Source organism: Streptomyces sp. TS71-3, from assembly GCF_018327685.1.
Lineage (GTDB): Bacteria > Actinomycetota > Actinomycetes > Streptomycetales > Streptomycetaceae > Streptomyces.
Genome location: NZ_BNEL01000003.1, coordinates 519,044 through 749,729, shown reverse-complemented (window position 1 = coordinate 749,729; position 230,686 = coordinate 519,044). Strand labels below are relative to the sequence as shown.

Annotated in this window: 175 protein-coding genes, 5 tRNA genes, 1 other RNA gene and 8 pseudogenes (2 of these 189 cut by a window edge); 110 read left to right on the top strand and 79 right to left on the bottom strand. The window is 72.7% G+C overall.

Annotated elements, in window-relative coordinates; all coding sequences use genetic code 11:
* A protein-coding gene (locus Sm713_RS27580) for a molybdopterin-dependent oxidoreductase (protein ID WP_212912749.1) crosses the window boundary here: on the top strand, window positions 1-254 show its final stretch. It extends 262 nt beyond the left edge of the window; 254 of the gene's 516 nt are visible here — the last part of the coding sequence; its start codon lies off the left edge, out of view; the stop codon is at window positions 252-254.
* Here the strand turns inward: Sm713_RS27580 and Sm713_RS41760 are convergent.
* The 5 genes and pseudogenes from Sm713_RS41760 to Sm713_RS27560 form a co-directional block, all read right to left on the bottom strand.
* The gene (locus Sm713_RS41760) at window positions 160-399 is read right to left on the bottom strand and encodes a DUF4360 domain-containing protein (RefSeq protein WP_374196078.1); all 240 of its coding nucleotides are present in this window, start codon (window positions 397-399) and stop codon (window positions 160-162) included. The two genes, Sm713_RS27580 and Sm713_RS41760, sit on opposite strands and share 95 nt — an antisense overlap.
* Before the next feature lie 183 nt (window positions 400-582).
* The gene (locus Sm713_RS27575) at window positions 583-1,476 is read right to left on the bottom strand and encodes a hypothetical protein (RefSeq protein ID WP_212912748.1); all 894 of its coding nucleotides are present in this window, start codon (window positions 1,474-1,476) and stop codon (window positions 583-585) included.
* Window positions 1,477-1,728: 252 nt separating this feature from the next.
* The gene (locus Sm713_RS27570) at window positions 1,729-2,319 is read right to left on the bottom strand and encodes a hypothetical protein (RefSeq protein ID WP_212912747.1); all 591 of its coding nucleotides are present in this window, start codon (window positions 2,317-2,319) and stop codon (window positions 1,729-1,731) included.
* Between the two features lie 160 nt (window positions 2,320-2,479).
* Window positions 2,480-3,718 carry a sorbosone dehydrogenase family protein gene (locus Sm713_RS27565; protein WP_212912746.1) on the bottom strand — a complete coding sequence of 413 codons (1,239 nt, stop codon included), beginning with the start codon at window positions 3,716-3,718 and terminating at the stop codon, window positions 2,480-2,482.
* Between the two features lie 370 nt (window positions 3,719-4,088).
* Window positions 4,089-4,786 (bottom strand): annotated as a pseudogene (locus tag Sm713_RS27560) (TetR/AcrR family transcriptional regulator).
* A gap of 104 nt (window positions 4,787-4,890) precedes the next feature.
* Between Sm713_RS27560 and Sm713_RS27555 the strand changes: the two are divergent.
* Window positions 4,891-5,784: an IS982 family transposase gene (locus tag Sm713_RS27555; protein ID WP_212912745.1), complete on the top strand. Its 894-nt coding sequence runs from the start codon at window positions 4,891-4,893 to the stop codon at window positions 5,782-5,784.
* Window positions 5,785-5,859: 75 nt separating this feature from the next.
* Window positions 5,860-6,267, top strand: a complete 408-nt coding sequence (locus Sm713_RS27550) for a hypothetical protein (RefSeq protein WP_212912744.1) — start codon at window positions 5,860-5,862, stop codon at window positions 6,265-6,267.
* 186 nt (window positions 6,268-6,453) lie between these two features.
* Here Sm713_RS27550 and Sm713_RS27545 read toward each other — a convergent pair whose 3' ends face one another.
* Window positions 6,454-7,914 (bottom strand): discoidin domain-containing protein, encoded by a 1,461-nt coding sequence (locus Sm713_RS27545; RefSeq protein ID WP_212912743.1) that lies wholly within the window; start codon window positions 7,912-7,914, stop codon window positions 6,454-6,456.
* A 694-nt stretch (window positions 7,915-8,608) separates the two neighbouring features.
* Here Sm713_RS27545 and Sm713_RS27540 point away from each other — a divergent pair.
* A complete protein-coding gene (locus tag Sm713_RS27540; protein ID WP_374196077.1) occupies window positions 8,609-9,172 on the top strand; it encodes a ferritin-like fold-containing protein in 564 nt (187 codons plus the stop codon).
* Window positions 9,173-9,279: 107 nt separating this feature from the next.
* On the opposite strand, the gene Sm713_RS27535 is transcribed toward Sm713_RS27540, so the two are convergent.
* The 3 genes from Sm713_RS27535 to Sm713_RS27520 form a co-directional block, all read right to left on the bottom strand.
* Window positions 9,280-9,894: a TetR/AcrR family transcriptional regulator gene (locus tag Sm713_RS27535; protein ID WP_249416730.1), complete on the bottom strand. Its 615-nt coding sequence runs from the start codon at window positions 9,892-9,894 to the stop codon at window positions 9,280-9,282.
* 76 nt (window positions 9,895-9,970) lie between these two features.
* Window positions 9,971-11,197 (bottom strand): LLM class flavin-dependent oxidoreductase, encoded by a 1,227-nt coding sequence (locus Sm713_RS40750; protein WP_249416729.1) that lies wholly within the window; start codon window positions 11,195-11,197, stop codon window positions 9,971-9,973.
* A 261-nt stretch (window positions 11,198-11,458) separates the two neighbouring features.
* A complete protein-coding gene (locus Sm713_RS27520) occupies window positions 11,459-12,385 on the bottom strand; it encodes a LysR family transcriptional regulator (protein WP_212912742.1) in 927 nt (308 codons plus the stop codon).
* A 204-nt stretch (window positions 12,386-12,589) separates the two neighbouring features.
* Between Sm713_RS27520 and Sm713_RS27515 the strand changes: the two genes are divergently transcribed.
* From Sm713_RS27515 to Sm713_RS27495, 5 genes are all read left to right on the top strand, one after another.
* The gene (locus Sm713_RS27515) at window positions 12,590-13,684 is read left to right on the top strand and encodes a DMT family transporter (protein ID WP_212912741.1); all 1,095 of its coding nucleotides are present in this window, start codon (window positions 12,590-12,592) and stop codon (window positions 13,682-13,684) included.
* Between the two features lie 121 nt (window positions 13,685-13,805).
* Window positions 13,806-14,534, top strand: coding sequence for a hypothetical protein (locus Sm713_RS27510; RefSeq protein ID WP_212912740.1), 729 nt, complete (start codon window positions 13,806-13,808; stop codon window positions 14,532-14,534).
* The gene (locus tag Sm713_RS27505) at window positions 14,531-14,905 is read left to right on the top strand and encodes a transcriptional regulator (protein ID WP_212912739.1); all 375 of its coding nucleotides are present in this window, start codon (window positions 14,531-14,533) and stop codon (window positions 14,903-14,905) included. The genes Sm713_RS27510 and Sm713_RS27505 overlap by 4 nt, the downstream gene beginning before the upstream one ends.
* Window positions 14,906-15,111: 206 nt before the next feature.
* The gene (locus Sm713_RS27500; protein ID WP_212912738.1) at window positions 15,112-15,879 is read left to right on the top strand and encodes an SAM-dependent methyltransferase; all 768 of its coding nucleotides are present in this window, start codon (window positions 15,112-15,114) and stop codon (window positions 15,877-15,879) included.
* 242 nt (window positions 15,880-16,121) lie between these two features.
* Window positions 16,122-16,895: a DUF5995 family protein gene (locus tag Sm713_RS27495; RefSeq protein WP_212912737.1), complete on the top strand. Its 774-nt coding sequence runs from the start codon at window positions 16,122-16,124 to the stop codon at window positions 16,893-16,895.
* 286 nt (window positions 16,896-17,181) lie between these two features.
* Here the strand turns inward: Sm713_RS27495 and Sm713_RS27490 are convergent, their stop codons facing one another.
* Window positions 17,182-18,270 (bottom strand): plasmid pRiA4b ORF-3 family protein, encoded by a 1,089-nt coding sequence (locus tag Sm713_RS27490; protein ID WP_249416728.1) that lies wholly within the window; start codon window positions 18,268-18,270, stop codon window positions 17,182-17,184.
* 30 nt (window positions 18,271-18,300) lie between these two features.
* Here Sm713_RS27490 and Sm713_RS27485 point away from each other — a divergent pair, with 30 nt between their 5' ends.
* Window positions 18,301-19,023: a hypothetical protein gene (locus tag Sm713_RS27485; RefSeq protein WP_212915156.1), complete on the top strand. Its 723-nt coding sequence runs from the start codon at window positions 18,301-18,303 to the stop codon at window positions 19,021-19,023.
* Between the two features lie 39 nt (window positions 19,024-19,062).
* Window positions 19,063-20,394, top strand: a complete 1,332-nt coding sequence (locus tag Sm713_RS27480) for a helicase-associated domain-containing protein (RefSeq protein WP_249416727.1) — start codon at window positions 19,063-19,065, stop codon at window positions 20,392-20,394.
* Window positions 20,395-20,852: 458 nt separating this feature from the next.
* Here Sm713_RS27480 and Sm713_RS27475 read toward each other — a convergent pair whose 3' ends face one another.
* The 3 genes from Sm713_RS27475 to Sm713_RS27465 form a co-directional block, all read right to left on the bottom strand.
* Complete coding sequence (locus Sm713_RS27475; RefSeq protein WP_249416726.1) at window positions 20,853-22,370, bottom strand: restriction endonuclease; 1,518 nt, start codon at window positions 22,368-22,370, stop codon at window positions 20,853-20,855.
* Between the two features lie 678 nt (window positions 22,371-23,048).
* Entirely contained in the window at window positions 23,049-24,524 is a 1,476-nt protein-coding gene (locus Sm713_RS27470; protein WP_212912736.1) for an ATP-binding protein, read from the bottom strand.
* Window positions 24,525-26,113: 1,589 nt separating this feature from the next.
* Window positions 26,114-26,201, bottom strand: a tRNA-Ser gene (locus Sm713_RS27465).
* Window positions 26,202-26,273: 72 nt separating this feature from the next.
* Between Sm713_RS27465 and ffs the strand changes: the two genes are divergently transcribed.
* From ffs to Sm713_RS27435, 6 genes are all read left to right on the top strand, one after another.
* An RNA gene (ffs, locus tag Sm713_RS27460) (signal recognition particle sRNA small type) lies at window positions 26,274-26,372 on the top strand.
* Window positions 26,373-26,435: 63 nt separating this feature from the next.
* Window positions 26,436-29,126, top strand: coding sequence for a DNA polymerase III subunit gamma and tau (locus Sm713_RS27455; RefSeq protein WP_212912735.1), 2,691 nt, complete (start codon window positions 26,436-26,438; stop codon window positions 29,124-29,126).
* A 213-nt stretch (window positions 29,127-29,339) separates the two neighbouring features.
* Window positions 29,340-30,605 carry a phosphoribosylamine--glycine ligase gene (purD, locus tag Sm713_RS27450; protein ID WP_212912734.1) on the top strand — a complete coding sequence of 422 codons (1,266 nt, stop codon included), beginning with the start codon at window positions 29,340-29,342 and terminating at the stop codon, window positions 30,603-30,605.
* A gap of 879 nt (window positions 30,606-31,484) precedes the next feature.
* On the top strand, window positions 31,485-34,376 hold the full coding sequence (locus Sm713_RS27445) for a hypothetical protein (protein ID WP_212912733.1): 2,892 nt from the start codon (window positions 31,485-31,487) through the stop codon (window positions 34,374-34,376).
* Window positions 34,377-34,530: 154 nt separating this feature from the next.
* A complete protein-coding gene (locus Sm713_RS27440) occupies window positions 34,531-36,024 on the top strand; it encodes a N,N-dimethylformamidase beta subunit family domain-containing protein (protein WP_308293195.1) in 1,494 nt (497 codons plus the stop codon).
* Window positions 36,025-36,233: 209 nt separating this feature from the next.
* On the top strand, window positions 36,234-37,133 hold the full coding sequence (locus Sm713_RS27435; RefSeq protein WP_212912732.1) for a phosphoribosylaminoimidazolesuccinocarboxamide synthase: 900 nt from the start codon (window positions 36,234-36,236) through the stop codon (window positions 37,131-37,133).
* A gap of 148 nt (window positions 37,134-37,281) precedes the next feature.
* Here the strand turns inward: Sm713_RS27435 and Sm713_RS27430 are convergent.
* The 4 genes from Sm713_RS27430 to Sm713_RS27415 all read right to left on the bottom strand — a co-directional run bounded on the left by Sm713_RS27430 (window position 37,282) and on the right by Sm713_RS27415 (window position 38,917).
* Window positions 37,282-37,357 (bottom strand) — tRNA-Gly (locus tag Sm713_RS27430).
* Between the two features lie 434 nt (window positions 37,358-37,791).
* Window positions 37,792-37,864: transfer RNA gene (locus Sm713_RS27425), tRNA-Gly, on the bottom strand.
* A 98-nt stretch (window positions 37,865-37,962) separates the two neighbouring features.
* Window positions 37,963-38,034 (bottom strand) — tRNA-Gly (locus tag Sm713_RS27420).
* 553 nt (window positions 38,035-38,587) lie between these two features.
* Complete coding sequence (locus tag Sm713_RS27415) at window positions 38,588-38,917, bottom strand: Lsr2 family protein (protein ID WP_212912731.1); 330 nt, start codon at window positions 38,915-38,917, stop codon at window positions 38,588-38,590.
* Between the two features lie 401 nt (window positions 38,918-39,318).
* Here Sm713_RS27415 and purS point away from each other — a divergent pair, with 401 nt between their 5' ends.
* From purS to purM, 6 genes are all read left to right on the top strand, one after another.
* Window positions 39,319-39,627, top strand: a complete 309-nt coding sequence (gene purS / locus Sm713_RS27410) for a phosphoribosylformylglycinamidine synthase subunit PurS (RefSeq protein ID WP_212912730.1) — start codon at window positions 39,319-39,321, stop codon at window positions 39,625-39,627.
* 62 nt (window positions 39,628-39,689) lie between these two features.
* Window positions 39,690-40,481: a phosphoribosylformylglycinamidine synthase subunit PurQ gene (gene purQ / locus Sm713_RS27405; protein ID WP_212914875.1), complete on the top strand. Its 792-nt coding sequence runs from the start codon at window positions 39,690-39,692 to the stop codon at window positions 40,479-40,481.
* A complete protein-coding gene (purL, locus tag Sm713_RS27400) occupies window positions 40,478-42,817 on the top strand; it encodes a phosphoribosylformylglycinamidine synthase subunit PurL (protein WP_249416725.1) in 2,340 nt (779 codons plus the stop codon). Before purQ ends, purL begins: the two co-directional genes overlap by 4 nt.
* Window positions 42,818-43,406: 589 nt before the next feature.
* Window positions 43,407-44,201, top strand: coding sequence for a maleylpyruvate isomerase family mycothiol-dependent enzyme (locus Sm713_RS27395; protein ID WP_212912729.1), 795 nt, complete (start codon window positions 43,407-43,409; stop codon window positions 44,199-44,201).
* 260 nt (window positions 44,202-44,461) lie between these two features.
* Window positions 44,462-45,988, top strand: a complete 1,527-nt coding sequence (purF, locus tag Sm713_RS27390; RefSeq protein ID WP_212912728.1) for an amidophosphoribosyltransferase — start codon at window positions 44,462-44,464, stop codon at window positions 45,986-45,988.
* A gap of 228 nt (window positions 45,989-46,216) precedes the next feature.
* Window positions 46,217-47,296: a phosphoribosylformylglycinamidine cyclo-ligase gene (purM, locus tag Sm713_RS27385; RefSeq protein ID WP_212912727.1), complete on the top strand. Its 1,080-nt coding sequence runs from the start codon at window positions 46,217-46,219 to the stop codon at window positions 47,294-47,296.
* 320 nt (window positions 47,297-47,616) lie between these two features.
* Here the strand turns inward: purM and Sm713_RS27380 are convergent, their stop codons facing one another.
* Window positions 47,617-47,868, bottom strand: a complete 252-nt coding sequence (locus Sm713_RS27380) for a DUF3073 domain-containing protein (protein ID WP_212914873.1) — start codon at window positions 47,866-47,868, stop codon at window positions 47,617-47,619.
* 653 nt (window positions 47,869-48,521) lie between these two features.
* Window positions 48,522-49,640, bottom strand: a complete 1,119-nt coding sequence (locus Sm713_RS27375) for a Glu/Leu/Phe/Val dehydrogenase (RefSeq protein ID WP_212912726.1) — start codon at window positions 49,638-49,640, stop codon at window positions 48,522-48,524.
* Between the two features lie 256 nt (window positions 49,641-49,896).
* Here Sm713_RS27375 and Sm713_RS27370 point away from each other — a divergent pair, with 256 nt between their 5' ends.
* Together Sm713_RS27370 and bldC are read left to right on the top strand one after the other, a co-directional pair.
* A complete protein-coding gene (locus Sm713_RS27370) occupies window positions 49,897-50,739 on the top strand; it encodes a hypothetical protein (protein ID WP_212912725.1) in 843 nt (280 codons plus the stop codon).
* 649 nt (window positions 50,740-51,388) lie between these two features.
* On the top strand, window positions 51,389-51,595 hold the full coding sequence (gene bldC, locus Sm713_RS27365) for a developmental transcriptional regulator BldC (RefSeq protein WP_003949541.1): 207 nt from the start codon (window positions 51,389-51,391) through the stop codon (window positions 51,593-51,595).
* Window positions 51,596-52,290: 695 nt separating this feature from the next.
* Here the strand turns inward: bldC and Sm713_RS27360 are convergent.
* Together Sm713_RS27360 and Sm713_RS27355 are read right to left on the bottom strand one after the other, a co-directional pair.
* Complete coding sequence (locus Sm713_RS27360; RefSeq protein WP_212912724.1) at window positions 52,291-52,512, bottom strand: DUF6274 family protein; 222 nt, start codon at window positions 52,510-52,512, stop codon at window positions 52,291-52,293.
* Window positions 52,513-53,070: 558 nt separating this feature from the next.
* Window positions 53,071-53,145, bottom strand: a tRNA-Asp gene (locus Sm713_RS27355).
* 362 nt (window positions 53,146-53,507) lie between these two features.
* Between Sm713_RS27355 and Sm713_RS27350 the strand changes: the two genes are divergently transcribed.
* Window positions 53,508-55,415, top strand: a complete 1,908-nt coding sequence (locus Sm713_RS27350) for a glycoside hydrolase family 127 protein (RefSeq protein WP_212912723.1) — start codon at window positions 53,508-53,510, stop codon at window positions 55,413-55,415.
* A 77-nt stretch (window positions 55,416-55,492) separates the two neighbouring features.
* Window positions 55,493-56,503, top strand: coding sequence for a carbohydrate-binding protein (locus tag Sm713_RS27345; protein WP_212912722.1), 1,011 nt, complete (start codon window positions 55,493-55,495; stop codon window positions 56,501-56,503).
* A 33-nt stretch (window positions 56,504-56,536) separates the two neighbouring features.
* Here Sm713_RS27345 and hrpA read toward each other — a convergent pair whose 3' ends face one another.
* Window positions 56,537-60,667 (bottom strand): ATP-dependent RNA helicase HrpA, encoded by a 4,131-nt coding sequence (gene hrpA, locus Sm713_RS27340; RefSeq protein ID WP_212912721.1) that lies wholly within the window; start codon window positions 60,665-60,667, stop codon window positions 56,537-56,539.
* Between the two features lie 140 nt (window positions 60,668-60,807).
* Between hrpA and Sm713_RS27335 the strand changes: the two genes are divergently transcribed.
* From Sm713_RS27335 to Sm713_RS27315, 5 genes are all read left to right on the top strand, one after another.
* Complete coding sequence (locus Sm713_RS27335; protein ID WP_249416723.1) at window positions 60,808-61,950, top strand: ABC transporter permease; 1,143 nt, start codon at window positions 60,808-60,810, stop codon at window positions 61,948-61,950.
* Between the two features lie 477 nt (window positions 61,951-62,427).
* Window positions 62,428-64,287: a molecular chaperone DnaK gene (dnaK, locus tag Sm713_RS27330; RefSeq protein ID WP_212912720.1), complete on the top strand. Its 1,860-nt coding sequence runs from the start codon at window positions 62,428-62,430 to the stop codon at window positions 64,285-64,287.
* Window positions 64,284-65,039 (top strand): nucleotide exchange factor GrpE, encoded by a 756-nt coding sequence (gene grpE, locus Sm713_RS27325; protein ID WP_212912719.1) that lies wholly within the window; start codon window positions 64,284-64,286, stop codon window positions 65,037-65,039. The genes dnaK and grpE overlap by 4 nt, the downstream gene beginning before the upstream one ends.
* A 60-nt stretch (window positions 65,040-65,099) precedes the next feature.
* Window positions 65,100-66,284 carry a molecular chaperone DnaJ gene (dnaJ, locus tag Sm713_RS27320; protein ID WP_212912718.1) on the top strand — a complete coding sequence of 395 codons (1,185 nt, stop codon included), beginning with the start codon at window positions 65,100-65,102 and terminating at the stop codon, window positions 66,282-66,284.
* Window positions 66,285-66,288: 4 nt separating this feature from the next.
* Window positions 66,289-66,741: a heat shock protein transcriptional repressor HspR gene (locus Sm713_RS27315; RefSeq protein WP_212912717.1), complete on the top strand. Its 453-nt coding sequence runs from the start codon at window positions 66,289-66,291 to the stop codon at window positions 66,739-66,741.
* A 420-nt stretch (window positions 66,742-67,161) separates the two neighbouring features.
* Here the strand turns inward: Sm713_RS27315 and Sm713_RS27310 are convergent, their stop codons facing one another.
* The 4 genes from Sm713_RS27310 to Sm713_RS27295 form a co-directional block, all read right to left on the bottom strand.
* Complete coding sequence (locus Sm713_RS27310) at window positions 67,162-67,350, bottom strand: DUF397 domain-containing protein (RefSeq protein WP_212912716.1); 189 nt, start codon at window positions 67,348-67,350, stop codon at window positions 67,162-67,164.
* Between the two features lie 10 nt (window positions 67,351-67,360).
* Window positions 67,361-68,242, bottom strand: a complete 882-nt coding sequence (locus tag Sm713_RS27305) for a helix-turn-helix transcriptional regulator (RefSeq protein WP_212912715.1) — start codon at window positions 68,240-68,242, stop codon at window positions 67,361-67,363.
* A gap of 494 nt (window positions 68,243-68,736) precedes the next feature.
* A complete protein-coding gene (locus tag Sm713_RS27300) occupies window positions 68,737-69,717 on the bottom strand; it encodes a helix-turn-helix transcriptional regulator (protein WP_249416722.1) in 981 nt (326 codons plus the stop codon).
* A 109-nt stretch (window positions 69,718-69,826) separates the two neighbouring features.
* Entirely contained in the window at window positions 69,827-70,810 is a 984-nt protein-coding gene (locus Sm713_RS27295; RefSeq protein ID WP_212912714.1) for a helix-turn-helix transcriptional regulator, read from the bottom strand.
* Window positions 70,811-71,276: 466 nt separating this feature from the next.
* Here Sm713_RS27295 and Sm713_RS27290 point away from each other — a divergent pair, with 466 nt between their 5' ends.
* The gene (locus Sm713_RS27290; RefSeq protein WP_212912713.1) at window positions 71,277-71,615 is read left to right on the top strand and encodes a hypothetical protein; all 339 of its coding nucleotides are present in this window, start codon (window positions 71,277-71,279) and stop codon (window positions 71,613-71,615) included.
* A 459-nt stretch (window positions 71,616-72,074) separates the two neighbouring features.
* Here Sm713_RS27290 and Sm713_RS27285 read toward each other — a convergent pair whose 3' ends face one another.
* Window positions 72,075-72,503 (bottom strand): pyridoxamine 5'-phosphate oxidase family protein, encoded by a 429-nt coding sequence (locus Sm713_RS27285; protein ID WP_212912712.1) that lies wholly within the window; start codon window positions 72,501-72,503, stop codon window positions 72,075-72,077.
* A 236-nt stretch (window positions 72,504-72,739) separates the two neighbouring features.
* Here Sm713_RS27285 and Sm713_RS27280 point away from each other — a divergent pair, with 236 nt between their 5' ends.
* The 4 genes from Sm713_RS27280 to Sm713_RS27265 all read left to right on the top strand — a co-directional run bounded on the left by Sm713_RS27280 (window position 72,740) and on the right by Sm713_RS27265 (window position 77,572).
* Window positions 72,740-72,889 (top strand): hypothetical protein, encoded by a 150-nt coding sequence (locus tag Sm713_RS27280; RefSeq protein WP_212912711.1) that lies wholly within the window; start codon window positions 72,740-72,742, stop codon window positions 72,887-72,889.
* Window positions 72,874-75,495, top strand: coding sequence for an ATP-dependent chaperone ClpB (gene clpB / locus Sm713_RS27275; RefSeq protein ID WP_212912710.1), 2,622 nt, complete (start codon window positions 72,874-72,876; stop codon window positions 75,493-75,495). The genes Sm713_RS27280 and clpB overlap by 16 nt, the downstream gene beginning before the upstream one ends.
* 479 nt (window positions 75,496-75,974) lie before the next feature.
* On the top strand, window positions 75,975-76,508 hold the full coding sequence (locus Sm713_RS27270; protein WP_212912709.1) for a YbjN domain-containing protein: 534 nt from the start codon (window positions 75,975-75,977) through the stop codon (window positions 76,506-76,508).
* A gap of 224 nt (window positions 76,509-76,732) precedes the next feature.
* The gene (locus tag Sm713_RS27265; RefSeq protein WP_212912708.1) at window positions 76,733-77,572 is read left to right on the top strand and encodes an RICIN domain-containing protein; all 840 of its coding nucleotides are present in this window, start codon (window positions 76,733-76,735) and stop codon (window positions 77,570-77,572) included.
* 30 nt (window positions 77,573-77,602) lie between these two features.
* Here Sm713_RS27265 and Sm713_RS27260 read toward each other — a convergent pair whose 3' ends face one another.
* A complete protein-coding gene (locus tag Sm713_RS27260; protein ID WP_212912707.1) occupies window positions 77,603-78,880 on the bottom strand; it encodes a pyridoxal phosphate-dependent aminotransferase in 1,278 nt (425 codons plus the stop codon).
* Between the two features lie 275 nt (window positions 78,881-79,155).
* On the opposite strand from Sm713_RS27260, the gene Sm713_RS27255 reads away from it, so the two are divergent.
* From Sm713_RS27255 to Sm713_RS27235, 5 genes are all read left to right on the top strand, one after another.
* A complete protein-coding gene (locus Sm713_RS27255) occupies window positions 79,156-79,482 on the top strand; it encodes a hypothetical protein (protein WP_212912706.1) in 327 nt (108 codons plus the stop codon).
* 597 nt (window positions 79,483-80,079) lie between these two features.
* Window positions 80,080-80,610: a DUF2617 family protein gene (locus Sm713_RS27250; protein WP_212912705.1), complete on the top strand. Its 531-nt coding sequence runs from the start codon at window positions 80,080-80,082 to the stop codon at window positions 80,608-80,610.
* Between the two features lie 72 nt (window positions 80,611-80,682).
* Window positions 80,683-82,242, top strand: coding sequence for a polyamine aminopropyltransferase (locus Sm713_RS27245; RefSeq protein ID WP_374196076.1), 1,560 nt, complete (start codon window positions 80,683-80,685; stop codon window positions 82,240-82,242).
* Window positions 82,243-82,299: 57 nt separating this feature from the next.
* A complete protein-coding gene (locus tag Sm713_RS27240; RefSeq protein WP_212912704.1) occupies window positions 82,300-83,238 on the top strand; it encodes an SRPBCC domain-containing protein in 939 nt (312 codons plus the stop codon).
* A 729-nt stretch (window positions 83,239-83,967) separates the two neighbouring features.
* Window positions 83,968-84,783: an aldose 1-epimerase gene (locus tag Sm713_RS27235; protein ID WP_212912703.1), complete on the top strand. Its 816-nt coding sequence runs from the start codon at window positions 83,968-83,970 to the stop codon at window positions 84,781-84,783.
* Window positions 84,784-84,861: 78 nt separating this feature from the next.
* Here the strand turns inward: Sm713_RS27235 and Sm713_RS27230 are convergent, their stop codons facing one another.
* A complete protein-coding gene (locus Sm713_RS27230; RefSeq protein WP_212912702.1) occupies window positions 84,862-85,875 on the bottom strand; it encodes a hypothetical protein in 1,014 nt (337 codons plus the stop codon).
* Between the two features lie 217 nt (window positions 85,876-86,092).
* Here Sm713_RS27230 and pyrE point away from each other — a divergent pair, with 217 nt between their 5' ends.
* Complete coding sequence (pyrE, locus tag Sm713_RS27225; RefSeq protein WP_212912701.1) at window positions 86,093-86,644, top strand: orotate phosphoribosyltransferase; 552 nt, start codon at window positions 86,093-86,095, stop codon at window positions 86,642-86,644.
* Between the two features lie 351 nt (window positions 86,645-86,995).
* Entirely contained in the window at window positions 86,996-88,018 is a 1,023-nt protein-coding gene (fbaA, locus tag Sm713_RS27220; RefSeq protein ID WP_212912700.1) for a class II fructose-bisphosphate aldolase, read from the top strand.
* Window positions 88,019-88,732: 714 nt separating this feature from the next.
* Here the strand turns inward: fbaA and Sm713_RS27215 are convergent.
* Window positions 88,733-89,161 (bottom strand): DUF3151 domain-containing protein, encoded by a 429-nt coding sequence (locus tag Sm713_RS27215; RefSeq protein ID WP_212912699.1) that lies wholly within the window; start codon window positions 89,159-89,161, stop codon window positions 88,733-88,735.
* Between the two features lie 178 nt (window positions 89,162-89,339).
* Here Sm713_RS27215 and Sm713_RS27210 point away from each other — a divergent pair, with 178 nt between their 5' ends.
* From Sm713_RS27210 to Sm713_RS27200, 3 genes are all read left to right on the top strand, one after another.
* Entirely contained in the window at window positions 89,340-90,206 is an 867-nt protein-coding gene (locus Sm713_RS27210; protein WP_212912698.1) for a tryptophan 2,3-dioxygenase family protein, read from the top strand.
* On the top strand, window positions 90,199-91,563 hold the full coding sequence (kynU, locus tag Sm713_RS27205; protein WP_212912697.1) for a kynureninase: 1,365 nt from the start codon (window positions 90,199-90,201) through the stop codon (window positions 91,561-91,563). The genes Sm713_RS27210 and kynU overlap by 8 nt, the downstream gene beginning before the upstream one ends.
* A gap of 475 nt (window positions 91,564-92,038) precedes the next feature.
* Window positions 92,039-92,965: a S9 family peptidase gene (locus Sm713_RS27200; RefSeq protein WP_212912696.1), complete on the top strand. Its 927-nt coding sequence runs from the start codon at window positions 92,039-92,041 to the stop codon at window positions 92,963-92,965.
* A 205-nt stretch (window positions 92,966-93,170) separates the two neighbouring features.
* On the opposite strand, the gene Sm713_RS27195 is transcribed toward Sm713_RS27200, so the two are convergent.
* Window positions 93,171-93,875 carry a hypothetical protein gene (locus Sm713_RS27195; protein ID WP_212912695.1) on the bottom strand — a complete coding sequence of 235 codons (705 nt, stop codon included), beginning with the start codon at window positions 93,873-93,875 and terminating at the stop codon, window positions 93,171-93,173.
* A 328-nt stretch (window positions 93,876-94,203) separates the two neighbouring features.
* On the opposite strand from Sm713_RS27195, the gene Sm713_RS27190 reads away from it, so the two are divergent.
* The 6 genes from Sm713_RS27190 to Sm713_RS27165 all read left to right on the top strand — a co-directional run bounded on the left by Sm713_RS27190 (window position 94,204) and on the right by Sm713_RS27165 (window position 100,162).
* A complete protein-coding gene (locus Sm713_RS27190; protein WP_212912694.1) occupies window positions 94,204-94,770 on the top strand; it encodes a DJ-1/PfpI family protein in 567 nt (188 codons plus the stop codon).
* Window positions 94,771-95,119: 349 nt separating this feature from the next.
* On the top strand, window positions 95,120-96,703 hold the full coding sequence (locus Sm713_RS27185; RefSeq protein ID WP_212912693.1) for a sensor histidine kinase: 1,584 nt from the start codon (window positions 95,120-95,122) through the stop codon (window positions 96,701-96,703).
* Window positions 96,700-97,365 (top strand): response regulator transcription factor, encoded by a 666-nt coding sequence (locus Sm713_RS27180; protein WP_212912692.1) that lies wholly within the window; start codon window positions 96,700-96,702, stop codon window positions 97,363-97,365. The genes Sm713_RS27185 and Sm713_RS27180 overlap by 4 nt, the downstream gene beginning before the upstream one ends.
* 238 nt (window positions 97,366-97,603) lie before the next feature.
* Window positions 97,604-98,167 carry an SRPBCC family protein gene (locus tag Sm713_RS27175; protein WP_212912691.1) on the top strand — a complete coding sequence of 188 codons (564 nt, stop codon included), beginning with the start codon at window positions 97,604-97,606 and terminating at the stop codon, window positions 98,165-98,167.
* Between the two features lie 86 nt (window positions 98,168-98,253).
* A complete protein-coding gene (locus Sm713_RS27170; protein ID WP_212912690.1) occupies window positions 98,254-98,583 on the top strand; it encodes a YciI family protein in 330 nt (109 codons plus the stop codon).
* Between the two features lie 157 nt (window positions 98,584-98,740).
* Window positions 98,741-100,162, top strand: coding sequence for an RNA polymerase sigma factor (locus Sm713_RS27165; protein WP_212912689.1), 1,422 nt, complete (start codon window positions 98,741-98,743; stop codon window positions 100,160-100,162).
* A 475-nt stretch (window positions 100,163-100,637) separates the two neighbouring features.
* Here Sm713_RS27165 and Sm713_RS27160 read toward each other — a convergent pair whose 3' ends face one another.
* The gene (locus Sm713_RS27160; RefSeq protein WP_249416721.1) at window positions 100,638-101,174 is read right to left on the bottom strand and encodes a GbsR/MarR family transcriptional regulator; all 537 of its coding nucleotides are present in this window, start codon (window positions 101,172-101,174) and stop codon (window positions 100,638-100,640) included.
* Window positions 101,175-101,415: 241 nt separating this feature from the next.
* Here Sm713_RS27160 and Sm713_RS27155 point away from each other — a divergent pair, with 241 nt between their 5' ends.
* Both Sm713_RS27155 and Sm713_RS27150 read left to right on the top strand, forming a co-directional pair.
* On the top strand, window positions 101,416-102,366 hold the full coding sequence (locus Sm713_RS27155) for an ABC transporter ATP-binding protein (RefSeq protein ID WP_212912688.1): 951 nt from the start codon (window positions 101,416-101,418) through the stop codon (window positions 102,364-102,366).
* The gene (locus Sm713_RS27150; protein ID WP_212912687.1) at window positions 102,363-104,027 is read left to right on the top strand and encodes an ABC transporter permease; all 1,665 of its coding nucleotides are present in this window, start codon (window positions 102,363-102,365) and stop codon (window positions 104,025-104,027) included. The genes Sm713_RS27155 and Sm713_RS27150 overlap by 4 nt, the downstream gene beginning before the upstream one ends.
* A 115-nt stretch (window positions 104,028-104,142) precedes the next feature.
* On the opposite strand, the gene Sm713_RS27145 is transcribed toward Sm713_RS27150, so the two are convergent.
* A complete protein-coding gene (locus Sm713_RS27145) occupies window positions 104,143-105,345 on the bottom strand; it encodes a cytochrome P450 (RefSeq protein ID WP_212912686.1) in 1,203 nt (400 codons plus the stop codon).
* A 1,350-nt stretch (window positions 105,346-106,695) separates the two neighbouring features.
* Window positions 106,696-107,112 (bottom strand): annotated as a pseudogene (locus tag Sm713_RS27140) (diacylglycerol kinase family protein); the annotation flags it as partial.
* A gap of 205 nt (window positions 107,113-107,317) precedes the next feature.
* Between Sm713_RS27140 and Sm713_RS27135 the strand changes: the two are divergent.
* Together Sm713_RS27135 and Sm713_RS27130 are read left to right on the top strand one after the other, a co-directional pair.
* A complete protein-coding gene (locus Sm713_RS27135; protein WP_212912685.1) occupies window positions 107,318-108,601 on the top strand; it encodes an adenylosuccinate synthase in 1,284 nt (427 codons plus the stop codon).
* Window positions 108,602-108,847: 246 nt separating this feature from the next.
* Window positions 108,848-109,915 carry a MerR family transcriptional regulator gene (locus Sm713_RS27130; protein ID WP_212912684.1) on the top strand — a complete coding sequence of 356 codons (1,068 nt, stop codon included), beginning with the start codon at window positions 108,848-108,850 and terminating at the stop codon, window positions 109,913-109,915.
* A gap of 86 nt (window positions 109,916-110,001) precedes the next feature.
* On the opposite strand, the gene Sm713_RS40740 is transcribed toward Sm713_RS27130, so the two are convergent.
* Window positions 110,002-110,283, bottom strand: coding sequence for a hypothetical protein (locus tag Sm713_RS40740; protein ID WP_249416720.1), 282 nt, complete (start codon window positions 110,281-110,283; stop codon window positions 110,002-110,004).
* 68 nt (window positions 110,284-110,351) lie between these two features.
* Between Sm713_RS40740 and Sm713_RS40735 the strand changes: the two genes are divergently transcribed.
* From Sm713_RS40735 to Sm713_RS27115, 3 genes and pseudogenes are all read left to right on the top strand, one after another.
* Window positions 110,352-110,561, top strand: coding sequence for a hypothetical protein (locus tag Sm713_RS40735; RefSeq protein ID WP_249416719.1), 210 nt, complete (start codon window positions 110,352-110,354; stop codon window positions 110,559-110,561).
* A gap of 205 nt (window positions 110,562-110,766) precedes the next feature.
* Window positions 110,767-111,060, top strand: a pseudogene (locus tag Sm713_RS27120) (DUF664 domain-containing protein); the annotation flags it as partial.
* A gap of 92 nt (window positions 111,061-111,152) precedes the next feature.
* Window positions 111,153-112,166 (top strand): questin oxidase family protein, encoded by a 1,014-nt coding sequence (locus Sm713_RS27115; protein ID WP_212912683.1) that lies wholly within the window; start codon window positions 111,153-111,155, stop codon window positions 112,164-112,166.
* 22 nt (window positions 112,167-112,188) lie between these two features.
* Here Sm713_RS27115 and Sm713_RS27110 read toward each other — a convergent pair whose 3' ends face one another.
* Entirely contained in the window at window positions 112,189-112,452 is a 264-nt protein-coding gene (locus tag Sm713_RS27110; protein WP_212912682.1) for a DUF397 domain-containing protein, read from the bottom strand.
* Window positions 112,449-113,294 (bottom strand): helix-turn-helix transcriptional regulator, encoded by an 846-nt coding sequence (locus Sm713_RS27105; protein ID WP_212914869.1) that lies wholly within the window; start codon window positions 113,292-113,294, stop codon window positions 112,449-112,451. The genes Sm713_RS27110 and Sm713_RS27105 overlap by 4 nt, the downstream gene beginning before the upstream one ends.
* 115 nt (window positions 113,295-113,409) lie before the next feature.
* On the opposite strand from Sm713_RS27105, the gene Sm713_RS27100 reads away from it, so the two are divergent.
* From Sm713_RS27100 to Sm713_RS27090, 3 genes are all read left to right on the top strand, one after another.
* The gene (locus Sm713_RS27100; protein WP_212912681.1) at window positions 113,410-113,832 is read left to right on the top strand and encodes a hypothetical protein; all 423 of its coding nucleotides are present in this window, start codon (window positions 113,410-113,412) and stop codon (window positions 113,830-113,832) included.
* Window positions 113,833-113,957: 125 nt separating this feature from the next.
* Window positions 113,958-114,224, top strand: a complete 267-nt coding sequence (locus Sm713_RS27095; protein ID WP_249416718.1) for a hypothetical protein — start codon at window positions 113,958-113,960, stop codon at window positions 114,222-114,224.
* Window positions 114,221-114,673 carry a hypothetical protein gene (locus Sm713_RS27090; RefSeq protein WP_212912679.1) on the top strand — a complete coding sequence of 151 codons (453 nt, stop codon included), beginning with the start codon at window positions 114,221-114,223 and terminating at the stop codon, window positions 114,671-114,673. The genes Sm713_RS27095 and Sm713_RS27090 overlap by 4 nt, the downstream gene beginning before the upstream one ends.
* Window positions 114,674-114,695: 22 nt before the next feature.
* Here the strand turns inward: Sm713_RS27090 and Sm713_RS27085 are convergent, their stop codons facing one another.
* A complete protein-coding gene (locus tag Sm713_RS27085) occupies window positions 114,696-115,142 on the bottom strand; it encodes a VOC family protein (protein ID WP_212914868.1) in 447 nt (148 codons plus the stop codon).
* Window positions 115,143-115,263: 121 nt separating this feature from the next.
* Here Sm713_RS27085 and Sm713_RS27080 point away from each other — a divergent pair, with 121 nt between their 5' ends.
* A complete protein-coding gene (locus Sm713_RS27080; protein WP_212912678.1) occupies window positions 115,264-116,472 on the top strand; it encodes an epoxide hydrolase family protein in 1,209 nt (402 codons plus the stop codon).
* A 325-nt stretch (window positions 116,473-116,797) separates the two neighbouring features.
* On the opposite strand, the gene Sm713_RS40730 is transcribed toward Sm713_RS27080, so the two are convergent.
* Window positions 116,798-119,446 carry a serine/threonine-protein kinase gene (locus Sm713_RS40730; protein ID WP_249416717.1) on the bottom strand — a complete coding sequence of 883 codons (2,649 nt, stop codon included), beginning with the start codon at window positions 119,444-119,446 and terminating at the stop codon, window positions 116,798-116,800.
* Window positions 119,447-119,834: 388 nt separating this feature from the next.
* On the opposite strand from Sm713_RS40730, the gene Sm713_RS27070 reads away from it, so the two are divergent.
* The 3 genes from Sm713_RS27070 to Sm713_RS27060 all read left to right on the top strand — a co-directional run bounded on the left by Sm713_RS27070 (window position 119,835) and on the right by Sm713_RS27060 (window position 124,320).
* Window positions 119,835-120,671 (top strand): GntR family transcriptional regulator, encoded by an 837-nt coding sequence (locus Sm713_RS27070; protein WP_212912677.1) that lies wholly within the window; start codon window positions 119,835-119,837, stop codon window positions 120,669-120,671.
* Entirely contained in the window at window positions 120,668-123,490 is a 2,823-nt protein-coding gene (locus Sm713_RS27065) for a glycosyltransferase (RefSeq protein WP_249416716.1), read from the top strand. Before Sm713_RS27070 ends, Sm713_RS27065 begins: the two co-directional genes overlap by 4 nt.
* Before the next feature lie 179 nt (window positions 123,491-123,669).
* Window positions 123,670-124,320, top strand: a complete 651-nt coding sequence (locus tag Sm713_RS27060; protein WP_212912676.1) for a hypothetical protein — start codon at window positions 123,670-123,672, stop codon at window positions 124,318-124,320.
* 38 nt (window positions 124,321-124,358) lie between these two features.
* Here Sm713_RS27060 and Sm713_RS27055 read toward each other — a convergent pair whose 3' ends face one another.
* Window positions 124,359-125,411, bottom strand: coding sequence for an aldo/keto reductase (locus tag Sm713_RS27055; protein WP_212912675.1), 1,053 nt, complete (start codon window positions 125,409-125,411; stop codon window positions 124,359-124,361).
* A gap of 128 nt (window positions 125,412-125,539) precedes the next feature.
* Here Sm713_RS27055 and Sm713_RS27050 point away from each other — a divergent pair, with 128 nt between their 5' ends.
* Entirely contained in the window at window positions 125,540-126,106 is a 567-nt protein-coding gene (locus Sm713_RS27050) for a TetR/AcrR family transcriptional regulator (RefSeq protein ID WP_212912674.1), read from the top strand.
* A 456-nt stretch (window positions 126,107-126,562) separates the two neighbouring features.
* On the opposite strand, the gene Sm713_RS27045 is transcribed toward Sm713_RS27050, so the two are convergent.
* On the bottom strand, window positions 126,563-127,444 hold the full coding sequence (locus tag Sm713_RS27045) for an Fpg/Nei family DNA glycosylase (RefSeq protein ID WP_212912673.1): 882 nt from the start codon (window positions 127,442-127,444) through the stop codon (window positions 126,563-126,565).
* A 248-nt stretch (window positions 127,445-127,692) separates the two neighbouring features.
* Between Sm713_RS27045 and Sm713_RS27040 the strand changes: the two genes are divergently transcribed.
* From Sm713_RS27040 to Sm713_RS27010, 7 genes are all read left to right on the top strand, one after another.
* Entirely contained in the window at window positions 127,693-128,034 is a 342-nt protein-coding gene (locus Sm713_RS27040; protein ID WP_212912672.1) for a YbaB/EbfC family nucleoid-associated protein, read from the top strand.
* Between the two features lie 456 nt (window positions 128,035-128,490).
* A complete protein-coding gene (recR, locus tag Sm713_RS27035; RefSeq protein WP_212912671.1) occupies window positions 128,491-129,090 on the top strand; it encodes a recombination mediator RecR in 600 nt (199 codons plus the stop codon).
* The gene (locus Sm713_RS27030) at window positions 129,083-129,796 is read left to right on the top strand and encodes a DUF5063 domain-containing protein (protein WP_212912670.1); all 714 of its coding nucleotides are present in this window, start codon (window positions 129,083-129,085) and stop codon (window positions 129,794-129,796) included. The genes recR and Sm713_RS27030 overlap by 8 nt, the downstream gene beginning before the upstream one ends.
* A 638-nt stretch (window positions 129,797-130,434) precedes the next feature.
* Window positions 130,435-131,727 (top strand): aspartate kinase, encoded by a 1,293-nt coding sequence (locus tag Sm713_RS27025; protein ID WP_212912669.1) that lies wholly within the window; start codon window positions 130,435-130,437, stop codon window positions 131,725-131,727.
* Entirely contained in the window at window positions 131,727-132,791 is a 1,065-nt protein-coding gene (locus Sm713_RS27020; RefSeq protein ID WP_212912668.1) for an aspartate-semialdehyde dehydrogenase, read from the top strand. Before Sm713_RS27025 ends, Sm713_RS27020 begins: the two co-directional genes overlap by 1 nt.
* A 661-nt stretch (window positions 132,792-133,452) precedes the next feature.
* Window positions 133,453-134,028 carry a SigE family RNA polymerase sigma factor gene (locus tag Sm713_RS27015; RefSeq protein WP_249416715.1) on the top strand — a complete coding sequence of 192 codons (576 nt, stop codon included), beginning with the start codon at window positions 133,453-133,455 and terminating at the stop codon, window positions 134,026-134,028.
* Window positions 134,029-134,204: 176 nt separating this feature from the next.
* Window positions 134,205-135,641 (top strand): hypothetical protein, encoded by a 1,437-nt coding sequence (locus tag Sm713_RS27010; RefSeq protein WP_212912666.1) that lies wholly within the window; start codon window positions 134,205-134,207, stop codon window positions 135,639-135,641.
* Between the two features lie 767 nt (window positions 135,642-136,408).
* On the opposite strand, the gene Sm713_RS27005 is transcribed toward Sm713_RS27010, so the two are convergent.
* Window positions 136,409-137,245, bottom strand: coding sequence for an SURF1 family protein (locus tag Sm713_RS27005; RefSeq protein WP_212912665.1), 837 nt, complete (start codon window positions 137,243-137,245; stop codon window positions 136,409-136,411).
* 86 nt (window positions 137,246-137,331) lie between these two features.
* The gene (locus Sm713_RS27000) at window positions 137,332-138,114 is read right to left on the bottom strand and encodes an LCP family protein (RefSeq protein WP_212912664.1); all 783 of its coding nucleotides are present in this window, start codon (window positions 138,112-138,114) and stop codon (window positions 137,332-137,334) included.
* Window positions 138,115-138,956: 842 nt separating this feature from the next.
* Between Sm713_RS27000 and Sm713_RS26995 the strand changes: the two genes are divergently transcribed.
* Window positions 138,957-139,475 (top strand): LPXTG cell wall anchor domain-containing protein, encoded by a 519-nt coding sequence (locus Sm713_RS26995; RefSeq protein WP_212912663.1) that lies wholly within the window; start codon window positions 138,957-138,959, stop codon window positions 139,473-139,475.
* A gap of 117 nt (window positions 139,476-139,592) precedes the next feature.
* Here Sm713_RS26995 and Sm713_RS26990 read toward each other — a convergent pair whose 3' ends face one another.
* The 9 genes and pseudogenes from Sm713_RS26990 to Sm713_RS26950 all read right to left on the bottom strand — a co-directional run bounded on the left by Sm713_RS26990 (window position 139,593) and on the right by Sm713_RS26950 (window position 155,839).
* On the bottom strand, window positions 139,593-140,729 hold the full coding sequence (locus Sm713_RS26990; protein WP_249417008.1) for a GNAT family N-acetyltransferase: 1,137 nt from the start codon (window positions 140,727-140,729) through the stop codon (window positions 139,593-139,595).
* Window positions 140,730-141,241: 512 nt separating this feature from the next.
* Window positions 141,242-141,877 (bottom strand): annotated as a pseudogene (locus Sm713_RS26985) (lipopolysaccharide biosynthesis protein); the annotation flags it as partial.
* A gap of 176 nt (window positions 141,878-142,053) precedes the next feature.
* Complete coding sequence (locus Sm713_RS41280; RefSeq protein ID WP_374196124.1) at window positions 142,054-145,083, bottom strand: glycosyltransferase; 3,030 nt, start codon at window positions 145,081-145,083, stop codon at window positions 142,054-142,056.
* Window positions 145,084-145,104: 21 nt separating this feature from the next.
* Window positions 145,105-145,878: pseudogene (locus Sm713_RS26975) on the bottom strand (glycosyltransferase); the annotation flags it as partial.
* On the bottom strand, window positions 145,875-146,654 hold the full coding sequence (locus tag Sm713_RS26970; RefSeq protein ID WP_212912660.1) for a polysaccharide deacetylase family protein: 780 nt from the start codon (window positions 146,652-146,654) through the stop codon (window positions 145,875-145,877). The gene Sm713_RS26970 and the pseudogene Sm713_RS26975, both read right to left, overlap by 4 nt.
* A gap of 151 nt (window positions 146,655-146,805) precedes the next feature.
* Window positions 146,806-149,304 carry a murein biosynthesis integral membrane protein MurJ gene (locus Sm713_RS26965; protein WP_249416714.1) on the bottom strand — a complete coding sequence of 833 codons (2,499 nt, stop codon included), beginning with the start codon at window positions 149,302-149,304 and terminating at the stop codon, window positions 146,806-146,808.
* 14 nt (window positions 149,305-149,318) lie between these two features.
* Entirely contained in the window at window positions 149,319-151,091 is a 1,773-nt protein-coding gene (locus Sm713_RS26960; RefSeq protein ID WP_249416713.1) for an O-antigen ligase, read from the bottom strand.
* A gap of 1,050 nt (window positions 151,092-152,141) precedes the next feature.
* A pseudogene (locus Sm713_RS40720) lies at window positions 152,142-152,783 on the bottom strand (sugar transferase); the annotation flags it as partial.
* 1,781 nt (window positions 152,784-154,564) lie between these two features.
* On the bottom strand, window positions 154,565-155,839 hold the full coding sequence (locus Sm713_RS26950; protein WP_212914864.1) for a glycosyltransferase family 4 protein: 1,275 nt from the start codon (window positions 155,837-155,839) through the stop codon (window positions 154,565-154,567).
* 689 nt (window positions 155,840-156,528) lie between these two features.
* Between Sm713_RS26950 and Sm713_RS26945 the strand changes: the two genes are divergently transcribed.
* The 6 genes from Sm713_RS26945 to Sm713_RS26920 all read left to right on the top strand — a co-directional run bounded on the left by Sm713_RS26945 (window position 156,529) and on the right by Sm713_RS26920 (window position 161,757).
* Window positions 156,529-157,197 carry a hypothetical protein gene (locus Sm713_RS26945; RefSeq protein WP_212912659.1) on the top strand — a complete coding sequence of 223 codons (669 nt, stop codon included), beginning with the start codon at window positions 156,529-156,531 and terminating at the stop codon, window positions 157,195-157,197.
* Between the two features lie 468 nt (window positions 157,198-157,665).
* Window positions 157,666-157,944 (top strand): hypothetical protein, encoded by a 279-nt coding sequence (locus Sm713_RS26940; protein ID WP_212915155.1) that lies wholly within the window; start codon window positions 157,666-157,668, stop codon window positions 157,942-157,944.
* 117 nt (window positions 157,945-158,061) lie between these two features.
* Complete coding sequence (locus Sm713_RS26935) at window positions 158,062-158,655, top strand: vitamin K epoxide reductase family protein (RefSeq protein ID WP_212912658.1); 594 nt, start codon at window positions 158,062-158,064, stop codon at window positions 158,653-158,655.
* Window positions 158,656-159,358: 703 nt separating this feature from the next.
* Window positions 159,359-159,862 (top strand): tyrosinase family oxidase copper chaperone, encoded by a 504-nt coding sequence (locus Sm713_RS26930; protein WP_212912657.1) that lies wholly within the window; start codon window positions 159,359-159,361, stop codon window positions 159,860-159,862.
* 129 nt (window positions 159,863-159,991) lie between these two features.
* Window positions 159,992-160,858: a tyrosinase family protein gene (locus tag Sm713_RS26925; protein ID WP_212912656.1), complete on the top strand. Its 867-nt coding sequence runs from the start codon at window positions 159,992-159,994 to the stop codon at window positions 160,856-160,858.
* Window positions 160,859-161,169: 311 nt separating this feature from the next.
* Entirely contained in the window at window positions 161,170-161,757 is a 588-nt protein-coding gene (locus Sm713_RS26920; protein WP_212912655.1) for an antibiotic biosynthesis monooxygenase, read from the top strand.
* 95 nt (window positions 161,758-161,852) lie between these two features.
* Here the strand turns inward: Sm713_RS26920 and Sm713_RS26915 are convergent, their stop codons facing one another.
* Window positions 161,853-162,236 carry a peptidase inhibitor family I36 protein gene (locus Sm713_RS26915; RefSeq protein ID WP_212912654.1) on the bottom strand — a complete coding sequence of 128 codons (384 nt, stop codon included), beginning with the start codon at window positions 162,234-162,236 and terminating at the stop codon, window positions 161,853-161,855.
* Window positions 162,237-162,730: 494 nt separating this feature from the next.
* On the opposite strand from Sm713_RS26915, the gene Sm713_RS26910 reads away from it, so the two are divergent.
* The 3 genes from Sm713_RS26910 to Sm713_RS26900 all read left to right on the top strand — a co-directional run bounded on the left by Sm713_RS26910 (window position 162,731) and on the right by Sm713_RS26900 (window position 166,731).
* Window positions 162,731-163,126 carry a molybdopterin-binding protein gene (locus Sm713_RS26910; protein ID WP_212912653.1) on the top strand — a complete coding sequence of 132 codons (396 nt, stop codon included), beginning with the start codon at window positions 162,731-162,733 and terminating at the stop codon, window positions 163,124-163,126.
* A 290-nt stretch (window positions 163,127-163,416) separates the two neighbouring features.
* A complete protein-coding gene (modA, locus tag Sm713_RS26905; RefSeq protein ID WP_212912652.1) occupies window positions 163,417-164,253 on the top strand; it encodes a molybdate ABC transporter substrate-binding protein in 837 nt (278 codons plus the stop codon).
* 564 nt (window positions 164,254-164,817) lie between these two features.
* Complete coding sequence (locus Sm713_RS26900; protein WP_374196075.1) at window positions 164,818-166,731, top strand: ABC transporter permease; 1,914 nt, start codon at window positions 164,818-164,820, stop codon at window positions 166,729-166,731.
* A 102-nt stretch (window positions 166,732-166,833) separates the two neighbouring features.
* Here Sm713_RS26900 and Sm713_RS26895 read toward each other — a convergent pair whose 3' ends face one another.
* Together Sm713_RS26895 and Sm713_RS26890 are read right to left on the bottom strand one after the other, a co-directional pair.
* Window positions 166,834-167,220 (bottom strand): DUF1304 domain-containing protein, encoded by a 387-nt coding sequence (locus Sm713_RS26895; RefSeq protein WP_212912650.1) that lies wholly within the window; start codon window positions 167,218-167,220, stop codon window positions 166,834-166,836.
* Between the two features lie 302 nt (window positions 167,221-167,522).
* Window positions 167,523-169,601, bottom strand: coding sequence for an NAD(P)-binding protein (locus tag Sm713_RS26890; protein WP_212914863.1), 2,079 nt, complete (start codon window positions 169,599-169,601; stop codon window positions 167,523-167,525).
* Window positions 169,602-170,205: 604 nt separating this feature from the next.
* On the opposite strand from Sm713_RS26890, the gene Sm713_RS26885 reads away from it, so the two are divergent.
* Entirely contained in the window at window positions 170,206-171,060 is an 855-nt protein-coding gene (locus Sm713_RS26885) for an acyl carrier protein (RefSeq protein ID WP_212912649.1), read from the top strand.
* 190 nt (window positions 171,061-171,250) lie between these two features.
* Here Sm713_RS26885 and Sm713_RS26880 read toward each other — a convergent pair whose 3' ends face one another.
* The 3 genes and pseudogenes from Sm713_RS26880 to Sm713_RS26870 all read right to left on the bottom strand — a co-directional run.
* The gene (locus Sm713_RS26880) at window positions 171,251-172,087 is read right to left on the bottom strand and encodes an undecaprenyl-diphosphate phosphatase (protein WP_212912648.1); all 837 of its coding nucleotides are present in this window, start codon (window positions 172,085-172,087) and stop codon (window positions 171,251-171,253) included.
* A 519-nt stretch (window positions 172,088-172,606) separates the two neighbouring features.
* A complete protein-coding gene (locus tag Sm713_RS26875) occupies window positions 172,607-174,865 on the bottom strand; it encodes a glycoside hydrolase family 9 protein (protein ID WP_212914862.1) in 2,259 nt (752 codons plus the stop codon).
* A gap of 482 nt (window positions 174,866-175,347) precedes the next feature.
* Window positions 175,348-176,057, bottom strand: a pseudogene (locus tag Sm713_RS26870) (serine hydrolase domain-containing protein); the annotation flags it as partial.
* Between the two features lie 26 nt (window positions 176,058-176,083).
* On the opposite strand from Sm713_RS26870, the pseudogene Sm713_RS26865 reads away from it, so the two are divergent.
* The 3 genes and pseudogenes from Sm713_RS26865 to Sm713_RS26855 all read left to right on the top strand — a co-directional run.
* Window positions 176,084-176,254: pseudogene (locus tag Sm713_RS26865) on the top strand (TetR/AcrR family transcriptional regulator); the annotation flags it as partial.
* Between the two features lie 809 nt (window positions 176,255-177,063).
* A complete protein-coding gene (locus Sm713_RS26860; protein WP_212914861.1) occupies window positions 177,064-178,269 on the top strand; it encodes a hypothetical protein in 1,206 nt (401 codons plus the stop codon).
* 488 nt (window positions 178,270-178,757) lie between these two features.
* Window positions 178,758-179,411, top strand: a complete 654-nt coding sequence (locus tag Sm713_RS26855) for a hypothetical protein (protein ID WP_212912647.1) — start codon at window positions 178,758-178,760, stop codon at window positions 179,409-179,411.
* 160 nt (window positions 179,412-179,571) lie between these two features.
* Here the strand turns inward: Sm713_RS26855 and Sm713_RS26850 are convergent, their stop codons facing one another.
* Entirely contained in the window at window positions 179,572-181,629 is a 2,058-nt protein-coding gene (locus Sm713_RS26850; protein ID WP_249416711.1) for a tetratricopeptide repeat protein, read from the bottom strand.
* A 63-nt stretch (window positions 181,630-181,692) separates the two neighbouring features.
* Between Sm713_RS26850 and Sm713_RS40705 the strand changes: the two genes are divergently transcribed.
* Window positions 181,693-181,953, top strand: a complete 261-nt coding sequence (locus tag Sm713_RS40705; RefSeq protein ID WP_249416710.1) for a hypothetical protein — start codon at window positions 181,693-181,695, stop codon at window positions 181,951-181,953.
* Between the two features lie 767 nt (window positions 181,954-182,720).
* On the top strand, window positions 182,721-186,146 hold the full coding sequence (locus tag Sm713_RS26845) for a tetratricopeptide repeat protein (protein WP_212912646.1): 3,426 nt from the start codon (window positions 182,721-182,723) through the stop codon (window positions 186,144-186,146).
* Between the two features lie 338 nt (window positions 186,147-186,484).
* On the opposite strand, the gene Sm713_RS26840 is transcribed toward Sm713_RS26845, so the two are convergent.
* Both Sm713_RS26840 and Sm713_RS26835 read right to left on the bottom strand, forming a co-directional pair.
* Window positions 186,485-187,648: a helix-turn-helix domain-containing protein gene (locus tag Sm713_RS26840; protein WP_212912645.1), complete on the bottom strand. Its 1,164-nt coding sequence runs from the start codon at window positions 187,646-187,648 to the stop codon at window positions 186,485-186,487.
* Between the two features lie 6 nt (window positions 187,649-187,654).
* Window positions 187,655-188,074 (bottom strand): NUDIX domain-containing protein, encoded by a 420-nt coding sequence (locus tag Sm713_RS26835; protein ID WP_212912644.1) that lies wholly within the window; start codon window positions 188,072-188,074, stop codon window positions 187,655-187,657.
* Window positions 188,075-188,243: 169 nt separating this feature from the next.
* Between Sm713_RS26835 and Sm713_RS26830 the strand changes: the two genes are divergently transcribed.
* From Sm713_RS26830 to Sm713_RS26810, 5 genes are all read left to right on the top strand, one after another.
* Window positions 188,244-189,044 (top strand): TauD/TfdA family dioxygenase, encoded by an 801-nt coding sequence (locus Sm713_RS26830; protein WP_212912643.1) that lies wholly within the window; start codon window positions 188,244-188,246, stop codon window positions 189,042-189,044.
* A gap of 74 nt (window positions 189,045-189,118) precedes the next feature.
* Window positions 189,119-190,126, top strand: coding sequence for a thymidylate synthase (locus Sm713_RS26825; RefSeq protein ID WP_249416709.1), 1,008 nt, complete (start codon window positions 189,119-189,121; stop codon window positions 190,124-190,126).
* Window positions 190,123-190,689, top strand: coding sequence for a nucleoside-diphosphate kinase (locus Sm713_RS26820; protein ID WP_212912641.1), 567 nt, complete (start codon window positions 190,123-190,125; stop codon window positions 190,687-190,689). Before Sm713_RS26825 ends, Sm713_RS26820 begins: the two co-directional genes overlap by 4 nt.
* Window positions 190,689-191,867: a radical SAM protein gene (locus Sm713_RS26815; protein WP_212912640.1), complete on the top strand. Its 1,179-nt coding sequence runs from the start codon at window positions 190,689-190,691 to the stop codon at window positions 191,865-191,867. The genes Sm713_RS26820 and Sm713_RS26815 overlap by 1 nt, the downstream gene beginning before the upstream one ends.
* The gene (locus Sm713_RS26810) at window positions 191,864-192,466 is read left to right on the top strand and encodes a 3'-5' exonuclease (protein ID WP_212912639.1); all 603 of its coding nucleotides are present in this window, start codon (window positions 191,864-191,866) and stop codon (window positions 192,464-192,466) included. Before Sm713_RS26815 ends, Sm713_RS26810 begins: the two co-directional genes overlap by 4 nt.
* Before the next feature lie 73 nt (window positions 192,467-192,539).
* On the opposite strand, the gene Sm713_RS26805 is transcribed toward Sm713_RS26810, so the two are convergent.
* Entirely contained in the window at window positions 192,540-192,740 is a 201-nt protein-coding gene (locus Sm713_RS26805) for a DUF397 domain-containing protein (RefSeq protein ID WP_212912638.1), read from the bottom strand.
* A gap of 13 nt (window positions 192,741-192,753) precedes the next feature.
* A complete protein-coding gene (locus Sm713_RS26800) occupies window positions 192,754-193,608 on the bottom strand; it encodes a helix-turn-helix transcriptional regulator (protein WP_212912637.1) in 855 nt (284 codons plus the stop codon).
* Window positions 193,609-193,887: 279 nt separating this feature from the next.
* On the opposite strand from Sm713_RS26800, the gene Sm713_RS26795 reads away from it, so the two are divergent.
* On the top strand, window positions 193,888-194,097 hold the full coding sequence (locus Sm713_RS26795) for a hypothetical protein (protein WP_212912636.1): 210 nt from the start codon (window positions 193,888-193,890) through the stop codon (window positions 194,095-194,097).
* Between the two features lie 355 nt (window positions 194,098-194,452).
* Here Sm713_RS26795 and Sm713_RS26790 read toward each other — a convergent pair whose 3' ends face one another.
* The 3 genes from Sm713_RS26790 to Sm713_RS26780 form a co-directional block, all read right to left on the bottom strand.
* Window positions 194,453-194,992: a hypothetical protein gene (locus Sm713_RS26790; RefSeq protein WP_249416707.1), complete on the bottom strand. Its 540-nt coding sequence runs from the start codon at window positions 194,990-194,992 to the stop codon at window positions 194,453-194,455.
* Between the two features lie 570 nt (window positions 194,993-195,562).
* Entirely contained in the window at window positions 195,563-196,642 is a 1,080-nt protein-coding gene (gene murQ, locus Sm713_RS26785) for an N-acetylmuramic acid 6-phosphate etherase (RefSeq protein WP_212912635.1), read from the bottom strand.
* A gap of 367 nt (window positions 196,643-197,009) precedes the next feature.
* Window positions 197,010-197,936, bottom strand: coding sequence for a MurR/RpiR family transcriptional regulator (locus Sm713_RS26780; RefSeq protein ID WP_212912634.1), 927 nt, complete (start codon window positions 197,934-197,936; stop codon window positions 197,010-197,012).
* Window positions 197,937-198,076: 140 nt separating this feature from the next.
* Between Sm713_RS26780 and Sm713_RS26775 the strand changes: the two genes are divergently transcribed.
* The gene (locus tag Sm713_RS26775; RefSeq protein ID WP_212912633.1) at window positions 198,077-198,493 is read left to right on the top strand and encodes a hypothetical protein; all 417 of its coding nucleotides are present in this window, start codon (window positions 198,077-198,079) and stop codon (window positions 198,491-198,493) included.
* A gap of 79 nt (window positions 198,494-198,572) precedes the next feature.
* Window positions 198,573-198,884 (top strand): DUF4031 domain-containing protein, encoded by a 312-nt coding sequence (locus Sm713_RS26770; RefSeq protein WP_212912632.1) that lies wholly within the window; start codon window positions 198,573-198,575, stop codon window positions 198,882-198,884.
* Here Sm713_RS26770 and Sm713_RS26765 read toward each other — a convergent pair.
* Window positions 198,769-200,103: a Cmx/CmrA family chloramphenicol efflux MFS transporter gene (locus Sm713_RS26765; protein ID WP_212914858.1), complete on the bottom strand. Its 1,335-nt coding sequence runs from the start codon at window positions 200,101-200,103 to the stop codon at window positions 198,769-198,771. The two genes, Sm713_RS26770 and Sm713_RS26765, sit on opposite strands and share 116 nt — an antisense overlap.
* Window positions 200,104-200,421: 318 nt before the next feature.
* A complete protein-coding gene (locus tag Sm713_RS26760) occupies window positions 200,422-201,084 on the bottom strand; it encodes a hypothetical protein (RefSeq protein WP_212912631.1) in 663 nt (220 codons plus the stop codon).
* A 157-nt stretch (window positions 201,085-201,241) separates the two neighbouring features.
* Here Sm713_RS26760 and Sm713_RS26755 point away from each other — a divergent pair, with 157 nt between their 5' ends.
* Together Sm713_RS26755 and Sm713_RS26750 are read left to right on the top strand one after the other, a co-directional pair.
* Window positions 201,242-201,961, top strand: coding sequence for a maleylpyruvate isomerase family mycothiol-dependent enzyme (locus Sm713_RS26755; RefSeq protein WP_212912630.1), 720 nt, complete (start codon window positions 201,242-201,244; stop codon window positions 201,959-201,961).
* Between the two features lie 125 nt (window positions 201,962-202,086).
* Window positions 202,087-202,794 (top strand): copper homeostasis protein CutC, encoded by a 708-nt coding sequence (locus tag Sm713_RS26750; RefSeq protein WP_212912629.1) that lies wholly within the window; start codon window positions 202,087-202,089, stop codon window positions 202,792-202,794.
* Window positions 202,795-204,311: 1,517 nt separating this feature from the next.
* Here Sm713_RS26750 and Sm713_RS26745 read toward each other — a convergent pair.
* Window positions 204,312-206,390 carry a UvrD-helicase domain-containing protein gene (locus Sm713_RS26745; protein WP_212914857.1) on the bottom strand — a complete coding sequence of 693 codons (2,079 nt, stop codon included), beginning with the start codon at window positions 206,388-206,390 and terminating at the stop codon, window positions 204,312-204,314.
* A 403-nt stretch (window positions 206,391-206,793) separates the two neighbouring features.
* On the bottom strand, window positions 206,794-207,402 hold the full coding sequence (locus tag Sm713_RS26740; protein WP_249416706.1) for a TetR/AcrR family transcriptional regulator: 609 nt from the start codon (window positions 207,400-207,402) through the stop codon (window positions 206,794-206,796).
* A 111-nt stretch (window positions 207,403-207,513) separates the two neighbouring features.
* Here Sm713_RS26740 and Sm713_RS26735 point away from each other — a divergent pair, with 111 nt between their 5' ends.
* Window positions 207,514-207,858, top strand: coding sequence for an EthD domain-containing protein (locus Sm713_RS26735; RefSeq protein ID WP_212912628.1), 345 nt, complete (start codon window positions 207,514-207,516; stop codon window positions 207,856-207,858).
* 197 nt (window positions 207,859-208,055) lie between these two features.
* On the top strand, window positions 208,056-208,259 hold the full coding sequence (locus tag Sm713_RS26730) for a hypothetical protein (protein WP_212912627.1): 204 nt from the start codon (window positions 208,056-208,058) through the stop codon (window positions 208,257-208,259).
* 46 nt (window positions 208,260-208,305) lie between these two features.
* Here Sm713_RS26730 and Sm713_RS26725 read toward each other — a convergent pair whose 3' ends face one another.
* Complete coding sequence (locus tag Sm713_RS26725) at window positions 208,306-209,955, bottom strand: DNA repair helicase XPB (protein ID WP_212912626.1); 1,650 nt, start codon at window positions 209,953-209,955, stop codon at window positions 208,306-208,308.
* A gap of 173 nt (window positions 209,956-210,128) precedes the next feature.
* Window positions 210,129-212,999 (bottom strand): helicase C-terminal domain-containing protein, encoded by a 2,871-nt coding sequence (locus Sm713_RS26720; protein ID WP_249416705.1) that lies wholly within the window; start codon window positions 212,997-212,999, stop codon window positions 210,129-210,131.
* Between the two features lie 177 nt (window positions 213,000-213,176).
* On the opposite strand from Sm713_RS26720, the gene Sm713_RS26710 reads away from it, so the two are divergent.
* From Sm713_RS26710 to Sm713_RS26700, 3 genes are all read left to right on the top strand, one after another.
* Window positions 213,177-214,349: a hypothetical protein gene (locus tag Sm713_RS26710; RefSeq protein ID WP_212912625.1), complete on the top strand. Its 1,173-nt coding sequence runs from the start codon at window positions 213,177-213,179 to the stop codon at window positions 214,347-214,349.
* Between the two features lie 253 nt (window positions 214,350-214,602).
* Window positions 214,603-215,454: a hypothetical protein gene (locus Sm713_RS26705; protein ID WP_212912624.1), complete on the top strand. Its 852-nt coding sequence runs from the start codon at window positions 214,603-214,605 to the stop codon at window positions 215,452-215,454.
* A 190-nt stretch (window positions 215,455-215,644) separates the two neighbouring features.
* Entirely contained in the window at window positions 215,645-216,268 is a 624-nt protein-coding gene (locus Sm713_RS26700; protein ID WP_212912623.1) for an HAD family hydrolase, read from the top strand.
* A gap of 144 nt (window positions 216,269-216,412) precedes the next feature.
* Here the strand turns inward: Sm713_RS26700 and Sm713_RS26695 are convergent, their stop codons facing one another.
* Window positions 216,413-216,643 carry a hypothetical protein gene (locus Sm713_RS26695; protein ID WP_212912622.1) on the bottom strand — a complete coding sequence of 77 codons (231 nt, stop codon included), beginning with the start codon at window positions 216,641-216,643 and terminating at the stop codon, window positions 216,413-216,415.
* 167 nt (window positions 216,644-216,810) lie between these two features.
* Between Sm713_RS26695 and Sm713_RS41275 the strand changes: the two genes are divergently transcribed.
* Complete coding sequence (locus Sm713_RS41275) at window positions 216,811-217,194, top strand: cold-shock protein (protein WP_212912621.1); 384 nt, start codon at window positions 216,811-216,813, stop codon at window positions 217,192-217,194.
* Window positions 217,195-217,245: 51 nt separating this feature from the next.
* Here Sm713_RS41275 and Sm713_RS26685 read toward each other — a convergent pair whose 3' ends face one another.
* The 4 genes from Sm713_RS26685 to Sm713_RS26670 all read right to left on the bottom strand — a co-directional run bounded on the left by Sm713_RS26685 (window position 217,246) and on the right by Sm713_RS26670 (window position 221,031).
* Window positions 217,246-218,130 (bottom strand): 1,4-dihydroxy-6-naphthoate synthase, encoded by an 885-nt coding sequence (locus tag Sm713_RS26685; protein WP_212912620.1) that lies wholly within the window; start codon window positions 218,128-218,130, stop codon window positions 217,246-217,248.
* Window positions 218,127-218,909, bottom strand: coding sequence for a futalosine hydrolase (locus Sm713_RS26680; RefSeq protein WP_212914855.1), 783 nt, complete (start codon window positions 218,907-218,909; stop codon window positions 218,127-218,129). Before Sm713_RS26680 ends, Sm713_RS26685 begins: the two co-directional genes overlap by 4 nt.
* 56 nt (window positions 218,910-218,965) lie before the next feature.
* A complete protein-coding gene (locus Sm713_RS26675; RefSeq protein ID WP_308293194.1) occupies window positions 218,966-219,568 on the bottom strand; it encodes a DUF2771 domain-containing protein in 603 nt (200 codons plus the stop codon).
* Window positions 219,569-219,636: 68 nt separating this feature from the next.
* Complete coding sequence (locus Sm713_RS26670; protein ID WP_374196074.1) at window positions 219,637-221,031, bottom strand: MFS transporter; 1,395 nt, start codon at window positions 221,029-221,031, stop codon at window positions 219,637-219,639.
* Window positions 221,032-221,553: 522 nt separating this feature from the next.
* Between Sm713_RS26670 and Sm713_RS26665 the strand changes: the two genes are divergently transcribed.
* Complete coding sequence (locus Sm713_RS26665; protein WP_212912619.1) at window positions 221,554-222,474, top strand: DUF3027 domain-containing protein; 921 nt, start codon at window positions 221,554-221,556, stop codon at window positions 222,472-222,474.
* Window positions 222,475-223,393: 919 nt separating this feature from the next.
* On the top strand, window positions 223,394-227,062 hold the full coding sequence (locus tag Sm713_RS26660; RefSeq protein ID WP_212912618.1) for a sacsin N-terminal ATP-binding-like domain-containing protein: 3,669 nt from the start codon (window positions 223,394-223,396) through the stop codon (window positions 227,060-227,062).
* Window positions 227,063-227,147: 85 nt separating this feature from the next.
* Here the strand turns inward: Sm713_RS26660 and Sm713_RS26655 are convergent, their stop codons facing one another.
* The gene (locus Sm713_RS26655; protein WP_212912617.1) at window positions 227,148-229,589 is read right to left on the bottom strand and encodes a cation-translocating P-type ATPase; all 2,442 of its coding nucleotides are present in this window, start codon (window positions 229,587-229,589) and stop codon (window positions 227,148-227,150) included.
* Between the two features lie 134 nt (window positions 229,590-229,723).
* Window positions 229,724-229,999 carry a DUF2530 domain-containing protein gene (locus Sm713_RS26650; RefSeq protein ID WP_212912616.1) on the bottom strand — a complete coding sequence of 92 codons (276 nt, stop codon included), beginning with the start codon at window positions 229,997-229,999 and terminating at the stop codon, window positions 229,724-229,726.
* 322 nt (window positions 230,000-230,321) lie between these two features.
* Between Sm713_RS26650 and Sm713_RS26645 the strand changes: the two genes are divergently transcribed.
* A protein-coding gene (locus Sm713_RS26645) for an NCS2 family permease (protein ID WP_212912615.1) crosses the window boundary here: on the top strand, window positions 230,322-230,686 show its beginning. It continues 1,084 nt past the right edge of the window; the window shows 365 of its 1,449 coding nt (coding positions 1-365); it begins with the start codon at window positions 230,322-230,324; the stop codon falls past the right edge of the window.

Here is a 230,686-nt window from a genome sequence, read left to right as displayed (position 1 = left end):
ACGGCCACCAGGCGCTGCTCTCCTGGGCGGAGATAGACGCCGACTTCTGCGACGCCCCGGTGCTGCTGGCCACCAGGATGGACGGCCACCCGCTGGACGCGGACGGCAGCCAGCTCGTCGTCCCGTCGGACCGCTGCGGGGCCCGGTACGTCAGCGCCATCACGCAGGTGTGGATCGGCACCTGGCCCCGTTCCGTCCCCGACCCGGGTGCGGACGGGGCCGGGCCGGAGCAGGACCGCGCGGCCGTCGTCTGAGGGACGCGCAGTCGCGGTAGTCCAGGCCGGCGACGGCGTGGGTGAAGTCCTTCGGGGCCTTCACGGCCAGGTTGAGCCGGCAGTTCTCTTGGGGCTCGGTCGGGTTCTTCTGGGGCTCGGTCGGGTTCGTCCTCGAACCGGCCATAGGTGTCGGGTTCCCTGGGCGTTGCCGTGCCTGAGCAGGGGGGGCGCGCGAGACGTCGCTCATCACCCGCCGGCCCTGGAGGGGGCGGGGGGCTTCGCCTGTCGGCGGCATGGGGGCGTCAGGGACCCGGGGGCGCCGGCCGGGGTGTCGGCCGCGGCGTCGGCAGAAAGCTTTCGCTCAGGTTCAGTGCTGCGAGTAGGAGGGGAACGTGGTGGTCGGGCTGAAGAAGGCCGTGTAGGCCTCGCTGTGGTGGCGGCGGTGGCGGCCCGAGCGGCGGCGGTGGTCCGCGGGGGGTGGGCTCTGGTACTCGGTCCGGGCGTAGTCGCCCCTCGTGTAGTCGCCTCTCGTGTAGTCGCCCCTCGGATAGTCCGATCTGGCGTACTCGCCTCTCGTGTACTCGCCTCTCGTGTAGTCGGACGGCGTGCCGGCCGACGCGGAGGACGCGCCCGGCGAGAGCAGCCCGTCGTCGGCGAGCACCTGTACCCGGAGCAGCAGGGTCCGCACGTCCAGGCCGAGTTCCTTGGCCACCGTCTGGAGGTCGAGCCCCGACTTCCAGCTCCACAGCAGGACCGAGTCCATGCTCGACGACCAGGCGACCGGGATCTCCGGCTCGGGGGCGGCCTGGCCCGTGGTGCTGGTCGTCGGGTCGTGCGGGACCGTGTACGGGTCGTACGGGGGCGGGGCGGGGACCTGCTCCTCCCGGGGGTGCGGAACGTGTACGTCCGCGGGTGTCGCCGGCGCGTGCTCCGGCGGCCCGGGTTCGCGCTGCTGGGCCTGCTGCTGCGGTCGGGGCGGCTGCGGCGGCTGCTGGACGGGGGTCAGCAGGGTCTGGGCGACGGTGCGTGCGTCGCCTCGACCGACTGCCCGGCGGGCCGTGCGCACCTCGCGCTCGTTCAGGCCCATCAGCGCCGCGATGGTGCGGTCGCTGCCGACGGTGACGGCGAACGCGGCGAGCATCCTGGCCCGCTCGGCCTGCGCGTCGTTCAGCAGCGACTGGGCCTGGCGCACGCGCTCGTCGCTGGCGCAGAAAGCTTCTGCCAGGATGGTGTTCCGGTCCCAGAATTCACGTGGTCTCACGATCCTGACAACGCGGATGCGGCCGTTAGGGACGGATTCCTCGGTTGAAATACACCTGGATGGCTTAAAGAAGTAGTCAGTTCACCAGGTGATTAAATGGTTTACGGGGTTTTCCCGGCGGGCGGTGCGGTCGGTGCGGTCGGTTTTCGGACCGTCGTTCAGGCGGGCGCGGGCGCGCCTCCGCGGACACGCCTCCGCGGGCGCCGACCGGGCGCGGACACGCCTCCGCCGGCCGCCTCCGCGGGCGCCGGGTCAGCTCGGGGCCGGTGCGGTGTCCGGGTGGATGCCGTACGCGGCGAGCCAGGACAGCAGGTCGGCCCGCGGTGTCCGGACAAGCGTGCCTCCGGTGAAGCGGGGGTCGTCGGTGACCTCGGCCACGTACCGCCGCGAGGGCACGAAGGCGTCCGCCTCCTCGTCGCCGGTGAACTCCGCCTCCGCGAGGACCAGGCCGTGCAGCGGGGGCGCGAACACGTCGATGCCGAAGGGCGGCACGCTCAGGCGCCGCTTGACGAGCGACGCCGCGGGCAGGACGGCGAGCGCCCGGTACTCCTCCTCGGAGAGGTACATGTTCGTCACCAGGCCCTGAACGGCTCCTGCTCCTCGCCGGGCGGCCGGGATCTTCTGGGTGAGCTTGAGCTCGCGGGCGCCGGTGTCCGGGCGCTCGGAGCGCCGCAGCCGCAGGCGCGTGCCCGTCAGGTACCGGTCGGTGATCAGCCGCACGGCGGTGGCGGACGCCTCGTCCGGGGCCCGCGCCAGCAGGAAACGGCGTTCTCGTTCGACCCGTGCGTACTTTCCCGGGGCCGGGGTGCCCTCGCCGGTGCCCTCGCCGCTCTCATCCTGCATGGCAGCAGCATCCCAGCGCCGGGCCGGATCACTGGGGCCGCACCCCCGGGGAGGCCGAACGCCCCCGGGGAGGCCGAACGCCCCCGGGGAGGCCGAACGCCCCCGGGGAGGCCGAACGCCCCCGGCGTCCCGCCCCTGGCGAGGCGCCGGGAGGCCGGGGTCAGCGGGTCGTCGCGGTCCGCTCGAAGTTGATCCTGTGGAGCTGGCCGGGCAGGTCGTTGACCATGTACAGCTCGCCGTCGGCTCCCTCGCCGAAGGCGGTCACCTGGGTCGGCAGGGTGCCGAGGGTGCCGGTGGTGTAGCTGCCGTCCGCGTTCTGGCGGATCGCCCAGGCCGTGGAGGAGCAGTAGTCGCTGGCGAGGTACGTGCCGTCCGCCAGGTCGCCGAACTCGGCGCCGTGGTAGACGTAGCCGCCGATCACCGAGCAGCCCTGGTTCGACGTCCGGTACGTGAAGACCGGTTCGGTGAACTCGGTGCCGTCGTCGCACCGGTCGGGCAGGTGCGACCCCGTTCCCTCGCGGCAGGACCAGCCGAGGTTGGCACCACCCTGGTCCGGCGTCAGGTGGTCGACCTCCTCCTGGGAGCCCTGGCCCACGTCACCGATCCACAGCGAGCCGTCGTCGTCGAAGGAGAACCGCCACGGGTTGCGCACCCCGTACACCCAGATCTCCGGGCGGGCGTTCGCGACCCCGACGAACGGGTTGTCGTCCGGCACGCAGTACGGCAGGTCGCCGCAGGCCCTGCTGACGTCGATGCGCAGGATCTTGCCGAGCAGGGTGTTCAGGTTCTGCGCGTTGTTCGGCGGGTCGTCGGCCGAGCCGCCGTCGCCGAGGCTCCAGTAGAGGTCCCCGTCCGGGCCGAAGGCGAGCTGTCCGGCGTTGTGGTTGGTGTTCTCGTGGTGGTCCTGGGAGAGCAGCACCTCCAGTGAGTCGTCCTTCAGGGAGTAGCGGGCCAGGGTGTCGGCACCGTCGGGCAGCGCCGTGTAGGCCAGGTACAGCACCTGGCTCCGCGCGAAGTCCGGCGCCGGGACGATGCCCAGCAGGCCGCGCTCGTTGTCCGACTCGTCGACCTTGTCCTTGATGTCGAGCAACGGGTCGGGCAGCAGGCCGTCTTCCGGGTCGTAGACCCGTACGTCCCCGGCCTTCTCCAGGATGAACAGGCGTCCCGTGCCGTCGTCCGGCGCGGTGATCCCGGTGGGCCGTTGGAGGCCCTGCGCCAGCTGGGTCGTGGTCACGGCCAGCTCGTCCAGCGGAACGGACGCGCTGGCCCGGCCCGCCGTCAGCGGCGCAAAGAAGAGCGCGGAGAGCGCGAGGACGAGCAGCTTGGTCAGCCTGCGCCGCCCGGTGGACGGGCGGCGGCGCGTGGTCCCTCCGCGGGGCGTGGACGATCCGCGGCGCATGGTCCCTCCGCGGCGCGTGGTCCTTCCGCGGAGCGTGGTCGATCCTCTGTGCAGGGTCGATCCTCCGTGCAGGGTCGATCCTCCGTGCGGGGTCGATCGGCGTTGCGTCATGGCAGCTCCAGAGGTGCGTGGGGGAGTCCTCATGGCGATGGCGCAGTGAAACGCGAGAAGCGAGAACTTCTCGGACCGAGCGGAACGACCGTACTCGCCGGCCGGTTCGGGCGACAGGGCGTTCTTGGGCAACTCCGGGAGGGTCTGGGGAGCTGGGGGTCGGTGTGGCGGCTGGTGCGGCGACTGGTGTGGCCCGCGAGCGCGGTGTGCCGGGCGGGGGCCGGTGCGGTTCGGGGACGGCGTGTGCCCGCCGCCCGTCTCAGGCCTCGGCGAAGACCCCCGCGCGTGCCGCCGCCTCCGCCGCCCGTGCGGCGCGTCGGGCCGCGGCGGAGTCCAGGGGGACGGCGCTGGTCAGCAACCGGTAGTAGAGGGGTGCCGACACGGCGGGGACCACCTCGTGCGGATCCGTGCCGGCCGGGAGTTCGCCGCGCTCGACCGCCTGCCGGACGCAGGGTGCCCACTCGGCGACCCGGGTCTCGTAGAAGCGGTGCAGTGCCTCTGCGGTGCCGGGGTCGGTCGTCGCGGCGGCGATGACCGCCTTGAACAGGGGGCCCTGCCGGGGGTCCGTGAGGGTCCGCACGACCAGCTCCGCGTTGGCCGTCAGGTCGCCCAGCAGCGAACCGGTCTCGGTGCGCGGCAGCGGCTCCTCGGCCATCTCCTTCAGCAGGTCGGCGACCAGTCCCTGAACGGTTCCCCAGCGCCGGTACACCGTCGTCTTGCCGACCTCCGCGCGCCGCGCCACGTCCGCGAGGTCGAGCCGTGCGAGCCCGTGCTCCGCGAGCGCGTCGCCGGCGGCCCGCAGCACGGCGGCCCGCACCCGGGCCGTCCGCCCCCCCCCGGCCGCACGGTTCCGGGGCCGCCGCTGTCCGCCGTGTCGCTGCCTGCCCCCCTGTTGCCCGCGGCGCCCGCCGTCCCGCCGTCCGACGCTCGGGCGCTCGCTGCCCTCTCCTCGTCCATGCTGCCCTCGGTCGTCATAACGGGTCTCCAGTTCCACTAGACGAGTAAGTCCTAAGTTCTGGGGTGCCGATCGGGCATGAAGAGAGGGTGTTCAAGATCATGTTGTGACGCAAGACCTGAACACCCTCTTGACTGCACTGTACGTGAAGATCGACGACGAGCTGGGAGGACCCCGATGGAGGGGCAGACCGCCCGTGCTGACCGACTCCGAACTGGTCTGTGTCGCGGTCGCCCAGGCGATGCTTGGCTTCACCTCCGAGGCTCACTGGCTGCGCTATGCCCGCAAGCACCTGCGGGATCTGTTTCCGTACCTGCCGCAGCAGTCGGGCTACAACAAGCGGCTGCGCGCCGCGCTCGGGCTGGTCAAACGGGTCATCCGGATGCTCGCCACATCGAGCGACTTCTGGCTCGACGACTGCTGGATCGTGGACTCCACCCCGGTGCCCTGCGGTATGTCCCGGCCCACGGTGAAGCGCTCGGACCTGGCCGGATGGGCGGGCTACGGCTACTGCGCCAGCCACTCGCGCTTCTACTGGGGGCTGAAGCTGTACCTGGTGTGCACACCGGCGGGCATGCCGATCCTGTGGGCGCTGGCCGACCCGAAGATCGGCGAGCGAGAGGTGCTGGCCGCGATGCTCGAAGTCGACGCCGACGTGGCTGCCGAGCACGACGGCATCCTCCTGATCTGCGACAAGGGCTTCGCGGGCCGCGACTTCGAAACACTGCTGGGCGAGTACGGCATCACGATGCTGCGGCCGTCCCGCAAGGATGAGAAGGCCCGCTATGGCGAGCCGATGCTCAAGAAGGTCCGGCAGCTGATCGAGTCGGTCAACGACACCCTCAAGGGCCAGCTCGACCTGGAAGACCACGGCGGCCGCTCCTTCCAAGGGGTCGCTGTCCGCGTCGCCCAGCGCGTCCTCGCGATGGCCGCCGCCATCTGGCACAACAACGCAACCAACGCACCGATCACCCGGTCACTGATCGCCTACGACCACTGACCGGAGATCGGACTTACTCGTCTAGACGACTTCTTCCTGAACCTGGACTGCCGGCTCTGCCTGCCGGACGCCCCGGTGGCGAAGTTCCTCGCGGACCCGGAGGGCACGGAGGACCTGCCGGCGGACGGGCACCGCAGGAGCCTGTCCGCCGCGGCGCTCGACCGCTCGCCGCTGGCCGGTTTCCTGGACGCCACGGTGGGCGCCCGGCTGCGCGGCCACGGCGACGGCGTGCTGCACCTCGTCAACGTCCGCGACTGGCACGTGCCGGGCGAGTCCTACGACCTGGAGCGCCGCCAGTACGGGGCGCACTGCGAGGCGGGCACCTGGGGCGCGGAGTACATCGACGGCTTCGGGCGGTGGCTGGACCCGGGTGCGGGGGAGGCGGGCGACGGCGGCCGTGATGCGGCGGGCGGTCGGGAGGTGCCGGGCGCCGGGGAGGCCCCGGACCCGGACCCGGACAGAGACGGTTCCCCGCGCCCCTGAAGGGGCGCGGGGATGGGGGTACCGCCCACACCCTTGAGGTAGTGGGGGAGCGACCAGCCACAAATCAGCGGGTGGTCAGGTGTAAGACAGCAAGTGGCTGGGCCGGGTGGCCCGCCGCAGGCGACGGATGGCCCGCCGCAGGCGAACAAGGCGCGAAGCGCCAAGAACCGCGGCCACCCTCGGCCGTCAGGCCGACCCGTACAGCTCGAACTCGTACACCGAGTCCCCCCACTGGGAGACCCGGCCGGTGGCGTAGATCCTGACGTACCGCCCCGAGCCGCTGATGCCGACGTCCTGGATGTCGGCCGGGGAGTTGTTGTTCTGGAAGACGGTGGTCCAGTCGGTGCCGTTCTGGGAGGTCTGGATCTGGTAGGCCGATGCGGCGGCCGCCTCCCAGACCACCGTGGCGTGGTTGAGGTTGTAGGACTTGCCGAGGTCGACCTGGAGCCACTGCGGGTCGCTGAACTGGCTGGACCAGCGGGTGGTCACGTTCCCGTCGGTGGCGTTCGAGGCCGGGAACTCTCCGCTCTCCGCGGAGGAGGCGGTGGTCGGCTTGCCCTTGGCGAGGTTCTGGGTCGGGTGGCCGGCCGGGGGCTTGTTGTAGACGGCGACGTAGTCGACGTTCAGCGAGCCGCCGGAGACCGTGGCGGAGTTGGGCCCGCCGCCGTACGCGGCCGGGAACGCGCCGCCCATGGCCAGGTCGAAGATGATGAAGAAGCTGTGGTCGACGGCGTCGGCCCACTGGCCGGCGTTCACCTGGTCGGCCTTCAGGGTGTAGTAGTTCTGGCCGTCCAGGTACCAGCGGATCTGCTCCGGCGACGTCGACCGGTCCAGTTCCACCGCGTAGGTGTGGTAGCCGGTCTGGCAGTTCGCGCAGGCCCGCTCGCCGCTGCCGACGCCGGTGGACTCGTTGCAGGAGCCGCCCGGGGCGACGCCGCAGTGCAGGGTGCCGAAGACCGAGCTCCGGCCGTTGATGTCCTCCAGGATGTCGACCTCGCCGGAGCCCGGCCAGACCTTGCCGACCCGCAGCGGGGCGCCCAGCATCCAGAACGCCGGCCAGTAGCCGGCGCCGTTCGCCGTGGTGACGTTCGGCTGCTGGATGGACGCCTGCATGCGCACCACGCCGCCGGGCAGCGCGCCGAACCCGTCCGCCTGGGTCTCCACGCGCCCGGAGGTCCAGCCGGTGCTCGGGTCGCTGCCGTCGTGCAGCGCCTTGAGCACCAGGTGGCCGTTGCCGTCGTGGTACACGTTCGCGGTGCTGTTCGTCATCGTCTCGATCTCGCCGGTGCCGAAGCTCCAGCCGGGACCGGTGTCGTAGCGCCAGACCCCGGTGTCGAGGGGCGTGCCCGCGCCGCCGTCGAAGTCGTCGCTCCAGGTGGTGGTGAAGCCGGAGGGGGGCGCTGGTACGGCCTCGGCTCCGGTGGAGCCGCGCGGGGCGCTCTGCGCGGTGGTGGCGGCGTGGGTCGCGGCGTGCCCGGCGGACGGCGGGGCGCTCTGCTGGGCCGAGACGGCCGGTGAGCCGGCGAACGCGCTCGCCGCCACGGCGGCGAGCGCGACCAGCCCGGTGGCCGCCCGTCTGAGCAGCCGCCCGCGCGGCGGGACAGCGCCCGCCGCGGGTGAACCTCCGCGCGTGCCTCTGAGGGACATGGGTGCTCCTTCTCGTCGTGGGGGGCGTGGCGCACTCCGGCTGAGCGCGCCAGGGGAGGACGAGCTGAGAGCGCTCTACGAGAGAGCGCTCTCAGGAGATTGTTCCTCGGGCGGGTCGGTGTCAAGGGCGGGGGACGGAACGGGAGTTGGGGGGCGTTGGGGGTGGGGGCCAGGGTTCGGGATGGGGGTGTGGCGAGGTCGTGGTGGGGGTGGTTGTCGGGGGCGTTGGAGGGGTGCCGGCGAGGGTGCTTGGAGGTCGGGGAGGGGTTGCCTGCGGGGTGTTCGGAGGACGGGCGAGGTGGCCCGCGGGGGAACCCCGGGCGCGTCTGTCCGGGCCGCGGGAATGCGCCGATCTACGATTTCGGTGCCGACCGATATCTCGGGCAACCGTGCCGATCCTTGCGGGAAATCCCCTTATGGGAAATCCCGTCCCCCGATCGTGCCGAGCCCTTCCGAAACCCCCGACCTCGACCGTGCCGGGCCGCTTCGAAACCCGCTACCCCCACCGCGCCGAGCCCCCCGAAATCCCCACCCCATCCCATCCCATCCCATCCGCGCTCCTATCCCCATCCCATCCCACCCCATCCCCCCACCCCACCCCGCCCCACCCCACTGCATCGCATCGCACACGGACCGGTCCACCGGACGTTTCGGGGACGCACGGCGGAGCCGGCGCCCGGCGAGGAGACGGAACATGAAGACACCCGTGCAGAACCAGTTCGCCATCGACATCAGCAGGATCCGCGAAGAGGCCAGGAAGCACATCACCAGGGGCCCCGTCACGCCCGCGAACACGTCCGACGTGGCCCGCCTCATCGATGTGCTCAACCAGATCGTCGCCACGGAAATGGTCTGTTACCTGCGGTACACGCAGAATGCGATCGTCGCGCAGGGAATCGACCGCGAACAGGTGGCCGCCATGTTCCGGGAGCACGCGGACGAGGAACTCGACCATTTCCGCCGGGTGGCGGACCGCATCAACCAATTGGGCGGAAGTCCCGACATGGACCCCGCCTCCCTGGTCGCACGTTCGCACACCGAGTACGCCGCGCCGCCGGACACCGATCTCCAGGGCATGATCCGCGAGAACTTCGTCGCGGAACGCATCGTCATCGAGACGTACACGGAAATCGTCCGCTGGATCGGGGAGAGCGATCCGACCAGCCGGCGGCTGATCGAGGACATCCTCGAAGAGGAGGAGGAACACGCGGACGAGCTGAACGACCTGTATCAGCCGACGTCCGCGGACCAGGGATAGGGACCTGGCGGGACCTGGCGGGACTTGGCGGGACCTGGCGGTGACCTGGCGGGGCTTGGTGGGGCCTGGTGGGGCCTGGCGGTGGCGGGGCCCGGCGGCCCGGGGGATCAGGTCTCCGTTTCCACGAGGGAGTGGAAGAGGGCCTCGATCCGGCGGGTCAGCTCGCCCTCTTCGGCCTCGGCGAGGGCGCTCGTGCCGAGCACCTTGCGCATCATCCAGACGCCCGCGAGGACGCCGAGGAACAGTTCCGCGCGCTCCTCGGCCCGCTCCCCCGGCAGCCGGTCCGCGAGGTCGCGTCCGACGTGCCGTTCGACACCGTCCCGGATGATCTCCGCGGCCCGCGCGTTCCCCGCGGACCGCAGCATCAGCAGGAAGGGGTCGAGCGGGTCCGCCCCGGGTGCGGTCCGTGCGACGAGCGTCCCGGCGGTCTCGCGGGCCAGGGTGTCCGCGGCGCCGGTCACGACCGTGCGCGGTGCGAAGGAGGTGTCGACGGCCTCGGCGAACAGCTGCTCCTTGGAGCCGAAATAGCGGTTGATCAGCATCGCCGTCACCCCGGCGTCCCGCGCGATCTCGCGCACGCCCACGCCGTCGTAACCGTGCCGTGTGAAGGCGGCCATGGCCGACCGCAGGATCGCCTCACGGGTCGCGGCGGAGTCGCGGCGCCGTTTGGGCGGGGTGCCGCCGTGGCCGTCGCGGGGTTCTCCGGGTGTCATGGCTGCCATGTCTACCAGTGTAGATATTGCTGGGGCAAGGGCCTGCCCGGGGGGAGTGCAGGGATCGCGGGGACTTACGTTGGGTCTACGAGGCCGTCCCCTCACCCCCGGCCGTCCACCCCAGCGCGGGCCCCAGGCGCGTGGCCATGTCGGTGAGGATCTGGACGTAGTCCTCGTGCTCGAAGGTGAAGGGCAGCGCGAAGGCGACCTCGTCGACTTCCCGGAAGGCCGGGTCCGCGTAGAGGCGTTCGGCGATCTGCTCGGAGGTGCCGACGAGGTCGCGTGCGAAGAGCAGGCGCGCGGGCCCCTGCGGGGCGGCGGTGCGCGGTGTCCGCTGCCGGACGAACGCCTCGTACTTCTCGCGTTGCCCGCCCGTGGCGCTGTCGGTCGGGATGACGACGAGGCCCTGGGAGACCCGGGCGCGCTCCCCGTCGGGGTGGTGGGCGCGGAAGGCGCGGATGTGGGAGAGCTGGATCTGGGCGAAGTCCACGGGCGCGCCGCCCGCCCCGGTCGCTCCGGATGTGCCGGTCGCCCCGGCCGCCCCGGATGTGCTGGAGACGCCGGCCGCCCCGGTCGCCCCGGGCACGCCGGCCGACCCAGATGCGCCGCTCGCCTCGGACGCGCCGGACCCGCCGCCGGCCCCGGACTCGTCTGGCACCGGCACCGGCTCCGGCTCCGGCTCCGGTTCCTCGGCCTTGACGACGCTGCTGACCAGCAGGTTCATACCCTGCTCGCCCGCCCACCGCGCGGACCGCAGGCTCCCCGCGCCGTACCACATGCGGTCGCCGAGTCCGGGGGAGTGCGGCTGGACGCGGTCGGAGAACACCTCGAAGCCCTCCGTGCCGGAGAAATCGGTCGCCGGCTCCCCGCGCACGAAGGCGAGCAGCCGCCGCACACGCTCGTAGCCGAAGTCCTCCGCGTCCGCGGTGTCGGGGTAGAGCGCGGGGGAGATCCGGTCGAAGTGCGCCGGTGGGCCGACGCTGATGCCGGGGTTGAGCCGGCCGCCGGAGAGCACGTCGACGGTCGCGAGGTCCTCGGCGAGCCGGAGCGGGTTCTCCCAGCCCACCGGGGTCACGGCGGTGCCGAGCGCGATACGGCGGGTGCGCTGCGAGGCCGCGGCCAGCAGGGCGACCGGGGAGGAGATGCCGTACTGGAGGTGGCGGTGGCGCACCCAGGCGCTGTCGAAGCCGAGCCGCTCGCCGAGCTCGATGATCTCCAGGGTGCTCTCGTGGCCGGGACGGGGATCGGCCCCGTCGAACAGCCCGATGGTCAGAAAGCCCAGCTTCCGCAGCGGCTTCGAGCTCGACGGCACGGAATCCTCCCAGGTCGGCGGGTACGGCAACCCCGGCGACGGCCGCGCACGGTGCTCGTTCGGCCGCCCTGTCTCTGTTGGCGCTCTCGGTGGGGCTCCGGTGGTGCTCTGATGGTGCTCTGTTGGTGCCCTGTCTCCATTGGAGGCCGGTCTCGACCGACGAGGCCGGCAGCGTCGGGCCGATTCCGGCGGCCGGACCGGGCACCGTGACCGACAACGCTCCGCGGACGGTGCCGCATTTCCCTACGAACCCTCGGGGCCCTACGAACCCTCGGGGCCGGGCTCGTCGCCTGGTCCGGCGGCGGTGGCCGCGTCCCGCAGTGCGTCGAGCAGACCCCGCAGAGCGGTCTGCTCCAGCGACGTCTCGCGCACCACGGCGGAGATCACCCGGACGGGTTCGGGGCCCCGGACCGGGCGGAGGACGACGCCGGGGTGCGGGTTGCGCAGCCCCAGCCGCGGCATCAGGCCGACCCCGAGTCCGGCGGCCACGAAGCCCTGAGCGGTCGCGTAGTCCTCGCTCTCGACGACGAAGTCAGGGCTGAAGCCGGCAGCGGCGCAGCCGGCGAGCACCGGTTCGAGGCAGGGGCCGGGCGGCTCGCTGCCCACCCACTGCTCGCCGGCGAGGTCGTTCAGGTTCAGCGTGGGCTTGCCGGCCAGCGGATGCGCGGTGGGCAGTACGGCGGCGTACGGGTCGTCCAGCAGGCGGACCAGCCGGATGCCGTCGCCGAGGGGTTCGGGTGCGCCCACGACCACGGCCAGGTCGGCCCGGCCGCGTACCGCCTCTCGAATCCGCTCCTCGGAATCGACGAGGGCGAGGTCGACCCGTACGCCAGGATGCTCGGCACGCAGCCGGGCGACCGCGGGCGCCACCAGCGTGGAGCCCGCGGTGGCGAAGTAGCGCACGGAAAGCCGGCCGGTGCGCCCGGCGCGCAGGTCTGCGAGCGCGGACTCCGCCCGCGCGACCGCCGTGCCGATCAGCACCGCGTGCTCGGTGAGCAGCAGACCGGCGGCCGTGGGCCGCACGCCGCGCCCGACCCGTTCCAGCAGGGCGGTCCCGGCCTGCTTCTCCAAGGCGGCCACCTGCTGGCTCACGGCGGACGGCGTGTAGCCGAGGTGTGCGGCAGCGGCGGTGACCGTGCCACTGGAGACCACGGCGCGCAGGACTTGGAGACGCCTCACATCAAGCATGTAGCTGAGCTTAAAGGCCAATGCAGAACTTTTCGCTTGTCCTGAAACATGGCCTGGGGCACCGTCATTCGCGGAGCGGAAACCGCACCCGAGGCCTCAGCGCACCCGAACCCTTACCGACCTCGAAGCCTCACCGCACGCGAAGCCCCACCGCACGCGAAGCCCCACTGCACGCGAAACCCCACCGGAACCGGAGGAGACGCGATGACGACGAACGTCACCGCACGGAGACGGAACTCGCCGGCATGGGCGCGCGTGGCCGTTCTCGCCCTGCTGTGGGGATCGACGTTCCTCTGGATCGAACTGGCCCTCAGGGGCCTCTCACCGGTCCAGGTCACCGTCGCCCGCTGCGCGCTGGGCGCGCTCGTGCTCACCGCGGCCTGCTACGCGACGGGAAGGCGCCTGCCCCGGGGCCGGGCGGTCTGGGGCCACATCGCCGTGGCCGCGTTCTTCTGCAACGCCCTGCCGTTCGCGCTGTTCAGCGTGGGCCAGGAGACGGTGGACTCGGGCCTGGCCGGGGTCCTGAACGCCACGACCCCGCTGTGGTCCGTCGCCATCGGCCTCACCGCCGGCTCGGAACGGGGCATCCGACCGGCCCGCCTGGCGGGGCTGCTGCTGGGCTTCGCGGGAACGCTGCTCGTCTTCGCCCCGTGGCGGCAGGCGGGTTCGGCGGGGTGGGGAGCGCTGGCGATCGTGGCCGCGGCGGGCAGCTACGCGGTGGCGTTCGTCTGCATGGGCCGCAACCTGGTCGGCAGAGGCATCCCGACCCTCTCCCTCTCCGCCGCCCAACTCCTGGCCGCGACCGCCCTGTCGGCCCTGGCACTCCCGGCGGGCGGCCTGTCACCGATCACGATCGACCCCGCGCCCCTGGCGGCCGTCTGCGTCCTCGGCGTCTTCACCACGGGGATCACGTTCCACCTCACCTACAGGATCGTCGCGGACGAGGGCGCGACGAACGCCGCGGTCGTCGGCTACCTGCTGCCGGTCGTCTCCGTGACCCTGGGCGCGGTCGCGTTGAACGAGGCCCTGACGCTGAGGGTCGTGGCGGGAATGGCCGTCGTACTGGCAGGCGTGGCCATGACCCGCCATCGGGGCGCCGCTTCCCGTCCCGCACCGACGGCCGCTGATGCGGGGCGGCGGAGTCACCCAGTCTTGACCGCAATGTACTTTGCATTGAAAAGTAAGCCCAGTGGACGGCCGGCCGGCGGTCCGCTGCCCAGCGCTGCCGCAGCACGACGGCGGAAGCACGACCACGGAAGCACGACGGCGGAAGCGCGACCAGGAAGCAAGGCCACGTAAGCGACCACAGGGGGACAAGGTGGGGCCACCGTCACTGAGTAGTGCGGGATGCGAGCAGGGGCCGGACGCGGCCGGCCTGTTGGCGGCGACGGAAGGTCTGCGGGCCAGGACTCGCGCGCAGATGAACGGCTCGTGGGTCCCGCTTCTCGGCTTCGGTCTTCTCGCGCTGGCAGCCGCTCCGATTGCCCGGTACGCCTTCAATTTCGGAGCCCACGGCCGCTACATAGGGTCCTACCCCGCTTTCGCCTACGCCGAGCTGACGGGCCTGTGCGTCGTCCACGAACCGGGCACCCCCTGTCTGCGGGGCGAGTTCGACGGCGCCGTCCTGCGCTTCACGGCCTGGAGCGTGTGGTTCGTGCTCCTCCCCCTGGCGTGGATCGCCTTCGCCCGCTGGTACCGGCTGCGTGGCGAGGCTCGCGGGTTCGTTCCCCGGCGCGGCACGTGGTTCCGCACGACCGCAATGGCCACCGCGGCGATCACTGCGGCGTTGATGGCCCTGTTGCTCGCCAGCGGCCAGTCGTGGGAGGCCGAACTGCTGGAGAACAGATACGCCTCCCCGTGGTACGTCGTCGGCATCGGACTCCTCGCCCTCGGAATCGCCGAACGCAGCTGGATCGCCGCAGCCGCCGGCACCTCCCACGCCCTGCTGCTCACCGGCTACCTGGGGGCCTCCTGGGGCACCGGCTGGCTTCCCTGGCAGCACCCCGCACACCCCGGCTGGACCGACGGACCGCAGGTCAAAGCGCTCCTTCTCGCCGCCATCCTGCTCCTCGCCGGCCTGGCCGAGAGGGCCGCGGCCCGTCATCGGGCAACACCCGGCGCCACTGATGCGGGTACGGTCGCTCCATGAGCGTCGAGGACTCGACCGCTGCGCCGGACGAACCGCAAGGACTCCACCCGACCCGGTCGCTGGACGACACCGTCCATCAGCGTGTCCGGCTCGGCATTCTCACCATCGCCCGAGAAGCCGATCGAGTCGAGTTCGGCTTCCTGAAGAAGCAACTGGCCCTCACCGACGGCAATCTCTCCCGGCACCTGAAGGTGCTGGAGGACTCGGATCTGATCACCGTGGAGAAGGGCTACGCCGGTCGGCGGCCCCGCACCTGGATTGCTCTCACCCGCGAAGGCGCGCAGGCACTGAACGCCGAACTCCGCGCCCTGCGCGCGCTCGTCATCCGCCTGGAGACTCCCCGCCCCGCGCCCGGCCCGGCCACTACATGATCACCGCCGGCGTCCCGCGAGCCTGCCGCCACCGCTCTCCGGGGGCCAAATCCCCCCTGCTTCCTGGAAGGTTTGCTATGGCAGACTCACTACCGCACCGGTGGACGAACTGACTGCGGGGTAGCTGTGCTCCCGTCCCTGCTCGGATGCGCCGCACCTGTTCCCGCCGGCGCCCAGCCCTCCACGACCTTCGCCGGAGTAGCCCGATGAGCCCGAACCCCCAGGTCGACACCAGCAGGCCGCACCCGGCACGCGTCTACGACTACCTGCTCGGCGGCAAGGACCACTACGAGGTCGACAGCGAACTCGGCGAGCGGATACCGAGCCTGTATCGCGACGCGGCACGCGTGAACCGCGCGTTCATGCACCGCGCTGTCGCCTGGGCCGCCCGCGGCGGCATCGACCAGTACCTCGACATCGGCACCGGGATCCCCACCGAGCCCAACCTCCACCAGGTCGTACAGGCGATCAACCCGGCGGCCCGGGTCGTGTACGCGGACAACGACCCCCTCGTGCTGCGCCACGCCCAGGTGCTGCTCAAGAGCGCTCCGGAGGGGGCCACCGACTACATCCAGGCCGACGCCCGCGAGCCGGAGAAGATCCTCGAACACGCCAGGACTTTCCTGGACTTCGACCGGCCGATCGCTCTCTCGCTGGTCGCGCTGCTGCACTTCGTCCTCGACGAGCAGGACCCCTACGGCATCGTCCGTACCCTTGTCGGAGCCCTGCCGGCCGGAAGCTTGCTGGTGTTGTCGCACGGCAGCATGGACTCCTTCCCGGAGGAGCGCGAGAACAACACCTACGGGAGCAGCATCCCCTCGCGCTTCCGCTCCCGCGCGGAGGTGGAGCCGTTCTTCGACGGCCTGGACCTCGTGGACCCCGGCCTCGTCACGGCTCCCGAGTGGTACAAGGACACTCCCGCGCCCGAGTACGAGGTCAGCGCCATGTACGTGGGGGTGGCCCGCGTCCGGTGAACCGGGCGGCGTGAACGTGTGGTGACGCGAGGCACGCCCTTTCCGGCCCCGGCCGCGGCGAGAGCCTGGGGCCGGGCCCCGCTGATGTCCCGCGACGTCCGGTCTCATGGCGGCAACCGGTTCCTGACGGACGGGAGCCCTCCCCGGCGTGCGGTGGTAGGAAGGGCCCGGAACGGCACTGGGGGCGGCAGCCAGGGGGGCGCGCCGAACCAGGAACCAGGAGCCGCAAGGGGGAGTCGGGCATGGCGGCAGAGAACATCGACGACGTCGTGGACGGGCTTGCCGGGATCGTGCGGGAGGCGGGCCGCGCCGGTGACCGGGTCGGGTACTTCGCGGCGCTGTACCGGCAGGTGACCGTCGAGGTCCGCACGGCCATTCACGGCGGGCAGTTCGACGACGGCGCTCGAATGGACCGTTTCGACACGCACTTCGGCAACCGCTACTTCGAGGCGTACGACGCCTGGCGTCGCGACCAGAGCCCGCCGCGTTGCTGGCGCGAGGCGTTCGGGCTGCTCGACGACGCCGACGCCATCATCGTCCAGCACCTGATCCTCGGCGTGAACGCACACATCAACCTCGACCTGGCCATCGCCGCCGCACGAACCAGCCCGGGCGAGGCCATCCACACGTTGCGGCGCGACTTTCTGCTGATCAACGACATCCTGGCCCGGGTGGTGCTGGCGGTGGAGGACTCGGTCGGCGCCCTGTCGCCGCTCCTGTCGCTGCTGGACCAGGTCGGAGCGCGCACCGACGAGCAGATCCTCGACTTCAGCGTCCGCCAGTCCCGCGAGGAGGCCTGGTACAACGCCGTCCTGCTCGCCGGCCAGAACGAGGAGCAGCGCGAGGCCACCATCGAGCGCCTCGACGTCCGGGCGGCCGTGCTCGCCCGGTTGATCGCGCGACCGGGCGGTGTCGCCCGCCCTGCCCTCCAGCTGATTCGACGCACCGAGAGCGATGACGTGCCGGCCGTCATCGCCCACCTGGACAACGCCATGGAGCAACTCTCCGCTCGGTAGGGCAGGGGGTGAGCCCGGCGGACTGGGCTCATCGTCTCCGGCTTCATGACCACCGAGCTCCACGTGGGAAGGCCGCAGCCTCTTTGGCGTTCCCGAAGTCGGGGACAACACCGTCGTGCGTGAAGGTCGTACGTCCGAAAGTGGCCTGCGAGTTCACGCCATGCGTGCAGGTGGTCGGGATCCGGCCCGCCACGCGACCCGTATAACCGAATGTTTACTCGGTGTTCGCGTACGTGGCCCTGGAATGCGCACGACATCCCCATAAAGTCAGCATGCTGACGAATGATCACTTCGAGGCCGTACGCGCCATTGGCATTCGCGCGCCAGGGAGGGCGCGGGCAGGTGCGCCCGGCTGAGGCTTGCTGGACCTGTTCCACGGTGATGAGGTGCTCCCAGAGTCCCCGAAGTCGTACGTGTACACGAAGTGAGCGCCCGGTTTGAGCAGGGCGGCGAGCGTGGCGGTCCGCTCGTCGCGGAAGTCGAGTTCGCCGTCGGGGCGGCCGTACCGGACGCCGTCGATGGTGAACGCGTGCATATGGCAGTTCTGCCAGCCCATCGCGTCCTGGATCACGGAGTGAAGCCGGTCCAAGTGGATGGAGGCGGGCACCAGCAGTTGCCGCCAAACCCGCGGATCGTCCACGTCGGCGAGTTCGACGCGGACCCGCAGCACCGCGTCGCCGGGGCCGGGCCCGCCGCGCGTCCGGGCTGTCTCGGTGCGTCCGTCCGCCGTCAGTTCGGCGGTGTCCTCGGTGAGGAGGACGGTGCCCAAGGAGGTCATGGCCTTGAGGACCCGTTGGACGTCGTGGTCGCCTGCGGCACGCACATGCCGGAGGCGGTCGGGGGACAGGTCGTCGACCAGGTACAGCCGGCTGACCGCATGCCACACCACCTCGTACAGGTCACTGAGCGGCACCGGGGTGATGGCCGCGTACAACTGCTGCAGCAACACCCGCAGGCCCCGGTCGTACTCGTGCGTGAACAGGGACTCCAGCCAGCCGGAGACCGTCATGGCCGGGCCGATGCGCGGCAGCGCGGCGAACAGGGCGCCACGCAGTTCGTCGGGGTGGTCCAGCAGCTTGGCGTTGTTCTTGACTGGCAGCAGGCGCCCGCCCGAGGTCCGCAGCAGTCGTGCCGCCTTCGCCCACTCGACCAGCAGGGTGAGGTGGTACAGCTCCTCGCTGGACTTCGTCTTGAACGTACCGTCCCCGATCACCGGGTCCATCCGGTCGCCGGTGTCCAGAGCCTCCACCAGTGCCCGCGCGTCGGTAAGTGTCACACGGCCGGTCTGGGTCAGTTTCCGGCCCGTGCCGACCCAACCGACCAGCGCTCGCACCTGCTCGACGGTCCTGGCGCCGGCGTTCCCTGTGCTTCGCATGGGGCGACATGGAAGTGGCAGACTGTGACGGTGGCAACGCGCGACGAGGAACTGCTGGCCCGGGTCCGGGAGATGAGGGAGCGCGGCAGCGCGCCGAAGCAGATCGCGAAGGCGCTGGGGCTCCGCCCGGCCCAGGCCACCGCGCTGGTCAGACGGGTCGCCGAGGCGGCACAGGTGAATATCGCGCCGGATGAGCGGCCGGTGGTGGGCTGCTGGGTCAACGCGGGCTGGAGCGCGGGACTGGACATGGCCGAGGCCCCCGACTGGGCGGCGGCCGACCCCCTCGGCCAGGAGCCGGACTCGGGCACGGGCGGCTTCGCCCAGATTCTCCTCGCCCGCCAGGAACGTGCCAGCAGGGTGACCGTCACCGGGTTCCTGGTGGACGTGTACTGCCTGGGAGTCAAGAACGTCACCGACCCCGAGGTGATGGGGTCCGGATCCCTGACCGCGTACGTATCGAAGTACTACTCGGCCTTCGATCACCGGCCGCTGCCGATCGGCGTGGCGCAGGCACAGACGATCGTGCACGATGCCCTCGCCTACGCCCGCGGTCTTGGCTTCGAGCCCGCGGACGGCTTCGCCGACGCCGCGGTGCACCTGGGTGTCCCGCCCGGCGACCGGCCCGTCATCGGCTTCGGCCGGGAAGGCAGGCCGTTCTACTTCCCCGGCCCCTACGACGACACGCGCACCGTGGTCCAGATCCTCGAACGCACCTGCGGCACGGGCAACTACGATTACGTTGCCCATCTGTAGGAACGTGACGCGAGCGGCACGAAGAGGGAAACGCGAGCAGTGATACCGGCCGAGCAGCAGCAGGAGCCCATCGGCGCTCCACGGGTCCGGCACACCGAGCACGAGGCGCAGGCCAACCTGCTGGCGGTGCTGCGCCTGTGCATGACAGGGAAGCTGCGGTGCAGCGAAAAGACCCGCCGCCCCGGCACCGCCACCGTCTCGGCGGTCGCCGAGGTCCTGGACGGCGGCGACTTCTATCCGCACGAGGCCATCGCCGCCTACGCCTGGCCGATGCTGCTCCAGGCAGGCGGCCTCGCCCAGCTCACCGGCGGTCGGCTGGTGCCGACCACGCGCGGACGGGCGGCGCTGACCCGGCCGCCGCACCTGGCCATTCCTCAGCTGTGGCAGCGCTGGCTGAACAACAGCATCCTGGACGAGTTCTCCCGCGTCGAGGAGATCAAGGGCCAACGCTCGGCGAACGTCCTGACCGCCGCCAAACCGCGCCGCAAGCTCGTCGGCCAGGCGCTGGCCGGTCTCACCCCGGGTGAGTGGATGCCCGTTGACGGCCTGTTCACGGATATGCGCGCGGCCGGTCTTGATCCAGTCGTCCACCGCAGTGAACGCGCCCTGTGGAAGCTGTACCTGGAGGATCCGCAGTACGGCAGCCTCGGCTACGACGGCCACCACGGCTGGCCCCTCCTCCAGGGCCGTTACACCCTGGCGGTGCTCTTCGAGTACGCCGCCACGCTCGGCCTCATCGACATCGAGTACGTCTCCCCGGCGGGCGCCCGCGATGACTACCGGGACAACTGGGGTGGCGACTACCTCGACCAGCTCAGCCGCTACGACGGCCTGTCCGCGCTCCGCCTCAACCCCCTGGGCGCCCACGCCGTCGGCCTCACGGGCGACTACGTCCCTGGCCAGGTCCCCGCCTCGGCCGTCCCGACGGGCACGATCACCGTCCTGGCGAACTTCGACATCGTCGCCCTCGACGGGCTGCCATCCGCCGAAACCCTCCTCCTGGACGCCTTCTGCGACCGGAAAACGGGCCGGGTCTGGACACTCACCACCGCTTCTCTCCTGGACGCCCTTGACCGAGGGCACACCCTCGACGAGCTCCGTGGCTACCTGAACCAGGCAGCCACGCACCCCGTACCCCAGACCGTCGCCACCCTGCTCGACGACGCCGGCCGCCGCACCGGCCGGCTCCGGGACACAGGGCAGACCCATCTCATCGAGTGCGCGGACGAGGCACTGGCAGCCCTGATCATCAGCGATCGCCGCCTGCGCGTGCTGTGTACCCGAATCGGCGAACGCCACCTCGCCGTCGCCCCCGACCGTCTGCCGGCGTTCCGCAAGGCTGCCCTGGCCCTGGGCTATCCGCTGGGTTGATGGCACGAGGAGAGCCGCTTCGGGGGATCTCGGGCCAGGGCCGGGGCGCACTCGTTGCGTAACCTCTGATCGCCGGCAAAGGGCGCATTCACCCATGCCTGAAATGTATTGAATGCCAGGAATGAATGAGACCAAAACCGAGACCAGGGCACGCCAAGTGTCGGACCACGAGCTGCGGTCCGAGACTTTGTTTCGACTGTTCAGGCGGCAGCGGAGGATACGAGATTCGAACTCGTGAGGGGTTGCCCCCAACACGCTTTCCACCTGTTCGTGAGCAGGTTCGCATGGGTTCGCAGGCGTCCTGACCTGCGGCTGGGCGCGCTCGTTAGGGTGTGGTGAACGGGCTTGGACGTGGCTGAATGCAACCCGAACTGCAACCCCGTCGGGGTGCGGGCGCCGCGTAGTGACGGGGCCCGCCGCTCAGGTGACGGACCGAGGCCGGTTCGACGGAGCGCTCCTCACTTGAGGTCTTCCGGAACCCAGCCGGGCGGAACCTTAGGAAGCCCGATGAGGGCGTCGATACCGAGCTGTTCCTGGAGCAGGGCTTTGAGCCCGCGGCCGTCGATGAGCTGCATGCGGCCGGTCCGATGGGCGAAGTCCAGGCTGGTCTTTCCGAACCACGCGGTGGTAACGAGGATGCCTTTCGCGGCGGCTTTGTCGTGCATGACGCCGGCCAGCGCGCGGACGGCTTCCGCCGGAACGGTGTTCTTGGTGCGCTTGGCCTGGATGATGCACAGGCCGCCCGTCATCGGATCCTCGTTCGTCGCGACGGCGTCGATCCCGTCGTCTCGCGATGCCTGGGTGACCCACGCCTTCATGCCGTACGCCTCGAAGAGGCGACGGATGAGGTGCTCGAACTCGATGGGATCCAGCGCCATCAAGTCCGGCCTGCTGTCGAGCCCGGCCACGACGTCCACTTCAGGGGCGAACTTGTACTTGCTGAGGTCGAACGTAACGACGGGGCGGACCGGTTCGAGGTCGTAGGGGTGCTGGGAGACGATGGCGTTGAGGTGGCGCAGACATTGGACCGGGTCGAGTGCGGGTTCGTCCAGCACCAGGTCCTCGAAGTCATCACGACTGCTGCGTACGCTGACCAGGCAGGGACGAATGGCCTTCCCGGTGGCCCGGTCCTTGCTCCGGACATGGCCGTTGAAGGCGACGATATCGACGAGCGACGGCGGGCTGGCGGCCAGCACCTCGTTGATGGCGCGCAGCGCCAGGCGAGCGACGAGCCGTGAGTACTGCTGCTTGACCTCCGCCTCTTTTCTGGGCTGAGGGACGACTGCGGCCGGTGCGGTGGCCTTGAAGCGGAACTGCGCGACCGCGGGCACGACCTCCTGCCCCGGAAGGTCCGTCTCTACGACCAGTTCTCGTGTCTCGGGCGCGAACACGGCACGCCACTCACCCCGCAAGCCCTCTGGATCGGGCAGATCCGCCAGGGCTCGTCCGATCGCTTCGACCAAGCCGTCCGATCCGCTGCTGTTGAAGGCGTCCTCCACGGCCGTCCGGTGACCGTACAGACCCGCCGGCCTCTGCAGGAGGACCGCTTCAAGGGACTCGATCCGCTCCTGAACCTGCGTTGTGCGGTCGGCTGCCTCGGCCTTCAGCGCTTCGGTGCGCGCCAGTTTCGCCTGCCGCTCGGCGGTGGCCTTGGCCTTGGCGTCGTCCCGTTTGCGACGTTCCTCGGCCTGTCTCTTGGCGGTCTGGCGTTTCTCCAGTTCGCGTTCGATCTGCGCGGCCTTGCGCGCTCGCTCCGTGTCCTTCCGTTCCTTCTCCTTCCGTGCCCGCTCCCACTCCCGTGCCTGCTCCCGCTCCTGTTGCGCTCGGGCCCGCTCCTCGCGGGTCCGAGCCTGCTCGGCGGCCCGCGCACGTCGGGCCTGTTCTTGCTCCAACCGCTTCTGCTCGGCGGCCTTGGCCTTCTTCGAGTCCTGGTACGCCTTCAGTAACTGCCCGGCCAGCGACTTCTTTCGTGCCACGGTTCCCCTCCCGACGCTCGTGCTCGCCCTCAGATCTGCCCAGCCCGGCCAACGGGCAACCGGCAGGTACAAGCGCCCGACGTCAAGTCCGAACTGGCGTGCTTCCGGCGCATGGCTCTTGACCACGGGGGTTCTCAACTGATGGGGAACGGCCACCGCCAGGAGGGTGCCGTAACCGAGGTGCAGCCGGCCTTGGCCCAGGGGCGGGTCTATCGCCGACAAGGCAGGGCACCACCCCCGCGCTGCCGATCAACCTGCCGGACGTGGAGTTCTGAGGCGCGAGGAGGAGACCCGATGAGCCTTGGTCCGTTCGCTCGGCCACTGCACGCTGTGGCCGAGCCCCTGATCCTCGCCGGCTGCGACCAGGGCCGAGCAGGGGCAAGCCCGGTACGCCGTCTGGCAAGCCGACGAGGAACACGGCTAGTGCTTCCAGTAGTCCAGCGACGGAGCCCCCAACGCCCTTTCCAACTCTGAATGGCGCGTGACACCGTGGTTCAGGGAACCTGGGGCAGCCGTGCCGGTACGGTCAACCTGTCCGAACAGCGACGGATGAGACATCACGGAGAACCCCGCCACGATCGCGAAGGCGCCTCGCGTGGTGGTGGGGGGGTGGTGGCGTACGGCGGTGCAAACAGAACTGCAACCACGTCCGGGCGACACAGCATGTTCCCGAGCGCCTCAGGTCTGGCCGTAGAGCGTGGACAGACCGACGAGGACGATTCCGGGCCCCGCGTTTGCGGCGGCCGCCACTGCCTTGTCGTTGAAGCCTGCCCCGCTGAAGCAGATGAGCCGGGTGTGGGTGGTGTCGTAGCGTCCGGCCAGGGTGATGAGGTCGCGAATGCGCTGGAGACGTTCGATGTGAGCGATGCCGATGGTGTCGTTCCACTTGGCTTCGCCGATGGCGAGCAGGGGCGGCTTGGTGCCGTCGGCGATGCCGATGACCGCCACGTCGATCTCGTGACCCGTGCGGGCTTTTGGGTCGTGGACGACGCCGTGTCCGACGCGGGCCGGCAGGCCCCCGAGGAGGTCGGGGTCAGCATGGTGGAGTGCCCAGTCGCGGCAGACCTGTTCGAAGTGGGGGCCCAGAACATTGCTGGTGAAGCGGCGGCGGCTGGCCTGCCAGACGCGGGCGGCGCTGCCGGGGCGTTCGAGCTGGTCCCAGACCGGACGCATGATCGTGTGGTAGAAGGCGATCAGCGGTTCGGCGATGCGGTAGGTCGGCCGGTTCTCGCGAAAGGCGTCGGCGTCGCGGTGCAGGAGTCCGGCGTCTTCGAGGACGTTGATGGGATGGGCGATGTCGTTGGCCTTACGCTCCAGGTAGCCGGCCATTCCGCCGCGCGTGGCGTTGCCGTCGGCCACCGCGGCAAGGACCGACAGGTACAGGGCCGTGTCGCGCAGGTCGGGCTCCTCCGCCAACAGGTACCGCGCCTCACGGAACAGCGGCGTCTCGGGATTGAGGACGGTGCGGGCGACCCAGTCATCGAAGTCGTCCGGACCACTCGGGGTGTCGCCGCGGGCGAATTCGCGGCGGTAGGCGGGGGTGCCGCCGACGGTCGCGTTGACCTTCAGCGCCAGACGGGGGTCGGTGATGTCCCAGAATTCGGCGGCGAGGCGGTGGTCGAGGGGGCGGACGATCAGTTCGAGTCCGGCCCGGCCGCGCAGTGGGGCGTTGCCGGAGAGCAGCCTGCCCATGAAGGACAGGGCTGAGCCACACAGGAGCAGCCGGGAGCGGGAAGCCGTTCGCTGGTCGCGCAGTGGACGAAATGCCTCCTGGATCACGGAGGGGAGCTCGGGGTTGGCCCTGGCAAGGTAGGGAAATTCGTCGATCACGACGGGCACCGGGCGCTCGGAGCCGAGGGCGAGGAGGGCGTCCACGGCTTCCGCCCAGTTGGCGAAGTGGTAGGGACTGGCAGGGCGGGCGTGGTTGGTCAGTGCGGTGCTGAAGCGGCGTAGGGACTCGGCGTCCGCGGCCTCGGTCGCGCCGAAATAGAAGCCTCCGGCGGCCCGGCATGCGGCGTCGAGCAAGAACGTCTTGCCCTGTCGGCGGCGACCGGAGACCACTCCGAGCGTGGCGCCTGGTTGCGGGTCGGTGATGAAGCGGGTCAGTGCCGACCACTCGTAGTCGCGGTCGAACATCTCGGGAGGCTTGTCCACGCGCTGGTCCTCGCTTATAGGGGCACGGTTCTGTAAACTGTATCCCTATAAAGCCGGTCGTGCCGAGTGCGATCTTGGTTGTCCAGTCGGGGTACGCCGCCCACAGGGGCTGGCTCGGGACATTCGTGGGGCCCACGGTCTCGGTGCCGGAGTGTCGCTGGTCCGGAAGTGTCCGGAAGCGTGAGGAGCCACAGGGGCGCGCAACGCGCGTCTCACGCGTGCGCGCTACTTCGGCATGACGCCATGGGTACGGGAGAGCGTGAAGACGCGTTCGGCGTCCCGCAGGTGACACCAGGCTTCCAGGTAAGGCAGGTCGAGCGCCAGCGGCTAACGGCGCGCACCGTTCGGTTGCCAGAGGCGGCGACGTACTCGACGGTGATGGGCTGACCGCCGTCGATGGCACGGACAAGTTGGCGGGCATCGCTGTACGACAGTCGTTTCGCGCAGCTTGTGATGACCTCCTCGGTGTCCGCGGCTGTGCTCGTCTCTTCGGCGTCCGTGGCGAAGGGCAATCCTCCGTCGACCGGCGCCGGTTCGGGTGGGTGCCCGCGCTTGAGCGAAACCGGGAGGGGGCGTCCGCGGGGTGGCGGCCAGGGCCCGGCGGATGCTGCTGGCGCTGAAACGCCATACCGACGCCGTGCCGATGGTCTCCGGGTAGGCAGCGGAGTTCAGAAGCGCGGCTAGCCGAGCCGAGGGGATGCCGGTGACGACGCGGGGTGACGACGGTGGTGAGGTCGGCGCCGATCCGGGCCGCCGCGGTGGCCCGGCGGCAGCCGTCGGCACATTGCGCTCAGTCCTTGCATGTTATCGGACGCCGTGGGCGAGCACGCCGAGAATTCGGCCTCACGGATCACGGTCGCGAACGGCGTTCCGTCTTGGGGCAGCGCGTTGGCGAGCGGGAGGCGCCAGGCAATCAGGGGCACCAGATCCGAGGAGCCCCTGAGGCACTGCCTCACCGGGAGCTGGGCGGCTGCGGCCAGAAGCCCGTGGCGGGCCTGCACGCAGCTGTCGCAGGGCGGTGCGCTCGCGAGGGCGGGAGTGCCTTGCCGTCCTCGTGGCGAGCCCGGGGTGGGGCGAGTGGCACGGTGCGCCATGCCCGAAGCAGGACGGCGAACGGTTCCGGAGGTTCCTGTTCCTCCCAGGCGCCGTACGCATCGGTGGGTACCACGCGATCGCCGTCCTGTGCCAGGAGTCCGGCAGCGTGCGCAGTCTCCAGGGTGAGGCGCACGACGGGGTCGCCGGCTGGACGGCTTTGCCGATCCGGGCCAGTTCACGCGCACTGATCCCGCCGGACTTCAGCCGGGCGGGAGGGGTCGCGGAGTAGGCCGACAGGACTGAGAGGGCATGGGCCGCGAACGCGGTCGCCGCTGCTGACGCCTCGCGATCCACCTCCTGTGATCCGCGAGTTCGACACGGGCGCGGGATCCGCCTGGCGGGCGTCGGCGTCTTGTGTGGGCTGCATTGTCTACAGGGTGACGGGCCAACCGCTGGATGACATGGCCGTAATGGGACATGTGAAGGTAGCGAGCGTAAGCCGAAGGGCCGAACCACGATCGTGGTCCGGCCCTTCATTTCGCCTGTTCAAGCAATGGCGGAGGATACGAGATTCGAACTCGTGAGGGGTTGCCCCCAACACGCTTTCCAAGCGTGCGCCCTAGGCCTCTAGGCGAATCCTCCGACGGAGACATTACATGACGGGCTGGAGTGCTAGCGAACTCGTTCGCAGGGCCCTCTATCGGGTACTGTGAGGGCAGCCCCTCACGTGGCGCTATCTGACTGAACTCCCCCAGGGCCGGAAGGCAGCAAGGGTAGGTTGGCTCTGGCGGGTGCGTGAGGGGCGCTTGTGTGTCCGGAGCGACGGGGTGTGCCGGGGCCGGGGCGTTGTCGGTGGGCGGCATTAACCTCGTAGGCGTGTCGTCTCTTGCGCTGTACCGCCGCTATCGCCCGGAGTCGTTTGCCGAGGTCATCGGGCAGGAGCATGTTACTGACCCGTTGCAGCAGGCCCTGCGGAACAACCGGGTCAACCACGCGTACCTGTTCAGCGGGCCGCGCGGCTGCGGGAAGACGACCAGCGCGCGGATCCTGGCCCGCTGCCTGAACTGCGAGCAGGGGCCCACGCCGACCCCGTGCGGCGAGTGCCGCTCCTGCCTGGACCTCGCGCGGAACGGACCCGGGTCCATCGACGTCATCGAGATCGACGCCGCGTCCCACGGAGGCGTGGACGACGCCCGCGACCTGCGCGAAAAGGCCTTCTTCGGGCCGGCGGCCAGCCGGTACAAGATCTACATCATCGACGAGGCGCACATGGTGACCTCGGCCGGGTTCAACGCCCTGCTGAAGGTCGTCGAGGAGCCGCCGGAGCACCTCAAGTTCATCTTCGCCACGACCGAGCCCGAGAAGGTCATCGGCACCATCCGGTCGCGTACGCATCACTACCCGTTCCGCCTCGTACCGCCCGGCACCCTGCGTGACTACCTCGCCGATGTGTGCGGCCGGGAGAAGATCCCCGTCGCGGACGGTGTGCTTCCGCTGGTCGTGCGGGCCGGGGCCGGGTCCGTGCGGGACTCCATGTCCGTGATGGACCAGCTGCTGGCCGGCGCCGCCGAGGACGGCGTGACGTATGCCATGGCCACCGGTCTGCTGGGGTATACGGACGGCTCCCTGCTGGACTCCGTCGTGGAGGCGTTCGCCACCGGCGACGGGGCGGCCGCCTTCGAGGTCGTCGACCGCGTCGTCGAGGCCGGGAACGACCCCCGGCGGTTCGTCGCCGACCTCCTGGAGCGGCTCAGGGACCTGGTGATCCTCGCCGCCGTGCCGGACGCCGCGGAGAAGGGGCTCATCGACGCGCCCGCCGACGTCGTCGAGCGGATGCAGGCCCAGGCCGGTTCCTTCGGCGCCGCCGAGCTCAGCCGGGCCGCCGACCTCGTCAACGAGGGCCTCACCGAGATGCGCGGCGCCACCGCACCCCGGCTCCAGCTCGAGCTGATCTGCGCGCGCGTGCTGCTGCCCGCGGCCTACGACGACGAGCGGTCCGTGCTGGCCCGGCTCGACCGGGTCGAGCGCGGCGTGCAGGTGCAGGTCATGCACGGCGGTCCGGGGGGTTCGGGGGGTCCCGGGGGCGGTGGGTATCCCGCCATGGGGTACGTACCCGAGTCCGACGCCCACGGGCCGGGGGTGGGGCAGGGGGGTTCCGGCGCGATCGGCGGTCCTGGTTCCGGTGCCGGCGGAGGTCCCGGTGCAGGTAGCGGGGCCGGTGGCCCCGGCGGGGGCGGCCCGGCCGCGGGTGGCGGGGCCTCTGCCGCTCGTGCCGCCGCGCGGGCCGGTGCGGGCGGTGCTCCTGGGGCGGCTGGTGCCACCGGTGCCACCGGTGCCCCCGAGACGGCCGGTGCCGGCGCTCCCGGGAGTGATCGTGGCGCGGGCGGTGCGGCGCAGGCCGGGGGCGGTGGTGAGGCCGGTGGGTCCGGTGCGGGCGGCCAGGGTGAGGGCGATCCGGCAGCCGGTTCCGGTTCCGGCCGGGGCGGCCCCGGCGCGTGGCCCGAGGCGACTGCTAAGCGGACCGACGGCGGGTCCGGCCCCGGCGGTGCGGGGGGTTCCGGTACGGGGTCCGGTACGGGTTCCGGTGCCGGTGCGGAAGGCGCGGGCGGCGCCGCCGCAGGCCAGGGCGCGGGTGGTTCCGACACCCCGGCCCGGCGGCCCGGCGGCTGGCCCACCGCGGCCTCCACGGGAGGCGGCGCGCGGCCGGCGGGTGCCCCGTCCGGCTCCGCGTCCAGTTCCACGTCCGGTGCGGCGGAGGCGTCCGGCTGGGGGAGCAGGTCGGCGGGAGGTTCCGGGAGCGGCGCCCCGGCCGGGGGCGCGCAGGGTTCCCCGCCGTCCGGTGGCGGGGGCGGCGGGCTCGACCCCCGCGTGCTCTGGCCGAACATCCTGGAGGCGGTGAAGAACCGCCGCCGCTTCACCTGGATCCTGCTCAGCCAGAACGCCCACGTCGCGGGCTTCGACGGCACGACCCTCCAGATCGGGTTCGTCAATGCCGGTGCGCGGGACAACTTCGCCGGCAGCGGCAGCGAGGACGTACTGCGGCAGGCGCTGGCGGAGCAGTTCGGGGTGCAGTGGAACATCGAGGCGATCGTCGACCCCTCGGGCGGGTCCGCGCCGCCCGGCGGCATGGGCGGCCCCGGTGGTCCCCAGGGCGGCCGGGCCCCCGCGCAGCCCGCGCCACCGTCCCGGCCGGGCCCCGCGCGACCCGGCCCCGGATCCGCACCGGGAGCTGAGGGGCAGGGGCCCGGGGCAGGTCCAGGTGCGTCCGGGGGATACTCGTCCGGTTCCGACTCCGGTACGTCCCCGGGGTCACCCCGGTCGTCGAACGGCCAGTCCAGACCGTCGGGCGGCGCGAGCCCGTCGGGTCCCTCGCGCCCCGCGAGCGCCGGCGCCGCCGAGCCCGCCCCGTCCTGGTCCGCCGATCCGGGGACTCCTGCGCCGATCTCTCCCGAGGACGACATCCCGGAGGACGACGACCCCGACCTCGACGAGTCCGCGCTCTCCAGCCACGACCTGATCGTCCGGGAACTCGGAGCCACCGTCCTGGAGGAGTACGCCACCGAGTGAGCAGCCGGCGGGCACCGCGGCAGCCGCGGTCAGCCCGCAACTGCGGCCCCCACGGCAGTCGCGGCCAGCTCGGAACCGCGATCACCCGGCAACCGCCGCGGCCCGTACAACTGCCCCTGTGACAGCCCGCGCAACGGCCCTCGGAGCAGCCCCGCTACGGCCCCGCAACGGCCCCTACAAGAGCGGACACCCCCGGCGGCTACGCTGGCTCCCGTGAAGGTCCTTGTCATCGGCGGCGGTGCCCGCGAGCACGCCCTATGCCGTTCCCTCTCCCTCGACCCCTCCGTCACCGCCCTGCACTGCGCCCCCGGCAACGCCGGAATCGCCGAGGTGGCCGAGTTGCACCAGGTGGACGTGCTCGACGGGGCCGCCGTGACCGCGCTGGCGCAGCGCCTGGACGCGGAACTGGTCGTCGTGGGCCCGGAGGCGCCGCTGGTCGGCGGGGTCGCCGACGCCGTACGGGCCGCGGGCATCCCCTGCTTCGGCCCCTCCCGGGAGGCGGCCGAGCTGGAGGGCTCCAAGGCCTTCGCCAAAGAGGTGATGGCCGCGGCCGGGGTCCCCACCGCCCGTAGCTACGTCTGCACCACCCCCGAGGAGGTCGACGAGGCGCTCGACGCCTTCGGCGCGCCCTACGTCGTCAAGGACGACGGGCTGGCCGCGGGCAAGGGCGTGGTCGTCACAGGCGACCTGGCCGCGGCGCGGGAGCACGCGCGCGCGTGCGGGCGCGTGGTCATCGAGGAGTACCTGGACGGCCCCGAGGTCTCACTGTTCGCGGTCACGGACGGCACCACAGTGGTACCGCTCCAGCCCGCCCAGGACTTCAAGCGCGCCCTCGACGGCGACGCCGGCCCCAACACCGGCGGCATGGGTGCCTACTCCCCGCTGCCGTGGGCCGACCCGAAGCTCGTCGACGAGGTGACGCAGACGGTTCTGAAGCCGACCGTGGACGAGATGGCGCGGCGCGGCACCCCGTTCAGCGGACTGCTGTACGCGGGTCTCGCGATCACGTCGCGGGGCGTGCGGGTCATCGAGTTCAACGCGCGGTTCGGCGACCCCGAGACGCAGGTCGTGCTGGCCCGCCTGAGGACCCCGCTGTCGGCCGTGCTGCACGCCGCCGCGAGCAGCACCCTCGCCGATCTGGATCCGCTGCGCTGGAGCGACGACGCCGCGGTGACCGTGGTCGTCGCCGCGGAGAACTACCCCGGCAAGCCCCGCACCGGCGACCCCATCGACGGGCTCGCCGAGGTGGCCGCGGAGGCCGCCCCGCACGCGTATGTCCTGCATGCCGGGACACGTCGGGAGGACGGGGCCGTGCTGAGCGCCGGCGGGCGCGTGCTGTCCGTGACGGCGACCGGCGCCGACCTGGTCGAGGCCCGCGAACGGGCGTACAGCGCGGTCGGACGCATCCGGCTCGACGGTTCCCAGCACCGCACCGACATCGCGGCGACGGCCGCGGAGGCGGCGGCGGGGCGGTCGTAACCGCCACGGGCGGGGGTCTGCCCGGTCGCTGCCGCCTGCGCGGTTGCGCCTCCCGCCGCGTGCGCCGTTCCGCCTCCTGGCGGGACGCTCTTTCGGGACGGTAGTGCGGGCGCGCCGGGGTGGTACAGGCGGCTGGAGGCGGAGAGGCGCGGGTGACGGGGGCACCGGGCCCCGGTAAAGGCGCGCCGGACGTCGTCCGAGCCGGGGGCGCGAGCAAGCGAACGGGTGCTGCGAGCGGGCGCACGGCCCTGGGGTGCGCCTACCGAAGAACGGCAGGGGCCTGCCGCGTACAGCATCCGGGGTCCCTGCCCGCCCGGCCTAGGTGGAACCGGCACGCCGGAGACCCCACCGCCTCCCGGCTACGACCGCAGACTACGGCTGCCGAGTACGGCTGCCGAGTACGCCTGCCGGCCGGACCACACCCGCCCGGCACGCAAGCCACCAGCACCGAAGCCATCAGCACCTAAGCCGCCCCGCAGATGCAGCTGCCCCCCGAAGCCGCCAGCACCGGAGGCGCCCAGCGCCAAAGTTGCCGCCGCCGGAGCCACCCGCCACCACAGCCGCCAGCCGCACGAGCCCCGCTGCGGGAACCGTTGTGCGCCCCACCGAACCCTTGCCCGATCGGCGGCCCCTACGTCATCCGGCTTTGCCCAAAGCCATTCCATCGAGTGACCGGCCAACCATCCCGCTGACGTGGCTCTGAGCCCCAACTAGGGTGCCCCGCAGGCGTTCGGGCACTTGGCTCTGCGGCATTGCGATGTCGCGACCGGGTGCCACAGTGGGGGAATGAGCAGTGCCAAGGGTGCTCGTCCGCGGTGGCTGGGTCAGCGCACGCCGGACGGGCGGTGCGGAAGGGGGTGAGAGCCGATGGTGTCCGGAATGCCGGTCGAGGCAGGAGTGCGGGCCGCCCGTGCGCGGGCGCTCGCCGTGCTGCGGATCCGCGGCAGGGCCCTCGCTCTCGCGCTGCTTCCCGCGGGCGTGGCCGTGGTCCTGCAGGCCGGCGTCGCCACCGGCCAGTTCACCGGGCCCGCCTGGGGCGCCGTGCGCTGGGCGGTCACGGCCCTTGCGGTCCTGGTGCTGGTCGCCGCGGTCTTCTTCGGCCTGGTGGTGACCCGCTCCCGCCCCGCCGTCAGCCCCACGGTGACCATCCCGGAGTCCGCGGCGCCCGACCTCTACCGGCTGGTCCGTGACCTCGCCGACCGCCTGGAGGTGCCCGCACCCTCGGCCATAGCGCTCACCCCCGACTGCGACAGCTGGCTGGAGGACCGCACACACCCGGCGCACGACGAGCAGCCCCCGCCCGCGGACACCGGCACCCGACCGGACTCCCGCGGATCGGACTCCCGCGGACCCGACTCCCGCACGAGGGCGGACACGGACGACCCGGCGGACCAGGCCGGGCGGACGGGCTCCGGCAGGCGGGTCGACGTCGGCCTGCGCGTGGACCCCGGCGCCCGCGTGGACGAACGCGCCGAGCGCCCCATGCCGGGGGCGAGCCGCCGGGGCGCCGAGGCAGCCGGACCGGCCGCCGACACGCTCCCGGTGCTGGGCCGCCCCGGCGGAGCATCCCGCCCCGGCCACCCGGGCGCGGCGGGTGAGGGTGCGGCGCGGATCGGGAACGCCGACGGGGCCACCGGGTCCGGAGCGCCCTACGGAACAGGCCGGCGCGACCGGCCGGGCAGGCCCGCGCGCGCGAAGCGCCCCACGGCCGCCCCGGTACTGGTCATCGGCTCGCCCTTCCTCTGGTGGATGCGGGTCGCCGAGCTACGCGCGCTGCTCGCCCCCGTCGTCGCGGGCACGGGCCCCTCCGCGCACCCGGACATAGCCGCGGCCAGGCGCTTCGTCCGCGGGCTCGACGCGGCCGTCGCGGTGGCCGCCGCTCCGGGGCGCGGCCCGCTGCCCGCCGCCGCGCTGCGGTGCGCCGGCTGGGTCGCCCGGACGCTGCTGGGGATGTGCCGCGACCTCGCCGCCGAGATGGAGCGCGGCGTGGCCGCTGCCGCCGCCGAGCGTGCACAGGCTGTGGACTACGGCCTGCGGATCGTCGCCCAGGAGCAGGTCGGCCTGGCGTACGCCGGGTGGGACCGGCTGCTGACCCGGGTGGCGCTGCCCGCGTGGCGGATGGGCCGGTGGCCGTCCCGGCTGGACGCCGGCGTGGTGGCCGCCCTCACGGAGCTGTCGCGCCGCGACCGGCTCGCCGAAGGGTTCGCGTCACGGCTCGGAGAGCGCCCCGCGTGCGATCTGCTGGAGGAGCCGGGCCTCGTCGACGAGGCGACGTCCCTGCTCGCGGCGCGGCTGTTCCACGGCGGCCCGGCCGAGCCCGGCCCCGACTGGGTGCCCGTCGACTGGCAGCAGTACCCGGCGGAGGTCGTCGACCGCAAATGGCGCGCGGACGCCGCCCGGTTGCAGCGCGTGCTCGACGTCCTGGGGGTGCGCCGGCCCGCGGGCGCCGCGCACGGCGGGGGCGCCGATCCGCCGGGAGCGAGCCTGGCGCGCGTGATGGCCCACCTTTCGGTGACCACGCTTCCCGAACAGTTCCCCGAATCCCTCCCCGATCCCCAGTCCCTTCCCGGTCCCGGGTCCCTTCCTGATCCCGGGTCCCTCTCCGATCCCGGTTCTCTTCCCGATCCCGAGTCCCTTCCCGAACGGCTCCCCGAGCCGATGCCGGATCCGGCCCGGGGCTCCGGAGGCGCGGATGCCGTGGAACAGGGCGGCCCGGCACGGCAGACCCGGGAAGCCGAGGGAGCCGCGGGGCTCCCGGGAGCCCCGGCCCCGGAGTCCACCGGAGGCGAACCCACCGGAGCCGAGACCTCCGAAGCCCCGGACCCCTCCGAAGTGAGACCCGGAACCTCCGACCTCGACCTCGACCCTGAGCCCAACCACGGCCCCGACTCCGTTCCCGGCACCGTCCGCGCCCACGACCCGGCGACCCCCGAGGACTTGGACGGACCCGACGCTCCGGACAGACCCGCAGAAGCCGACCCCGCAGGCCGCCGGTACGCCCGCGAAAGCTTCAACGCGCCCGGCGCTCGCCCGGCATCGCCCGCCCCCACCGCGCTCTCCCGCCACCACACCTCTCAGGAAGGCGACGGAGCGGCCCACGACGGAGACGAAGCCGACTCGCCCCCGCACACCGGCCGGGACGGCGGCGTCGCCGACCCCGGCAGCACCGCCGGCAGCACAGGCACCCCCACCCGCACGAATCGCGACACGGACGCCGGCACCGGCACCGGCACCGGCCAAAGCACCGGCATCGGAATGAGCACCGCCACCAGCCACAGCACCGGCACTGGCACCGGCCGCCCCGCCCAAGCCCCCTCGGCCGCCGCCCCCCACACCCCCCGGACCCGGGGCGCCCACGAGCACCGGGGCGCCGCGCTCGCCGCGGAACTCAGCGCCGAGCTGGACCGCGAAGAAGCCGCCCACCTGGAAGAACACCCGGAAACACCGGGCGCGTCCGAACAGCGCCGCCCCGACGAGGCGCTCTGGGACGACGGCGCGCTCCCCCTCTTCCCCATGCAACCGCCCCGCACCGCCCGGGAACTCCTCGCGGACCACGTCACCGCCATGGTCTGCTGCGCCGCCGTGGACACCGCCGGCGCCACCCCCGGCCTCGACTGGCTCGACGGCCCCGCCCTGCTGGTCGGCGGGGTCCGCGCCGTCGACCTCGCCCCCCGGGTGCTGAGCCTGATCGAGGACGGCGATCCCGAACCATTGCGCGGTTGGCTCACTCGAATCGGTGTCCATCCCGAAAAGCCGGTACGCCTCGTTTAGCGGTCAATAACGTCAACCGTACGGAAAGAGGTTCTTGTCGCCCCCGATCGCGACGAACCGTGAGCGATTGTCTGCGTAGTGTGATGTGCTGAGGTCCGGGCCGCGCACCGGGTGGGCGTGGGGCGGGGCCTGGGTGTGCAGGGAGGGGAGCACGGTGGGCACGGAAGGGTTGAGGCGGATCCGCCGCTGGGAGTCGGGCGCGCTGGCGCATGCGGTGTCCGATCCCTTCGGCCAGGGGCCCCTGCCATGGCTGCGCGGCAGCGAGAGCTACTTCGACGACACCGGCCACGTCGTCCCCTGGTACGTCGACCACGCCCCGGCTCCGGGCGCCGCAGGGATCCCCCACCAGCGCCCCGCGACGGGCCTGCGCACCGCCGACGACGTGCACCGCCAGATCAAGGGCTTCGTCTCGCCGGGCGCGGCCGCGCCGGGGGAGGCGATCGACTTCCACGTCACCGTCGACCCGCCGCAGCAGTTCAGCGTGGACGTCTACCGCATCGGGCACTACGCGGGCGACGGCGCGTCCAAGATCACGAACAGCCCGCGGATCTGCGGCATCGTCCAGCCCGCGCCGCTCACCGCCGACCGCACGGTCTCCTGCCACCACTGGTGGCTCTCCTGGCGCCTGCAGATCCCCAGTTACTGGAACGTCGGCGCGTACGTGGCGGTCCTCACCACCGCGGACGGCTACCGCTCGCACGTCCCGTTCACCGTTCGCGACAACCGCGAGGCCGATCTGCTGCTGGTCCTCCCGGACATCACCTGGCAGGCGTACAACCTCTACCCGGAGGACGGCCACACCGGCGCCAGCCTCTACCACGCCTGGGACGAGCACGGCCGGCTGCTCGGCGAGAAGGACGCGGCCGTCACGGTCTCCTTCGACCGGCCGTACGCGGGCGCCGGCCTGCCGCTGCACGTCGGCCACTCGTACGACTTCATCCGCTGGGCCGAGCGGTACGGCTACGACCTCGCCTACGCCGACACCCGCGACCTGCACGCCGGCCGCGTCGACATCCGCCGCTACCGGGGCCTGGTGTTCGCCGGACACGACGAGTACTGGTCCGTGCCGATGCGCCGGGCCGTCGAGCGCGCCCGCGACCACGGCACGTCGCTGGTGTTCCTGTCCGCCAACACCATGTACTGGCAGGTCGAGCTGGCCCCCTCCCCGTCCGGGGCCCCCGACCGGCTGCTGATCTGCCGGAAGAACCGCGGCCCCGGCCGGCCCGCGCTCTGGCGGGAGATCGACCGCCCCGAGCAGGAACTGCTCGGCATCCAGTACGCGGGCCGCGTCCCGGAGCCGTACCCGCTGATCGTCCGCAACGGCCACCACTGGCTCTGGGAGGCGACCGGCGCCGAGGAGGGAGACGAACTGGCGGGTCTCGTCGCCGGTGAGGCTGATCGTTACTTCCCTCGCGCGCCACTGCCCGACCACCAGCGCCGTATCCTGCTCGCCCACTCCCCCTACCTCGACACCGAAGGCAACGGGCGCCACCAGGAGACGTCCCTGTACCGGGCTCCGTCCGGCGCGCTCGTCTTCGCCTCCGGCACCTTCGCCTGGTCCCCCGCCCTGGACCGCCCCGGCCACGTCGACACCCGCGTGCAGCGGGCCACGGCCAACCTGCTCGATCGGATCTGCAAACGGGACTGAGCAGTGGGGCGAGCGGGCCCGGGGCGGTCACCCGGGGCCGTCGACGAGACCGCCCGCGGGACTCACGGCGCATGCGCGGGGTACGCGGGGGACGGCGCGCCGGGGCTCTGACCGGCCGGGAAATCGCACCGCCGGGGCCCCCGCACCGCATTCCGCTTGTGCGATACGGGAGAATTGGTCGCACTGGGACAGAACCTCGGGGAGGAACCGTGTCCGGATTCGTCGACAAGCCGCAGCCGATGCAGATTCCGGGGCTGGTGCATCTGCACACCGGAAAGGTGCGCGATCTGTACCGGAACGTGGCGGGCGACCTGGTGATGGTGGCCAGCGACCGCATCTCCGCATTCGACTGGGTGCTGCCCACGGAGATCCCGGACAAGGGCCGGATCCTCACCCGGCTCTCGCTGTGGTGGTTCGACAAGTTCGCGGACCTCGTCCCCGACCACGTGCTGAGCACCGACCTGCCCGCGGGCGCCCCGGCCGGCTGGGAGGGGCGGACCCTGGTCTGCAAGTCCCTCGCGATGGTGCCGGTGGAGTGCGTGGCACGCGGCTACCTGACGGGCTCGGGCCTGGCCGAGTACCGGCAGACCAGGACCGTCTGCGGCCTGGCGCTGCCCGAGGGCCTGGTGGACGGCTCGGAACTGCCCGCGCCCATCTTCACGCCCGCCACAAAGGCGGACGTCGGCGAGCACGACGAGAACGTGTCGTACGAGGAAGTGGCCCGCAAGGTGGGCGCGGACGTCGCCGCCGAACTCCGGCAGGCCACGCTCGCGGTGTACAGCCGGGCCCGGGACATCGCGCGGGACCGGGGGATCATCCTGGCGGACACCAAGTTCGAGTTCGGCTTCGACGGGGACACGCTGGTCCTCGCGGACGAGGTGCTGACGCCGGACTCCTCCCGCTTCTGGCCCGCGGACCAGTGGCAGCCCGGCCGGCCCCAGCCGTCGTACGACAAGCAGTTCGTACGGGACTGGCTGACGTCCCCCGACTCCGGCTGGGACCGGACGGCCGAGCAGCCGCCGCCCGAGCTTCCGGAGCACGTGGTCGCGGCGACGCGGGCGAAGTACGCGGAGGCGTACGAGCGGTTGACCGGCACGTCCTGGGACTGAGCCGGTATCGGCACCTGCCTCTACCGGCATCCGCCCGTACCGGTATCTGTTCGTGCCGGTATCTGCCAGTCCCGGCACCCGCCGGCCGCGAGGCGCCGGAGTCGGGCACGCGCAAGCCCCCGGGGGCCTGGCCACCGGGGGCTCTGTGTGGAGCGGACGACGAGGCTCGAACTCGCGACCTCAACCTTGGCAAGGTTGCGCTCTACCAACTGAGCTACGTCCGCACACGACCGCTGGGTCGTACGCGCCGCGCGCGCCCGCCACGGGACCGGTCACCGGCCCGTCGGCGCCCGTGTCCGGATCAGGAGCACTGCGGCCAGGTCACTATACCCAACCCCGCACCGGGGCGGGACGGGCAGCGGAATGCCGGTTCTCGGCCCCGATCCTGGACCGCCGTAGCCGCCGCGCACGTCCGTGACATCGATCACAGGACCATCAACGCCCGTGCCACCGTCATCGGATTGTCGGCGCTCGTGCCACGGTCATCAGGTTCTCGGCGCTCGTGCCTGTCCACAGGTGCCCCGTCCACAGGCGCGCCTCACGCGTTGCTCGGCGCCGGCCTCGCATTCACCGGCCTTCGCCATCCGCGTGCGTGCGCGCGTATGCGCACGCGTGCGCACGAAGAAACCCCGGCCCATCGGGACCGGGGTTTCGACCGAGCGGACGACGAGGCTCGAACTCGCGACCTCAACCTTGGCAAGGTTGCGCTCTACCAACTGAGCTACGTCCGCATTGCCTCCGACCGGCTCTCACCGGTCGGTGCAGGCATCAGCCTACCTGATTCGTCCGGATGGTCGCCGACCATCCGGAGTACTTGGTAGAGATGCAGAGCGGGTGACAGGAATTGCACACTGCGCCTCCCCCTTGGAAAGGGGGTGTTCTACTACTGAACTACACCCGCAAGACACTCCGAGGAAAACGCCCTGGCCTTCCGGCCCCGGGCTCGCCCTCGGTGTGCCCAGACTCTAACTGATCAGCCGGGGTGCTGCGCAAGTCGAGCCGGTAGACGCTCGATTGCCCGGCTGCCCAGGCCGCCGGACCGCGGGCCACCGGGCGTACGCGGCAACCGAGTTCGTACGCCGGGCGGGCGACGATCCGGGCACGGCCGGTTCCCCGACGACTCGTCGCGCACCGCGCGGACCGCGCGGTGCGACCACACCGCACAGGCCGCACAGGCCGCACCGCACGGCCCGCACCACACGCGCCGCACGGCCCGCGCCGATCGGCCCCAGCGGCATCGATCAGGCCGCAGCACACACCCGCGTACGCGTACCGGCACTCGACAACGCCCGCCGACCTCCGCAATGCCCGCCGGCAACCGCCGGCACCCGCTCGCGCCGGACGCCGCAGAGGCCCACCAGGGACCGCAGGGCGGTCAGAGTGGGCGGACGACCGGGGATCGCGGGGGACCGCCGGGCACCGCGGAGCGGGCCACCGGGAACGGACCCTCCGGACTAATTCGCCGCCTCGAACGCCTCGTACACCTTCTTGGGGATCCGCCCGCGCGGCGGAACCTCCATCCGGTGCGAGCGGGCCCAGGCGCGGACGGCCGCGGGGTCCGCGGTCAGCGAGGTGTACTTCAGCACCTTGGCCGGGTGCTTCGCGGCCCGTGCGGCCTTGCGGCCGGCGTGCATGTACGGGGCCAGGGCCTTACGCAGTTTCTTGGCATTGGCTGGATTGAGGTCGATCTCGTACGACTTGCCGTCCAGGCCGAAGGCGATGGTTTCCACCGCTTCCCCTCCGTCAATGTCGTCGTAGAGGGTGACCACAACACGCTGCGCCACGAATATCGGTCCCTTCGTGCGACATCACTGCCTTGACGTGCGGTGATGGCGACTGTCCGGCTACTTGGGGCAATGTTTCGGCTAATGCCTTTTCCTTTGTACAGTGCGCGGTAAGGAATTGGGAAGTCCAGCAAAAACGCTCAGCGTGTCCAGGTTCATTGTGGATCTGCGATTTTTCCCGGAATTTTTGGTGAAGCGGTGGTCCCGACTCCGCCGGGTGTGGGTGGCGCATGGGTGGCGCGCAGCAGGTCAGGCGCCTTCTCGGGCCGTGGGAGCGCGCTTCCGACCGCTGTGGGGTACCTCATGTTTCCTGTGGGTAACTAGGATTCTACCCGCGTAGAAATTCTCTCCCGGTAGTCTGAAGACGTTGCCTGCTCAGCCCCACACACCCGGGAGTGCCAGTGGCACGCGTCGTAGTCGACGTCATGCTCAAGCCCGAGATCCTCGACCCTCAGGGACAGGCCGTCCAGCGTGCGTTGCCGCGCCTCGGCTTCGAGGGCATCTCCGATGTCCGCCAGGGAAAGAGGTTCGAACTCGAAGTCGAAGGCCCCGTCGACGAGGCCGCGCTCGCCCGCATCCGCGATCTCGCGGAATCCTTCCTCGCCAACACCGTGATCGAGAACTTCGACGTCAAGGTCGAGGACGCCGCGGGAGCCTCCGGCGGTACCGGGTCCGCGGCGCCGGCCGCCACCGCGGGGGCCGAGAAGTGACCGTGCACCCGTCCGCCGGCGCCGCCACGGCCGCCGGCCCCGGCCCCGCCCGGGACGCCGGGATCGGCCGGAACGTCCGGATCGGCGTCGTCACCTTCCCGGGCAGCCTCGACGACCGGGACACCCAGCGGGCGATCCGGCTCGCCGGGGCCGAGCCGGTGCCGCTCTGGCACAAGGACAGGAACCTGGGCCAGGCCGACGCGGTGGTCCTGCCGGGCGGCTTCTCGTACGGCGACTACCTGCGCGCGGGCTCGATCTCCCGGTTCTCGCCGGTGATGGAGACGATCGTCGAGCGCGCCCGCGAGGGCATGCCGGTCCTCGGCATCTGCAACGGCTTCCAGGTGCTCACCGAGGCCCACCTGCTGCCCGGCGCCATGCTCGGCAACGACCACCTGCACTTCATCTGCCGCGACCAGAAGCTGCGCGTGGAGAACGCGAAGACGGCCTGGACGGCCGACTACCAGGCGGGCCAGGAGATCCACATCCCGCTGAAGAACATGGACGGGCGCTACGTCGCCGACGAGCACACCCTCGACATGCTGGAGGCCGAGGGGCGCGTCGTCTTCCGCTACGCCGGCGCGCAGGACGACTCCGCCGCCTCGGGCCCGGACACCGCCGCGGCCTCCGCCGCCCGCCGGGCCCCCGGGACGTCCGTCTACCCGCCCACCGAGGCCGGCAGCCCGAACGGCTCGCTGCGCCGCATCGCCGGCATCTGCAACGCCGAGGGCAACGTCGTCGGCCTGATGCCGCACCCGGAGCACGCCACGGACCCGCTCGTCGGCACCGGCCGCACCGACGGCCTGCCGTTCTTCACCTCGATCCTCAGGACCGTCATGGAAGGCGCCCTCGCATGAGCCCCACCCCCTCCGGGGCCGGATCCTCCGGGGCGGGAGGCCCCGGCGCGGCCCCGTCCGCCGCCCCGTCGAAGCCCGCCGCCCCGTCGAGGCTGGACACCGTCGAGCACGCCGCCGCGACCCCCGACGTCGAGCAGCCCTGGGCCGAACTCGGCCTCAAGAAGGACGAGTACGAGCGGGTCCGCGAGGTCCTCGGCCGCCGGCCCACCGGCGCCGAGCTGGCCATGTACTCGGTGATGTGGTCCGAACACTGCAGCTACAAGTCCTCCAAGAAGCACCTGCGCCAGTTCGGCGAGAAGGCCCCCCGGACGGACGCGCTGCTGGTCGGGATAGGCGAGAACGCCGGCGTGGTCGACATCGGCCAGGGCTACGCCGTCACGTTCAAGGTGGAGTCCCACAACCACCCGTCCTACGTGGAGCCCTACCAGGGCGCCGCCACGGGCGTCGGCGGCATCGTCCGCGACATCATCGCGATGGGCGCCCGCCCGGTCGCCGTCGTCGACCCGCTGCGGTTCGGCGCGGCCGACCACCCCGACACCAAGCGGGTGCTGCCCGGCGTGGTCGCCGGCATCGGCGGGTACGGCAACTGCCTCGGCCTGCCCAACATCGGCGGCGAGACCGTCTTCGACGCCTGCTACCAGGGCAACCCGCTGGTGAACGCCGGAGCGATCGGCGTGATGCGGCACGAGGACATCCACCTCGCCAAGGCCTCCGGCGCCGGCAACAAGGTCATCCTGTACGGCGCCAGGACCGGCGGCGACGGCATCGGTGGCGCGTCGATCCTCGCCTCCGAGACCTTCGATGACGCGAAGCCCTCCAAGCGCCCCGCCGTCCAGGTCGGCGACCCGTTCCAGGAGAAGCTGCTCATCGAGTGCACCCTGGAGGCGTTCGCCGAGAAGCTGGTCGTCGGCATGCAGGACCTCGGCGCGGCCGGCCTGTCCTGCGCCACCAGCGAGCTGGCGTCCAACGGCTCCGGCGGCATGAGCGTCACCCTGGACGACGTTCCGCTGCGCGACTCCACGCTCTCGCCCGAGGAGATCCTCATGAGCGAGTCGCAGGAACGCATGTGCGCGGTCGTGGAGCCGGAGAAGGTGGACCGGTTCCTGGAGATCTGCGACAAGTGGGACGTGATCGCCACCGTCATCGGCGAGGTCACCGACGGCGACCGTCTTGAGATCTACTGGCACGGCGAGAAGATCGTCGACGTCGACGCCCGCACCGTCGCCCACGAGGGCCCGGTCTACGACCGCCCCTACCGCCGCCCGCAGTGGCAGGACGCCCTCCAGGCGGACGACGCCGGTGCCCTCCCCAGGCCGGCCGACGCGGACGAGCTGCGCGCGCAGGTCCTGAGGCTGGTCGGCTCGCCGAACCAGGCGTCCAAGGCGTGGATCACCTCCCAGTACGACCGGTTCGTGCAGGGCAACACGGTGCTGGCGCAGCCCGAGGACTCCGGGATGCTCCGCGTCGACGAGGAGACGGGGCTCGGCATCGCGCTCGCCACCGACGGCAACGGGCGCTACGCCAAGCTCGACCCGTACACGGGCGCGCAGCTCGCGCTCGCCGAGGCGTACCGCAACGTCGCGACGACCGGCGCCCGGCCGCTCGCCGTCTCCGACTGCCTGAACTTCGGCTCGCCCGAGGACCCCGCCGTCATGTGGCAGTTCACGGAGGCCATCCGCGGGCTCGCGGACGCCTGCCAGGTGCTGGGCACGCCCGTCACCGGCGGGAACGTCTCGCTGTACAACCAGACGGGTGACGTCGCCATCCACCCGACGCCCGTGGTGGCCGTCCTCGGGGTCATCGACGACGTGACGCGTCGGACGCCGTCCGCGTTCGCCGAGGCCGGGCAGCAGCTGTACCTGCTCGGGGACACCGCCGAGGAGTTCGGCGGCTCCGCGTGGTCCCAGGTGGTCCACGACCACCTGGGCGGGCTGCCGCCGAAGGTGGACCTGGAGCGTGAGCGGCTGCTCGCCGAGATCCTGATCGCCGCCTCGCGGGACGGCATGATCGACGCGGCGCACGACCTGTCCGACGGCGGTCTGATCCAGGCGGTCACCGAGTCCTGCCTGCGGGGCGGGTACGGGGCGCGGCTCGTCGTGCCGGAGGGGCTCTCCGCGTTCACGTTCCTGTTCTCCGAGTCGGCGGGGCGTGCGGTGGTCGCCGTGCCGCGGTCGGAGGAGGTCCGGTTCACCGAGATGTGCGGGGCGCGCGGGTTGCCCGCCTCGCGGATCGGGGTCGTGGACGGGGACGTGGTCGAGGTCCAGGGCGAGTTCAGCGTGCCGCTCGGCGAGTTGCGGGACGCGTTCGAGGGTGCGATTCCGGCGATCCTCGCCTGACGCCCGGGCGGGGGCCGATCCGCCCTCGCCCGGTCTTGCGGGTCACCCCGGCGGGGGTGTCTTTGCCGGGCCCCGGCGGGGGTACGTGCCGGGTCCCCCGGCGGGGGTGCGCAGAGCGTTCCGGCAGCCGGCGCCGGGGTTCCGTTTGCGCAGTTCCCCGCGCCCCTGATCGGGGGCTGGCTCTTGCGGTCGTGGGTTGGCTGCCGGTCGGTCGTGGTTGTTCGCGCAGTTCCCCGCGCCCCTGACCGGGCCCAGTCCCTCGCTGTCGGCGGTTGGCCGCCGGTCCGTCGTGGTTCCTCGCGCAGTTCCCCGCGCCCCTGTCGGGGCGCGGTTCTGTCGAGTCGCGGCCCTGTAGGGGCGCAGCCCCGTCCTTCAAGGGGCGCGGGGCTGTGCCGATGTGCGGCTCCGCCGCGTGGGCGCGACCAGCCACGACTGGGGGCACCTCCCACGCCCTTCAGGCAGTGGGGGACGTCAGATCGCCACCGACCCCCAGGGGCACCCCCTGCCGCCCCCGGCCCACCGCCCCGAAGGGGCACCGGCACCGAGAACCCGGCCCTTCGCCCGCCAAGGCGGGCATATGCTCGGGCGCATGTCAGCGACCCGCACCAAGCGGCGGCAGTACGACCCGGTCAAGACGCGGGCGGCCGTGCGCGCCCAGTTCGAGCTGGTGCACGAAGGCGTGCGGGGTCTCGCCGAGGAGCAGTTCGCCCTGCCGACGGCGCTGGGCGAGTGGACCGTGCGGGATCTCGCCGTTCACCTCACCTGGGCGCCGAGCGCGATCGTGCGCGCCCTGGACGCCCCGGAGCCGCCCAAGCTGGAGACGACCGTCAGCGACTGGGCGCTCGGTACGGCGTCCAGGGCCGCCGCCGTCGACGAGGGCACCCGCGCCCTGTCCGCCGCCCACCCCGACGTCCTCGCGCTGTACGAGGAGACGGCGGCGCGGTTCGCCGAGCGGGCGGCCGACCTCGACGCGCAGCGCCTGGTCGCCACCCCCGCCGGTGCCATGAATCTCACGGACTACCTGGTCACCCGGATCGTCGAACTGGTCGTGCACACCGACGACCTGAACCGCGCCATCGGCCTGGACGTCTCCTTCGACCGCCAGGCGCTCGCCGCCACCACCCGGCTGCTGGCCGACGCGTTCGCCGCCAAGGCGCCCGGAGCCTCCACGGAGGTGCGGATCCCGCCGTTCGCGGTCGTGCAGTGCGTCGCGGGCCCCCGGCACACCCGCGGCACCCCGCCCAGCGTCGTCGAGACCGACCCGCTCACCTGGATCCGGCTCGCCACCGGCCGTGCGCGGTGGGGGACGGAGATCGCCGAGTCCAGGGTCAGCGCCAGCGGCGAGCGCTCCGACCTGAGTGCGCTGCTGCCGGTGATGAGCTGAGCGAACCGGGCCCCGGACCGACCGCCCCGAGCGGCGGACCGACCGCCCCGAGCCGCGGACCTACGCCCCCCGAGCGCCGGTCGGCGCCCGAGCGCCCAGCACGGCGTCGAAGTGATGGAAGAGGCGCGAGTGACACGGGAGGCGCCCGAGCCGCCCGCAAGCGCCTCCGCGTCATCTCGTCGTCACTCACCGTACATGGTGAGGGTCCCCCAGGTATCCCCAATTCGGACCAGTGGTCGATCTCGCCTACACTCGGTCGTGTGCCACGTGGTGACGGACGACTCAGCCACGACCTGCTCCCCGGTGAGAAGGGCCCCCAGGACGCCTGCGGCGTCTTCGGCGTCTGGGCTCCGGGCGAAGAGGTCGCCAAGCTCACGTACTTCGGGCTCTACGCCCTCCAGCATCGAGGCCAGGAATCCGCGGGTATCGCGGTGAGCAACGGCTCCCAGATCCTCGTCTTCAAGGACATGGGGCTGGTCTCGCAGGTCTTCGACGAAACCTCTCTCGGCTCCCTCCAGGGCCATATCGCCGTCGGACACACCCGGTACTCCACCACCGGCGCCTCGGTGTGGGAGAACTCACAGCCGACGTTCCGGGCCACCGGGTACGGATCGATCGCCCTGGGACACAACGGCAACCTGGTCAACACGGCGGAGCTCGCCGAGATGGTCGCCGACCTCCCCAGGGAGAACGGCCACACGCCCCGCGTCTCCGCGACCAACGACACCGACCTGATCACCTCCCTGCTCGCCAACCAGACGGACGACGAGGGCGACCCGCTCACCGTCGAGGCCGCGGCGGTGAAGGTGCTGCCGGCCGTCAAGGGCGCGTTCTCGCTGGCCTTCATGGACGAGAACACCCTCTACGCGGCCCGCGACCCGCAGGGCATGCGCCCGCTGGTGCTCGGCCGCCTGGAGCGCGGCTGGGTGGTCGCCTCGGAGACCGCCGCGCTGGACATCTGCGGCGCCAGCTTCGTCCGGGAGATCGACCCGGGCGAGTTCGTCGCCATCGACGAGAACGGCATCCGCTCCACCCACTTCGCGAAAGCGAAGCCCAAGGGGTGTGTCTTCGAGTACGTCTACCTGGCCCGCCCGGACACCGACATCTCCGGCCGGAACGTCTACCTCAGCCGCGTCGAGATGGGCCGCACGCTGGCCCGCGAGGCGCCGGTGGACGCCGACCTCGTCATAGCGACGCCGGAGTCCGGCACCCCGGCCGCCATCGGGTACGCCGAGGAGTCCGGCATCCCCTTCGGCAACGGCCTCGTCAAGAACGCCTACGTCGGCCGCACCTTCATCCAGCCGTCCCAGACCATCCGCCAGATCGGCATCAGGCTGAAGCTGAACCCGCTGCGCGAGGTCATCAGGGGCAAGCGCCTGGTCGTCGTGGACGACTCCATCGTGCGCGGCAACACCCAGCGCGCGCTGGTGAAGATGCTGCGCGAGGCGGGCGCCGCCGAGGTGCACGTCAGGATCTCCTCGCCGCCGGTGAAGTGGCCCTGCTTCTTCGGCATCGACTTCGCCACCCGCGCCGAACTCATCGCCAACGGCATGTCGATCGAGGAGATCGGCAAGTCGCTCGGCGCCGACTCCCTCTCCTACATCTCCATCGACGGCATGATCGAGGCCACCACGATCCCCAAGGGCGACCTCTGCCGCGCCTGCTTCGACGGCGAGTACCCGATGGAGCTGCCCGACCCCGAGCTGCTCGGCAAGCAGCTCCTGGAGACCGAGCTGGCTGCGGGACCCGCCGCCACCGCGGCAGCGGAGGCGCTCCGGCGCCCGTAGCGCCCGTACAGCCGGTATGGCGGCCCCGCCCCCCTCGGGGGCCGCCCAGGCCGCCGTCCAGACCCGCCCCCTACGCCTTCCCCGCGTTCGTCACCGACTTCCCGCCGCGGCCGCCCGCCGCGACTTCCCGTCACGACTGTCCGCCACCACCTTCCGTCCCCCACCTTCCGTCCCCCACCTCCCGCCGTCCACCCAGCCGTTCAGCATCGACCCTTAAGGCTTTCCGTCATGTCGGACTCACCAGCGACTCCCGGCGCCAGCTACGCGGCCGCCGGTGTCGACATCGAAGCGGGCGACCGCGCCGTCGAGTTGATGAAGGAGTGGGTGAAGAAGGCCCGCAGGCCCGAGGTGCTGGGCGGGATCGGCGGCTTCGCCGGCCTCTTCGACGCCTCCGCGCTGACCCGCTTCGAGCGGCCGCTGCTGGCCTCCGCCACCGACGGCGTCGGCACCAAGGTCGACCTGGCCCGCCGGCTCGGCGTGTACGACACGATCGGGCACGACCTGGTGGCGATGGTCATGGACGACATCGTGGTGTGCGGGGCCGAGCCGCTGTTCATGACGGACTACATCTGCGTGGGCAAGGTGCACCCGGAGCGGGTCGCCGCCATCGTCAAGGGCATCGCCGAGGGCTGCGTGCTCGCCGGCTGCGCCCTGGTCGGCGGGGAGACGGCCGAGCACCCGGGGCTGCTCGGGCCCGACGACTTCGACGTGGCCGGCGCCGGCACGGGCGCCGTCGAGGCGGCGGAACTGCTCGGCCCCGAGCGGGTCCGCGCGGGTGACGTGCTCGTCGCGATGGCGTCTTCCGGACTTCACTCGAACGGGTACTCGCTCGTCCGGCACGTGCTGCTCGACCAGGCCGGCATGCCGCTGGACGGCACGGTGGAGGAGCTCGGCAGGACCCTCGGGGAAGAGCTGCTGGAGCCGACCAGGATCTACTCGCTGGACTGCCTGGCGCTGGCCCGCGGCACCGAGGTGCACGCCCTCAGCCATGTCACCGGCGGTGGCCTCGCCGCCAACCTGGCCCGCGTCGTCCCGGACGGCCTGCACGCCGTGGTCGACCGCTCCACGTGGGCACCCGCCCCCGTCTTCGAGCTGGTCGGCGGGGTCGGCCGGGTCGAGCAGCCGGAGCTGGAGCGGACCCTCAACATGGGCGTCGGCATGCTCGCCGTGCTCCCCGAGGCCGGCGCCAACACCGCCCTGACCCTCCTCGTCGACCGGGGCATCACGGCCTGGGTGGCCGGCGAGGTCGTCTCCCGGGAGCCCGGCCACACCACGGGCGCCGCGCTGACGGGCCGCTACGCGGGCTGAGACGGGCGCTGAGGCAGGCGTGGACATGACGACCAGGATGACGACCAGGAACGAGCGGCCGCGGGGCCCGGAGGCCGGGAGGCGGCCGGCGGGCCCTCACGCGGGTCCTCACGGAAGGCGTCTTCCGGGCCGGTGCCCGGAGGCAGGCGCCCCCGGGTGGGCCGAGGGCGGCCTCACGCCGGCGGGGATCCCCCTGGTCGAGCTGGTCGAGGCAGCACTAAACCCGGCCCGGCGCTGTGGCCCGGACCGGGAGAAATGCGGAGGCTACAAGGCCTCGGAAGAGGGTCGGCGGCCGGGGTCCGACGGCCGCTACCCCGGAGTCAAGCCCCGCGGCGGCCTGACGCGGGGCCGGACTCTTCTTCCTCGTCGTCCTCGTTGTCGTTGTAGAGATCCGCGTACTGTGCGTACGGGTCGTCGTCCTCATCGTCCTCGAACGGCTCGCTATTCGGCGGCTGATTCGAAGTCGATGCGCCCAGCTCGCTGGCCAGGCGTGAGAGGTCAGTCCCACCGCTGTTGTACTTCAGCTGGCGGGCGACCTTCGTCTGCTTGGCCTTGGCCCGGCCGCGCCCCATGGCTCGACCCCCTCGGTGACGGGGCTCGATGGCCCCAGAGTCTTGACACGCGTTCATGATCTGGAACGGGCTCTCCTCAGAGAGACCCGGTCCGTAGAGCTTCAACCGTACCTGCTTCCGCGCCCATACGGTACGTCGCCCACAGGACGTGCCCCTGCACTGAACCCGCAAGGCGCGCCGTCCCCGCTGGTCACGTTCAATTTTAGCCTCTTGCGGGGTACGACCCGCCGACGGGGGTGAGTCATCTCTCCCACGCCCGTTCCTCACGTCTCCCGCGCGCCCTGTCCCGACGATCTTCCCAGGGAGAAACCTCCGTGCGGAGCACATCCGATCGTCCGCTCGGAGTACGTCATGCGCGCACCCTGCGCGGGATGATGCGGCTCCGCCGCGTGGGTCGTCGGAGGGGTGCCCCGGCACCCGGGGGCGGGGAGCCCAGGAGCGGGGACGGGGTACCACCCACGCCATTGAGGCAGTGGGGGAGCGACCGCCACGTAGACCCTGTCAGGTCGTCACCGTCCCGAAGGGGCAGTCTCCGTCGCATCCGGACCACCGGCCGGTGGTCCGGATGAGCGCGCGGTTCCCCGCGCCCCTGAGCGGGCCGGGGCACGCTCCACCCTGGAGTGGGGCTGCGCCCGGCAGGGGCGCGGGGCCGTCTAGAGGGGCGGCTCCGCCGTGCGGGTGCGGGAGGCGGCGTCGGCGATGCGCTGCTCGGCGAGGCGGTCGGCCGCGGCGGCCGGCGGAATGCCGTCGGCCTTCGCGCGAGCGAATATGTCGAGCGTCGTGTCGAAGATGCGCGCGGCCTTCGCCCGGCAGCGCTCGAAGTCGAAGCCGTTGACCTCGTCGGCCACCTGGATGACGCCGCCGGCGTTCACGACGTAGTCCGGCGCGTAGAGGATCCCCCGGTCGGCGAGGTCCTTCTCGACGCCCGGGTGGGCCAGCTGGTTGTTGGCCGCGCCGCACACCACGCGCGCGGTGAGCACCGGCACGGTGTCGTCGTTCAGTGCGGCGCCCAGCGCGCAGGGGGCGTACACGTCGAGGCCCGGGGTGCGGATCAGCTCCTCCGTGCCCGCCGCGACCGTGACCTCGGGGTGCGCCGTGGTCACCCTCCGCAGCGACTCCTCGCGGACGTCCGTGACGACCACCCGCGCGCCGTCCTGAAGGAGGTGCTCCACCAGGTGGTGCCCGACCTTGCCGACGCCCGCGATGCCGACCGTGCGCCCGTGCAGCGACGCGTCGCCCCACAGGTGCTGTGCGGAGGCCCGCATGCCCTGGTAGACGCCGAAGGCGGTCAGCACGGACGAGTCGCCCGCGCCGCCGTTCTCGGGCGACCTGCCGGTCGTCCAGCGGCACTCGCGCGCCACCACGTCCATGTCCGCCACGTAGGTGCCCACGTCACAGGCGGTGACGTAGCGACCGCCCAGGGAGGCCACGAACCGGCCGTAGGCGAGCAGCAGCTCCTCCGACTTGATCCGCTCGGGGTCCCCGATGATCACCGCCTTGCCGCCGCCGTGGTCGAGCCCGGCCATGGCGTTCTTGTACGACATGCCGCGCGCGAGGTTGAGCGCGTCGGTGAAGGCCTCGTTCTCGGTGGCGTAGGGGTAGAAGCGGGTGCCGCCGAGGGCGGGGCCCAGTGCGGTCGAGTGGATGGCGATGATGGCCTTGAGGCCGCTCTCGCGGTCCTGGCAGAGGACGACCTGCTCGTGTCCCCCTAGGTCCGGATGCTGATCGGAGCCGAACAGGGTGTGCAGGACGCCGTCGGTCGCGTCGGTCACTGTGGTGACTCCCGGGTGTGTGCGGCGGTTGGGGAGGAGCCCTGGGGGTCCCCCGCTTGTGACAGGGGAAGCACTGTGGGCGCCTGTTGGGCACGAGACTAGAGCCTTGGCGCTCGCGGCGATCGTCCAGTGCCGGGGATCACCCCCTCGCGGAGTACGGGCATGGGACGATTTGCTGGGTGGCGACGAGACGCCGGTGGATTCCCTCCGGCTCCACCCGGCGTTTTGCAGGGCTTCGACAGGGGAGGCGGCAGGAGTGCCCAAGGTGTCCTCGCTGATCGTGCCGTACGCGTCCTACCTGCGCGTGTACGAGCCGCTGGCCGCCTTTCCGGAGCCTGAACGGACGCACTGGACGCGGTACGCCGAGCGCCGTGACCGCCCCTCGTACCAGGACGAGCTGCGCCGCTCGCTCGCCGACCTGCTGCCCACCCCGCCCATGCCGGTGCCGGTGCACGAGAGCGACGACGCGTTCGTGACGGAGGTCGACGGGGTGCTCTGCGTCTGCCCCTGGCGCACCCGGCTGCGCGGCTGGCAGGCGCTGGACGCGCTGGACGGCCAGCTCGCCCCGCCCGTGCTCGACGCCGTGCTGCCGCCCGTGGTGCGCCGGCAGGCGGCCGCCGACTACGAGCACTGGCGCGCCCGCAACCCCGACGCCCGCCCCTGGATCCGCACGGCGACCTGGCACGTGCCGCTGAACTGGTTCGTGCTGGTCTCCGACGAGGAGCGGTCCTACGAGAAGCGCTCCGGGCAGACGCCCCCGATGCTGCGCTACCGCACGCCGATGGTGCAGGCCCGGCGGCGGGTGGCGCGCGGCCTGCGGGCGCTCAAGGAGACGCTGGACGAAGGGCCGCTCATCGAGGGGCTCTTCGACGTCGGCCGCTGGCTGGAGGAGTTCCATCCGCGCTCGCTGGTCGAACTGGACTACGGCGGCCTGGTGCACACGCTCCCCGAGGAGCACCTGTCGGAGGACCACTCGGCCGCGGACGTCGCCGAGGGCATAGAGGCACTGCGCAAGGGCGACGGGGAAACCGCCGGCGAGGCGTACGCCCGTCTGGTGGAGCGCTGGCGGGCGGTGCGGGAGCGGCAGTCCGCGAACTGACCGGAGAATCAGCGGGCCAAGCGGTTCGCGAGTTGGCGGCCGGTCCCGGGCCCCGCCGGAGGCGGATCCGAGTGCGCTCGGGCGCGCTCCGGGCCGCCTGGCGCCTGCCTGGAAGCCAGTCGGGAAGTCTGCCTGGAAGTCTGTCGGGAGTCCGTCCGGAGGGGCGCTCGGGCGCTGATGGGCGCGGGTGCCGGGGACAGACGGGCCTATCCGGGCCTTTGAGTCAAGTGTGCCAAGGGTGACGGACCGCACTTTCAGGGCTCTTGCGCCCATCGCCCCTCCTCGTGCCAAAATAGGACAAGGAGTCCGGGGAAGGCTCTGTCCATCCATTTATGGGTGGGTTGCCCAGCATTGCACGCTTTGGGGGGCGCAGCTGTCCCTGGTGATCGCTCAGTGACTGATCGTCACAGCGGCGTGACTGTCCGCTATGGCCCGGTCCATCGGCTTCCGTCGCTGATGAACACCTGGGAGGGCAATTCCATCGGTTTGGCCGACGCGGCTGGACAGATGGTGTAGTTGTAGTGCCGAGGACAAGCCGTTCGTCCTATAACCGACTCGACCCGCGTCCGCCATTTCGGGCAACGTGGGTCAAGGTGCAGAATTTAGAGGAAAGAACCGAGAAGGTTCGGTTCTCCCGAGGAGGCCGCTCATGACCGCTCGCACCCCTGATGCCGAGCCGCTGCTGACCCCCGCTGAGGTTGCCACCATGTTCCGCGTCGACCCTAAGACGGTCACGCGTTGGGCGAAGGCCGGCAAGCTCACGTCGATCCGCACGCTCGGAGGGCACCGTCGCTACCGAGAGGCGGAGGTCCGCGCTCTGCTCGCGGGCATTCCGCAGCAGCGAAGCGAGGCCTGAAAACCGTACGACCCGGGCATTTCGCGGGTTCCCCCAACCCGAGGCAGGCCCGGACCTCATCTCCATACGACGGGGATCCTGCCCCAACAGGATCCGTGCCCGAACACATGACAGGGTGCGTCGTCGGTCGCGCTGGACTCCGCCGGGTCCAGCGCGATCTTTTTGTGTCCGGCCGCCCGGGGTGCGGGTCAACTGGGCGTGCGCCGGGGGGGCGGATGGGAGCGTGGTGGGGCGCGTGCGGGGCCGTCTGGATGCATCGTGAAATGTGCGGGCGTACGCCCCCGCGTGGGGGGAACTCGGTACTGCCGAAGCCGCCTGACGAGTGGTGCAATTGCACATATTAAATTGACTAGTTGTAGGACACGGGTAAGTGAGGCAGGCTCCGAAAAACCTCACGTGACACCCGTCACAGTGCAGGGTGCTTGTTGTTGGGTTGCTCCTGCGCTAAAGGCGCTTTGATGTGGCATCCGGTGCACGGAGGCGTACCGGGGCGCCCGGGGTGGGGGTCCTGCCAATCATCGGGGGCCTGGAGCCGTCATGCAGGGCGGCGCGCCGTCCGTCGCGCGAGGAGTGCGGCCGGTTCTGCGGGTGGCCGTGCGAGACGGTGTGCCGGTGCGTGGGGCGCTCGCGGGGCGCTCGCGGGGCGCTCGTGGGGCGCTCGTGGGTCGTCCGGAGGCTTCCCGGGTGACGGGTGGTCAGGCCTCGGGGAAGCTCTCCTCGCCCGGCTGGGGGCCCTGAGGGGCGCTGTCGGGTCCCTGGGTGGCGGGAGCCGCCGCCGGGGTCTGGGAGGGCTCCATGGCCAGGCGCTGGAGCTGGTGACATATCGGACAGCGGCGGGTCAGGTGACGGTTACCGCTCGCGGCCGACAGGTGGGCACGGAGAAGTGCCCGCGTCTCGTGCCTCGCGGATGCCGGCATTCCTTACCTCCTCGGGCCGCTGGCGACGGGCAGCGGTCCCACATGTCTGGGTACCGACGGAATGTGACGCAGTCAAGACGCACCGCGATGATCCTCAAGGGTTCGGCGAGGGGAACATGTGCATCCGGACAGGCGGCACGCACCGCTTACGACCCCTCACGGTGACCGGAAATTGCATGGTTTCGCGGCATTCGCCCACCCAGAATCGGGGTGGCATATGCCTGACGACAGGTCACATCGCGCCGGGCAGGGTGCACATGTAGAAGGCTGAATTTTTTGGTTGCGCGGAGTTCCGAGTGCGCCGGGGGGAGGCCCCGCGTGGGGGCGTAGCTGTCGGTGCGGGGTGCGGGGTGCGGGGTGCGGGGTGCGGGGTGCGGGGTGCGGGGTGCGGGGTGCGGGGTGCGGGGTGCGGTGGGGGTGGGCGGTGCGGTCCTGACGGGATTTGCTGTGCTGTTCTGGGGGCTCCGCCGCGGGCGCGGCCTCGGTGCGGAGAGGCCACGAGAAAACCCGCAGCCGTATGTACGGGCTGCGGGCTTCGGGGGAACGAAGGAAACTATGCGGTCCTGACGGGATTTGAACCCGCGGCCTCCACCTTGACAGGGTGGCGAGCACTCCTAACTGCTCCACAGGACCTTGCTCTGCGGCGCGAAAGCCGCTTTGTGCTGCGGGAAGAGACTGTACAGCAGTGCGGGACCCCAGGTCGAACCGGCTCGGGCGGGGTCATCGTGGCCCGCTCGGCGAGCGGTTTCGCGCCTCCTCGGCGGGTGGCCCGCGCGGGCGCGGGGAAGGTCGGCGTCCGGTTCCCGTCCCTCCGTTCCCACGGGTCCATTGACACCACTCCATTCCTCGCTACCTTGAGGGCTGCGCAGCATCTCGTACATCGTTCGCAATCTCGAACGAACGCGCCATCTCGAACGTCCCCCACGCGTCGCGCACACCCGGGACCGAGCGCGACACCACGGGCCCTCAGGGCCCCGGCATACGAGAGGCCAGTCATGAGCCGACACTCCCTGGGCAGGCGTCACTTCCTCGCGGCCGCAGGCGGGGCCGCCGCCGTGGTCGCGGCGGGCAGCACCCCGGCACTCGCCGCACCCCCGGCGGCAGACGGCGGCACGGCCGCCGCCCCCGCCGCGGGCAGCTCGCCGCGCGCGGCGTCCGCCGTACGCCCCTTCCCCCTCACCGCGGTCTCGCTGCTCCCGGGCGTCTTCCGCGACAACCAGGCGCGCAACTCCGCCTATCTTCGGTTCGTCGACATCAACCGCCTGCTGCACACCTTCCGCCGCAACGTCGGCATCGTTAGCTCGGCCCAGCCCTGTGGCGGCTGGGAGGGACCCGACGTGGAGCTGCGCGGCCACAGCACCGGCCACCTGATGTCCGGGCTGGCCCTGGCATTTGCCAACACCGGGGACACGGGGCTGCGCGACAAGGGCGCCCAGGTGGTCGCCGCGCTCGCCGCGTGCCAGGCGCGCTCGCCCCAGGCCGGGTTCGGGACGGGGTACCTGTCGGCCTTCCCGGAGAGCTTCTTCGACCGGCTCGAAGCCAGGACCGACGTCTGGGCGCCGTACTACACCATCCACAAGATCATGGCGGGCCTCGTCGACCAGTACCAGCTCGCCGGGAACGCGCAGGCCCTGGACGTGGTGCTGCGCCAGGCCGCCTGGGTGGACCAGCGCACCGCGCGGCTGTCGTACTCCCAGATGCAGGCCGTGCTGGAGACGGAGTTCGGCGGGATGCCGGACGTGCTGGCCGACCTGCACGCGATCACCGGCGACTCCCGGTGGCTGGCGGTGTCCGAGCGGTTCTACCACGCACGCGTCCTCGACCCGCTCTCCCGGAACGAGGACCGGCTCGCCGGGCTGCACGCCAACACCCAGATACCGAAGATGGTCGGCGCGATGCGGCAGTGGGAGGAGGGCCTGGACGCCAAGTACCGCAGCATCGGCGAGAACTTCTGGAAGATCGTCACCGGCCACCACACCTACGTGATCGGCGGGAACAGCAACGGCGAGGCGTTCCACGAGCCCGACGCGATCGCCTCCCAACTGTCCAACGGCACGTGCGAGAACTGCAACAGCTACAACATGCTCAAGCTGACCCGCCTGGTGCACTTCCACGCGCCCGACCGGGCCGACCTGCTCGACTACTACGAGCGCACCCTCTTCAACCAGATGCTCGGCGAGCAGGACCCGAACTCGTCGCACGGCTTCAACATCTACTACACCGGCGTCGGCACGGGCTCGTTCAAGCAGCAGCCGTCGTTCATGGGCTCCGACCCGAACGCGTACTCGACGGACTACGACAACTTCTCCTGCGACCACGGCACGGGCATGGAGACCCAGGCCAAGTTCGCCGACACCGTCTACACCCACGACGACACGCGCCTGCTGGTGAACCTGTTCATCCCGTCCCAGGTCACCTGGTCCGAGAAGGGCGTCACCTGGCGGCAGACCACCGGCTTCCCCGACGAGGCGGGCACCACCCTCACCGTGGTCTCGGGGAGCGCCACGCACCCGCTGTCGGTGCGCATCCCGTCCTGGGCGAGCGGCGCACAGGCCACCCTCAACGGCCGGCCGCTGCCGGCCCCCGCACCGGGCAGCCGGCTCACCGTGGACCGGGCCTGGCGGGCCGGTGACACGGTCAAGGTGTCCCTGCCGATGCGGACCACGATCGAGCCGACGCCCGACAACTCCCGCGTGGCGGCGGTGCTGCGCGGCCCCGTCGTCCTCGCCGGCGGCTACGGAAGCACCCGGCCGACGCGGATGCCCACGCTCGACACCGGCTCGATACGGGAGACCTCCACGCCCCTGGCGTTCACCGCCACCGCCGACGGCAAGGCGGTCACCCTGGACCCCATCGCCCGCACCCACCACCAGTACTACACCGTGTACTGGACGACGGGCTGACACACCTCGCGCACGCCACCACACGTCTTCGCACTCTCCGTACCTTCCGCACTCTCCGCAGGAAAGGCAGCCCCCACATGCGCATCCTCACCGGCCTCAGAGCCAGAACCACGGCCGCGGTCCTCACCGCGGCGGCCGCCCTGCTCGTCACGAGCGGACCGGCCCCCGCGCTGGCGGCCCCGGCCCCGGCACACACGACCGCACGGACCTCCGGCGCGGCCGGCATCGCACGGCCGGCCGCCGACGACCCGGCGCTGCGCGGCTCCACCGCACCGATCGCCGGCGTGGTCCCCGGCCTGACCGGCACGGCGGCGCAGGACGCGGCCGGCCCCGCGGCCGACCGGTTCCGGCAGCTCACCGAGGAACGGACCCGCGCGAAGGCCGGGCACCCCGGCGCCGCGGCCGCCCAACTCCACACGACCTGGGGCGTGAACCTGCCGAACGGCGCCAGCCTGGGGCTCCAGGCCACGCAGAGCGTCGTGGGCGGCGCCAGGGCCACCAGCGGCGGCGACTACGTCTACGCACCGACGGCGATACCGGCCGGCGGGGCCTGCATGGAGATGACCACGGCCTACACGCCGGACGGCCCCGACCTCTGGGCGTGGGACTGGTGCGGCGGGCGGGACCGGGTCGGCAAGCTCACGCCGATGGACTCCGCGTTCCTCTCCACCTACACCACCACGGTCGGCGGCAGGCCCGCCTACAGCCTGGACATCCACCAGACGTCGGCGGCGTCCAACACCTGGAGCGCCCACCTCTTCAACTACCGCACGCACGCGTGGGACACCTACTACACCAGCTCCGGCACCTACGACCTGCCGCAGTTCGCGTTCGGCTGGGACATGTTCGAGGTCTACACCTCGGTGAACCCCTCGACCGGGGCCGGCTACTATTGCCAGGACATGGCCGGCCAGACCTTCGACAGCAGCAGCGTCAAGGTGCTGTCGGGATCGACGTGGACGCCGGCCGCACCGGGCAACAGCAGGCCCGACAGCACTCCGCCCCCGTCCGGCAGCCGCTTCGACTGCCCCTCGCTCGGCCTCACCCTGGCCCACGCCAACGACCACTGGACGGCGCGCATCGGCTGATTACTGCGGCGCGCATCGGCTGACCGTCGAAAACTAAGCGAGCACCGCGTCGATCGCCTTGACGATGCGCTTGTCCGAGACGGGGTACGCCGTCCCCAGCGCGTGGGCGAAGTAGCTCACCCTGAGCTCCTCGATCATCCAGCGGATCTCCCGGACCTCCTGGGGCACCGGGCGTCCCTGGGGAAGCTGTTCGAGGAGCCAGGCGTACTCGTCCTGCATCTCGTGGATCTTCGCCATCCGGGTGGTGTCCCGCTGGGCGTTCGACGGCATCTGCGTCAGGCGGCGGTCGGCCGCGATCAGGTAGCGCATCAGGTCGGGCAGCCTGGCCAGGCCCGTCGCCGTGACGAAACCGGGGCCGACGAGCGCCGCGAGCTGGGCGCGCACGTCCGCGACGTTGGCCGTGAGCGCGGAGCTGGTGGTGGACTTCAACCGCCGCTCGCACGACTGCCAGGCGGCCAGCACCTGCTGCACCTGGCCGACCGTGCGCACGGTGGTGTCGACGATGTCGGCGCGCACCTTCTCGTAGAGCTTGCGGTACGACTCCTCGTCCCAGACGGGGCCGCCGGCGTCGGCGATGAGGCGGTCGGCGGCGGCCGTGGCGCAGTCCTCGAAGAGGGCCCCCACGGAGCCGTGCGGGTTCGCCGAGAGGGCCAGCTTCTGCGGGTTGGTGAGCCGGTCCACGGCGAACTTGGCCGGGTTCACCGGGATGTTGCGCACGATCAGGCGGCGGATGCCGCGGCGCATCGCCTCCTGCTGCTCCGCCTCGGTGTCGAAGAGCCGCACGGAGACGGTGCCGGCGGCAGGTCCGTCGGCACCCTCCGCAGTGTCCTCAACGAGTCCCGGGTACGCCTTGACGGGCTGCCCCGCGCGCCTGGTCTCGAAGACCCGCGGCAGGGAGCCGATCGTCCAGTCCGTCAGGCCGCTGCGCTCGATCGCCTCGCCGCCGGAGCGCTCGGCGGTGGCCGCGGCGGCCCGGGAGAGCGCCTTGCGGGCCTCGGGGCGCAGCCGCAGCCGCAGGGCCTCCAGGTCCTTGTCCTCGGTGGCCCCGTCCCTGTCGTCCAGCTTGCGGCGCCGCTCGTCGACGATGCGGAACGTGATCCGGAGGTGGTCGGGGACCTTCGCCCAGTCGAAGTCGTCGGCGCTCAGCGGGACGCCCACCATCCGCTGGAGCTCCCTGGCCAGCGTGGTCGTCAGCGGCTCCTGGAGGGGCTCCGCGCGCTCCAGGAACGCCTTGGCGTAGTTGGGCGCCGGTACGTAGTGCCGGCGGATCGGCTTGGGCAGCGAGCGGATCAGCTCGGTGACGACCTCCTCGCGCAGGCCCGGGATCTGCCAGTCGAAGCCCTCCTCGCTCACCTGGTTGAGCACCTGGAGGGGGATGTGGACGGTGACGCCGTCCGCGTCCGCGCCGGGCTCGAACTGGTAGGTCACGCGGAACTTCAGGCGGCCCTGGTGCCAGGCGTCCGGGTAGTCGTCCTTGGTGACCTCGCCGGCCTTCTCGTTGATGAGCATCGAGCGCTCGAAGTCCAGCAGCTCCGCCGCCTCGCCGCCCTTGCGGAGCTGCTCCTTCCACCAGGCGTCGAAGTGCGCACCGGAGACGACGTCCTCGGGCACCCGCTGGTCGTAGAAGTCGAAGAGCGCCTCGTCGTCGACGAGGATGTCCCTGCGGCGCGCGCGGTGTTCGAGGTCCTCGACCTCGGTGAGCAGCCGGCGGTTGGCCGCGAAGAACTTGTGGTGGGTGCGCCAGTCGCCCTCCACCAGGGCGTTCCTGATGAACAGCTCCCGGGACAGCTCCGCGTCGATGCGGCCGTAGTTCACCTTGCGGTGCGCGACGATGGGGACGCCGTACAGGGTGACCTTCTCGTACGCCATGACGGCCGCCTGGTCCTTCTCCCAGTGCGGCTCGGAGTACGTGCGTTTGACGAGGTGCTGGGCGAGCGGCTCGACCCACTCGGGCTCGATGCGGGCGTTGACGCGTGCCCACAGCCGGGACGTCTCGACCAGCTCGGCGGACATCACGAACCGGGGCGGCTTCTTGAAGAGCGCGGAGCCGGGGAAGATGGCGAACTTGGCGTTCCGCGCGCCCAGGTACTCGCCCCGCTGGGGGCGCTTGGGGTTCTCGGCCCCGCGCTTGGCGGCGTCGGCGGCCTTCCCGTCCTGGGTGTCCTTCATGCCGATGTGGGAGAGCAGTCCGGCCAGCAGCGATACGTGGATCTGCTGGGCGGGGGCGTCGTCCTCGTTGACGTCGATGCCCATCTGCCGCGCGACCGTGCGCAACTGCGTGAAGATGTCCTGCCACTCGCGCACCCGCAGGAAGTTCAGGTACTCGGCCTTGCACATCCTCCGGAACGACGACGAGCCGCGCTCCTTCTGCTGCTCGCGCAGGTACCGCCAGAGATTGAGGTAGGCCAGGAAGTCGCTGGTCTCGTCCTTGAAGCGGGCGTGCTGCTGGTCTGCCTGGGTCTGCTTCTCGGCGGGGCGCTCGCGCGGGTCCTGGATCGACAGCGCGGCGGCGATCACCATGACCTCCCGGACGCAGCCGTTCCGGTCGGCCTCGACGACCATCCGGGCGAGCCGCGGGTCCACGGGGAGCTGGGCGAGCTTGCGGCCCATCGGTGTGAGGCGCTTGCGGGGGTCCTTTGAAGCAGAAGGTGGCCCGGAGGGCTCGTTTGAGGGTGGTGGTGGGAGACGGGTGGGCGGGTCGAGCGCGCCGAGCTCTTCTAGGAGCTGGACGCCGTCGCGGATGTTGCGGTGGTCCGGCGGGTCGATGAAGGGGAACTTCTCGATGTCGCCGAGGCCCGCCGCGGTCATCTGGAGGATGACCGACGCCAGGTTGGTGCGGAGGATCTCCGCGTCGGTGAACTCCGGGCGCGCGAGGAAGTCGTCCTCGGAGTAGAGCCGGATGCAGATGCCGTCGGAGGTACGGCCGCAACGCCCTTTGCGCTGGTTGGCGCTGGCCTGGCTGATCGCCTCGATGGGCAGCCGCTGCACCTTCGTGCGGTGGCTGTAGCGGGAGATGCGGGCCGTGCCCGGGTCGATGACGTACTTGATGCCGGGGACCGTCAGGGAGGTCTCGGCGACGTTGGTGGCGAGGACGATGCGGCGCCCCGTGTGCGCCTGGAAGACGCGGTGCTGCTCGGCGTGCGAGAGGCGCGCGTACAGCGGCAGGACTTCCGTGAATCTATATTTCTTCTTCTCCAGCGCCTCCGCCGTGTCGCGGATCTCGCGCTCGCCGGAGAGGAAGACCAGGATGTCGCCATGCCCCTCGGCCATCAGCTCCTCGACGGCGTCCGTGATCGCGGTGATCTGGTCGCGGTCGGCGTCGGCGGCGGGGCCGTCGGAGTCGTCCTCCACGTCTTCGAGGAGTGGCCTGTAACGGACCTCCACCGGGTACGTACGGCCGCTGACCTCGACGATCGGGGCGTCGCCGAAGTGCCGTGAGAAGCGCTCCGGGTCGATCGTCGCGGAGGTGACGACCACCTTGAGGTCGGGGCGCCGGGGCAGCAGCTGGGCCAGGTAGCCGAGCAGGAAGTCGATGTTCAGGGACCGCTCGTGGGCCTCGTCGATGATGATCGTGTCGTAGGCGCGCAGCTCGCGGTCGGTCTGGATCTCGGCGAGCAGGATGCCGTCGGTCATCAGCTTGACGAAGGTCGCGTCCTGGTCGACCTGGTCGGTGAAGCGGACCTTCCAGCCGACCGCCTCGCCGAGCGGGGTCGACATCTCCTCCGCCACCCGCTCGGCGACCGTGCGTGCCGCGATCCTGCGGGGCTGGGTGTGGCCGATCATGCCCTTGACGCCGCGGCCCAGCTCCAGGCAGATCTTCGGGATCTGCGTGGTCTTCCCGGAACCGGTCTCGCCCGCGACGATCACCACCTGGTGGTCGCGGATCGCCGCCAGGATGTCGTCCTTCTTCTGGCTGACCGGGAGCTGCTCGGGGTAGCTGACGGCGGGCAGGCGGGCCGCGCGCACGGCGAGGCGGGCCTCGGCCCGCTCGACCTCGGCCGCTATCTCGGCCAGTACGGCGGACCTGGCCTCGGGCTTGCGGATCCTGCGCGCACCCTCCAGCCGGCGGCCCAGGCGCTGTGCGTCGCGCAGGGACAGCTCGGTCAGGCGGGGGGCGAGGGAACCGAAGGACGGGGGCTGCGTGGGGCCAGGGTGCGTGGACATACGGGCTCCAGGATCTCACCTTCGGGAAATGCGTGGCGAACGGTTTTGCGCGGGGCCCCACCGGTGCCGTCGCGTCCTGCCGACGGCCCCGGAGGACCGTATGCCAGGAATGTGACATACGTCTTGGTTAGCTTGAGCGTATGCCTGAAGAGTCCGAGGGTTCCGAGCGCCCGCCCTCCGAGGGTGCCGGAGGCGCGGGCCGCGGCGCCGGCGGGGGTGCGCACCGGGCGCCGGACGGCGGTAGGGGCCGGTGGGGCCAGCGGGGCCGGTGGGCGGCGTTCAAGGACTCGCCCTACCTGCCCGCGACCGTGGTGTCCCTCCTCGCGGCGCTGGCGGCCGGGCTCTTCGCCGGCACGTACACGTACGCCATGGCGAACCCCACCCCGCACCACATCCCCAGCGGCGTCACCGGCGATGTCCGCTCCACGGGCGGCCGGGCGTTCGTCGACGGCATGGAGAAGGCGCTGAACGCCTCCCTCAGGCTGCACTTCTACGGGAGCGTGGCCGCCGCCCGGGACGCCCTCGACGACCAGCGCGTCTTCGCGGTGCTGGACGTGCGGCCCGGGGGCCGTGCCGTGGACCTCGGCGTGTCGGGGGCGTCCGGGGAGTCGGTCGCCGAGGTGCTGGAGCGGGCCGGGCCCGCGGTCGGCCGCAGGATCGGCATCCCGGTGCGGGTCACCGACGTCAAGCCGCTCCAGCGGGGCGACCCGCGCGGGCTGGCGATCTTCTACGTCACGCTCGCGTCGGTGATCATCGGCCTCGTCGGGTCGTTCCAGCTCAGCGCCCAGGCGAAGGGGCTCGGCGCGCTCCAGCGGATCCTCTTCACCGCCGGCTACGCGCTGCTGGGCGGCTTCTCGATCACCGTCTTCGCGGACTGGGTGCTCGGGGCGATCAGGCTGCCTTTCCCCGAGTCGTGGCTGATCCTGACGCTGACGATGTTCACCGCGGGGATGGTCACGGGCATGTTCGGCGTGCTCGTCGGGCGCTGGGCGATGCTGCCCACCTGGGGGCTTATGGTGATCATCGGCAACCCGTCCTCGGGCGGCGCCGTCTCCTGGCCCCTGCTGCCCTCGGTCCTGGGCGCGATCGGCCGCTGGCTGCCGCCAGGCGCCTCGGTGAACGCGCAGCACACGGCCGTGTACTTCCACGGCCACCAGCACGCCTTTCCCTTCCTCGTGCTGGGCGTCTGGGCGGCGGGTTCCACGGCGGTGTTCGTCACCTGGGGCCGCCTCGGAGCGCCGCGGCCGACGACTTCGGTGGACGGCACGGAGGGTTCTCGGTAGGCCGCGGTTCCCCTGCGGGGGGGCATCGCCGGGAGGGGGTGCCTCTGGGGGTGGGTCGCGGTCTGAAGGCTGTGTCGTGGTCGTTCGCGCAGTTCCCCGCGCCCCTTGAAGGACGGGGCTGCGCCCCGAAGAGCGGCAGCCGACCGCCGACGGCAAGCGGAAGCGCCCCGAAAGGAGCGCGGGGCTGTGTCGATATGCGGCTCCGCCGCGTAGGGGCGAACGACCACGACGTACCGAGAGTCGACGGCTGACCGCAGGGGGCAGGGCCCAAGAAGGGGCGCGGGGAACTGCGCAAAAGACGGCCGCCACACCCGTGTGCGCCCACCCCGCCGGGGCGCCCCGGCACCGTCAGGTGCCCCTTGCTTGGGCATAAGCCCAGAATAAAAGTTGAGCCCCCACGACTCAGGTCTGTTGACACGCCGTACCCGATGAGGCACTCTTGAGCGCGTTCCGCTCAATAAAGCTGGAGGATTCGAAATGGCACGTGCGGTCGGCATCGACCTGGGCACGACTAACTCCGTCGTCAGCGTTCTGGAGGGCGGTGAGCCCACCGTCATCACCAACGCCGAGGGCGCCAGGACCACGCCGTCCGTCGTCGCCTTCGCCAAGAACGGCGAGGTGCTCGTCGGCGAGGTAGCGAAGCGTCAGGCGGTCACCAACGTCGACAGGACCGTCCGGTCGGTCAAGCGCCACATGGGCACCGGCTGGAAGATCGACATCGACGACAAGGGCTTCAACCCCCAGCAGATCTCCGCCTTCATTCTGCAGAAGCTGAAGCGCGACGCCGAATCCTACCTGGGCGAGAAGGTCACGGACGCCGTGATCACCGTCCCGGCGTACTTCAACGACTCGGAGCGCCAGGCCACCAAGGAGGCCGGCGAGATCGCGGGCCTGAACGTCCTGCGCATCGTCAACGAGCCCACGGCCGCCGCCCTGGCCTACGGCCTCGACAAGGACGACCAGACCATCCTGGTCTTCGACCTCGGTGGCGGCACCTTCGACGTCTCGCTGCTGGAGATCGGCGACGGCGTCGTCGAGGTGAAGGCCACCAACGGCGACAACCACCTCGGTGGTGACGACTGGGACCAGCGCATCGTCGACTACCTGGTCAAGCAGTTCGCCAACGGCCACGGCGTGGACCTGTCCCGCGACAAGATGGCCCTCCAGCGCCTCCGCGAGGCCGCGGAGAAGGCGAAGATCGAGCTCTCCTCGTCCACCGAGACGACCATCAACCTGCCCTACATCACGGCTTCCGCCGAGGGCCCGCTGCACCTGGACGAGCGCCTGACCCGCGCCCAGTTCCAGCAGCTCACGTCCGACCTCCTGGAGCGGTGCAAGACGCCGTTCCACAACGTCATCAAGGACGCGGGCATCCAGCTCTCCGAGATCGACCACGTCGTGCTCGTCGGCGGTTCGACCCGCATGCCGGCCGTCGCCGAGATCGTCAAGGAGCTGACCGGCGGCAAGGAGGCCAACAAGGGTGTGAACCCGGACGAGGTCGTCGCCATCGGCGCCTCGCTCCAGGCCGGTGTCCTCAAGGGCGAGGTCAAGGACGTCCTGCTGCTCGACGTCACCCCGCTGTCCCTCGGCATCGAGACCAAGGGCGGCATCATGACGAAGCTCATCGAGCGCAACACCACGATCCCGACCAAGCGCTCCGAGATCTTCACCACCGCCGAGGACAACCAGCCGTCGGTGCAGATCCAGGTCTACCAGGGCGAGCGCGAGATCGCCGCGTACAACAAGAAGCTCGGCATGTTCGAGCTGACCGGCCTGCCGCCGGCGCCGCGCGGCGTGCCGCAGATCGAGGTCTCCTTCGACATCGACGCGAACGGCATCATGCACGTCACCGCGAAGGACCTCGGCACCGGCAAGGAGCAGAAGATGACCGTCACCGGCGGCTCCTCGCTGCCGAAGGACGAGGTCGACCGGATGCGGCAGGAGGCCGAGCAGTACGCGGAGGAGGACCACCGCCGCCGCGAGTCCGCCGAGACCCGCAACCAGGGCGAGCAGCTCGTCTACCAGACGGAGAAGTTCCTCAAGGACAACGAGGACAAGGTCCCCGGCGAGATCAAGACCGAGGTCGAGGCCTCCGTCGCCGAGCTGAAGGAGAAGCTCAAGGGCGAGGACACGGGCGAGATCCGCACGGCCACCGAGAAGGTCGCCGCGGTCTCCCAGAAGCTCGGGCAGGCGATGTACGCCGACGCCCAGGCCGCTGGTGAGGGCGCGGGCGCCGCGGGTGCCGCGGGCGGTGCGGGCGCCGGTCAGGCCAAGGCGGACGACGACGTCGTCGACGCCGAGATCGTCGACGATGAGCGGAAGGACGGTGCCGCGTGACGGAGGAGACCCCGGGCTTCGACGAGCGCGAGCCCGCCGACGTCTCCTCCGGCGCCACCCCTGACGACGCCGAGCAGCAGGCCGCCGGGCCCTCGCGAGAGGGTACGGCGGCCCCCGCCGGGGACGAGACGGCTGGACTGCGGGCCCAGCTCGACCAGGTGCGCACCGCGCTCGGCGAGCGCACCGGTGACCTGCAGAGGTTGCAGGCGGAGTTCCAGAACTACCGCCGCCGGGTCGAGCGGGACCGGGTGGCCGTCAAGGAGGTCGCCATCGCGAACCTCCTGACGGAGCTGCTCCCGGTGCTGGACGACATCGGCCGCGCGCGGGAGCACGGCGAGCTGGTCGGCGGCTTCAAGTCGGTGGCCGAGTCGCTGGAGACGGTCGCCGCCAAGCTGGGCCTCCAGCAGTTCGGCAAGGAGGGCGAGCCCTTCGACCCGACAATCCACGAGGCCCTGATGCACAGCTACGCGCCGGACGTCACGGAGACCACGTGCGTGGCGATTCTGCAGCCTGGGTATCGGTTCGGCGAGCGCACCATCCGCCCCGCGCGGGTGGCGGTGGCGGAACCGCAGCCGGGCGCGCAGGGCGCCGGTCCGGAAGCAGGCAAGCCGGGCAGGTCCGAGGCGGGTGACCAGGCGGAGGCCCAGGCGGACGGTTCCGCGGAAGGCACGCAGGGGCAGAACGGCACGGACGGCACCGGGAACGCCGGGACCGCCAGAAACAGGGACAGCGGTGGCCCGGACGAGGGCTGACACCGCCTACCGGCACGGTGCCGCGCGAGCGGCGCACGAGAGGAAGGAGGGGCGCCGAGGATGAGCACCAAGGACTTCATCGAGAAGGACTACTACAAGGTCCTCGGCGTCCCCAAGGACGCCACCGAAGCAGAGATCAAGAAGGCGTACCGCAAGCTGGCCCGGGAGAACCACCCGGACGCCAACAAGGGCAACGCCAGGGCGGAGGAGCGCTTCAAGGAGATCTCCGAGGCCAACGACGTGCTCGGCGACCCCAAGAAGCGCAAGGAGTACGACGACGCCCGGTCGCTGTTCGGCAACGGCGGCTTCCGGCCCGGCCCCGGCGGGACCGGCGGGAACTTCAACTTCGACCTGGGCGACCTCTTCGGCGGGACCCCGGGTGGCAGCGGGGGCGCCGGCGGCTTCGGCGGCGGCCTGGGCGACGTCTTCGGCGGACTGTTCAACCGCGGCGGCACCGGCACCGCGGGCGGCAGGGTGCAGCCGCGGCGCGGCCAGGACATCGAGTCCGAGGTCACCCTCAGCTTCACGGAGGCGATCAACGGCGCGACGGTCCCGCTCAGGATGTCGTCGCAGGCGCCCTGCAAGGCCTGCTCGGGCACCGGCGACAAGAACGGCACGCCGCGCGTGTGCCCGACCTGCGTCGGCACCGGCCAGGTCTCGCGCGGCGGCGGTGGCGGCTTCTCGCTCACCGACCCGTGCGTCGACTGCAAGGGCCGCGGCCTGATCGCCGAGAACCCCTGCGAGGTCTGCAAGGGCTCGGGCCGTGCGAAGTCCTCGCGCACGATGCAGGTCCGCATCCCGGCCGGCGTGAGCGACGGGCAGCGGATCAGGCTGCGCGGCAAGGGCACGCCGGGCGAGCGCGGCGGCCCGGCCGGCGACCTCTATGTCGTGGTGCACGTCGACGCGCACCCGGTCTTCGGCCGCCGGGGCGACAACCTCACCGTCACCGTCCCGGTCACCTTCTCGGAGGCGGCGCTCGGCGGCGAGGTCAAGGTGCCCACCCTGGGCGGTCCCCCGGTCACCCTGAAACTCCCGGAGGGCACCCCCAACGGGCGCACGATGCGCGCCCGCGGCAAGGGCGCCGTTCGCAAGGACGGCACCCGCGGCGACCTTCTCGTCACCGTGGAGGTCGTGGTACCGAAGGACGTGACAGGCAAGGCGCGCGACGCGCTGGAGGCGTATCGCGAGGCCACCGTGGGAGAGGACCCGCGGGCGGAGCTATTCCAGGCCGCGAAGGGAGCTTGACGGTATGGACAGCCGACCAGGACGCAGCCGGAACCCGTACGAGCTGACCGAGGAGACACCGGTCTACGTCATCTCCGTGGCTGCTCAGCTCAGCGGGCTGCACCCGCAGACCCTGCGGCAGTACGACCGCCTGGGACTGGTCTCCCCGGACCGCACCGCGGGCCGGGGGCGCCGGTACTCCGCCCGTGACATCGAGCTGCTCCGCCAGGTGCAGCAGCTGTCGCAGGACGAGGGCATCAACCTCGCCGGCATCAAGCGGATCATCGAACTGGAGAACCAGGTCGCGGCTCTCCAGGCGCGCGTCGCCGAACTCCAGGCCGCGGTCGACGGTGCGGCGGCTGCCATGCGGCAGCGGGAGGCGGCGGTGCACGCCTCGTACCGGCGCGATCTGGTGCCGTACCAGGAGGTCCAGCAGACCAGTGCGTTGGTGGTCTGGCGACCGAAGAAGCCGGAGTAACCTCCCGGGTTCGGCTTCCCCCGGGGTCCCCCGGGTTTGCTCGGGTTCCCCCGGGTTCCCGCGAGTTCGCTCGGTTCTTCCGGCTCCGCCGGTCGGTGCTCCGGCTGGGCGTGCACGCTCTTCTGCCGGTGGCACGGTGGGGCCGGGCTGCCCCTTTCGGCGCCTGACCATGTGCGGGCTCGTCGTGGTTGCTCGCGCAGTTCCCCGCGCCCCTTCTGGGGGCGCCCTGGTCGTCGAGGTGCAGCGATGCGCCCCAAAGGGGCGCGGGGAACTGCGCGACCGGCCACGACAGAGCCCGCAGCCAACGGACGACCGCAAGGGGCTGGACCCGATGGGGGCGCGGGGCACACGCCGCTGGTCCGGACGCGACCGGAACAACCCCCAGGGGACGGTTGTCGGCTGGGCGGCGCGGAACGCGCCTCAGCGGGGCGCGCCGCCCTTGATGTCCTCCAGGAGGGCCGCCAGCCCGTGCGGCGTGGCGATCAGCACGGTCCGGGGAGCATCGCTTTCGCGAAGGCGTATCGTTCCGTCAGGAGCGACGGCGACGTTCAGGCACTCGCCCTGCGGGCCGCTGCTGAACGTCGACTTCTGCCAATGGAGTTCGGGCATCTGGTCCTTCCTACAACGTGTAAAGCAGGTGTTGGATAAGGGCGAGCGAGTCCTTCGCCGAATGCGCCTCGGGTGCCGACGACGCGTTGATCGGGGCGAGGGCGTTCTCGGTCAGCAAATCGAACATCGCGCTGTAGCGTTCGAGGTGGAACGTCTCGCTGAGGTACTGGTAACCGATGGCCTGCTCCAGGGCCACGGTGCTCAGCCGCTCGTTGCCGGGAATGATGTGCAGGAAATTCCCACTGATCGCCGCGTACGCCTGGGCGCTGAACGGATAGACCTGGATCGTCACGTTCGGCAACTTCGAGAGCTCGACCAGCCGCAGGAGTTGCTCGCGCACCACCTGCGCACCGCCGAACCGTATCCGTAGCGCGGCCTCGTGGATGACGGCCCGTACCAGCGGCGCATTCTCGTCGGTGAGAATCCGCTGCCGTTCCATACGGAACCGCAAAGGCGCCTCGAAATTGTCGAAACCGAGTCCCGGACTGTTGAAAATGGCCCGGGCGTACCCGGCCGTCTGGAAGAGCCCGGGAATGAAGAGCGACTGGTGCATTCGCACTTCCAGGGCGTCTGCTTCCAGTTCGGCAAGGCTCAGGGCGTCCGTCACCATGGAGCGTTTGTACGCGCTCCACCAGCCCTTACCCGAGGCTTCCGAGAGCGCCACCAGCGCATCCACGTAGGACTTATCTGTGCAACCGTAAAGTTCGCAGAGGGCCCTGAGCCGCTCGGTCAGGATCGTGGTCTTCGCCGTTTCGATCTGGCTGAGCTGGGCGCGGCCCATGCCGATCCGCTCCGACGCCTCCGCGGCGCTCAACCCGGCCTGTTCACGTAGATGTTTCAGCTCGAAACCAAGACGTCGCTGGCGCTCGCTGATGGTGCTGCGCAATCCCACGGGGTACTCCTTGTCCGTCGATCAGAGTTTTCCCGGGGGCGGGGGAGTCCGTCCACCGATCCGTGTAAACGGCGTGCACAAAATAAACGCCGCCGGATGCGCCTCGGTGTCGGACCGGAAATCCACCCCCCGGCGTGGACGGTGGGCCGGGCACCGCGCCACGCCGGGCGACACCCTGCCACGTCGTCGTTTGCCCCACTGCCCGACAGGCCGGGAAGCTGGAAGGTGTGCACGGCAGTGGAGGCGCGGTCTCTCGCGGTACACAACTCGTCGACCCAGGCGGCACAACCGGAACATCCGCCTCCTGCCTGCACGGAGAGGCCGGGGGCGGACCGGAAAGGCGCGGCCCCGGGACGCGGCTGCCCGGCGCGGCCGGGGAGGGGCCGGAGTGCCTGAACGGGCGGGTGCGCCACGGGTCTTCGCAGTTGCCACTGCATCGGGTGACTCCGGCACACCGGGGGTCCCGTGTACCGCTCGCGTGTACCGCAGGACCACTACGCGTCCTGCTCCAGGATTCCGGACTGCCCGATCCGGTAGCCGAGTTGGGCCCGGCTCGACGTGCCGAGGATGTCGGCGAGCTTGGCGATGTGCACGCGGACGGTGCGGACGTTCATCGCGAGACGCAGGGCGATCTTGTCGTCCGTGAGGCCCTCGATCAGCAGGGCGGCGATGGCGCGCTGCCGGCGGGTGAAGCCGCCCGCGTCGGGGACCTCCGGGGCGGGGCGGGGCCACATGGGGGTAGCGAGGTCCCATAAGCGCTCGAAGGTGGTGGCCAGGAACGAGATCAGCGCCGGATGGCGGATCACGAAGGCGGCAGTGCCGTCGGAGTTGGCGGGCACGAAGGCCACCCGGCGGTCCAGCATCACCAGCCGCTGGGTGACCTCGTTCAGCGTGCGCACCTGCACGTCGCCGTGGAGCTGCTCGTAGTGGTCGAGGACGGCTGGGGCGTGCCGGGAGGTGTGCTGGTAGAGGGTGCGCATCCGGGCGCCGCGGTCGAGCAGGGCCTGTTCGGTGGGGAGCACCCATCTCAGCAGGGTGGGCGGGCGCCGGCCGCCGGGCTGCACGGTGAGCAGTTCCTCGGACGACTCGGAGCGGGCCTCGTCGATCGCCTCGTTGATCGGCTGGTGTCCCCGCAGGATGCTGATCACGGCGTGGTCCTGCGTGAGGGCGTGTTCGGTGCGCATCGTCATGAGTGGCTGAAACGCCTCGGCGAGCGCGACCTCGCCGCGCCGCCGGCGCTCGATGTCGGCCTCGACGGTGTGCAGCAGGCGGGGCAGGGCGAGGGAGGGGGCGACGGGGCGCAGCCACTGCGTGTCCTCGCCGTCCGGGTAGAGCAGGCCGAGGCCGACGGCACAGGGGGCGGCGCCGGCGTCCACGAGCGGTACACGGCCCTCACGGAGCGCGCGCCGATAGAGGTCCATGCCAGCCGCGCACACCTGCTCGTCCGCGGCGTGTGGATGGCTCTCCTGGCTCACAGACCGCCCTCCTGCCGGAAGTCCACGGGCCGGTCGCCGGTCCTGTACGGGGCCGCCTCTCCGGTCCCTTCGAGGTGCTGATGGTCGCGAACGGCCCAGGGTCACCGGATCACTGGTCGGTCTCCAGGATTCCCGATCGCGCGATGAGGTATCCGAGCTGGGCCCGGCTGCCGCTGCCGAGGGCGGCCGCGAGCTTCGCTATGTGCGCCCGGCAGGTGCGTACGTTCATGCCGAGGCGCCGGGCGATGGCCTCGTCGACGTGTCCCTCGATGAGGAGCTTGGCGATCGTCCGCTGAACGCCGGTGATGCCGTCCGGCGTGGGATCGTACGGGACTTCCTCCAGGAGGGGGACGCCGCGGCGCCACAGTTGCTCGAAGACCTTGACCAGGTATCTGACGAGGCCGGGGTGGCGGAGTTCCAGCGCGAAGTCCGGCTGGTCGCCCGCCGGGATGAAGGCCACGGTCTCATCGCAGACGATCAGGCGCTCTATGAGCTCTTCCAGGGTGCGTATCTGCACCAGGCCGTCCGCCATCTGGTCGACGTAGGCCATCGTGCCCTGGCTGTGCCGGACAGTGTGCTGGTAGAGCGTGCGGATGCGGACGCCGCGGTTGGTCAAGGGGCGGTCGCGCTCGAGGGCCTGATTCAGTATGTGCTCGGAGCGGCGGCCTCCGGGCTGCACGGTGAGCACCTCCGTGCGGCACTCCGCGGTGGCCAGGTTCAGAGCAGCGTTTATGCGGTCCAGACCCTCCAGGACGGTGATCGAGTGGGTGGGGGCGGGGGTCTGGGCACTCAGAGCCATAAATGGCTCGAATGATTCGGTCAGTTCGATGGACAGCCGTCGCTTGTCGAGGATCTCCCGTTCCAGGGGGTGGAGCCGCTGGGCCAGGGCCACCGAAGGCGGGACGGGCCGCAGCCAGTTCGGGTCGTCAGGGTCCGGTTGCAGCAGGGCGAAGTCAAGGAGGCACGGCGTGGCCGTCACCTCCGCCCTCGCGATGCGACCGGCACTGAGCGCGCTCGCGTAGAGCTGCGCCCCCTCGTCGCACAGTTCGGCCAGCGAGTGGGGATGTGTCGGCTTTGTGGAAGTAATAGGCAATTCTCCACCCCCCAGGGTCCTGAACGTGCAAGAACATGATGCATCGCTCCTGTGGCATTGACGTGCCTGAATGAGCCATCGTCTTGTTGCACCGGGGGAGAACACTTCATCAAGTGAGGACGAAGCCGACTATGTACACGAGATTGCTTCGCGGAGTACTTGCGACCGCTTTCTCCACGGTCGTGGCTTTTGGAGCACTCAGTGGTGTGGTTGCGGCCCAGGTCGAGTCCCCGGCGCAGGACACCGTGGGCATGGAGCGGACGGTGGCCGGCGACACCGGCTGGGGTTCGTCTGTGCAGGGTGGTTCCGGTGACACGGGCTGGGGTGTCGCTCAGCGCGGTGCCGTCCCCGCTGATACCGGTTGGGGCACGCTCGTCCGGGCGGTCCCGGCCGACACGGGCTGGGGTAACCGCATGGCGACCCCTGCGGACACGGGTTGGGGCAACTCCGTTGGCTCGGTGAAGGCATGACCACCCCTCCCGACGACCGTTCCTTCCGGCGCGAGATGGCGACGGCCTACCGCTCCGGATGGCACTTCATCGACCTCGTCACGGCCATCCCCCACCCTGGCGACTCGCTGATGGTGACGTTGTTCGGTGAACCGGTCGTCGTGGCCCGTGACGGTGACGACGACATAAGGGCCTACAGGTGCCTGCGCCGCCCGCGCGGGGCGCCGAAGCCCGTGCGGTGCGCTGTCCGCTACGGAATGATCTTCGTCAATCTCGACCAGCGTGACCGCCAGCCCATCGACCCCGAGGCAGCTGGAGTACCCAAGACCATCTCCGCCACCCCCCGCAGTGCCTGACGCGGTTCCCCCGTCGTAACAGATCGCGCAGGCACTTCCCCCCCGCAGCGGCGTCACCGTGGACCTGAGACACGGTGGCGCCGCTGCAGTTTTGCCTGGCGGCTTGGCGGGCCGGGGAGGGGTGCGGGTTGTTCGGGGTGCGTCCGTCTGCCCTTCGGGCCGTGGGGCCGTCTCGGAGGGGTGGTTCTGCCGTGTCCGGACCATCCGGTCGTGGGTGGTTGCTCGCGCGGTTCCCCGCGCCCCTTAAGAAGCGGGGCTGCGCCCCGACAGCCCATGCGGCGAAGCCGCAGAACGGGGCTTAGCCCCGCATTTAAGGCGGCGCGGGGAACCGCGCGAGCAACCACGACGACAGCGTCAGATCGCCACTCTCCGAAAGGGGCAGCCTCTGCCGTGTCCGGACCACCGGCAGGTGGGTGGTTGCCGGACGCCGACGCCGGTAGCGCCCCGGCCGGGGGGCGGTCAGGTGTTGCCCAGGGCCGTCGTGAGGCTGATCTCGATGAGGACGCGGCGCGGGTTCGGGCGCGGGGTGCGGCCGTACCGCTCCTCGTAGCGCCGCTCCGCGTCGGCGATCAGCTCCGGTTCCGTACGGACCACCGCGAGGCCCTCCAGGGTGGCCCACAGCCGCCCCTGGAACTGGCAGACGGCGACCGCCGCGCCACCGCCGCCGTCCTCGCGTTCCGCCCACGCGCGCACGTGCCGTACTTTCGCGCTGTCCCCGGAGGCGATCACCCGGGCCAGGCCCGCCTCGGGGTCGTACGTCGCTCCGACGGGCACTACATGGGGGGTGCCGTCGGGGCGCAGGGTCGTCAGGGTGCACAAGCGCCGTTCGCGCCAGAAGGCGAGGTACGGCGCCGAGGGGGCGCGCGGGTCGCGCCGGTGGGAAGCCATGCTCCGGAAAGTTATCCACAGATGTGCACGGACTGGGCGCCGCCCCCTCCTCTCACACTCTTGAGTGGAATAGACTCAACTTTGTGTACGCTATGCGAGTCAGAAAGTCGGCAGGGGTGGCCGGGGGGCCGGCCCGGGGCCGCCGGAGCAGCGGGTGCCGCGGTGACATGATCCGGCGGCGCCGGGGGTGCCGAGGGCGGCGTCGGCCGCGAGAGTGACCAGTAGGACGACCAAGAGTGACACCAGCGGGCGACGAGACCGGAAACGCCAAGCACATCCAGAGAACCGAGCGCACCGAGCTCACCGGGCACGCAGAGCTCACCGATCACACCGAGAAGACCGAGTCAGAAGCGAGGAAGGAACACCAGACGTGGACGCCGAGCTGACGAACAGAAGCCGGGACGCGATCAGTGCGGCCACCCAGCGCGCCGTCACGGACGGGCACCCGGACCTGACTCCCGTGCACCTCCTGCTGGCCCTCCTGGAGGGCCAGGACAACGAGAACGTCACCGACCTGCTCGCCGCGGTCGAGGCGGACCGCGCGGCCGTGCGGTCCGCCGCCGAGCGCGCCCTCGCCGCGCTGCCCAGCGTCACGGGTTCCACCGTCGCGCCCCCGCAGCCGAACCGCGAGATGCTGGCGGTCATCGCCGACGCGGCGGAGCGCGCCAAGGAGCTCGATGACGACTACCTGTCGACGGAGCACCTGCTCATCGGCATCGCCGCCAAGGGCGGCCAGGCGGGGGACGTACTGCGCCGGCACGGCGGCAGCGCGGAGAAGCTGCTGGACGCGTTCCAGCGCAACAGGGGAGGACGCCGGGTGACCACACCCGACCCGGAGGGTCAGTACAAGGCCCTGGAGAAGTTCGGCACGGACTTCACGGCCGCGGCCCGCGAGGGCAAGCTCGACCCGGTCATCGGCCGTGACCAGGAGATCCGCCGCGTGGTCCAGGTGCTGTCGCGGCGCACCAAGAACAACCCGGTGCTCATCGGCGAGCCCGGCGTCGGCAAGACCGCCGTCGTCGAGGGCCTCGCGCAGCGCATCGTCAAGGGCGACGTGCCGGAGTCGCTGAAGAACAAGCGGCTGGTCTCGCTGGACCTGGGCGCGATGGTCGCGGGCGCCAAGTACCGCGGTGAGTTCGAGGAGCGCCTGAAGGCCGTGCTCGCCGAGATCAAGGACAGCGACGGCCGCATCATCACCTTCATCGACGAGCTGCACACGGTCGTCGGGGCGGGCGCGGGCGGCGACTCCGCCATGGACGCGGGGAACATGCTCAAGCCCATGCTGGCCCGCGGAGAGCTGCGCATGGTCGGCGCCACCACGCTGGACGAGTACCGGGAGCGCATCGAGAAGGACGCCGCCCTGGAGCGCCGTTTCCAGCAGGTGCTGGTCGCCGAGCCGACCGTCGCCGACACCATCGCCATCCTGCGCGGCCTCAAGGGCCGCTACGAGGCGCACCACAAGGTGCAGATCGCGGACAGCGCCCTGGTGGCCTCCGCGACCCTCTCCGACCGCTACATCACCTCCCGCTTCCTGCCCGACAAGGCCATCGACCTGGTGGACGAGGCCGCGTCCCGGCTCCGCATGGAGATCGACTCCTCACCCGTCGAGATCGACGAGTTGCAGCGCGCCGTCGACCGGCTGCGCATGGAGGAGATGGCGATCGGCAAGGACACCGACGCCGCCAGCCGGGAGCGCCTGGAGCGGCTCCGCCGCGACCTCGCCGACAAGGAGGAGGAGCTGCGGCACCTGACCGCCCGTTGGGAGAAGGAGAAGCAGTCCCTGAACCGCGTGGGCGAGCTCAAGGAGAAGCTCGACGAGCTGCGCGGCCAGGCGGAGCGCGCCCAGCGCGACGGCGACTTCGACACGGCGTCCAAGCTGCTGTACGGCGAGATCCCCACCCTGGAGCGCGACCTGGAGGCCGCGTCCGAGGCCGAGGAGGAGGCCGCCCGCGACACGATGGTCAAGGAGGAGGTCGGCCCGGACGACATCGCGGACGTCGTCGGCTCCTGGACCGGCATCCCCGCGGGGCGCCTCCTGGAGGGCGAGACGCAGAAGCTGCTGCGCATGGAGGAGGAGATCGGCAAGCGGCTGATCGGCCAGAGCGAGGCCGTGCGCGCCGTCTCCGACGCGGTGCGCCGCACGCGCGCGGGCATCGCCGACCCGGACCGCCCCACCGGATCGTTCCTGTTCCTCGGCCCGACGGGCGTCGGCAAGACCGAGCTGGCGAAGGCCCTCGCGGACTTCCTCTTCGACGACGAGCGGGCCATGGTCCGCATCGACATGAGCGAGTACAGCGAGAAGCACAGCGTCGCCCGCCTGGTCGGCGCCCCGCCCGGATACGTCGGCTACGAGGAGGGCGGCCAGCTCACGGAGGCGGTGCGCAGGCGGCCGTACTCGGTCATCCTGCTGGACGAGGTGGAGAAGGCCCACGCGGAGGTCTTCGACATCCTCCTCCAGGTGCTCGACGACGGCCGGCTCACCGACGGCCAGGGCCGCACGGTCGACTTCCGGAACACCATCCTGGTGCTCACCTCCAACCTCGGCAGCCAGTTCCTGGTGGACCCGTTGATCGGCGAGGAGGAGAAGAAGCAGCAGGTCCTGGAGGTCGTCAGGGCGTCCTTCAAGCCCGAGTTCATCAACCGGCTCGACGAGCTGGTGGTCTTCTCGGCGCTCGACAAGGACGAGCTGGGCCGGATCGCCCAGCTCCAGATCGACCGCCTCACGGCACGCCTCGCCGAGCGGCGCCTCACGCTGGAGGTCACCCCCCAGGCGCTGGTCTGGCTCGCCGACGAGGGCAACGACCCGGCGTACGGCGCACGCCCGCTGCGCCGCCTCGTGCAGACCGCCATCGGCGACCGGCTCGCCAAGGAGATCCTGTCCGGCGAGGTCAAGGACGGCGACACGGTCAGGGTCGACGCGTTCGGGGACGGGCTGCTCGTGGGGCGGGCGTACGAGAAGGGGGAGCGGACGAGCCTCCGAAAAGAGGGGTAACCCCTCTGTCTCCCTTGCCCCGGCGTCCCCGCCGGGGTGCGTGTCTCCCGGGGCTGCGCCCCGGTCCACTTGAGGGGCGCGGAGCTGTGTCGATGTGCGGCTCCGCCGCGTGGGCGTGACCAGGTCCCTGATCGGGGCGCAGCCCCGGCTTCTCAGGGGCGCGGGGAACTGCGCGAGCAACCATCCACCGGCCGGTGGTCCGGATGCGATCGCATCTGCCCCCTTCGGACGGTGACGACCCCTTGCCGTGTCCGGCCCACCCGCCCCGCCAGGGGCGCCCGCGCCCCTTCCGAGGGGCCCCTCGGACGGTCTGTGGCCGGACGCCTACTGTGTGCGGTGCCGGGGCCGCGCCGTCACGTGGCCGGCGCAGCGCAGCGCCCTGTGCTGAAAGCTGAACCGCGGGCGGTTCCGGGGGCGGGGGTTGCGGGCACCCGGCGCGTATGGGGGAGGATGGCGGAACCTACGAAGGGACAATCACGGTGACCATCGACCCGTCCTCGATTCCGAACTTCGGGGGCAAGCCCGAGCCGCAGCCCCAGGGGCCGGCGGGGCCCGTCATCCCGGATCAGGACCTGGTGAAGCAGCTCCTGGACCAGATGGAGCTGAAGTACGTCGTCGACGAGGAGGGCGACCTCGCCGCGCCGTGGGAGAAGTTCCGTACGTACTTCATGTTCCGCGGCGAGGAGGAGCAGCAGGTCTTCTCGGTCCGGACGTTCTACGACCGGCCGCACAAGATCGAGGACAAGCCCCAGCTCCTGGAAGCGGTCGACGACTGGAACCGCCGCACTCTGTGGCCCAAGGTCTACAGCCACACGCACGACGACGGCACGGTCCGCTTCATCGGCGAGGCCCAGATGCTGATCGGCACGGGCGTCAGCCTGGAGCACTTCGTGTCGTCCACGGTCAGCTGGGTGCGGGCCGCGATCGAGTTCGACCGCTGGCTCGTGGAGCAGTTCGGCCTGGAGAAGGACGTCGACTCCGCGTCGGACGACAAGCCGGACGACGAGAACTGAGAAGCACCCTCATCCGGGGCGCGGGGAGCCGCGTCCGGCCGCATCGGCACCGACCGTGGCCGGATGCCTGGCTTCCTCGCGTCCCGGAAGTGCTTTCCGTGCCCGGAAGGGCACCCGGAGCACAGCCTGACCAAAAGCCCACCTAGGCACGGGCTCAGCTCTGCCACATGCTGAGAGCCGCACGAACGTCTGGACGAGCGTCGTGAGCCGAGGGTGGTGACCGGGTGGCAGAGCCCGACGGGGTGGAACGGGACTCGACGACAGGCCGCGACGGGCCCTGGACGGACCCGGACGGCTCCCAGGCGGGCGGGGACAGGTTTGCGCCAGATCCGGAGCGCGCCGACAGATCGTCGACGGGCCGCGACGCGGCCCTCCGCGCCGCGCGCTGGGGAGCCGCGGCCGCCGTGCTCGCCGCCCTCGTCACCGGGATCTTCTCGCTCTGGGCGGCCAGGATCGACGGCGGCGGGAACTCCGACCCCGCCGGCGCGGGCTCGCCTTCCTCCGTCTCCCCGGCCCCGACGTCCGATCCGACAGGGCTCCCCTCACCCGGATCTCCCACCGGCGACAAGGACGCCCCGGGAGTCCCGCTGAACATGCCGGTGCACATCCACCCGGCCGGGGTCGCGAACCTGTGCCTGACGGAGGGCCACACCCGAGAGCACGGCAAATACAGCTACGACGGAGCGGTCGCCGTACAGGCCCCCTGCGACGGGAAGGCCCTGCCGAAGGTCACCGTCGAACCGGCCGGCGACCGTGCGTACCAGATCATCTGGGAGAAGGCGGGCCAAGGGACCGGTTGCCTGGACGTGATCGAGGGAGACCAGGCGCACCCCAAGGCCAACGGCCTGCTGCAACCGGTCGAAGCATGCGACAGCGCGACACGGTTCACCGTCGAGACGGTGAAGCCCCCAGGCCCCGACCGCCGCTACCGCTTCGTCGCGGCCGACGGCGGCCAGTGCCTCGGCATCGAAGACGTGGCGTCGACCGGCGCCGAGGCGTCCCTACAGGACTGCTCCAGTGAGCCCGCTGAGCCCGGCCAGACCTTCACCGTCGACGCGGCCTGACATCCGGGCGGCACGGGACGCGCTCACGCCCTACCCGTTGCGCAGCTTGAGCAACCGCTCCGCCGCCTCCCGCAACACCTCCGGCCGCTTGCAGAAGGCGAACCGCACGAACGGCGCGCCCTCGTGGCGGTGGTCGTAGAAGACCGCGTTCGGAATGGCGACGACCCCGATGCGCTCCGGGAGGGCGCGGCAGAAGGCGAAGCCGTCGCTCTCGCCGAGGGGGCGGATGTCCGTGGTGATGAAGTACGTGGCGGACGGGCGGTAGACCTCGAAGCCGGCCTCCGAAAGGCCCGCGGAGAGCAGGTCGCGGCCGGCCTGGAGGTCCCGGCGCAGGCCGTCGAAGTAGCTGTCGGGCAGCGCCAGCGCCTCCGCGGCCGCGTACTGGAACGGCCCCGAGGACACGTACGTCAGGAACTGCTTGGCGGACCGCACCGCCGTCACCAGCTCGGCGGCCGCGGTCACCCACCCGACCTTCCATCCCGTGAACGAGAACGTCTTGCCCGCCGAGCTGATCGTGACCGTGCGCTCCCGCATGCCCGGGAAGGTGGCCAGCGGGATGTGCCGCGCGCCGTCGTAGACCAGGTGCTCGTAGACCTCGTCGGTGACCACGAGCAGGTCGTGCTCGACGGCGAGGCGGGCGATCTCCGCGAGCTCGGCGTGGGTGAGGACGGTGCCGGTCGGGTTGTGCGGGGTGTTCAGCAGGAGCAGCCTGGTCCGCTTCGTGACGGCGTCCCGCAGCTCGTCCAGGTCCAGCCGGAAGCCGCGGGGCGCGGCGGCGCCGTCCGCGTCGCCCGGGGCGGCGCCGTCCGGGGCGGCGCCGTCCGGCCGCGGCGCGGGCCGGAGCGTGACGGGCACCCGCGTACCGCCCGCCATGGCGATGCACGCGGCGTACGAGTCGTAGTACGGCTCCAGGGCGATCACCTCGTCGCCCGGCTCGACCAGCGCCAGCAGCGCCGCCGCGATCGCCTCCGTCGCGCCGGCGGTGACCAGCACCTCCGTGTCCGGATCGCACTCCAGGCCGTAGCGGCGCCGCTGGTGGTCCGCGACCGCGGTGCGCAGCTCGGGGATGCCGGGGCCGGGCGGGTACTGGTTGCCGCGGCCGTCGCGCAGGGCGCGCACCGCGGCCTCCCGGACCGCTTCGGGGCCGTCGGTGTCCGGGAAGCCCTGGCCCAGGTTGATGGATCCGGTGCGCAGGGCCAGCGCGGACATCTCGGCGAAGATCGTGGTGCCGAACTCGGCCAGCCTGCGGTTGAGCAGAGGACGGGGCCCGGGGCCGGCTGCGGAGGCTGTGGATGTCATGGCCGCCATCCTGGGCCGAACCTCTGGACTTCCTCAACTCTGCTTTGGCCCCGGAGCCCTGCGGGCATCCCCCTGTCACGCTGATGGTGAGCGAGAAGGCGACCGCCCGGCGCAGACGGGAACAGGTCTGCGCGGGACGGCGGAAGACCGCCTCCGGAAGATCCGGTGCGCGGTGGACGCACGAGCGCGAGGACGTACGGAGAACAGCGCACAGGAGCGCTCAGCGCGTGTACGGGAAGCGGCTGGGGGAGGCCGCTACGGGGGAGAACGGAAGGAGGAAGGCGATGAAGATGATCGTCATCCTGGTGGTGCTGGTGGTACTCGCGGCGATCCTGATCATGGGCGGCCGCAGAAGGGATCCGCTGGCCCCGCACGCGAAGAAGGTGAAGAGGCCGAAGTCCCAGCGCGGGCGCAGGGGCTCGAACGGCAGCGGCGCCTCCTCCAGCTGGTGGGCCGGCGGCGTCGCGGGCGGTGTGGCGGACAGCGGGGGTTCCTCGCACGGTGGTTCACACGGCGGTTCGCACGGCGGCCACTCCTGCGGCGCGGGGTCGTCGTGTGGCGGCGGCTCCTCGTGCGGCGGCGGAGGGGGCTGCGGTGGCGGGGGCGGCTGAGGCGGAACGGCTGACACGGGGCAGCTGATCCGCGCGGACCGGGGCCGCTGGGGGAACGACTCCGGACCGTCCGTCCCGAAAGGAGGTGCCCGCCGGGAGACCGACCCGGCGGGCACTTCGCCGTGCCGAGCCCGTCCTGCCGGGCGGCCTCGCAGTCCCGGCAGGCGATCCCGCGGTCGCGGCATGCGATCCCGCTGTCCCGGCAGGCGGCCCCGCTGTCCTGACGGGCGCCTCCGCCGTCCTCGCGGCGGGCGTTCCCGCCGTCCTGACGGGTAGTCCGCTCACCGTGCGGAACCGGCCGGCGCGTCCGGATAGCGGAAGGTATTCCACGCTTGAACAGTTGGACGCTGGTCTGCCCGCGCGAAGGAAACCCGACCAACTTGGGTAAAACCGCTGTGGCGACACCTCTCCTCATGATTCCCTCTTATCCGTTAATGCGGCCCACGGGCATCCTCGTGGGCACGAGTCGGCATTCGGGGTTCCCGGCGCGTGACCGGACGGATCTCACCTTCGATCACCGGTGAGCGGCCGGCCCTGTCCCCGGCGTCCCGACGGACGCGTCGGCCTGACCTCATTGCGTGCTAGCGGAGCGGACCCATGCTCAGGACCCTGACCACCTCCTACACCGACACGCGCGCGGCTGACCTCGCGTGGGTGCTCGGGCGCGAACCGTTGCCGGCGCTCGCCACCCTCGACCTCGAACTGACCGGCGCCAAAATCGAACTGCGCCTCCTCGGCGCGTCCCACCAGGTGATCCTCGAAGAGGAGCGGGGCACCTGCTCGGAGACCGTCGCCTGCCTGCCGGGCACCAGCACCTCCCTGCCGCTCGGCGTCGCCAAGCGGCTCGGCGAGTGGGAGTACGAGTTCGCGGCCTGCGTGGAGACCCTGGCGCCCGGCCAGTTCGCCGGGCGGGCCCGGGAGCTCATCGCGCTGGTGTCGGACCATCCCCACGGCCTCGTCGGCATCTTCCCCGGCAGCCCGTACGCCTTCACCGCCCTGCTGGCGCAGCGGCACGACGGGCACGTGCACTGGCGCACCTGGCACGCCTACCCGCAGGACGGCGAGCTGGTGACCACTCGCACACGTGTGGGCGCGCGCGTGCCCAGCCTGCTGCTCGCGGGCTGCTGACGTGCGCCGTCGCCTCGGTTCCACACGTGTGGGTGACGGAGCGGATCTGCCACGTGACGTAGCGTTCGGAACGTGATCGAGCAGCCTGCGTCCGTCTCGCCGCCCGCGCCCGCGGTGTCCGGGCCCGGTCAGCAGGCCGTGCCGCGGCTGCCCGTGCGGCCCCGCACGGGCCGCATCCTGGTGCTGGCCGGCGTGTTCGTCTGCGCCGCCTGCGGCCTGGTCTACGAGCTGGAGCTCGTCGCGCTCGCCTCGTACCTGCTGGGCGACTCCGTCACACAGACCTCCGTGGTGCTCGCCCTGATGGTCTTCGCGATGGGCGCCGGATCGCTGGCCGCCAAGAGCCTGCGGTCCTACGCGGTGGCCGGCTTCGGCGCGGTGGAGGCGGCCCTCGCGCTGATCGGCGGGTGCAGCGGCATGGGCCTCTACGCGGCCTTCGCCTGGGGCGCCGACTGCGGCTGGGAGAACGGCCCCCGCTGGCTGCTGGTGCTCTGCACGCTCGCCATCGGCCTCCTCATAGGCGCCGAGGTGCCGCTGCTGATGGTGCTCATCCAGCGGGTGCGGCGCCAGGACGCCGGGGTGGCGGTCGCCGACCTGTTCGCCGCGGACTACGTGGGCGCGCTGGTCGGCGGGCTCGCCTTCCCGTTCCTGCTGCTGCCGCTGCTCGGGCAGCTCACCGGGGCGCTGCTCACCGGCGCGGTGAACGCCCTGGCGGGCGGCGCGCTCGCGCTCGGGCTGTTCCGCCACCACATGAGCCCCCGCGGCCGCCGGGTGCTGCTCGCGGCGAGCCTCCTCGTCCTCGCGCTGCTCGCGACGGCCGCGGCCCTCGCGGACGACTTCGAGCGCGCCGCCCACCGAGCCGTCTACGGCGACGGGATACGCGCCGCCCTGCGCACGGACGTATCGGAAGTGGTGCTCACCGGTGGACCCCACGAGCCGCTGAAGCTGTATCTCGACGGACGCCTGCGCGTACGCGCCCGGGATGAGCCGCGCTACCACCGCGCGCTGGTCGCGCCGGCCGCGCACGCCCCCCTGGCGCGGGTGCTGGTGCTCGGCGGCGACGACGGCCTCGCGGCCGGGGCCGCGCTGCGCCGGCCCGGGGTGCGCAGGGTCGACGTCCTCGCGCTCGACGCCGGGGTGGTCCGGCTGGCCCGCACCGATCCGGCACTGAGCGCGCTGGGCGGGCAGGCGTTCCGCGACCCGCGGGTGCACGTCGTCACCGGTGACCCGTTCGGCCGGCTGCGCCACCTGCGCCGCGGCTACGACCTCGTCGTCTCCGACCTCCCCGACCCCACCAGGACCGCCAGCACCAAGTACTACTCGCAGGAGTTCTACGGGCTCGTCCACCGCGCCCTCGCCCCCGGCGGGAGCTTCGTGGTGCACGCGGGGCGCTCGGGCGCACCGGACCGGCAGTTCTGGACGGTGGACGCCACCCTGCGCGCCGCCGGGCTCGCCACCCGGCCGTACCGGGTGGGGCCGTGGGACTTCCTGCTGGCCGGGGACGGCGCGGGCGTCGCGGCTCCGTCACGCGCCGGCGGCGTCGCGGAGGCGGTACCCGGAGGACAGCCGGTGACCGGATCCCGGCCCCTGGGGGTGTCGCCGTCCACTCTGGTTCATCCGAGGTACGGGGGCTGAGTTATCCGAGGTACGGAGGCTTAGTTCGGGCGCCCCGCATGGGTAGGCTCGGTAGACATGGAGCATGAGGTGTTCGTTCCGGTTGCGGTAGAGCCTCTGCGGCGCCTGCTGGCCGACCCCGGGCGGGTCGCCGCGGCGGTGCCGGGGCTCCAGCAGGACGCGGGCGGGCCGCCCGTGTCCGGGCGGCTCAAGGTGCGCGTCGGCGGCACCTCCATCACCTACCGCGGGGCGCTGCGGATCACCGAGCGCGACGACGGCAGCTACCTCGTCGAGGGCGATGCCGCGGAGGCCCGCGGCGGCGGCACGGTCACCGTCGCGCTGACGCTCCGCCTGACCGCCGCGGACGGCGGCACGACCCTCGCCTTCACGGGCCACGCCACGGGCGGCGGCCGTTTCGCCGACCTCGACACCGATGTTGCGGAGACGGCGGGCCGGCGGCTGTTCAACAAGATCGGCGGGCTGCTGGCGGAGAGCGCGGGCGGGGGCGCGAACGGTGAGGGTGCCCCTGGCGTGGGTGCCTCCGAGGCGGGTGCCTCCGGTGAGGGAGGCTCGGGCTCCGGTGAGGGTGCCTCCGGTGAGGGTGCCTCCGGCGAGGGGCGCGGTGAGGCGGATGAGCGGGGCCGTGAGGAGGCTCAGGGCGAGAGCCCCGAGCAAGGCCCGCTCGATGAGCATGACGAAGACGGTGAGCAGGAGGCGCGCCGTGACGAGCTCGGGGTGCCGCTCCCGGACGCCGTCGACGCGGCGCTCGCCGGTGAGACCCGTGCCGTCTTCGAGGTGGACAACCAGCCGCCCGCCGAGGCCGCGCACGCTCGGCGCACGATGATCGGGCGGAGCGCGGAAGAGGTCGATCACGCGCCGCCGCGCGGGCGGTACGCGCCGGTGCCGGCGCCCGAGAGCACGCCGGCCTCGATTGCCCTGCGGTGGGCCGCGCCTGCGGCCGCTGTGGCGTTGGCCTCCGCCATCGTGATCGGGCGGGCGTTGCGGCGGCGCCGCTGAGGCGCCCGGAGGGCGCGGTCCGCCCCGGGTTCGTGAGGCATACGTACGGGTGGCCGCGTAGGGGTTGGCGCGGTGGTCCGGTTCCGGTGCGTCGTGGTTTTTGCGCAGTTCCCCGCGCCCCTTGGTGGGCTGTCCCCTGGCCGGGGGTGGTGGGTTCTGTTCGGTGGTCTGCTTCCCGTGCGTCGTGGTTGCTCGCGCAGTTCCCCGCGCCCCTTATAGGTCGGGGCTGCGCCCCGAGCTGGTGTGGGGTGGGTTTCGTTCGGTGGTTCGCTGCGGGTGTGTCGTGGTTTGTTGCGCAGTTCCCCGCACCCCTTTGGTGGTGGGGCTTGGCCTTGTTGAGTTGCTGCGGGCTTGATGAGGCTGGCGGCTCCCCCCTGCCATAAGGGCGTGGGAGGTACCCCCCCACCCCCGCGCCCCTTTCGGGGCGTAGCCCTGTCCTCTAGGGGGGCGCAACTGCGCGGGGGACCGTGACGGGCCGGTGGTCGACCGGTGGCCGCAGGGGGCTGGCTCTTGATCAGGGGCGCGGGGAACCGCGCGAGTGACCGCGACGGACTGGTGGTCGACCGGCGTCCGTAAGGGGCTGGGCCCCGATCAGGGGCGCGGGGAACTGCGCGGGTGGGTGCCACCGGCCGGCGGTCGGCACGGGACGCATGGGCTCGATGGGGGCGGTGTGTGCGCGTAGGGGTGGGCTGATGTGCTTCGGGTCATCGCGACCCGTAGGGTCGCTGCGTGAGTAGTGATGACGTCACGCTGACCGCTGGCGACGCGGAGGCGACGGTGCGGCCGGGCAACGGCTGCCGGATCGCGAGTCTCAGGATCGCCGGCACCGAGCTGCTGCGCCAGGGCGACCGGTACGGCTGCTTCCCGATGGTGCCGTTCTGCGGCCGGATCGGGAGCGGCCAGTTCAGGGACGGCGGCGCCGTCCACCAGATGCCGCTCAACTCCCCCCCGCACGCCATCCACGGCACGGGCCGCGACACGGCCTGGCGCACCGCCCGCGCCGACGCCGACGAGGCGGTCTTCACCTACGACCTCGCCGACCCCTGGCCGTACTCCGGACGCGTCACGCAACTGGTGCGGCTCACCGGGGACAGCCTGACGCTGACGATGTCCGTCGAGACGTACGACTCGTCGTTCCCGGCGCAGGCGGGCTGGCACCCGTGGTTCCTGCGGCGGCTCGGCGACGGCGGTGCCCAGGCCGCCGGCGGTGACGACGAGGTGCGGATCGACTTCGCGCCCGCCTGGCAGGAGCGCAAGGGCGACGACCTGCTGCCGACCGGCGAGCGCATCGAGCCACTGCCGGGGCCGTGGGACGACTGCTTCGGCATGCCCGGCGGCGTCGACGTCACCCTGACCTGGCCGGGCAGGCTCCGGATGAAGGTCGCCTCACGCGAGGAGTGGGTCGTCGTCTACGACGAGCAGGAGGCCGCCGTCTGCGTGGAACCGCAGACCGGCCCGCCCAACGGCCTGAACACACAGCCGCGGCTGGTCACCCCGATCGAACCGCTGGAGACCACGGCCACCTTCAGCTGGCAGCGGCTCTGAGGTGTCCGCGGGACGCCAATTCGGTAGGCCCGGGAAGCAGGTCCAAGCGGTAGGCCGGCTCACAGGGCGTCCACCGCCTCATGGGGCGTCCGTGCCGGCCCCGTCGTCCGCCGGGCCCTGGCCCCTGGCGTCCGCGGTCTCCGAGGCGCTCGATGCGTGGGGCTCGTGGGGAGCGCGGGGCGTGTCCGAGGGGCCCGGCGTGGTGCCCGGCGCCTCCGCGCCGTCGGCCCCGGCCCCGGTCCCGGCCGTAGCCCCGGATCCGGACCCGGACTCGGTGCGCCAGGCGGTGATCCGTTCGGACGCGCGGTGGATGATGTCGTCGGCCAGGGCGCGGCGGTCGGTGCCGCGGCGCATGCCGCTGTCCCACTGGGCGGCGACGGTGCCGGTGAGCCGGTGCAGTTCCGCGGGGCCGAGGTCGTCGACCATCTTCGAGATGAGGACCAGCCCGAGGTACTGCTCGAACGGGCTGCGCGGCCGGGACACCGCGGCCAGGACCGCGTCGAAGTCCCGCAGCTCGGGACGGGTCTGCATCATCCCCAGCGCGACGACCCGCTCCCCGTCGGTGCCGCCGCGCAGCCACTCGCGTACGGCGGAGGGCTGGAAGTCCCGCTGCGCGGCGAGCCGGCGGACGTCGTCGACCACGCCGGACATGGCCGCCGTGCGGTCCGCCCCGCCGCGCATCGACCGGCGGATCGCGCCGTACTCCGCCGCTATCGGCCCCGCGAACTCCAGCAGCGAGCGGGCCTCGGCGCGCAGGGCGTCGGCGGTGTCCTGGTCGCCGGCCAGCTCGGAGGCGTCCGCGAGCTGGTACCGCTCGGCGGCGGCGGCCCGCAGGCGCAGGCTGGCGCCGCCCACCTCGAAGCTCTCTATCCGGTTGCCGAGCAGCGCGAAGACCAGCAGCACGGCGCCGATGGCGAGCAGCACGCCGGTGCCGGTGCCGTTCGTCGTGAGGAAGACCGCGCAGACGCCCGTGCCGAAGGAGCCGCCGCCGATCACCCCGAGCACGCCCCGGAGCAGCGGCGAGAGCAGCGACGACGGCGCGGCTCCCGGACGGTTCCGGCCGGACCGCCGCCGCCCGTGATCGTCTCGCATGGCTGTCCCCGTCCCCCTCATGGCCTTCCCCTCATGGCCCGTCCCCGTCCTCCTGGCACGCACTCCCGGTCTCCCGGTCCTCCGGTCTCCCGGTCTTCGTGACAGGGACCGTCGGTCTTCCGGGGGCCGCGCGCGGTCGCGGGCCCGCCGTGAACGGGTGTGCGGGAGGAACCTACCTCGACCGGCCGAGCGGCGCCCGGCTCTTATGCTGGCAGACATGACGGACGACGCACGCGGCACGCTGCTGCAGCAGATCAAGGACAAGGCCGTGGTGCACGGCAGGGTGACGCTCTCCTCGGGCATCGAGGCCGACTACTACGTCGACCTGCGCCGGATCACCCTGGACGGAGCAGCGGCCCCGCTGGTCGGCCGGGTGCTGCTCGACCTGACCGCGGACCTGGAGTTCGACGCCGTCGGCGGGCTCACCATGGGGGCGGACCCGGTGGCGGCCTCGATGCTGCACGCGGCGGCGGCGCGGGGCCGGATTCTGGACGCGTTCGTGGTGCGCAAGGCGGCCAAGGAGCACGGGTTGCAGCGCCGGGTGGAGGGCCCCGACATCGCGGGCCGCAGGGTGCTCGTCGTGGAGGACACGTCGACGACCGGCGGCTCGCCGCTGACCGCCGTCGAGGCCGTGCGCGAGGCGGGCGCGGAGGTGGTGGCGGTGGCCACCATCGTGGACCGGGCCACGGGAGCCGCGGAGAAGATCGAGGCGGGGGCCGGGGTGCCGTACCGGTTCGCCTACTCCAAGGACGACCTCGGTCTGGACTGATCGCCTCGGCCTGGACGGTTCGCCTCGGCTTGCCCTGATCGCCTTGGCCTGGACTGATCGCCTCGGTCTGGGGTGATCTTCTCGGCTTGGGCGGATCGCTCGGGCCGATCACCTGGGCTGATCGCCTGGGCTGCGGTCGCTTGGACTGACCGCCCCGGGCGAGCGGCGTCCGGGCGCCGGCGTACGCCTCCGGGGCGCCCACCGTGAGCGCCGTCGTGGTGCCCGCGGGCGCCTCGGCGGCGCGGGCTTCGCATCGCGGACGCCGCAGGCGGAGTCTGGAAAGATGGGGCGCCGACGACGACGTCGACCCCGTGCACAGCACTCACCCGCACATCGACGAGGAGCGGACAGATGCCCATCGCGACCCCCGAGGTCTACAACGAGATGCTCGACCGGGCGAAGGCAGGCAAGTTCGCCTACCCGGCCATCAACGTCACCTCATCCCAGACGCTGCACGCCGCCCTGCGCGGCTTCGCCGAGGCGGAGAGCGACGGCATCATCCAGATCTCCACCGGCGGCGCGGAGTTCCTGGGCGGGCAGTACAAGAAGGACATGGTCACCGGCGCGGTGGCGCTCGCCGAGTTCGCCCACGTCGTCGCCGAGAAGTACCCCGTGACCGTCGCCCTGCACACCGACCACTGCCCGAAGGACAAGCTGGACGGCTACGTCCGCCCGCTGCTGGAGGTCTCCGCCGAGCGGGTCCGCGGCGGCGGCAACCCGCTCTTCCAGTCCCACATGTGGGACGGCTCCGCGGAGACCCTCGCCCACAACCTGGAGATCGCGCAGGAGCTGCTGGCCAAGGCCGCCGCCGCGAAGATCATCCTGGAGGTGGAGATCACCCCGACCGGCGGTGAGGAGGACGGCGTCTCCCACGAGATCAACGACAGCCTGTACACGACCGTCGACGACGCGATCCGCACGGCGGAGGCGCTCGGCCTCGGCGACAAGGGCCGCTACCTGCTGGCCGCGTCGTTCGGGAACGTGCACGGTGTGTACAAGCCGGGCAACGTCGTGCTCCGGCCCGAGCTGCTGAAGGACCTCCAGGAGGGTGTGGGGGCGAAGTACGGCAAGCAGACGCCGTTCGACTTCGTCTTCCACGGCGGTTCCGGTTCCACTCGGGAGGAGATCCTCACGGCGCTGGAGAACGGTGTCGTGAAGATGAACCTCGACACGGACACGCAGTACGCGTTCACGCGGCCCGTGGCGGACCACATGTTCAAGAACTACGACGGCGTGCTCAAGGTCGACGGCGAGGTCGGCAACAAGAAGGTGTACGACCCGCGGAGCTGGGGGAAGGCGGCGGAGGCGGGCATGGCTGCGCGGGTGGGCGAGGCCTGTGCGCACCTGCGGTCCGCGGGGGCCCGGATCAAGTGACCCGCCCCGGGTCGGTGGGGTGCGATTGCGGCTTCCGCCGCCCCCGCCGGCCCTTGGGTTCCCCCGGGTTTCCGGTTTCCGGACTCGTCTTTTCGGCCTTCGGCCGGATGCGGTAGGGGGTTCCTCTTCGGGGCGGTGGCGGTCTGCGGGTTCGTTGTGGTTGGTCGCGCAGTTCCCCGCGCCCCTTTTTTTGGCCTTCGGCCAGGCCCGGTTGCGTGTGCCTCTTCGGGGTGGTGGCGGTCTGCGGGTTCGTTGTGGTTGGTCGCGCAGTTCCCCGCGCCCCTTTTTTTGGCCTTCGGCCAGGCCCGGTTGTGTCTGCCTCTTCGGGGTGGTGGCGGTCTGCGGGTTCGTTGTGGTTGGTCGCGCAGTTCCCCGCGCCCCTTTATTGGCCTTCGGCCAAGCGCGGTTGCGTCTGCCCCGCTGGGTGGTGGCGGTCTGCGGGTTCGTTGTGGCTGGTCGCGCAGTTCCCCGCGCCCCTTTCGGGGAGTAGCCCCGTCTTCCAGGGGCGCGGGGAACTGCGCGAGCAACCACAAACGAACCGATGGGCGACCTGCGGCCGTGAGGGGCTGGGTCCCTGTCAGGGGCGCGGGGAACTGCGCGAGAAGGCCCCGGCCTGGGACGATCCGAGGGTGTACAGGTCCCACCCCTCCGGACGGTGTCCCGCCGGCGGGCCGCAGGGGCCGGAGAGGGGGCCGGGGTGTGCGGACCCCGGGGCTACTCCTTGAGTAGGGCGTCGTGGGCCTCCGTGCTGCTGTCCCTGAGGAAATCGCCGCACCGCGTCGCCTCTTCCGTCTCCTCGATCGCCGAAGCCGCCCGCGAGAGGGCGGCCAGGCAGCGGAGGAAGCCGTGGTTCGGGCGGTGGTCGTAGGGGATGGGGCCGTGGCCCCGCCAGCCCGCGCGGCGCAGGGCGTCCAGGCCCCGGTGGTAGCCGGTGCGCGCGTACGCGTACGACTCGACCACCCGCCCGGCGGCGAACGCCTCCTCCGCGAGGACCGCCCAGGCCAGTGAGAAGGCCGGGTACCGCGTGGCTACGTCGACGGCGGGCGTCCCCTCGTCGAGCAGGCGGGTGGCGGCCTGCGTGTCGGGAGTCTCGGGCAGCCGCGTCGGCTCGGGTCCGTCCAGCAGGTTCTTGTGGGTGTCCATGACCGAAGTCTGTCACCGGAGCGCGCACGTCCCCGCGCGGGTGCCCGCAAAACGGCGAAAGCCCCATTTCCTTCTTGCCGTCCGCGCTGCTGGTGCGCAAGATGCGGATGGGGACCGGGGCCCCCGTGCCGTCACGGCAGGGGCGGACCGCTACCCGGAGTCGTACCAGGAGACAGAGATGTCCCACGAGGTGCCGCAGGGCGCGCACGCGCAGAGGCCCGTCGAGACGCAGGAAGACGCCGAACCGAATCTCGACTTCACGGGCACGACCCCGTACGAGGACTACGTCAGGGCCGACGTCCTCACCCACCTCCAGAAGCCGCTCTCCGACGATCCCGGGGAGCTGGTCTTCCTGGTCACCACCCAGGTGATGGAGCTGTGGTTCACCGTCCTCGTGCACGAGTGGGAGACCGCGGCACGGGCGCTGCGCGACGACGACCTGCCGACCGCGACCGCGGCCCTGAAGCGGAGCCTGCGGGAGCTCACCGCGCTGAACGCGTCCTGGACGCCGCTGGCCGGTCTGACGCCCGCGCAGTTCAACTCCTACCGGGCGGTCCTCGGCGACGGCTCGGGCTTCCAGTCGGCGATGTACCGGCGGCTTGAGTTCCTGCTCGGCGAGAAGTCCACGTCGATGCTGGCCCCGCACCGCGGCGCCCCGCGCGTGCACGACGAGCTGGCGAAGGCGCTGCACGAGCCGAGCCTCTACGACGAGGTGCTGCGGCTGCTGGCGCGCCGCGGCCACCCGGTGCCCGGCGCCGTCCTGGAACGTGACCTGTCCGCGCGCTACGAGCCGTCGCCCGAGGTGGAGGCCGTGTGGGCGGACCTCTACGCGGGGGACCAGGACGCCGAGCTGGTCCGCCTCGGGGAGCTGCTGACCGACGTCGCCGAGCTGGTCTGGCGCTGGCGCAACGACCACCTGGCCGCCACCCGCAGGGCCATGGGCGGCAAGCAGGGAACCGGAGGTTCCGCCGGGGTGGCCTGGCTGGAGAAGCGGGCCGCGAAGACCGTCTTCCCCGAGCTGTGGACGGCGCGCAGCCATGTCTGAGACGCGACCCCGGCCGGCCGGGGACTCCGCCGTGCTCAGGGCCAAGGCCGCGGAGCTGGACGCCGCGGATCCGCTGGCCCACGTCAGGGACCGTTTCGTGCTGGACGGCCCGGACACCGCCCCGGCTGGCGGCTCCCCGGCCGGCCCCGCGGCGGCCGGTCCTGCGGCGAGCGGTCCTGCGGCGACCGGTCCCGCGGCGAGCGGCCCCACCGCCGCCCCGGCAGCCCCGGCCACCCCCACCGTCGCCTACCTGGACGGCAACTCCCTCGGCGCCCTGCCGCGCGCCGTGCCCGACCGCCTGGCGGACGTGGTGCGGCGCGAGTGGGGTGCGCTGCGGATCAGGTCCTGGCGCGAGAGCGGCTGGTGGACGGCGCCGGAGCGGGTGGGCGAGCGGATCGCGCCCCTCGTCGGGGCCGCGCCCGGGCAGGTCGTGGTGGGCGACTCGACCAGCGTCAACGTCTTCAAGGCGCTGGTCGCCGCGGTCCGGATGGCCGGCGACGGGCGCGACGAGCTCCTCGTCGACGCCACCACCTTCCCCACCGACGGCTACATCGCACGCTCGGCCGCCCGGATGACCGGAGCCACCCTGCGCGCGGTACTCCCCGCGGACGTGCCGGACGCGCTCGGCCCCCGTACCGCGGCCGTCCTCCTCAACCACGTCGACTTCCGCACCGGCCGCCTGCACGACCTGCCGGGGCTGACCGCCGCCGTGCACCAGGCGGGCGCGTACGCGGTGTGGGACCTGTGCCACAGCGCGGGCGCGCTGCCGGTCGGGCTCGACGCGCACGGCGTGGACCTGGCGGTGGGCTGCACGTACAAGTTCCTCAACGGCGGGCCGGGCGCACCCGCGTTCCTGTACGTCCGCGAGGGGCTTCAGGACCGCTTCGACTCCCCGCTGCCCGGCTGGAACTCCCACGAGGAGCCCTTCGGCATGCGCGACGACTACTCCCCCGCCCAGGGTGTGGTGCGCGGCCGTGTCGGAACGCCAGACATCCTCTCCCTGCTGGCCCTGGAGGCGGCGCTCGACGTCTGGGACGGCGTCTCCGTCGCCCAGGTGCGGGCCAAGTCGCTGGCGCTGACGGACTTCTTCCTGGAGTGCGTGGCGGCGTACGTCCCGCCGGGCCGGGTGGAGGTGGTCACTCCGCTGCCGCACGCCGAGCGCGGCAGCCAGGTCGCGCTGCGCTGCTCGGACGCGGGGCCGGTCATGGAGCGGCTGATCGCCCGCGGTGTCGTCGGCGACTTCCGCACACCGGACGTGCTCCGCTTCGGCTTCACCCCGCTGTACATCGGCTACACGGAGACGGAGGCCGCGGCGGCCGTCGTGGCGGAGGAGCTGGCGGGGGAGTCGGGCGGGTAGCGACCACAGCCAGTCCCGGTCCGAGTTCCGGTCCCGGTCCCGTTCCCGGTCCCGATCTCCCGGTCCGGTCCCGATCCCGGTCCGGTCACAGTCCCGATCCCGGTCCCAGCGGCCGACGGGCCCCGGCGGAGCTCCCTCCGAGCACCGCCGGGGCCCGTGCCCATACCCGTGCCCATACCCGTGCCCATACCCGTGCCCATACCCGTGCCCATACCCGTGCCCATACCCGTGCCCATACCCGTGCCCGTACCCGTACCCGGAACGCGCCCCATGCGCGGGCGCCCGGCCGTCCCGTCACGCAACGCCCCCCGCACCAGCCAACCGCCCGCACCCCTGTGCGCCCTACCCCTGGTACCGTCCCGCTGAGCAGTACCGCGAACCACCCATGTTCGGGCCGTGGTTCGCACGCCCTCCGGCGGCACGGAGCCGAGCCGCTCCTGCCGGGAGGTGCCCCATCGCTGAGAGGTCTAGAGGCATGCCGGACGACGCCGTCGCTCCCGACACCGGTGCCCCCGAGGGCACCTCCCGCCGCGCGGCCGAGGAAGAGTCGGCCTTCGCGCACGCGGCCGTGCCCCCGGACAGCACCGCCGCGTACGGCGACCATCCCGACCAGATCATCGACTTCTACGCGCCCCGCGAGGGCGCCCGGAGCGATAGCGGGCCCGCGCCGCTCGTCGTGGTGCTGCACGGCGGCTCCTGGCGCGCGTCGTACGACCGCACGCACCTCTCGCCGTTCGCCGACTTCCTCGCGCAGCGCGGTTTCGCGGTGGCCAACGTCGAGTACCGGCGCGGCGCGGACGGTCCCGGGCAGGACGGTGCCGGAGGCGACGGTCTCGCGCCCGCGGGGCGCTGGCCGGACACGTTCGACGACGTCGCCGCCGCCCTCGACGCGCTGCCGGCGCTGGCCGAGCAGGCACTGCCGGCCGCCGGCCCGCGGCGCACCGTCGTCACCGGCCACTCCGCGGGCGGCCAGCTCGCGTTGTGGGCCGCCGCCCGCCATGTGCTGCCGAAGGACGCACTCTGGCGTACCGACGAGCCCGCGCAGTTCCGTGGCGTGGTCGCGCTCGCGCCGATCGCGGACTTCGAGCTTGCGGGCCGGCTCGGGGTCTGCTCGGGCGCCGCGGAACAGTTCCTCGGCGGCCCGGCACTCGCCGCGGAACGGCTGGCGTACGCGGATCCGGTCACGTTGCTGCCCACCGGCATCGCCACCACGGTGGTGCAGGGCCGCGCGGACGACGTCGTGCCGGCGGAGCTCGCCGAGTCGTACGCGGAGGCCGCAGCCCTGGCCGGCGAACTGGTCGGGCTGACGGTCCTGGAGGACGTGGGCCACTACCCGCTGATCGACCCGGCCGCGGACGCGTGCGCGGTGGTGGCGGAGGAGATCGCACAGCTCGCCTGGTGACCCGGTACGGCACATCCCACGGGAACGGGAACGGGAGCGAGAGCGGGACGGGAACGGGGCCGGGGCGCCGAGCGCGGCGGGAGCGCCGGCCCGGGCCCCGGCGGGAACACCGGATGGGCCGTCAGGGAAGCGCGGCCTCAGCGGGAGTCCGGTGTCAGCGGATGCCCCGTCTCAACGGATGTGCCGTCTCAGCGGAACCCCGGTCTCAACGGGGGCCGACGCACTCCCGGGGTATGAACGCCCACAGGTCGCCCGCGTCCCAGCGGACCACCGCGGACTGCCCGTCGGAGGTGGTCCAGCGCCAGCCCACCGGGGTGCCGTTCGGCAGGTCGACGCGGTGGGTGAGGTGGTGGCCGCCGCGGTAGTTGCCGTACATGCCGGCGTCCTGGCAGATCACCTTGTATTCGAGCGTGAGCCGGTCCGGGGTGCCGTCCCCGTTGGTGTCGTAGCCGTCGGCCGGCGCGTGCGCGGAATCGGGGAGCGCGAGCCGCTGCGGTGCGCCGCAGTCGGGCGCGCCGGACGCGCTGGTGCCCCGGTCCACGGAGCTCGCCACGATCCACGCGCAGCCGTTGTAGTCGCCCTGGGCGTAACCCCAGTAGTAGCCGCTCTGCTCGCCCTGGACGTCGAAGTGGTCGCCCTTGAGCAGCGTGCCGATGAACCAGCTCTGCGGGTACGGCCGCAGGTAGGCGTCCTGGGCCGTCACCACCCCGGCGGTTCCGGTGGCGTGCGCCGGACCGGCCGGCGCGAGCACGGTGAGCGCGAGGCCGGCGGCCCCGAGTGCGGCGAGTGCGGATTTGAGGAACGTGGATTTGAGGAACGTGGATCTGAGGAATCTGGATCCGGGGAGTGCGGATCCGGGGAGTGCGGATCCGGGGAGTGCGGATCTGAGGGCGGTTCTGAGGTGTCTCACTTGTCCTCCTGCTGGGTCATGACCGGTGGGCGGTGGCACTGGGGTTGATGTCTGGGGGTGATGTGACGGGAGGGGCGCCGGCCGCGCGCCGTGGAGGGGTTACCCGCGCACGGCGCGATTACCCGGCGCCGGGGGCGGGACGCCGTGCAGGGGTGAGAGGTGCCGGGGCTGCGTGGGCGGGCGCCGAACGGGGCACCGTGGACAACGTGGGCCGTGCGCGGCCCGGATCCCCCCGGATCCCGAACCGCCGGGCCGGATCCAGGACCCGGACCCCGGATCCGATGTCCGCGGATGCCCGGCCGACGGCGACGACGACGGGAGTGTGGCGATGACCGTGAAGATCCTTCTGGTGACCGGGGACGCGGCCGAGTCCCTGGAAGTGATGTACCCCTACCAGCGGCTGTCCGAGGAGGGCTACGAGGTGGTGATCGCGGCGCCGGCCCGTAAGAAACTCCGGTTCGTGGTGCACGACTTCGAGGACGGCTTCGACACGTACACGGAGAAGCCCGGCTACACCTGGCCGGCCGACGCGGCCTTCGAGGAGGTCGATCCCGAGGAGTACGCGGCCCTGGTCATCCCGGGCGGCCGGGCCCCGGAGTACCTGCGGGGCGACGCGAACCTCAAGCGGATCGTCGAGCACTTCTTCACCGCGGGCAAGCCCGTCGCCCAGATCTGCCACGGCCCGCAGATCACCGCGGCGGCCGGAGTGCTCTCGGGCCGCCGGACGTCCGCCTACCCCGCGCTCGAACCGGACGTGCGGATCGCCGGCGCGCAGTTCGAGGACGGTGACGCCGTGGTCGACGGCATGCTGGTGTCCGCCCGGGCCTGGCCGGACCACCCGGGCTGGATGCGGGCGTTCGTCGACGTGCTGCGGAAGGTGGCGCCGGCCTCCTGAACGGGGGTAGGGCCGTTCGCCTCGGATGGCTGGAACACAGGGGTGCCTCGGAAGGGGCGCGGGGATGGGGGTACCTCCCACGCCTTCAAGGCAGGGGGATGGGGGTACCTCCCACGCCTTCAAGGCAGTGGGGGAGCGGGAAGCCCCACCGGCGGACGATCCCGCAACAATCAGAATCCTCCCTACCGGAGGGCCCCCGGTAGGGAGCCCCCCGAGGGGCTGGAGCAACCCCGGGTACTGCCGGCCGCACCCCGTAGGGAACCGCACCCCGTAGTACTTGAGACGGACCCCGGGCAACCCTCCTGCGAGGGGACGACCACGACCGCCACCCGCGCCTACTGTGCCGTACATGAGCGAGAGCCACGCACCGCACCCGGCGGACCCCACGCGCCCGGACCCGCGCCGTACGCCGCACGGCGAGGCGGGCGCCGGTGCGCCGCCCGGGTCCCGACTGCCCCACACTCCCGAGTACCGGTTCGCCGTGCAGGCCCTGCGCGGGCTGCGGCAGGACCTGGTGGAGGACGCCGGGGCCTACCGGCCGCTGCCGCCCGCGAAAGGCGGGCGACGACGGATGCGGTGGCTGCCCGGACGGCTGCGGAGCCGGATGGTGTGGGCGCGGCACGCCGTGGTGGTGGCCGCGGCGCTGATCGTGCTGCTCATCGGGTACGCCACCGGCACCACCCCGTACGGCGGCGCCGACGCCCTCGGCGTGCTGGACGGCCTCGTTCCGATGGCGGCCGTGCTGCTCACCCTGATACGTCCGGTGGCCGCCTTCTGGGTCTCGCTCGCCTCGTCCCCGGTGCTCTGCGTGCTGGTCACGGGCTGGGGCGGCGCGAGCGACGCACCCTGGCTGCCCGGCGGGTTCGCGGGCCACCTCGTCGTGCTCACGGTGGTGGCGCTGCGCACGGGGCCGCGGGCCGCCGGCTGGATGTGGGCGCTGACCGCGGTGTACGGGGTGCTGGGCTCGGTCGTGCTGGACCAGGGGATGGGCTCCGACGCCCCGGCGATGCTGGTGGTCTCGGCGGTCGTGCTGCTCTGCGTCGCCGTGCGGCACATCCGCCGCGCCGCACAGCAGGAGGTCACGGCGGAACGCCACGTGAGCGCCGCCGAGCGGTCCCGCCGCACGCTGCTGGAGGAGCGCACCACCATCGCCCGCGAACTGCACGACGTGGTCGCCCACCACATGTCCGTCGTGGCGATCCAGGCGGAGGCCGCCCCGTACCGGGTGGAGAACCCGCCGCCGGAGCTCACGCAGGCGTTCTCGACCATCCGGGAGAACGCGGTCGCCGCGCTCACCGAGCTGCGCCGCCTGCTGGGCGTGGTGCGCGCCGAGGACTACCAGGCGCCGGACGCCCCTCAGCCCACGCTCGCCGATCTGGACACGCTGCTCGCCAACGTCCGCGAGGCCGGTCTCGACGTGACGAAGACGGTGACCGGCGCGGTCCGCGAGCTGCCGCCGGGGGTCGAGCTGTCGGCGTACCGGTTCGTGCAGGAGGCGCTCAGCAACGTGCTGCGGCACGCCCCCGGGGCGAGGGCGTCGGTGGAGATCGGCCATGTGCTGGGCGGGCTGGGTCTGCGGATCGTGAACGGTCCGGCCACCGAGCCGGCCAAGCCGTCGCACGGCGCAGGGCACGGCGTCACCGGGATGCGCGAGCGCGTGACGATGCTCGGCGGCGAGATGACGGCGGGGCCGACGGCCGACGGAGGGTACGAGGTGGCGGCGTTCCTGCCGGTGGAGCCGGTCCACGAGGCCGGTGGCGCACCGGTCGCGGCTACGGGTTCGGGTGCAGGGATGGGGACGGCGACCGGGATGGGGACGGGGAAGAGCGTGGGGTTGGTGAAGGACGCGGGTGCGACGAAGGACCTGGGCACGGTCAGGCGCCCCGGCCCCGGCCCCGGCACCGGCACGGGCGCGGAAGGGGAGCCGGCGTGACCATCCGGGTGCTGATCGCCGACGACCAGATGATGGTCCGCGAGGGCTTCTCGGTCCTCCTGAACGCCATGCCGGACATCGAGGTCGCCGGCGAGGCGGTGAACGGCCGCGAGGCCGTGGAGCGGGTGCGCACCCTCGAACCGGACGTCGTGCTGATGGACATCCGGATGCCCGAGCTGAACGGCATAGAGGCCACCCGCGAGATCGTCGCGGCGAACGCCGAGGCGAAGGTGCTCGTGCTGACCACCTTCGACCTGGACGAGTACGTCTACCAGGCGCTGCGCGCGGGCGCGTCCGGCTTCCTGCTGAAGGACGCCTCGGCGCAGCAGCTCGCCGACGGGGTGCGGGTCGTGGCGTCCGGCGAGGCGCTGCTCGCGCCGAGCGTGACACGTCGGCTGATCAGCGAGTTCTCCCGCCTCACCGAGGCGCCGCGGCTGCCGGTCACCGGGCAGGGCGCGTACGGGGAGCTGACCGACCGGGAGACCGAGGTGCTGGTGCTGATCGCGCAGGGCCTGTCCAACAGCGAGATCGCGGAACGGCTGGTGGTCGCCGAGTCCACGATCAAGACCCACGTCAGCCGGATCCTGGTCAAGCTGGGGCTCCGGGACCGCACGCAGGCGGCGGTCTTCGCGTACGAGGCGCGGTTGGTGGTGCCGGGCTGAGGGGGCCGGGCCGAGTCGGACCGGGCCGAGCGCGACCCGATCGTCCCGCCGGACCGCCGGACCGCCGGAAGGGAGCGGATCGCCCGACCGCCGGATCCCGCCGAAGTTTTTTCCGGCGGGGTGTCGATGAGGTGGGGGTCCATCCGTCGTGAGGGTGTACGGGCCGGAGCGGCCGGCCCGCCCCACTGCCGGAAGGCGTGGGAGGTTCCCCCTCTGGAAGGCGGGATGGACCATGGACGTGGTGGACGTACGAAACGGTGCCGTGACGGAGCGTGCCGGGGCGGCCGGCGGGAGCGGAATCACGCAGGCCCCGCACCCGGACGGTGTCACCGGGGCGCGGGTCACCGTCGAGTTGGAGGTGGCCGCCGGGGCGCACCGCTTCTGGGACGTGATCTCGGACGTGTCCCGGATCGGCGAGTTCAGCCCCGAATGCGTCGGCGCCTCCTGGCTGGACGAAGCGGCGCCCGGCCCGCGTCAGGGCGCGTCCTTCCGTGCCACCAACCGCTTCGCGGACGGTCACACGGTGGAGGTGCCCTGCGTCGTGACGGAGGCCGAGCGGTCGGCCGTGTTCGCCTGGGCGGTGCTCGACCGGTCCGGTGACCCCGCCGCCCCGGGTTCGGTGTGGCGCTACGAACTGCGGCCTGGCAGCGCGCCCGGGACCACGCTGGTGCGGCACACCTTCGAGCACGGCCCCGGCGACACGGGCGCACGGCGCAGCCCGGAGACGTTCCAGGAGCGTCTGGGGCAGCTCCACGACCACATGTCGCGCACACTGACCGCGATGGCCGCCGCGGCCGTCTGAGCGATCGGCCGGCTGAACGATCGGCCGGCTGAACGATCGGCCGGCCGAGCGGCGACCCCCAGGACCCACGAGGACGGACGGACACCATGAAGTACTTGCTGCTGATCTGCGAAGAAGCGGAGCCGGTCCACGCCGGGCCCGGAGAGGCCGACGCCATGGGCTGGGTGACGGAGATGGAGGGCCGCGGCGTGCGGAAGTTCGGCAGCCGGGTGCGGCCTGCCGAGAACGCGACGACCGTGCGGGTGCGGGACGGCGAACTGCTCGTCACCGACGGCCCGTTCGCCGAGACCAAGGAGCAGATGGCGGGCTTCGACGTCATCGAGTGCGCCGACCTGGACGAGGCGGTGGAGGTCGCCGCCAAGCACCCCATGGCCCGGCTGGGCATGGTCGAGGTACGGCCCTTCTGGGAGCACTGACGCGACGGCGGTCCTGAACGGACGGTCGCGGATCGCGGTGACGGGGGCCGCGGTGACGGCGGGACCGCGGTGACGGTGGTGCTCTCGTAACGGTCACGACGGTCACGACGGTTACGACGGTGGCGACGGAGTTCGGAGTGACGGGATATGACAGGACATGACGGCACAGGGCCGGCCGGGTGCTGAGCGCGAGGTCGTTTCGGACGCCGTCGCCGCCGCGTACGAGGCCGAGTGGGGGCGGATCGTGGCCGCCCTCATCCGGTTCACCGGGGACTGGGACCTGGCCGAGGAGTGCGCGCAGGACGCGTTCGCCAAGGCGGTGGAACGGTGGCCGGACTCGGGCGTGCCGCGCACCCCGGGCGCGTGGCTGACCACGACGGCCAGGAACGCCGCCGTGGACCGGTTGCGCCGCGCCGCCACGGAGAGCCGGGGGCTCCGGGCGCTGGCGGGAGAGCTGCGCACGACGGCCGAGGGGGCCGCGGGGGCCGGGGCTGCGGGTGCCGCCGTGGACGCCTCGTCCGACGGGCGTCCCGGCGGCACGGCAGACGCCCCCGTTCCCGGCGCCCCCGTCCCCGGCGACCCCTTCCTCGACGACCGCCTCGAACTGATCTACACCTGCTGCCACCCGGCCCTGCCCCTGCCGGCCCGGGTGGCGCTCACGTTGCGGAGCCTCGCGGGGCTGAGCACGGCGGAGATCGCGCGGGCGTTCCTGGTGCCGGAGCCGACCATGGCGCAGCGCCTGGTGCGGGCCAAGAACAAGATCCGCAACGCCGGCATCCCGTTCCGCGTGCCGCCGGCGCACCTCCTGCCGGAACGCACCGCGGGCGTCCTCGCCGTGCTCTACCTGATCTTCAACGAGGGGTATGCGGCGACCCGCGGTGAGGCCCTGACGCGCCGGGAACCGGCCGAGGAGGCCATCCGGCTGGCCCGGCTGGTCGTGCGGCTGCTACCGCAGAAGGCGGACGACGCCGGGGTCCGCACGCGGGCCGAGGCGGAGGGGCTGCTCGCGCTGATGCTGCTGCACGACGCGCGCAGGGACGCGCGTACCGGTCCGGACGGGGCGCTCGTGCCGCTGGAGCAGCAGGATCGGGCGGCCTGGGACCGGGACCGCATCGGCGAGGGCCTCGCGGTGCTCGACCGCGCGCTGCACCGGCACCGTCCCGGTCCCTACCAGGTGCAGGCGGCCATCGCGGCCTGCCACGCCACCGCGGCCGAGCCCGCGGCCACCGACTGGCCGCAGATCGCGCTGCTCTACGCGGAGCTGGCGAAGATGGCGCCGAGCCCGGTGGTCGAGCTGAACCGCGCGGTGGCCGTCGCGATGGCGGAGGGCCCCGCGGCCGGTCTCGCGCTGGTGGACGCGCTCGACCGTGAGGGGTCCCTCGCCGGCTACCGCCAGCTCCCCGCCACCCGCGCGGACCTCCTCCGCCGACTCGACCGCCGCCCGGAGGCTGCGGAGGCCTACCGCGAGGCCCTGTCGCTGGGCGCGACGGAGGCGGAGCGCCGCTACATGAAACGCCGCCTCAAGGAGATGACGGATCCCCGTCCCCCGGAACCGGGGCCGCCTGGCGGTGGGCGGTAGCCCCGGATCACCGCCGCGAGGGGGCGGTTGCTGTCGTCTTCGGACCATCGGTGGGTGTGTGGTTGTTCGCGCAGTTCCCCGCGCCCCTTGTCGGGGCGTAGCTTCGGCCTGCCCAGGGGCGCGGGGAACTGCGCGACCAGCCACGGCGCCACTGTCAGGTCGTCACCGCCGCGAGGGGGCGGTTGCTGTCGTCTTCGGACCGTCGGTGGGTGTGTGGTTGTTCGCGCAGTTCCCCGCGCCCCTTGTCGGGGCGTAGCTTCGGCCTGCCCAGGGGCGCGGGGAACTGCGCGACCAGCCACGGCGCCACTGTCAGGTCGTCACCGCCCCGAGGGGCAGTCGCTGTCGTCTCCGGACCACCGGCCGGTGGTGGTCGCTCGCGCCCACGCGGCGGAGCCGCATATCGACACAGCCCCGCGCCCCTGAGTAGGCCGGGGCCCAGGACGGGGCTTCGCCCCGATCCGCTTCGCCCGAGCGCCTAGTCCTCCCCGAACATCTCATCCCGATGCTTGCGCCAGCGATCCATCACCGCACTGAACTCCGTGTGGACGAAGCTGAAGAACTCCAGGGTCTCGGCGATCCGCCGCCCCGGCTTGCTGTCGGCCCCCATCGTGGCGATGCCCTCCCGCAACGTCTGCTCCCAGCGCCGCAGCATCACCTCGCGGTCGGTGAGGATCTCGTACCACTGGTCGCGGGAGATCCGGTACCGCTCCCGCCGCGAGCCGGGCTCGCGCTCGCGGGTGACCATGGTGACGCCGTCGAGGTAGCGGATCGCGCCGGAGACGGCCGCGGGGCTCACCTGGAGCTGCTTGCCCAGCTCGCCGGAGGTGAGGACGCCGTCCTCGGAGGCGAGCAGCGCGGCGAACACGCGGGCCGGCATCCGCAGCATCCCGGCCGAGACGAGCTGGGAGGCGAAGCCCTCCACGAACCTCGACACCCCCTCGGGGTCGGCCGGCGGCCTGCCGGCGCCGTTCTCCGTCACGCTCCCGTCCGCCGTACCGTTCGTCTCCGTCATCCCACGATCATCTCCCACTCCCCCCTCCTCAGGGCCCCGGCCCGGACCGCGTTCCCGCAGGTCCCGCCCCCACCGTGCCGGTGCCGTCCCAATGTGCCGCCACACAGGCGAAGCACTGTGTAGCGCTGTGAACCGCTGTGAACCGCCGCGCACCGCCGGTTCCACCCCGGCCACCTGCACCAACGAGTTTATACGCTTCCTTAACTTCACAAATTTCTGAACGAAGCGTACGTTCAGAACCATGACAAAGGCAATCACCGCCTCGGGACTCCACAAGTCCTTCGGGCGGACGCATGCGCTGGACGGCCTCGACCTGGCGGTCGAGACGGGTGAGGTGCACGGGTTCCTGGGGCCCAACGGTGCCGGCAAGTCCACCGCCATCCGGGTCCTCCTCGGGCTGCTGCGCGCCGACGCCGGTGCCGCGCAGCTCCTCGGCCGGGACCCGTGGCGGGACGCCGTGGAGCTGCACCGGCGGGTCGCGTATGTGCCGGGGGATGTCACGCTGTGGCGCAACCTCAGCGGGGGCGAGGTCATCGACCTCTACGGACGGTTGCGCGGGGGACTGGACAAGTCCCGGCGCGCCACGCTGACCGACCGTTTCGAGCTGGACCCGACCAAGAAGGGTCGCACGTACTCCAAGGGCAACCGCCAGAAGGTCGCCCTCGTCGCCGCGTTCGCGTCCGACGTCGACGTGCTGATCCTCGACGAACCGACCTCCGGGCTCGACCCGCTGATGGAGGAGGCGTTCCAGGCCTGCGTGGAGGAGGAGCGCGACCGCGGCCGGACCGTGCTGCTGTCGTCGCACATCCTCAGCGAGGTGGAGACCCTCTGCGACCGGGTCAGCATCATCCGTAACGGGCAGACGGTGGAGACGGGCTCGCTGGCCGACCTGCGGCACCTGACCCGTACCAGCATCACCGCCGAGCTGGCGGGCGATCCGGGCGCGCTCGACGGGCTGCCCGGCGTGCACGACCTCGACGTGCAGGGCAGGCGGGTCCGGCTCCAGGTGGACAGCGACAAGATGGACGCGGTGCTCCGCTCGCTGACCGACTCGGGCGTGCGCACCCTCACCTCCACCCCGCCCACCCTGGAGGAGCTGTTCCTCCGCCACTACCAGGGCGACGCGGCAGACGGCGGCGCGTCCGGCACGCGGCCCGGCGGCGAGCGCGCGGAAGAGGCGATGACGCGATGACCTCCGTCGCCGCGCCGGCCGCCGGCCGCACCGGCCGTGCGGGCGGATCCAGCAACTCCGGCGGCTCACGCCAGCTCGCCGGCACCGGCATCCTGCTCAGGCTCGCGCTCCGCCGCGACCGGGTGATGGTGCCGGCCTGGGCGCTGATCCTCGGCGGCGTCATCGCCACCGGCTCCGGCGCCTTCGAGACCCTCTACGACACCACGGCCAAGCGCGCCCAACTGGCGCAGTCGATGACCGCGAACAGCTCGATGCGGTCGCTGTACGGGCCGGTGTTCTCGGACTCGCTCGGCGGCATCGTCGCCTGGCGCTACGCCGTCTTCGGCGCGGCGCTCGCGGGCGTGATGAGCCTGCTCATCGTCATCCGGCACACCAGGGACGAGGAGGAGACGGGCCGCCAGGAGATGCTGTCCTCCGCGATGGTGGGCCGCCGCGCGCCGCTCACCGCCGCGCTGCTGACCGCGCTGATCGCCAACGTCGGCACCGCGCTGATCGTCGCCGCCGGGCTGTCCCCCGAGGGCGGCGCGGGCGCGCTCGCGCTCGGGCTGTCCATCGGCGCCTGCGGCATGCTCTTCGCGACGGCCGCGGCGATCGTCGCCCAGCTCACCGAGAGCGCCCGGCTCGCACGGGGCCTGACGACGGCGGTGATCGGCGCCGCGTTCGTCCTGCACTCCGCGGGCGACGCGGCGACGGACGACGGCAGCTCGGTGCTGACGTGGCTGTCGCCGATCGGGTGGGCCGAGAACATGCGCGCCTTCGCCTCGGCCGGCAGCATCGTCCGCGCGCCGGGTGAACGGTGGTGGGTGCTGCTGCTGTTCGTCGCGGCGATCGCCGTCCAGGCCGTGGTGGCGTACACGCTGGCCGGCCGCCGCGACGTCGGCATGAGCTTCTTCCCGACCCGGCCGGGCCCGGCGGACGGCAGGCTGGGCACCGCGGGCGCGCTGGCATGGCGGTTGCAGCGCGGCGGCCTGCTCGGCTGGAGCCTCGGTTTCCTGATCAGCGGCGTGATCTTCGGGGGGATGACGAAGGGCGCCGCGGACCTGGTCGGGGACAACGAGCAGGCCAAGGAGATCTTCCAGCGGATGGGCGGCCAGAGCGGCCTGACCGACGCGTTCCTCTCCGCGATGCTCGGCATGCTGGGCATGGTCGTGGCGCTGTACGGGGTCTCCTCGGTGCTGCGGCTGCACGGCGAGGAGACCGGGGGCCGCGCCGAGCCGATCCTCGCGAACGCCGTCAGCCGGGTCCGCTGGGCCGCGGGCCACCTCGTCATCGCCTACGGCGGCTCGGCCCTGGTGATGCTGCTGGGCGGCGCGGGCCTCGCCCTCGGCTACGGGCACCGGGCGCCGGGCATCCTCGGTGCCGCGCTGGTCCAGCTCCCGGCGGTGTGGACGCTCACCGGCGTCGCGCTGCTGCTGTACGCGGTGAGCGCGAAGGCGGCGCAGGCCGGCTGGGCGGTGGCGGGGATCTGCCTGGCCATCGGCTGGATCGGCCCCGCGCTGAACCTGCCGCAAGGGGTGATGGACGTCTCGCCCTTCACCCACCTGCCCAAGCTGCCGGGACCGGCGATGCAGTGGCCTCCGGTGATCGCGCTCACGGTTCTCGCGGTGGCGCTGGTCGCGGCGTCCCTGATGGCCCTGCGGCGCCGGGACCTGAGTACCTGATCCACCCTCGCGCCGGCACCTCGCCACCGTGGACCCGTGACCGTGGACCCCGCCCCCGAGGGGAGGCGGGGTCCGCTCACCGGTCAGGACGGTGATGTGAGGCAGGCGTTGCTCCTCAGACCTCCACCAGGAGTTCCGTCAACCCCCTGATGACGGTGCCCGGCCCCCGGACGGGCTCCGCGGCGAGGCGGAGCGCCGGGGCCTTGCGGAGCAGGGCGGCGAAGGACGCGGTGAGCTCGATGCGGGCCAGCGGCGCGCCGAGGCAGTAGTGGATGCCGGCACCGAAGCTGATGTGCGGGTTGTCGGCGCGGGCGAGGTCCAGCCGGTCGGGCTCCGCGAAGGCGGCGGGGTCTCGGTTGGCGGAGCCGAAGAGGCACGCGACCTCGCTGCCGCGCGGTATCCGCACGCCCGCCACCTCGATGTCCTGGAGCACCCAGCGCTCGAAGAGCTGGAGCGGGGTGTCGTAGCGCATCAGCTCCTCCACCGCCGTGGGCAGCAGGGAGGGGTCGGCGCGGAGCGCGGCGAGCTGGTCCGGGTGCCGGAAGAGGGTCCACCAGCCGCCGGAGGTCGTGTGCACGGTGGCCTCGTGGCCGGCGTTGAGCAGCAGCGCGCAGGTGGAGACCATCTCCAGTTCGCTGAGCCTGTCCTCGTCGTCGTGGGCCGCGATCAGCGCGGACACCAGGTCGTCGCCGGGCCGGGCGCGCCGCTCGGCGATCAGGCCGGCCAGGTATCCGGAGAACTCCTCGGCGGCCCGCACCGCGCGGGCGGCCGCCTCCGCGGTCGGGTTCAGCTCGTACATCCCGACGATCGCCGCGGACCAGGGACGCAGCAGCGGCCGGTCGCTCTCGGGCACCCCCAGCATCTCGGCGATCACGGCCACGGGGAGGGGTTCCGCGAGGGCCGCGACCAGGTCGCCACCGCCGTCGGCGAGCAGCCCGTCGACCAGGTCGTCCGCCAGCGCCCGCACGTAGGGCCGCAGCCGTTCGACGGTCCGCGGGGTGAACGCCTTCGACACGAGCCGCCTGATCCTGGTGTGCGCGGGCGGCTCCAGGTCCAGCAGCCCGTGGTCGTTGAGCGTGTGGAACGGTTCCTGCTCCGGCGGCGGGGCGGACCGCCCGAACTCCTCGTGGCTGAAGCGGTGCCGGTAGGTGCGGCCGAGACGGCGGTCGCGGAGCAGGGCGGAGACGTCGGCGTGGTGCGGGATCAGGTACTGGTCCGACGCGCCGAAGTAGTGCACGCGGCCGGCCTCGCGCAGCTCGGCGTAGGCGGGGTAGGGGTCGGCCTGGAACTCCGGGGCCCACGGGTCGAAGGCAGCCATCCCCGGACGGTAACCCAATCGGCTTCCTCTCGCCCCGGCCCACCCAGGGGCGCGGGGAACTGCGCGAGCAACCACCTACCGGCCGGTGGTCCGGACACGACCGTGACCGCCCCCTCGGGACGGGCTTCGCCCTGACGAGCGGCTTCCGCCGCAGGCACGCGACCGGGCGCAGCCCCGCTGCCAAGGGGCGCGGGGAACTGCGCGCGCAACCACCACCGACCGATGGTCCGGCGACAACCGCAACCGCCCCCTTCGGACGGGCCGCGACCCGCAGGGCCGCGCGGTTCAGACCGGAAGCATCAGCCCCCAAGCCCCCTCGCTCACCGTCCACGTCCGCGTGCGCACCGGCCCGCTGATCAGCGTGTCCGCCCGGTAGCGGAAGTCCGCCCCGGAGATGGTGACCGTCCGGGCCTCGGCGTGCATCCAGGTGGTGGTGTGGCCGCGGGCCGCCGGGTGGATGTCGATGTGTGCGAGGCCGTGCGCGGCCGGGGTCACCCGGACCGCGTCGACGGGCTGGTCGAGGTCGACGAGCGTCACGCCGTCCGCCTCCACCCGCAACCGCGCGGGCCCCGGCACCGGCGCCCCGAGAGCCGCACCCCACCGCCGGGGCGACGGCATCGAGGGGACCACGCCCACCGGGCCGCGCCGCGCCGCGAGCGTGCGCACCAGCGACTGGTAGTGCCGCAACCACCCCGGCCCCTCGCCCCGCCGGTCCGCACCGTCGTCCAGCGGCCCGCCGGCACCGAGCGCGTCGCCGCCCGCACCACCGGCACCGTCGATGCCACCGCCGAAGGAGCCGGCGCCGTGGGGCACGCCCCCTACAGCCCCCTCACCGGCAGCGGTCCCGTACCCCGCACCGTCGCCGTCGATCCTGTCCTGCCGGGATCCGGCCCGGCCCGGTCTGCCGCCGCCCGGCCGCCCGTTCCCGGGCCCCCGCCCGGAGCCCCCGCGCCCGCGCGGGCCGCGCGACCCGGCGGCGTCCACACCCCCGTCACCGGAAGCACCGGAGCCACCGAAGGCACCGGAATCACCGGAAGTACCAAAGGCATCGAACCCACCCGAGCCATCGAAGCCGCCCGAGCCGCCGAAGCCACCCGAGCCGTCGAACCCGCCCGAGGTCCCGGGAATCCCCGAACCGCCGAGGTCGCCCACCACCCCCGTCGCGCCCCCGGCACCACCCGCACCCCCGCCCGCGTCCGGGCGCCCCGCACCGCCCCCAGGTGCCGGGCGCGCCGCACCGTCCCCGCGCTCCGCGCCCGTCCCCCGCGCCGGAGTGGAACCGTCCGCACCGCCCCCGCCGGCCGGCCCGCCCCCGGGCATGCGCCGCAGGAGCCCGCTGCGCCGGGACAGTATGTGCAGGTCGCCGAGGACCACACCGTCGGCGTCGTCCACCAGCAGGTCGAGCCGGCGCACCTTCCCGGCCAGCACCGCGCGCGACGCGGCCACCGCGCCGGTGGGTACCCCGAGCGAGCGGGCCAGTGTGACGGGTGTTCCCACCGGGACCAGGGAGAGGGCGCAGGAGTCCAGCTGGCGGGCGCGGTGCAGCAGCGTGACGGCGCGCAGCAGCGCGTTGTCGTCGCCCACCACCACCAGACGCCGCGTCCCCCGTCTGGACAGCACCCGGGCGAATTCCTCGGCGCCCTCGGGCAGGCACACCTTCGTGGCCGCACGTGCGCTGAGCACGTCTTTCGCGATCCGCACCGACTCCCCGTCACTGCGCCGGGCAACCGGGTCGACGACCACCAGCAAGTGATCGGAAGCCGACACTTCTGTCCTGCCTCGCTTCCTCGGGTAGCATCTTTGTGCAAGAGCCCCTTGCGCTATTGCGCCAGGGGCTTCGTCTATTCCGGGGCACCGGTCCGACGGTTTGGCGGCCGACGAGGGTACGTGGGGCACGCGTGACACGTACTCCCTGTCCCCCTTCACTCCCCCCAGACTTTGGACATGCCCCGCCCGGAAGGGGTGTACGCCTGTGCCCGCACTTGTGCTGCTCGGTGCTCAGTGGGGTGACGAGGGCAAGGGAAAGGCCACGGATCTGCTCGGTGGCTCCGTCGACTACGTGGTGCGCTACCAGGGCGGCAACAACGCCGGCCACACGGTGGTGGTGGGTGACCAGACATACGCCCTGCACCTGCTCCCTTCCGGGATCCTCACCCCCGGATGTGTCCCGGTCATCGGCAACGGCGTCGTCGTCGACCCGTCGGTCCTGCTCTCCGAGCTGAGCGGTCTGAACGAGCGCGGCGTCGACACGTCCAAGCTTCTGATCAGCGGAAACGCGCACATCATCACGCCGTACAACGTCACGGTGGACAAGGTGACCGAACGATTCCTCGGCAGCCGGAAGATCGGCACCACGGGACGCGGCATCGGACCCACCTACGCCGACAAGATCAACCGTGTCGGCATCCGCGTCCAGGACCTCTACGACGAGTCGATCCTGACGCAGAAGGTCGAAGCGGCCCTCGACATCAAGAACCAGATGCTCACCAAGATGTACAACCGCCGGGCCATCGCGGTCGGCCAGGTGGTGGAGGAACTGCTCGGCTACGCGGACCGCCTCCAGCCGTACGTCGCGGACACCACACTGATCCTGGGCGACGCCCTCGACCACGACAGGGTGGTCCTCCTGGAGGGCGGCCAGGGCACCCTGCTGGACATCGACCACGGCACGTACCCCTTCGTGACCTCGTCCAACCCGACGGCGGGCGGCGCCTGCACGGGCTCGGGCATCGGGCCCACGAAGATCAGCCGCGTGATCGGCATCCTGAAGGCGTACACCACCCGGGTCGGCGCGGGCCCGTTCCCGACCGAGCTGCTGGACGCGGACGGCGAGGCGCTGCGCCGGATCGGCGGCGAGCGCGGTGTGACCACCGGCCGCGACCGCCGCTGCGGCTGGTTCGACGCGGTGATCGCCCGGTACGCCACCCGGGTCAACGGCCTGACCGACTTCTTCCTCACCAAGCTCGACGTCCTCACCGGCTGGGAGCAGATCCCGGTCTGCGTGGCCTACGAGATCGACGGCAAGCGCGTCGAGGAACTCCCGTACTCGCAGACGGACTTCCACCACGCGAAGCCGGTCTACGAGACGCTGCCGGGCTGGTCGGAGGACATCACGGGGGCCCGCTCGTTCTCCGACCTGCCGAAGAACGCGCAGGGGTACGTGCGGGCGCTGGAGGAGATGTCGGGCGCGCAGATCTCCGCGATCGGCGTGGGGCCGGGGCGGGACGAGACGGTACAGATCAACTCGTTCCTGTGAGGTTCGTTTCCCACGTGGGGACGCCCGCGTGGGAAACGTCCGCAACCGGGGGTGCCCCCGACCGTCTCCCGGCACCACGCGAGCGCGGAGCCTTGCGGTCGCCCACGGTGGCCTCGACGCCGTGCCCGGGTGCGACGACGGACGAGCGGGGTGCGCCCGCGGTGGTGCACCGCCTCGTGCGTGGTGTTGGGCCGGGTTGACCCTCGACCTTGTGCAGGGCCGAGAGTGCCGGGTGTGGAGAACGACATGCGCAGCATCGGCGAGATGGCCCGCGACAGCGGTCTGGGTGTGAGCGCCCTGCGGTTCTACGACCGTGCCGGTGTGCTGGTCCCGGCCTGGGTGGATCCGGCGAGCGGCTACCGCTGGTACGAACCTGGGCAGCTCGAAGAGGCCCGGCTGCTGGCCCGCTTGCGCCGGGCCGGGATGGCGCTGGCGGACATCCGGCTCGTGCTGGCCGGCTGGTCCGGCGCGGACACCGATCTGGTCCGGAAGCTGCTGAAGGCGCACCTGCGCCGCCTCGAACAGGGACTGTCCGCTGCCCGTGGCGAGTTCTCCGCACTCCGAGCCCTACTCGATCACAGGGAGAATGCCATGACGTCGCTCCGCAGTGCCTCCGTCCGGCTGTCCGTCGCCGCGCCGGAGCTGGCAGCCGCGCTGGACACGGTTCGTTTCGCGGCGAGCACCGACCCGGAGCTGCCGATGCTCGGCGGGGTCCTGTTCGACATCGAGGGCGAGAGCCTCCACGTCGTGACCACCGACCGGTACCGGATGGCTGTCGCGCGGGCCGGTATCGCCGGGCACGACGGGAGCCGGGTGCAGGTCATCGTGCCCACCTCGCTCGCCGACGCGATGCGGGCGCTCCTGGACGGCAAGGGACCCGTGCGGATCTCCGTCGACGGTGACCGCGTGGCGCTGGAGGCCGGGGACAGGCAGGCAGCCGGTCACTGTCTCGACCACGACTTCCCCGACTACCGCCGTCTCCTTCCCCAGGCCGCGGGGCGCCGCACCGTCGTCGAGGTGGCGGCCTTCGTGAAAACGCTGAAGACCGGCCCTGTCCGTTCCGCGGAAGCCGGAGCGCACGACGTCAGCGTGCTCAGGGTGGAGGACGGTGGCGCGGTGGCTCTCTGCACCGAGGGTGCCGGAGATCCGAACCGTGTCGCCGTCAACCGCGGGTTCCTGCTGGACGCGCTGACCGCCGGGGCCCGTGACCGGCTGATCCTGGAGCTCGGCGCCCCCACGGCACCGATCGCGATCCGCCGGCCCGACGACGAGAGCGCCTTCTCGCTCCTGATGCCGGTCCGCCTGGAGGACTGACCGCACGTTCACGCTGGTCCGGCCCGCCGGGACCAACCGGACGCGGCCGGACCAGGGTGCCGGGGAGCCCGCCCTCAGACCTGCCCTCAGGGCCCCCGCAGCAGCCCCAGACTCGTGAACATCCCCCGGCACCACGCCAGCGCCGAGTCCGCCGTAGCCCACTGCGGATCGTCCGGCGAGAGGAACGGCAGCACGTACGGGTCGGTGATGGCGGCCGGCAGGTCCTCCGCGTAGCAGCCGTTCGGCTCCCTGCCGTACAGCTCGTCGTGCATGCGGCGGGCCACCGCCCCCGGCGCGCTGTCCCAGACCGAGAACCACAGGCGGCGGAACATCGCCGGGTGGGCCATCACGAACATCAGGCGCCCCATGTCCAGCGGCTTCCGCCGCCGAGATCACCCGTGCCACCGAGGCGAACCGGTCCGTCGCGCTCACGTAGGTGCAGAAGCCCGACCACACCTCGACGCTGTGCCCGGCCGCGACGATGGACGAGCAGAGCGCGGCCAGCGCCACCCCGCGGTGGTGCACCGCCTCGTGCGACGTGGTGTTGATGAAGCCGGCCGGCACCAGGAACGTCACCACACGGCCGCGTGCCGAGATGCGCTGCGGTACCGCGTCCACCATGCACTCCGGCTCGCCGCTCAGGTAGGCGCCGATGTCCACCTCGCTGCCGGTGACGTCCCACGCGGGCACCAGCTTCGTCGTGACCACCTCCTCGGCGACCCGCTCGCGCACCTCCGCCACCTCGGCGTCCACCTCGGGGAGCACGGTGGTCCAGCCGTCCTCGGCCAGCCGCAGCGCCTCGCGCCATGTCGCGCCGGGCCACGGGTCGTCGTCGGTGCGGCCGCGCCCCTATGACCGAGGCCGACTGGGCCAAGCGGGCCGACGACTTCCGGCTGCTGCCCGGTGAGACGCTGGCCGGCGTGCTGGCCGACTACGCCGAAGTCGCCCGCCGGACCGACGACGTGGTCGCCACCCTGCCCGACCTCGACGCGACGTGGCCGCTGCCGAAGGCCCCCTGGATCGAGCCCGGTGCGCAGTGGTCGGTTCGCCGGGTGCTGATGCACATCATCGCCGAGACCGCCCAGCACGCCGGCCACGCCGACATCATCCGCGAGTCCCTGGACGGCGCCAAGACCATGGGCTGAGCGGAGGCGTACGTCCGGACCGATCCGATCCAAGCCCGGTCCTAGGGCTTTCGCCCGTTACGCTTCCGTGCCGCCGCGCCTACCGTCCTCGCATGGACACGACGACCGGCACGCTCGACGAAGCGCTCCAACGACTGCACGTCACCGGGCCCGAGCGACTCGGGTGGCTCAGCAACCACGCGCCGATGGCCGTCGAGGCCCTGGCCGCGCACGGTCAGGCGGGCTCGGTGCACCGGTGGCTCGATCTGTACCGGGACAAGCTTGAGGAGTTCCCGTCCGCCGTGGAACCCGTCACGGCGGACAACTGGCGCCCGGCGCTGGGGGACATGCGCCGCGCCGCGGACTGGATCGGCTACTTCGGCCGCGAGATCGCCGAGCGCCCCTGGCGCGACGTGCTGGCCGAGTGGTGGCCCCGCCTGCTGCCCGGCGTGTACGGCGGCGCCACGCACCCGGTGATCCGCGTCGGCCACGCCGTGCGCACCCTCCTCGCCACCGAGAGCACCGGCCCGCGCCTCACCGAACTCGCCCACGCCCTCGGCTACTGGGCCGCCCGCTACCACCCCGTCGCGGACCTCGCCCCGCTGCCCGCCACCGGCAGCGCGGCCGCCGCCCTCGACACGGTGGCGCCCATCGACGGGCAGGGCGGCGGCTACACCGACCGGCTCGACCGCGTCACGGCCCTGCCGACGTGGGCGGCCGCGATCACGGACCCGGACGAGGCGCACCGCCGCCTCACCGAACTGGTACGGGCCGCCACCCACCGGTACGCCGCCCACGGCCACGGCGACGCGGTGATGCTGGTCCACTCGGCCACGGCCCCCAACGCCGTCCTGCGCACCCTGCCCGCGCTCCCGCGCACCCTGTGGGCCGAGAGCCTGCGGGCCGCCTGGTCGGCGTCCGCCGCGGTGACCGCGATGTACGCGTCCCCCGCCCCGGTCGCGTACACCCCCGCGGGCACGTTCGCCCCCGAAGAGGTCTTCCAACGGGCCCTGGCGCACGGCGACGAGCACGTCATCAAGCTGACCGACACGGCCCTCGACGTCGGCGACGAGCGGGCGCTCGCGGCGGCCCTGCGCAGCGCGGAGCTGGTCGAGCCGATGGCCTAGCGGCGGCGCGGGGCGACCCGCGTCACGCGCCGGCCCAGCCCAGGAACGCGGACCACGCGTCCGCGGAGACCGCGAGGCGGGGGTGGGCCGGGCCCGCGGCCCCCACCGTTTTGGAGTCGCGGATGTGGACGGTGGGGGTGGTGTGGGGGCAGGTGGATATCTCGACGCACTGACCGCCAGTGTCGTTGCTGTATGTGGACTTGTGCCAGTCGTGGGCGACTTCGAGGCACTGGCCTCCGCTGCTGTCGCTGTAGCTGGACTTGAACCATCGAAGGGTGGTGTTCATCGCTCTTCTCCTGCCAACCGCTCGATCAGGCTCAGGGAGTCGTCGGGGCTGAGAGCCTGTGCGCGGATTTTCGCATAGCGGTGCGACAGTTGGGCGACCTCGGCAGGCTTGCTCACGAGGAGGCTCTGGTATTCGACCTCCAAGTAGACAACGTGGTGATGTTCTTCGGTCTCCACCAAGACCATGGAACCTGCAGCCCCTGCGTGGTCCCCGCGCAACCCGCGCTCCAACGGGAGAACTTGAACGGTGACATTGGGGCGGGTGGCGTCCTTGGCGAGTGAGTGCAACTGCCCGCGCAACACCTCCCAGCTCCCGAACGGGCGCCGCAGCGCGTCCTCTTCGAGGATCAGCTCGATCATCGGTGTCGGATCACGGTCGAAGAGCTTCTTCCGTGCCATCCGCGCCTGGACCAGCTCCTCCACCTTGGCCTCCGGCAGCTTCGGATAGCCGCCCCCGATCAGTGCCCGCGCGTAGTCCTCCGTCTGGAACAGGCCGTCGACCACGAATGTCTGGTACGACGACAGCGTCACCGCCTTCGCCTCCATCAGGGCGAAGTCCTTGAACTGCGGCGGGTACTTGTCGTTGAGGATGTACTCCCGGGCCCTCTCGAAAAGCCCCAGCCCGCCCCCGATCGCCTCCTCCAGCTTCACGAGCATCTCGTCGCTCGGCGGCTGCGCGCACGTCTCCACCGCGCTGATGGCCGCGCCGCTGTAGCCGATCATCTCGCCCAACTCCACCTGCGAGAGCCCGCGTTGCTCCCGCATGGCCTTCACCAGGTCGGCGACGAAACGTGTCACGGCTCCGGCGACTTCCTTGTTCTCACTTCGCGCTATTGCGATCACCACCACGCCTCAACCGGACTCAACCGGTCTCAACCGAACAGTGCCGATTCTCAACCGTTTTGCTGGTCGACACAGAGTTATGGAAAAGCTAACCGGGAGTCAGTTGACTGGACTCATGAACGCAGAAAGCCGCGAGGTGAATCTCCGGCCCGTGGACGTGGATCCCCTGTCCTGGCTGCCCGCGACCGGGTTCCGGCTCAGCAAGGCGGGGGTGCGGTTCGACGCCGTGCGGGTGGGCGGGGACAGGGGGCGTGCGCTGGCCGATGTGCTGGCGCGGATGACGGGTGGGGACCCGGGGCCGGTCGTCGAGGAGGCGAACGGGAACCGGTACGTCTACTTCCTGGTCGGGGTCGGCAGCACGGCGTTCCGGGCCTGGCCGGAAGGGGTGGTCCGGCTGACCGCGGGGCCGGGACGCATCGCGTACGTCCCCGTTCCGGCCCTGGAGGGTTGGACGTGGCCCCTGGCCTGGCGCTACCGGCCGGCCGCCGACGGCCGCCTCGTGCACACGCTGCTGCTGCACACCGCGCTGAGCGCATAGCGCAATCAAGACTTCGGGCCCGGAAAAGGGGTCGGGGAATCGAGAGAAAGAGAACAGGTGTGACCGTCACACTCGAACGCCCAGAGGTGCGTCCAGCGGTGGTATACCACGGGTATACTCGCGCCATGGCTGACACCACGATCAAGGTCGACCCCGCCGTCCGGGACCGTCTCCTGGAATTGGCCCGGGAACGCGGGATGACCATGCGGGACCTCGTCGCGCAGCTGGCCGAGGCCACTCCCACCCAGGAGGAGCTGCGGCAGCGGTACGAGGCGACCAAGGCGTACGTCGAGGAGCACTTCCTCGGCAGGCCGTACACGGAAGAGGACGAGAAGGCCGGCGAGAAGCTCTGGGCCGACGTGGTGGCGGGACGCATCGGGGAGGTCCAGTGACGGAGCGGGAGTCCGGAGAGCAGGAGTCCGGAGAGCGGAAGTACGCGCCGCCGCGTGCCGTCGTGTTCGACGATACGGCCGCTCTCGCGCTGGGCGCGGGCAACCGGATGGCGTCCCGGCTGGTCGTCGAGGCGGAGAAGGACCCGAGCCTGCGGGTCTACGTTCCCGCGCTCTCCCTCGCAGTCGCCGAACGCGACCGCGCGGGCGTGGCCGAGCACGTCGGCTCGCTGCCGTCCGTCGACATCACGGAGCTGGACTTCGCGGCGGCCACCGCAGCGGGCAAGCGGGTACGCATCGACACCGACCGCGGGTTGGAGGACTGGAGCCGCGCGCACGCCGTGCATATGGCTCTGCCCTCGGTGGAATGGCCCCGGGGGCGTCCCGTCCTGACCAGGACTCCCCACCGTTACCGCGGCACGGGCGTCCGTGCCATCCGCATCGAGGAGTGAGCGGGGCGGGCCCGGAGCGGACTCACTCCGGGCCCGCCGCCCCGAAGTCCGGCAGCACCAGCGAACCGTCCTCGGCGAGGGCGAAGCCGGGGTTGTGGGCGATCTCCCACGTGTGGCCGTCGGGGTCGGTGAAGGCGCCCGCGTAGCCGCCGTAGAACGTGGTGGCGGGGGCGCGGGTGACGTTCGCGCCGGCGCGTTCGGCGGCGCCGACGAGGGCGTCCACCTCCGCGGTCGAGCGGACGTTGTGCGCGAGGACGATGCCGCCGAACGCGCCCGGCGTGCCGGCGTCCGGGATGCCGCTGTCCTCGGCGAGCTTCGCGCGGGACCAGAGCACCAGGGCGAGGCCGCCCGCCTGGAAGAAGACGGTCTCCTGCATCTGCTGGCCCCGCCAGCCCAGCTCCTCGTAGAAGCGGCGGGCGCGGTTCACGTCCGCGACGCCGAGCGTGATCAGGCTGACGCGCTGTTCCATGGGTCCCTGCTGCATGGGGCCAGTCTCACCCGGGCGGGGCCGCACCGCATGGGGGACGGCTCCCGCCGGGCGGGCGACTTTTTCGGGTGCGGCGGCCATAGGGGCGCATTAGCATCCGCCCGTGACAGGCGAAGCCCGAGAAGTGATCCACCCCTTCTGCATCGACGTGCCCCAGAGCGCGCTGGACGATCTCCACGAGCGGCTGGACCGGACCCGGTGGCCCGACGAGCTGCCCGGCGTGGGCTGGGAGTACGGCGTTCCGCTCGGCTATCTGAAGGAACTCGCGCACCACTGGCGGCACGTGTACGACTGGCGGGCGGCGGAGGCCGAGCTGAACCGCTGGCCGCAGTTCACCACCGAGATCGACGGCGCGACGGTCCACTTCGCCCATCTGCGCTCGCCCGAGCCCGACGCGACCCCGCTGCTCATGACGCACGGGTGGCCCGGCTCGTTCGCCGAGTTCGCCGACGTCGCGGGCCCGCTCACGGACCCGCGTGCGCACGGCGGCGACCCGGCCGACGCGTTCCACCTCGTGCTGCCGAGCATCCCCGGGTTCGGCTTCTCCGGGCCGACGCGGGAGCCCGGGTGGGAGTTCCGGCGGGTGGCGGCGGCGTTCGCGGAGCTGATGGCGCGCCTCGGCTACGAGCGGTACGGGGTGCAGGGCGGCGACTGGGGTGCGGCGATCTCCCGCGAGCTGGGCCGCACCCGTGGCGACCTCGTCATCGGCGTCCACCTGAACCTGCTGCCCGACTCGGGTCAGACCACCGAACCCACCCCGGACGAGCTGGCCGCGCTCGACCCAGCGGAACGCGCCCGCACGGTCGCCTCCTGGGAACGGCTCGTGGCCTGGCGCCGGGACCGGCAGGGGTACGCCGACATCCAGGCCACCCGGCCGCAGACGCTCTCGTACGGCCTGACCGACTCGCCCGTCGGCCAGCTCGCCTGGATCGTCGAGAAGTTCAAGGAGTGGACGGACAGCGGGGAGCGTCCGGAGGACGCCGTCGACCGGGACAGGATGCTCACCGACGTGATGCTGTTCTGGCTGACCGGCACGGCCGGCTCCAGCGCCCGCATCTACTACGAACGGGCGCACGCCGACTACTGGGGTTCCGGCCCGGAGCCGTCCACCGCGCCGACCGCCCTCGCCGTCTTCCCGTACGACAACTTCGTCCCGTTGCGGCACATCGCGGAGCGCACGAACGTGCTCGTGCAGTGGACGGAGTACGAGCGGGGCGGCCACTTTCCGGCTCTGGAGCAGCCGGATCTGCTCGTCGGCGACATCAGGGTGTTCTTCCGGCGGCTGCGGGAGGAGGGGGGCGGGCGCCCCTGATCGGGGCTGTGCCCCGGCCCCGGCATTGGGTGGGCACGGGGTATCAGTCCGGACCACCCGCTGGTGGGGCTTGTTCGCGCAGTTCCCCGCGCCCCTTCATCGGGGCTGCGCCCCGGCCCCGGCATCGGGTGGGTATGGGGCGTCAGACCGGACCACCGGCTGGTGGTGGGTTGCTCGCGCAGTTCCCCGCGCCCCTTGGGCGCCAGGGTGGCCCGGCGGCTTACGGCACCCCCCAAGGGGCGCGGGGAACTGCGCAAACAGCCACCACAGTGAGGCCGCACCATCACACACAGAGCACCGCAAGGGACCGGGGCTCAGCGGCCGCTCAGCGGCCCTTCGCGTAGGTCAGCTTCTCGCCCGTGTCCGTGTTGGTGCGCTGGAGCCTGCCGTCGGGCAGGACCGTGACGGTGGTGGGGGCGCCCGGCGAGCAGGAGGTGGCCGGTTCGCCCTCGGTGACGACGGACGGGCCGATCCGCAGCGGGCCCTTCGCGGTGGGCTCGGACTGGAGCGGTGCCTTGAAGACGCAGTGGTAGCCGCCGTCGGCGGCGGGCCCGTCGGCGGTGAGCGAGAGCACCGTGTCGCCGACCTCGCCCTGCGTGATCACCAGCCGGCGGCTGCTGTGGCCCGACGAGGTGTTGATGCTGCCGTTCCAGGTGCCCAGGTAGCGCGCCGGCACGAGGCCGGGGCCCTGCGGCGACCGGGAGGTCCGGACGGGGGCCGGGGGCTGGGAACGCCCGTCCTTCGCGCCGGCGCCCTGGCCGCCCCCGCGCGACGGGGACGCGGTGGGTGCGGTGCGCGCCCCGCCGTCGTTTCCGTGCATCAGGGCGTAGACGGACGCGCCCGCGCCGGTGACGACGATCAGCGCGGCGACGATGAGGGCGACGGTGGACCTGCGGCGGTTGGTGGACGGTGCCGGGGGGACCTCGGCGGGAGCGGGGACCTGGGCGGGGTGGGGACCTTGACCGGGACGGGAAGCCGGCCCGGGACGGGGACCCGGTCCCGGTGCGGGTGCGCCGGGTGCCGGGGCGGGCGCCCGGTGCGGGAAGCCGTGAGCGGTGGGCGGGAGGGGGCCGGGGTGGCCGTTGGCGTGCAGGCCGTTGCGGCCGTTCGCCGGGGCGGCGGGGGCTCCGGGGGGCCTTCCCGCGGGTGTTCCGGTTCCGGCGGGCCTTCCGGCCGACCGCGGCCCGGGGTGGACGCGGGGCAGGGGTGCCGTGCCCGAGGTGCGGGGCAGCGGTGCCGTCTCCGAAGTGCTGGAGTGGCTGGAGTGGTCCGTGGGGCCGGGGGCTCCGGGGACTCCGGGGTGGGGCGCCTGTCCGGCGGCTCCCGGGCGGGGCATGGGTCCCGGGGCTCCGGCTCCGGCTCCGGGGGTGGGCATCGGCCCTGATGCTCCGGGTCCGGGGCGCGGCGCAGGCCGGTTCGCTTCGGGCCGGGGCGCAGGTCGGTTCGGGTCGGGCCGGAGCGCAGGCCCGTTCGCGTCGGGCCGGGGCGCGGCCGAACCGTGCGTGACCGGGGGCCAGGCGGCCGTGCCGTTCGGCGTGCCGGAGGCGGTCGCCGGGGCGGGGCGGCCCGGACCGCCGGGGCGCGGCGGACCGGGGGGTGCGGGCTGTCCGGGAGCCGCCGCCGCACCGGGCGGTGCGGCACGTCCGGGTGCCGGTGGACCGGCGGGAGCGGCCCGGCCCGGGGACGTACCCGGGGGCGAACCAGCGGGCGTACCGGGGGACGAACCAGCGGACGTACCCGGCGATGCCTGAGGGCCGGAAGGAGCGAACGGACCCGTCGGCGAGGGCGTCACGAACGGGCTCGACGGGGCCGCCGACGTGCCCTTGGAGATCACGGTCGGCTGCGGACCGGACGGCGCCGGACCGCGGCCGCCCGCACCGGCACCCGGGGCCGTCCCGCGCTCGGACCCGGCGGTGTGCCCGGACGCCGGTGCGCGCTCGGGCTCGGGTGCGGGCTCGGCCGCGGGGGCGCTCTCGGGCCCGGCGGTGGGCCCGGATTCGGTGGTCGGCCCGGCCCCGGCCGGGCGCTCGGTGGCGTCCCGGCCGTCCATGAACGTGGGCTGCGCGGGGGCCTTCCACCGGCTGCCGCCGAGGTGGGCGACGAGGGAGGCGGGCAGCCAGTGCTCGGGCATCCGGCCGTCCGCGCGCGCGTTGCGGGCGCCGGTGCGGGCCAGGACCTCCGGGACGCCGGGCCGGGCCGCCGGATCCTTGCGGAGGCAGTCGGAGACCAGCTCGGACAGGCTCTCCGGCAGGCCCGTCAGGTCCGGTTCCACCTCGGCGATGCGGAACAGCAGCGCGTGCAGGCCGCTCGACGCCTCCCCGAACGGCCTCCTGCCCGTCGCCGCGTACGCCAGCACCGAGCCGAGGCAGAACACGTCGCACGCGGGGGTGACCAGCTCGCCGCGGACCTGTTCGGGCGCATGGAAGGCCGCGGAGGCGGACGCCCCGCTGGAACGGGTGGTGTGCGCGAGGGCGCCGCCCGCGGCGTCCACCGCGCGGGCGAGACCGGCGTCTACCACGCGCGGGCCGTCGGCGGTGACCAGGACGTTGGACGGCCGCAGGGCGCGGTGCACCAGGCCCGCGGCGTGGATGTCGCCCAGGGCGTGCGCGAGGCCGGCGGCGAGGATGTGCACGGAGCGTTCCGGAAGGGCGCCGTGCTCGCGGCCCACGATGTCGTGCAGCGAGGGGCCGGGCACGTAGCCGGTGGCCACCCAGGGCGTGGCGGCGTCGGTGTCGGCGTCCAGCACCGGGGCGGTCCACGGGCCGCCGATCCGCCGGGCCGCCTGGACGTCCTGCCGGAGCGTGGCCCGGAACTCCTCCCGTTCGGCGAGCTCGGGCTTGACCAGCTTCACCGCCGCCGTCCGGCCCCGGTCGGAGCGGGCCAGGAAGACCCTGCCCACGCCTCCGGCGCCCAGGCGGGCCAGCACGCGGTATGGGCCGATCTGCCGCGGATCGCCCGGCCCCAGTTTCTCCATCGGTGGGCAGCCCTCCCTGTCGGATGCCAACAGGCAACGGCACCAGGGTAGTCCGGGCTTCCGCCCGGTCTCGGCCGCTGTCGTACTGACGGTCACCATCGTGCCGTGAGGGAGCGGGTGGGGTGGCTTCCCCCCAGGGGAGGTGGCCCCTTTCCGGGGGGCTGCCCTCCGGGCGGGGGTTCCGGTTGGTTCGGGATCGTCCGCCCGGTCGGCTCTGTCCGCGAGCCCGGAGAGGCCCCGAAAGGGCGGAGTGCGGGCTTCGGAAGGGCTGAGGGAGGGCTCACGGCGTGCGTCGGAGTGGGGCGCGGGAGCCGCCGCGTAGGGTTGCCCCGTCATACGTCTGTCGTATGTCCGTCCGAGTTCACGTCCACCGGGAGGCACGCCCACGATGCGCGGCCCTGCCGTCACCCGCAGCACGCTGCGCCAGCAGATCGCGGACGCGCTCCGCGACGAGGTGCTGGCCGGGCGCCTGTTCCCGGGGCAGGAGTTCACGGTGAAGGAGATCGCCGAGCAGTACGGCGTCTCCGCCACGCCGGTCCGCGAGGCGCTGGTCGACCTCTCCGCGCAGGGCCTGCTGGACGCCGTCCAGCACCGCGGCTTCCGCGTCCACGAGTACTCGTTCAGCGACTACCGGGGCATGATCGAGGCCCGCGACCTCGTCGCCGACGGCATCTTCAGCGACCTCGCCCGGCACGGCTCGCTCTACGGACCCGTTCCCACCGACAGACCCGCGAGAGCCGACAGAACAGACAGAACGGGCGGAGCCGAGGCAGCCGCCGAACCCGCCGAACCCGCCGCACCCGCCGCACCCGCCGAAGCCGCCGAACCCGCCGAAGCGGACGCGGCCGGGAAGCTGCCGCCGCTCCGGGTCGGCGCCGAACGTGCCCTCCTGGCGGTCCGCCGCCGCGGCGAGGAGGCCGAGCGCGCCGCACGCTCCGGCGACCTGAACGTCCTCATCGGCTACGACCTGCGCTTCTGGCGCGAGCTGAACTCCCTCTTCGGCAACCCCTACCTCGCCGACTTCATGCACCGGCTGCGCGTGCAGTGCTGGGCCTGCGCGGTGCCGCTGCTGCGCAGCGCCGGCGACCTGAAGGGCCGGCTGTGGGCCGGCCACACCGAACTCGTCGACGCCCTGCTCCGCTGCGACCAGGGCGCCGCCCGTGCCGTGATCGCCGGCTGCCACGCCCACGCGCTCGCCCTCGTCGAAGGGCTGGCCGCTGGATGAGCGGTGTGGATCTGACGGTGGTCGTCCCGGCGTACGACGAGGAACGGCGGCTGGGGCCGACCCTCGACCTGATCTGCGCCTACCTCCGCGGCGACCACCTGCGCACCCCCGCCCCCGCGGAAGGGCCCGCCGAGCCCGCCGCCATGGCCGAGAAGCCCTCGCAGACGCCCGCCGACGCACACGTGCCCGCCGGAACCGTCCCCGCCCCCGAGCCGTCCGGAACCACTCCCGCCTCCGAGTCCGCCGCAACCACTCCCACACCCTCCGAGTCCGCCGCAACCACTCCCACACCCTCCGAGTCCGCCGCAACCACCCCCACGCCCCCCGGCCTCCCGTCCGGGCAGGGCCCCTGGGGCGAATGGGAGCTGATCGTCGTGGACGACGGCTCCCGCGACCGGACCCGCGAGATAGCCGCCGCCGCTGCCGCCCGCGACCCCCGCGTCCACGTGGTCAGCAGCGGCCGCAACCACGGCAAGGGCCACGCCCTGCGGCAGGGCGTCCTGGCCTCGTACGGGCGCCGGGTCCTCGTCACGGACGCCGATCTCGCCGCGCCCATCGAGGAACTGGAGGCGCTCGGCAAGGCGCTCGCCGAGGGCCACGCCGCCGCCATAGGGTCGCGCGCGGCGCCCGGCGCCACCATCGAGACCCGCCAGCACCCGGTGCGCGAACTGCTCGGACGCACCGGCAACCGCCTCATACGGGCCGTGGCGGTACCGGGCATCCGGGACACGCAGTGCGGCTTCAAGCTCTTCGACGGCGACGTGGCCCGGGAGGCGTTCGCCGCGTCGCGGCTCACCGGCTGGGGCATCGACGTCGAGATACTGCGGTACCTGCGGCGCACCGGCCGCTCGGTGGCGGAGGTGCCGGTGCGCTGGGCCCACCAGGAGGGCTCGAAGGTCCGGGCGCTCGACTACCCGAAGGTGCTCGCCGAGCTGGCCCTGCTCAGGGTCCGGGGCCTGCGCCGCGCGGACCTGCTCGCGCTCGCCCTTTTCCTGGCGCTCGCCACGGCCCTGCACTGGGGTCGGTGGACCGGCGGCGGTCCCGCGGACCGCTACCTCCCCGACTCGCTGCGCGACCAGAACCAGTGGGAGTGGTTCTTCGCGGTCACCGCCGGCAACGTGCAGCACCTGCACAATCCGCTCTTCACCACGCTCCAGGGCTTCCCCGACGGCGTGAACCTGATGGCGAACACCGCCATGCTCGGGCTCTCCGTGCCCCTCGCGCCGCTGACCCTGCTGCTCGGCCCGGCGATCAGCCTCGCCGTGGTGATGACGCTGGGGATGGCGGTGACCGCCGCCGCCTGGTACCGCCTGATCGTCCGCAGGCTCACCCCGAACCGCCCGGCCGCCGCCGTGGGCGCCGCGCTCGCCGCGTTCGCGCCGCCGATGGTCAGCCACGCCAACGCGCACCCGAACTTCGTCGTCCTCTTCATGATCCCGCTGATCGTCGAGCGGGTGCTGCGGCTGTGCACGCAAGGGCAGCCGCGCGCCGTCCGGAACGGCGCCGTCCTCGGCCTGTTCGCCGCGTACCAGGTCTTCCTGGGCGAGGAACCGCTGCTGCTGACGGCGCTCGGACTGACGCTCTTCCTCGTGGCGTACGCGGTGGTGCGGCCAGGGGCCGCGCGCACCGCGTGGCGTCCGCTGCTGCGGGGCCTGCCGGTCGCCGCCGCGGTCTGCGTGCCGCTGGTGGGCTACCCGCTGTACTGGCAGTTCTCGGGTCCGGGCAGCTACGGCAGCGTGCTGCACGGCGACGACGCCGCCAACAGCCCCCTCGCGCTGATCTCCTTCGCCGCGCGCTCCCTCGGGGGCGACACCGCAGCCGCCACCCGGCTCGCCCCGAACCCGACCGAGCAGAACGCGTTCTACGGCTGGCCGCTGACCGCCCTCGCCTTCGCGATCACGGTACGGCTGTGGGCGCGGCCCGCGGTCCGCGCGCTCGCCTTCACCGCGGTGGCCGCGGCGGTCCTCTCGCTCGGCCACCGCATCCCGGTGCCGTTCACGCAGACGTCGCTCCCGGGCCCCTGGGCGCTCATGGCGCACCTGCCGCTGTTCGAGTCGGTCATCGAGTCCCGGGTGGCGATGGTCTGCGCCCCGGTGCTCGGCATGCTCGTGGCGGCGGGCACGGCGGCCCTGCTGCCGGTGCGGCGCCCGAGGCCGGTCCCGCGGCCGTACCCCTCCCCGACCCGTACCGGCCGCGGGATCCGGGTCCTGGGCCTCGCCGCCGTGGCCGCCGCGCTGCTGCCGATCGTGCCGACCCCGCTCAGGGCGGTGGAACGGGCCCCGGTGCCGGCCTTCATCGCCGACGGCACGTGGGCGTCGTACCTGAACAGCACGGCGAGTACGGCCATCGGCACAGGAACAGGCAGAGGAACGCGCACCGGTACAGACACCGGCACCGGCCGGACCCTCGTGCCCGTGCCGCTGCCGGACCCGGGCAACGCGGAGGCGCTGCACTGGCAGACCGCCGCGGGCCTCGGCTTCCGGCTGCCCGGCGGCTACTACAACGGTCCGTACGGCCCCGACCGCGTCGGCATCTACGGAGCGCCGCCGCGCTGGACCTCCAACCTGCTGCGCGACGTCCGCTACACCGGCCGGGTGCCGAGGATCGACAGCGCCTGGCGGACGCAGGCGCAGTCCGACCTCGCCTACTGGAACGCCGGGTTGATCGTGCTGGCGCCGCAGCCCAACGACGGTCCGCTGCGGCAGGCCGTCACCGAACTGCTGGGGCGGCCGGGCCGCTGGGTGGACGGCGTCTGGATCTGGCAGCCGGTCGGTGCGGCCGCCGGCGGCGGGGGACCGGGGGAGCCCGGTGGACGATGACGGATTACTCTTCCTTGACCACGTAACGTGCCGGTGCGCCGATGCGCCGGCGCACGGGAGACCGGCAGATCGACGCCCCTTTGTCCTTGTTTCGTTCCCCTGCGCATCTCCGCGTACCTGCCCGGGTACGGGACCCCGGCGGCACCGAGCCGCGTGCCGCGCTATGCGAGGAGTCTTCCTTGGCCTGTGACCTGTGGCTGGTCCCGCTCGTCGACGTGCTGTGCCACAGCCCCGACAACCCGTTCGCCGACGAACTGGCCCTGTACGACAGGACCCTGAACGAGGCCGGGCTGCCGTCGGTGCCGGTGTACTCCTACATGCCGGGCCTGTCCGGCGACGTGGCACCGGTCGCCGGTTTCGACTACGACGCGCTGCACTTCCTGCGGCGCGCGTACCTGCTGAAGGTGTGCGGGCTCGCGGTGACGCCCGTGGACGAGCTGGGCGGCGACTACGAGCAGCTCCTGGAGATGTTCGAGACGACGGCCCAGCAGTCGCATCTCGTCTGGCACTTCGACAACGCCGGGGCGTACGTGCCCGTGGACTTCCCGGAACCGCTCACCAACGACGACCTCCTCGCCGGAGGCGGCCCGCTCGGCTCCTCGCACGCCCTCCTGCGCGAGCTGGAGCACGTGGCGCCGTCCATCGGCATCGACCCCATGAGCCCGCCCCCCGCGCCGGCCGCGCCCAAGGCCCCGACGGCCCTGGAGGAACCCGCGGCTCCCGCGGCCCCCGACGCCAGCCCCTTCGCCCGCGAGCGCCACGTCTGGCTGGGCCTGCACACCGCCGCGACCCGGAGCCTGGCCCAGGGCTCCATGATCCTCTTCAGCTAGTCCGTCCCGGCTGGTCGGTCTCGGCTGGGCCGTTCCGGCTAGGCCATGGTGGCGTAGCCGGGGATGCGGGCCTTGATGCGCTCCAACTCGCGCTCGTCGGAGATGCCCTGGAGGTCGTGGCGGGGGGTGTAGGGGGCTTCCAGGCGGAAGGCCTCCTCGTCGGTGATGTCCAGGTCGAGGGAGGCGACGGCGTCGTCGATCTGCTGGACCGTGCGGGCACCGACGATGGGGGCCGCGACGACGGGGTTGCGGCGCAGCCAGGCCAGGGCGACCTGGGCACGGGTGACGCCGCGGGCGTCGGCGACGGCCCCGACCTCGTCCAGGACGGCGCGGTCGCTGTCCTCGTTGGCCTTGGTGTAGAGAAGGTCGGCGTAGGCGCCGTCGCTGGCGGCGCGCTGGGTGGCGTTCGCCTGGTCGGCCGGGCGGGCGAGTCGGCCTCGCGCGAGGGGGCTCCACACCATGGTGGCCACCCCCTCGTCGGCACAGAGGGGGAGCATCTCCCGCTCCTCCTCGCGGGCCAGCAGGTTGTAGTGGTCCTGCATGGTGACGAACCGCGCCCAGCCGTGCCGCTCCTGGAGGTGGAGCACCTTGGCGAACTGCCAGGCGTGCATGGAGGACGCGCCCAGGTAGCGCGCCTTTCCGGACTTCACCACCTCGTGCAGGGCCTCCAGGGTCTCCTCCAACGGCGTCTCGTTGTCCAGCCGGTGGATCATGTAGACGTCGACGTGGTCGGTGCCGAGGCGGCGCAGGCTGCCGTCGATCTCGGTCATGATCGCCTTGCGGGACAGCCCCTTGCCGTTGGGGCCAGGGCGCATGGTGTGGCGCACCTTGGTGGTGATGACGACCTCGTCGCGGCGCGCGAAGTCCTTGAGGGCGCGGCCGAGGATCTCCTCGCTGGAGCCGTAGGAATACAGGTTGGCGGTGTCGAAGAAGTTGACGCCGGCCTCCAGTGCGTGCCGGATCAGGGGCCGGCTGGCCTCCTCGTCGAGGGACCAGACGGGGTGGCCGCGGTCGGGTTCGCCGTAGCTCATGGCGCCGATGGCGACCGGGGAGACGTCGAGGCCGGTGCGGCCGAGCTTGATGTAGCGCACAGGGGAGCTCCTACAATGGAGAACGGAAAACCGGAGAGATCTCCGCTTGATGCTCCCGACGCTAACGGAGAACTCTCCGGATAGCAATCGGATGACCGCGGACGACCGCCCGCACGCCAGGAGGACCCGTGCCAGACGCGCCACAGCGCTCCAGCGCGCCGCAGCGTTCCGACGCGCTGAAGAACCGGGAGGCGATCCTCCAGGTCGCCCATGACGCGCTGGCCGAGTCCGCGGACGCCTCGCTCAACTCGATCGCCAAGCGGGCGGGGGTCGGGGCCGGCACGCTCTACCGGCACTTCCCGACCCGCGAGGCGCTGATCCTGGCGGTCTACCGGCACGACGTGGACCGCCTCGTCGACTCCGTGCCGGACGTCCTGGCCGCCCACGCACCGCTGGACGCGCTACGGCACTGGTTCACGACCCTCGCCGCCTACGTCCGCCTCAAGCACGGCCTGGGCGACGCGCTGAACACCGCGGCGGCCCAGGAGATCGTCGGCGCGACCACCACCACGGTCACCGCAGCCGTCGGGCGCCTCCTGGCCGCCTGCGAACAGGCCGGCGAGGTCCGCCCCGGCCTCGACCCGACCGACGTCATCATGCTCATGAGCTGCCTGTGGCGCACCCCGGACACCCCCGAGGGCACGGCCCAGGTCCAGCGGCTACTGGACCTGGCGATCGACGGCTTCCGTCCGTAAGCGGCTCCCAGCACCGGCCGTTCCGGACCACTCAGCGTGCTGTGACCGCAGCCCAACCGGCCGGCAGCCGCGCACGAGACGAGAGGGGACACGGGGGGATGTCCGCCCGCAGTGTCCGGCGCCAGGCCCAGGGTGACCGTCCGGGAAACGGAGGGCGCCGGACCGAGGACGGATATCCGCCCGGGGCCCCGCCCCAGACAGAACAGAAGGCGCCCAAGCCAGAGGAGTCCGGCACTCGCGAACGCACCCGCAGGCACCGACCAGCAGGCGCCCCAAAGGGGCGCGGGGAACTGCGCGAGAAGCCCGACGAAACCCGCACCCGCAAGGCACGGTGGCCCAACGAACAGAAGGCGCCCCGGCAGCGCGGGGAACTGCGCGAGAAGCCCGACGAAACCCGCACCCGCAAAGCACGGTGGCCCAACGAACAGAAGGCGCCCCGGCAGAACAAAGCCACGCTCACTTCCGCTGGTCCCGAGGACACCACACGGTCGACCGCCCGGAAACCCGCGTCCGCCGCAGCGCCGTCCCGCACCGCGGACAGTGCGGATCCGGCTCATCCCGCCGCCCCGTGAGCCACGAAGGTCGATCCGGCACCCGCCCCGCCCGCACCGACGCCCGCAGGGTCTTCCGCATCTCCGCGTACAACCGCCCCCGCTCGTCCTGCGACATCCCGTTCACCGGCACCGAGGGATGCAGCCGCGCCCGCCACAGGATCTCGTCCGCGAGCAGGTTCCCCAGCCCCGCGATCACGGTCTGATCGGTCAGCGCCGCCTTGAGCCCACCCCGCCGCCCCCGCAGCGCCGCATCGAACTCGGCCTTTCCCACCCCCGCCGCATCGGGCCCCTGCTCGCCCATCACCGCCCCCGCCTCGCCCTCCTCGACGAGCCACAGCCCCTTGAGTTTGCGCTGATCCCGATACCGCAGCTCCCGCACTTCACCCCCGGACCCGCCGGACCCGCCGGACCCGCCGGACCCACGGGAGGTACCGGACCCATCCCCCACCGTGAACACCACCCGGTCATGCGGATGCAGCTCAGCGCCCGCGTCCTCGCACACCAGCCGCCCCGTCATCCCGAAGTGCAGCATCACCTCGGGCCCCCCGCCGCCGTCGCCGTGGCCGCCGTCGCCCTTCCCCTCCGCCTCGGTGGGCGCCAGCAGCCACTTCCCGTGCCGCTCCGGCTCGGCGAACGCCCGCCCCGACAGCTCGCTCGCCAGCCGCCGCGGGGTCACCCCGTGCAGCACCCCGGTGTCGTAGACGTCGACCCGCCGTATCGGCGCGCCCCGCGCACAGGACGCCAGGACTTCCCGGAACCCCTCGACGTCAGGCAGTTCGGGCATGATCGCTCCCACCTCTCCACCTGCTGTTCTCCGCGCCGCCCGAGCCCGTACACGTGCCTGCCGGACGCCGTCCGGGAAGGCGTGGGCGCCCGTCGCGGCCCAGGTCCGGGCGTGGGCCGAGTGCCCAGCGCCGGGACGGGGATGCATGACGCGGGCGGACGCGAGACCACGTAGGCTCATGAGGGACGGGTCACACGGACGACCCCGGACCGTTTGACGACCCCGACAGCAGACGACAGGAGCCGATCGTGATTCCCGGTGGCGGGCAGCCCAACATGCAGGAGCTGCTCCAGCAGGCGCAGAAGATGCAGCAGGATCTCGCGCGTGCGCAGGAGGAGCTGGCCGAGACCGAGGTCGAGGGACAGGCGGGCGGCGGGCTGGTGCGGGCGACCGTGACCGGCGCCGGCGAGCTGCGCGGCCTGGAGATCGACCCCAAGGCGGTGGACCCGGAGGACACGGAGACCCTCGCCGACCTGGTCGTCGCGGCGGTCCAGGCGGCGAACGAGAACGCCCAGCAGCTCCAGCAGCAGAAGCTCGGCCCGCTCACGCAGGGTCTGGGCGGCGGAAACATCCCGGGCCTGCCGTTCTGAGACCCGGTCCCACCCGGGTCCACCCGGCCCCGGCCGCCCCGCAGTTCTGACCGCATCCTTACGGAACGGCTGCAAGGCTCCGAGGGGCTTCAACGAAGCGGCCCCGGCGAACTACGGTTGCCGCCGGGCACCAACCCGGCACGACCGGCCCCGCACGACGTACGGCGAGGTACCGGAACCCGCACCCGCACCACCCTCGCGACCTGCAAGGTCTGCGAGACCGCACGACATGTGAGACACACGGAAGACGCGCAAGACAGAACACGCGCAAGACAGAACACGCACAAGACCGAGGCACGCGCCACCGCACCACCGGCAGGACAGGACCGGGAACGGCCGACGGACCGGACCGGGCAGCACAGGCCGGGCCGGGCGGACCGGCCGGGCAGGACCGGCCGGGACCGGGACCGGCAGGCGGCGAATGCCACCCGCACCACCCGCACGAAGGGCAGTCCGTTGTACGAAGGCGTGGTCCAGGACCTCATCGACGAACTGGGCAGGCTGCCCGGCGTCGGTCCCAAGAGCGCGCAGCGGATCGCCTTCCACATCCTCCAGGCCGAGCCGGCCGACGTGCGGCGCCTCGCCCAGGCACTCCTGGAAGTGAAGGCGAAGGTCAGGTTCTGCTCGGTCTGCGGCAACGTCGCGCAGGAGGAGCAGTGCGGCATCTGCCGTGACGCGCGGCGCGACCTGGCCGTCATCTGCGTGGTCGAGGAGCCCAAGGACGTCGTGGCGATCGAGCGGACCCGGGAGTTCCGCGGCCGTTACCACGTGCTCGGGGGGGCGATCAGCCCCATCGAGGGCGTCGGGCCGGACGACCTGCGCATCCGGGAGCTCCTGGCGCGTCTCGCGGACGGCACCGTCACCGAGCTGATCCTGGCCACCGACCCCAACCTGGAGGGCGAGGCCACGGCCACCTACCTCGCTCGCATGATCAAACCCATGGGCCTCAAGGTCACCCGCCTGGCCAGCGGCCTCCCCGTGGGAGGCGACCTGGAGTACGCGGACGAGGTCACGCTGGGCCGCGCCTTCGAGGGGAGACGACTCCTAGATGTCTGACACCACGCTGCACGACACCCATCCACAGGGCCGGGGAAAGGGCCGTGGGGCGGCGAACGCCACCACGGGCGACCCGGACGACTTCGCCGTGCAGATCTCCGACCAGGTCGAGAGCTTCATCCTCGCGGTCGAGGAGGTCGCCACGGGCGACGAGCCGGACTCCGCCGTCCCGTTCCTGCTCCTGGAGGTCTCCCAGCTGCTGCTGGCCGGCGGCCGGCTGGGCGCCCACGAGGACATCGTCCCCGACGAGCGCTACGAGCCCGACCTCGGGCCCGAGCGTGACGCCGAGGTCGGCGCGGAGCTGCGCGAGCGGCTCGCGGTGCTGCTGGACCCGGTGGACGTCTACTCCGAGGTCTTCGACCCGTACGAGCCCCGCAAGGCGCCGGTGGCCTGCCGGATCTCCGACGACCTCGCCGACGTCGTCACGGATCTGCGGCACGGCATGGCGCACTACCGGGCGGGCCGCACGGTCGAGGCCCTGTGGTGGTGGCAGTTCTCGTACTTCTCCAACTGGGGTGCCACCGCGTCGGCCGCCCTGCGGGCCCTGCAGTCGCTGGTCGCGCACGTGCGGCTGAACCAGCCGCTGGAGGAGTTGGACGGCCTGGACACGGATGAGGACCTCGGGGACGAGTCGCTGGCGGAGGAGGCGGGCCGGGTGATGGCCGAGGAGATCGCGGGCCCCCTCGGCCTCCGCAAACGCCGTTGACCGGGGTGCCCCCGGTACCCCCAGGGGTGCCGCCGCAGTGACGATCTGACGGCGTGGTCGTGGCTGGGTTCGCGCAGTTCCCCGCGCCCCTTGTCAGGGACCTGGCCCCGTGCTTTCAGGGGCGCGGGGATGGGGGTACCTCCCACGCCCTCAAGGCAGTGGGGGAGCGAGCAACCCACCACTCGCGGACGGTCCGGATGGGACCGAGACTGCCCCTTTGGGTCGGTGGCCATGCGACGGCAGCGTCGTGGCTGGTCGCGCAGTTCCCCGCGCCCCTTCAGGGCGGGGCTGCGCCCCGACCCGGTCGGTGGCGGGAGCTCTATCGGGGCGTAGCCCCGTGCCTTTCAGGGGCGCGGGGATGGGGGCACCTCCCACGCCCTCAAGGCAGTGGGGGAGCGAACGACCCCCACCGGCCGGTGGCCCGATCGGACCGATACCACCCCTTTCGGCCGGTGGCGACCCGCAGGGTCGCATCGCGGCCGTGTGACCCGAGCCACTTTCCCGAGTGGTCTTCGCCCCTGCGGGGCAGATGCGCAGCTGGGGCCCCGGCCGACGGGTCGGATTCCGGAGCCTCGGTAAAATGACGGAGCCGCACTTGTGCAAAGTGCGCCAAAGCACCGAAGGAGCGAGGAGCGCACGTGGGCCTTGTCGTGCAGAAGTACGGAGGCTCCTCCGTAGCCGATGCAGAGGGCATCAAGCGAGTCGCCAAACGGATCGTGGAAGCCAAGAAGAACGGCAACCAGGTGGTTGTCGTGGTCTCCGCGATGGGCGACACGACGGACGAGCTGATCGACCTCGCCGCGCAGGTATCCCCGATGCCGGCGGGCCGCGAGTTCGACATGCTGCTGACCGCCGGAGAGCGGATCTCCATGGCGCTGCTGGCGATGGCGATCAAGAACCTGGGCCACGCGGCCCAGTCGTTCACCGGAAGCCAGGCGGGCGTCATCACCGACTCCGTCCACACCAAAGCCCGGATCATCGACGTCACCCCGGGACGTATCCGCACCTCGGTCGACGAGGGCAACATCGCCATCGTCGCCGGCTTCCAGGGCGTCTCCCAGGACAAGAAGGACATCACCACCCTGGGCCGGGGAGGCTCGGACACCACCGCGGTGGCGCTCGCCGCCGCGCTCGACGCCAACGTCTGCGAGATCTACACGGACGTCGACGGCGTGTTCACCGCGGACCCGCGGGTGGTGAAGAAGGCCCGGAAGATCGACCGGATCTCCTTCGAGGACATGCTGGAGCTCGCCAGCTCCGGCTCCAAGGTGCTGCTGCACCGCTGCGTGGAGTACGCACGCCGGTACGACATCCCCATCCACGTCCGATCCTCGTTCTCGGGGCTGCCGGGCACCTGGGTGACGAACGAGCGCCCCGACGGCGCGGCACAACAGCAGGGAGAGCAGAAGGTGGAGCAGGCCATCATCTCGGGTGTCGCCCACGACACCTCCGAGGCCAAGGTCACGGTCGTCGGCGTGCCGGACAAGCCCGGTGAGGCCGCCAAGATCTTCCGGACCATCGCCGACTCGCAGATCAACATCGACATGATCGTGCAGAACGTCTCGGCGGCGACCACCGGCCTGACCGACATCTCCTTCACGCTGCCGAAGACCGACGGCCGCAAGGTCATCGACGCGCTGGAGCGGATCAAGCCCACGGTCGGCTTCGACTCGCTCCGCTACGACGACCAGATCGCGAAGATCTCCCTGGTCGGCGCGGGCATGAAGACCAACCCCGGCGTCACGGCCACGTTCTTCGAGGCGCTCAGCGACGCGGGCGTCAACATCGAGCTGATCTCGACATCCGAGATCCGCATCTCGGTCGTCACCCGCGCGGATGACGTCAACGAAGCCGTGCGCGCCGTGCACACCGCTTTCGGGCTCGACTCCGACTCGGACGAGGCCGTGGTGTACGGGGGCACCGGCCGCTGATGGAGCGGTACGGGCGCCCGACGCTCGCGGTCGTGGGCGCGACCGGGGCCGTCGGCGGCGTCATGCTCGAAATCCTGTCCCAGCACGCGGACATCTGGGGCGAGATCCGTCTCGTCGCCTCACCGCGCTCGGCCGGCCGCAAGCTGACCGTGCGCGGTGAGGAGGTCGAGGTCGTGGCCCTCGCCGAGGACGTCTTCGAGGGCGTCGACGTCGCCATGTTCGACGTCCCCGACGAGGTCGCCGCCGAGTGGGCGCCCGTCGCCGCCGCGCGGGGCGCCGTCGTCGTCGACAACTCCGCGGCCTTCCGGATGGACCCGGACGTGCCGCTCGTCGTCCCCGAGATCAACCCGCACGCGGCCCGAGTGCGTCCGCGCGCCATCATCGCCAACCCGAACTGCACCACGCTCTGCATGATCGTGGCGATCGGCGCGCTGCACGCCGAGTTCGGGCTCCGCGAGCTGATCGTCTCCTCCTACCAGGCGGTGAGCGGCGCCGGCCGGTCCGGCGTCGACACCCTGCGCCGGCAGCTCTCCCTGGTCGCCGGCACCGAACTGGGCACCAGCCCCGGCGACGTGCGCCGCGCCCTCGGCGACAGCACGGGACCGTTCCCCGAACCCGTCGCGCTGAACGTCGTCCCCTGGGCCGGGTCGCTGCGGGACGAGGGATGGTCGTCGGAGGAGATGAAGGTGCGGGACGAGTCCCGCAAGATCCTCGGGCTGCCCGGACTGAAGGTCGCCGCGACGTGCGTGCGGGTGCCGGTCGTCACGACGCACGCGCTGACCGTGCACGCCTGCTTCGAGGGCGAGGTGACGGTCGACCGCGCGCGGGAGATCCTGGCCACCGCGCCCGGCGTGGTGCTCTACGACGATCCCGGGGCCGGCGAGTTCCCGACGCCCGCGGACGCGGTGGGCACCGACCCGACGTGGGTCGGCCGCGTCCGGCGCGCCCTCGACGACCCGACCGCGCTGGAGCTCTTCGTCTGCGGCGACAACCTCCGCAAGGGCGCTGCGCTCAACACGGCCCAGGTGGCGGAGCTGGTCGCCGCCGAACTGACGGCTTCCTGAGCACCGGGCCCCGGGCGGCGGCGCGCGTGGCCGGGTCGCCACCGGCCGCAGGGGGCAGCCGCTTCCGCGCCCGCCGATCGGGGCGCAGCCCCGTGTTTCAGGGCGCGGGGAACTGCGCGACCGACGACGGCGAGACGGTCGGGTCGTCACCGTCCCGAGGGGGCGGATGCGGTCGTGTCCGGGCCGCCGGCAGGTGGGTGGTTGCTCGCTCCCCCACTGCCTTGAGGGCGTGCGAGGTACCCCCATCCCCGCGCCCCTTGGGGTGGGCCGGGGCGCAGCCCCGTGTTCAGGGGCGGGAGTATTTCCTCTCCGGTCCGTGGAACCGCCGACCGCGCGCGCGGCGTCTCTTCGCTCACGCCAGGGGTGCCGCCCCGGGCCGGATGTCATGGGGAGGGGCTGGGACGATGAGAGCGGGTGACGCACCGCCGGCCGCGGTGCCCGCGAGAGCGGTGTCCGGTAGATGCGAGATGCCCGGTGCGTACGACATGTATGGCGTGTATGACGTGTATGGCGTGAACCACTCTGCCGGCGCGTACAACCCTGACGGGGGGAAGAGTGTCCAACTTGCGTGGCAGAGGTCGTCAAATACCCAGCGTTCTCGGTCGCGCCGTCCGGCGCGGCCGTTCTCAGGCCGCCCAGACGGCCGCGTGCGCCCGGTGGCATGCCGGTGATCGCACCCATGCCCGCGGCGCGTCCGGTCCCCGCGCAGTCCCCTCGCGAGGGCGCTGACGACACGATGGCCGCCGGCACCACAGTCGATCACCTCACCGAGACCTATCGCGCGCACTACCGGTCGCTCCTCGGCCTGGCCGCGCTGCTCCTCGACGACACCGCCTCCTGCGAGGACGTCGTCCAGGAGGCGTTCATACGCGTGCACTCCGCCCGCAAGCGGGTGCGCGACCCGGAGAAGACGCTGGCGTACCTGCGCCAGACGGTCGTCAACCTCTCCCGCTCCGCGCTGCGCCGCCGCATCCTCGGCCTGAAGCTGCTCACCAAGCCGATGCCCGACATGGCCAGCGCCGAGGAGGGCGCGTACGACCAGCTGGAGCGCGACGCCCTGATCAAGGCCATGCGCGGACTCCAGCGCCGCCAGCGCGAGGTGCTGGTGCTGCGCTACTTCGCGGACATGACGGAGGCCCAGGTCGCCGACACGCTCGGCATATCCCTCGGCTCCGTGAAGGCCTACGGCTCCCGCGGCATCGCCGCGCTGCGCACCGCCATGGGGGCACCGGCATGAACACCGCCGGACGCGGGCACGGCAGGTACGGGAGCACCGGTGTTCCCGGTGCGCGCCCCGGGTCCTGCCGCCCCGGCACGGTCCGGGCCCCCGGCAGGTACGATCCGCACGACCGCCATGGACCGCCCGCTCCGGGCGGCCGACCTACAGACATTCACCACACTGGGAACCCCACAGTGAACGACGCCCCCTCCGACAGCTTCCCCGGCGGGAACGCTCGCGGCGACGGGACCGCGCGCGGCACTGCCGGCACCACCCACTCCCCGGATTCCGGCCACTCCTCGGATTCCACCCGCTCCGCGGACTCCGGCCAACCCTCCGGTTCCGGGGGCCCGGTGGCTTCCGGCGAGGCCGGTGTGCCGGGCACGTCCGCGCCCGAGGCGAGCCCCGGCGCGGGCGGCGCCGCCGGTGCGGGTCGCGGCGGCAGCGGCGGGGGCCGCGGCGACGGGCCCGGCGACCCCGGCGCGGGCGGCCCGGACCCGGACGGCCACGACGGCCCGGACGACGGCGACGGCCGCGACGGGAACGACGACGCTGCCGGCCGCGACGACCGCGACAGCCGCGGCGATCACTCCGACCGTGACGACCACGACGCCCCGCAGGACGGCCCCCAGGGCCCCCGCGGCGAGGACCCCCCGGGCGCCGACGAGGAGGCGCTGCGCCGCCTGTTGCACGAGGCCGTGCGCGACGTCGAGCCCGGCGACGGCACCCTGGAGCGGCTCCGCCTGGCGGTGCCCGCCCGGCGCGCACGCAAGCGGCAGGCGCTCGTCGGCGCCGCCGCCGCGGTCGTGCTGCTGTGCGTGGCCGTCCCCGCGGTCATCCGCGTCTCGCACGCGACCGGCTCGAACGACGACCACACGGCGGTCGCCGGCCACGGCCAGGCGGTGCACGGCGGCACGGGCGGCGGCAAGGACGACGGCGGGAGCCGGCCGGGCGGCGGGCAGCCGTCCGGGTCCGGCCACCCCAAGGACGACCGCGGCGGGCACGGCCACGACGGCAAGGACAAGGGCGGCTCCGGCTCCGGCACCAGCCCCGACCCGGGGAACACCCTCGCCGTCCGGTCCCCGGACTGCGTGCCCGGCGCGCTCGGCAACGTCCAGGCGAGCGTGGGCGCGCCGGATTCCGGGGGCACGGTGTACGGCACCTTCCGGGTCTCCAACGTCTCCGGCAGCGACTGCACCGTCGACAGCGCCGGCACCATCGCCACCATGGCGCAGGGTGCGGCGGACGCCGCGAAGATCACGGTCGTCGACCACACGGCGGGCGATCCGGCGGCCGGGCTGCCGGCGCCCGCGGCCCAGCCGAGCGAGCTGAGCCTCGCGCCCGGCCAGTCGTACGAGGTGAAGTTCGCCTGGGTGCCGTCCGCCAGCTGCCCCAGCGGTGGGGGCGGCGAGCCCTCGCCCGATCCGAGCTCGTCGGACTCCCCGACCGCCGACGGCGGGGACACCGGGACCGGGACGACCACGCAGCTCTACCGGGAGGACGGGCCGGCCGGGGACGGCAGTGTCGCGGTGTCGCACACCGCGGAGCCCGGGGGGCCGACTGCCGCGGCCACCATTCCCAATGCCTGTGAGGGCACGGTGTACCGGACGGGGCTTCTGCCGGGGTCCTGACGGTTCGCCTGCCGGCGGCGGGGCCGTGCGGTGTGCTCCCTGTTTTGGGCGGTGGGCGGTGGGCGGTGGGCGGTGGGCCGTGGGTCGTCGGCCGTGGGTCGTGTGCGGGCGCGTCGGGGTGTTTTGCGCAGTTCCCCGCGCCCCTGATCCGCGGGTGCTCCCCGTGAGCAGGTGTCGGGTGCGTCGGGGCGTTTGCGCAGTTCCCCGCGCCCCTTGGCGTCTGCCGGGTTCTCGATCGTGTGGGCTGCGGGTCCGTCGTGGCTTGTCGCGCAGTTCCCCGCGCCCCTAAGGGGTCCTTGCACTGTGCCCGCCCGGGTCGCGCGGCCTGGCACCGTACCTCGCCGCGTTGCCGAAAAGCCCTGGTAGCTCCTCCCCCACTCTCGGCTTCGCTCGCGCGGGGGGACCCCCATCAAGGACTCTCCGGCGCCTTGCGATGCACGGCACCAGACCACGCGACCTATCGGACGCTCATAGTGCAAGGACCCCTGAAGAACGGGGGCTGCGCCCCGATCACGTCCGGGCGCCGCAGCCGCTCATCGGGGCGCAGCCCCGCTTTCAAGGGGCGCGGGACTGTATCGATATGCGGCTCCGCCGCGCGGGCCCGAGCAACCACGACGAAGCCGACACCTGCTCGCGACGAGCACCCCCCGGATCAGGGGCGCGGGGATGGGGGTACCTCCCACGCCCTCAAGGCAGTGGGGGAGCGAGCAACCACCCACCCGCCCGGTGGTCCGGCGACGACCGAAACCGCCCCATTTGGTCGGTGTTCAGCGAGTGCTTGCGGTGCGGTGGTTCTCGGCCTGCGCGGCGTCAGCCGTTCGCGCGGCGTCCGCCGCCCGCCCCTCCACGTCCAGGAGGCCCAGCCTCGCGTCCCTGGCCATTTCCGCCTCCCTGCGGGCCAGCCTGAACCACATGAAGACGACGAAGGCCGCGAAGACGAACCACTCGCCGGTGTAGCCCAGGTTCTGGAACGCCTTCAGGTCGAGGCCGCCGCCCTCGGGGGCGGTCGCCGGGACCGCCTTGAGCCCCGGGGCCGCCGCGTCCAGCGTGATCCAGGCGTCGTAGACGCGGTACGGGACGAGGTTCACCAGCGACGCCGCGCTGATCATGCCGACCTGCCCGGACGGCAGTCCGCCCGCGCCGGTGACGCCGTTGTCGCCCGGGGTCTCGGAGGCCTGGAGCGCGCCGGTCACGGTGACTTCCCCGGAGGGAGGCGCCGGGGCGGCGCCGGGCCGCGGCGGTCCCGGCAGCCAGCCGCGGACCACGGGCACCGCCCTGCCGCTGTCCGTGCGCAGCAGGGTGAGGACGTAGGAGCCGTCCTTGCCGTCCAGCGAGCGGTGCGGGACGAGGAACTGGTCGGCGTAGTGACCGGTGGCGGTGGCCCGCTCTCCGGTGGTCAGCTGGCTGACCGGGAGCAGGGAGTCCAGCGGCCGGGGCGCCGCACGGTGGGCCGCACTCGTGGCCTGGTCCGCCTCGCGCTGATCCCGCACATGGCCCTCGAACCTGCTGAGCTGCCACGTGCCCATGAAGATGCAGAGCGGGATCGCCAGGAGCGCGAAGACATTGATCCCCCACCAGCGGGGGGTCAGCAGGAACCGGTACACACCACCACGGTACGGGGCCCGGTGCCGGCGGCGGCCGAGGGGTACGGCGCGGAGGGCGCACCGCGCGCTCGCCGCTTCCCGTTCGGTCAGGGGCAGTCCAGGGCGGTACCCCGCAGCGGGGGTGGGGCGCCGGGGCCGGTGTTCGGGGCGGTACCGGTGAGGGGGCGGTCCGTGCGGAGGCGCCCGAAGACGGTGGCGGCCCGCGGCCCGTCCCAGCGCACCCCGGCGCTCGCGAACTCCGTGCCGCCCGTGCCGACCCGCCGCACCACCCCGGCGAGCGTGACCAGTTCCGGCACGGTCAGCCGTCCGTCGCCGCGCGCCGCCCCGAGCAGGACCCGGCCCAGCCGGGCCACGCGGACCGGGGAGTCGAGGACGCCTTCGGTGCCGAGCCGGTGCAGCACGGCCGCCAGGAACCGCTGCTGCCGCCGGACCCGGTCCGCCTCCCCGGCCGCAGCGGGCCCCCGGGCGCTGACATAACGGAGTGCTTCGGCACCGTTCAGCAGGCGCCGGCCCCGGGCGGGATCCCGGGGCGGGCCCGCGGTGCAGACCTCGACGCCGTGCAGGGCGTCCACGGCGGCGGTGAAGCGGGGAACGTCCAGCTGGGCGTAGCGGTCGACGCGGACGTGCGTCACGCGTGCCAGGTCCTCCACCCCCCGGGCGGCGGGCCGGCGCGCGGCGGGGGAGCGGGAGCCCGGGGGCAGCGCGACGGCGGCGACGCGGTCGTGGTCCTCGGAGACGTGCAGCAGCAGGAGCGGCATGGCGGCGCAGTCGCATCCGGTGCGGTGCGTGCCGGGCGCGCCGCCGCCCCGGCCGTCCGTGCCGATCAGCAGGATGTTGGTGCCGGGTCCGCCATGCGGCCCCGCCCGCATTCCTGCGAGGGAGTCCGCGGGTGGGCCACCCCGGGGCAGTGCGAGCGAGGCGCCACCCACACCGGCGGCGAGTGCGATTAACGTGACGGCGGTGAGAATGGCACCGGGCCGTTTCTTCCCGCGATATGTGGACGGTGATTTCTTATGCTTATCCACAATTCACTCCGTCCCGTTCCCGGCATGCGGAACAAGCGTATGCCCGATATTCCGATGGTGTGGGCGCGCGCCCGTCGTGGCGTGTCCCGGCAAGTCGTCCGTGCCAATCCGCGGACCGGACCTCCACCGGCGCGTACGGGACTTCCGCCGGCGCGCAAGGGGCTTCCTCCGAGGTCGCGGCCGTGCCGGAGAGAAGAGCGAGCATGAGCAGATCCCATGGTCACGGAAAACGCCGAGGTTGGATTCCGGAGAGCCGGCGGACGCCCGAGAACCGGGCACCTGAGCCGGTCTACCAGGAACTTCTCGATGCCTGGCGCCGTCAGGGAAGGACACTTCCGGGATGGCCCGACCCGGAATGGAACGCGATTGTGTCGCGGGATTTCTGGCCGCGCGGCGGGGGTTTGTGAACATCCGCGGGGTGAGCACCCGAAACCATTCGGGGTGCGGTGCAGTTGAAGAGACGCCAGTGCCTACGTGCGCGCGTTGTCCCGAAAAGCAGAAAAGTAAACGAGAAACGTTCCGAGCGTTCCCGCCGAATCCGCGGCGGGCCGGCGCTCATGCATCACGTGGTACTGCGGCAGCCAGCCAGGCTGTGTCAGTGCCGGGCTTGGACGGTCAGCCGAACAGGCCGGCTCCCCATTGCGAGCAGGAAGACAACTAGATTGCGACAGGTCCTCAGTAAAGGAATGCTCACGGCCGCGGCCGTGACGGGAATCCTGTCCGTGCCCGGCGGCTACGCGTTCGCCGACGCGGACGTGGACTCGCTCGTGTCGGACCCGACCAGCGTACTGGCCGACAGCCTGCCGTCGGCCGTGGGCGGACCGTTGGCCGTCTGCGACGACGGTGTCACCCTCGGCGACTCCGGCCGTGCGTCCAGGGACGACTGCGTCAGCGTCACCGACGTCCTGGGCGGTGGCTCCGGGGGCAGGTCCTACGGCGAGAGCCCGGACGACTGCGACGAGCCCGGCGACGAGCCGGCCGGTCCCGACTCCCCGGAGCCGGACTCCCCGCGGCCCGACTCGCCCCGCCCGCACGCACCCGAGCGTCCGGCGGCCCACCAGGCCCGTACGCTGCCCGCCCCCGCCCCGCAGCTCGCGGAGACCGGTGGCGACCCCACCACGCTGGTGGCCGGCGGCCTCGGCGCGGTCCTGCTGGCCGGCGGCGGCATCCTCTACCGCAGGGGCCGCGTCGCAGCCCGCAGGTAGCCCCACCCGCCGAACCCCCGCCCCGGCCGGGCGCCCCCGCAGCCCCGGCCGGGGCGGTACGCGTGTGTCCGGGCTCCCCCCGAAGCGAGACCGGGGCTCGGGGCCCGGAGCGCATCGTCAGGCCGGGGCCCCCGTGCGCGACCGGCGAGCGCGAAGCACCTCCTTCGCAACGCCCCGCCCCGCCGCCCCGCACGCCACCGCACCCAGCAGCACGCCCCCGCGCCCGCGGGCCAGCAGAAGCCGGCGGCTGACGACCCGTTCGGGCCGCCAGTGGTACTTGTGCGGCTCATCACCGCGGAGCATGCTCAGCACGCCCGGGGCCCCGGGGGCACCGGATCTGCCGGAGCCGGACGAGGCGGGCCGGTCCGCCAGGTGCAGCGTGCCGGAGTGCAGCAGCATCGTCGTCACGTCCACCTTCCGCTCCCGCAGCCGCGGATCCGCCCCGTACAGGTAGCCGCCGGTCAGCCGCGGCGCCACCAGCGTCAGGTCGACCGCGGCCACCTCCCCGTCGAGCCGGAACTCCGTCACCGCCGCCTCTCCCCGCCCCGCCATGGCGCCCACCGCCTGCTCCAGGTGCGCGGCGAACCGGGGCCGGAGGTGTTCGGCCGTCACCTTCCGGCCCCGGCCCTGCCATTGCGTCCGGTGCAGGTCGAGCAGGACCCGCAGCGCTCCGGGCACCTCCTCGGGCGGCACCGCGCGGCGTTCGAGGCCCAGCGCGGCCGTCTTGCGCAGATTCGCCCGGACGCGCTGGCCGCGGGACGACGGCAGCCGCGCCACCAGCTCGTCCATCGGCACGGCGGGCAGTTCGAGGCAGACCGAGGCGGGCAGCGACCGGCGCGGGCCGGGCCAGCACGCGTACACCCGTTCGACCGCCGCACCCGGCCGCACCTCGGGAAAGTCGATCAGCGCACCGCCCGCGGCCTGCGCCAGCGCCTCCGCCAGCACCGGGGCGGCCCGCTCCGCCCAGGCGTCGTCCAGCAGCACGTCCGAGAAGTCGGAGATCGCGCCGCCCAGCGGTACCAGGGCGGGGACCGGTCCGCCGGTCCGCAGCAGTGCGGCGGCCCCGACCAGCGTCGCGTCCGCGGCACGCAGCAGGATCACCCGCAGGCCGCGTGGGTACCGCGGCGCCCCGTACGCCCCCCACCACGCGTGCAGCCAGGCGTGGCTCTGGAACGGGGTGGCCGGTGTGCAGCGGCCGTGCAACCGGTCCCACTCCGGCCCGAGCGCGGCGAACTCCTCGGCGGACGTGCACACCTCGGCGCGCGGGGAGCCGGCCGTGGGGTTCGGTCCCGCGTCGGCCGGGGGGTTCGGTTCCGCGCCGGTCACGGGGTTCGGTTCCGCGTCGGCCGTGGGGTTCGGTTCCGCGTCGGCCAGGGGGTTCGGTTTCGCGTCGGCCGTGGGGTTCGGTTCCGCGTCGGCCAGGGGGTTCGGTTCCGCGTCGGCCGCGAGGTTCGGTCCCGCGTCTGTCGCTGCGCCCGGCTGCGCGTTGGCGGAGACCCCGGAGGTCTCGGAGACCTCGGAGACCTCAGAGGCATCGGGGGCATCGGGGGCATCGGGGGATTGGGGGACGCCAGGGGCTTCGGGAGCTTCAGGGGCCTGGGTGGTTCGGGTGGCGGTCGTCCGGCCCGTCATCGGCGGCTCCCCTCCAGGTCCGCGGCGCGGTCGACGGCGCGGTCGGCAACGCGGTCGCCGGCGTGATCGGTGGAGCGGTCGGCGGTGCCGTCCCGGTCGAGTTCGCGTTCGAGTTCGAGGTCGGGGGAGGTGGCGGCGGGGCCGGGTACCGCGGGCGGTACGGGGTCCGGACGGCGCCGGGGCCGGGCCAGCAGGGCGAGGCCGCCCAGCAACCCGCCCGCGAAGCCGCCCACGAGCGCCGTGACGGGCGCCGAGGCGGAGGCGGGTTCCACGGGGTCGACGGCGCGGGAGAACTGGATGAGCCGCACCTCCGTGTCCCCGCGGTTCCGGTTGGCGTGGGCGATCAGCGTCCGGGAGACGGCGTTCGCCATGTCGGCGGTCTTGCCCATGCGGGTCGAGGTGGCGGTGATGGCGATCATCGGTGCGTCCGGGGAGGTCTCGGCACGCACGCTGCCGCGTAGGACGGCGCCCGGGACGCCGGCCCACACCGGCGCGTCACCGAGCACGCCCACCTGCGTCGCGACCCGGCCGTACGCCTGCGCGAACCCGAGGGCACGGGCCGAGTCCGACCTGTTCTCGGGCACCGCGAGCACGTAGCTGGTGGCCGTGTACTGCGGCGCCTTCAGCACGCCGTAGCAGCCCCCGGCCGCCGCGCCGAGCGCGGCACAGACGGGTAGCGGCCACCACGCGGGAACGCGGCGCTTGCGCGCGTGGCGTGGTTCACCGGTCGGCGTGCGCCGGGTGCCACGCGACCGGGTGGGGGTGCGCACGGGTTGGTCGGGCGGCTGTGCCGGCCCGTCCGGCACGGGCCGGACGGGCTCCTCGGGCTGCTCGGGCGCCGTGCGCTCCGGCGGGGCGGGTTGCTTGGGCGGCGCGGGCTGCTTCGCGGGGGCGGGCTGGGCGGCGGGCCGCTCCGCGGGGGCACCCCGTCTGCCACGGGTTCGGGTCACGTGGAGCTCACTCCCAACGAGGTCGAATCGGTATCGGGGTCGGCGTCCGTGCCGCTACCGGGGACGGCACCCGGGTTGTCCGGGGCTGCCTCGGCGATCGGGTCGGTGGAGGTCGAGGTGGGGGTGGATGTCGAGGGGGAGGGGGAGGGGGATGTGGAGGCGGGGGTGGAGGTGGAGGCCGCGGGGTCCGTCTTCGGTTCGGCGGTGCCGGGTGGGGTGGCGGGCGCGGAGGCGGGGGGTTGCTTCCCGGTCCCGGCCCCGGTCCCGGAACCGGCGTCGGCTCCGGCCTCGGGGGCGGTCGTCGCCTCGGTGGCGGGGGTGGCGGCGACCACGTCCGGGCCCGGGTCGGGGTGCGGTACGGGGGCGGGTCCGTTGCCGTTGCGGATGTCCGTGCCGATCGGGATGCCGGGCGGGGCGCCAGGGGCGGCGTCGTGCGGCGGAACGGAGTCCGGGGCCGCGGGGGGCGTATCGGCCGGCCGGGCTTCGGCATCCGGGGTGTCGGAGGCGGCCTTGTCACGGGAGCGCTGCTGGCCGCGCTTCCCCAGGCGCGGGAGCCGGAGCCGTTTCCGCTTCTGTCCTGCGTCAGGAACCTCCGCGGAGACCGCGGCTTCGTCCTTGCCCGCTTCGGCGGTGGGGGCGTCCGGATCCTGGTCGGTGGGCGGTGGGGCGGCGGTTGTCGTCGCGGGTGCCGGTCCGGGAGCGGGTGCCGGTGCGGGTGCCTGCGCCGGAGAGGACGTGGGCGTTGGTGGGGGTGTGGAGGTCGACGGGGGCGTGGGTGGCGGCGGTGTCGGCGCGTCCGGGTTCGTGTGGGCGTCCGGGTTCGGGGCCGGGTTCGGGTTCGGGGCCGGGTTCGCGGCGGCGGGCGCTTCGGCAGGGGAGGTGTCGGGGGTCGTTGAGGCGTCCGGGGCGGGCTGGGCGTCCGAGGCGGGCTCCTGCGGGGTGTCCTGGCGGCCCCGTCCTCCCAGGCGGGCCAGCCAGTTCCGCTTCTTCTGCCGGGGCTTCTCCGGCGCCTTGGGCTTCTCCGGTTCCGCCTTCTCCTCGTTCTCCTCGTTCTCCGCGTTCTCAGCCTTCTCCGTCTTGTCGGCCTTCTCCTCCTTCTCCGCCTGCTCCTTCTGCCTCTTCGGCTTCAGCTTCTTCCGCTTCCGCCTCGGCTCCGGCTTCTGCTGCTCCGTTTCCCGCGCCTCGGCCTGTGCCTGTGCCTGTGCCTTCTCTCCGGTCTGCGCGGTGCCGGTGGACGACTCGGCCCCGGTCGTTGCCGCGGGGGTGGCGGCCTCGTCCTTGCCCGGGTCGGGGGTGGCCGCCGGTGCGGTGGCGGACGCGGCCTGGTCCTGTGCCGGGGTGCCGTCGGACGGGGTGCCGGTTTCCGGGATGGCGTCCTCGGATGCGGGCTGCCTGCCGCGTCTCGCGAACCGGGGCAGCCAGCGCCGCTTCTGCTTCTTCTGCTTCCCCTCGCCCTTCCCTTCGTCCTTCGCCTCGCTCTTCTCCTCTTTCTCCTCGTCCTTCTTCTCGTCCTTCTGCTCGGCATCGGGCGTCTGCCCAGGAGCGGCGGCGGTCCCGTCCTTGCCTGCTTCCGCGGTCGCGTTCTCCGGAGAACCGGACGTCTCGGTGGTGGTCTCGGTGCTCGACTCGCCGCTCTCGGGCTTCTCGACGGACTCCTCCGGGGTGGGCCGGGGGCGTCTGCGGGCGCGCTCGGCGGGATCGTTGAGGGCTGCCGCGTAGATGCGCATGAGCAGTTGTGCGCTCTGGTCGATGCCGTAGTGCTGTACGGCCTCCGGGACCGGGAAGCGGTGCTTGCCGGCCGTGCTCAGCTCGAACAGCGCGCGGGCGAAGGCCTGCGGGGTGCTGGCCACCTGGCGTGCCCCCGGTGCCGCCGCCGGGGGGAGGTCGTCGAGCGCGGGGCACGCCGTGTAGAGCACCGGCAGCCCGGCCGCGAGTCCTTCCACCACCGCCAGCCCGAACGTCTCCTCCTCGCACGGCGACGCCAGCACGTCCATGGCGGCGAGCAGTGCGGGCAGCGTTCGGGCGGAGGCGAGGTCGGACGCCGGCGACGGCCCGGCGTGGTCGTCGACGCCGCTGGAACCGCCGGTGCCTGCGGGCGCACCGTCCCCTGAGCTCCCTCGGGTTCCGTGCGCACGGCCCGTGGGGCCGTGGTGCCCGGGAAGGGAGTCCGCCCACGGGTCCGAAGAACCGGCGAAGGGGTCCCGTCCCGCGGAGGCGTCCCGCCCCGGGCCGCGCCGGCCGTCGCCCGTCCGGCGCCCGTACCCCCCTGAGCGGGGGTCACCTGCCTGGTACGGGTCCGTTGAGCCGCCGTCACGTGCGCGGGGGTCGTACTCCGGCCGTCGCTCGTGGCCGGTCCCGGGGTCGTACTCGGTGCGACGGCGGTCCTCCGCCCTGGGGTCGTATTCCGCGCGGCGGTGGTCCTCCGCGCCGGGGTCGTACCCGGCGTGACGGTGGTCGTCCGCCCGGTGGTCGTCGCCCGGCCGCCGACCGTAGTCGTCGCCGGTCCTGCGGCCGCCCGCGAAGAGCCGGCCGCCTGCGAAGGGGGCGTTCCCGGGGTACGGGCCGTTCCCGGGGTGGGGACCGGTTCCCGGGGCGGGGGCGTTCCCCGTGGGGCGGTCGTCTCTCCCGTAGGACTCGCGGCCCCTGCGGAAGTCGGCCTCCGCGGCCCGGTCATGGCCCGCCGGGCGGGCCCCGGGACCTCGGCCGGTGGCGCGGGGGTCGGGGCGGTGGTCGCCGTAGGGGTCGCCGTCTCCGGGGTAGCCCCGTGCCGTGCGCGGATCGGGAGACGAGGACGCCGGGACGACCCGGCCGTCCGGGTTCGCAGGCCGGCCGGAGCCCGGCGCGGGGCCGGAACCGGCGCGTCCAGGAGTGACAGGCCGGACGTGCGCGCCCCACGCAGGGTCGGCCGCTCCCGTTGCCGTTACCGCCCCTGGGCCCGAGGGCCGGGGCGCGGCGGGTCTGGCGGTGCCGGGACCGCGGCCCTCGTTCCCGGTGGGCCTGCGCGGGCGGAGCCGTTCGGTGCCCACCAGGAAGTCCGGCGGCGCGGGCGGGGGATAGGGGCGCTCGCCGGCGAAGATGACGCGTTCGGAGATGCCGAGCCGGGAGGCGAGGCGGCGGAGCTCCGGTTCCTGCGGACCGCCGCCGACCACCAGCAGCACGCACTCGTCCGGCAGCGCGGTGAGCGCGTGCAGCAGGACGTCGAAGCGCTTGCCGTGCGCCAGCCGCCCCACCGCCCCGATGACGTACATGTCCTCCGGCAGCCTGAGCAGCCGCCGCGCGCGGTGCCGTACCTCGGGGTCGAAGTGGAAGCGGGTCGCGTCGATGCCGTTCGGCACGGTGTGCACGCGCTCGGGGGGCACCCCCCACCGGCACAGCCGCTCGGCGACCGTCGGCGAGACCGCGACCGTGGCCCGGCCCAGCCGTTCCGTGCCGAGGTACAGCGCCCGCACGCCGGCGGTCAGCGGCCGGCCCTCCATCAGGTTGTCGCCCAGGGAGTGCTCGGTGGCCACCACCGCCCGCACCCCCGCGATGCGGGCGGCCACCCGGCCGTAGAGGCAGGCGCGGTAGAGGTGGGTGTGCACGAGGTCGTACCGGCCCGCCTTGATGAGCTTGACCAGGCGGGGCAGCACGGTCAGGTCCAGGTTGTTCGCCATCTTCAGGTGCGTGACGCGCACCCCGTCCGCCGCGAGGCCCCTGGCCACCGGGCCGGGCTCGGTGAGGGTGACGACGTCGCCGGTGACCGGCAGGTGCTGGAGCATCAGCCGCAACTGCTGCTCCGCGCCGCCCACGCCGAGACCGGTGATGACGTGCAGCACCTTCATGGCGCCTCCACGGTGTGCGCGGGGGGCAGCAGGGGTGCGGGGACGGAGGCGTTCGCGGCATCGGGCCGTGCCGTGCCGGGCGTGACGGCCGGGAGGGGGCGGCGCAGGGGGGCCAGGAGGCGTTTCGCGGTCAGCCGGAGGGCGGTGTCACGCCGGCCGACGTACACCCTGGGCAGGGCGAAGACGCCGGCCAGCGGTCCGGGCGCGATGGCGCATCCGTAGGAGTACCCGGCGCGGCGCACGGCGTCGGCGGTGTCCGGGTCGACGGCGCCGTACGGGTAGCAGAAGCCCCGCACCTCGCGCCCCGTCAGCTCGGCGAGGAGCGCCCGGCTGTGGACGAGTTCGGCGTGCCGCAGGGCCTCGTCGGCGCGGGCCAGGTCGGTGTGGGTCAGGCCGTGCGAGGCGATCTCCATGCCCGCGTCGGCGGCCCGCCGGATGCCGTCGGCGTCCAGCAGCGGCTTGCGCGGGCCCTCCTCGTCCCACGCGTTGACGCCGCCGAGCCGTCCGGGCAGCACGAAGACGGTCGCGGTGCAGGCGTGCTTGCGCAGCAGCGGGAGCGCCTGCTCGACGAAGTCCTGGTAACCGTCGTCAAAGGTGAGCCCCACGAGGTTCCGGTCGCGCCCCGCGGCCCGCGCCGCCAGCAGCTCGGCCACGCTCACGCCGCGCGACCCGTGCCGGCGCAGCAGCCCGAGCTGGGCGTCCAGGCGGGCGGGGGTGACGGTGATCCGGTACGGGTCCTCGCGGCGGTCGGCGAGGGCGTGCACGGAGTGGTACATCGCGATCCAGGGCGCCCCCCAGCGCCCACCCCACGGCGGCGCCCCGGATGGCCACCACGTCGTACGGGGCGACCGCCCGCGGTCTGTGGACGTTGCGGATGTTGCGGACGTTGCGGACGGGTTCCTGGGCGGCGGGGCGACGGCTCGCGGGTCAGCGGACATGGCGGTGCTTTCCGGGGGCATGGCGGTGCTTTCCGGTGAGGATGCGGGTGCTTTCCGGTGCGGAAGGGGGGCGGGGGCCGGGGCGGAGACCGGGGCGCGTGCGGAGGCGGGGGAGGGCGCGGGAGAGGGAGCGGAGGCGGATCGCGGTTGGGGTGGTGGCGGCGGGCGTACGGGGGGAGGGGGCGGCGCCGGGGGCTTTCCTGGGCTTGCGGGTTTTCCGGGGTTTCCCGGCTTCCCGGGTTTTCCGGTCCTCTCTGGCTTCTCGGGTTTTCCGGTCCTCTCTGGCTTCCCGGGCTTCCCGGTCCTCTCTGGCTTCCCGGGTTTCCCGCGTGGCTTCCCTGGCTTCCCTGGCTTTTCGGCGAGCGCTTCGGAGGGCTTGTCCGGGGCTTCGGAGGGCCGCTCCGCGTACCGCCCGGAGGGTCGCGGCCGCGGTGCGCGGGTGGAGTACGGCGAGCACCAGGCCGTAGACGAGTGCGACCGCCGTGCCCGACGCCAGCAGCTCGGTGAGCGGCCCGTCCACCCCGCGCGCACAGCCGAGCCCGGCACCGGCGGCCAGGACGGCCGCGAGCAGTTGCCCGGCGAGCCCGGCCAGGACGCGCCCGGTTCCGACCGGCACGGCGGGCTGCCGGCGTCCCCGGCCGCCCCGCTCTCCCAGGGCGCCCCGCACCCGGTCCCGCCGTGCTCCCCCTGCTCTCCGGCCTCCCGCTCCCCCTTCTCCCCGGCCGCCTCCCCCGGCCAGGAGGAGCACCGCCGTGAGGGTGATCCCGGCGGCGTTGGCGGCGGCGATGCCCCGCACGCCCCAGGGGCCCGCGGCCCAGGCCCCGAGCACCGCGGTCGCGAGGGCGCCCGCCACCATCGCCGCCAGCGGGTGCCAGGTGCGCCGCCCCGCGGAGAAGTGGCAGCGGACGAGGGCGCCGACGAGGGTGTGGCCGAGCAGTCCGAGCGCGTACACCCGCAGCACGTCCGCGGTGGCCGCGGTGTCCCGGGCCGTGAAGGCGCCCTGCTGGAAGAGGAGTTCCAGCAGGGCCGGGGCGCAGGCGACGAGGCCCGCGGCGCCCAGCAGCACCACGCAGCCGGCCAGCAGCAGGTCCCGTTCCATGCGCTTCCCCGCCCGCGCCGTGTCGCCCTCGGCCAGCGCCCGCGCCACCACCGGGAAGGTGACGGTGCAGAGCATGAGCGAGAGCACCATCGGCATCTGGGCCACTTTCTGGGCGTAGTTCAGGTGCGAGATGGCACCGGGCGGCAGCCCGGAGGCGAGGTACCGCTCGATGAGCACCTGCGACTGCCGGCACAGCGCGAACAGCAGCACGCAGGCCACCAACCCGGCCTCCACGCCGGTCGTCTCGGGACGCCCGGCGGGCGGCGGGGCGGGAGTCGCGGGGCCGCACTCCGGAGAGCCGGCCTCAGGAGAGCCGGCCTTCGGAGAGCCGGCCTTCGGAGAGCGCGTCTTCGTGCCCGCGCGCCGCCGCAGTGCGCGCCACAGGGACGGGGCCTGGACGGCGGTCATCAGGCAGCCGCCGCAGGCCACCCCGAGGGCGGCGGCCCGCACGCCGAGGCGGTCGGCGAAGGCCGCCATGGCGGCGATGATCCCGGCGTTGTAGACGACGTAGATGGCCGCGGGTGCGGCGAAGCTGCGGTGGGCGCGCAGGGCCGCGCTGACGTATCCGGCGAGGCCGAACGAGACGGCACAGGTGCCGGTGAGGCGGGTGCAGTCCACGGCGAGGTCGTGCTCGGGCAGTCCGGGTGCCAGGGCGTGCACGAGCAGCGGCGCCCCGGCGGTCAGCAGCGCGCCCGTCGCGGCTAGGCCCAGCAGCAGCCGGGGGAGCGAGGCGGCCACCAGCGCGCGTACCGGATCAGAGCCCCGCAGGCCGGTGCCCTCGCCCGTGGCGCGGCGGGCCAGCGCCAGACTGAACGCGGGTACCAGGACGAAGGCCATGCCGTCCTCGATGAGGAGCGTCGCCGCGAGTTCCGGCAGGGTCCAGGCGACCAGGAAGGCGTCCGTGTCGCCGCCGGCCCCGAAGAAGTGCGCGAGCGCGCGGTCGCGGCCGAGGCCCAGCAGCGACCCGGCCACCGTCAGCCCGGCGGTGATCAGGGCGGCCCGTGCGAGGGACCACCGGGGCGCGTCCGCACCGCCGCGGCCGGGCACCGCCCCGTTCCCGGGGAGGGGGGAGCGCGTGCGGGCCGCAGCTTCCGTTGGCGCTGACACGTCTGCATGCGATGAGCCGTCTGCGTGTGCCGACACGTCCGCGTGTGCTGAGACGTCTGCGTGCGCCGACACGTCCGCCTGCGCCGAGACGTCCACGTGCGCCGACACATCCGCGTGCTCCACCAAGTCCTCGGACGCCGCCAAGCGCTCGGAGGCCATCAACTCCTCGGACGCCGCCAAGCGCTCGGGGGCCATCAACTCCTCGGACGCCGCCAAGCGCTCGGGGGCCATCAACTCCTCGGACTCCGCCAGGTCCGCCTTCGCCGCCGGGTGTGCGGCCACCGTCCGGTCCGCTCTCACCGTCCGGCCCCCGCTCGTGCCGCTTTTCCGGACGCCGGTGAGGCTGGCCGCACGCCGCCCTGCCCACCGGCCCCGGACGTCCGGCTGTTCCTCTCGGCACCGGCCGCCCCCAGGGCCCTGGCGCCCACGCCCCACCAGGCGGCCACGCCGAGGACGACCGCGGTCAGGACGGTCGACGGGCCGCCGATGTCGGCGTACGCGAAGTCCATGAGCTGCCAGATGAGCAGCCCGCAGGCGACGAGGCCGCAGTCCAGCGCGCTACCGGCCGCGGATGCGGGGCGCGCGCCCCGTTCGCCCGCCGGTGCGCCGACCGCCGGTGCGCCGACCGCCGGGCGCCCGGCGCCGGTCCGCCCGCGCAGAGGTGTCCACGCGAGTCTCGAAGGGCGCGACGCGCGCCGCCGCGCCACCACCGTGCGACTCACGCCGCACACCAGCAACGCCGCCCAGCTGCCCCCGAGCCCGACGATGCCGAGGAGGCCCTGCTCGCCCAGGACGAGGAGGTACATGTTGTGGGGCGACAGCAGGGGCTGGCGCCGGAAGGCCGCGCCCGCGCCCTCCGTGTCGCTGCCGGAGGACAGGGCGAGGGAGGCGTGGCTGTCGCGGTAGGCGGGGAAGCCCTTCATCCCCACGCCGGTGAGCGGGTGCTCGCGCCACATGCCGAGGGCCGCGGACCACATCGTGTACCGGTCGACGACCGACTGGTCCGGCGCGTCCGCGACATGCGAGATGCTGGTCAGCCGCTGCTCCAGCATCGAACTGCCCACGCCCACACCGCCGACCAGCACCGCCAGCGAGGCCGCGAGCGCGGCGGCCACCACGATGAACCTGCGCAGCCCGGTCAGCAGGAGCTGCGCCGCGCACGCCACGACGGTGGCGATCCACGCGCCCCGGCTGAACGACACCGCCAGCGGCACCACCAGCAGCACCGCACACACCAGCGCGGCCACCCGCTCCCGTCCCCACGAGGACTTCCGTTCCGAGTGGACTTGCCGTCCCCATGAGGCCTGGCGGCCCGAGCCGGCCGGGTGCGCCGAGCCGGCTTGGTGCCCCGAGTCGGTCCGGTGCGCCGAGTCGGCCAGATGCTTGCGGGAGACCTGCCGCCCCCACGGGGACCGGCCGGCGCCCGCGGCGCCCCGGGCCCTCACTCGCGCGCCCTCGCCCACCCCCAGGGCCATCCCCACCGCGCACACCATCCCGTAGGCCACCGTGGTCGCCATCCCCATGACGTCCCCGGGGCCGAAGGTGCCCACGGCGCGGACGTCGGAGCCCATGTACGAGGCGCCGGTTCCGGTGGCGTACTGGACCACGCCGAGGCCGCCCTCCCACAGGGCGAGCGCGACGAACGCCCAGGCCACCAGGCGCAACTGGGCGCGGTCGCGGATCAGCAGCAGGACCGCCGCGGGCACGAGCACGAACACCTGGAGGTAGCGGGCGAGTCCGGCGAGACCGCCGGCGATGTCGGGCGCACCGGTCGCCGCCACCGCGAAGCCGACCACGGGCAGGCCGAGGACCACGGCCGCGGTCCTGGTCAGCGGCCGGCGCGCCAGGCGGACCGCGCGCACCGCGGCGCAGAGCACGACGAGGCCCGACAGGGCGTCGGCCACCGTGCCGCCCTGCCCGCCGGACGCGCCGAGCGCACCGCTGGAGCCCGGGCCCGGCAGGGCGTGCTCGCCGCTGGGCAGCGCGGGCAGCCCGAGCGCCGCGACGAGCGCCACCACGGGCAGGACGGGCCCCCACCGCCCGAACGCCAACCGCACCCGGGCAGGCACCCGCGGCGGGGGCTCCTCCCGGCTCCGGGCGGGCCTCTGGGGAACGCGCGCCGGGCGGGCCCTGGGAGACCGCTGGGGCCTGAGTGGGGCCCGGACGCGGGCCGACTTCCCGGGCGTGAATACCGCCCGTACTCGGGCCGACTTCCCGGGCGTGAGTACCGCCCGTACTCGGGCCGACTTCCCGGGCGTGAGTACCGCCCGTACTCGGGCCGACCTCCAGGGCATGAGTACCGCCCGTACTCGGGCCGACCTCCAGGGCATGAGCGTGGCCCGGACGCGAGCCGATCTCCAGAACCTGAGCGCCGTCCGCACCCGGGCCGATCTCCAAGGCGTGAGCATCGCCGGGACCCTGGTGGACCGCCAGGGCGTGAGCGCCGTGGACATCCGAACAGGCCGCCGGCGCTTGACCACCGCATGCGCGGGGGCGGGCCTCCTCGCCCTGACCACCGCTCCTACCGGAACAGGCCGCCAGGGCATGCGCTCCGTCCACCCCCGGAACACGCCACGGGCCCCCCGAGCCCCCGCCCGGCGAGTACCGGGCCCGGCAGACAGGCCCGGACCCCGCAGCACGAGGAGTGTCCAGCCCGCCCCCGTGAGCAGCGCCGAACCCGCCCCGGCGACCAGCGCCGAACCGGGCCGCACGACCAGCGCCGACCCCCGCCGCACGAGCCGCGTGGGCCCCCGTCGCAGGAGCCGCACGAACCGCGCCGCCCCCCGCCGGACGCGCCGCCCCCCGCCCCGCCCCACGAGCCGGTGCGGGCTCCACCGGGCGAGAGCCACCGGCACGGAAGGCGTGCGCACGGAAGGCGTCCGCGCCGGGGACGTGCGCACCGGGGACGTGCGCGCCGGGGACGTGCGCGCCGGGGACGTGCGCGCCGGGGACGTGCCCACCGAGGACGTGCCCACCGAGGACGTCCGCACCGCACGCGTCCGTCCCGAGGGCCCCGGGCCGGCCCTCCACCGCAGTAGTGCCGCCCGGAGGCGGGTCGCGCCGCGCGCCCGTGCCCCGTCCCCGCGAACGTTTCCCGCCCGACCTCGCAGCACGGCGTCTCAGCTCCCCGAGGGACGGACGAGGATGGCGGCGGTGCGGACCAGGATGCAGATGTCCTGCCAGAACGACCACGTGTCGATGTACGCGTTGTCGAAGCGGCACCGGTCCTCGATGGAGGTGTCGCCCCGCAGCCCGTGGATCTGGGCGAGGCCGGTGATGCCCGTCGGCATGCGGTGCCGGGCGGCGTACCCGGGGTGCGTCCGGCTGAACTTGGCCACGAAGTGCGGGCGCTCGGGCCGGGGCCCGACCAGGCTCATGTCGCCGCGGAAGACGTTCCACAACTGCGGCAGCTCGTCCAGCGAGGTGCGCCGCAGGAACCGGCAGAAGGGGCTCATCCGCTGCTCGCCCGCGATGCTCCAGCGGGTACTGGCCTCCCGCGCGTCGGCGGGCGGGTAGGTGCGGAACTTCAGCAGGGTGAACGGCCGTCCGCCCTTGCCGACACGTTCCTGCCGGAAGACCACCCCGGGCCCGTCGATCATCCGCAGCGCGACGGCGCAGACCGCCAGCAGCGGTGCCGCGCACACCAGCAGCAGCCCCGAGACCGTCACGTCCAGGGCTCGCTTGGCGAGGGACGGACGGGCCGGCCGCACCGGCCACACCGGGGCGCAGGGGAACCCGGCGAGGCGGTCCGGGCCGCGCGGCTGCCGGGACCTGGCCGCGAGGCCGGGCGCCGAGGCGGCGGCGGGATGGGGCACGGGCGCCGGATGCCCCGGGACCCCGGGACCCGGCACGGCCCCCTGGCCCGGCGTGGGAGCCGGGTGCGGGACGGCGGCGGTCGCCGGCTCCGGGTCCAGCCGCCACACCAGGCACTGGTACTCCGTCAGAACCCTGATCAGCGGCCCGTGGCCGCCGTCCGGCCCGACGAACAGCGCGGCCCGCACGGTGTTCTGGATGAGGGCACGCTGGATGTCGGGAACCGCGGACAGCACCGGCAGATCCGTTTCTCCTGAAGCCTGAGCCGAAGCCGCCCCCGGAACGGACGCCGTCCCCGAAGCCGTCCCCGAAGCCGCTCCCGCCCCCGAACCGGTCGCTGAAGACGCCGCTGAAGACGCTCCGGAACCCGAAGCCACCCCTGATGCGGAAACGGAAGCTGACGCCGAACCCGGACCCGCACCCGGCCCCGCACCCGAACCCGAACCTGGGGCAGCAGCCGAAGCCGAACCCGAACCCGAACCTGGGGCAGCAGCCGAAGCCGAACCCGCACCCGGACCTGGGACAGCAGCCGAAGCCGAAACCGAACCCGGACCTGGGACAGCAGCCGAAGCCGGAACCGACACCGAACGGGATGAAGCCGGCACGGAAAATGATGCCGATGCCGATGCCGATGCCGATGCCGATGCCGATGCCGATGCCGAAGCCGCCCGTCCCTCCGTCTCCGCCCCCGTCTCCACTCCGGTCCCCGCCCCCGCCCGCGCCGCTCCGGCCCCCACCGCACCGGGTGCCGCCACGTCAGATGCCGCCGCCGACCCGCCCACCGCCGAGGACGAGCCCGCCACAGGGGCCCCCGCCACACCGGACCCCGAGGAACCGGCCCCCGATACACCGGAACCGGCCCCCGCCACAGAGGAACCGGCCACACCGGAACCAGCCACAAGGGCTGCCCCCGCCACCCCGCCCTCAGCCCCCGGCACCGCCACCCCCACCGGGCGCAGCCCGCACGCCGGATGGCGCAGCAGTGCCGCGGCGACCCGCTGGGCGGAGGCCGTGGGGCCGATGACGAGTGCCGGGTGCGGGTTGCGGGCGGCCCTGCGGCGCCGCAGGCCGTGCACCGCGGCGCGGCCCGCGCAGCAGGCCGCGGCGTGCACGGCGCAGCCCGCGAGGAGCGCCGGCAGCGGCAGCGCACCGCCCGGGGAGAGGCCCGCGAGCAGGGCGGCCAGCAGCACCCATGCGGCCGTGATGCGCCCGCACAGCGCGGGGACCTGGTCGAGGGCGAGGGGAGCGCCGGGCAGCGGCGGCACGGCACGCGTGCCGTAGAGGCCGGCGCGTGCGTGCAGCGCGGCCACGGTCAGCAGGAGCACCAGCGCGGGCCACGCGCCCTCCACCGCCGGCCAGCCGGACCACGTGGTGGGCCAGCCGGACCAGGCGGCCGGCCTGGCGTGCGCCGGGGCGGGCCAGCCGGACCAGACGGGCCAGCCGTGGGCCGCGGCCGGCCAGGCGCCCGGGGCGTGGGCGGCCGGTGCCGCGGCCCGCAAGCCGAGTGCCCCGGCGCGTGCCGCGCACGTCACCGCGGCGACGCCGAGCAGCGCGGCCGCGGTGTCCACGGTGAGCAGGGGCAGCGGTGAGGCGTGCCGCACGGCGCGCGGTGGCCGGGGCGGGGGGCGCAGGCCGCGCCGCGCGCCGCGGGGCCGGACGACCGCGACCGGTGCGGGGCCGTCCGCCGTCCGCGACCGGCCGGCAGGGGAGGGAACGGTGCTTTCCGCGCTCACGTGGCCAGGGACTCCCTGCGTTCGGGCGACGCCGCGGGCGCCGCGTTCCCGTTGGGTCCGGTGGGCCCGTTGGGCCCGGTGGACCCGGTCCGCCCGGTGCCCGACAGCGCCCGGTACACGGCCGCGACCGCGGCGGCGGAGTGCCGCACGTCGTGGGTGGCGAGGACGTGCCGCCGGCCCGCGCGGCCGAGTTCGGCGCGCAGCGGCGCGTCACGCAGCAGGGCGACGGCGGCGCCGGCCAGCGCGGCGGGGTCCTGCGGGGGCACCAGGCAGTGCGGCTCCTGACCGGCCGGCAGCGCCTCGCGCGCCCCGGCGACGTCGGTGACCAGCACGGGCGTTCCGCAGGCCAGCGCCTCCAGCGGGGCCAGTGCCATGCCCTCCCAGCGGGACGGCAGGACGAGCAGGTCGGCGGCCCGGTACCAGGCGGCGGGGTCGCCGGTCGGCCCCGCGAACGTCACCGACGGGGGCGCGCCCCGCCGCAGGGCCGACGCCTCGGGCCCGTCGCCGACCAGTACGAGACGTGCCCCGGGGACCTGACGGGCCACCAGGGGCCAGGCCCGGAGGAGTACGTCCTGGCCCTTCTGCCGGCACAGCCGCGCCACGCACACGACCAGCGGCACGTCCGGCGGCACGTCCGGATGGAGCGGCAGGGCGGCGGCCCGGCCGGCGGCGGGGGAGGGGGCGGGGCGGAAGCGGCCGGTGTCGACGCCGTTCGGGATCACCGCCCAGTCGGCGTCGATCCCGGCGGCCTGCCCGGTGCGCATCTCGGCGGCGCTGACGCAGACGATCCGCGCCGCCCACCGCGCCCCGTACCGCTCCCAGCGCCGGGCCAGCCGCGCGTGCGCCCCGTCGACCGCCTCGAAGGACCAGGCGTGCGGCTGGAAGACGGTCGGCACCCGGCCGCGCAGGGCGAGCCGGACGGCGAGGCCCGCCTTGGCGCTGTGCGCGTGCACGATGTCAGGGCGGACCTGAGCCACCAGATGGGCGATGCGCGCCACTTCGCCGGGCAGCGCCGGTCCGGGTGCACGGTCCGCCGCCCAGTGCCGCACCGCACCGCCGGCGCCGCGCACCGCACCGGCCAGGGCGCCGTCCGCCCGGCAGGCCACCGTGGCGTGCAGGTCCTCGGACGCGCCGGCCGCCACCAGGTCCGTGACCACGCGCGCCACGCCCCCGTCCACGGGCTGGACGACGTGCAGGACCTTCAGCGGTCGGCGCGGGCGGGGAGCGGGGGCGGTGCGGGCAGGCGGCGTCCGGGGGCTACCGGAGGGCATCGGCGGCGACGGCGCGGGCACCGGCTCCGGACGCCGGGACATGGCCTCCCGGATCCCCGGGGCCCGCGCGATGGCCGCAGGAGAAAGGCGCACACGAGCGGCCACGGCGACGACGAGACGGGGAAAGACCAAGAGAATGACGCATGGCCGACTCTGCCCTTTCGGAATGCGGAGGCCCGAAACCCGCGGGGCATTGAAATCACACGATCGGCGGTGCCCGCGCCGGTGCCGCCGTAACAGCTTCAGGAAGCGCAACTGTAGCCGATTTGTGAACGTATCGGATTAATTCATAGGTTCTGTGTGTCGTATCGGTTTGCATGAATTCTTGATGATGTGGTCGCCGTGAGGGGCCGTCGTCGGCCGGAAATACGGGCGGCCGATATACGGAAATGCGGTCCATTTACGCCGGAGGCGCGCCGCGGAGCCGGTACGGGCGACCCGAATGGCCGCGCTGCCCGCGGCGCCCCGTTCGGTCGCCCGTACACGCCGCCCCACCCGTCCCACCAGGCGAAACGGTTCACCGTCCACATGGGCTCCGCCGCACGTTGCGCGTCCGTCCGGTTGCGCACGGCGACCGTCGCACGGACGGTGATCGCGGGAGCGGACGTACCGGCCCGCACGGGTGCCCGCGGATCCGTGCCCGCGGACCACCGAGGCCGGACGCGTCCGGCGAAAGGACGACAACGACCATGCGTCACCTGCCCGCACGGCCCCTCGCCGGTTCCGTGCTCTGCGCGGCCCTCGCCCTCGGCGGGGCGGCACCCGCCGCGGCGGACCCCGACGCCGACGGCGGCCCCCGGGGCGGACCGCACGCCGCCGCACCGCGCGGGACAGCGCCCGGCGCGTCCAACCGGGTCTCGGCGGTTCGGGACGCCGCGGCGGTGCTCAGCCCCGTCAGCCGCCTGCTCGACGCGGTCATCGAGGCCGACGGCAACCGCATCTCCGGCCGCTCCGCCCGGCACCACGTATGCGCGGTCCGGGCCGCCATCGCCCAGGTGCGGGCCCGCACCGCGGCGGACGCGGTCCCACCGGGCCGGGTAGGGACGGGGCCGGTGCGTGCCGTGCCCGCGGACGCCGTGCCGTCCGGCGCGGTGGCCGTGCACAGCAGGCCGTCCGGTGCCGCCACGGCGGCCTGGGAGGGCGCCCCGGCCACCCGGCTGCGCGCGCTCGCCCGCCTCCGCTCGGCCACGGACGCGCTGGCACGGGCGTCCGCCGCGGGCGACAGGGCGGGCGTGAACCGCTACGGGCCCCTCGTGGTCCGCGAGGCGGTGGCCTACGCCACCGCGGCCCTCGTCGCCGACGGCCGCCCCGCCCCCGACCTCCAGGGCCGGCCGCGCACCGGCCCGTACGGCCGATAGGGCGCGCCCGCCGGATCGCCCGCCGCCCGCTCCCCGCCCCGAACTCACCGCACACCGCGCGTCTCCGCGCCCCTCCGCACCGCGGCACCCGCAAACCACGGCGCGGAACACGCGATCCATCGCGCGGCACCCGCAATTCACGGCAATGCACCCCTGATTCGCTGTACGCGGCCCCGAATTCCCCACCCGGAGAGGGAATTCGGCACGTTCGGATACGGCGGGATGCCGGCCTCTCGCGCACGGACGCCCGACGCGTTCGCACACGGGAGCGTGTGATCGTACGAGCATCGGCGTGCCGCTGCATTCGATCGGGTGGGAATCGGGCGGGACAGGCGGAATTTACCGGCGACGGGGTTTCCGTGCCGGGCAGGGCTCGTTGTGCCCGGAGAAGTAGAGGGCATCGGACGTGCGCTGGTGTCCGGACGCGAATGTCCGCCGGCGATCCCCGTCGCCGGAGAAAGGAAGACCATGAAGCCCCTGAAGGCTGCCGCGGTCCTCGCCGGTGCCCTGGTGGCCGCCGGTGCCGTGACACCGGCGTACGCCGCCTCCGACGCCGCGCCCAAGCTGGTGGACGACGTCCTGGACACGGTCGGTAAGCAGAAGGCGTTGGACGCGCAGCTCGTCGGTGCCCGCCGGTTCGCGCCGGAGGCCGAGACCTCTCCGGCCGCGGTGGTGCAGGGCCTGGCGAAGCAGGTCAAACAGAGCAACGCCACACGTAAGTTGCTCGGCGGCCTGCCCGTCGGCTGACCGGTGCCCCTCCTCACCGTTCGGCCGGCCGGGCGTCCGGCGGCCGGGGCGCGTCATCGCGCCGCCCGGCCGCCGGTCCCCGGAGGCACCGGCAGAAGCAGCGGCACCCGCGCCGCCGTGCTCAGGAGCGGCGCGGGCCGCCCCTTCGCACTCCTGCTGACGCTCACCGGGGCGGCGGGCCTGCTGCCGTCCTGGGTGATCACTCTCGACGAGTTCGCGCTGCTCAGGGACCCGAACTTCACCCCCGGGTGCAGTTTCAACCCGGTGGTGGCCTGCGGCAGCGTGATGAAGAGCGCGCAGGCGTCGGTCTTCGGCTTCCCCAATCCGATGCTGGGCCTGGTGGCGTACGCCATCGTGGCCTGCGTCGGCGTGAGCCTGCTCGCCGGGGCCCGCTTCCCCCGCTGGTTCTGGCTCGGCCTGAACACCGGGGCGCTGCTGGGCGCCGGGTTCTGCGGCTGGTTGCAGTTCCAGTCGCTCTACCGCATCCACGCGCTGTGCCTGTGGTGCTGCCTGGCCTGGGTCGCCACCGTCGTCATGTTCTGGGGCGTGACGTCCTTCACCGCGCGCTCCGGCTTCCTGCCGGTGCCCGCGGGGCTGCGGGCGTTCCTCACGGACTTCGTCTGGGCGCCGCCCGCGCTGCACCTCGGCGTGATCGGGACGCTGGTGCTCACCCGCTGGTGGTCCTTCTGGACCGGGGGCGTGACCGGGTGACGGGGCATCACGGAACCAGGTGGCGGTGCATCGCGGAACCGGGTGGCGGTGGATCACGGGCGCGGGGCGCCATCGTCGGTCGTCACCCGTAAGTCGCGCCGTCACCGTAAGCCGGTCCGTCACCCGTAAGCCGGTCCGTCACCCGTAAGCCGGTCCGTCACCCGTGAATCGGATCGTCACCCGTGGAGCAGGTCCGTCATCCCTGGAGCAGCGGCGGACTGCTGCGGCCGGGCGAATTCCCCGCCGTGTCGGCCCCGTTTCCGGGATTCCGAGGTTTGCGGTGTGCGGAAGTGGGGGGCGGAGTCGTATCCGCACCTCGCACGGGAGGCCCGCTCCTCGAACCGAAGGCCCGCAACCTCGCACGGGAGGCCCGCTCCTCGAACCGAAGGCCCGCAACCTCGCACGGGAGGCCCGCTCCTCGAACCGAAGGCCCGCAACCTCGCACGGGAGGCCCGCTCCCCGGACCGAAGGCCGCCACCCCGTACCGGATGCCCGCACTCGCACCGCGGCCCGCGCCCCGACCGACAAGGCAGGGCAAGGCAGAGGAAGGCAGGCAGGGCAACGCACCCGGGACCGTCGCCCTCCGCCCCGCCACCGCAGCAACGGCCTCACATCCACTCCCCCCGCCCCGAAGGGACCGATCACAGATGACACTGCCCGCACACGAAGGCCGAGCCGCCCGCCCGGCGCTGGTGGCGCGGTCATGACCGCGCGCAGCCGACGCACCCTGCTGCGGGCCCTGTTCGCGACCGGCGCCTCCGCCGCGGCGGCGGCCGCCATCGTGCCCGTCGTCGCCGACGCACGGCAGCCCGGCCCGCCCGCCCAGGGCGGCACGACCGACGGCCGCGCCCCGGGGCCCGTCCACGAGGTGCTCTTCGACGAGATCTACCGCGGCCGGCACATCCACGCACGCCAGCACGGCCTGCTGGACCGCCTCACCCGGCACGCCGACGGGGCCGGCGGCCACACCACCATGGCCTCCGACGAGCCGATGGCCTCCCAGGCGCCGACGGCCTCCCCGGCAGCCGGCGACCAGCCGATCGAGGTGCTCATCGACGGCAGGCCGCTGCACCTGATGCGCCGCGCCGACGGCAGCTACCTGAGCATGGTCGACCACTACGGCTCGCACCCGACGGTCCTGGCCGCCGCCCGCGGCGCCGTCGACGCCCTCGGCGCCTCCAGGCTGGCCCCCGAGCACGTCTACTGACGCGCCGCCACCGGCCCCTCGCGCCTCCCGACGCCGGGCCCGGGCGCACGGTCCCGGTCCGCTCCGCCCCCCCCTTCGGCCCGAAGGAAGCCGCCGCCCCGAAGGAAAGCCGCCACAAGGAAAGCCGTCATGGTCTACACCCGCAAGAACCAGAGCGCACTGACACGCAGCGAGAAGAAGCGTTTCGTCGACGCCGTCCTCGAACTCAAGAGGAAGGGGATCTACGACGAGTTCGTGCGCATCCACATCAAGTACTACGTCTCCGACGGGGAGCGGGGCCTGAGGGTCGCCCACATGACGCCCTCGTTCCTGCCCTGGCACCGCCAGTTCCTGCTGGAGTTCGAACGTGCCCTCCAGGAGGTGGACCCGTCGGTCACCGTGCCGTACTGGGACTGGACCGTGGACCGCAGCACGTCCTCCTCCCTGTGGGCGGACGACTTCCTCGGCGGCAACGGCCGCGGCGGGGACCGCCAGGTGACCAGCGGGGCGTTCGCCTACCGCGAGGGGCGCTGGCGGATCGAGGAGACCGTCACCGACGACCCGTTCCTGGTCCGCGACCTCGGTCACCCCTCGGGGCCCATCTCGCTGCCCACCAAGGCGCAGCTGGCCGAGGCCACCCGCGAGAAGGCCTTCGACGTCTCCCCGTGGAACTCCATGTCCGCCTCCGGCTTCCGCAACAAGCTGGAGGGCTGGGGCAGGGGGGACGGCAACTCCCAGTACCAGAACCACAACCGCGTGCACCGCTGGGTCGGCGGGCAGATGCTCGGCGGCGGATCCAACAACGACCCCGTCTTCTGGCTGCACCACGCCATGATCGACCGCGTCTGGTCGCAGTGGCAGATGGCCCACCCGGGCGTGCTCTACCAGCCCGCCAAGCCGCCGGCCGCCTCCCACTCCCAGTACCGCAGGATCGTCTCCCGCGACCAGCCGATGCCGCCGTGGGACATCAAGCCGTCGCAGCTGGAGAGCCACAGCAAGATCTACAGGTACGCCTGACAACGGCTCCACGGCTCCACGGCTCCAGGGCTCCAAGGCTTCACGGCTCCACGGCTCCACGGCCCACGGCACATGGTCGGTGGACCATTCATCGAGGGTTGACCCCGGTCTCTCTCGGCGCTCGACTATGAGGCCGTAGGGGTGTGGACGACGAGGGGGTGGCCGTGGGTCTTCGCGGTGCGCAGGGTCCGGGTTCGGTTTCGGGTTCGGGTTCGGGTTCGGTTCAGGGTTCCGGCCCGGTCCCGGTCGGCCCCGGGGCCGCGTTGTTCGGCACGTGGCGGGTCGGGTCGCCGGACCGGCAGGACGCGGCGGTGCGGGCCATCGCCGCCGCGTGGGGGACCCGCCGGTGGCCGGGGCCGGGGCTGCGTTCCTACGGCGTCCTGGCCTGCGACGACGGTGAGACGCTCCTGCACCTGTGCCAGGTGGACGAGGGTGCTGACGAAGGCGCCGTGGCCGAGCAGGACCCGGCGTGGGAACGGGAGGTCGACGAGGCCGTCCCGGGAATCGAGCGGGCCGGCGTGGTGGCCGCCCGGTTGCGGCGCAGCACTCCCGTGTACGGGGCGGTGGGCGATGCCGGCTGCGCCGTGCTGGTCACCCGGGAGTTCGACGGCCCGGATGTCGACCGGGCGCAGGGGCTGGTGGAGGCGATGTTCGAGGGCGGCTCCCGGACGCCGCCCGCCGCCGGCATGGTCTCGGCCCACTTCTACGTCAGCACGGACGGCTCCCGGGTGTTCAACTACGCGCTGTGGACGTCCGCGCAGGCGCACCAGGACGCCATCGAGTCCCGCCCGCCGGAACTGGAGGACGACGCCCGGTGGAAGCAGGCGCACGCCTGGCCCGGCCTGCTGTCCACCACCTTCCAGCGGTTCCGCCCGCGGCTGCACCTGGTCCCCGGCTGACCCCGCGGACCCTGCCGACGGCCCGCCGCCCCCCACGGGCAGCGGGCCGCCCTGCTCCCCGCACGGGTGCGAACCCGGACGGTCCCGTGCCGGCGTCAGCAGTTCCAGGCGTGCGACGCGACGTAGTAGTTGCCCGCGAGATTCACCGTCTCGCCCTTGGTGACGCAGCCTCCGATCGGCTTCTCCCAGCTCGTCCAGGCGTAGATCGTCACGCCCGCGCCCGAGCGGCCGTGGTTGTAGACGGAGCGCGGGTAATGGTCCCCGGCCCAGGAGCAGTCGTGGTACCAGGACTCGGAGTTCCCCGCCCACTGGCATCTGGATCCGGTGCCGTTGGCACCGCTCCAGGCACAGAAGTAGCCGCTCGGGCAGTCGCCCCAGGACTCCGCGGTGGCGGAGGCCGGTGCGATGGCCGCGGCGGTCAGTGCTCCGGAAGCCACGGCGACGGCCGCGATCACCCGCATCTTGCGCAGTACGTGCATCCCTCTCTCTCCTCCTGTGAGCTCGTGATCATGACCTCGGTCACGGGCCCCGGTCGCCGTGCCACGTTCTGGGAGGTGGAAGGGGGACCGGGACCGCCTCAGCCGCCGGGCGGCACGGGGTGGACCGCGCCGCCCGGCGCCCATGGCAGAGAGTGCAGCCGGTCGCGGTCGGGTGGCAGGCCGGAGGGCGTATTGAGCACGTCGTGGGACGTCACCGCTGCTGACCTGCTGGGATGCGGCCGGATATGAGGAAACGGCGGGAAATGGGCGCCGCTCCCGGTTCCTTCCCGGTCCCGCGCGCTACCGCCGCAGGCCGCTCGCACGCCGCACGCCGCACGCCTGGCGCCTCCCGTCTCGCGCCTGCGCCCCTGCCGTGCCCCGGCTCCGGCTCCGGCTCCGGCTCCGGCCCAGCACCTTTCCCGCACATTGCATATGCCATGCAATGTCTGTTCTTTCCTTGCAGATAAGAGGTGTGCCTGCCTACATTGACGCGCATGCAGTCCTACACCATCGGCCAGGCCGCGCGTCTGCTGGGCGTCAGCCCGGACACGGCGCGGCGCTGGGCGGACGCCGGGCGTGTCGCCACGCACCGGGACGAGGGCGGGCGCCGGCTCATCGACGGGCGGGCCCTCGCAGCGTTCTCCGTCGAGATCGGGCAGCAGGGCGGCGACGAGGAGGACGTGTCGTACACCTCCGCGCGCAACGCCTTCCCCGGCATCGTCACCGGCGTCAAGCTCGGCGACGTCGCCGCGCAGGTGGAGATCCAGGCCGGACCGCACCGGCTGGTGTCGCTGCTGACCCGGGAGGCCGTCGAGGAGCTGGGCCTGGAGGTCGGTATGGAGGCCACGGCCCGGGTGAAGGCCACCAACGTGCACATCGACCGCGGCTGAGGGCGGCCGCGCGCCCGCCATGCCCCGCCGCCGCAGCGCCCGCGCGCGCCCCTGCCGGTCGACCGCCGGTCCCCCGTCCTGCGGGGCCCGCACCAGCCTGACCGTTCAGCACGGCCCCATCGCCACGTTCCGCCCGGCCCTACGCCGCGTTCCGCACCGCCTGACCGCCTGACCGCCTGACCGCCTGACCGCCTGACCCCCGTACCCCTCACGTTCCTGACCGCCGCACCGCTCGACGTTCCCCACCGCTCCACAGCCCGCCCGTCCTCGTCCGGCCAAGGAGGCCACTGATGCCGAACAACCTGATCCGCCGTGGTGCCGCGCACCGCGGCGCCACCGCGGCCGTGCTCGCCGCTGCCCTGCTCGGCACGCTCGCCGCCTGCGGCGACGGCGGCGACAGCGGCTCCGGCAAGAGCGCCGGCACCAAGGGCGGCTCGTCCGCCGGGACCAGCGGCCCGCCGGCCGCCGACCTCACCGTGCTCGCGGCCTCCTCGCTCACGGACGTCTTCCAGAAGGCGGGCGCCGCGTACGAGAAGGAGCACCCCGGCACCCACGTGAAGTTCTCCTTCGCCGGATCCCAGGAACTCGCCGCCCAGGTCAAGCAGGGCGCGCCGGCGGACGTCCTCGTCACCGCCGACCAGAAGACCATGGACGGCGTGGGCCCCGACGCCGGCAGCTCCACGGTCATCGCCAAGAACCGCCTGGTCATCGCCACGGGCAAGGGCAACCCGAAGAAGATCGACAACCTCAAGGACCTCTCCGACACGAAGCTGAAGGTGGTACTCGCCGCACCCGAGGTGCCGGTCGGCAACTACAGCCACAAGGTCCTGGACGCCCAGAAGATCACCGTCCACCCGGTCTCCGAGGAGGCCAACGTCCGGGCCGTGCTCAGCAAGGTCGAACTGGGCGAGGCGGACGCGGGTCTCGTCTACAAGACCGACGCGGCCACCGCGCCCGGCAAGGTCGACGCGATCACCATCCCCGACGCCCAGAACGCCATCGCCTCCTACCCGGCAGCCACCCTGAAGGAGTCCCAGCACGGCGAGGCGGCGGCCGCGTTCGTCAAGTGGCTCTCCTCCGCGGAGGCGCAGAAGCTGCTGCGCGCCGCGGGCTTCCAGCAGCCGTAGGCACGGCGGACATGGTGGACACGGCGGACACGGTGGTGTGACGTGCGGGAGGAACTGACCGGTGCCGGCGGGGCCGGGCGCGAGAGGGCCCGGTCCGAGGACGTGCCGGCGCCGGCCGATTCGGCCGAACCGGCCGGTTCTGCCGATTCCGGCGGAGCGGGTGGCGCGGGCGCGCCCGCGCGCCCGGATCCGGAAGGCGGGGCGCGCGGCGCGGCCGCGGGGGGTGCGCCGCGCGCCCGGGAGCCCGGAGCCGGTGGCGTGGACCGGGGGCGGGAAACGGCCGGAGGCCGGGAAGGCGCTGGGAGCCGGGAATCTGGGGAGGACCGAGCACCCTCCGGAAACCGGGAACCTGCCCCGAACCGAGCACCCTCCGGAAACCGGGAACCTGCCCCGAACCGAGCACCCTCCGGAAACCGGGAACCTGCCGAAAACCGTGAACCCGCCCCGAACCGTGAACCCGCCGCGGACGCCGGCCAACGGAGAACCCGACCGGGAACGGGACCGGACCCGGCGCGCCCGGGCCGGCGGACGCGGACGCCCACGCGGGCGCGCACCCGGTTGCCGGTGACGCTCACCGCTCCCGCGCTGCTCGCCGTCGCGTTCCTCCTGATCCCGCTGCTCGGCGTCCTCGCCCGCACCTCCTGGGGCGAGTTCGGCCACGACCTCGCCGGCCACGACTCCGTGCTGGCGATCCGCCTCTCCCTGGTGGTCTCCTGCTGGGCGCTCGGCCTGTCGCTGCTGCTCGGGGTGCCGCTGGCGTGGCTGCTGGCCCGGGTGGAGTTCCCCGGCAAACCGCTCGTGCGCTCCCTCGTCCTGCTGCCGATGGTGCTGCCGCCGACGGTCGGCGGCGTGGCCCTGCTGCTCGGCTTCGGGCGGCGCGGGCTCGTCGGACCGTGGCTGGAGGACTGGTTCGGGATCGTGCTGCCGTTCCACACCGCAGGTGCGGTGGTCGCGGCGACGTTCGTCTCGATGCCGTTCCTCGTGATCAGCCTGGAAGGCGCGCTGGCCGGGCTCCGTCCCCGGTACGAGGAGACGGCGGCCTCGCTGGGCGCCTCCCCGCTGCGGGTCTTCGGCACGGTCACCCTGCCGATGGTCGCCCCCGGACTCGCCGCGGGCGCGGCGCTCACGTGGGCGCGGGCGCTCGGCGAGTTCGGCGCCACCATCACCTTCGCCGGCAACCTGCCCGGCACCACCCAGACCCTCCCCCTGCGGGTCTACCTGCTCCTCCAGGACGACCCCGAGGCCGCCACCTCGGTGTCCCTGCTGCTCCTGGCCATCGCGATGGCGGTGCTCGTGGCGCTGCGGGGCCGCTGGACGACGGCGGCGGGCGGTCGCACCGCCGTGCCCGTCCCGGACCGGGACGCCGCGCCGCCCGCGGACGGCCGCACCGCCGTCCCCGCACAGCCCCCGCCCCCCGAGCCCGCCGACCGCCACTCGCTGGACGCCTCCGTCACCGGCTGGGAGGAACTCACCCTCAGCGCCCCGCCCGCCACCACCATCGCCGTGGTGGGCCCGAACGGCGCGGGGAAGACCACGCTCCTGCGCGCCCTGCTCGGGCTCACCCCGCGCGCCACCGCACGGCTCAGCCTCGGCGGCACCGACGTCACACCGCTGCCGCCGCACCGCCGTGAGGTCGCGTGGGTGCCGCAGGACGGTGCGCTCTTCCCGCATCTGACGGCGCTCGGCAACACGGCGTACGGGCTGCGGGCGCACGGGGTGCCGCGCGCCGAGGCCCGGCGCACCGCGCAGGAGTGGCTGGACCGGCTCGGCGTGGGGCACCTCGCGCACCGCAGGCCCGCGCAGCTCTCCGGCGGGCAGGCCGGGCGGGTCGCGCTGGCCAGGGCGCTGGCGCCGCGCCCGCGGCTGCTGCTCCTCGACGAGCCGCTCGCCGCGCTCGACCAGACCACCCGCGCCCAGGTCCGGCACACCCTGCGCACCCACCTCGCGGGCTTCGGCGGCGTCTGCCTGATCGTCACGCACGACCCGGTGGAGGCCGTGTCGCTCGCCGACCGGGTGCTGGTGCTCGACCACGGCCGGGTGGTCCAGGACGCCCCGCCCGCCGAGGTCGCCCGGCACCCGCGCTCCCCCTGGGTGGCCCGCATGCTCGGCCGCAACGCCTGGCCCGGCACCACCACGGCGGACGGGCTGGCCCTCACCACCGGCGGCCACGTCGTCATCGCACCCCCGGCGGAACGAACCCACCCGGCCCCCGGCGGCCCCGCGCTGGCGATCATCGCTCCGGAGGCGGTGGCCGTGCACCGCGAACCCCCCGCAGGCAGCCCGCGCAACGTCTGGCCCGGCACCGTCCGCGAGATCACCGCCCTCGGCAGCCGCCTGCGCGTCCTCATCACCTCGGACGCCACCCCGGACCTGGTCGCCGAGATCACCCCGGGGGCCGCCGCGGACCTGGGCCTCGCGGAGGGCACCGCCGTCCACACCTCCGTGAAGGCAACGGACATCACGCTCGTCACGGAATGAGAGGCCGAACGCACCTCAGGACGCAGGACCCAGGACCCAGGACACAGGAACTGAGACCTGGGACGGCGCACGCCCCGTGCCCCCGTTCACCCGGGAGAACGCTCAGACCAGCGCACCGATCCCCCACGCCCCGAGGGCGATTGCCGGAGCCACGAGCTGGACCAGGGCGGAGCGCACCTTGGTGCGGTCGCTCAGGAGGAGGACCAGGCCGGCGAGGACCATGCACGACGCTCCCGCGGCGACGAGGGTCCGGCCCACGGTCGCGTCGGAGGCGATGTCCACCGCCGCGCCGACGACGACCATGACGGCCAGGAAGAGGTTGTAGAAGCCCTGGTTGAACGCCAGTTGCCGGGTCGCCAGAGCCTCGTCCTCGGAGGTGCCGAAGATCGCCCTGGTCTTCGGCGCGGTCCACCGCAAGGATTCCAGGACGAAGATGTAGACGTGTATCAGAGCGGCGAGAACCGCAAAGACGAGGCCGACAACCGGCACGTTCGCTCCCAACTGACAAGACGACACTGACAAGACGACACTGACAAAACGGCACTGGCAAGACGGCCGAAGTGTCCGCGCACTATCGCGTGTCGTCCTCCGCGCTGGTTCGCCGGGGCACCGGCAGGATGCGGAATCGTGACCGGCCGGATCGTGACCGGCTGGATCGTGACCGGCTGGAGCCCGACTGGCCGGATCGCGACCGGCCGATGAGGGGTCCGGGCACCGGCGCCCTGGCCGCCGTGCGCGATCTCAGCCTCACGCAGCCCTGACGCAGCTCTCAGGCAGCCCTCAGACGGCCCTTACGCGCCGCGCCCCGCCGGAACCCCCCGGGTGCGCCTGCCCAGCAGTTCCGCGAGGCCGTGCCGGGTCGCCGCCAGGACCACGCGGTCCTCCGGGCGGAGGCGCTGGTCGGGGTCGAGCTCCCAGACCAGGTTCGGGGTGCGCTTGGGGTCCGACGAGCGGCGGGCCGAGCCGGAGGTCCGGCCGGTGGATGAGGACGGGCCCTGCGCGGGAGTGTCCTCCGGGGCCGCCAGCGCCAGGATGCGCCAGTGGCCGGGACGGAAGGCCTCCCGGACCGTGCGGCCCTCCAAATGCGGGTGCCCGCCGACGTTGACCACCGCGAACAGCAGCACCCGCCGTTCCACCGGGATGGCCCCGAGGACCTGGCGGCCCATCATCGCTCCGGCGAACGCGGGCGCCGCGAGGTGGGAGACGCTGCGGCTGCGGGTGAGCGCGTGCGGGTGGGCCGCGCGCAGGGTGCGGTAGACGACGGTCGCGAAGTCGTCGTCGTAGAGCCGCAGCACCACGCGCAGGTCCGGCTTGACGGAGCGCGCGGTGAGCGCGGCCTCCAGGTTGATGGTGTCCAGGCTGGTGAGCGCGAGCAGCGCGCCCGCGCGGTGGGTCTTGGCGGCCTCCAGGACGCCTTCCTGGGTGACGTCGCCCAGCACCACCGGAACCCGCAGCCGCCGCGCCACCGCGACGCCGCGCGCCTCCGGGTCGGACTCCACGCACACCACCGGGATGCTGAGCCTGCGCAGCTCCACCAGCACCCGGGTGCCGATCTTGCCGAGCCCGAGCAGCACCACGTGGTCGGACAGGCCGCGCGGCGGGCGGCGCGCCGCGGAACCGCTGCGGAAGCTGCCCAGCGCCTCCAGGACGGCGGCCAGCAGCACCGGCAGCAACAGCAGCCCCACCACTCCGGAGAGGAGCTGGAGGACCTTGCGCGAGGTGGACGCGTTGGTCGCCGGGTCGTTGATGGAGAGCAGGTCGAGCACGGTGAGGTAGATCGCGTGCACCGCGTGGTCGTCGCCGGTGGTCAGCATCGACGCCACCGCGAGCGCCAGCACGGCGCCCACCAGCACGGTGAACGACCAGCGCAGCCGCCGCGACAGCAGCCACCCGATCGGCACCCGGCGGCTCCTCGCCAGCTGCGGCCCGGTGTACGCGACCGTGCGCAGCACCACCTGGTGCCGGCCGGCCGCCGCGGCCACCGACGCCTCGTCGGGCAGCAGCCGGGGCCCGTCCGTGCCGCTCCCTTCGGTGCCCTCCGCGCCGGCCGGGTCGGCGTCGGTGGACGACAGCAGGGCCAGCGTGCACAGGCCCCGGTCGGCCACCTCGCCGCGCCGCGGGTTGACCTGGGCGGCCCGCAGCAGCAGGCCGCCGGCCCTGACGACCTTGCTGGAGCCGGCGATGGCGGTGGCGGCCAGCGCGGGCGCGGCGGTGTCGGCGTCGGACAGCACGGTGGTGGAGGCGTCCAGCTCCGCGGCGTCCATGCCGGGCGCGGCCAGCGCGGCGGCCTGGTCGAGCAGGTCCTCCAGGTACTGGCCGAGGCGGCGGTTGTAGAGCCGGATCACCAGGCGCAGGCGGGGGTTGAGGCGGCGGGCGGCGAGGGCGGCGCGGATGTTGGTCTCGTCGTCGTCGTGGACGAGGGCGAGGGCGGCGGCCTGTTCGACGCCGGCCTCGGCGAGCACTTCCTCGTTGAGCTCGGGCGCCTCGATGACTCGGTCGGCGGCCTCCGTGCCGCGCTCCGCGCCGCCCCGCTCGGACGGCCCGCCGGACCGCCCGCCCCGGTCGGCCGGTCCCGCCGAACGCCCGCTGGGCGCCGTCCGGCCCGCCGGGCCGCCCCGGCCGGGCGCCGGGTCGCCGTTCTCGGAGCCGTTGGAGCCGTTGGAGCCGTTCCCGCCGGTCGCGGAGTTGGTCGCGCGGACCACGGCTGCCGAGATCCGGCCGAACAGCATCGAGGCACGGGCCCGGCCCGGCGCCGGCTGCCCGGTGTCGCGGCCCGGCCCCGGCACCACCAGGGTGACCGTCTCCCCGTAGAGCCCGCGCAGTTCGGCCGCAAGCCGGTGCGCCAGGGCATCGCCCCCGCAGACCACCATGGCCCCCGCGACATCCGCCGGGGGAGCCGCCGCTTGCATCGGGAAGCTCGGAAGACTGGCCATAAAGGGAAAGACTGCCGCGCCCTGCGCATAGTTCCCGACGGCGGGGGGCAAGAAGCGGTATCCGCGCTCCGGTTGACGCCGCGCGGCTCCGTGAGTGAGGGGTTGTGGGGTCGCCGGGTTCCGGGTGGGTCCGGCCCCGAGTACGCCCTGCCCCACGTACCCGCTGCCCGGCCCCGAGTACGTCCTGCCCACGTACCCGTCCCCGCGCAAGTCCGGCCCCGCGCAAGCCCGTCCCCGCGCAAGTCCGTCCCCCCGCAAGCCCGGTCCGCCGTCCGTCGCCCTTCTCCACGTACGCACCGCGCCCGGCGTACGGCCAGCTCAAGGCCCCCGGCAGGCACTTCCGCACGCACCGGAGCCCCAACAGGCCCCGTACGCAAGCCGAATTCCAGGTATCGGGCCCGTGTATTTTCGCCGACCGCTACAACTGCACCCCACCCCTCCGGGTCAAACGGGTGCCGGCATGCCACCGCGGCGCCTGCCGCAGACCGAGACCGGCGGCCGGTACGACCCCGCAAGACCAGGTAAAGACCACGGAGTTCACGTGCACATACGCCCCACCACGGCCCGCCTCGCGGCGGCCGCCGTGATCGTCCTCGCCACCACCGCGGCCGGCGTGCTGCCCGCCCAGGCCCTCACCGCGGCGGGCGACCCCGCGATCGGGGATCCCCCCGCGGAGGCCTACCACATCACCCTGACCTCGGACCCGGCGTCGACCGACTACGGTCACCGCACGGTCGACCTCAGCGGCGTGCTGACGCGGGCCGACGGCACCCCGGTCGCGAACGCGCCGGTCTCGATCAACGAGAGCGTCAACTTCGAGACCTGGAACCCGTGGGGCGACCCGATCGACCCCACCGAGCGGGAGACCCGCGACCTCACCCCGCTCACCACGGACGAGAACGGCCGCTTCAGCGTCACCGGCGTCCAGGCGGACCGGTGGGACACCAAGCCCAGCCTCTTCCTGAAGCCGCTCGACGAGGTGGAGTTCTTCGCGAGCTACAACCCGCCGGAGGACCCCTCCGACCAGGACCTGGTCTTCGACGACCTCTTCGTCAACACGCAGCCGGTGGCCAGCACCCTCACGTACAAGGTCAACAAGACCAAGGTGCACGTGGGCGACACCCTCAAGGTGACCGGCAAGGTCAGCTGGCCCGCCGGGCACGGTTCGGTGGCCGGCACGCGGGTCTTCCTGCGCGGCTACTACGAGAACGAGTACAACGCCAAGACCACCGCTGACGCCAACGGCAACTTCACCGTCAGCCTCAAGGTCAAGGACGAGTGGTACGAGGACTTCGCGATCTTCTCGGCGCCCACCGACTACTACATCAAGGGCGCCGGCGCGGACCTGCCGGTGACGAACCTCGACGGCATCAGCGGCGGCTCGTCGAGCAGCTGAGAGCTTGAGTTCGGCCCGAAGGGCTGACCGTGCACAGACCACGAGGGGCTGACCGTGCACAGACCCCGAAGGGCTGACCGTGCACGGACCCCGAAGGGCTGACCGCTCGCAAAAGAGGGCCCGCTGCCGTCATCACCGGCAGCGGGCCCTCGGTCCGTCTCCCCCGGGCCGCGCCCGGGGACCGCGCGGGCTAGGCGTCCAGCACGCCCATCCCCAGCAGGCCGAAGAGCAGCACGCCGATGATGATGCGGTAGAGCACGAAGGCGTTGAAGGAGTGCTTGGCGACGAACTTCAGCAGCCAGGAGATGGAGGCGTAGGCCACGACGAACGACACGGCCGTCCCGATCACCAGCGGCATCACGGGCGCCCCGCCGCCCACCGCGTCCTTCAGCTCGTAGAGGCCGGCACCGGTGAGCGCGGGCAGGCCGAGGAAGAACGACAGGCGGGTCGCGGCCACCCGGTCCAGGTCGAGGATGAGCGCGGTGGACATGGTGGCGCCGGAGCGGGAGAAGCCGGGGAAGAGCAGCGCGAGGATCTGCGAGCAGCCCACCAGCATGGCGTCCTTGAACGAGGTGTCGTCCTCACCGCGCTTGTGCCGCCCCATCTGGTCGGCCGCCCACATCACGCCACTGCCCACGACCAGTGATCCGGCCACCACCCAGAGCGAGGCGAGCGGCCCCTCGATCAGCGGTTTCGCGGCGAGGCCGACGGCCACGATCGGAATGGTGGCGTAGATCACCCACCAGGCGAACTTGTAGTCGTGGTGGTACCGCTCCTCGCGGTTGACGACCCCGCGGACCAGCGCGCCCCCGAACCGCACGATGTCCTTGAAGAAGTAGACGAACACGGAGGCGATGGCCCCGACCTGGATCACCGCCGTGAAGGCCACCACGGACTTGTCGTCGACCGGGATGTTCATCAGGCCTTCGGTGATCTTCAAATGACCGGTGGACGAGACCGGAAGGAACTCGGTGATCCCTTCGACGATCCCGAGGATCGTGGCCTGGCCCATGTTGATGGCGCTCACGTGATCGTCCTTCTGCGCGGGGAAGACGTGAGGCGACTGTACTGGAGCGGACGGCCGGGCACGTATCGCGCCCGGCCGCGGTCTGTGGGGGGCTCCCCCTTGTGGCCGGGGCACGCCATGAGTCGCGGGGCCACCTGCCGGTGGCGCCCTCCGGGCGGGGGTGTGCCGTTTGTCACGGGACCACCTGCCGGTGGGGGCGCCCTCCGGGCAGGGCGGTTCCGGTCGTCGCGGGATCACCTGTGGATGGGTGGCTGGTCGCGCAGTTCCCCGCGCCCCTTGTTGGGGCCCGGATGATTGGACGCCCGGAACGCAGCCCGCGCCCCGAAAGGGGCGCGGGGAACTGCGCGAGCAAGCCGCACCGGCGGACGGTCCCGCGAGAACCGCAACCACCCCACCCGGAGGGCAGCCCCCGGCAGGGAGCCACCCCCGGCAGGGAGCCACCCCGGCCCCGGGACCGCCCCGCCCGGCAAGGGGCACCCCCAGAAGGGGGCACCCCGGCAGCGGCCCGGCGCCGCAGGCTTACCGCATGCCCAGGTCGTCCACATACGACGCCACCCAGGCCAGCGGCGCGTTCCAGTTGATCGCCATCTCGTTCGTGGAGTACGACTCGATGTCGTCGATGTAGCACATCGCCCCCACGCACCCCGCCAGCTTCTGCTCCGCCTTCGGGTCCTCCAGCGAGCTGTCCGGGCCGCCCGCCATCGAGCCGGCGATCGGGTGGGCCAGGTCGGAGTCGAGCTGGTGGGCGTAGATGCGGTTGTGCTCGTTCTGCGTCGAGCGCTCTCCGAAACCGGTCACGTACGACTGGTTCATCGGGTTCTCGCCGAGGACGTAGTCCACGGCGCCCAGCACGGCGTTCCTGTACTTCGCCGCGCCGGTCAGGTCGGCGGCCGTGGCGAGCACCACCGCGTTGTTGAGCACCTGGCTGTTGGAGCCCCACACCCAGTGGCCGCCTTCGGGGGCGTACGGCATCCCGTACGCGGCTTTGGCGGCGTCCGCCGCGTACCCGTCGGCCGCGGCCGTGACCTCGCCGCGCACCTCGGCGCGCTGGCGGGCGGTGAGCCCGTTCGGCACCGTCGCCAGGTCGAGCGCGCCCAGCGCCGCGGTGGAGCCCCAGGAGAAGCCGCCCTGCGGGAAGATGTCCGCGCCCTTGCCCCAGAGCGGGGAGCGCAGCACCGCGTCACGGTAGGTGCTCGTGCCGGTGGTGATGTACAGCTCGGCCGCCGCCCAGTAGAACTCGTCGGTGACGTTGTCGTCGTTGTACGCGCCGCCGCCGACCGAGTCGGTTGCCGGGGCGTAGACCGCCGGGTGGGCCACCGCCGCGGCGTACGCGGTGCGGGCCGCGGTCAGCAGCTTGTCCGAGAACGCGCGGTCGTACCCCCTGAACAGCCGGGCGCCCTGCGCGGCCGCCGCCGCCAGGTTCAGCGTGGCCGCCGTGGACGGCGGGTGCAGCTCGCGGGGCTGATCGTCGTCGGTGGGCTGGGTCGGCAGCGCGGTCCACTGGGCGTCGTGCAGCTTGTGGTGGGCCATGCCGGCCAGCTTCTGGCCCTTCGGCACCTGCATCGACAGCAGGAACGCCAGCTCCCAGCGGGCCTCGTCCAGGATGTCCGGAACGCCGTTGCCCCGCTCGGGCACGCGCAGCTTCCCGTCGCCCAGCGCGCCCTTCGACGCGCCCGGGGCGGTCAGCGTCCGCTCGAAGCTGGACAGCAGCTGGGACGCCGCGATGCCGCCGTTCACCACGTACTTGCCCTGGTCACCGGCGTCGTACCAGCCGCCGGCCGCGTTCAGGGTGTAGGAGCAGGGGGCGGTGGCGACACAGCTCACGCCGTTGTCGCCGCGGTTCGGCGCCACGTTCAGGTGCCCCGCCGGCCGCGCCCACGCGTCGCCGACCAGGTCGCCCCGTATCGGCGTGCCGCTGCGCTCCACGTAGAAGTACTGGAGGGCGTCCTTGCGCAGCTCGCTGTAGACGCCCGCGCCGATGGAGAACGGCTCGCTCGTCTGGTCGCCGATCGTCACCGTGTAGCCGTCGCCGGGTGCGGTGACGCCGCTGAAGTCGAACGACTGCACCTTCTGGCCGGAGGACGCGTCCACGCCCCGCGGCGTGGTCGTCCCGCTCGCCACCTCGGCGCCGGCGGCGTTCTTCAGGGACCAGGCGGCGGGGTCGTCCGCGTCGGTGACGAAGACGCCGGTCTTGGGCCCGGCGGGCAGGTAGCCGACCTGGTTGACGCGGACCGGGGAGCCGGTGTCCGGGTCGTACGGGGGCGTCTCGGCGCCGCTGGTCAGCGATATGTCGTCCACGCAGAACGTGTACGCCTCGTCGCTCCCGCCGATCTGGAACGCGAGCTGCGCCGCGTCGTCGTCCGCCTTCGCCGTGAACGTCTGCGTGAACGCCTTCGGCTCCGCGGTGAGCTGGTCCGCCGAGGTGAAGTACTGGGTGTACGGGTCGGTAGCCTGCTGGACGTTGGTGGTGATGGTGACCGGGACGGTGGCGCTCGCGGTGTACGTGAGCGCGTACGTCTCGCCGGGGGCGACCGGCAGGTCGTTCTGCCCGATGATGGCGTCCCACGGGTTCGCGGTGCCGGCCGGGACATCGGCGCAGAGCCGGCCGTCGACGACGGAGGCCGGGTTGTTCTCGGTCCACCACCAGGGCGCGGTGGAGCCGTTCTCGAAGTCGCCGTTGACGACCTCCTCGGCACCGGCGGCCGGCGACGTCGGCGTGTCGGGCGCGGCGGGCGCGGCGGGCGCGGCGGAGGCGCCGGCCGTGAGCGCACCGGCCATCAGGCCGGCGCAGGCGAGCGTGGCGACCAGGCGTAACACCGGTCTGCCGGGCCGGGCGCGGCGCGTGCGGCGCTGGTTCGGCGGGTTGGGCACGGTGCGGTCCTTTCGTTCGTGGGGGTGCGAAATGACCATCGGAAGGGAGCGGCCCACACCCGGGGTTGCGGGCACAGAGGTATGGGAGCGCTCCCACCGCATCGTGGTGGGTAGCCCAAAGGTTCGTCAAGACACCGGAAGCGTCCGGGACTTCACCGGTGTAACGCGGCGGGTGGTGGCGCGGGTGCGTGTGAGGTGGAGCCGGATCCTTTCTGTGTCACCGGATCGGGGCCTGTGCCTCCCACCCCGTGACACGGGATGAGGGTGTGTGTCCGATCCGGTGATACGGGATCAGGGCGCGCGTCGGATCCGGTGATCGGGATCAAGGCGGGCGCCCGATCCGACGCGCGGAGCCCGGAGGTCGTGCGTACCGGACACACTCCCGCTGGTCAGCCGTACATCGCCACGCGGTAGAGCGCCGCGAGTGCCTCGTCGATGGCAGGGGCCCCGGCCTGCCCGAGGAGTCGAGCTTGTTCCACCTCTGCAGGTTCACCGCGACGGCCATCTGCCGCGTGCCGTCCGCACGGATCATGGCCAGCGCTCCGCCGCCCCAGACCGTTCCGCCGTGGCCCCAGAACGCGCCCTGATCGGCACCCTCCATCGGATGCAGGCCGAGGCCGTAGTCGATCGTCCTTCCCTCCTGGGAGGCGATCCGGACGGTGCGTTGCATCTGCGCCAGCGACGACGGGCTGACGATCTCGCCGGCCAGCAGCATCGCGTAGAAGCGGTTGAGGTCCGTGACGGTCGATGTCAGCGAGGCCGCCGGCCCCACCCACGACATGTCGTAGACGCTGTAGTCGCGTGGCGGGTCGATCATGCCGAACCACGACTCGTAGATCCGCGAGTGCGGCCCGTCGACGTGCGGTCCGGTGGGCAGTTCGGTGTCGCGGAGGCCGGCGCGCTCGATGACGTTCCGGGTGATGTACCGCTCGGCCGTGGTGCCGGTCACCCGTTCCAGGAGCTCGCCGAGGAGCAGGTAGTGGGTGTTGGAGTACACCCCCGGAGTGCCGCCCGGGGCGCCGGTGGCAGGTGCGGTGACGCCCATCGCGATCAGCTCGGCGGCGTGGAAGCGCGTGAACCGGTTGTCGTCCAGGCTCTGAGCGTCCCCAGACCGCGGCGAACTGGGGCATGGAGCTGTTCCGGGTCGCGGTACTCGGCGCCGACCCCGAGCGCTTCCCCGCCCTGTCCCACTTCGCCCGCGGCATCCGCCCTCTCGGGGCCGACCGCCGCGCCGCCTTCGAAGAGATCCTCACCGCCCAACTCGCCCATATCGGGTCCGAGAGCCGTACGGGTTAGGTCGTGTCCGGCGGATCTTCGTGGATCAGCCTGCGGCGTCTGGTGCCGTGCATCGCAAGGCGGAGGATCGTCCTCGTACGGGGCGTACTCGGATGACTCCGACAACGCGGCGAGGTGCGGTACTGGGGGCACTCCCCCACTGCCCTGAACGGGCGTGGGAGGTACCCCCACCCACGCCCTTCAGGCAGTGGGGGAGTCGCGGGCCCACGAAGATCCGCCGGACACGACCTAGGCGGCCGGCCCGGGAGTCTCGCCTGACGACCGTCCGCGGACACCCGCCGCGGTGAGCACGGACCGCAGGTGGGCGGTGCCGGCGACTCGCGTCGGCCACTCCGCGTGCGAGGGGGTGGCTGTTCCCCCGGTGCGGCGAGGCGGCGCCGGCGCGTTGCGGAGCGTCGCGAGCGCGCGGCGTGCGCCCTGGACCGCGCCGTGTCGAGCCCCGGAGCCCCCCCCACTGCGCCCGGTGTGCTCCGGCCGCCGGGGCCCGGCAAGGTTTCTGCAAGGCAACGGCAAGGGTTGGTCGAGCATTTGGCAGGCCATCCGTCGGACCGACCGGTGACAACCCCCTGCGGGGCCTGTGGACCGCGGGCCCCGTCAGCCGAACGTTCCGATCGATCTGCCGGCACCGGGGAGTCCCTCCGCGCGGCGGCAGAGGAAGCACGGGGGAAGTCATGTCCGTCTGGAACACCGCCACATCGCCGCCCTCGCCCGGGCTGCCCGGAGACCAGGGCAGCGAGGCCGGCGCGCACGGGTCCGCCGGCGGCCGGGCAGCCGCGGGCGGCCCGTCCTCCGGCCGCCAGTGGCTCACGATGGTGGGGACCAAGCGCGTCCTGGCCATCGTGCACACCGTCACGTACGTCAAGCGGCTGCTCGACGTCCTCGCGCTGCTGGAGGCCGATTTCCGGATCCAGGTGCTGTTCACCGCGCCGCCGCACGTCTTCGGTGACGAGGTGCCCCGCTTCCTGGCGGGGTTGGGCAGCGCGGTGGTGCCCTGGGAGACCGCCACCAGGATGACCTTCGATCTCGCCCTGGCCGCCGGCCCCGGCGGTGTCTGCGACGTCCAGGCGCCACTGGTCGCGCTGCCGCACGGCGCCGCGTACCTCAAGCGGATCACGGAGGCCGGCCCCGCGGAGGCCGGGGTAGCCGGGCTGCGCCGCCGCGACATCCTGCCGGACGGCCGCACCCTCCCGGCCGCGCTGGTGCTGCCGCACTCCGACGAACTGCGGGTACTGGCGCAGAGCTGCCCCGAGGCGCTGCCGGTGGCCAGCGTCGTCGGGGACCCGGTCCACGACCGGATCGCCGCGAGCCTGCCGCACCGCGCCGCGTACCGCCGTGCGCTCGGTGCCGACGACGGCCGGCACCTGGTGGTCGCCGTGTCCACATGGGGTCCGCACTCGTCGTTCGGGCGGATCGAAGCGCTGCTGCCCCGGCTGACCGCGGAGCTGCCCGCGGACCGGTTCCGCATCGCCGTCCTGGTGCACCCCAACGTGTGGTCGGGACACAGCGCCTGGCAGGTGCGGACGTGGCTGGCGTACTGGATGCGGCGCGGGGTCGCGGTCGTGCCGCCAGAGGCCGACTGGCGCCCCGTGCTGCTGGCCGGTGACTGGATCATCGGCGACCACGGCTCGGTCACCCTGTACGGCACGCTGACCGGTGCGCCGATCCTGCTGGCGGCCTCGCCGGAACAGGAGATCAACCCGGCCTCGCCCGCCGCCGCCCTCGCCACGACCGCGCCCGCGCTCTCGCCGACTCCCACGCTCCCCGAGCAGTTGGAGTACGCGCTGGCCGAGTACCGCAGGGACGAGTACGCCGCCGTCGCCGCCCGGATCACCTCCGAGCCGGGCCGCTTCAACCGCAACATGCGCCGCCTGATGTACCGGCTCCTCGGCCTCGGGCAGCCGGCCCACGAACCGGTGACCGTTCCGCTCCCGCTGCCGCCGGCGCTCGACTCCTGGACGGCGCCGGGCGTGGGCCCCGGGCGCCCCGGCGCGGGGCCTGCGGAGGTGTCGGCGTGATGCGCTGCGTCATGGTGGCGGCCCTGGGCGAGGTACCCGACGCGGTGGTGCGGGACGCCCTGCGAGCCCGCTGCGTTCGGGAGCCGGCGCTCGTGGTGACGGTGGTGCCCGGGGGAGACGGGGGTCCGGATCTTCGGGCTGTCCGGGGGCCCGGGGCGGCGACTCCCGTGGCCCGGGGCGTGCCTGGGCGGCGCACCGGCGCGGGTTCGCGGCCGGGTGTGGAGGGTTTGAGTGGGACGGGGAACGGGCGTTTCGCGGAGGGCCCTGGCTTCGGGGAGGGCCGGAGCTTCGGGGGGAGTCGGAGCTCTGCGGAGTGCCGGGGCTTCGGGGAGGACCGGGGCTTTGCGGAGTGTCGGGGCTTCGGGGAGTGCCGGGGCTTTGCGGAGTGCCGGGGCTTCGGGGAGTGCCGGGGCTTTGCGGAGTGCCGGGGCTTTGCGGAATGCCGGAGCTTTGCGGAATGCCGGAGCTTCGCGGAGGGCGCACGGCAGATGGGGTCCGCGCGCCCGCACGGGTACTCCCTGCTTGCGTGGGAGGCCGAGGCGCCCGGCGTGCCGGTCAACGGGGAGCCGGGGGCGTGGTTCCACGAGCTGGACGAGCACGTTGTCGCGGACGTGGACGGTCTCCGGCACGGCGGTTGCGGGGAGGGCGCCGTGCGAGGCGTGCCCGGCGCCGGGTGCGCACCGCCCCACCGGGGCAACCGGGACCTGTGCGATCAGGCCGACGTCCTGCTGAGCGGCCGGCCGCGTTCCCCGCTGCGTTCCGTGGAGGCGGCGGTGGAGCTGGCGGCGGGGCACGCCGGATGCCTGCTGGCGGCGGTGCCGCGCACCGACGGGGGTTGGTCCGTCGCCCGGCCGGCGGGGGACGTCCACCACGTCAGGACCGCGTGGCGGTCACCGGCCGGTGCGGGTGCGGCGAACGTGCGCGCGGGCGGCACGGCGGGGGCCGGGGGAGCGGGTACGGGTTCGGATACCGGTGACGGTGCCGGGGCGGACGGGGCGCGCCGGTCCCCTGCCGTGTCCGGCGTAGGCGGCCCCTCACACCCCTCGCCGCACCTGCTCCTGCCGTCCTGCCTGCACGCCTGGCTCGTGGCGGGCCGGAACCTCGGCGAACTGGCGTCGGCCACCGTCCTCCTCAGGTGCTGAGACCTCGGCACACCGGCGGGCCGACCACCGGACGGGTCGGCTCGCCGGCCGAGGGTGCGGCCGGATCCGGGCCGGGCCGCCCAGTGGCCTCGGTGGGCCCAAGGGGCCCAAGGGGCCCAGGTGGCCCGGGTCGCCCAGGCCACCGGGGGCGGACGGCGCCTCACTCCCGCCCCGGCACCTCGCTCAACCGTTCCCGCACGCGCCGTGCGTCCGTCGGCCCCGTGGTCTCGTAGCGGGTGATGGCCTGCTGGAAGTGGTCCAGGGCGGCTGCCCGGTCGCCCCGTTCCAGGGCGCTGTCGCCGAGCATCTCCAGCGTCCTGCCCTGCCAGTAGAGCGTGCCCGCGGCACTGAACACGCCCAACGCCCGGTCGAGTTCGCGCACCCCGGCCTCGTGGTCGCCGGCGACCACCCTCGCGCGGCCGCGCAGCGCGAGCGCGCGGGCGGTGCTGTGGGAGTCGTGGACGTCGGTGAGGATGCCGTGGGCGCGGGTGAGGCGGTCGATCGCCTCCGCCGGCTGCCGGGTGCCGAGCAGCACCTCACCGAGCACGATCAGGGACAGGCCCACTCCGCGCTCGTATCCGCAGCTCTGCCAGGTGTCGATCGCGCGGTGCAGGAACGCGGCCGCCTCCTCGGGGCGTCCGGCGTCGTGGTGGCAGGTGCCCAGGCCGTGCAGGGCCTGGCCCTCGTCCCGGGTGTCACCGGCGGCGCGGGCCGCCGCGAGGGCGTCCTCGTACCAGGCGATGGCGGTGCCGGTGCGGCCGGCGGCGGTGAGGCCGATGGCGCCGGAGTTCAGCATCTGCCGCTCGGCCTCGCGCTGTTCGCGGTGCCGGGAGCGGCGGGCGCAGTCGAGGCCGATCTCGTGGGCCTCGATCCACAGGTCGTAGGGGCGCAGCCGCAGGAACAGCGGCCAGCACGCGTCGACGAGCTGCCACCCGGTGTCGTACCACCCGTGTTCCGCCGCGGCCCGGACGCAGGCCATCAGGTTCTGGCGCTGCGTGTCGAGCCAGTGCAGGGCCTGGGCCTCGCCGCCGAACCCGGCCGGTTCGCCGGTCGGGTACGCGTAGTCGCGGGAGAGGACGAGCTGTTCCGGGGTGAGCAGCTGCTCGGCGGCGGTGGCGGTGGCGAGGTGGAGCTCGCAGACCCGCCGGATGCTCTCCGCGGCGGTCTGCCCGGACCCGTCCTCGGCGGCGGCCCGTTCGCGGGCGTGCTCGCGTACGAGGTCGTGGAAGCGGCAGGTGTCGGGGCCCGGTCCGGAGTCCTCAAGGAGGTTGGCCTCGATCAGCTCGTCGAGGAGCAGCTCCGCCTCGTCGACGGGGAGCGCGCCGGCCGCCGCGCAGACGCGGGTGTCGAACGTCCCTGTGGGCAGCACCCCCAGCCTGCGGTAGAGGCGGGCGGCGCCGTCGCTCACGGCGGCGTACGAGAGGTCGAGGGCGCTGCGCACCGCGGTTTCTCCTTCGACGGTGAGGACGGCGAGCGGGCCCGCGTCGCGGGCGAGGGCGTCGGCCATGCTCTGGACGGGCTGCCGGGGACGGGCGGCGAGGCGGGCGGCGGCCAGGCAGAGGGCGAGCGGCAGCCCTCCGCAGAGCTCCGCCACGCGCCGTGCCGCCGCAGGCTCGGCCGCCACGCGCTGCGCTCCGATGCCGCTGGCGAGGAGTTCGAGTCCCGCGCCGGTGCCCAGCACCCGCAGCGGGTGGAACCGCGCGCCGTCCACGCCCAGCCCCGTGAGCCGGTTCCTGCTGGTGACCACGGTGACGTTGCCCGGCCCGCCCGGCAGCAGCGGACGGACCTGAGCGGCGCTGAAGGCGTTGTCGAGCATGACCGCGAGCCGCAGCCCGGCGGTCAGGGACCGCCACAGGGAGACCTGCTCGCTCGCTCCGGCGGGAACGGAGGCGGCACCCAGGGCCCGCAGGAACTGCCCCAGGATCTCCGCCGGCTGCCCGGGCCGCTCGGCCGAGTGACCGCGCAGGTCCGCGTACATCTGCCCGTCCGGGAACTCCTCCGCCACGGTGTGCAGCCACGCGGAGACGAGGGTCGTCTTGCCGACGCCCGGGGGCCCGTTGACGACGAGCAGTAGCGGTGCGTTTCCCGGCTTCCGCCCGAGCATCGTGTCGAGCGCGCCGAGGTCGGGGGTGCGGCCTGCGAAGTTGGCCAGGACGGGCGGAAGCTGGTGAGGTGCCGGTGAGAGGCTCGGAGGTGGAGTGTTCGACGGCGTTGACACTGCGGGTGCTGCGGTATGGATGTGGATCGAACCGTGCACGTCGCCGGCTTGCACAGTCGGGCCGTGGAGCTGAGCTCCGGCAGAGATAGTGCTGGTGACAGATGGGGGCGGGCTCGCAGGCTCTGCCCGCACCGTTCCGTCGTCCAGGACAGGATCCGCCACCAGTTGCACGAGGTCCGCCAGCGCGGTCATCAGGACCGGTCGTCGTCGTGCCTCGGCGAAGAGTTCGTCGACGAGGGCACGCACGGGGTGCGGGTCGTGGGGAGCCTCGAGCACCCGGTACCAGAGGTCTGGGAGGTGGGGGGCCGGGGCATCAGGCTCTGACCCGGGGGCGGGAGCCAGGTGGCCTTGCGCCCAGGAGGCCGATTCGGGCGGTGGTGCAATGCCTTGCACGAGCAGCGATAACGACTGCCGCAGATAGCGGCCCTCGACGCTCGCGCCACCCGCCGTATCCGGATCGTGTCGGTCCTCGCCAGCCTCGCCGAGGGACCGCACGATCAGTGCTCTGACGTCGGCACGTGTGACCGCATCCATACGCTGTCCCCCCCCGGCTACACGGCCGTCTCACCGGCCCCCGACTGCGTTCTCGACCCACCGCCTCGCGGTCCCTGCCACTGGGATGACCCGAAGGGTCGCTCCTGTCTGTTTGCTACCCATAACGCAGCAGAACGATGACTGACACGCAGCCAAGCCAAACGTCCATGTTGTTGCATTCCCGCACAGAATTGAATCATTGGCATATGCCAAAGGGGTGGGCGAACGGACTCTTCCGGTCGCGAACACAGTTCTGCCCGGTTGTGTCCGGCGTCGAGGGCAGACGTCGCCGTGACTGGACTAGTGACAGTTCCCTGTTCCGAGGCTGAATGGGGCTGGCGGTACGGAAGTGCGCCATCGCGATCTGTGCTCGGAGATCTTGCTGCGAACATAGGAGCGAATATCGGCCAGCCGCTCGTCCGATTGCCGGGAATGTGCTCTGGCGGGGACTTCAAACTACGTGCAATCCTCGGTCAGAAATGAAATAAATCGCTCACAAGTGCGCCGACACTCCGACGTGCCGACGATCCCACGCAAACGGACGGGGGAGGTCGCCGATGGAAATCCTGCTGCTCGGTCCGGTGGAGCTGACTGTGGGGGGCCACGTATTCGAACTGACTTCCGATAAGGTGCGTTGCCTCGTGGCTGCCCTGGCGTTGGAGGTCGGTCGGCCGATCTCCCGGGACACCTTGATGGAACGGCTCTGGGACGGCGATCCACCCCAGAACAAAGACCTCCTGTACTCCCATGTCTCCCGCGCCCGGCGGCAGTTACGCGAAGCGGCGGAAGCGGGATGGACCACACCAGCCGCGCCCGACGCTGGGGGAGAGGGCACCAACGTGCCCAGCAGGAACGTGCCGACCATCGACACCCGTGCGCATACCTACACGCTGCTGGCCGCGCCCGAATCCGTCGATTGGCACCGCTTCAGGCTACGGTGCGAGCAGGCACGGTTGACGTCGGCCAAAGGCGACGACCAGGGCACCGTCGAACTTCTCGCACAAGCACGGGCACTGTGGCGCGGTGAGCCGCTCGCCGGTCTGCCCGGGGTCTGGCCCACGCGGGTGCGCAGGATGCTGCGAGCGGAGTACCTGGGGGCGATGGTGACTTCAAGCGCTGCTGCACTGCGTCTCGGCCACTTCGAGACCCTCGTGTCGGAGCTATCCGAACTGGTTGAGAAGAACCCGTCGGATGAGCAACTCGCCAGTTATCTCATGCTCGCCTGCTACGGAAGTGATCGGCACAGCGAGGCCGTGCGCCTCTACCAACGCCTCAATCAGTGGCTGCGATCGCAGCATGGCGCCGAACCCGGTGCTGCTCTTGCCCGCGTCTACGAGGGTGTCGTCGCTGGGCGTCCGGTGCGGCAGATGGTGCACGAGATGGTTCCGGGAGCGTCTTCTGGGCCATCGATCATCTCGGCTCAACAGCGGACCCCGGGTTCGGCATCGACAGAGGGCTCAGTCGCCCCTACACGGAGGAGCGGGCTGGGCACGTCCGCATCCGGCGACACCGGCGGTGGTGAAACGGCAAGGGCGGTGGGCGCCGAGCAGTCACCGAAGGGAGAGGAAACATCGCGGGACAGCGAAGCAGAGACGCCGAATGTGCCCCGGCCCAAGATGCTGCCCCGGCAAACCGTTCTTGAAGGACGCCAGTCGGAACTGCACCAGCTCACCGAGGTCCTGCGCGTCACTTCCGGCAGGCGAGCGCCCGGGAGACTCGCGACGGTCTCCGGGATGCCGGGAGTGGGGAAGACGGCCTTGGCCATAAGCGCTGCGGCACAGCTGTCCGGAGAGTTCCCGTCGGGCGAACTGTACGTCGATCTCCGAGGCCACGACGGTTCAAAGGACCCGCTCAGGCCGGAGACCGCGCTCGGCATTCTGCTGCGTGCGCTCGGGGCCCCGGCCGAATCCGTTCCTGTGGACGTCGACGAGTGCGCTGCCATGTGGCGGGCCATGCTCGCTTCGCGTCGTTGCGTGATCGTCTTGGACGATGCGGCCGATGCGGAACAGGTAACGCCGATGCTGCCGGGGGAGTCGGCATCAGCCATGGTGATCACCAGCCGGCGATATCTGGCAGGGCTGGCGGATGCCCACACCTTGAGGTTGGAAGCGCTGCCGCAGAAGACCGCGATCGTGCTGTTCCGGCGACTGGCCGGGGAGGAACGGGCGCGAGATGTAGGAGAAGCTGCGCGTATTGTTCGTCTTTGTGGCTATCTTCCGTTAGCTGTCGAACTGGCCGCCATGCGGTTCCGCGGGCGTCCCACCTGGGAACTCGGCACTCTCACGAAACTCCTGTCGCGCAGTCCCGGTCGCCTGGACGAACTCCGCGACTTGGGCGACCAGAGGGGCGGCGTACTCCGCGTGTTCTCCATGTCCTACCGCTCCTTGGGCCCGGACGAGAGCCGTGGCTTCCGCCTGCTGAGCCTGCACCCCGGCTCCGGCTTCTCGGCCGAAGCGGCGGCGGCACTTCTGGATCTCTCGTTGCCGCGGGCGGAACGACTGGTGGAGGCTCTTCTGTCCAGCAGTCTCTTGCAGGAGGTGGCGGCCAACAGGTATCGGTTCCATGATCTTCTCGGCGAGTATGCCTCCTTGCTGCTCCATTCGGAGGACAGCGCGGACGAGCGCACCCGCGCCATGACCCGCTTGACGCTCTTCTATATCGGTGCAGCACAACGGGCCGACCGGTTGGCCTATCCGCACAGCACGGCACTTAGTGTCGGTTACGACCTTCCCGAGGTGGAGCAGTTGCCATTCGAGGCGTCAGTCACTGCCGCCAGAGCATGGTTCGAGGCAGAGCGTCAGGCTCTGCTCGGTTCCGAACTGCATGCTCGCACTCATGGCGCTCAAGATCGTGCTGCGTTGCTTGGTCAATACATGGCCTCCTTCCTCGAAGCCGAGGGGCATTGGATTGAGGCGAAGGAGGTTTCTGCCGCATCCGCGGAATACTGGCGGCGGGAGGATCACTCCGCCGCTTTGAGCCGCTCACTTCTTGCGTTGAGCGCGAGCCACGCACACCTGGGAGAGTACGCGGAAGCTGCCGGAACGGCTGACGAAAGCCTGCAGTTGGCACGTGATGGTGGTGACAAGGAAGCTGAAGTAGAGGCGCTGCTTGCCGTGTGGCTGGTGCAGTGGCAGATCGGTGAGTATCGCCGAAGTCTCCCACTGCTCGAGGCCGCTTACCAACTGAGTAGGAAATCGTCTGACAGGTGGACGAGTGCCAGAATTGAAAACAATCTGGCACTTGTGAAGGTGCATTTAGGGGATTCGCCAAGCGCTTCTGAGTACTTCCGAAAGGCTATTGAGGGATTCCGTGAGGCTGGTGACGGTCGGAGGCTCGGCAGGGCTTTAAGCAATGCCGGAGCGCTTTCTGCGGCCAATCACAATACCGGCTTGGCGCGTGAAATGTTCGAAGAGGCAATCCCTCTTCTTCAGGCGTCTGGCAGCAGGCAAGAGCTGGCTTCTACTCATACCAGTCTTGCCGATCTCCTCAAGGAATCCGGAGATGCAGTAGCGGCGATTTCGCTACACAGAGATGCCCTCAGTTCCTTTAGGGTGCTGGGTGATGTAAAGAACCAGGCGAACACATTGAACGGAATGGGTGAGTCGTTCGGTGAGCTCGGGAGGTTCGAGGAAGCACGCGAGTGCCACGAGGCTGCCCTTAAGATTGCTCATGAGATCGGGGCTTTGCGCGAGGAGACGATGGCGCATCGTGGGCTCGGATACATTGATCTTCGCACGGGTCGGCTGGACGTAGCCGGACGGAACCTCCGTGCCGCCGCCATGCTCGCGGAACGGACCAATGACGTTGGTGAATACGCTCGGGTGCGCGAGGTCCTTGCGGACGTGTATTTAGCGCTGGGCCGCTCCTCGGATGCGCTGAACTTACTTGAGCGGGCCGGCGACTCCATGACCGTGGACAACCCGGAGGAGGCGCAGCGGCTCCGCTTGCGCGCGGGAGCTGTACGCGCGGCACGGGGTGAGTAGCACACCAGACGTGTAAAACGGCACTGCCAGACATAAAATATACGATATTGGACACGTTCGGTGATCGCCCGTGACTCCTGGTACAGTGCGTCCCTCATGATCGTTTGAGCGGTAGGGGCACACGCGTGCGCACGACGTCATCCTCGCGTGCAGGGAAGAGCCGGAGCATAGGTGCATGGCTCGTTATGGGAATTGCATGGACGGCTTGCGGGCTTTGTCTGATATTCGAGCACTCGGAGCCTTCGCATGTCTATCAGGCTGTTTCGTGGCAGCCTTGCAACACCGAACCCCTTATAGAAGACATAGTGTGAAGGATTGTCTAACGCCGCCACGTCAGGTTAGGCGGCCATTTCTAGCCGCATCCGGTCCAATGCAAGGCTTGCGGCTTCGCTGATTTCCGGCAGCCGACTCTGCGCCGCCCGTATGATGCGCTGCAACTGGTGCGGAAGCCGTTGGCGCACCGCCTCCTCGATGGCGGTGCGTAGAGACTCTACGGCGCCATCGCAGTCATTGGCGGTGATAAGCACCTGGGCCACGGTAATGAGTTCGATCACACGCCATTGCGGTGCGACGGTGGTGGTCGGTGGAGGGCTGCCATTTTGAACCAGTCGAATGGCAACGGCTGTTCTCTCGGTTGAGATAAGCCCCCGCAGCCGGATCTCGTGCATGGCGCAGGGATTGAACAGTGACGTGTGTTCAACCTGTTCGAGAAGTCGGTCAGTCTCGCGTATCACGCTGTCGAACAGTTCACGGTGGCGGAGGGCCCCGGCGGCGCGGGCGAGGAGGGGGAGAGCGGCGGCGCGGGCTGCCTGGTCGGGTGCAAGGGCCACTGCGCGCAGAAGTCGATCGACAGCGGCTCCCAGGATGCCTGCTTTACGCAATTCGTTGCCGTGCATGCGCAGCACGTATGAGGTGAAAGCGGGATCCTCGAAATATCGGGCGATCCCGATGCCCTTGGCGGTCCAGTGCGCGGCGGTGCTCAGGCGTTCCTCGGGCAGGACGTTGCCCAGAGCGACTCCGAGTCCGACGCGTGCGCGGGCGAGGAGACTCAGAACCTCCCGCTCGGTGTGCCCGTTCTCCATGCCTGCTTCCAGCCGGGCGACGAGGGGCCACAGTTCCGCGACGGCTTCGGAGGCATGCCCGGTCTGGCGGGCGATCTCGGCGAGTCGGACCGCCGACTCGCCGAATTGCAGCATGGACTGGTGGTCGATGTCGGCGGAGTCGGTGACACCGAGAACATGGGGTGGAAGGCGCAGCGCCGCGGCGATATGCCGACGAGAACCGATGTCATCGATGCTGCGTTTACCCAGCTCCAGGAGCGAGACATAGGTCTTGTCGTAGCCGAGGAGTTGACCGAGTTCGGTCTGGTTCAGGCCGTGCACGGTGCGGTGGAAGCGCAGGATCGTGCCGAGGTCGCGAGTGGCGAGGACCGCCCCGGCCTGCGGGGTGGCCCAATGCCACAGGGCGTGCTGCGAGCGACCTGCCACTTCCCGACTCGCCATGGCTGGTCACATCCGCTCGTACCAGGTGGCGATGGACTGTTTGTACCCCTCGGGCATGGTCAGCCGGGATACTTCATCGGCGGTGAACATGCCGAGTTGCTTGTGCTCGTGACTTATCACCGGCTCCATGTCCGGAGTGGTGACGTTGCAGCCGTATGTGACGATGACAACGCGCCGATCGGGCATGGTCGCCGGCAGCGGCTGATAGATCCAGACGTCCAGGAGAGGGCCTGACTTCACCGCCCAGCCGGTCTCCTCCTCAATCTCCCTTTCCACGGCTGACTTCGGCGTTGGGTCGCTGGGTTCGAGCCTGCCGCCAGGTAGCTCCCACTCCTCCCGCTCGTTCTTCAACAGCAGTACGCGCCGCCGGCTGTCCAACGCCACACCTTTGACGGAGACAGGCCAGGTCGGGGGCGAGTACACCATCGTTCTCCTTTCATCGCACCGAAGGCGGTCAGAAGGTCGGAACGTACCACGCCTCCCAGCATCAGAAGCCTGAAATGGGTGAATTGGTCGAGTCGACAATCTGTCGCTGTACTTCAGATCCATCAATTCCGAACAGTGGATACCCACATCGCCGAGAGGGAGATCCGTGATGCGTCGAGCACGCCAGCCCTACGTCCGTGAGTTCGCGCGCTACCGCATCGACCTCACGACGATGGCAGAGGAAGCGGCGATCGCAGCTCGGCTGCGGGATGTGGGCTTGGTCAGCCTCGACGGGCTCACCTCGCGCTCCGCGGTGCTCGCGTTCGCCGCCCGGATCATGGATCTGGCGCGGCACCGTGACAGCGACTCGGACGGGCTCACCGCCATCCGCGACACCGGGCGCCACGCTCACCGAGAGGGCTTCGCCGGGTTCGGAGACGGCGAACTCGCGCTGCACACCGATCGCTCCGGCACACCCGATCCGCCCCGTCTGGTACTCCTAGTGTGCGGGAAGGCCGCCGACCAGGGCGGAGAATGCCTGCTCACGGATGGCAAAGCGGTGCACACCCAGCTGATCACAGGCGATCGTGAGGCCGCGCAGGCACTGGCCCAGCCACGCACGACCTACTTCGGAGATGGAGACGGTCAGGCAGCGGAGGTCTTCACCATCCACCGAGACCATCGGGTGTCCGTTCGTCTGCGCCTCGATGGACTCGCGCGCTGGACCCCGACCGTTGAACCGTACGTCCCTCTGCTGCGGGCCACGGCTGTACAACATCAGATTTCGCTGGCCCTGGCGCCCGGCCAGGGATACCTCCTGGACAACGAACGCTGGCTGCACGGACGGCGTGCTTTCGTCGGAGATCGGCTCTGCTGGCGCGCCCTAGGATATCCCCGTTTCCCGATGCCCCGGGGGTTTATGCCCGCCCGATCGCCCGTCCCCCGACCCGTATTTACAGAGGCGGGATGACGCGCGTAGGTGCACCACTTTGCGCTCCCCTCAGCGGAAAACTATCTGGAAGGTGTTCATTGCCAAGGATGCCAATGTTCAACAGTTTTGAGGACGCCTACCTTGCGCTGCTCAAGCTAGCGACCGAGGATTATGAACATCACATCACCTCGCGCGGCAATGACGCGCGCGAGGTGATCGGCGTGGGCTTCCATCTGGTCGATCCTCGCCAACGACTGCCCTATCTGGCCCAGCGCCAGATCAACCCTGTCTTCCAATTCGCCGAAACCTTGTGGCACCTCGCGGGGCGTCGGGACCTGGCCATGATCGGCTACTACGCACCCTCCATGAGGTCCAGCTCTGCCGACGACCTCCATCTCGGGGGATCCGCGTACGGCCACAGTCTTTTCAACACAGCACCGGCCGACGCAGTCTCGCCCTTCGATCGAGTCCTGGAACTGCTGCGCACCGAGACTGACTCCAAGCGTGGTTATCTGCCGGTCTTCTCCGTGGCGGAGCTGGCCATCAGCGACAACCCCGACGTGGCATGCCTGGCCGGACTCCATCTTCTCCCGCGAGACGGACGGTTGCACATGGTGTGCAACATGCGAGCCAACGATCTTGACGGTGGACTGCTGTCCGACGTGTTCTCCTTCACGATGCTTCAGGAGTATGCCGCCATCCAGCTAGGTCTGGAGCTGGGCACGTACATTCACTTCATCGGCTCGGCCCACGTCAACAAACGGAACACCTCCCGTGTTCGGCGCGTGCTGCACGAGGTTGCCACTCGTGGGTCCGCGCTTCGGTTTCCGTTCCCGGCGATGCCGACGACGACCACTGCCGCGACCGTGACCCGTCTGCTCCACCATGAGGATGCCCTGCGTACAAACCAGGCCCACTACAGCGCTCATGACATCGCGAGCCTTGGGTTTGAGCCGTACTGGCAGCAAGTCCTGCTGCTGTTCGAGGCCTACCGCCAGCTTCAGCACGACCAGGTCGAAAGAGTGGCCAGCGGCATCCTCCAGGCACTCGATCCCGGCTTACAGTGGCTCGTTTCCCACCGCTGGCCGGCCTGCTCTACTCACGGCGGTGAGAGCCGATGAAGCGCAAACCCTCCGTCAGCGGCGCCGTGGTGGACGGCGTCGACTGGAATCGTTGGTCGATCATTCTCTGCAAGCCCGACGCCCAGCAACGCGGGCTCGTGTCCACCATCCTCAAGCGCCTCACCCTGCCTGACGTGACGATCCTCGGACGCCAAGACGTGACCGTGGCCGCATGGCAGATCCACGTGCACTATGGGGACCTACTCGTCGATCGCGACTGGTTCGCCGACCGGGATATCCCCCGCGCCCTCGATGAGCTGTACGTCGGCCGGACGGTTACCGTCGCCCTCGCCTCCGGCCCAGCCGGCATCTCCGTTCGGCTGCGCAGCCTCCTTGGCCACTGGGACCCATCACGTGCCCGCCCCGGCACCATCCGTGGCGACCTCGGACGCGACAGCCATGACGCCGCGCTCACTGAACGCCGCCTTGTGAACAACCTCGTGCACACCTCGGATGATCCCGGCGCGGCGTGCCGCGACTTCGGCACCTGGTACGGCGCCCGCCAAAGCGACCTGATCGTCCCGAAGACGGCACACGAGAGCCCTACTTCCCTGGAGGACTGATGACCGCTCCCATTCCGTCCCAGCGCCGAGCCCTGCCGATTCTCAGCTCGGACGAGATCGGCGCCCTCAAGCCAGCACTGGCCGACGTGATCGAGTACCGCAAGTCGGGGCTGTCCCTGAACTGGATCGTGGGCTGTCCCCTGGAGTGTGGCTACTGCGTACGTCACCTGTTCGACAACTTCGGGATGAAGAGCCCGCGGCGGCTGATGAGCGACGAAGCAGCGGTCGCAGCCCTCGTCAGCCACGAGTACTTCCGCCCGCACACCACGCCCCTCCAGCTTCTGAACCGAGCGACCGACCCCATGCTCCCGGTGGTCAAGCCTCACCTGTTCACCGTCTTGCGCCATCTGGACGACCAGGGCCTGACCAATCACGTCCTGATCATCACCCGCTGGCGGACCACGGCCGAAGACTGTGCACTGCTCAATTCCTTTCAGCACTTACGCCTGACCGTCTTGGTCACCCACTCAGGCATCGACAACCCGTCCATCGAGCCGGTGGACTCCGCCATCGCAGCCCGCAGCCTGCGTACCCTGCACGAGCACGCCGAGCGGTACCGCACGGTCCTGTACTGGCGACCGGTCGTGCCCGGCCTGAACGACTCAGACGCCCACCTTGAGCGTGCTCGGGAACTGTCCCACCATGCGCACGCCACCGTTTTCACCGGACTCTTCTTCCGCAACGAGATCAAGGCGTACTACGAGACGCACGGGCTGCCGATGCCGTACGAGGCGACGGCGCGGCGGAAGATCATGCCCGAGGCCGCCGAGCAGCGCATACTCGATACCTTCCACAAGGGCGACTCCTGGGGTGCCCTGTTCCGCAAGACCTCCTGCGGGGTCGCGTACGCCCATGGCGAGGCCGACTACAACGGCCACTTCGGTATCCGGGAGCTGTGCGACATCTGCCCCGAAGAGCAGATCGCCCGCTGCCAGGCAGCCTGGGACAAACCCGAACCGACAACCGTCACCGAAGAGGCGCGACGCGTCGGCGCGACGGGCGTGGTAGAGGTCACCGACCGTGCCATTGTCGTCGAGGGATTGGACGAGCCGCCGAGGTACTTCCTCCAGCACGGCTTCGGCTACCAGTGCCACGACCGCGCCAAGCCCCACCACTACCGCCGGCACGGCCGAGCTTCCATCGGCTGGCCGGCAGAGAACGGACCCCAACCCGGATGAACTTCTCCTCCTGGCCCCCGCTCCTCGTGGTCGATGTCGAAGGCAACGGCACCAACCCGCCCGACCTCGTTGAAGTAGCCGCCCTGCCCGTCCGCGACGGGCGGCTGGACACAAGTACGGCCGGGGCATGGCTGACCAGACCACGGCGCCCGGTCACCCCCTACGCCGCTCGCGTCCATGGCCTGACCAACCAGCGGCTGGAGAACGAGCCGGGCTGGCAGGAGATCGCCGATCAGGTCCTCACCCTCCTCGGCACGTCGTGGATCTGCGCCCACAACGCCCAAGTGGACTACCGGGTGCTCTCCGCGCATCTGCCGCAGTGGCAGCCGGCCGGCGTTCTTGACACACTTCGGCTGGCCAAAGCCACCTACCCGCACCTGCCGAAATACACTCTCGATGCCCTGATCGAAGACATCCAGCCGGACCTCAGTGCAACCTCCGGCCAGCGGCACCGCGCCACATATGACGCATACGCCACGGCGCAACTTCTCGTGTCCATGGCTGACCACTACGGCACCTGGGACCAGCTCATCGCTGTAGCCGTACCGCCCGGCCTGCCCGGCGCACCCGAACCGGGAGAGCAACCGACTCTCTGGTGACCTATGACTGGCGTTCTCTGCGGACACGATCACAACACATCAAAGTACGGTGCGGCGGTCTGCGTTGTCCTGGTCAGTTCACAAAGTGATCGAACTCCCCTGATTTCACACCTAGAATAAATGCACGCAATTTCTCAGGGTTGGTGGTGATAATCAGATCCGGATCGTCGCTTTCTCGCACGAGAATACGGTCATCCATGTGTGCTATCTCCATGCAGTCTGCTCCATTTGCGCCGGAGAAAGAAGACTTCTGCCATCGGATTTCTTCGTTCACTTCCTGCTTCCTTTCATGCTTCAGCTACGATACCGCGAATCAATTGTTGAGAATCGTCGGGGTCGAGTGACACCTGCTCGGCTACGGTGAATAGACTCCGGCACTTCCTGAGTTCGGTTTCCAAGTCCATAAACTGGTCGCCCAGATGACTGTCGACCCGAACGGTGTCCAGTTGTGGAACGACGCCACCCGCATACAAGACCGGATGTGTAGTTTCGATGAACGTCTCATTCGTGAATGGGATCACCCGAACTGTGATGTTCTTTCTCTCCGTGCACTCCAGGAGGTATTCCAACTGTGCCCTTGCAACCTTTCGCCCGCCGAACTTCATGCGTAGCGCGGCCTCATGAATGATCGCTTCGAGCGGGGTCGATGGGTCTCTTTCGAAGATGATCCGGCGTCGCATGCGGTGCTCGGTACGTACCTCCACCTCTTCGGTGGGCAGTTTCGGGGTCGCCCCGTTGAAGATGACGCGCATGTAGTCCTCTGTTTGGACTAGTCCAGGCAGCGTAACCGTTTGGAGTGACCGAAGGTAAGTGGCATGGTATTCCAGCTCGGCGATATCGAGAAATGCTGGAGCGAGGATTCCCCTGTACTCATCCCACCAGAATTGTCCGCGATGCTCTCTGGACATTGCGCACAGCGCGTCCACATATGCTGCGTCGTCGCACGAGTAGAACGTCGCCAGCCGCCGGATGCGTTCTTCGCTGATTCCTAGGCGCCCTGCTTCGATGTTGCTGATCCTTGTTCGATCTGCCGCAATTAGAGCTGCCGCGTCCACAGCTGTCTTCCCGGCGCTCTCGCGCATTTTGCGGAGCTCCGCCCCAAGTCGAGCCTGTCGTGCGGTCGGGTAATCCCTCGGCGGCATTCCTCACCTTCCTCCTTCGGTGGGTGTCAGTCTCCCCCGCGGCCAGGGCACGGTCCACCAGTTCGTGGAGCCTCCTAGGTGAACCCTTGCACCGGTACACCCGTGCACCGTATGGTCTGATGCTACGTCGGACGGAGCCCCACCAGGCCGAAGTGCAGCCGCATGCCCATGTGTTGAGCGTGGGAGTTCGGTGTGCGGCCAACGCCACGGCAAGCGAAGCCGGCGTAGAGACCCGTGCGGAGGGTGCGAGAACCACCCCAGACGACAGGAAGAGGACGTATGACCAACAAGGCGGGCGCTGACGTATTCCTTGAGGGAGACACCGCATACGACATCCGCAACAAGCGAAACGGGATCATCACCCACCAACCCCAGCCGGGAACGTGGATCTGCCTCGCCGATCCCGACCATCCGGGGGACCTCGAACGGCACTGGCACACCCGCTACGGCGACTTGCGGCACTCGGAAAGCGGGCTGGGCGGTTCATGACGCGGCGTAGCGAAGGTCAGCCAGAGCCACATCAGTACGCGACGACGAATGGATGACCCTAGTGGTAGAGACAGATGGAAATACGAACGGCAAACGGCCGGTGACCGCGGCCGAGCGGATCAAGGAAGCCGAGAATGTGCGTGACGAACTGTGGGCTGCACTGCACGCGTTCGGGATCACCCTGCCGTCGCTGTGCGTGGAGCCTGCCGCGTATGCGGACGCCTGGCCGCGCCCACTGGTCGAGCTTGGCCGCTGCAACCTTCAGACGGCTCGACGTCTCACAGACGCGCTCCGGAGGGGAACGGGCAGGTAGGTCCTCGCGCTGGGGGCGCCATGGCTCGCACTTTCCGTCGGCTCAGCGGGGTTGCGCCGCTCGACCCGCCCGCCTCGCCCTGCGCCGGTGGTAATGCACCGTCACCACCCCCAACAGCGGCCCCCACGCCGCCAACGGCGCGTACGCGATGACGAACGCCGGGATCTGCCAGCCGTGCAGGACGACGCCGGTGCCGGGGGAGCCGTTGAGGGTGCGGCCCAGGGAGAGCATGAGGAGGGCGTAGGGGAAGAGCGCGGTGAGGGTCGTGGCGCCGAGGGCGGCGGGGATCGTGGCGGCCCGTGGTGGGATTCTGCGGCCGCCCAGCAGGGGGATCCAGCGCGGTACGCGCTCGCCCCACTCGCTCACCAGGCCCACCGTGAGGAACGCCAGGGCCTCGCTGACGACGGTCAGCGCGACGACGTACCACGTGCCGGTGAAGACGACCGGGCCGTGGCCGTCCACCTCCCGCGCCGGGTGCTCCAGCAGCGGGGTGTGGAAGGTGACCGCCGCGATGCGCCAGATGCCCGACGGCAGGGTCGTGAGAGCGGCGGCGTAGGCCGCGAGCACCGCCCAGCGGGGCACGTTCGCGGCCGTGCGGCCGTGCAGGCGTGAGGAGAGGGCGGGCTTCCGGGTGCGGTTCCGGGTGCGTTCCCCGGGGTCTTCCGCTGAGTATTCCCCTGCGTGTTCTGCGGGGTGTTCCCCGGGGGGTTCACCTGTGGGTTTCCGGCGTTCGGCCGTTGTCCGTTCCTGTGCGTGCGTCACGTTCCGATCGTCCGGCGGTGCGGGGCGCTGCCGCGTCGGCCGGCCGGCTCATCCGCCTCCGCCCCGCGGGGGAGGGGGTGGCGCCGCGGGTACGACTTCGGCGCCCGTTCCGTTTCCGTGGCTGCGCCGCCGTGCGGTGGCCCCTGCCGGGGTCTGGCCCCCCTGCCGGCGGGGTCTGGCTCCCTGCCGGGGGGTGCCCTCCGGGCGGGGTGGTTCCGGTTGTTGCGGGATCGTCCGGCCATGGCGCTTGCTCGCTCCCCCACAGCCTTGAGGGCGTGGGAGGTACCCCCACCCCGCGCCCCTTTCGGGGCGCAGGCCTACGCTTCCGTGCCCCCTTCGCCCGTGCCCGCTTCGGGGGGTGCCCCCGTTCTCCGGGTCTGAGGCCGCCGCCTACCCCGCCTCCGTCAGTGCCTCCCGCAAGTGCCCGCTCGTGCGGGACAGCAACCGTTCCGCCGTCGTCGCGTCGACCTTGCCGAGGATCATGAGGATGGCGTTCTTCACCTCGCCGTGCGTGGCCGTCAGGGCTGCCTCGATCTCCGTGTCCGGGGCCTCCGTGGCGAGGGCGACGATGCGGCGGGAGCGGGCGCGCAGCTTCTCGTTCGACGCGCGGACGTCCACCATCAGGTTTCCGAAGGTCTTGCCGAGGCGGATCATGGTGATCGTCGAGATCATGTTGAGGACCAGCTTCTGTGCCGTGCCCGCCTTCAGGCGGGTGGAACCGGTGAGCAGTTCCGGGCCGACGACGATCTCTATGCCGTGCTCGGCCGCCGCCGCCAGCGGGCTGTCCGCGTTGCACGACAGGCCGATGGTCAGGGCACCCCGCGCGCGGGCGTGCTCGACGGCGCCCACCGCGTACGGCGTGCGGCCCGACGCGGAGATGCCGACGACCACGTCCTTGCCGGTCAGCGCCATGTCGTCGAGGTTCCGGGCGGCCAGCTCCGCGGAGTCCTCCGCGCCCTCCACCGAGGTCACCATCGCCCCGGGGCCGCCCGCGATCAGGCCCACCACGTCGGACGGGTCGGTGTTGAACGTGGGCGGGCACTCGCTGGCGTCCAGCACCCCCATCCGGCCCGCCGTGCCCGCGCCCGCGTAGATCAGCCGGCCGCCCCGGGACATCCGGTCGGCGGTGGCGTCGATGGCCGCGGCGATCTGCGGCAGCCGCGCGGCGACCGCGGCGGGGACGGTGGCGTCCTCGCCGTTCATGATCCGCGCGATCTCCTCCGTCGGCAGCCGGTCGATCTCGGCCAGCTCCGGCCGGAACGCCTCGGTGGTGAGGTGGGCCAGCTCCGCGCGCAGGGCGGAGTACGTCTCCGGGCCGCCGGAGCCCGCTGGGGTGTCGCCGGAGCCCGCGAGGGCTTCGCCGGAGTTGGCGGGGGTGTCCCCGGGGGCGGTGACGCCGGCGGGCGCACTGGCGCCCTCGGGCTTGGCAGCGCCGTCGGGCGTGGTGGGGTCGTCGGGCGTGGAGGTCATGGCGTGCGGCTCTTTCCGGTGCTTTCCGTTGTCACATGGGTGCCGTTGTCACATGGGTGTCGATGCCATACGGGGGTCAATGTCATGGGGGGGCAATGTCACATGGGTGTCGATGTCACATGCGCTTGGTCGCGAAAGTGTGGGTTCGCGAGTGGGGGTTCGCATGTGACGTGTGCGGCGGTGGAGCGGGGCTGCTGCTGACGGTGCGCAGGCGCGCGGCCGGAGCGTACGACCGCACGGGGGCGGCCCAGCGGCACACGCCCCGCACAGGGGGATGCGACGGTACGGGGTGACGGGGTGCGGGCGGTGATGCGGGTGGCGCGGGGAGCCGGGCGGGCCGGTCGGAGGTTCCGGGGAGCACCGCTGGTCAGCGCTGGCTTCCGGGGCGGGGCGTGTGCCGGTGGGCCAGCGCCTCGTAGGACGCGGAGAGCGCGGGCGCCGCCGTCTCGTACGTGCGCTGGGCCACGCCGATGAAGAGGCAGTCCACGACGAGGAGCTGGCTCGTGCGCGACGACATCGCGGCCGGGCGCAGCTCGCTCTCGCGGGCCGTGGACGTGGTGAGCACGTGGTCCGCGTACTGCGTGACCGGGCCGTCGGGGCGGCCCGTGATCGCGATCGTCGTCGCCCCGTGCTCGAAGGCGACGCGCAGCGGCTCGATCACGTCGCCCGTCGAACCGGAGTGGGTGATCGCTATCGCCACGTCCTTCGCGCGCAGCTGCACGGCGTTCGTGATGGCCAGGTGGGGATCGCCGTGCGCATGCGCGATCAGGCCGATCCGCAGCAGCTTCTGGGCGAGGTCCTGGCCGACCAGGGAGGAGGCGCCGTGGCCGTAGATGTCGATGCGGCGGGCGGTGGCGAGGCTGCCCACGGCGGCGCCGAGCTGCACCGTGTCCAGCGCGGCTGCCGTGTCGGCGAGCGTCTGCTGCTCGTCGTAGGCGAGCTTGGCGACGACGTCGGCGATGGGGTCGTCGACCGCTATGTCCGCCGTGACGGCGGGGGCGCGGCCGGACTGCTGCTGCGCGGCGAGGCCGGCCAGCGCGAGGCGGAGGTCGCGGTAGCCGGGGTAGCCGAGGAGGCGGGCGGTGCGCACGACGGTGGCCTCGCTGGTGCCGGTGAGCTCGGCGAGGCCGGTGACCGTGAGCGCGGCGCAGCCCGCCGGGTCGCCCGCGACCGCCTCGGCGACCCGCTGCATGGAGCGGGTCATGGACGGTGCCAGGGTGCGGACCTTCGCGGCGAGCGCCGCCGGGGCGGGCGGCGTCTCCCCTAGGAAAATTTCCTTCACGTTATTGGTCACGTCTGAAAGATATTTTCGAGCGGGCCGACGGGTCAAGGGGGTGCGGGAGCGCACGATACGGGCATCGCGCGCCGGGGCGCTATGGCGCCGCCCGGACGGTTCAGGGCCGCGCCGCACCCGGGGAGCGCACAATGGAGTGCATGGCGGATTCGGAAGATCCCGAGACGGCCGCGGTGGGCGCCCTGGAGCGCGCCCTGCACGCGGCCAGGGCACTGGTGCTGGCCGACCTCGCCGTGGGGGACGTGACGGACGCCGACATCGTCTCCATGGTCGAGGACGCGGTGGCGCACCGGCGGTGGTGGGTCGAGCAGTGGCCGGAGGGCGCGCAGTACGTCGCGGGCCTGGTCGCCCAGGACGTGCAGGACGCCCTGCTCGAACGGTACGGGCGGTGGCCGCTGTGCCCCGTGTGCCGCACCCACGAGCCGCACGTCCTCGACGTCCGCCCCGAGTTGGGCCCCGATCCGCACTGGGTGTGCCACGAGACGGGCGTGCAGGTGGCCCCCGTCGGCGACCTCGGCACCGCGCCGGGCCACGGCGGCGGGGCGCAGTCCCTGTGAGCGGTATGGGTCGTATGAGCCCTGCCGGCCCCATGGGGGCGTCCGCGAGCCACCGCACGGTGCGCCCCGGCGGGGCGTCATGACCATCTACATCGACCCGCCCACCTGGCCCGGCCATGACCGCCTGTGGTCGCACCTCGTCAGCGACGTCTCGTACGAGGAGCTGCACGCCTTCGCCGCCCGCATCGGCGTGCCGCCGCGCGGGTTCGAGCGCGACCACTACGACCTGCCGTCGCACCGCTACGCCGACGCCGTTCGCGCCGGTGCCGTGCGGGTCAGCAGTCGTGAGGTGGTGCGTCTGCTGACGGCTGCCGGGCTGCGGAGGCGGAAGGGGCAGCAGGGGCGACAGGGGCGACAGGGGCGGGAGTCGGAGGAGTCGGAGCGGCGGTAGCCGGACGGGAGCCGGCCGGTGCCGGGCCCGAGAGGGCACCGGCGGAGGCGGCGACCATGCGGCTCGGCGTCCGCGTCGTCCGGTGCAGGCGTGCCGAGACGGCCACCACGGCGATCGCGGCCACCGCCATCGCCGCGCCCGCCCAGGCCGTGGCCGCGTAGCCGAAGCCCGCGTCGATGACCGTGCCACCGACCCAGGGGCCGCCGGAGTTGCCGACGTTGAAGGCGGCGGTGGTGGTCGCGCCCGCCAGCGTCGGCGCGGCGCCGCCCAGGTTGAACATCCGGGCGTTGAGCGCCGGAGCCGTGTAGAAGGCGGAGACGCCCAGCAGCAGGGAGAGGCCCACCGCGGCGACGGGGTACCCGCCGAACAGCGCGAGCGCGGCGAGGAGTACCGCACTCGCCGCGATGCCGGAGAACATCACCCCGAACAGGTGCGCGTCCGCGATCCGCCCGCCGACCGCCGTACCGATCAGCGCGCCCACGCCGAACAGCGCCAGCACCGTCGGCACCCAGCCGTCGCCCAGGTGCGCGACCTGCGTCAGCACCGGGGCGAGATAGCTGAACAGGCAGAAGACGGAGCCCGCGGAGAGCGCGATGAGGACGACCGTCAGCCAGACCTGCCGGTCGCGGTAGATGCGCGCCTCGCGGCGCAGCTGCGGCATCCGCTCGGGCCGGGGGATGGCCGGGATCAGCGTCGCGATGCCCGCGAACGCCACCGCCGACGCCCCGCCGACCGCCCAGAACGCCGAACGCCAGCCGAGGCCCTCGCCGAGGAAGGCGCCGGCCGGCACGCCCAGCACGTTCGCGATCGACAGCCCGCCTATCATCACGGCCATCGCGCGGGCCCGCGCCGTCACCGGCACCATCGCGATCGCGACCGCCGCGCCCACGGCCCAGAAGCCGGCGCACGCCAGCGCGCTCACCACCCGGGACGCGAACAGCACCGGGTACGAGGGCGACAGCGCCCCCGCGACCTGGCCCAGGCCGAAGACGGCGATCAGCGCGAGCAGGGTCGCGCGGCGCGGCAGCCGCAGCGTCGCCACCGCGAGCAGCGGGGCGCCGACCACCATGCCGATCGCGAAGGCCGAGATCAGCAGGCCGGCCTGGGGGATGGTCACCCCCATGTCGTCGGCGATCGGCGGCAGCAGCCCGGACAGCATGAACTCGCTCGTGCCCAGCGCGAAGACAGCGAGCCCCAGCACGTAGACGGCCAGGGGCATGGGCGCGCGGGAGCGCGAACGGGCGGGGGGATCGAGGCGCCGCGCCGGGGAGGCGACCGCGGGGGCCGGGGTGCGCCCGCCGTCAGCCGGGGCGCCGGGCGCGGCCGGTCCGGAACGGGGGACGGCCCCGGAGCCGGGGCCGGCGGGCCCCGGAGCGGGGTCGGTGGGCTCCGGAACGGAGCTGGTGCGCTCCGGAGCGGAGCTGGTGGGCTCCGGCGTCGGGCCGGTGGGCAGGGGACTCGGGCCGGTGGGCTCGGGTGAGGACATGTCCAGGGGAACAGGGGTTCCCCCCGGCCCCATTCCCGTCCTGACCCCGCGTCATACGGAGAGCAGTTCCAGTTCCGCGGTGAGGTTGCGGCGGGCCGCGGCCTCCCAGTGCTCGGCGCCGTACGGCGTGCGGAACAGCGCGGGGAGCGCGAGGAGTTGGCGCAGTACGCCGGCGCGGCCCGCGCGGAAGGCGTCGTCCGGCACGAACCCGTACTCCTCGCGGACCGCCGCGGCGTATGCCGCGTACTCCGCGGCCGGCGCGGCCAGGATCGCCAGGTCCGCGTCGCACAGCACCTCGCCGTCGGCGTCGCCGGGCCCCGGGTCGTGGCCGAAGGTGAGCCGGACCAGGCGGGCCACCTCCGCCGTGGACTCGGGCCCGAGCCCCGCCTCGGGCAGCGCGCGCTCGGCCAGCGCGGCGGACCGCTCCTCGTTCTCGGAGCGGTCGGGGCGGTACACGGCGTCGTGGAACCATGCGGCCAGCCGGACCACCGCGGGCTGCCGCGCGTACGACTCCAGGACGTCGATGCGGTCGAGGACGGCCGCGAGGTGGTCGGTTGTGTGGTAGCGCCGCTGGGGTTCGGCCCAGCGGGCGAGCAGGTTCTCGGCGTACGGCGCGGGGTCGGGGCCGGGCGCGCCCCCACGGGCGGCGAGCAGGGCCGCACGCCAGCGTGCGCGGAGGTCGTCGTGGGCGGGGTGCGGCGGGAGGTCGGCCATGCGGGCCATTATCCGCGGGGGCCCGGGAGGGGGCGGGTGGCGGTCCGGTACGGGAAGCCGGCAGGTAACCGGCCGGTGAGGGGAGCGGGCGTGGGCCGGGTCCGGGGATCGGGCGTGGGCCGGGTCCTGGGCATCGGGTTGCCCCTAGCGTGGAGCCATGACTGCTGACGTAAGCGATGAGCTCAACGCACGCCATTCCGGGCGGCCCGGTGCCGCGAACGGCGCGGAGAACCGCGACCCCGAACTCCCCGGAGAACTCCTGCGGCTCGAACGCGACGCGCTGCTGCCGCTGCTGCGCTCCCGCGACGCCGCCGACTTCGCCACCTACACGGCCTGCCCCGGCTGGACGGTCCGCCATGTGCTCGCGCACTGCGCCGCGGCGCTGCTGCGGGTCGTGGAGGGGCGGACCGGTGACGGCGCTTTCACGCCCGAGGCGAACGAGCGGGACGTCGCCGAGCGCGCCGACTGGCCGATCGAACGGGTGCTGGACGAGCTGGAACGCGGCATGACCGACGCGGGCCCCGTCATCGCCGCGGCCGGCGGACCGCTGGACCGCGTGGCGCTCGGCGAGTGGGTGCACGCCGGCGACGTGCGGGACGCGTTCGGGGAGCCCGGGGCGTACGCGGGGGACGGGCTGCCGGCCGCCCTCCTGCTGCTGGCCGGGGTCACCCGGGCGCGGGAGCACCCGGCGCTCCACGCCGACCTGGACGACCAGGACGAGCCGCTGCTCCTCGGCGCCCCGGCGGGCGACGCGCCGCCGGCCCGCTACATCGGGGACGCCCCGACGCTGGTACGGCTCTACGCGGGGCGGCCGGTCGTGGGGGCGCGGTACGAGCTGGCGGGGGCGCGGGAGGGGGAGCTGCGGCTGTTCAGGTGAGGGCGGGGCGGCGGCGCGGTGGCCCGGTGGCCCGGCGGTAAGTGGACTAGACCTGTAGATTGAGGCGGTAGTCCGTACCCCCTGTCCGTTCTGTCCGTCGTCCGTCTATCGAGGAGCGGGGTTCCATGAGCAAGCCTGCCGGCCGTGCGCTGCTGGAGGTGATCGCCCTCGATGCCGAGGACGCGGTGGCCGCGGAGGAAGGGGGCGCCGACCGGCTCGAACTCGTCTCCGAGATGGACGCGGACGGGCTGACCCCGTCCCACGCGACGGTCGCCGCGGTGTGCGCGGCCGTGCGCATCCCGGTGCGCGTGATGCTCCGGCCCTCGGACGGGTTCACGCTGGAGGCGCCCGCGGACGTCGCCGCGCTGGTGCGCCGGGCCGGGGAGCTGCGGGCGGAGGGCGCCGAGGAGTTCGTGCTCGGGTTCCTGGACGAGGCCGGGGCACCGGACCTCGCCGTGCTGGAGGACCTGGTCGGGGCGCTGCACGGCTGCCGGTGGACGTTCCACCGGGCCATCGACCGCGCGGCGGACCGTGCGGCCCTGCGCAAGCAGCTCGCCGACGCCGCGGGGCTCGACACGTACCTGACGGCGGGGTCCGCGCGCGGAGTGGACGACGGTATGCAGGTGCTGCTGGCGGAGGCCGGGCGCCGGGGCGAGCCCGGGTACGAGCAGGAGCTGATGGTGGGCGGGGGTTTGCGGCTGCCGCATGTGGCGGGGCTGCTGGCCGCGGGGGTGCGGGCGTTCCACATCGGCGGTGCGGCGCGGCCCGGGGGCTGGACGGAGCGGGTTTCCGCGGGGGCGGTTTCGTCGTGGCGGGCGGCGCTTGGCGCTTGACGCGGGCCGGCCGTTTTCCGGGGTGGCCCCTTGTCGGGGGGTGGCTCCCTGCCGGGGGTGCCCTCGGGGCGGGGTGGTTTCGGTTTTTGCGGGATCGTCTGTTGGCGGGGGTGCTCGCGCAGTTCCCCGCGCCCCTTCGGGTCGCGGGGGCTCCGGCGGTCTCTTGTGCGCGGCCTTCGTCGTGGCCGGTGCTTGGCGCTTGACGCGGGCCGGCCGTTTTCCGGGGTGGCCCCTTGTCGGGGGGTGGTTCCCTGCCGGGGGTGCCCTCGGGGCGGGGTGGTTTCGGTTTTTGCGGGATCGTCCGCCGGTGGCTGGTTGCTCGCGCAGTTCCCCGCGCCCCTTCGGGTCGCGGGGGCTCCGGCGGTCTCTTGTGCGCGGCCTTCGTCGTGGCCGGTGCTTGGCGCTTGACGCGGGCCGGCCGTTTTCCGGGGTGGCCCCTTGTCGGGGGGTGGTTCCCTGCCGGGGGTGCCCTCGGGGCGGGGTGGTTTCGGTTTTTGCGGGATCGTCCGCCCGGTGGCTGGTTGCTCGCGCAGTTCCCCGCGCCCCTTCGGGTCGCGGGGGCTCCGGCGGTCTCTTGTGCGCGGCCTTCGTCGTGGCCGGTGCTTGGCGCTTGACGCGGGCCGGCCGTTTTCCGGGGTGGCCCCTTGTCGGGGGGTGGTTCCCTGCCGGGGGTGCCCTCCGGGGAGGGTGGTTTCGGTTTTTGCGGGATCGTCCGCCCGGTGGCTGGTTGCTCGCGCAGTTCCCCGCGCCCCTTCGGGTCGCGGGGGCTCCGGCGGTCTCTTGTGCGCGGCCTTCGTCGTGGCCGGTGCGCCTTCTGTTTCGTTGTGGGGCGGGGCCGCGGGGGGATATCCGTCCTCGGTCCCGCGTCCTCCGTCAACCAGAGGGTTCCCCTGGGCCTGACGCAGGACGCTGCGGGCGGACATCCCCCCACGTCCCCTCACGTCGCATCGGCGGCTAACGGCCGGTGGGGGTTCGTGTCTCCTGCGCGGATGGGGCGAAGGGGGCACGTCTCGCCGGCGACTGCCGGCCGGTGGGGAGGGGCAGGCCCCCGGCTGTTCCGAGTGCAGCCCCGCTCCCACTTCGCGCTGTCCCACCGGCCCGCAGCCGCGTACGAAACGGGAGGGGACGTGGGGGGATGTCCGCCCGCAGCGGCCGGTCCCAGGCCCAGGGGGAGTGTCCGGTGGACGGTGACGGGACCGGACCGAGGACGGATATCCCCCCGCGGCCCCGCACCCACAGCGAACCGGAAGGCGCCCTATAAGGGGCGCGGGGAACTGCGCGAGCACCCCCATCAGGGGACGATCCCGGGATAACCGGAAGCACCCGGCCCGGAGGGCACCCAACCGGCGGGGGACGATCCCGGGATAACCGGAAGCACCCGGCCCGGAGGGCACCCAACCGGCGGGGGACGATCCCGGAATAACCGGAAGCACCCGCCCGGAGGGCACCCCCCGGCAGGGACCCACCCGCCGGCAAGGGGTCACCCCGGCAGGGTCACCCCCCGGCAGGGTCACCCCTCACGCGAGCTGCGGCGGCAAAGCCGCCCCGTGCAGGACCGTGAGCCCCGAGACCGCTCGCGTGAGGCAGACGTACAGGCGGCGCAGGCCGGTGCGTTCGTCGGGCTCGCCGGTGATGATCGCCTCGGGTTCGTCGACGACCACGTAGTCGTACTCCAGGCCCTTCGCCAGCGACGCCGGGACCAGCGTGAGGCGCGTGGCGAGCGTGGTCTCCTCGCCGGGGGCCAGGTGCGCGAGGCCCGCCGACGCCAGCGCCCGGGCCAGTACCGGAACGCGGACGTCCGCCGCGATCAGGCCGATCGACCCCTCGTGCCGCAGCGCCGCGCGGCAGGCGTCCACCACCGCGTCCGTCAGCTCCTCGGGCGCCGCCCGCCGTACCTCCAGCGACCCTGGGGACTCCCGCACCGACGCCACCTCGGTGAGCTGCGGCGCGATGGCCGGCAGCAGGCGCGACGCGTACGCGATGACCTCGCGCGGCACCCGGAAGCCCGCCGTCAGCTCCTCCACCAGGGCGTCCGGCTTGCCCAGGTGCGCCAGCGCCTCGTCCCAGCTCTCCGTGGCCCACGGCGTGGTGCCCTGGGCGAGGTCGCCGAGGACCGTCGCCGACCCCGTCGAGCAGCGCCGCCCCACCGCCCGGTACTGCATCGGCGACAGGTCCTGCGCCTCGTCCAGCACCACGTGCCCGAGCGACGGGGTGCGCGCGACCAGGTCGGACGCCTCGTCGATGAGGACCGCGTCGGCCGCCGACCACGGCGCCGACTTCACGCTCCGGGCCGGTTTCGCCCACAGGATCGTCTTCTGCTCCTGCTCGCTGAGCAGCCCGCCGGCGTGCGCGGCGAGGAAGTCGCCGTCGGTGAGCAGGCGCAGCACCAGCTTCGCCGGGTCGACCGCCGGCCAGACCGCCTTGACCGCCGCCTTCACGGCCGCGTTGCGCGCCACCGCGTCCTGCACGCGGTCGTCCGGGGCCTCTCCGGAGTGCTCCATGCGGACCAGCACGGCGTGCGCGATGCGCTGCGGGAGGGCGTCGCGGGCGGCGCCGTAGCGGATGTCCCGCGCCAGCAGCTCGTCCACGATCTCCGCCACCTCGTGCGCCGGGATCCGCCAGCGGCGCGAGCCCCGCACCACGACCAGCGGCTCCCGCGGCGGCGTCACGTGCGAGCGCAGCGCACGCCGCAGCACCTCCGCCATCCGCGCGTCACCCTTGACCAGCGCGGCGGCCGGGTCGTCCGTCCCGCGCACCGGCACCTGCCCGACCAGTTCCCCGACCGTCGCCTGCTTCACCTCCAGCTCGCCGAGGGCGGGCAGCACCTGCTCGATGTAGCGCAGGAACGACGCGTTCGGGCCGATGACGAGGGTGCCGGTCCGCGCCAGCCGCTCGCGGTGGGCGTACAGCAGGTACGCGACGCGGTGCAGGCCCACCGCGGTCTTCCCGGTGCCGGGACCGCCCTGCACGCAGACCGTGCCGGTCAGCCCCGACCGGACGATCTCGTCCTGCTCGGGCTGGATGGTCGCCACGATGTCCCGCATGGGGCCCACGCGCGGCCGCTCGATCTCCTGTTGCAGCAGCCGGCTGGTCCGGACCGCCTCGGCCGGGTCCGTCAGGTGCTCGTCCTCGTACGCCGTCAGGTCGCCGCCGGTGTAGCCGAACCTGCGGCGCAGCACGACGTCCATCGGGTTCTTCTTCGACGCCTGGTAGAACGGCTGCGAGACCGGGGCGCGCCAGTCGATCACCATCGGGTCGCCGTCGGCGTCGTGGACGTGGCGGCGGCCGATGTAGAGGGCGGTCGCCTCGTCCGCGTTCACCGCTTGGTCCGCCGGACGGCCGCGGTCCGCGGCGGTGCCGCCGGGTGATCCGGTGAGGGGTCCGTCGGATCCTTCAGGCCCCTCGGGCCCTTCCGCCCCGGCCGGTCGCTTGAGGCCCGGGGCGTGGCGGTAGTCGAGGCGGCCGAAGAAGAGGGGCGTGTGGGCCAGGTCCGCCAGGGCCTTGATGCGGGCCTCCATCTGGCGCTGGAGGACCTCGGCGTTCACCCAGTTCGCCGTGACGTCGCGGATGTCCAGGGATTCGACGTCCTCGCGCATGGCGCGCAGGGCCGTACGGGAGGCCGTCAGGTGCGCTTGCTCGCGGGCCAGCGGGTCGGGGTCGGGGTCGGCGCGGGTGCCGGCGGGGTGGGGGTCGGCGGGTGGGGTGGACACGGGTACTGCCTCCGGGAGCGTGACGAACAGGCCGGCCGGCGCGGGTGGCGGAGCGCACGAGGGCGCGGGGTGCCGCCGGGCGGCCGGGCGGGGGTGCGGTGGGTGCGCGTTGGCGCGCGCGAAGAGCCGGCCGGTTTCCGTCCGGGCGGCGGCGCTCCACGGGAGGGAGGCGGGCAAGAGGGTGGAGTTTACCCGGTGGGGTGTGGGCGGTCTAAGGGTTTTTCCCTCCCCCACGTCCTCCGGCCCCACGTCCTCCGGGCGGCCTGCCCCGGCAAGCTGCCCCGGCGGCCTACCGGGGCCTGACCCCCTCCATCACCAGCTTCAGCAGGTCCCTCGCCTGATCCCCGGTGCTCGACTCCGTGACGATGGCGATCGCATTGGCCAGCGTGAGCAGGTCGTCGAGGCGGAGATCGGCGCGGGCGGTCCCGGCCTGCTGGGCATCCCGCAGCAGGGCCGAGCCGACCTCGCCCACCGCGGCCCGGCAGGTGGCGACGAACGGGGAGTCCTGGCTGTTCCCGGTGGCGAACGCGGCGCCGAGGCCGCTTCGCGTACGGACGTGGTCGATGTAGGCGTGCAGCCACGACTCCAGCGCGTCACCCGAAGGTCCATGGCCTTGGGACCGGAGTTCCTCTCCGATGACGCAGAGCTTTTCGACCTCGTCGACGCAGACCGCGATGAGGAGGTCGCGGCGGTGGGGGAAGTGGCGGTAGAGGGTCGCGTTGCCCACGCCGGCCCGGCGGGCGATCTCGTCCAGTGACGCGTCCGGCCCTCCTGCCCCGAACACCTCCGCGGCAGCGGCCAGCACCGCCTCGTAGTTGCGCCGCGCGTCCGCACGCAGCGGAGGACTGGCCAGTCGTGCCAGCTCCGCGCGGGGCGAGCCGGCGATCGGCTGTGACACGGGCACCTCCCACTCCGCCCCGTCCTTGCCAATCGGGGACCTCCCCGGTTAGCGTACTTCAGGTACAACCGGGGGACTCCCCGGTTATGGGGGGGGGAGGGAGGCCCGCGGATGTACAAGAAGATCTCTTTCCTCACGAAACGTGACGGGATGACGGCCGAGGACTTCATCGACTACTACGAGAACCACCACGTGCCGCTGATCCTCGACCTGGCGCCGGCACCGGACGTCTACAAGCGGCACTACGTCGTCCGCGGCGATGAACTGAACCTTCGCGAGGACGACATCGACTTCGACGTGGTGACGGAGGTGGCCTTCGCGGATCGGGAGTCGTTCGACCGGTGGCTCGACGCCCTGGGCGCGGCAGGGAGCCGGGTCCCCGACGACGAGGCGAGGTTCCTCGACAGGTCACGCCACCTGTCCTTCGCCGACGACGAACGCGTGACGTCCGGATGACGTCACGTCCGGACGGCGTCACGTCCGGATGACACGGGAGGCGGACCCGTCCAGCCGGACCGGCTCCCCTAGGGGCGCGGGCTCGGTGGGGTCAGTCCCGGGGTGTACGGGGTCGGCCCCGGGGCGTACGGGGACGGGGGCAGTGATTACATCTGTGGGCTGATGCCTCTGAACTGGGCGGAAACGACCATAGAGGGATGAGCAGCGGATCGGCTTTCTCCTTCAACCTGGCCGCCGTGCCGCCCCGCCCGCCGGGCGCCTCGGCCGCGACCGGGACGTCCCATCAGCACCGCCTCGGCGAGGGGCTGCGGGCGATCAGGGTCTACGTGTCCTCCGCCTTCGAGGTGGCGGTCCTCGGGGAGTACTGGGAGGAGGCGGGGGTGAGGATCCGGCGCCGTTGAGCGCCGTCCCGCCCCCGGCCCCGGGTACTCCTCCGGTCGCGTACGGTCACGCCTCCAGCTCGCCCGTGAGCAGGTCGTCCGCGTCGACGATGCGGTAGGCGTACCCCTGCTCGGCCAGGAAGCGCTGGCGGTGGGCCGCGAAGTCCTGGTCGATGGTGTCGCGGGCGACGATCGAGTAGAACCGCGCCTCGTGGCCGTCCGCCTTCGGGCGCAGCACGCGTCCGAGGCGCTGGGCCTCCTCCTGGCGGGAGCCGAAGGTGCCCGACACCTGGATCGCGACGGTCGCCTCCGGCAGGTCGATCGAGAAGTTGGCCACCTTGGAGACCACGAGCACCGAGATCTCGCCCTCACGGAAGGCGCCGAACAGCTTCTCGCGCTGGGCGTTGGTCGTCTCGCCCTTGATCACCGGAGCGTCCAGGTGCTCGCCGAGCTCGTCGAGCTGGTCGATGTACTGGCCGATCACCAGCGTCTGCTCGCCCGCGTGCCGGCGCACCAGCGCCTCCGTGACCCGGCGCTTGCTGTCCGTCGTCGCGCAGAACCGGTACTTCTCCTCGGTCTCCGCGGTGGCGTACGCGAGCCGCTCGCGCTCGGTGAGGTTGACCCGGACCTCCACGCAGTCCGCGGGCGCGATGTAGCCCTGCGCCTCGATCTCCTTCCACGGCGCGTCGAACCGCTTCGGGCCGATCAGCGAGAACACGTCCGACTCGCGGCCGTCCTCCCGTACCAGCGTCGCCGTGAGCCCGAGCCGGCGGCGGGCCTGGAGGTCCGCGGTGAACTTGAAGACCGGCGCCGGGAGCAGGTGCACCTCGTCGTAGAGGATCAGGCCCCAGTCGCGGGAGTCGAAGAGCTCCAGGTGCGGGTAGACGCCCTTCCGCCTGGTCGTCAGCACCTGGTAGGTGGCGATGGTGACCGGGCGGATCTCCTTCCTCGTCCCGCTGTACTCGCCGATCTCGTCCGCGGTGAGGGAGGTGCGGGCGACCAGCTCGTGCTTCCACTGCCGGGCCGAGACCGTGTTGGTGACGAGGATCAGCGTCGTCGCCTTCGCCTCGGCCATCGCGCCCGCGCCGACCAGCGTCTTGCCGGCGCCGCAGGGCAGCACGACGACGCCCGAGCCGCCGTGCCAGAAGCTCTCCACGGCCTGCTTCTGGTACGGGCGCAGCGCCCAGCCGTCCTGTGCGAGCTCGATGGCGTGCGCCTCGCCGTCCACGTAGCCCGCCAGGTCCTCGGCCGGCCAGCCGAGCCTCAGCAGCGTCTGCTTGATCTGGCCGCGCTCGGAGGGGTGGACGGCGACGGTGTCGTCGTCGATCCGGGCGCCCACCAGCGGCTTGATGCGCTTGGAGCGCAGGATCTCCTCCAGCACCGGGCGGTCGGTGGTGGTGAGGACGAGACCGTGCGCCGGGTCCTTGCTGAGCGTGAGGCGGCCGTAGCGGTCCATGGTCTCGGCGATGTCGACCAGGAGGGCGTGCGGGACCGGGTAGCGGGAGAACTGCACCAGGGCGTCCACGACCTGCTCGGCGTCGTGGCCGGCGGCGCGGGCGTTCCAGAGGCCGAGGGGGGTCACGCGGTAGGTGTGGATGTGCTCGGGGGCGCGTTCCAGCTCGGCGAAGGGGGCGATGGCGCGGCGGCACGCGTCGGCCTGCTCGTGGTCGACTTCGAGGAGGAGGGTTTTGTCGGACTGGACGATCAGGCAGGACACGCTCGGGCCTCCGGCGGAGGTGGTGGTGGGGTGGTGGGGTCGGGGTCGTGTGCTGGGGTGTGCGGGTCTTCCCGGCTCGCGCGGGGCGCCTCCGCTCCGGCGCCGAACAGACGCCAAATAACGGAGTCTACCGGGCGGGGCGGGCGGGCGGACTACTCCGTGGCCGGTGCGGACTACTCCGTGGCCAGTTCCGCGACGCCCGTGATGCGGTGGAGGGGGTAGGTGCGGACCTCGTCCGCGGTGTGGTCGAAGGCGGTGACGAAGCCGCCCTCCACGCTGATGGGGGCGATCACGCGCTGGCTCGCCGCGCCGTCGGCGTTCACGTACCCGATCCACACCGGCTCCCCGGCCAGCACGGCCGCCTGCATGGTGGCGAGCGTGTCCGCCGAGTTCGTCCGGGGCAGACCCGACGCCGGGGCGGCCGGGACCCCGGTCGGACCGCCGGCCTGGGGCACGGCCTTGCGGGGCGCCGTGGACGCCGCGTCACCCGCCCGGATCGCCCGTACCGCGGCGCCCAGCAGCGTGCCGTCCGGCAGCGGGGGGCCGTCGGGCACCGGCTCGGGCGCGGTGCGCGGCGGTGTCCGGTGTGCGGTCGCGCGGGTGATCAGTACATCGCCATCCGGTGACTCCGCGGCCGGCGCGAACCCCATGGACCGCAGCCCGTCGAGGAGCGTCGCCGGGTCGGCCTGGGCGGCCAGCACCGTCGGCGCGAGCCTGCGCAGCCGCAGTGCCGCCGCGCGCTTGTCGGCGAGGATCTCGCCCAGCACGGCGTCGTCGTCGCAGCGCACGTACGCCGCCGCGGCACCGATCCGCAGGTGGCCGTGCCGGCGCGCCACGTCGTCGATGAGGTACGACAGCGGCTGCGGCACCGGAGTGCGCGAGTGCGCCGCGAGGAACGCGTGCAGCTCGGCGGCGGACTGGCCGGCGTCCAGCGCGCGCCGCACCGAGCCGGGCGTGAAGCGGTAGACGGTCGCGCCGCCCTTGGACTCCACCTCCGCCAGCACGTCGAGCATCGCCGCGAGCGGCCGGAGCAGCGGGCCGGGGGCGACGGCGGTCAGGTCGGCCTGGAGCAGCACGTGGTCCAGCGGCTCCGGCAGCAGCGGCGCGAGCCGGCGGGCGGCCTCGGCGGCGGCCACCGCCCGAGCGGCCCCGGAGTCGTCCGCCCGCGCGGTCCCTGTGTCGTTTGCCCGCGCGCCCCCGGCGCCGTCCTCCCGTGCCGCGCCGAGCAGGGCGCGGCCGTGTGCCGACAGGGCGCCGCGGCCCGTGACGCCGAGCAGTTCCGCCTCCGCGAGCGTCCACCGGGCGAGCGGGGCCACCGCCGTCGAGTGCAGCCGGGACCGGCTGAGGGCGCCCGGGTCGTCCTGGTCGGACGGAGCCGGGCGGCGGGCTCCCGGGTCGGCGGAGGCGGAGCCGGGGCGGCGGGGCCCGGGCGGCTCGGCCTGGCCCGCCGTCACCGGCTGGCCGGGCGCCGACCCGCGCAGGGGCCGCTCCCAGTGCAGCCGGGCCAGCAGCGCCTCATGGTCGGGCGCGGTCCCCTCGGGGAGCGCGGCGAGCAGGGTGAGCACCCGGTGCCGCACCTCGGGGGCCGCGGAGCGGTCGAGTCCGGGGCCGAGCGCCGACATCACGCGGTCCTTGCCGTCCCGGCCGCCGACCACGCCGGACGTCCGGGTGGCCGCCAGCCACACCGACACCAGCCGGGCCCAGCGCTGCGCGGCGGGCAGGTCGAGCCAGTCGTCGTACGCGGGCGTGGGGGCGTACCGCTCGGCCTCGCGCCGCGTGCCCGCCGCGTCGTCCGGGTGCGCGCCCTCGTAACCGCCGTCGGACGCCACGAGACCCGCCGCGTACGCCAGCTCCACCCAGAACGCGGCCGTCTGCTCGGGCACGTTCAGCAGCGCGGCCGTCCGCTTCAGGTCGCGCACGCTGAGCCCGCCCGCGCGCAGCACCGGCGGACCGCCCGCGCCCCAGTTCTTGAGCAGTTCCTCGACGGTGGCGAGCGCGGTGTGCGCCTGGCCTGCCGCAGTGCTGTCCACGACCCGTTGAGAGTACGGCCGGTGCTCCGCCGCGGTAGTGACCTCCGGCGGCAGCGGCTCCAGGTCGCGGTGCGCTCGGCCGCCACGCAGGTGCAGGGCCGCCTCGCGGGGCAGCACGACGGTGCCGGGCGAGGTGGGCAGCAGCAGGCCGCGGTCCAGCAGCCAGCGCAGGTGCGCCGCCGGATCGGCCGTCACCTGCCCGTACGGCGGCCCCCAGACCAGCCGGTCGAGCACCTCCAGCGACGCGGCCGGCGCCTTCTCCAGCAGGTCCGCCATCCGTTCCCGGTCCGCGAACAGGCCGGACAGCGCGGCGACCGCGGAGACCGAGTCGTGCGTCGTGGGCAGTCCCGCCGCGACCACGATCTCCTGGATCCGGCCCGGCGAGATCCCCGCGGCGGCCTCCGCGACCGTCGGACCCAGACCGGTCGGCGACGGGTGCCGCGGCGCCGGCGCCAGGAGCTCGCGCGCCGTGCGCACCAGGCGCAGCTGCTCGTCCGTGCCCCACACCAGCGCCTGCTCGCGCAGGGTGGCCAGGGCGCGGGGGAGGGCGCCGGCGACGGTGGCGGGGGATGCGGCCCCGGGGGTATGCGGGGCGGGGGTCCCGCCCGGGTCCCCGGGTGCATCCGGGGCGGGGGTCCCGCCCGGGTCCCCGGTGAGGCCGGTGTTCCGAGAACCGGTGTTCCGAGAGCCGGAGTCCCCTGAGCCGGTGTCCTCGCAGAGGCCGGTGTCTCCGGTGAGGAGCGTGCGCAGGGTCGCGTAGGGCGTGGGCTCCGGCGCGACCGCCAGGGCCTGGGCGGTCTGGAGCGCGAACAGGTCCAGGCGGCCCAGCGCGCGCACCACGGACGCACGGGTGCCCGCACGGGTGGCCAGCTGCGTCAGGTCGCCGGGGACGGGGGAGAGCAGGTCGGGGCGGGCGCGCAGGAGGGCGGCAAGGGAGGAGTCAGCGCGGAGGCGGAGGTCCTCGGCGAGGGAGCGGGGTGCGGTGCCGCCGTCCTGGGGTGCATGACTGCTCATCCTGTTCACGGTAATGGGTGCGGGTGACATCACGGGGGTGGTGTCCGTCTCGGCTCTGCACCGGGTCCGCACCAGCGGCGCCGGAACACGCCCCGGGCACCGGTGGGCCACGGGGCCGGGCGGGGCGCGGTACCGTCGGGCCGGGTACTGGAACGGGTGCGTCCCGGAGGGGACTTCGTGGGGATCGAGAGCGATCGGCTCGTCTTGGACTATCTGAGCAAGGTCGGCGACCTTGCCCAGCAGCGGCAACTCCCGTCGTCCGAGCGGATGCGGTTGGTGACCGAACTGCGCGGCGAGATCGAGCGGAGCCGTGGCGGTGGCGGTGGCGGCGACAGCCCCGCCGCCGTCCGCCGCATCCTGTCCCGGCTCGGCAGCCCGGACGACGTGGTCACGGCCGCGGGCGGCACGGCTCCGGCGCCGCCGAGGGCCGAGCCGGAGCCGGAACGGACGTCGGAGCGGACGTCGGAACGGTTCGGGTGGGGCGGCGCGGGACGGGACGCCGCCGGGAAGAGCGCCGCGCAGGACGGTGACGGGCCGGCGCGCAAGCGGTCCCCGCTGCCCCGCGGGCTGCGCCGCCGGATGCCAGGGCCCCGCTCCCCGCAGGCGGACACGGAGGCCGGGGGCGGATCCGGGTCCGGCAAGTCCGTGGCGCCCGAACTGCCCGTCTACGAGGCCGTCCCGCTCGACGGCCCCTCCCCGCCGCACCTCGCCGGCTCCGACGAACTGGGCCCGCCCGGCTCCCAGCCCGACTGGTGGCGCTTCGACGCGGAACCGCTCGGCGGACCCGGCATGGTGCCCGGCTTCACCGGCGGCGTGGAGATCCCGGAAATACTGAAGCCGCCCCCGGTACGGCCGTTCGAGGCGAAGGGCGAGGCGGCGGTGGAGCCCGCCCCGGGCGGGGCGCCCGGAGCGCCCGCCGCCGAGCCGGCCGCCCCGCCCGCGCGCGCCGGGCGGCGGGGGCTGCTGCGGTCGCGGCGCGCCGCGGGGGCCGCGGCCGCGACGGGGCGGGCCAGGCGTTGGACCAACCCCCTGCTGCTGCTCGCCGCCGCCCTCCTCATCGCGGGCGCCGCGGCGAGCAACTGGATCGTGCTCGGCGTCGGCTGGGTCATCGCCTACGCGTCACGTCGGCTGACGGCGGCGGAGACCAAGTGGGCGGTCGTCATCCTGCCCGGCCTCGCCGCCGCCGGCGGGGTGATCTGGCTGTGGGGCCGGCAGAACGGGCGCTGGGGCGAGCCCATCGCCCAGGGACACATGAACGTCGCGGTCGACGGCACCTGGCCGTGGGTGGTGCGCGCCGCCGCCCTCGCCTCGGCGCTCTTCCTCATATGGCGGTCGCAGCGCGGGCGTTAGGGGTGGCCGATCGGCGTTCCCCAGTGCCCGGAGCCGTGGCGGTTCGCGCAGCTTCCCGCGCCCCTGGCGGGTGCCCCGCTCAGCCGGACAGCAGGAGTAGCGCCCGTGGTGCCTCGCACGCCGGGTTCCAGGCTCCCGCACACGGAGTACACTGCGCCTCCCATCGGCCCACCCCGCGCGCGGGAGGCGGGCGCTCCCGGAAGGATCTGTGCCGGACCAGCCCCTCCGCCCCAGATCCCGCCGGGAGTGCCCCATGCGTCTCGCCCCCAGACCGCGCTCCGGATCCGTCCGGGCCACCGCCGCGACCGCGCTCGCGGCCGCACTCACCGGCGCGCTGCTGTGGCCGGCGCCCGCGGGCGCGGCGCCCGCTCCCGCGCCCCGGGACCCGGCCCCGCCCGTGCCCGCGCCCGCCACGTACTGCGCTCCCGCCGACCGCCACGGCGCCGGGCTGTGCGTCACGGTCGCCGGTGCCGCGATGACGGTGTCGGCGTTCGAACCCTGCCGCTGCCGGGTGTCCGGTACCTGGCAGGCGCGTGCGGCGGGCCGCGGCGGGGCCGTCGTCGCCTCGGGCGCGCTCGCGGGGCGGGCCGACTACCCCGGGCCCGGCACGTACGACATCACGGCCACGGCCGAAGCGCGCACCGGCGACGGGACGGCGCCCGCGGTGCGGCGGCAGGTGCGGGGCACGTTCACCCTCACCGCCGCGAAGCCGCCGGTCACCCGGCGGATCGAGGTGCACCCGCGGGTGGTGCGGCCCGGCCGGACGACCACCCTCACGTACACGGTCTCCCGGACCGGGGACGGGGACAGCAGCGCGCGCGTCGGGATGATCGGGCAGGAGTCGTCGGGGATCGTCCTGGCCTCGACGGACGGGCGGTGCGTGAACCCCCTCACGGGGCGCTACCCGTCGACCGCGCGGGACGGGCACGCGCTGGACTGCGCGCTCACGGACGTGCAGCCGGGACGGCCGGCGCGGGTGGTCGTGCACGTCACGCTGGGCCGCGAGTGCTCGACGATCGTGTCCATGCTCGGGTACTGGGCGCCGGCCGGGCAGAACGTCACCGGCGGCATGATCGCCGGCCCCACGGTCACCTGCTCCCGGTGAGCCGGGCCGGGGTCGTCCCGGCACCACGACGGAAGCCACCGCGGCCTGCCGCGCGCCCCACCACAGACCGCCGTGCGACCGCGACAGACCGCCGCGCGACCCGCCACAGACCGCCGCGCGACCGCTACCGACCGCCGTGCGACCCACCGCACCCCGCCGCACCCCGCCGCGCGACCCGCACAATGGCGGTATGAGCTCCCGCCCCCTGACGGTCGGCTTCGACCTCGACATGACCCTCATTGACTCCCGCCCCGGAATCCGCGCCGTCCACCGGGCCATCAGCACCGCCACCGGCGTGCACATAGACGCCGACCTGGCCGTCAGCCGCCTCGGCCCCCCGATCGACGAGGAGATGGCGCACTGGGTCCCGGCCGAGCGGGTCGCGGAGATGAGCGACCTCTACCGCGCGATGTACCCGGACCACGCGATCGCGGCCACCCTCGCGATGCCCGGCGCACGCGAGGCCGTCGACGCCGTCCACGCGGCCGGCGGCAGGGCCGTCGTGGTCACCGCCAAGCACCAGCCCAACGCCCTCCTGCACATCCGCCACCTGGGCATCGAGGCGGACGTCGTGGTCGGGGACCTGTGGGCGGAGGGCAAGGCGGAGGCCCTGCGCCTGCACGGTGCGAGCGTCTACGTGGGCGACCACGTCGGGGACGTGCGGGGCGCACGCGCCGCGGACGCGCTGTCCGTCGCGGTGGCCACCGGCCCCTGCTCGGCCGACGAGCTCCGCGCGGCGGGCGCGCACACCGTCCTCGCCGGTCTGGGCGAGTTCCCGAAGTGGCTGGACGACCACATCGCCGTCGCGGCCTGACAACGCCGGACCGCGCACCGCCGAACTCCCGGATCGCTGAAGTCCGGGCAGCCGAACTCCGGGGCCCGCGAACTCCCCGGACCTGTGAACTCCCGGCCCCCGCGAACTCCCGGACCAGTGAACGGAAAACCGGCGAACCGGCGGTTATCGCCGCTGCCTCCATGCCACCCTCAGCAATCCCGCCGCGGCCATCACGAACCCCACGGCCATCAGCATGCTCAGGGCGAACATATACAGCGGAAAAGGTTTGACCCCGAGGAAGAGCGGTGCGACGGTGACCAGCGTGGCCACGGCCCCGGCAAAGAAAACGATCGCACCGATTCGAACCAGCCGTTCTCCCGAACCGGTGTCGCTCCGAGTGGTTTTGTCACGCACCCCACCAGGGTAGTTCCCAGCCCGGAGGAACTCCGGCGGCGTCTTGTCACCAGCCACGGGACCATTAGCCTTGGTGACGGCGGGTCGGGTGACCCGCTGTAGTGCTATCCGAAGCCGTTTTTCTGCGACGAAGCGGCATGACCCGAGTACGAGGACGAGGACTTCAGGTGCCCACCGGCAAGGTCAAGTGGTTCAACAGCGAGAAGGGCTTCGGCTTTCTCTCCCGCGACGACGGCGGCGACGTCTTCGTTCATTCCTCAGTCCTGCCGGCCGGCGTCGACGTGCTCAAGCCGGGACAGCGGGTGGAATTCGGCGTCGTGGCCGGACAACGCGGGGACCAGGCACTGTCCGTCACCCTCCTCGACCCCACTCCCTCGGTCGCCGCGGCCCAGCGCCGCAAGCCCGACGAACTCGCCTCGATCGTCCAGGACCTGACGACGCTGCTGGAGAACATCACCCCGATCCTGGAGAAGGGCCGCTACCCGGAGAAGACGTCCGGCAAGAAGATCGCGGGCCTGCTCCGCGCGGTGGCGGACCAGCTGGACGTGTGAGAACACCCCCGCGGGACCTGCCACCCATCCCGGCACTCCCGCGGGCCCCCGTCAGGGAAACGCCAGCGCCTGCGCCCCCACCCCCGGAACCAACCCCTCCGTCGCGGCGCGCTCCAGCAGCCCCCGCACCGCCGCGTACCCGTCCTCGCCGAGATCCGCGGTGAACTCGTTGACGTAGAGACCGATGTGCTGGTCCGCCACCGCGGGGTCCATCTCCTGGGCGTGCTCCAGGACATACGGACGGGATGCCTCCGGGTCGTCCCAGGCCATCCGGACCGAGCTGCGTGCGGCTTCCGCCAGCCGCCGCAGGGTGTCCGTGCCGAGCGAGCGGCGGGCGATGATGGCGCCGAGCGGGATCGGCAGGCCGGTGGTGGACTCCCAGTGCTCGCCCATGTCGGCGAGGCAGTGCAGCCCGTAGTTCTGGTACGTGAAGCGTGCCTCGTGGATGACGAGGCCGGCGTCCACCTTGCCGTCCCGCACCGCGGGCATGATCTGGTCGAACGGCAGCACGACTATCTGGCCGACCCCGCCCGGCACGGTGGCCGCGGCCCAGAGCCTGAAGAGCAGGTAGGCGGTCGACTTCTCGCTGGGCACCGCGACCACCGCGCCCGTGAGGTCCCGGCCCGGCTCGGCGGTCAGCACCAGCGGCCCGCAGCCCCGGCCGAGCGCGCCGCCGCACGGCAGCAGCGCGTACTCGTCGAGCACCCACGGCAGCACCGCGTACGACACCTTGAGGATGTCGTGCTCGCCGCGCTCCGCCATGCCGTTGGTGATGTCGATGTCGGCGAAGGTGACGTCCAGCGCGGGGGCGCCGGGGACGCGGCCGTGCGCCCAGGCGTCGAAGGTGAACGTGTCGTTCGGGCAGGGCGAGTAGGCGATCCGCAGGGGCTTCGTTCCGGCCGCCGTGGCGGATGTCGTTCCGGGCGTGGCGTTCATGCTTGTCTCCAACCTTCCAGTACGGGTCCCAGCTTCCCGAACGCCTCCGTGAGCGCCGCCAGCGCCTCCCCGATCCGCCAGGCCGCCCGGTCGCGGGGGCCGACGGGATTGGAGATCGTGCGCACCTCCAGGACCGGCACGCCGTGTGCCGAGGCGGCCTCCGCGACCCCGAAGCCCTCCATGGCCTCGGCGACGGCGTCCGGGTGGCGTTCGCGGAGTACGGCGCACCGCTCGGCGGTGCCGGTCGCGGTCGAGACGGTGAGCACGGTGCCGGTGACCGCGGAGGTCGCCGCGGCGGCCTCCCGGACCAGGGACGGCGGCACCCGGTGCGTGACCGTGCCGAAGCCGAGGGCGGTGACGGGGAGGAAGCCGTCCGGGGTGTCGGCGCCCAGGTCGGCGGCGGTGATCGCCTCGGCGACGACGACCGTCAGGGGCGGTGCCACGGGCGCGAAGCCGCCGCCGATGCCGGCGGAGACCACGAGCCCGTACGGCTCGCCGGCGAGCGCGGCCGCGGTGAGCGCGGCGCTGGTGCTCGCCGCGGCACGGCCCGGTCCGACGCCGGCGGTCAGCAGGTCCCAGCGGGGCCCCCGGGCGGCCGGGGGCACGCCGCCGTCCCGTGCCGCGGGCGCATCGGGCTCCGCGGGGGAGCCGGCCAGGGCGAGCAGGGCGGCACCGGGGATCCGCTGGTCGTGGACCCCGCCGCGGGCCCGGTCGGCGGCGAGCGCCCGCGCCACGGCGTCCTGTTCCGGGGCGACCGCGGTGGCGACGAGAATGCGCATGGGGGCCTGGGCGTCCTTCGTGGTGGATCGGATCTTCTGCGTGGCCGTCCGGCCGTTCAGGTCTGCTTCTTGAACGTGAACGACCATAGGCCGATCGGCCGGCTCGCGCTGCCCTCCAGGATGCTGACGGTGCTGGCGCCGCCCCGCGCCCCGAACTGCGGGTTGAAGAAGACGCTGCCCGGGATGGTGCGGTAGGTCTTCGGGGTGGGGTCGGTGATCGGCCGGCCGTTCAGCAGGATCGTCCAGCCCTCGTCCGCGATGGCCGGGTCCACGCCGAACCTGACCGTGGCGTCCGGGTCCACCCCGACGCCGTGGAAGTGGCGCTGCCGCAGGCACTGGGCCAGCTCCGGCGCCGGGATCCGCTTCCCGCCGTGGTAGCACGCGGCTGCCGTGTGCACCGAGTCCTCGCCGACGGTGACCGTGGCCAGCGGCGTCGGCTTCTCGCACCCGGAGAGCGCGAGCAGCGCCGCGCAGAGCGCGCCGGCGGCGGTCGCCGGGCGGAGGCGGCGGACACGGGACCGGTGCGACCGGTGGGCCGGGACCGTTCCGGGGCGCCGGGACCGGGCGCCGGGGGCCGGGCGTGACGGGCGCGGCCGGTGCGGGCCCGCCGGGTGGAGTGCGCGGGGCGGGCGCGGACCCGCCGGGGGCGGGGAGCTCATGGGCGCAGGCTATCCCCCGGTGCCCCACGGGAGAGGGAGGTGCCCCCACGGGTCACCCGGGCGCGGGGTCAGACCACGCGCGTGCGGCCCGGCGCCCCGCCGTGCCGCGCCGACGACAGCAACCCCCGGACGGTCGTCAGCCAGCCGATGGCCACCACCGCCGCGGCGACCGACAGCCCCAGCGTGCCGTTGAGCGGCAGCGCGATGCCGATCGCGCCGCCCACCACCCACGCCATCTGGAGCACTGTCTCCGACTTGGCGAACGCGGACGTGCGCACCACCTCCGGCACGTCCCGCTGGATCATCGCGTCCAGCGACAGCTTCGCCAGCGCCTGCGCGAACCCGGCGACCGCGGCCAGGACCGCCACCAGCAGCGCGCCGAACAGCGCGGCGGCGGCGACGGCGACCCCGGCGGCCAGCGCGACCACGGTCACGACGATCAGCTCGGGTGCCCGGGCCTTCAGCCACGCGCCGACGGCCGTGCCCAGCGCGTTGCCCGCCCCCGCCCCGACGCCCGCCGCGCCCAGCGAGACCGCGGCGCTCTGCCCCGCGAGGGGGTGCTCGCGGAGCAGGAACGCCAGGAAGAAGATGAGGAACCCGGAGAGCCAGCGCAGCACCGCGTTGGCCGCCAGGGCGTGCGTCACCGCAGGCCCGACGGAGCGCAGCCCCGGACGCCGGACATGTGCCGCCTCGCGCAGGCCGTGCAGGTGCTCCTCGTCCGACGCGAGCAGCGCCTTGTCCTCGCCCTTGCCGGAGTCGACCTTCGGAGGCAGCTGGAAGGAGAGCACAGTGCCCGCGATGAAGATCACGCAGGCGCCGTACAGGGGCCAGCGGGCACCGGCCAGGTGCAGCGCCGCACCGATCGGGGCGGCGGCACCGGTGGCGAGCAGGCCGCAGAGCGTCACCCGGGAGTTCGCCTTCACCAGCGAGAAGCCCGGCGGCAGCAGGCGCGGCGTGACCGCGCTGCGCACCACTCCGTACGCCTTCGACGCCACCAGCACGCCCAGCGCGGCCGGGTACAGCTCCAGGGATCCCGTGACGACGGCGTTCGACAGCAGCAGCGCGAGCAGGACGCGGGCCAGCATCGCGGTGGCCATGGCGGCGCGGCGCCCGTGCGGGATGCGGTCGAGGAAGGGGCCGATGACGGGGGCGAGGAGGGCGAAGGGGGCGAGGGTGACGGCCAGGTAGAGGGCCACCCGGCCGCGGGCCTCGTCGGTCGGCACGGAGAAGAAGACGGTGGACGCGAGGGCGACGGTGATCATCACGTCGCCTGCGCCGTTGACGCCGTGCAGCTCGATCAGCTTGGCCAGCCCGGACTCGCCGGCGCCGTGGGCGTGGGTGGCCTTGCGGATCGCCCGCCCGGTGAGGGCGAAGGGGAACTTCAGGGCATGCCCCAGCATCCGGACGGTCCGGCGCAACGGGCCGGGTCCGCCGGCGGTCAGAGACGCCCGTGCGGCTGCCACTCCGTCATAGTGCCCCCAGACACCCGGAGCTAGCTTGATTCGTGCTCCGCGCTCGGCACGGATGGCGGTAGGGGCCCGTCGCGGGGGCGAACCGAACGCATCCGGCCACGCCGGCCCACGAGGCGCACGGGGACGCGTTCCCGGGCCGGGGCGGCCGACGAAGAAGCCCCCTACACATCCACGAGCCCGCTCGGAAGCCCCCTCCGCCCCCACGAACCCGCTCGGAAGCCGGCTCCGATCCCCCTCCGAAGCCCCTCCCCCGCCGCCGTGGACAGCGGGGCGGCATACCACGTGGTCACCCGGTGGTGTGGGACCGTGGCTCCAGAAGGGGTAGCGTGCGTAACGCGCCCCGCGGCGGTCCACTCACCCCCGCGTCTGCGTGCATCCCGCAGAATGGGATCAGCAGGCGCGCCCGAGGACGACCGGGCGCGGACGTCGACGCGGTCCCCCGGTCCGCTCCGTCCGCACCCTCGCCGAGCGGACGGCGCACTCGTGAGACGGCGTAGGAGAGAAGCGATACCTGTGAGCGCAGCGACAACGCGAGGCCGTACCCCTGACCGTCTGTGCGTCGAGGCGGTCGGCCTTGCCCGGAGTGCCGCGGAGGAGGCGGCGGCGCCCGGCACGGTCGGCGAGCACGTCGAGGCGGTGGGTGAGGGCGATCGCGTCGTCACGCACTTCTTCGAGTGCAGGGAGCCGGGCTACCGCGGCTGGCGGTGGGCCGTGACCGTCACCCGCGCCTCCCGCGCCAAGGTCGTCACGCTCGACGAGTCCGTTCTGCTGCCCGGCCCCGACGCCCTGCTCGCCCCCGAGTGGGTGCCCTGGAGCGAGCGGCTGCGCCCCGGCGACCTGGGCCCCGGCGACCTGCTCCCCACGGACGCCGACGACCTGCGGCTCGAACCGGGCTACACCGGCGAGGACGTCCCGCCCCCGAACTCCGCCGTCTCGCACGAGATGGCCGACCTCGTCGAGGCCGAGGACGCCGAGGTCACCTCGGGTCCCCCGGCGAACCTGCCCGCCGCGCCGTCCCGCGGCAGCATCGCCGCCGTCGCCGAGGAACTGGGCATGGCCCGGCCGCGGGTGCTGTCCCGCTACGGGCTGCTGACGTCCGCGGAGCGCTGGGAGGAGCAGTACGGTCCGCGCACGGCGATGGCGCAGGCCGCCCCCGCGTCCTGCGTGACCTGCGCGTTCCTGGTGCCGATCGCGGGGTCACTGCGGCAGGCGTTCGGTGTCTGCGCGAACGAGTACTCGCCGGCCGACGGCCACATGGTGTCGTTGGGCTTCGGCTGCGGCGGCCACTCGGAGGCCGCGGTGATGCCCCACCCGCCGCAGCCGGCGCCCCCGGTCATCGACGAGACCCAGGTGGACCCCCTCCCCCTCCACCCCTCCGACGACTCGGGCTCGGTGGAGCCCCCGGTCCCCCCGGAGGACCTCGGCCACAGCTGAGCACCCTGGCGGGTGCGGCGACCCCTTTCCCTTGGCCCCGGTACCGTTCGGGCTGCCGTACGCGCGGCCCCGCCGGCCCGCACCCGCGGACGAGACGTGCCCCCTTCGCGTACGAGGCGCGAGCCCCCCACTCGGCCGCACTCGCCGACGAGACGGCCCCCTTCGCTCCGTCCCCGCTGGTGCGCGTACCCCCACCGGGCCGCTGTCGCGTACGAGGGGTGCCCCCTTCGCCCCGTCCGCGCAGGAGGCGCAGCCCCACTCGGCCGCACCCGCCGACGAGACGTGCCCCCTTCGCCCCGTCCGCGCAGGGGCGCGTACCCTCACCGGCCGTTGGCCGCCGATGTCACGTGAGGGGACGTGGGGGGATGTCCGCCCGCAGTGTCCTGCGTCAGGCCCAGGGGAGCCTTCTGTTGGCGGAGGACGCGGGACCGAGGACGGATATCCGCCCGCGGCCCCGCCCCACGACGTAACAGATGGCGTTCCACCGTCCAGGGAAGTGGCGCAGGTCGTGTTCGGACCATCGGCCGGTGGCCGGCTGAGCGCGCAGTTCCCCGCGCCCCTTTTCGGGGCGTTGCCCCGCCGTCCAGAGTGGGTGGCGCTGGTTGCGTCCGGATCTTCTGCCCGTGGGTGGTTGCTCGCGCAGTTCCCCGCGCCCCTGAGGGAACCGGAGCGCCCCAGCTGTAAGGGGCGCCCCACCAAGGGGCGCGGGGAACTGCGCGAGCAACCGCGACGAAAGCCACACCCGCCAACTCACCGCACCACAAGAACAGAAGGCGCCCCCGGCTGAGCCCAGCCGCAGGCGTACCGCTGCCCATCCACCGCCCCCGACGCGGTACCTTCGGGCAGCGGCGTACCCTCGTCGCTCCGGTGAAGAGGGATCCCCGGCGAATCGCATCGTCCGTAACGAGGAGTGACCACCGTGAGCAAGTTCGTGCGGCCGGCCGCCGAAGGGGCGGACCCATTCGGAACCGCGCGCCTGCGCCGCGGTGTCCTCGACGCCTGGCGCACCAGCCCCGCCCGCTTCCGCGAGGACGCGAACGCCGAGGAGGACCTCGCCCTGGGCGGCTACCGCGACCGCCTGATCGTGGAACTCGCTCAGAACGCGGCAGACGCGGCGGCACGCGCGGGCAACCGGGGCCGCCTCAGTCTCACGCTGCACGACGACGTGCTGGTCGCAGCGAACACCGGCGCCCCCCTCGATGAGGCAGGCGTCGAATCCCTCGCCACCCTCCGCGCCTCCGCCAAACGCGACGAGCCGGACGCCGTGACCGGCACCGGCACCGGCACCGGCACCGGGACCGAACCCGAACCCGGAACCGGAACCGGAACAGGCGCCGAAACAGGCACCGGCACCGAAACCACGCCCCCCGCCGCCGCAGGCACCCGCACACCCCCCGCACCCACCCCGGTCGGCCGTTTCGGCGTCGGCTTCGCCGCCGTCCTCGCCGTCAGCGACGAGCCGGCGATCGTCGGCCGCACCGGCGGCGTCCGCTGGTCGCTGGTCGAGGCCCGCGGCCTGGCCACCGAGATCGCCCGGGACAGCAAGGGCCTCCGCGACGAACTGCGCCGCCGCGAGGGCCACGTGCCGCTGCTGAGGCTGCCGTTCCCGGCGGAGGGCACGGCCCCGCAGGGCTACGACACGGTGGTGATCCTGCCGTTGCGGGACGCCGCGGCCCGCGACCTGGTGGAGCGGCTGCTCGACGCCATCGACGCGGCCCTCCTCCTCACCCTCCCCGGCCTCGCCGAGGTCGTCGTCGAGACCCCGGCGGGCACCCGCACCCTCCGCCGCCAGACCGGAAGCGAAACCGGAACCCAACCCGGGACCGCGACCCAACCCGCGACCGGGACCCAACCCGGGACCGGGACCCAACCCGCGACCGCGACCCAGCCCGCGACCGGGACCCAGCCCGCGACCGGGACCGGGGCCGAGGCGCCCGAACCCGGCACCCCGCTCACCCCCCACACCCTCACCGTCATCGAGGACACCCGCGAGGGCACCACCCGCTGGCGCACCGCCCACAGCTACGGCGAGCTGGGCAGGGAACTCCTGCGGGACCGCCCGATCGAGGAGCGGCTCCGCCCGCACTGGTCCGTGACCTGGGCCGTCCCGGTGGACGACGAGGGCGCCCCGCGCCGCCCCGGCACCGAGCCCGTGGTGCACGCGCCGACGCCGAGCGACGAACCCCTCGGCGTCCCCGCGCTGCTGATCGCCACGCTGCCGCTGGACACCACGCGCCGGCACGTCGCCGCAGGACCGCTCACCGACTTCCTGGTCGAGCGCGCCGCGGACACGTACGCCGCACTGCTCGCCGCCTGGCGGCCGGTGAGCGTCGGCCTGCTCGACCTGGTGCCGGGCCCTCTGGGCAAGGGAGAGCTGGACGGCGCGCTGCGCCGGGCGATCCTGGAGCGGCTGCCCCGCACCGCGTTCCTGCCGCCCGCCGTCGCGACGACCGCCGAGGACCCGGAGAAGGCATGGGCCCGGGAGATCGCCGACGACCTCGCCGGACCGGGCCGGCCGGACCTGAGCGGCCCCGGCCCCGGCCTCGGCGCAGGCCTCGGTACCGGCATGGAGGAGGACGGCACCGCCGCGCTGCGCCCGCGGGACGCCGAGGTGGTGGAGGGCGCCGGCGCGGAGACCGTCCGGGTGCTGGCCGAGGTGCTGCCCAACCTGCTGCCCGCGGGCCTGGAGCGCCGCGTGGAGCTGCGCACCCTGGGCGTCGTCCGGGTGCCGCTGACGGAGGCGGTCGACCGGCTCGCCGGCCTGGAGCGCGAGCCCGGTTGGTGGTGGCGGCTGTACGACAGCCTGGCGGGCGTGGACCCGGAGCGGCTCTCCGGCCTGCCGGTCCCGCTGGCGGGCGGTGCGCCGCGCGCGGGGGAGGCGCGGGAGGAGGCGGCCGAGCCGGGCAGGCTCGGCCCCGCGCTGCCGCACACGACGATCGGCCCCCGCCACGTCCTGCTCCCGCTGCCGCCGTCCGATCGGGCACCGGAGCCGGCGGACACCGGCACGGACGCCTCGTCCGCCGCCCCGTCCGCGGCGGCCCTCACCCGCCTCGGCCTGAAGGTGGCGCACCCGGACGCCTCGCACCCCCTCCTGGAGAAGCTCGGCGCGCTCCCCGCGTCGCCGCGCGCCGTGCTGACGACCCCGCAGGTGCGGGCCGCCGTGGCGGCGTCGCTGGAGGACGACGGCGACTGGTTCCCGGACGGGCCGGGCTCCGAAGGAGCCGGCAGCCTGGACGCCGAGGAGCTCGCCGAGGTGGTGCTCGCGCTGGTGCGGGACGCGGCCCTGGAGCCGGGTGACGAGCCCTGGCTCGGCGCCCTGGCGCTGCCGGACGAGGACGGCGAGCTGGCGCCCGCGGGCGAACTGGTCGTGCCGGGCAGCCCGTTCGCGCAGGTCATGCGGGAGGGTGAGCTGGCCGAGGTGGACGCGGAGCTGGCCGACCGCTGGGGCAGCCGGCCGCTCGCGGCGTGCGGCGCGCTCGCGGAGTTCCAGCTCGTGCGGGCCACCGACGTGGTGCTCGACCCGGACGACATGGACCCCCGCGAGGGCGACTACGCGGAGCCCGACGACGTCGGCCTGCTGGACGCCGTCGACGTCTGGTGCGAGGACGTGCTCGACCGGCTCCCGGAGACGTCCGTGCCGCCGGTGGCCACCGAGGTCGTCGCCGTGCGGGACCTCGACCTGGTCGACGAGGACCGCTGGCCGCAGGCGCTGGCGATGCTGTCCCGCCCGCCGCTGCGCGACGCGCTGACGCAGCCGGTGCGGATCCTGCTGCCGGACGGCACCTCCGAGACCGTCCGCCCGTACACCGCGTGGTGGCTGCGCGGCCATCCGGTGCTGGACGGCCGGCGGCCCGCCGGGCTGCGCGCGGCCGGCGGCGATCCGCTGCTGGCGGGGCTCTACGACTCCGCGGACGCCACCGGTTTCGAGGACGAGCAGGTGCTGCGGTCGCTCGGCGTGCGCACCTCGGTGGCCGCGCTGCTCGACGAGCCGGGCGGCGCCGCGGAACTGCTCGACCGGCTCGCCGACCCGGACCGCGAGGTCGGCGCCGCACAGTTGCACGCCCTGTACGGGGCGCTCGCGGACCTCGACCCGGAGCAGGTGACGCTGCCGGACGACCTGCGGGCGGTGCGGGGCGACGGCGACGTGGTCGTCGTGGACGCGCGCGAGGCGCTGGTCGCGGACTCCCCGGACGTGCTGCCGCTGGCCGACGAGCGCCCGCTGCTGCCGGTGCGTCCCTCGGCGGCCGGGGACCTGGCCGAGCTGTTCCAGGTGCGGCGGCTCGGCGAGACGGTCTCCGGCGAGGTGCACGGCGAGGGCGTCACGCGCGAGGTGCCCGACTCGGTGCGGGTGCTGCTGGGCGCGGCCACTCCCGGCTCGTACGTCGAGCACGAGGAGCTGGTCGTCGACGGCGTCGAACTGGACTGGTACCGCGCCCCGGACGGCACGGTGCACGCGGCGACGTTCGAGGGGGTCGCGGCGGGCCTGGCGTGGGTGGCCCGCGAGTGGCCGCGCCGCTTCGAGGTGGCGGCACTCCTGGAGGACCCGTCCCGCACGGACGAACTGGCCCGGGACCGCTGGTTCGACTGACCCCGCACGGGGCGAGCCCTGATCGGGGCTGCGCCCCGGTACCCCCTGGGTAGGCCGGGGCCCAGCCCCGATGAGGTGTGCGGGCCTAAACACCCCCGTACCGCCCCGCCCGCCGCCACACCACCTCAAGCCCCGCCGAAGCCACCGCGGCGATCAGGACCGCCGCCCACGGCACCACCGCCCCCACCAGCTTCAGCGCGAAGAACCGCTGGAGCCACGGCACCGTCAGCACCAGCAGGAAGCACAGGCCCATCGCCAGCACCAGGAGGATCCGCCACCACGTGTAGGGGCGGGCGACGATCGCGAGCACCCACAGCGAGGCCAGGAAGAGAGTGAGCGTCGCCGCGCTGGTCTCCGCGTCGAGCGCGCCGGGGCCCGTGTAGTAGTGCCGGGCCAGGATGTACGTCGCGAAGGTGGCCGCGCCCATGAGGATGCCGCCGGGGATCGCGTACCGCATCACGCGCCGCACGAAGTCCGGCCGGGCCCGTTCCGTGTTGGGCGCGAGGGCCAGGAAGAACGCCGGGACGCCGATGGTGAGCGTGGAGAGCAGCGTCAGGTGCCGCGGCAGGAACGGGTACTCCACCTGGAAGAGCACCACCAGGATGGCGAGCAGCACGGAGTAGACGGTCTTCAGCAGGAAGAGCGTGGCGACGCGGGTGATGTTGCCGATGACGCGGCGCCCCTCGGCGACCACCGCGGGCAGCGCGGCGAAGGTGTTGTCGAGCAGCACCACCTGCGCCACGGCCTTCGTCGCCTCGGACCCGGAGCCCATGCAGACGCCGACGTCGGCGTCCTTCAGCGCCAGGACGTCGTTCACGCCGTCGCCGGTCATCGCCACGATGTGGCCGCGGGACTGGAGCGCCCGCACCATCTGCTGCTTCTGCCGGGGCGCGACCCGGCCGAACACGGTGTGCGCCTCGACGGCCTCGGCCATGGCGCCGGGTTCGGCGGGCAGCGTCCGGGCGTCCAGGGCGCGTTCGGCGCCGGCGAGACCGAGCTTGGCGGCGACGGCGCCGACGGAGACGGCGTTGTCGCCGGAGAGCACCTTCGTGTCCACTCGCTCGGCGGCGAAGTACCGCAGGGTGTCCGGCGCGTCCTGGCGCAGCCGCTGCTCCATGACGACCAGCGCGGTGGGCCGGGCGCCCGCGGTGACGTCGGGGTCGTCCACGTCGCGGTCGCGGGCGGCGCGGGCGAGCAGCAGGACGCGCATGCCCTGTTCGCCCAGGCGGATGGCGGCGGTCAGCTGCGGGTGGGCGGCGGGCAGCAGCACGTCGGGGGCGCCGAGCAGCCAGGTGCGGGGGGCCGGTGCTTCGCCGGCGGTGTCGCCTGCGGTGTCGCCGTCGGGGGCGTCGAGCCGGGCCGCGCTGTATCCGCGCGCGGAGGAGAACGGCAGCACCCGGGTGCCGAGCCCCGCCGGCCGGCGCCTCTCGCCGGGGAAGGCGTCGATGATGGCGCGCAGGCTGGCGTTGGGCCGCGGGTCGGTGTCGCCGAGGGCGGCCAGCACCGCGCGGATCTCCTTCTCGTCGCTGCCGTCCAGGGTGCGCAGCTCGGTGACGCTCATGCCGCCCTCGGTGAGGGTGCCCGTCTTGTCCAGGCAGACGGTGTCGACCCGGGCCAGGCCCTCGATGGCGGGCAGCTCCTGCACCAGGCAGCGGCGGCGGCCCAGCCGGATCACCCCGATCGCGAAGGCCACCGACGTCAGCAGCACCAGCCCCTCGGGGACGATCGGGATGATGCCGCCGACGGCGCGGGCCACCGACATCTTGAGGTCGGTGTGGTGTGCCACGAGCTGGCTGACCGCCAGCGCGATCGCGCTCGGGACCATCATCCACGTGACGTACTTGAGGATCACGGAGACGCCGCCGCGCAGCTCGGAGTGGACCAGCGTGAAGCGGGACGCCTCCTCGGTGAGCCGGGCCGCGTAGGCGTCCCTGCCGACCTTGGTGGCGGTGAACGCGCCCGTGCCCGCGACCACGAAGCTGCCGGACAGCAGCTCGTCGCCGGGGCGCTTCGCGACGGGGTCCGGTTCGCCGGTGAGCAGGGACTCGTCGATCTCCAGTCCGCGGCTCTCCAGGCAGGCGCCGTCCACCACGATCCTCTCGCCGGGGCCGATCTCGATCACGTCGCCGAGGACGATGTCCGCGGTGCCGACGCGCCCGGCGCGGCCGTCCCTGCGGACGGTGGGCCTGGCCTCGCCGATCACGGCGAGGCCGTCCAGGGTCTTCTTGGCGCGCAGCTCCTGGATGATGCCGATGCCGGTGTTGGCGACGATCACGTAGCCGAACAGGGTGTCCTGGACCGGGGCGACCGCCAGCATGATCAGCCAGAGGATGCCGATGATGGCGTTGAAACGGGTGAGGACGTTGGCGCGGACGATGTCGACGGCGGAGCGGCTGGAGCGGACGGAGATGTCGTTGACCTCGCCGCGGGCGACGCGCTCGGCGACCTGAGCCGCGGTCAGGCCGCGGGTGCCGGCGTCGTCGGTGGGCAGGGGGGTGAGCTTTCCGCGCGGGTCGTTGGCCGCCATGTATCAGACGGTACGGGGGATATGCCGGTTTGGGTGATGTATGTACCGGTGGACGGGTTGCCGCGGGTACGCGTGCCGCCCGGTTCGCGCCGCGGCCGGTCTGCCCGTGGGGCGCCGGAGCGCCGGAACGCCGGCTACTGCTCGGCGCTGCCCGCAGCCCGCTTTATCGCCGCGTCGCGCCGCCGCACGTACCAGATGCCGAAGGTGCCGAGGACCCCGCCGGTGAGGCAGGTCCACAGCCACCAGGTGTGGCCGTGGGAGTGGAACCACCCGTAGAAGGGGAGCTGCGCGAGGAAGAGGACGAACCAGATGATCGTGCCGCCGGTGATGGTGGCGACGACGGGGCCTTCCAGGGGGTCGGGGGCTTCGTGCCTGACCGGCTGGCGAAAGGATCTGGGGACTCCGGGCATGCGCTCAGCTTACGTGCGGGCCGTTCGGGGTCCTACGGGGCTCGGGCGGCGCTCGGGCGCCGCGCGGGGCGGCGTGATGTTCCGCACCCTTCCGCGCCTGATCGGTATCTGAGCCGCGTCTGAGCCTCGCCTGAGCCGCGTCTGATGCGCGTCTGACGCCGAGATAAATGCGGTCGTTTCCGGACGTAAAGCGGATAACGGGGGCGCAGAGCCCGACGGCGTCCGTGATGTATTCATAAGGAAACAATCCCGCGCTGGTTCGGGGCACACCCGGCCGCTATAAAAAGCGTCGGCTCCGCTTCCGAACTCCAGAGGTCCCCGCATGCCGAACACCGCCGAGGCCGGCCGCGACACCGCCGAGGCCGGTCCCCAGCCTCCGCGGGACGCGATAGACCGCTACTTCAAGATCTCCGAGCGGGGATCGAGCTTCGCCAGGGAGATCCGCGGCGGCTTCGCCACCTTCTTCGCGATGGCCTACATCATCGTGCTGAACCCGATCATCCTCAGCAGCGCGCACGACATCAACGGCCACCACCTGGACAACGGGCAGCTGGTCACGGCGACCGCGCTGACCGCGGCGTTCACCACGCTGCTGATGGGCGTCATAGGCAACGTCCCCATCGCGCTGGCCGCCGGGCTCGGTGTGAACACCGTCGTGGCGCTGCAACTCGCGCCCCGGATGACCTG

Bases quoted from the DNA above. Each gene is read 5' to 3' on its own strand.
- Sm713_RS41760 (WP_374196078.1), bottom strand. From the start codon at position 399: ATGGCCGGTTCGAGGACGAACCCGACCGAGCCCCAGAAGAACCCGACC.
- Sm713_RS27570 (WP_212912747.1), bottom strand. From the start codon at position 2,319: ATGCAGGATGAGAGCGGCGAGGGCACCGGCGAGGGCACCCCGGCCCCG.
- Sm713_RS27565 (WP_212912746.1), bottom strand. From the start codon at position 3,718: ATGCGCCGCGGATCGTCCACGCCCCGCGGAGGGACCACGCGCCGCCGC.
- Sm713_RS27545 (WP_212912743.1), bottom strand. From the start codon at position 7,914: ATGTCCCTCAGAGGCACGCGCGGAGGTTCACCCGCGGCGGGCGCTGTC.
- Sm713_RS27540 (WP_374196077.1), top strand. From the start codon at position 8,609: ATGAAGACACCCGTGCAGAACCAGTTCGCCATCGACATCAGCAGGATC.
- Sm713_RS27535 (WP_249416730.1), bottom strand. From the start codon at position 9,894: ATGGCAGCCATGACACCCGGAGAACCCCGCGACGGCCACGGCGGCACC.
- Sm713_RS27520 (WP_212912742.1), bottom strand. From the start codon at position 12,385: ATGCTTGATGTGAGGCGTCTCCAAGTCCTGCGCGCCGTGGTCTCCAGT.
- Sm713_RS27515 (WP_212912741.1), top strand. From the start codon at position 12,590: ATGACGACGAACGTCACCGCACGGAGACGGAACTCGCCGGCATGGGCG.
- Sm713_RS27510 (WP_212912740.1), top strand. From the start codon at position 13,806: ATGAACGGCTCGTGGGTCCCGCTTCTCGGCTTCGGTCTTCTCGCGCTG.
- Sm713_RS27505 (WP_212912739.1), top strand. From the start codon at position 14,531: ATGAGCGTCGAGGACTCGACCGCTGCGCCGGACGAACCGCAAGGACTC.
- Sm713_RS27500 (WP_212912738.1), top strand. From the start codon at position 15,112: ATGAGCCCGAACCCCCAGGTCGACACCAGCAGGCCGCACCCGGCACGC.
- Sm713_RS27495 (WP_212912737.1), top strand. From the start codon at position 16,122: ATGGCGGCAGAGAACATCGACGACGTCGTGGACGGGCTTGCCGGGATC.
- Sm713_RS27490 (WP_249416728.1), bottom strand. From the start codon at position 18,270: ATGCGAAGCACAGGGAACGCCGGCGCCAGGACCGTCGAGCAGGTGCGA.
- Sm713_RS27445 (WP_212912733.1), top strand. From the start codon at position 31,485: ATGCCGGTCGAGGCAGGAGTGCGGGCCGCCCGTGCGCGGGCGCTCGCC.
- purL (WP_249416725.1), top strand. From the start codon at position 40,478: ATGAGCCCCACCCCCTCCGGGGCCGGATCCTCCGGGGCGGGAGGCCCC.
- Sm713_RS27395 (WP_212912729.1), top strand. From the start codon at position 43,407: ATGTCAGCGACCCGCACCAAGCGGCGGCAGTACGACCCGGTCAAGACG.
- purM (WP_212912727.1), top strand. From the start codon at position 46,217: ATGTCGGACTCACCAGCGACTCCCGGCGCCAGCTACGCGGCCGCCGGT.
- Sm713_RS27380 (WP_212914873.1), bottom strand. From the start codon at position 47,868: ATGGGGCGCGGCCGGGCCAAGGCCAAGCAGACGAAGGTCGCCCGCCAG.
- bldC (WP_003949541.1), top strand. From the start codon at position 51,389: ATGACCGCTCGCACCCCTGATGCCGAGCCGCTGCTGACCCCCGCTGAG.
- Sm713_RS27360 (WP_212912724.1), bottom strand. From the start codon at position 52,512: ATGCCGGCATCCGCGAGGCACGAGACGCGGGCACTTCTCCGTGCCCAC.
- Sm713_RS27350 (WP_212912723.1), top strand. From the start codon at position 53,508: ATGAGCCGACACTCCCTGGGCAGGCGTCACTTCCTCGCGGCCGCAGGC.
- Sm713_RS27345 (WP_212912722.1), top strand. From the start codon at position 55,493: ATGCGCATCCTCACCGGCCTCAGAGCCAGAACCACGGCCGCGGTCCTC.
- hrpA (WP_212912721.1), bottom strand. From the start codon at position 60,667: ATGTCCACGCACCCTGGCCCCACGCAGCCCCCGTCCTTCGGTTCCCTC.
- Sm713_RS27335 (WP_249416723.1), top strand. From the start codon at position 60,808: ATGCCTGAAGAGTCCGAGGGTTCCGAGCGCCCGCCCTCCGAGGGTGCC.
- dnaK (WP_212912720.1), top strand. From the start codon at position 62,428: ATGGCACGTGCGGTCGGCATCGACCTGGGCACGACTAACTCCGTCGTC.
- dnaJ (WP_212912718.1), top strand. From the start codon at position 65,100: ATGAGCACCAAGGACTTCATCGAGAAGGACTACTACAAGGTCCTCGGC.
- Sm713_RS27315 (WP_212912717.1), top strand. From the start codon at position 66,289: ATGGACAGCCGACCAGGACGCAGCCGGAACCCGTACGAGCTGACCGAG.
- Sm713_RS27310 (WP_212912716.1), bottom strand. From the start codon at position 67,350: ATGCCCGAACTCCATTGGCAGAAGTCGACGTTCAGCAGCGGCCCGCAG.
- Sm713_RS27290 (WP_212912713.1), top strand. From the start codon at position 71,277: ATGACCACCCCTCCCGACGACCGTTCCTTCCGGCGCGAGATGGCGACG.
- Sm713_RS27285 (WP_212912712.1), bottom strand. From the start codon at position 72,503: ATGGCTTCCCACCGGCGCGACCCGCGCGCCCCCTCGGCGCCGTACCTC.
- Sm713_RS27260 (WP_212912707.1), bottom strand. From the start codon at position 78,880: ATGGCGGCCATGACATCCACAGCCTCCGCAGCCGGCCCCGGGCCCCGT.
- Sm713_RS27255 (WP_212912706.1), top strand. From the start codon at position 79,156: ATGAAGATGATCGTCATCCTGGTGGTGCTGGTGGTACTCGCGGCGATC.
- Sm713_RS27250 (WP_212912705.1), top strand. From the start codon at position 80,080: ATGCTCAGGACCCTGACCACCTCCTACACCGACACGCGCGCGGCTGAC.
- Sm713_RS27240 (WP_212912704.1), top strand. From the start codon at position 82,300: ATGGAGCATGAGGTGTTCGTTCCGGTTGCGGTAGAGCCTCTGCGGCGC.
- Sm713_RS27230 (WP_212912702.1), bottom strand. From the start codon at position 85,875: ATGCGAGACGATCACGGGCGGCGGCGGTCCGGCCGGAACCGTCCGGGA.
- pyrE (WP_212912701.1), top strand. From the start codon at position 86,093: ATGACGGACGACGCACGCGGCACGCTGCTGCAGCAGATCAAGGACAAG.
- fbaA (WP_212912700.1), top strand. From the start codon at position 86,996: ATGCCCATCGCGACCCCCGAGGTCTACAACGAGATGCTCGACCGGGCG.
- Sm713_RS27215 (WP_212912699.1), bottom strand. From the start codon at position 89,161: ATGGACACCCACAAGAACCTGCTGGACGGACCCGAGCCGACGCGGCTG.
- Sm713_RS27210 (WP_212912698.1), top strand. From the start codon at position 89,340: ATGTCCCACGAGGTGCCGCAGGGCGCGCACGCGCAGAGGCCCGTCGAG.
- kynU (WP_212912697.1), top strand. From the start codon at position 90,199: ATGTCTGAGACGCGACCCCGGCCGGCCGGGGACTCCGCCGTGCTCAGG.
- Sm713_RS27200 (WP_212912696.1), top strand. From the start codon at position 92,039: ATGCCGGACGACGCCGTCGCTCCCGACACCGGTGCCCCCGAGGGCACC.
- Sm713_RS27190 (WP_212912694.1), top strand. From the start codon at position 94,204: ATGACCGTGAAGATCCTTCTGGTGACCGGGGACGCGGCCGAGTCCCTG.
- Sm713_RS27185 (WP_212912693.1), top strand. From the start codon at position 95,120: ATGAGCGAGAGCCACGCACCGCACCCGGCGGACCCCACGCGCCCGGAC.
- Sm713_RS27170 (WP_212912690.1), top strand. From the start codon at position 98,254: ATGAAGTACTTGCTGCTGATCTGCGAAGAAGCGGAGCCGGTCCACGCC.
- Sm713_RS27165 (WP_212912689.1), top strand. From the start codon at position 98,741: ATGACGGCACAGGGCCGGCCGGGTGCTGAGCGCGAGGTCGTTTCGGAC.
- Sm713_RS27160 (WP_249416721.1), bottom strand. From the start codon at position 101,174: ATGACGGAGACGAACGGTACGGCGGACGGGAGCGTGACGGAGAACGGC.
- Sm713_RS27155 (WP_212912688.1), top strand. From the start codon at position 101,416: ATGACAAAGGCAATCACCGCCTCGGGACTCCACAAGTCCTTCGGGCGG.
- Sm713_RS27150 (WP_212912687.1), top strand. From the start codon at position 102,363: ATGACCTCCGTCGCCGCGCCGGCCGCCGGCCGCACCGGCCGTGCGGGC.
- Sm713_RS27145 (WP_212912686.1), bottom strand. From the start codon at position 105,345: ATGGCTGCCTTCGACCCGTGGGCCCCGGAGTTCCAGGCCGACCCCTAC.
- Sm713_RS27130 (WP_212912684.1), top strand. From the start codon at position 108,848: ATGCGCAGCATCGGCGAGATGGCCCGCGACAGCGGTCTGGGTGTGAGC.
- Sm713_RS40740 (WP_249416720.1), bottom strand. From the start codon at position 110,283: ATGGGGCGCCTGATGTTCGTGATGGCCCACCCGGCGATGTTCCGCCGC.
- Sm713_RS27115 (WP_212912683.1), top strand. From the start codon at position 111,153: ATGGACACGACGACCGGCACGCTCGACGAAGCGCTCCAACGACTGCAC.
- Sm713_RS27110 (WP_212912682.1), bottom strand. From the start codon at position 112,452: ATGAACACCACCCTTCGATGGTTCAAGTCCAGCTACAGCGACAGCAGC.
- Sm713_RS27100 (WP_212912681.1), top strand. From the start codon at position 113,410: ATGAACGCAGAAAGCCGCGAGGTGAATCTCCGGCCCGTGGACGTGGAT.
- Sm713_RS27095 (WP_249416718.1), top strand. From the start codon at position 113,958: ATGGCTGACACCACGATCAAGGTCGACCCCGCCGTCCGGGACCGTCTC.
- Sm713_RS27085 (WP_212914868.1), bottom strand. From the start codon at position 115,142: ATGGAACAGCGCGTCAGCCTGATCACGCTCGGCGTCGCGGACGTGAAC.
- Sm713_RS40730 (WP_249416717.1), bottom strand. From the start codon at position 119,446: ATGGAGAAACTGGGGCCGGGCGATCCGCGGCAGATCGGCCCATACCGC.
- Sm713_RS27070 (WP_212912677.1), top strand. From the start codon at position 119,835: ATGCGCGGCCCTGCCGTCACCCGCAGCACGCTGCGCCAGCAGATCGCG.
- Sm713_RS27065 (WP_249416716.1), top strand. From the start codon at position 120,668: ATGAGCGGTGTGGATCTGACGGTGGTCGTCCCGGCGTACGACGAGGAA.
- Sm713_RS27045 (WP_212912673.1), bottom strand. From the start codon at position 127,444: ATGCCCGAACTGCCTGACGTCGAGGGGTTCCGGGAAGTCCTGGCGTCC.
- Sm713_RS27030 (WP_212912670.1), top strand. From the start codon at position 129,083: ATGTCTGACACCACGCTGCACGACACCCATCCACAGGGCCGGGGAAAG.
- Sm713_RS27020 (WP_212912668.1), top strand. From the start codon at position 131,727: ATGGAGCGGTACGGGCGCCCGACGCTCGCGGTCGTGGGCGCGACCGGG.
- Sm713_RS27015 (WP_249416715.1), top strand. From the start codon at position 133,453: ATGCCGGTGATCGCACCCATGCCCGCGGCGCGTCCGGTCCCCGCGCAG.
- Sm713_RS27000 (WP_212912664.1), bottom strand. From the start codon at position 138,114: ATGCGGGCGGGGCCGCATGGCGGACCCGGCACCAACATCCTGCTGATC.
- Sm713_RS26995 (WP_212912663.1), top strand. From the start codon at position 138,957: ATGCTCACGGCCGCGGCCGTGACGGGAATCCTGTCCGTGCCCGGCGGC.
- Sm713_RS26970 (WP_212912660.1), bottom strand. From the start codon at position 146,654: ATGTACCACTCCGTGCACGCCCTCGCCGACCGCCGCGAGGACCCGTAC.
- Sm713_RS26950 (WP_212914864.1), bottom strand. From the start codon at position 155,839: ATGCCCTCCGGTAGCCCCCGGACGCCGCCTGCCCGCACCGCCCCCGCT.
- Sm713_RS26945 (WP_212912659.1), top strand. From the start codon at position 156,529: ATGCGTCACCTGCCCGCACGGCCCCTCGCCGGTTCCGTGCTCTGCGCG.
- Sm713_RS26940 (WP_212915155.1), top strand. From the start codon at position 157,666: ATGAAGCCCCTGAAGGCTGCCGCGGTCCTCGCCGGTGCCCTGGTGGCC.
- Sm713_RS26930 (WP_212912657.1), top strand. From the start codon at position 159,359: ATGACCGCGCGCAGCCGACGCACCCTGCTGCGGGCCCTGTTCGCGACC.
- Sm713_RS26925 (WP_212912656.1), top strand. From the start codon at position 159,992: ATGGTCTACACCCGCAAGAACCAGAGCGCACTGACACGCAGCGAGAAG.
- Sm713_RS26915 (WP_212912654.1), bottom strand. From the start codon at position 162,236: ATGCACGTACTGCGCAAGATGCGGGTGATCGCGGCCGTCGCCGTGGCT.
- Sm713_RS26910 (WP_212912653.1), top strand. From the start codon at position 162,731: ATGCAGTCCTACACCATCGGCCAGGCCGCGCGTCTGCTGGGCGTCAGC.
- modA (WP_212912652.1), top strand. From the start codon at position 163,417: ATGCCGAACAACCTGATCCGCCGTGGTGCCGCGCACCGCGGCGCCACC.
- Sm713_RS26890 (WP_212914863.1), bottom strand. From the start codon at position 169,601: ATGGTGGTCTGCGGGGGCGATGCCCTGGCGCACCGGCTTGCGGCCGAA.
- Sm713_RS26875 (WP_212914862.1), bottom strand. From the start codon at position 174,865: ATGGCCGGTGCGCTCACGGCCGGCGCCTCCGCCGCGCCCGCCGCGCCC.
- Sm713_RS26860 (WP_212914861.1), top strand. From the start codon at position 177,064: ATGGTGGGGACCAAGCGCGTCCTGGCCATCGTGCACACCGTCACGTAC.
- Sm713_RS26855 (WP_212912647.1), top strand. From the start codon at position 178,758: ATGGGGTCCGCGCGCCCGCACGGGTACTCCCTGCTTGCGTGGGAGGCC.
- Sm713_RS26845 (WP_212912646.1), top strand. From the start codon at position 182,721: ATGGAAATCCTGCTGCTCGGTCCGGTGGAGCTGACTGTGGGGGGCCAC.
- Sm713_RS26840 (WP_212912645.1), bottom strand. From the start codon at position 187,648: ATGGCGAGTCGGGAAGTGGCAGGTCGCTCGCAGCACGCCCTGTGGCAT.
- Sm713_RS26835 (WP_212912644.1), bottom strand. From the start codon at position 188,074: ATGGTGTACTCGCCCCCGACCTGGCCTGTCTCCGTCAAAGGTGTGGCG.
- Sm713_RS26830 (WP_212912643.1), top strand. From the start codon at position 188,244: ATGCGTCGAGCACGCCAGCCCTACGTCCGTGAGTTCGCGCGCTACCGC.
- Sm713_RS26825 (WP_249416709.1), top strand. From the start codon at position 189,119: ATGTTCAACAGTTTTGAGGACGCCTACCTTGCGCTGCTCAAGCTAGCG.
- Sm713_RS26820 (WP_212912641.1), top strand. From the start codon at position 190,123: ATGAAGCGCAAACCCTCCGTCAGCGGCGCCGTGGTGGACGGCGTCGAC.
- Sm713_RS26815 (WP_212912640.1), top strand. From the start codon at position 190,689: ATGACCGCTCCCATTCCGTCCCAGCGCCGAGCCCTGCCGATTCTCAGC.
- Sm713_RS26810 (WP_212912639.1), top strand. From the start codon at position 191,864: ATGAACTTCTCCTCCTGGCCCCCGCTCCTCGTGGTCGATGTCGAAGGC.
- Sm713_RS26800 (WP_212912637.1), bottom strand. From the start codon at position 193,608: ATGCCGCCGAGGGATTACCCGACCGCACGACAGGCTCGACTTGGGGCG.
- Sm713_RS26795 (WP_212912636.1), top strand. From the start codon at position 193,888: ATGACCAACAAGGCGGGCGCTGACGTATTCCTTGAGGGAGACACCGCA.
- murQ (WP_212912635.1), bottom strand. From the start codon at position 196,642: ATGACCTCCACGCCCGACGACCCCACCACGCCCGACGGCGCTGCCAAG.
- Sm713_RS26775 (WP_212912633.1), top strand. From the start codon at position 198,077: ATGGCGGATTCGGAAGATCCCGAGACGGCCGCGGTGGGCGCCCTGGAG.
- Sm713_RS26770 (WP_212912632.1), top strand. From the start codon at position 198,573: ATGACCATCTACATCGACCCGCCCACCTGGCCCGGCCATGACCGCCTG.
- Sm713_RS26765 (WP_212914858.1), bottom strand. From the start codon at position 200,103: ATGCCCCTGGCCGTCTACGTGCTGGGGCTCGCTGTCTTCGCGCTGGGC.
- Sm713_RS26760 (WP_212912631.1), bottom strand. From the start codon at position 201,084: ATGGCCGACCTCCCGCCGCACCCCGCCCACGACGACCTCCGCGCACGC.
- Sm713_RS26755 (WP_212912630.1), top strand. From the start codon at position 201,242: ATGACTGCTGACGTAAGCGATGAGCTCAACGCACGCCATTCCGGGCGG.
- Sm713_RS26750 (WP_212912629.1), top strand. From the start codon at position 202,087: ATGAGCAAGCCTGCCGGCCGTGCGCTGCTGGAGGTGATCGCCCTCGAT.
- Sm713_RS26745 (WP_212914857.1), bottom strand. From the start codon at position 206,390: ATGCGCGAGGACGTCGAATCCCTGGACATCCGCGACGTCACGGCGAAC.
- Sm713_RS26735 (WP_212912628.1), top strand. From the start codon at position 207,514: ATGTACAAGAAGATCTCTTTCCTCACGAAACGTGACGGGATGACGGCC.
- Sm713_RS26730 (WP_212912627.1), top strand. From the start codon at position 208,056: ATGAGCAGCGGATCGGCTTTCTCCTTCAACCTGGCCGCCGTGCCGCCC.
- Sm713_RS26720 (WP_249416705.1), bottom strand. From the start codon at position 212,999: ATGAGCAGTCATGCACCCCAGGACGGCGGCACCGCACCCCGCTCCCTC.
- Sm713_RS26705 (WP_212912624.1), top strand. From the start codon at position 214,603: ATGCGTCTCGCCCCCAGACCGCGCTCCGGATCCGTCCGGGCCACCGCC.
- Sm713_RS26700 (WP_212912623.1), top strand. From the start codon at position 215,645: ATGAGCTCCCGCCCCCTGACGGTCGGCTTCGACCTCGACATGACCCTC.
- Sm713_RS26685 (WP_212912620.1), bottom strand. From the start codon at position 218,130: ATGAACGCCACGCCCGGAACGACATCCGCCACGGCGGCCGGAACGAAG.
- Sm713_RS26680 (WP_212914855.1), bottom strand. From the start codon at position 218,909: ATGCGCATTCTCGTCGCCACCGCGGTCGCCCCGGAACAGGACGCCGTG.
- Sm713_RS26675 (WP_308293194.1), bottom strand. From the start codon at position 219,568: ATGAGCTCCCCGCCCCCGGCGGGTCCGCGCCCGCCCCGCGCACTCCAC.
- Sm713_RS26655 (WP_212912617.1), bottom strand. From the start codon at position 229,589: ATGGCGGCCAACGACCCGCGCGGAAAGCTCACCCCCCTGCCCACCGAC.
- Sm713_RS26650 (WP_212912616.1), bottom strand. From the start codon at position 229,999: ATGCCCGGAGTCCCCAGATCCTTTCGCCAGCCGGTCAGGCACGAAGCC.